Here is a 230,686-nt window from a genome sequence, read left to right as displayed (position 1 = left end):
TTGGGATAATTCCTTTTGGTGATCTACAAACTTATTCATAAGTGCTCCCGCATCTCGATCAGGATACTTGTTCGGAGCCCAAATTGGGATAGTTTTAAGTTTTTTAGGATTCTCTGGAGATACTGATTTCAAAATAGTATTGCCCAATAATTTTGTCAGAAAACTAAAATTACCAATAAAGGGTTTTTCATAAGTACCTTCTTCCAGCTTTTGAAAAATTGGGAAATAACTTTGGTTGATTACTATCAGGTGTTGGATATTCTCCTCAATGCTCCAGACGTCTGGGGCAGGTTTATAAGATGATTGCTCGGGGCTTAGGCCTCCGAAACTGGATAAAAATACCTGAGTGTTTTCTTCTATTCGCTCTTGCCAGTCTTTGATCTTGCTTTCCATTGGATTATGGGGTATGGTTATGGATGAATATCAGTTTTATAAATTACCAAGCCTCTTTATTGGGACAATTTGGGTCAAAAATCGTTATTATGAATGACAAATTTGCCAAATTGGACATCAAATAATAAAAAATATAGAGCAGCATTTTATTATGATTTATGCCATTGTAGATATTGAAACGACAGGGGGCTATGGGAAAAGGCACCGCATTACAGAAATTGCTGCATTTCTACATGATGGAGAGAAGGTTTTGGATACCTATCAGACCCTGATCAATCCTGAATGTGAGATTCCTAATTATATTACTGGACTTACAGGCATCGATCAGCAGATGGTAGCAGATGCACCAGTATTTGAGGAGATCGCGAATGAACTATATGACTTTTTGGATGGAAAGATCTTTGTTGCGCACAATGTTAATTTTGATTATCAATTTATTAAGGCGGAATTTGAACGTGTGGGCAGGGAGTTTGATTTGCCGAAACTTTGTACTGTCAGGCTCAGTCGAAAGATATTTCCGGGATTGAGGTCATATAGTCTTGGAAGTATATGCGAGTCCAAGTCGATTTCCATTAAAGCAAGACATAGAGCATATGGAGATGCTGAGGCTACAGCTGAGCTGTTTGGGATGCTAATCGAGGCAGATGATCAGGGCGTGGTAGACTCTCTTTTAAAAAGGAATTCCGGAGAAGCTTTTTTGCCACCCAATATTAGCAAGGAGCAATTTATGGCTTTGCCTGAAAAAGTAGGTGTTTATTACTTTCATGACATAAATGGGAAGGTGATCTATGTCGGTAAGGCCCTCAATATAAGGAGTCGGTTCAAAGGTCATTTTTCTGGTGCTGGAAAGGGAAAGCAGGCCATGAAATCAGAGGTGCACAGTGTGAGTTTTCAGCTGACGGGCAGTGAATTTTTGGCCCTTTTGGTGGAAGCATTGGAAATTAAAAAACATTGGCCGAAATTCAATAGGGCTCAAAAGGTAAAAGGGACTTCTTGGGGCTTATATCGGTACCAAGATGGAGCTGGATTTGAGCGATTTCAGGTGGCGAAGACCAACAGGTTTACCAAACCTCTTTTAAGTTTTAGAAGTCACCATGATGCTTGGTCCTATTTGCTGGAAAAAGTAGAGTTATATCAATTGTGTCCCAAATTGTGTGGCATCCAAAAGACTGCTGCAGAATGTTATGATTATAAAGTTGGGAAATGCGAAGGTGCGTGCTGCGGGAAAGAAGGTGCAGCTTCCTATAATCAAAGGGTTGGAGATTGGTTAAAGCAAATGGAGAAAGAGCGTTCTAGGCTTTTGATAAAGGAAAAGGGAAGAGTTCCTGGAGAAGATGCAGCAATATTGTTTGAGGAAGGAGTCTTAAAGGCTTATGGCTTTGTAAATCAGGAGAATGAGATCATTGAGGATGCTGGTTTCTTGGACTTTTTAGATCCCGTAAAACCAGTTTCAGAAACTACTTATATCTTGGAACAATATTTAGCTAAAAATTTATCGGGGAACGTTAAACAATTGGTTTAGTTATAAGTGTAAGTAATTCAAATGGTTATGGTTTGTTGTCTTTCTAGGAGGATAGCATAGGCTGCTTAGTTGAGTATTTGTCTAAATATTCATTGTGTAATCAATCGAAAGATATTTTTTAGTAAATGTAATAAAAGACTATTATTTTTGATAAAACAGAATAAATTTCCTTAAAGTGGTGGTGTTGGTGGAAAAATGTTTATTATGTTTTTTTATTTTTCACATATACCAAATAATTGTTTATATTGATTAGAGTAGTGTTTTAGAGTGTTTTACAAACCCATAATTTCTACGATATGAAAAAGTTGTTTTATTTCGCCACAGTTTTGTTTATCGTCTGTCAAGGGGCATTTGCTCAGGGAGACCATCAATATATGGTAATTGAATTTATAAAAGTTGCTTCCACACAAATGGTAGATTATTCTGAGAATAAAAGTTTTATGGAGAAGATTTATTCTGAAGCCATTAAGCAAGGAGATGTGGAAGGATGGGACTTATGGTCATTACAGTCAGGGCCTGATCAGGGAGATTTTCAGTATGTCACTATCACCTACTATGACGATCCTGTGAAAATGATGAATGGAATGACAGACAATAATTTTGTTAATTATGCTAAAAGGGCCTTTTCTTCAGAAATGTCAGACCAAGAAATTGAAATGAATGTGAAAAATGCGGTAGCTAACCGTGATTTGGCAATGAGGGCTTATATGGTATTGGTAGCACGTACCAAGGATAATTTTGAAATGAAGCCTGGTGTGCTGGCCTCTTTTGACCTTATGAAAGCAGCTGAAGGTAGATTCAATGAATATGAGCATGTGGAAACAGATCTTTATCTTCCATTTCATCAAAATAAGATTGCAGCAGGTATGATGGGGAGCTGGATGTTCTTGAGAACTGCAGTTCCTATGGGAAGTGCAGCTGAGTATACACATATGACCCTGAATTTCTATGATGATTATTTGCAGTTTTTTAATTCCATGGAATATGAGGACATCGAAGCTTCAGAAGAACAATTAACAGCCATGGAAGAAGGCTTGAGTTATAGGGACCAAAAATGGGTTTATATGGCTACATTATTGAAAGCCATCAGGTAAATAAGGATTTTGTTTTTGTGAATTTATTTGGGAATGTTTTTTTAACATCAAAGAAAGCAGTATTACACGAAAGGCCCTGGAATTTAGTTATTCTAGGGTCTTTTCTATTGGTACTAAGTTCTCAACAATTTCATTAAGAATGTTCTGATTTTTTGATATGTATTCGGTGGCTGCTTCCCTTAATGCACCCAAATTGGCCTTGTATGAATCATCAAAATTACTTGAAGCATTATTCAGTTCAGGGTTAATTCTATGAAAGCCATTTTTGTTGTTTTCCGAATCGAAAAGCCATTTTAGCTGATGGGAGACTGTTTCAGCATTTCCAGACATCATTATGGAAAGTAAGGGCTTTGTCCATTGGCTGGAACCAAAATTCTTAGCTTCATGAAAGGTAAAATGCCGTTCGGATTTACCCGCTCCTAAGGACAAAAGGTACATGTCTTTACTGCTGGGGTGTTTTACGCTTTCAAAGTACATCTTACGTGTTTCTGCATATGCACACATGGCAGGGTTATTGGCAAAAACAGCTCCATCAATCAAGGGATAGCTAATGCCCAACTCTGATTTGATGTTGGCTACCTGAAAATATGGTGGAGTTGCAGAAGCTGCTCTTGCTACATCTTTGATATAAAAGTCCTTGGCTTTAGTGATTTTGGCATTGTGTTGAGTAAAAAAAATGGCTCTTCTGTGATCAAGGTCGTAGGCAGTAAAAAGACAGGGTTTAATTAATTGACTTAATTTGTTGTTCTCAAACTCTTTATCAAAAAAAGTTTCTAGTTCTTTTACAGGGTATTTTTCGTCAATTACACCTCCTAATGTTTGAATCTTATGAAAGAGTGTCTTTGAATAAACTTTGTTACAAAATTCAAGATAAAACTCGACCACTTCCTTAGCGCTGAATTTAGGTTTTGATGAAAGTTCAATATTTGGGGTCAATAATGCACATGTGAGTAATCCTCCAGAACCTGTTCCTGCTATAAAATCAACAAAATCCACCAATCTGGATTGCTGGTTTTTAGTTCTAAGCTGGATCTTTTGCTCTAGAGCCTGAAGAATAATGGCAGGGATAATTCCTCTGACGCCTCCACCATCTATAGAAATAATTTTAACCTTTTTCATTTGTCACTCATTTCATTGAAATTGATCTTAAATCAATAAAACCAAGGTAGTGGGCGAAGGTTTCTCAACTGGACCACTGATGATAAAATGTATGGGGACAAGTTCAGGTGTGGATTACTTTTCAATGGTTTTCTTGTCCTTTATTAACCCCCTTGTGTTTTTAATGTGTTACTTGTTTAACTATTTAGTATTCAGCGGGTTGGTTGGGTGTGTTTTACTGGGTATTTGATTATAAGTTACGGATAAAAATAAATTAAAATCCTATTTTAGGTAGAATATTAGCTTGATATTTTCTTCTAAATCAGGACAAGCAGGATTTTTGGGGAGGAAATCAAACCATGTTTTTCAACATGTTTAGTAAAACTAGAATTTTACGTTCTTTTTAAAATGAGAAGAAGATTTCGGAAACCATAATGTTTTAATAAAATTAGGGCAATCTCAATATTAAATTTCTTCCCTATCTTTTGATGTGATATTTGAATTGTATTTAGATTTTTTTAAGCGGAAATAAAAGTTAAATTAAAACTGATAAAACCAAAATATCCATTTTATGGGGACAGGAGAAAATACGGATCGAAGAGATTTTATTAAACAATCGGGAATGGTGACCCTAGGTTTCATGGGGCTATTCAGTTGTGTCCAATCTTTTGGTAAAACGAATTCATCAAATAATCTGGTGGGGTATGGAGAACTGGAAAAGGACCCAAATAATCTCCTGAACTTACCAAAAGGTTTTAGGTATTCTATTATTTCACGAGCTGGAGAGCCTATGCAAGATGGGCTGATAACTCCCGGAAGGCCTGATGGAATGGGAACTTTTCAGGGAAATGATGGCAAAATAATTATCATTAGGAACCACGAAAATAGTCCTGATGAATTTGAAGAGGGCGCATTTGGTTTATCCAATGAAAATTATTCTTCGGAACATGCAGCGGTAATTTATGAAAATGGCTGTGGGTCTCTCCCTGGATTAGGGGGGACTACAACAATGGTTTATAATCCTGCATCCGGAAAGGTTGAAAAGCAGTTTTTAAGTTTGGGAGGTACAGTTCGAAACTGTGCAGGAGGAGTGACACCTTGGGGTTCTTGGTTGACCTGTGAGGAGTCAACAGTCAAAAAAGGAGATTATGATGGAATATTGGAAAAGGACCATGGTTATGTTTTTGAGGTGCCTGCTACTGAGAAACCAGTATTGCATGCTGCAGTCCCTATTAAGGAAATGGGCAGGTTTAATCATGAGGCAGTGGCTGTTGACCCTAAAACCAGTATTGTTTATTTAACTGAAGATAGAGGGGATGGATTGTTCTATAGATTTATTCCAAAGGTTCCTGGAAAATTGCATAGGGGTGGTAAACTGCAGGCCCTGGCAATTAAGGGGAAGCCTGCTTTTGATACGCGAAACTGGAAAGATTTGGAGACAGAAAAAATGCCTTTAAATAAACCGATGGATGTGGAGTGGATAGATATGGTGGATGTAGAATCTTCCGAGGATGATTTAAGATACCAAGGTGCAGGTAAGGGAGCGGCTTGCTTCGCTAGGGGTGAGGGGATTTGGTTTGGACAGGGCGAATTGTACTTTGCCTGTACTAATGGAGGGGAAATTTATGCTGGCCAAGTATTTAGGTATACACCTGGCGTAAATGAAGGGAAGCCCAATGAACAGTCAGCACCAGGAAAGCTAGAACTGTTTGCTGAGCCTAATAACACTGAGATTTTAAAAAGCTGTGATAATGTGGCAATTGCCCCTTGGGGAGATTTGTTGCTTTGTGAAGACAGGGCGCACCCTTTTGTGGTTGGAATAACTCCAGAGGGAGGCTTTTATAAGCTCGCAGCTAATGTTGGTTATGAAAGCGAGTTTGCAGGAGGTGTGTTTTCGCCAGATGGTAAAATATATTTTGTCAATATCCAGGGCGCTGGATTGACCATTGCAATAGAAGGCCCTTGGGATAAGAAAGTTTAAATGAAGTTATCATTGGATGAAAAGAGCTTTTTCAAAAGCCCTCTTTATAGCTAACCCGTTTGCCAAGGTTAGATTGGATAATTATCAGAAGAAGTGATAGTTTGCCAGTAGACACTTGGGGAAGGATTTACTTGTAATGAGCCTGCTTCTTTCTTAATGTCCCTTTATAATAGGAGTAGGCTTTTTATTCTCATCTATGGCCACCAATGTAAAGGTGCCACTAATAGCCTTTTCCCTGCTTTCCTCATACATTTGCTCTATAAAAATATCAACTTGGATTTTAAGGCTGGTATTTCCAATGTGTATTATTGACCCTACCAATTCGATAATGGTTCCAGCAGGAATAGGGACTGTGAAATCTATTTTGTCACTGCTGACTGTAACCATTTTCTGACGGCTGAACCTAGTGGCGGTGATAAAGGCTACTTCATCCATTAGATGCATAGCGGTGCCTCCAAAAAGGGTGTCATAGTGATTGATGGTGTTAGGGAAAACTGCTTTGAAGATCCTTGTTTCGGCTTTTTTGATCTTAAGTTCAAGTGCTGTCATATTTCTGTTTCTAGTGCGAGGAGATGAGAGGTATTGCCTGATTCATTTTTCATAGGAAAAATATGAATTTCACAAAGATAGGGTGATTGATCAAATTTGTAGTTGATAAGTTTTAATCGAAAGGGAGAATCGACGGCTAATTTTTTTTTGAAGTCCCGTAATGCCAAGGGAGAAGTATCTTCACCCTGTAAAAAAGAAGGCTTTTTGCCTATTGCAAATTGAGGGACATATCCAGTCATTTTTTGAAAACCTTGGTTTACCCAAAGAATACTTTCATTAAGGTCTGTTAGCACAAGGGCATCATAGCTCTCCTTTAGCATGTCCAAACCAGTAGACCAATTAAATCGACTTTCAAAATATTCTAGTGTGGCTTGGTCTTTTTCTAAGGAACTGGGGAGTTTCTTAGAAAAAACACTTTGGATATAGATGTCCCAGCATTTTAAAGGGGTCTTTTTATGGGAATATTTTAGTTGTTTATTTGAAATCATGCCTTGAAAAATAATACTATTCCGAATAAGTATTAAACTCGTCCGGAATAGTGATTGTTTAAATTAATCTATATTTGTGGTCTCCTTCAGCTTGACATCATGGCCAAGAATCAGCGCTTTAATTTAGATTACTGAATTGCATTGGCATTATAGCTTGAAATGCTTACTGTCGCCTTTTTTCTTAGGGATTTAGCAGCTTGGACCATTCTAATGAGTGCTTCTCTGGTTTCTTCCCAGCCCCTGGTTTTTAGTCCACAGTCAGGGTTTACCCATAATTGCCGGTCACTGATTACGGCTTTGGCTTTTTCCATAAGTTCCACCATTTCTCCCTCTGTAGGGATTCGGGGAGAGTGAATGTCATAAACACCTGGTCCGATTTCATTTGGATACTTGAATTCAGCAAAGGCATCTAACAATTCCATTTGAGAACGAGAGCACTCAATAGTGATGACATCGGCGTCCATGGCCGCAATATGTTGGATGATATCATTGAATTCAGAATAACACATATGGGTATGTATTTGTGTTTTGTCCTGCACGCCCGATGCTGCAATTCGGAAACATTCAACGGCCCATTTTAAGTAATTATCCCATTGAGAAAGTCTTAAAGGAAGCCCTTCTCTAAGCGCTGGCTCATCGATTTGAATGATTTTGATCCCAGCATCTTCAAGGTCATTGACTTCTTCACGAATTGCCAATGCAATTTGTTGGCAAGTAACTGACCGTGGCTGGTCATTTCTGACAAACGACCATTGCAGAATAGTCACTGGACCTGTCAGCATTCCTTTTACATTTTTCTCTGTTAAGGATTGGGCAAAGGCAGTCCAGTATTTGGTCATGGCCTCGGGCCTTGAGACGTCGCCATAGATAATAGGAGGTTTGACGCATCTAGAACCGTAGCTTTGTACCCATCCGTTTTGGGTAAAAACAAAGCCCTCTAGCCTTTCACCAAAGTATTCGACCATATCATTTCTCTCAAATTCCCCATGCACCAATACGTCCAAGCCAATAGCTTCCTGCCACTGGATGGCAGCTTTTGTTTCTTCGCTGATAAGTTCATCATATTGATTTTGAGTCAATACTCCTTTTTTTAGATTTGCACGCCATTGTCGAACGTCTTTGGTTTGTGGAAAAGAGCCAATGGTAGTGGTAGGGAATAAGGGTAGGTTCAGGTTCTGTTCCTGAAGTTTTTGGCGATCCCTAAATTGACTTTTTCTTTGACTATGCCCTGGACCAAGCAAGCCCAATGCAGCTGCTACCTTAGCATTGTGAATAATGCTCGCCTTAGCTTTGCTATGGATAGCGGCCTTATTGTCGGATAGAATGGCCAAATTGGTCTCATTTTCCTTATTCAATGCCAACTCCTTCAAATAAACTATTTCCTTTACTTTTTGCTTTGCAAAGGCCATCCAGTTTTTAATTTCTGCAGTCAGGTCCATTTCATTGGATTCTCCTTCCAGATCACATGGACTGTGCAGTAGGGAACAGCTTGGGCCTATTAATAGCCTTTCTGGTGCTTTGGCACTTAAAGCTTTTTCAATCAATTCGAGTGAACTTTCAAAATCGTTTTTCCAGATATTCCTGCCATCTACAAGTCCTAATGATAAACTCATGTTTTTAGGAATGACTTCAAGAATCTTATCCAATTGCTCGGGAGCCCTTACGAGATCTATATGTAAGGCACAAACAGGTAAGGAGGTCGCCAGATTGATATTGTCTCCCAAAGTACCAAAATAGCTTGCTATCAAAATTTTGAGCGATGGACTGGCTTTTTTGATTTCCTTATAAGCATATTGGATGGCTTCTTTTTCCTCGCTAGAGAGGTCCATGGCCAAGTAGGGCTCATCGATTTGTACCCATGTAGCGCCTGAGTTTTCCAGTTTTTTTAAGATTTCCAGATAAACAGGCAACAAGTTTTTGATCAGGGAGATTCTATTGAATCCCGTCTCCTTTTCCTTGCCCAAGAGCAAATAGGAAACAGGGCCTAAAATTACAGGCTTGGTAGGGATTCCAAGCCTTTTAGCTTCTTTGAATTCGTCAAGCACCTTGGTGGAAAAAAGCTTGAACTTTTGATCTTTTTTAAACTCAGGAACGATGTAATGGTAATTGGTGTCAAACCATTTGGTCATTTCCATGGCAATGATATCCAATTCATTATTTTGGTATCCTCTGGCCATGGCGAAGTAAAGGTCCAGTTCAGGTTGTTTTTGGTCAGTAACGATATTGTGGTATCTTTCAGGTATTGCCCCGACGGTCAATGACATATCCAATACTTGATCATAAAAGGAGAAGTCATTTGAAGGGATCAGGTCAATGCCCGCTTTCTGCTGCAACTTCCAGTTTTGCAATCGGATGTCTGCTCCGGTTTGAAGAAGTTCATGGAGAGAGATCTTCCCTTTCCAGTAGGCCTCACTGGCCTTTTTTAGTTGTCTTTTGCTACCAATTCGCGGATAGCCAAGATTGTGCGTTAGCATAATGATAAACTTTTAACATGATAAATAATTGTCAAAAGCCTTTAGCTAAACTTCGCAATGCGGCAATAGGAAGGCAAAACTGAAAAATAGGACGGACTTTTCCCTTGGGCATACTGATCCCAGGAGAAGAAAGGAAAAGGAGTCGTACTTGACAGGAGCTTCAAATCGCGAAAGCATTGTCATTTCTGTCCTCCATAATGGACAGTTCAAAATAGGCAGGTCTCCTGGCTTATAACATTTTTGCCATCCTTCCCACCCCGATAGCTATCGGGACAGTGGACATACAGTGGGCAAAAACTTTCACGTTACTTACAGTTGCGCGACAGCCCGTGATTTTCACACGGTTCCCTATTATCATCGACCTTCGCCGATGACCTATAATGGTAAATGAAGAAATTATGTAAAGAACTTTGAACAGCAAATATAGTGAATGCAATCCGAAAAGAGACGATAAATAAAATGCGCTCGTAAGAATTAGTGAAATCTAATAGCCTGAATCAAGTCGGTTTGTACAAAATAATTTGTCCATGGTGGGGGCTTAGTTGGTTGGCTGTTAGTTTTTTGAAGATGACAGGAAGACCTGGTAGGGGTATCGGTTTATTGGGAATTCAATGGTATCATCATTTAAACTTTTAATTTTGTAAGGGATGAAAATGTGAGAAAAATGGGTTTAAATATTATCCTCAAATGTCAAAAACAAAAATAGGCTTAGGGCTAGCATCCTTAGGGAGACCAGAATACATTAATATTCGCCCCGATCAAAATATTGATAAATCTGCAGAGGCTTTTCAAAGAAAGACCATGGAAGTCCTCGATGAGGCATATCAACAGGGAATTCGATACTTTGATACTGCGCCTTCATACGGAAGGGGAGAGGAGTTTTTATTGGATTGGTATCAAAGTAGAAAATATGAAGATTTGGTGTTGGGCACCAAATGGGGATACACTTACAAGGCCAATTGGGAATTGGGCTATAATGGCCCGCATGAGGTAAAAGAGCATTCTTTGAGAAAACTAAAAGAACAATGGGCCTATTCGAAGCAGCTATTGCCAGCATTAGGAATATATCAAATTCACTCTGCCACCTTTGAATCTGGAGTGCTGGAAAACAAAGAGGTGCATAGAGAGCTGATGGCCATTAAAAATAAGTATGGGTTGAAAATTGGCTTGACCACTAGCGGAAAGGAGCAAAGCAAAATTATGGAATTCGCAATGGGGATTGAGTTGGATGGAAAGGAACTTTTTGACAGTTTTCAGGTTACTTTCAATCTGTTTGAGCAAAGTACACTACCAATGCTATATAAAGCAAAAAGTAAAGGGAAGCTATTGATCATAAAGGAGGGAATGGCTAATGGCAGGATATTTCCAAATGAGCATTATCAACACTATAAGGGGTATTATCAAGTGCTGTCTGCTATTTCCAGAGAATATGGGGTAGGGATAGATGCTTTGGCATTGCGATTTTGTATGGATTTGGTCAAACCTGATTATGTTCTTAGTGGAGCAGGGAATATTGAGCAATTGAAGGAGAATTTAAAAGCCAACGGGTTTACGTTGTTGAGAAAAGACTTGGTAAAACTAGGGTCCATGGCGATTGATGTTTCTGATTATTGGGACGAGCGCAGTCAACTTGCATGGAATTAAATCAAATTTGGTTTTATAATTATTGAAAAACTATTTTATTTGCATCGGCTTCTAAATGTAAACAAAGAAAGCTGTCCGGAAAGTTGAAAGAGAAGAAAAAAGTCATCTTTTTTCATTAAAAAAGGTCAAAAATTCGGAGTGTATCCCGATGGTGATCGGGAGTGTTGCGGGTTCGAATAGGAAGATAAAAGGAGTGTCTTTCTCCAATAGTAAAGACAAGAGAATCGGAGTGTATCCCGATAGTTATCGGGACTGGTAGCGTATCCCGATGGTGATCGGGAGTGTTGTGGGTTGGAATAGGAAGATAAAAGGAGTGTCTTTCTCCAATATTAAAGACAAGAGAATCGGAGTGTAGCGCAGCCCGGTAGCGTACTTGCATGGGGTGCAAGGGGTCGTGGGTTCGAATCCCGCCACTCCGACAAAAAGGGGGGTAAATCGCTCCAAAAGCCTTCAAAACGTATGTTTTGGAGGCTTTTTTGTTTTTTATACCCTAAAAAACATCAAACAATTTCAAAGAAAATGAGACCTATTCGGTGACCTAATTAATTTTTTATATTAGGTCACTGGTTAGAGCTTAACTTGTTGGTAGTCATTGAGTTCCTGATCTCGAATTTTGGGTGTTTTTGGGCCATTTTGAGCTTGAAAATAAGTCGTTTTGGTGACCTTTTTTAGTCAAAAGGCACCATTTTAAACCAAATGAAATTGTTATGAAAAGATCTAAAACACTTGGTATTCAGTTTATTACAAGGAAAAATAAGGCTATGGAAGGAGGGAAGGTTCCGGTGCATTGCCGAATTACTGTAGATGGAAAGCGAGTGGAAATCTCTGTCAAGAAGGAAATTGAATGGGGTCTTTGGGACCATGGAAAAGGGAAGGTTAAAGGCAATAACCCAGAGTCAAGAACCTTTAATAGTTTTTTGGAACACTTTAGGGCTCAGATTCTGGAAAGCTACCAAGAATTGTTTGTTGAGAAGAAAAATATTACTGCCCAATCAGTCAAAAACAAGTTTTTGGGAATCGAGGAAGAAACACATACCTTGATGGAGTTAATTGATTATCACAATATTCAAAATCATGGGATTTTGGCAGAGGGGACATTAAAAAACTACCGTACCACTAAAAAACATCTTTTAGAATTTCTTGAAAATAAAAGGAAGAGGAAGGATATTGATGTCACTGAAATCAATTATAAGTTTATTACTGATTATGAGTACCATTTAAGGACTTTTAAGCCAAAGGATAATAGACGGACAATAGCCAATAATGGCGTGATGAAGCACCTCATTCGGTTAAAGAAATTAATGACTTTGGCATTCAAGATGGAATGGATTACAAAAGATCCATTTTTGAACTATAAATTCAAATTCAAGAAGGTACAAAGAAATTTTTTAGAGCAGGAAGAGCTTTCCCGAATTGAAAATAAAGAATTTTCCATAAAGAGATTGGATTGGGTACGTGACTTGTTTGTTTTCTGTTGCTATACTGGACTTTCCTATATTGATTCCATGAACTTAAAAAGATTAAACATGGCTAAGGGAATTGATGGAGAGCAATGGCTGATAACCAGCAGGAAGAAAACAGATGAGCCGGTAAAATTACCATTGCTTCCTAAACCATTATTTATAATTGAAAAGTATAAAAATGATCCTAGGTCTAAGGCTAATGGAACCTTGTTTCCTCCAATTTCCAATCAAAAGATGAACAGTTATTTAAAGGAAATTGCAGATTTATGTGGGATAGAAAAGAACCTTACCCACCACACAGCCAGACATACATTCGCTACAACAGTTACTTTGATGAATGGGGTCCCAATAGAAACTGTAAGTAAGATGTTGGGGCATAGTAAAATTGCTACTACCCAAATTTATGCTAGGGTGGTTGAGAAAAAAATAAGCCAGGATATGGGATTGCTAAGGGCAAAGCTCTTTTAATACTAAAGTCTAATAGGGGGAGGGGGACTTCACCCCCAAGTCCTACCTAACTTGTGAATGTTATGAAATGATACCATTTAACTTCAAATCATATTATTAAATAAAAAAATAGGTTATGGACATAGAAATTATCACCAAACAGGACTTAATGGAATTTAAGGAGCAATTTTTTCAAGAGTTAGACCAATTCCTCAAAAAGCAATCTGGAACGCCTACAAAGCGATGGCTTAAATCTTATGAAGTCCGTGATTTATTAGGGATATCTCCAGGAACCTTACAGAATCTAAGGATTAATGGAACATTGCCCTTTACTAAAGTAGGGGGATTGATGTTTTATGACTTTGAGGATGTAAGGAGACTGATGGAAAGTGGGAAATGATAACTTGGTATTTGTATTGATCCAGTTTGTGAAGGGGATGGAGGAGATATAGGAGTTGTTTGCAGAAATTAGTTGCCAAAATATTAATTAATGATTCCCTAGGCTGGAGCTGGCGGTATGTAGATCGAGATCCTTAATGGAGTAAATAGAAATGATAGAGAAGCTTATAACCTTAAAAGAATTTGGGGCGCATTTAAAATGCCAATAATGTCTACTAGAATTATTGCTTCAATATCAGTGAATGCATTGCTGGTTGTCAGATAGTCTTTAGGATTTCAACAAGAAATCCATCATCATTATATATGGTCTTTTTCATTCTGTATTAAATTGCGGTTGATTAAAACGAAATATTTGAACCGATATTAATCTTTTTCCATTTCTAGCAAGCTGTACGAGTGTGGGTGGCAAAGTTTTCAAGGGCTTGTGCAATCCAATAAAGTGAGTAGATTTTACCAGATATATAAAATTTAGCCTAAGTATTGGAATATAGTTTTTCCAACATCTTTTGATCAAAGGAGTAGTTCATTGAGAAATTCTAGAGTTTAAGAAAGAATGGTTCTGGAAGAATTGATGCCAATATGTGGCTAGGTATATCATTTCTTACACAATTTTGAGAAGGAGATCAATCCGGAATATTCTGCTATCGGAAGATTAAAAGGCTTGAAAATGGGGGTGACCAATTGGCTCTGATTTTTTTAAGCTGTCTTTTTTGTAATTTCAATAGATACGGTTTTCTTTTTTTAGCAGAGAAGTTTTTGAGGTGACAATTAGCTAATTTTCTTTGGAGAACTTAAAATCCTTACACTTTCTAGCACGTTATAATAAATGAAATGGGCAATAGATAATATGTATATTCCTTTCTTCTTATTGTAATAATAAGTAGAGTCAATATTAACTTAATTTTTAAAAACAATAGTTTAGTGTTAATTATTTTTGGATTTTATCAGTTTTGAGTCATTTTAGATTGAGGATATGTTATTTGGTAAAACAGTAGGGACATTGATGTTAGTGGCAGAATGGCTTATTTATTTTGAAAAGTTTATTTTTTCAAAGGGCAGTAAGATTGTGTCAAATCGTATAAGATAAGCGTCATTACCATTATGCACCATTCCTATTCCCCAGCTAAGTTTTTCACCCACTACAACGCTATTAGTTAAGTCAGGTCTAAAAGCCCCTGGTGCATTTGGCCGGCTTTTTACCTTATAACCTTCATTTTTTGAATCAAAGTTAATTCCATCTGGAGCATATTTAATTTGGCTACTGATAGAGGCAAGGGCATTTACGCCATTTTTAAAAGGCCATATCAGAACCTCATGACTCTTATCCAATAATGGTCGGTTGAATTTGGTATATGGACCTTCAGGTGATTGTGCATAAGCCACTCCCATTTGGGTATGGGCTGGGCCAGTTTCAGCATGGACTCGGCTTCTTCCTTTATAGTAGAGCCAATACAAGCCATTTCTGTACAGTAGGGACGCATCATCGATTCTATAACTATCGAACTTTTCAGGCTCCGTACTTACTTTTAGTATCGGCTCAGCACTTAGCCTTTCAAAGGGGCCCGAGGGTGATTTGGAAACGGCGAGACCAATTGCCGTAATGTCTGTACTACTATTATTTTCAAATTCCATGTCCAAATTTCCAGGTGTCGGTTTAACTGCCGTATAGAAAAGATAATATTTGTTATGGGCAAAAATAATGTTTGGAGTAAATACAGCTTGGGAATCAAAATCACCTAAATGTCCTTTTCCTAGTGCTTGGCCTTGCTCTTCCCAGCTAAATCCCTCGTCAACAGAAGTAGCATACCATATATCTCCCCAATAGCCTGAAGATCTACCGATAACCTTGGTATAATACACATAATAAACACCATCTACTTTGATGATATCACTAGGATCCCTACGTGTTACTCCTTTTTCATAACCTATTCCAGTAATACTATCATACCTGAAAATATCTTTCGGCTCTATTTTATCTTGGGCTTGGGTAGAGAAAATTGATGAAATCAAACTTAGCCCTAGTATTAAAAGCTTGATTTTAATGTCTTTATTGAAAAAAATCATTCCATTCAATTTGATGTAGACTTCATTCTATTTCTTAAAGCTTCTTCTTGATCAGCACCCCAATATTTACAATCCAATTCAAAAAACACTGAGGTATAAGGCATGGTGAAATCCGTTTTAACTACAAGGATCTTAAATGGTTTAGAAACTGAATCGATTTTAGAAATGAGTTGTTCGTGTAGGACCTTTTTAGTCTTCCAATCTCCCAACTTGGTATTTAGGTTCGATTTGTAGTCAGATATCCCAGGAATATCAGTCTCCTCAATATAATCCAACTCTTTATCCAAATAGACATTGGCGCTAACATGTACCGAACTTTTAATAGCTTTCACGACTTCCTCTATAGTTGCTTCATGACTGAGTTCGCTGTTGACCATAGTCAGACCATCAGAATTTTGGAAAGGGTAGGCCGAATCCACGACCAATACCCAATTCCTATGGCCCAATTGTGGCATTAGTGAATGAAGTTGAGTTTTCAAATCATGCTCGATTATTACTTCATTTGGCTGCTTGGTATTAGGTGTGCAGGCTGATGCATCCATTAAAATGGCACTAGCAAATGCGATGAATAATTTTCTGAATAAAATGTGTTTCATGGGTTATATGTTAATTCTATCGTTAAAAGGTCGTTTTCTTTTAGCTTGATTTCTTCTTTGAAGCCTAGGTCTATTGAGGATTCCCCCATCATCACTTGGGTCTTAATGATTTCTCCATTTAATTTAACCAATACTTTAGGCTTTCCTTCTTTTCGAGGGTGTAACTTAAATTTATTGAGGTTTAATTCACCATACTGAAGTTTTAGCTGGGCATCGAAGTTTTTATTGGATATTTGTTGCTCATAGGTTCCCCAGCCTTTGGCGCTGATAAAGGCTGATTTGAACTGTTCTTTCTGGATTTTTGGGTCAAAGCCAATGATTCCTTTTGGGCCATGATAATAAAAGCCAGAAGCTGCTATAAATGCGCCATAACTGGACATTGCACGGGTATAATGATTACCGTATTCTACTTCATTATAAGGATTTCTTTTTGTAGGATCATATCTGATATGGATAGCCTTAATCATTTGCAAACCTTCTTCAACCAATCCTTCCGCTATCATATGGGCAGCTGCCTGATAGGTGAAACCGGTCATGCTTTCACTGAAATAACCTACCACTAGTTTTTCCCATTCTGATCTTACCTCTCCGGGAGCCAATTCTTCTCCGCCATTAGGGAAGCTACACATGACGGTGCCAGGTTCCCCGGACAAAGCATAATACCTCACTGGTTGAATTTTAGCTGTAGCTAGATATTTGCCTATGTCTGGCTGAAAATTGTATTTATAAATAGATCTTAGGGCAGATTTTGTTTCTTCTTCAGGTAATATTCTGGGCAGGCCGACCTGACTAATCCAAGACTGTCCCAGCACTTGATCTATATGGCAACCCGTTGCTGAATTTGGTGCTACTCGGTTTTCGGGATCAAGGATATTGATAAAATACTCTCCATTAAATAATTGGTTCACCATATTTTCCTGTCCCTTTTCGGATATCTCATTACATTTTTTAGCAAAAACTTGGTCATTCATATCAAGGGCCATAGCTTCCCCAGCTCTAAGTGCCGCATTGTACATACTGCTGGTCCATGAAATCTTCCCGAACCATTCCCTGTCAAGGGTATTGTATTGAGCACCTTCCAATATTCCATCCAATGGTTTTTGACCAGTAGAATCATGCGCTATCATATATTCAATGCTCTTTTTGATCTTTGTCCAATTTGATTTAAGAAAAGTATTGTCACTTGACATACTGTGTTCCCTATACGTTCTCAAGATAGTGCCAGCCTGTCCATCAACAGCATAGCCTCGGCCGTCATGGTGGCCCATATTTGAAAATTCTCCTCTATATCCTATAATACCGCTTTTATTGAAGGATAGTCCGTAGTCAATTTGTTCTCTTAGCTGTTTGGCCAAATTAGGAAAGACCCTACCTAATGCCTGTTCGTAATGAAATACATGTGTACAGGTACCATTACCCAGATAAACGCCTTCCATAGTATAGAATCGCCCTTCATTTTGGGGAGCATCTGTAAGATCGTCCAATAGGTAACTAGCAGTCGTGGCCAGGGTGCTGGTGTTTACAAAAGTCCTGTCCAAAAACCATTTTGGAAGGCTGGAATCATACCATGTACGATTCCACTTTTTTGTATCATTTATGAGATGCTTATGATTGGTAGCTATATAATTTGTGACATCTGCAGAAGATGTGAACCTGGAACTATATGAGTAGCGCAAATTTTCTCTATTATTTAAATCGTGCAAACCGCTTTCTTTCCTGTTTAGGTTAGGGAAGTACCAGGAAAGAATAAAGGTGACGGTTTTTTCTTCTCCAGGCAGAAGTTTTAATTTTTCTCCTAGTGCCCCTGTAATGGTGTTGCCAAGTGGAGTTATTTGTTTGTTATTTGCGCTCGGGCCTATTGAGGTTAAATTATTGATAATATCTCTTGGTGCTTTTGTTGTGAACCAGGAATGTTCACTTGGCTCCAATAGGCTTAGGCTCATGTTTCCATGATCAGGAAGCTCATTGATTCCTTCACCTTCTGAAGAATTGAAGAGCAGCTTATATTCTGGCATATCAATAATTTCATTGATATGATTGCCTTGATATGTTTCAGCACTATAATAGTTGGCCATGTTTTGTAACCAGCCTATCAACTCCACTTCCTGTTCATTAATGCCGGAATTTTTGAGTGTAAATTCTATTAGAATTGCCGGAAAGGCGGAATTTTTATAGTCCGTAGGGATAAAGGGAGTAAAGGCATTTAAATTGACCTCAATAGGAATATCATTATCCTTGTAAGAGACTTTTCCTATTGGATATTCTCCGTTAAATTCAATCTGGTCAAAACCTCCTTCACGGAGTGGCTTTATAATTGGGGTAGATCCATTTTGAATGCGTAAAGCAAATCCCTGCTCAAACAGATGGTCTTGTACCATTGGGTTGAGGTAAAATTTATCTCCAGGTCCACCCGGATCAATCCTTTGCCTATTGAAAATATCCCAATACCATAATTGGCCATCTCCTCCTAAATAAACCTGACCAGCACTAATCCCACCTACGGGCATACCTATGTATTGAAGCTGGGCTTGATCTTGGGCCTTTACTTGAAATTGTATGAATATTATTATTAGAATTATTATCCACTTCATTTTAGATTAAATCACTGAGCTATTATTCAATATATGTTTGGTATCTCTGGTGTTTCTTAACTATGGTTCAAAACTGAATGGTCTCACGGTCACCTGCAGATAAATTCAATTTTACCTTTTTATTTAGCCCGTTATTTAGGCTTGCTTTCTTCAGTTCAAGATTGCCAAATAGGACTTCTAATTCAATCTGCTTATTTTCTACTTTAGCAGTTCCCCAAGCATAGCCATTAGACCAAAAATATTTACCAGGATTTGAAGTGAACTGCATACTTTTGTCCACTCCGGAATACTGGAAATCAGAAATGGCCAATATGGAGGCCCAACTGGCCATTGATCTGGCATAGTGGTGGCCGCATTCTGGTTCACTGAAAGGGTTTCTTTTACGTCCATCAAATCGGTTACGGATATCACTTATAACTTGTAGCCCCTTATCATCTTGGCCTTCATAAATCATCCCTACTGCTGCAGTGTATTCAAATCCTGTCATGGCTTCTGAGAAATAAGGAAAGGGAACTTTTAGTCTTCCTTTTGGCCAAGCTGCCATTAACAGTCCTGCTTCATCACCTAATACGTAGGAACGCATATTATTAAAGTGGTCTTCAAAGGAGGATCTATAATTGTATTTCATGATACTGTTTAAGGTGGTTTTTACATTTTCCTCTTTGACCAAATACCCGAGACCACAAATATGGGCCATATATTGTCCTACCAGTTGATCTACCAAACAGCCCTTTCCTAATTGGAAGTCGGGAATTTTTATATCTGGGTTATTCTCCCAATCCAAAAATTCTTCAAAGTTATCAGGATTGGTGACTTTTTGCTCATAGTACTCACCATTGAATAAGTGCTCATCTATCCAAAGGCTTCCGTTTTGGTATAATGTCAGGCACTTTTTCTCAAAAGCTTTGTCTTTCATATATGCGGCCATTTCTGAAGCTGCTTTCAATGCGCCTAAATACCAGATTCCCATTTGTGGGTTAGGACCAAAATAATTAACATCCATGGTATTGTGCTGTGAACCTTCCATTACTCCATCCTGATTGGCGTCCCAACTTCCTTCCTCCCAAGCGTAAGACAAAGTTTTCTTTACTTTGGCGTAATTGTTTTCTAAAAAAGTGTTGTCCCCTGACAATTGCCACTCTCTATAGAATTTCATTACAGCGCCCATTTGACCATCAGCAGCAGCACCGCTGCAAACATTGCCATTTGATAGGGGAAGCCCAGCTCTAAAACACATAAATCCATTCTCTTGGGATGCATAGTTTAACTCTACATCGCGCATAGTCCTTGCCAAATTACCAAAGAGGAAAGGAGTGGTCTGCTCATAATTCCAAACATGCGTACAAGAACCAGCACAAGAGCCAAACCTGTCCATGACACCTTCCCAGCCCATCATATGCCCACTTGGGATTCTAAAAACGGTTTGTGACCTTAAAACATTGATATTAAAAAGTGCAGCTTCCTTTACATCCTTTGGATAGTCACTATTTATTAGTGCATTTACAAAAGTCAGTGTATTGGTTTCCAGTTCAGAAAGCTGTGGAACGATCTTTAATGCAGCCTCCCAAGCATTTGCATTTTGGCTAGTATAATAATTTCCAATTACTTCATTGGACCAACCTTTTCGGTTAGGGAAATGCCAGGTGATGAAATAATTGAATACTTTGGTTTCACCAGGTGCTATGGTCCTTTTGACTGCTAGTGAGGCCATGGGATCGTCCCCAAAAAACTGGTCCTTTTCAGTTAATTCACCATCTTCACTGAAGTCATCCCAAAAGTCCAATAATGAATTTGACCAAGCATTGGATTTGGAACTAGTTCTATAAGTAACTCCATCTCTGGCATCCGTGGAGAATGCCATATTTCCCCAGGCTGGATCATCAGCCGATACATCATCTGAATACATATATATCCCTTTAATTCCCTCGGCTTCCTTGTAGACATTTTGGTTGTTTTTTGCACCAATTGGAATATTATCTCCTTTCCAATCTGTCCTAAATTTACTACCATCTTTGCCTACAAAATTTCTCATAGACCCTACTATGGACACAGATAATTCCTTATTTCCTGTATTGGTAACTTCATACGATAATACCCCGATAGGATGGCCACTGGCATCTTCATCTCCTGGTACTAATGGATTAAAGGCTTTAATTTTTACGGTTAAAGGATCATCATTTCCAGATAGATTGACCTGTCCAAATGGATAAGCCGCATCAAAACTGGCGTTTTCAAACCTTGGGATACCATGATGGTTTACCGGTCTTCCTTCATAGTGTAAATATTCAACAGGATCCAATGGCCCCATTAATCCTTTGGTGACTGGTTTTGAATTGGCGGGCTTATAATATATGGCAAAGAAGGGTGCATCATTTCCCTTTGTTACGGTGCTAAAGCCTTTACCTGGGATATTCATGATTTCCCAATCTCTTAATTCTCCTCTACCTCCTATGGAAAAAGTTCCGGTACCAATCCCGCCCAATGGCAGGGCTATATTATAAAGGTGTTCTTGGTCGTAATGTTTTAATACGGGCCATTCTTTGCTTTCCCATTGGCTTTGGGCCTGGGAGCTTACAATTATGAGATAACAATTAATGAGAATTAAAATAAGTCTTTTCATGAATTTGGATTTTATGATGTGTTCAATTTAGTCACATCGTAAAACTCAAATGGCTCTAAAGAAGAAAAAGATGTCCCAATATGGGTTTTGGGACGTCCCAAGGGCTTAAAAGACTATGTTTGATGAATTTTGGATTAGGAATATGATGCTGATTATGAATGCTGGTATTAAGCTTAAGGCATTAATTCTAATAGATTTTTTTCCCTTTAGGATATTTCATTCCTGTATTCAGAAGGAGTCATATTGGTATGGGCCTTAAATATTCTATAGAATGATGTTTTGGAACTAAAGCCACAATCTTGCGCAATGGACAGCATGGTATATGCATTGTTTGTAGGATCTTGGATCCTTTGTTTAAATTCTTCCACACGGAGGTGGTTTATATAATTAGAAAAACTGGAGCTTTCAATCTTCTCAAAAAGAGCATTGATTTCATTTTCATCTTTGCCAATTTCACTGGCTAATCTTTCAATATTATAATACTGCTTGATATAGTTTTTTTCTTCCTTGATTTTGTTTTTGATACTTTCCAATTCGTTGATTTCTTCTTCGCTGATCAAGTTAGAGGGAGTAGGGCTTTTACGTTTATGTTTTACAAAGAAGAATCCGGAAAGGATGAGCACGATAAAAATCAGTAGCCAACTTAAATACTTTTTATAAGGGGCTTGATTATAGAATACAATATGATCTACCATTATATGCCCCCAACTTCCTGAATGGTTATCTATAATCTCAAAAAATGCTTTTTGCCCTTTATACTTTTCTACATCCCAAATCTCTGTCCTCATATTTCCATCATTTTGTCCTTCCGAAGTATAGACAACTTGATTGTTTATGACTAGATTAATGCAGGTCTCAGCTTTATGGTTTCCTCCTCCAATAAGGAATTTTATAAAATCATGATTGATTATAAAGGTTTTGGAAGTAAGTTTCCCCGTTTTTTTGTCATGGTTTTCTCCAAAGCTAAAAGCAAAGTAATTACCTTTAAAACCATCTGCGGAAATTGGATAATATACGTTTGTCCTATTACGGGGAACGGAGAAGGCATCTCCTTCAACTGTCCAATTATTATAGGTTCCGCTTTCAAAATCTTCAAAAATAGCCTCTCGATCATATTTATTATCACTGAAAACTATATGATCGACTATTACCCTAGCTACTGAAGGATTATCAGAAGTATTGGCCATAGCATCCACAATTTCCAAATAGGCTTCCTTGCCTTCAAACTCTTTTACATCCCAAATTTCTGGTCTTAATTGAAGGTCATTTTTTCCTGTTGCGCTTCTCTCAATCTTATTATCAATGATCAGGTTAATACAGGATCTGTTTGAGTGTTCTTGGCCTGCAATCAAAAAACTGATGAAATTTCTATTGATTATAAACTTTTCAGATACCAATTTTCCTTGGTCATGACTTTCTCCGCTACCACTAAACCTTGAGTAGGCTACAAATTTTCCATTGGCATTAACAATGTTAAGCTGTAGGGAGTCAACATTCGTTGCTTCCAGAAAGGCTTCACCTTGCTTATCCCATTTTAGAAATTTCCCATCTTCAAAATCATCAAATATTATATCCTGCCTTTCATTTGAAATACAAGAATATAGTAGTGGAATCAAAAGTAGAAATTGGCGAAATGACATAAGAGTAATGGTAGTAATTAATTATTTCTAAGCTAGAAAGTAAGTCAAATTATACAAATAGTACCCAAATAGGTACAGTGAAATTTGGAAGTTGATCATTTGATTCAAATTTTAAGATTTCTCTAACTATAATTATTAAAAAGTAAATAAAGTGTAAATTTACGTAAATTTATTGTTACATAAATAGTAAAAACAAAATAAAATGAAGGTTTTTATTTCGTTTTTACGTGTTTAATTAGTTTATTTATTTTTCATTATTATTTGAATAGAGATTTTTTGTTATTCTGAAGTAATGTTAAAAAAATATGTGATGTTAAATAGAGAAGAGAAGGTAGAAAAATTAAGATCCGAAAAATTTGAATTTGATTTTTGTATAGGAGGGGGCAGTAGCTTGAGTAGAAATAATGAACAGAATGAAAGATTAATTTGGGAATCGTTTATCAATGGGGACGAAGACAGTTTAATATATATATATAGAAATTATGCTAATATTCTATTCAGGTATGCAAGACAGTTCACTTCTAGAAATGAATATATAAGAGATTGTATTCAAGAGCTTTTTTATGAGTTGATAGACAGAAGATCCAAATTATCAAAGGTTGATTCAATTAAAGGCTATTTGTTTGTCTCTTTAAAAAGAAAAATCCTGAAAGGAATAAAGAAGGAAGAGAAAATCCGATTTGAAAATGAAGGCTTTTCTCTTCATCTCGAACAAGATAATCGGTCCATATCCACTACTGTAGATGACCTGGATCTTGGATTGATAAAGCAGGCGCTTAAAAATCTCCCTGTTAATCAGAGAGAAATTATCTTACTCTATTTTTATGAAGGCCTGTCATATCAGGATATTGCTGGAGTGATGGGAATTAAAGTTCGTTCTGCTAGGGCTTTAGCCTATAGATCCTTGGATTCGCTTCAAAAAGAATTGGGTCCTCATAAAAAACAGCTGTTATCCATTTTATTGTCCTTATGTGGCGGTGTTTAATGTTGCGGAAAGGTGATTATGGAATTTATATTTTTTTAGCCATTTTTTTTAAGTATGTTGTGTTTTTTTTGTTTAATTTAAAAATAGCATAATTTTTTAATTTAGCTATGTACATTTTCCAATAATTCTTCTCTGTAGTATTAAAGTGGCTTCACTGAAATTTAGAGATGGAAGAAAGGAATCCTGAAATATTAGATTTAATTAGCAACGAGCAATTTATCCAGTGGGTGACCTCACCTACGAATGAATCCAATTATTATTGGGGAAAATGGCTAAGTGCGAATCCGAATAGAACAAGGGATGTAGAATATGCAAGAAAAATTATTTCTACTACCAAATATGAAGTGGATGAGGAAATGCCTCAAAGTGATTATGATCTATTGTTAAATAATATTATTAGATATAGTAATAAAAAAAATAATATTGATCATGATAAGAGACCCAGTTGGCAGAGTATATTGGTTGCAGCTTCAGTTATTTTTTTTGTGGCCTTGGGATTAATATTTTTCCTCAATATGGAAGAGGAAAATTTGATAAAGCCCTCCATAGAAACCGTACGAAAATCCACATTATATGGACAAAGGTTGACTTTTACATTACCTGATGGTTCAAAAGTTCTAATGAATTCGGGTAGTGAAATTATATATAATCTGCCGTTTGAGGAAAATAGGTTTATAGTACTTAAGGGTGAAGCATTTTTTGATGTTGCTTGTGATGAAAAACATCCTTTTGCGGTACAAACGGGTGAAGTAATTACAAAGGTTCTAGGTACTTCATTTAATATTAAAGCATTTCCTGAGGATGAGCAGAGGTCTATAGCAGTAGTAAGTGGAAAGGTATCGGTGTCTGATGATTATGGTAACCAGGCTCTATTAATGCCCACGCAAAAAGGGGTTTTCAGTACAAAAGACAAAGATTTAATGGTTATGCAATTTTCAAAAAGTAAGGAGCTAGGATGGAAAAACGGTGAATTACAGTTTGATCACTTACCAATAGACTTGGTTTTTAAAGAACTGGAAAGATGGTATGGAGTGAAAATTGAAATTTCGGATAAAGAAATCCTTAAAGGAACTTACACTGGTAGCTACAAAAATGCTTCATTTGAAAAGACCATAAAGGGAATCTGTTTTACTATGGGCCTGAACTATTCAATAAATGAAAATAAAGTTAGATTATATAAATAAAAATGATGGACAGTTTATTCGATTCAAGTTAAAAAAAGACAGGGAATAAGAAATTCCCTGTCAAATCCACCAGAATCATCAAAATTCAGTTTGGCGACAGAAGTGATAATTCTGGTTAAAATCAAGTATAAAACTTAATACCCAAAATTAATGAAAAATCATTTACCTAATCAACTCTTACGGGAGTTAAAGAGGATGTCTAGATTCTTTGTATTAATCTTTGCCATTCAAACTGCAAGCGCTTCTTTATTATTAGGAGCAGATTCTAAGGCACAGGAGAAGAGTATTTATGAAATTAACATAAAGGTTAATTTTGATGAATCCCAAATAGAGCGTGTATTTGACTATATAGAATCACACTCTGAGTTTAAGTTTTCATACCATTCTTCAGTTGTTAACAAAAAGAAATTGTTCTCAATTCAGGGGGCCTACTCCATTGGGGAACTATTGGAGTCTATATCTTCCCAGAGTAATTTGAAATTTCAAAGGACAGGAGATAATATCCATGTTTATAAGAAAAACAACCAAAACAGGCCTGTTGAGGAAGAGATCTCAACTGAAAATCTCTTTAAATCTATAAAGGGTAGCGTAACAGATGAATTTGGTGCACCAATGCCTGGCGTAACTATTCAGGAGCAGGGAACTACAAATGGAACGATTACCGATGTGGATGGTAACTTCACCTTAATGGTGGATGAAGCGGCTACCCTGATATTTAGTTTTCTGGGGTACCAGAAGCAGTCTATATCGGTAGAAAATAAGTCAATTATTGATGTTAAACTGGTTCCAGACACAAAAGGACTTGAGGAGGTTGTAGTGACTGCTCTCGGAATCGAAAAAGATCGATCTAAAGTTGGCTATGCTGTTCAGGAGGTAAAAGGGGAGTCCCTACAGAAGGCAGTTACTCCGAATGTTGTGGAGTCGCTATCAGGAAAGGTAGCAGGTTTAATTGTAACAAGTAATGGTTCCGATTTTTTTTCTGATCCACAACTATATTTAAGAGGTAGTAAACCTTTGGTAGTAGTTGATGGTGTGCCTCAACCAAGCAATGATTTTTGGAATATTAGTGCGGATGATATTGAAAATATTTCTGTCCTAAAAGCAGCGTCAGCATCAGCTCTTTATGGTTCTTTAGGAGCTAATGGAGCAATCCAGATTACGTTAAAGTCTGGGAAAAGCCTAGCAAAAGGAACTACGATTTCTTTCAATAGTTCTACTACATTCCAAACTGGATTTTTGAGAATTCCCCATGCCCAAACAGAGTATGGCCCAGGTAATACGGGGAGGTATGAATTCGGAACTGGTGCAGCAGGAAGTGGAGGCATCAACGATTATGATTACTCCATATGGGGACCAAGATTTGATGGTAGGCTAATTAAACAATTTGATTCACCAATAGACGCAGAAACGGGAGAAAGAATTCCTACCCCTTGGATTTCTAGGGGAGAAGATAACCTTAAGAATTTTATGGAAACGGGTATAGTCTCCTCAAACAACCTTTCCATTCAAACCAATACAGATCAAGGAAGTTTTGTGATTTCCAATACTTACAAATATTCCAAGGCTTCTACCCCTGGGCAAAAGCTGGATATCAATACCACTCGTCTGAGGGGTAATTTAGTTCTATCAGATAAATTTAATTTGGATGGTTCTCTTCAATATAATTATCAATATTCAAATAACCGTATTCGTGGTACCTATGGTCCTGGTTCTCCGATTTATTTGTTATCTGTGTGGGGAGGAGCCCATTTTGATATAAGAGATATAGAAGATTATTGGGTGCCTGGAAAAGAGGGAATTCAACAGTATTTTGTAGAGAACTGGAGGTATAATAACCCATATGCACTGGCTCATTCCTGGAAAAAACCATGGACGAAGCATGATGTATTGACCTATCTAAAGTTAAATTATAAAATCAGTAATAAGGTAAGTGCGTATATCAGGTCCACTTTGAATACTTTTTCGCTGACTGATAACGAAGAGATTTCGATGGATATTTATGATTATGATATACCTGATAGGGGTGGAAGGTTTAGATATAATGCAACAAGATATTTCGAGAATAATACTGATTTTTTGATTACCTATAAAGACTATTTTGCTAATAAAATTGGGCTGGATGCTTCACTGGGTGGAAATCAAAGGTATTATAGAAATGAAACCGAAAGTGCTTCTACCACTCAGTTAATTGTCCCTGAAGTGTTTAAATTAAGCAATTCAGTTGATAGGGTCACTCCAAGTAGTAGGAAAGAGTATAAAGGGGTCTACAGTGCCTATGCTTCGTTGGATTTGGCTTATGAAGATATGGTCTATCTAGGTTTTACCGGACGTTTGGATAAATCCTCAACTCTTCCTGAACTCAATGATACATTTTTCTATCCTTCAGTTACCTTCAGTACCGTATTGAATGAGGTGTTTAATATGCCTAAACCAATTGATTATTTCAAATTGAGATCTGCTTATGCTCGAGTTGGAGGGGATATGGCCATTTATACTGCTGCCAACTCCTATTCCACTGGAGGTAGATGGAGAAATGAACCAACCGCTAGTTACCCAGGGATCATTGAAAATCCCAACCTATCACCCTCGTTTACCAATTCATTGGAATATGGTTTTGAATCAAAATTGTTCAATAACAAAATCGGAATAGATTTCTCAATTTTTAAAAATGAGTATGGACCTCAGATCTTTACACAGCCATTCTCCACAGCCTCTGGTTGGGATGGCATTAGGGAAAATGGTAGGAAAACAGAAAGAAAGGGAATGGATTTCTCGGTTAATTTTATGCCGATTCAAACGAAAAACCTGCAGTGGAATGCCATTGTTAATTATGGAAAGTACACAGACTACTTAAGTTCTTTACCTCCTTTACCAGATGGAACCCCTCAAACAAATGAAGGGAGAACCAATATTGGAGACCGACTTTATGATTACTGGTACTCCTCTTGGGAAGAATCTCCAGATGGGCAGCTAATCATCTTACCAAGTGGGCTTCCAAAAAGGACTGATTTTGCAGTAAATCAAGGAAGCACACAGCCGAACTTTACCTTAAGTTTACAGAATTCATTTCAGTACAAGGATTTCAACCTTAGTTTTCTTATTGACGGACGTTTTGGTGGCGTCAGCTATGACCGTTACGAAAGGGATCTTTGGAGGTCTGGTTCTCACCCGGATGCTGTTCATCCAGAGAGGGAATTGTCCAATATTGCTTATGTAAATGGGACCGATGCCAAGACCATGCTTATCCCAGGAGTAAAAGTGGTAGGAGGTGAAGTGGCCTATGATCCTGAGGGAAACATCATTTCCGACACAAGGGAATATGCACCAAATGACTATATGGTTGATTATCAATCATGGGCCATCAACTATAAAGCTGCTTGGCAAAATGTAATCATTGATAAAACATTTGTGAAACTAAGAGAAGTTGTAATATCGTACAACCTACCCTCATCTATTATAGAAAGCACTTTCTTTAACCAAGCCTCTATTTCCTTTGTAGGCAGAAATCTACTTTATTGGACCAAGGACGATACCTATGGAGACCTGGATACTTACACCGTAAGTACGGGAGACACCAACCTCCAAATGCCTTCTCAAAGAACCTACGGTTTCAACTTCAATCTTCAGTTCTAACATTTTACAACCATGAAATTATTACAGAAAATATTCGTATTTGCTTTGGTTTTGATTAATTCTGGTTGCTTGGATTTCGAGGAACTTAGGGAAAATCCCAATGACCCGCTAACTGTACCTCCAAGTTTGCTATTTACCAGCTTAACACCAGAGCCACAATCTTCTTTTTCCGGAGATGCCTATTCATTTGCCCAATACCATATGTGGATAGCCACAGACAATGCCACCGCTCCAAGTTATCAATTTGGGAGGGCTTCATTTACCTATGAAACCATTCGTAATATTGACAAAATGGAGGAAGAAGCCCAAAGAGCCAATGCACCTGTTTATGGGATTTTGGGAAAATTTTTTAGAGCATATTACTACGTTGAAATGACGCGAAGGATGGGGGACATTCCATTAAGTGAATCAATGATGGGAGCTGAAAACCCAACTCCTGCTTATGACTCACAAAAACAAGTTTACATTCAGGCATTGGAATGGTTGGATGAGGCAAATTTGGAACTGGGGGCCTTTATCCAGGCCAACCCTGGACTTAGCATTGATGGGGATATTTATTTTAAAGGGAATCTTAAAAGTTGGCAGAAAATCATAAATGCCTATACGGTCAGGATTCTAATGACCTTAAGTAAAAAATCGGATGATCCCGAACTGGATGTCCCTGGAAGGATGAATCGTTTATATTCTCAACCAGATAAATATCCATTATTGACCGGCATTAATGATAATGCCCAACTGGAATACAGGAATGAAGATGGTTTCCGACAATCTTATAATCCTGACCAAGCCGTGTACCGGGCAGCAATTGTTTATGTGGATACCTATATTGAAATGTTAAAATCCTATGAAGATCCAAGATTGATGGTTGTGGCAGATCCAACTCAGGATGCCTTGGATGCCAATCAAGGCAATGAGCTGGCAGTTAGGGCTGATTTCAATAGCTATGCTGGAGCAGATTTCTCAGCTAATGGAACTGTAAATTCTTCCAAAAAACTGGATGGAGACTTTTCTTTTCCAAATGAAGCCAAATACTGGAATTACACAGGACAAGCGGCAATTTGGATCGGTTATTCAGAGCAGGAACTAAATTTGGCTGAGGCCGTCCATAGGGGCTGGATTTCAGGAAGTGTGGCAGATCATTACCAGGAGGGAGTCGTTGCCTCCATGCAATTCTATGGTATAGAGGAAACTGCAGCGTCCAGTTATGTGGCGGAAAAGGCTCCCTATATTGGTGGAGAGGAAGGGCTTGAAAGAATTCATGAGCAGATGTATATCGCTTATGCTGAAAACTCTGGTTGGGAGTCCTTCTTTATGACAAGAAGAACAGGGGTTCCAACCTATAAATTCAGTAGTGAGAATAATGTGGAACAAATACCTGTTCGATGGATTTACCCTTCTTCAGAAAATGACCGGAACCAAGAGAATTATCGAAATGCACTGAAAAACCAATTCGGCTCAGAAAATGACAGCAGGGATGAAGTCATGTGGCTAATTAAATAGTTCATTATAAAAAATAAAGGAAAACTTCTTGTACTCAGTTTACCAAGAAGTTTTCCTATGTACTTGTTTCTGGATCTTGATCATTTGTATTGTCATGCTGCATGCAAGCTTTCTGGTTTTTGTCCGCTATCAATTGATTTTTGGAGCTATGAAAGGGAAGATTTACGTGGTGGACTCAAATACCGGGAGGCTACTTTGGAAGAGAAATGTAATAGAACCTGTGATCACTTCAGCAGCAATTTCCCATAGTGGCTTCTATAAAGCAGATTTTACAGGAAATACCTATTGTTTTAAATCTATAAATAATCATTAAGTAATAAGAAGGTGAAAAGAGTAATTGTATTATTAATGCTACAGGTTATAGTCCTGTTTGCAGGGAGTCTGCATGCCCAAGTAAAGAAAGTAAAGCATGTGATATTGGTAGGATTTGATGGATTTGGCGCTTATTCCATTCCCCAATCCGATATGCCAAACCTAAAAAAGATCATGGAAAATGGAAGTTATAGTTTGAAGGCTAGAACAGTTTTGCCTTCATCAAGTGCTGTCAACTGGGCTTCCATGCTGATGGGCTCTGGACCAACAGCACATGGGTATACAGAATGGGGGAGTAAGACTCCTGAGATTCCATCAGCTAAGATCAGTGAATACGGAAATTATCCTTCTATTTTTGGATTGCTAAGGGATCAAAAACCAAAAGCTAAAACAGCTGCTATTTATAGCTGGGGTGGCATAGGCCCATTATTGGAAAAGGATGCCATTGACATCATCATAGATGTAAAGGGTAATGATGAAGATGGTGCTAAGAAAGCTGCAGAAACCATTATAGCTGAAAAGCCCAGCTTTTTGTTTGTTCATCTTAGTGAGCCAGATGGCGTTGGGCATAATATAGGCCATGATACACCCGAATATTATGAAGAACTCATAAAAGTGGATCAAAGAATTAGCATTATTTATAATGCCATTGAAGAGGCAGGAATAGAGGATGAAACTATATTTATGCTTTCATCTGATCACGGAGGAACAGGGAAAGGTCATGGAGGAAAGAGTCCTGAAGAGATTTATATTCCATGGATTATCCAAGGAAAAGGGATCAAAAAGAACCATGAAATTTCTGACTTAATCATGACTTATGATACAGCCGCCACAATAGCTTGGATATTTGGTTTGGACATGCCACAAGTATGGAGAGGGAAACCAGTATTTGAAAGCATTCAGTAGCATTACGCCTTTTTTTCATTGAATAAATATTACCCCATTTATAAGTATTAAGAGTAATGCCATAATATGAATTTAAAGCAAGGAGGGATTTACATTATGGTAATACTACAGGAGAATATAAATGGAAGTAGGTTTTGTCTCTGCGATATGGTTCAGTAGACAATTTCATAGCTTGGTTATACATTCGGAATTGTGCCTTATGTATAAGCAGGCGAGCTATGCAAATTTCAATTATTTGTAAACTGCTAAGGCAGATTATGCTTCTAATAATTTACCTCCTTGCATTGTTTATCAATGAGGTTACAGTGCAATAAAAAGGTGCTGAGATTAAAGTGCCTTAAAAAATCATCGCTTGTTTTTGTAGCATTATTTCTTTGGTTTAATCTAAAAGGGGGATGTCAAGGACTGGATGGTCCTATGACTAAGCATGAAATATGGACAGAATTATACTTATATGGCAATATCTCTAAGAAGGTAAGCACTTTTGCTCTGCTTAATTGTTTATTCCAAAAGGGAATGGGTAATTATGATAATTTCATAGAGCCCGGACTAAAATATTCTATTTCAAGGAGCTTTTATTTGGAAGGCTATTTTAGGCATGAAAGGTACCAAGATGAAGGAAGGTGGTATATAGAAAACAGACCGCAAATAAGGTTAGGATCACAGTTTAAATTGGGAAAATGGGCAATAAGGAATAGGCAGCGCTTTGAATATAGGTTGCTGCCAGAATTAGTCAAAAAGTTTCGCTTTAGGACCGATCTAAGGTTAATCCCTCCTGAATCAATCAAACTGGGGCCTTTTAGACCCTTTTATACTGGAGAAATTTTTGTTTCTAAGGGGCAATTAGGAAGGACAAGGAACTATTTGGGTATTTATATGGATGGTGAAAGGCGTATTGTTCCCTGGATTTATGTTTTACACCAAGGAGACCATAAGTCCTTAGGCTGGCAGTCTACCTATATCATAGGAGGATTGTTGGCATTGACTTTAAATTGATATAATCAACTATTGGTAATATGCCTAAAGCGACAATGATTCTCACTGCTATTTATAGTCTTTGATCTATTTGATGCTATTGTAAAAGTAATGAAATGAAGTTTTATATTTAAGATAAGTGTTTTTGAAACATTTTTTGTTTCGTTTTTTTACGAAAAAACCTTCAAATTTTTGGGTACATTTAATATGGTTTTCCCCTCTTATATATGAAGGTTTAACAGTAGACCAAAACTTTAATGAAGGACCCCAAAAATAGCCAATTACATTCCGAGTCTGCTGATGAGTCACTAATGATCCGACATCATAAGCAAGTGAATGTGGTTTATACAGAAATATCGGATGCTGAAATCTGGAAATCCTTTAGGAATGGAGACGAGTTGGCTTTTAATTATATCTATAGAAAGTATACTCCAGAGCTCTATAATTATGGTTTTCAAATTTCCGGAAATGAGCCCATGACCAAGGATTGTATCCAAATGATGTTCATTTCATTAAGGAGAAAGCGGGAGAGGCTAGGGGATGTTCAGAGCATTAAAAGTTATCTTTTTAAGATACTTTACAGGGATCTTCTGAAGATGATGAGGGAGAAGAGTAACCTACTTTTTAAGTCTGTAGACAATTTTGAAAAAGAATTTCCAGTTGAAGTTTCCCATGAGACTAAGTTGATCAATGAGGAAGTAAGCAGAGAACGGAAACAGCTTTTGGAAGAAGCGATTAATCAACTCCCCAGCAGGCAAAGGCAGGCTTTGTTACTTTTTTATAGGGAGGAGTTTTCATATAAACAGTTGTGTGAACTAATGGATTTTAAAGATGTAAGATCCGCTAGGAAAGTGGTCTACAGGGCCATAGCAAGTTTGAAAGAGAAAATTAATTTGTAAGCAACCGAAGAGAATAAGAGGCATTGACATTAAAGGGGCCGTAGGAAATATGAAATATGTGAATTACGATATTGAGGATTTTTTGACTGATGAATTCTTTGTCAAGTGGGTGAAGTCCCCAGATGAAGATACTGAACATTTTTGGAGAAAATGGCTGGAAAATCATCCTGAAAAAATAAATGTGGTTCTCAAAGCTTCTGATATCATCCAGTCTGTCAACTATAGGGCTGAAGTGAAAATATCCGACGCTGATTATACAGAAATGTATGAAGATATCATCAGGGCAGAACCAGAGAGAATTATAAAAAGCAGGAAAATTTACACAGGTTGGATCAAGAATATTGCAGCTGCGATATTAGTAGGGGCTTGCCTTATTCTTTCTTATAATATTATTAACATTCCTGAAAAGGTAGAGGAAGTAAAACCAGAACTGGTTACCAAATCAAACCCTTCTGGCAGGAAATCCATTATTTCACTTTCCGATGGGACTACTATTCACTTAAACTCTGAGAGTTCACTTACCTTCCCAAAAACTTTTGGTGATAGTATCAGAGAGGTAGAATTACAGGGTGAGGCATTTTTTGATGTAGCAGAGGATAAGGAAAAGCCTTTTATTATTCATTCAAAAGATGTTCAAATAAAGGTTTTGGGAACTTCATTCAATGTTAACCAATCCGAAAAACTGGAAGTTGCTTTGGTAACAGGGAAGGTTGCTATTGAAGATGATCTCGGCAATAAGATCATGCTCGCACCTAAGGAAATGCTTACCATGGAGGAAAAGGGCACCTTTAATAAATCCATTTTTGACCCTATGAAAGTCATCGGCTGGAAAGACAAATACCTTGTATTTAAGAAGGATAGCTGGGAGGATGTCAAGAAGAAAATAGAGAAATGGTATGGAATGAAAATTTACGGGGGAGATATTTTTCCTAAAGAATGGTCCTATACAGGAATATACCACCAGGAAACCATTGAGCGAGTGATGGAAGGAATTGGCATTACCTCCAATTTTAATTACGAGATAAAAGGAAACACCATAACAATTAAAAACCCAAAATAATATGAAACAGACATATATGAACAGTAGCTAAAAGTAGGACAGTACAGCGGTAACTGTACTGTCCCTGAGCCTTTGTCAGGATCGCCAAATCGAGCAAAGGCAAATTTCAAGTATTGTGTCACTTAAAATCATTTCAAAGTATGGAAAAAATAGTACTTAGGCAAATCATTATGCTATCCAAATATTTTGTATATGGCTTCGTAGTGCAGCTGTTTTTTACGGCTGTTTTATTAGCCAATACCAGCAATGCTCAGCGGGAAAGTATCCATAAAATCAAAACTTCTATTTCCGCAAATGATCAACCTCTAGAGATAGTACTGAGGGAGCTAGAGCAAAAAACGCATTTGAGGTTTACATTTAATGACAATTACCTGGAAGCTGAAAAGGTAAGGGTTGATATAGATGTGAAAAATGGGACTTTGGCAGATATATTATCCAATATTTCGGCTCAATCGAACCTTAGGTTTACCAGAATAAATGACAATATTCATATTAACGTTGCGCAATCGAATGCACGACCTGATGTAGAAGAATTTATAAGGGATGTTGAACTCAATAAAATAAGCGGAAAAGTTATCTCGGAGGAGGATGGGCAACCTTTGCCTGGTGTTACAGTAAAAGTCAAGGCTACCCAAATGGGGACCGTGACCAATATTGATGGAGAGTATAATATAGATGCTGCAATAGGAGATGTACTGGTCTTTAGTTTTGTTGGGTTTAAGGTTCAGGAAAGAGTTGTTCAGAACCAGTCGATCATTGATGTTACCATGGAGCAGGACCTTGCCCAGTTGGAGGAGTTTGTGGTAGTTGGGTACGGAGAACAAAATAAAGTGAACCTTACTGGCTCCATAGTAACCGTATCAGCTGAAGAGTTTGAGAACAGAAATGTTTCCAATCCTATTCAGGCCTTGCAGGGAAAAGTAGCAGGTTTGAGAGTAACACAAAGTACCGGTGCACCAGGAAATGAAGATATTTCTTTTCAAATAAGGGGAGTCAATTCTTTTTCCTCCGATTCGGATATTTCTACAGTCGATAAGAATAAGCCTCTTGTATTGATTAATGGATTGGTAGGGAATTTATCTGACTTAGATCCAGCTTTTATCGAGTCCATCACAGTTTTGAAGGATGCAGCATCCGCTTCAATTTATGGAGCCAGAGCTGCAAATGGGGTGATTTTGGTTACTACAAAAAAGGGAGCACCGGGGAAATCCACCATCAGTTATACTGGAAGAGTAATGAATCAACGAATGATCAATACCCTAGACAGGGATTGGAATTCGGTCAACTTCATGGAAAAAGTTAACACCATGATGGCTCCACATACAGGGCGGTATTATTCTGAAGAAGTGATCAACAACTTTCGAAACAATACTTCTGATGAATTCCCCAATTTTAACCATGAGGATTTTTACTTACATGATGTTACTGTTCAATCCCATAATATCCAAATGGGTGGATCATCTGAAAAAACTCGATATAATATTGGTTTAGGATACTGGGGACAAGACGGTATTGCAGATGGTTTTGATTTCAAAAAGACCAATGCCGTGGTCAATATAGAATCTCAATTGAATAATAGGATTAAAGTGGGAGCCTATGTCAGTGGAACCTCATCAAAAAGAAAAGAGCCCTATAATGGGGAAAGAGATTATTTGATGGGCATCCTTTCCCAATCGCCTACCTATAAGCCTTGGCTGCTTGATGGTTCTGGTAGATATACAGGAAGTAATAATGGTTCTATGCCCGAATCCTTGGGCTATGCGGATGTGTCCAGTAAGAATGCTTTTGCTATTTCCAACAGTCCTAGCGCACTTACCTATGATAATCGCTTTGCCATTAATGCCAATATTTTTACCGAGGTCAATCTTATGGAAGGATTGAACTGGTATACCAAAGCTGGTGCCGATATAGTTCAGGGAGATTATAAGAATAGAAGACCTGTACTAAGGATGTATAGCTATAGATCTGGAGAGTTTTTGGGGAATTTGGACAATATTGGTAGCGAGCAATTGATCCATCGGGTAAGCAATTCCCAACATTACACCTTGTTTTCTTATTTGGATTACAAAAAGAGCATCTCTGAAGATCATAATTTAGGATTGATGATAGGAGGCAGCCAGGAGACCGATTCTTATGAGACCATAGGTGGATCAAGAAGGGGCTTTGCTTCTCCAAGCTTGGATGTGTTGTCAGGAGCACCAAGTGCTGGACAGACCAATGATGGCAATATTAATGAGTTCGTTTTACAATCCATCTTTGGAAGGTTTACATATGACTTTAGAAGTAAATACCTTTTTGAAGCCAACTTCCGTCGTGATGGTAGCTCTAGATTCTCAGAAGACAATAGATGGGGCTTTTTTCCTTCCTTTTCAGCTGGATGGAGAATATCTGAAGAGAACTTTCTTCAAGATGCTTCCAGCTGGTTGAGTAATTTGAAATTTAGGGTGTCCTATGGTAAAATGGGGAATGATTTGGTGGGCTTATACCCTTACCAGTCTGTATTGACCTTGGGTATGGATTATCCGTTTAGCGGAAGTCTTGAAGGTGGTGCTATTAGACAATCACTTTCCAATGAGGATATTAAATGGGAAGAAACCGAAGTAACGGATTTTGGAATTGACCTTAATATCAGGAACAACTTGTTCAGCATGACCTTTGACTATTATGATAAGACCACATCTGGTATTCTCAGATTAGCTCAACTACCATTGATTTCCGGTTTGTTGCCTCCATTTGTAAATGAGGGAGTGGTGAACAATAAAGGTTTTGAGGTAATCTTGGGTCATCAAAACTCTGTGGGGGACTTTAATTATGGCGCGAACTTCAATTTTTCAAAATATAAGAACAAACTAGTGACCTTTGGTACCAGAACTTTTGGCACCAATGCTATGATAGAAGGTAAAGAAATGAACAGGTTCTTTATGTATCAGGCAGATGGAATCTATCAAAGCCAGGAGGAGATTGACAATGGACCTACTCCACGATGGCCAGCAAAGCCTGGAGATATCAGGTATAAGGACATCGATGGAGACGGAGCTATTACTCCTGATGATAGAATTGATGTGGATGGGGTAAATCCAGATTTTTTCTATGGCTTTGAGTTTTCCGCACAGTGGAAAGGATTCGATGCAGCGATTTTTTTCCAAGGTGAAAAAGGCCGTAAAGTGCTGATCAATAATGAATGGTCATTGGTAATGCCTTTCTCAGTTCATGGTGCCAATCCTATTACTTGGTGGGATGATGCTTGGACTCCTGAAAACCCTTCAACCTCTAAGCCAAGGGCCATTTGGTATGGAGCACCAGAAGGTCAATCTATCAAAGAAGCGAATACTTACTGGTTGAGAGAAGCTTCGTATTTGAGACTTAAGAATTTGAATGTTGGCTACAGTATTCCAAAGGAGATTTTGGATGATACCTTTATCAGTGGAGTGAGAGTGTTCTTCAATGCGGAAAACCTGCTTACTTTCTCGAAGTTTGAATTTGGTGATCCTGAAAGGCCATCGGATAATTTATATCCAATGTTCAGGACGCTTACTTTCGGAGCTACTGTCAAATTTTAATCAGGTCAATAACTAAAATGAAGAACGTGATGAAAAATAAAATAATAAATGGGCTAAGCCTAGCGGTGCTTTTATTTTCTGTTTGGGCTTGCAAAGAAATGGATTTAAATCCTCATGATCAATTGGCTGAGGGAACCTTTTGGAAAACTGAAAGCGATGCTCAGTTGGCTTTGACGGGTATTTATGATCAATTGAAAACCAATGAACCTTGGGGATCCGATAATTTTCTCAATTCATTTTCACTGCCTGCATTGGATGCACTGACAGATAATGCCTATACACAGCATAACCGTTTGGGTGCTAAAAATGCCATGGCCACTGCCCTTAATTCCCAAACCTCAGGTGTGGTGACAGGGTTTTATGGCATTGCTTATAAGCAAATAGGAGCGGTAAACTATTTTCTTGAAAATGTCGATAACGTAGAAGCAGCGGCTCAGAAAATCAACCAATGGAAGGGCGAGGCCCTTTTCTTCCGCGGTTTAATGTTCTATTATTTGAGCGAGTTTTATGGAGATGTGCCTTTGGTAACCTCTACCTATGCCCTTGGTGATGATTTGCTTCCTAGGTCTTCAAAATCTGAGGTGGTGGCACAGGCTATTGAGGACTTGGATTTTGCTATTGCCAATTTGGAAGAAAAAGCTTATGATGGTAGGGTAGGAAAGACTGCAGCGCAGGCTATCAAAGCAAGGGTATTGATGGCTAATCAGCAATGGTCAGCCGCGGCTGCTTTGACCAAGGAAATCATGGAGAGCGGCTTCTTTGATTTGACCCCTTCATTCAATAGTCTATTCACAGCGCCGGAACAGGAAGGAAACCCTGAAATAATTTATTCTGTGAGATACCTCAGACCCAATGAAGAAAATTTTGGATCCTTGAACTGGGGCTGGTGGATGAGTATTTCTCCTTTGGCAAATTTTGTGGATGATTTTGAGATGAAAAATGGATTGCCGATTACAGATCCTGCTTCTGGATATGATCCGGAAAATCCTTATGCCAATAGAGATCCAAGGTTGAGCCTGACGGTTGACCATCCTGGTTCTGTATTTGGCTTTGCTGGAGAAAATGGCGGTGAAGATATCATGTGGTCAGATAGGATTCAATATTTGCCACCGCCATTAATGTATAACCTTAGAAAATATGCCGATAGGACCTTCCAAGCCAGCGTTGATGCCTCCAATCATTGCGATACAGATTACGTGGTATTGAGATTTGCAGAGGTATTACTCAACTATGCAGAAGCGCAAAATGAGGTGGTTGGTCCTGATGCATCGGTTTATGAGGCAATTAATAAGGTACGTTCCAGAGTGGAGATGCCGGATATCCCATCAGGACTTTCGCAATCAGAAATGAGAGCGACCATCCGTCATGAAAGAAGAGTGGAATTGGCCTTTGAGGGAATTCGTTGGTTGGATCTGAAAAGATGGGGTAAACTTGTAGAAAGGGTAAGTACTATTGATGAAACACAAGTTCCAGTGCCTTATATGATCAGTATCAATAATGATCTATGGCCATTGCCACAGTCCGAGGTGGATTTTTATTCTGCCAATGGATTGGAATTGGGACAAAATCCAGGCTACTAAATAGAAATATTGTTTTAACTGGCTATATCAACCGGCTGGTTCATGTAAATGACTGGCCGGTTTTTTTACCCCAGTACACCAAGTAATTAACAACGAAAGACAAAAGAATAACCTATTAAACCTAATGTATAAATTAAAATCAATAAGCCTATTAGCCATTTTCCTTTGCCTTTTTTCTCATGGGATTTCAGCTCAACAATTGATTTGGAACCATGATTATTCCAAGTCAGTGGTCATGAAGCTTTTGATGGCCAAACCTGATGAAAATGGAGGGTCAAAAGTATATTGTGATTTTGGAAAGGCCCTTGAATTGATTAAACAAGCGGACAATTTGACCTTGCAGGTGCCTAAAATCATTTATTTGGTCGGCTGGCAGTACAATGGCCATGATGATAAATACCCTGCTTTTTTTGAAGTCAATGAGGCCCTTAAGAGATCGGAAGATGATACTGCCCAGGAAAGCCTACAATGGTTGATAAGGGAAGCTCGAAAGTATCACACCACAGTAAGTTTGCATATCAATATGACCGATGCATATGATGATAGCCCGCTTTGGGATACCTATGTAGAAAACGATATGATTTCAAAAGGCCTTTCTGGAAACTTGATGGTTATCGGAAATTATAATAACAGAAAGGCCTATCAGATCAATTATAAAAGAGAGTGGGAAGCTGGATGGACCCAAAGAAGAATTGATAGTTTGGTCAACTTACTTCCTGAGCTAAAAAATGCAGGGACCATTCATATTGATGCTTGGATAGCCCGGGAAAGTAAAGGGCATCAGGAATCCATGATTATGGAAGCTGACTATCAGAAGAAAGCCCTAAATTATTGGAAGGAAAAAGGCATCGATGTGACCAGTGAATGGGCCATGGACTATATGACAGGATTGGTGCCATTTGCCTGGCATTTCAACCATCGGACTCAGGATCAATACGTGAAAATCCCAGCTAATATTTATACCGGAAGTGGGATCAATCCTGATATAGAATGGAGTGATTTTGGACTTGGGTTTCTGTTTGGACAGAGTATGTATGGAGAACCTCTGTGGCCCTATTTCCAAAAGACTGAAGAGGAGAATAAAGATTGGGACAGGGATTTTGCCCGAAAATTTTACCTGAACTGCTTACAATATTTTTTTCTCAACGATCATAAACGCATTGCGGTGGAGGGAAGTAGAGAAGAACGGATAGCCTTATTTTCTAATGATGTTAAGGTCTCTTTGCAGGACAGTGTGGTGATGCAGGGTGAGACCCGTCTGAGGGAAAAGAATACTATCCTATTTCCAGTGACTTGGAAGGAAGGCAATTGTTTGGCACTCTATACTGATAAAGATCAAGAGTCCAAAGTGTTTGAGCTTCCGGAAATTTGGAAGAGCTTAAAGGAAGTGACGCTTTATGAAGTGACTATTGGGGGATTGCAATCCATTGGTAAAGAGAAAGTGAAAGGTGGAGCTCTGAAACTTAATTTGAAGGCAGGTCAACCTTATTTGATCAAGGCAGAATAATAAAATCAAGCATCATCTATGAGCTCGGAAACTTATATAAAGGGATACAAAATCAGTTTAATACTAGGGATTTTTGTCCTCTTGATTCCTCTTTTAGCACTTGGCCAAGGAGATACTTTATTCAATTCCTTTCAGAAAAATCCCCAGATCATTTCATGGAACCATGCATATCATCAGACCCTGACACTAAAGTTGATGCTTTCCCAATCCAAGTTTGACGGGAAATTGAAAAGAAGGGATAATGGAGATTCGGAAGTGTTTTTGGATTTTGAAGAAGCGCTGGAGGTCATCAAGAAGATTGACCATTTGACTTTGGGAATGCCCAAAATTATTTATTTGGTCGGTTGGCAATATCATGGCCATGATTCCAAATATCCAGCTTGGTTTGAGGTCAATGAAAGGCTAAAAAGAAAAGTAGATAAGACCGCATTGGAGAGCTTGAAGTGGTTGATGGAGGCAGCCAAAAAATACCATACCACAGTGAGCGTCCATATCAATATGTTTGATGCTTATGAGGACAGCCCTCTTTGGCAGACATATGTGGAAAATGATATTATCGCCAAAGAGAAAGATGGAAGTCTAAGAGAGGGAGAGTGGGGTTATCCTATCAGTTACGCCCAAGAATTGAAGACAGGTTTTGCACAAAAGCGAATAGATAGCCTTTGTACACTTTTGCCCTTAAAGGATGCCGGGACGGTACATATTGATGCATTCCACACATGGGCACCCATTGGTGAAGAAGGTCCAGGTAAACACCCCTTTTTAATGGAGCCAATAAGTCCATACCTGGATTTTTCGGTAGAAGACGAGTCCAATGCACAAGTTGAATTATTCAAATACTGGGCATCAAAAGGAGTAGATGTAACCAGCGAAGGAGCCACTTTTTTAAGAAAGAACAATTTTGCAGGTATACAGCCAATGGCTTGGTGGGTAGATTGGGGATTGGAAGATTATCTTAACTGGCCCGCCTCTTATTACAGCGGAGGAGTGGACCGTAGGGATTATGGAAAGTTGTTTGGTACCAGTATGCATGGTGAGCAACTAGTGAAAAATGACCCTGAAAACCTATTAGGCTTCAAAGAAAAATTCTGCACCCAAACCTTGATTTGGTACTTCCTGAACCAATTGGAAAGAAAGTATTATGTGAAAGAAGAAGGACTGCAAAGTGTTGTTTTTTCCAATGGGGTCAGCACTGAGTTGGAAAACGGAGAATTGAAGCTTCTTCAGAAAGAAAAGGTGCTTGTTGACGGTCAGGATGTTTTTGTGCCAGCATTGTGGATGTCAGAAAAAGGAATTGTTGCTTACAGCAAGGAAGGTTATAAGGAGCGAAAGTGGGCCATCCCAAAGGACTGGGAAGGAGTAGGTCAATTGGAAGTTTTTGAGATAGGCATTGAGGGGAAAACCAGACTTTCAGAGCTGCCAGTTCAAGATGGTTTGCTGACATTGAGCATGCCCAAAGATCAAATGCTATTAATAATACCAAAATAAAGACTATGAAAAAGGATCAAAACACCCGGAGAGAATTTTTAGGTAATCTTTCTAAAGTCGCCCTTACAGGGGCAGTGGTGCCATTGACTTCAGCGGTTGAGGCAAAACCTGCTTACCCCAATCCAACACCTGAGGAATTCCGGTTTCTCACTGCTCCTTACTTGCAGGCCCTTGGAGAAAATGAAGTAAGCATTATGTTTATCACCAGTCATAATGCTTACAGCTGGGTGGAATATGGAGAGGATGATTTTAACCAAAAAGCAACAGCTGAATCGGAAGGTTTTGTGGATGCCAATAATACCTTGAACAGTATTAGGTTGACGGGTTTGAAGGAAGGAACCAGTTACCAATATAGACTTAGAAGCAAGCCTATTGTCCAGTTTGATCCATATAAGCTTGTTTTTGGGGATGTTATAGATCTAAAAGGCGGTGTTTTCAGGACTCCCTCCAATGGGGATGATAAAGTGTCCTGCTTGATTTTCAATGATATTCATGACCGACCTTATTCATTTGGAGAACTTTTCGAGCATTGTGGCGACTTTGAATTTGACTTTGTAGCATTGAATGGAGATATGTTTGACTATCAAACGGATGAGCAACAAATAATTGATCATTTGGTAGACCCCTGCACACAACTTTTTGCATCTGATAAACCATTTATTATGATCCGTGGCAATCATGAGACAAGGGGGAAGTATGCGCGACAGTTTAAGGATTACTTCACCTTTCAGGACAGCGCCTATTATTTATCATTTAAGAGGGGACCTGTACATTGGATAGTGCTTGATTCGGGAGAGGATAAGGAGGATGATCATCCTGAATATAGCGGAATGGTGAGTTTTGACCCTTTTAGGGAGCAACAGGCCATTTGGTTGGAGCAGGAACTTCAAAATCCAGCTTTCAAGGATTGCAAGTACAAGTTGGTTTTGATGCATATTCCTCCCTTTCACTCTGGAGATTGGCATGGAACTACCCATTGCAGAAAGCTTTTTCATCCCTTGTTTGAGAAATATAAGGTGGACATGGTCATCTCGGGGCATACCCATCGGTATGGTGTACATAAGCCAAGTGAGGAGCATAGTTATCCAGTTATTATTGGAGGAGGGCCCAAAACTGGCAGTCGCACGGTTATCCAGTTTTATGCAGATGCTAATGCGCTAAAAGTAAAGATGGTTCGGGATGATGGTGAAGTTGTTGGAGTATACGCCATTAGTTGATCAGTCGAATGAAATGTTTTAAGATGAAATTTATGGATGGAGTGCAAATTCCATTGGGGAAAGTATTATTTCTTTTACTTTCTTTTTTGATGGTAAAATCTTACGTGAAAGCGGTAGAGTATTTTGAAAAAGGGGAGGGTGAAGTAATCAATGTACTTGATTTTGGGGCGATTGCAAATGATGGATTGGACGATACAAAATACTTGAGATTGGCTGCGGAAAAGGCCAGGACCACTCCAAACTCAAGGCTTTATTTTCCATCAGGAGAATATCATTTATCAGATCCTAAGGCCATTAAAATACAGAAAGCTGCCCTTTCGGGTAAATTAGGGGCAAATCCTCAGGATATACTTTACCGGCCAAACCAAGCCTATATAATTGGTCTGGACTTTGAAGGGGCAAAAGGATTGACTATTGATGCTGAAGGGGTAAAACTGGTTTGTGATGGCTGGATGGAACCGCTTTCTTTTAGAAATGCCCAGGATATTATCTTAAATGGCATTACGATTGATTATGAAAAAAGGCCGAACAGTTATGGTGAGATCATCAATTTGGGAGAAGATTTTGTAGATGTCAAATTCCCTGCTGAAGAGAAGATGACTGAAGAAATGCTCATTCTGCGGATTATGGTTTATGTTAATGCAAAGCAGTCATTGGTCGGTCAAGCTGTTTACCATAAAAATAAAAAAATGATCGCTCCAAATACTATACGTTTTTGGGGCGAAGGAATCAGAAAGCAGTCAGAATTGGGCAGGGTATTGGTGACTTTTTCTGGCTTTCATTATAGACCGGCCATATTGATCTATAAAACCAAGGGTATTACCCTCAATGACGTTACCATTCATGCCCAGGCAGGAATGGGGATAGTGGGGCATTTGAGCAAGAACATTTCCTTAAACAGGCTAAAGGTGATTCCTCCCGAAGGAAGGTATGTTTCATCCAATACCGATGCCACCCATTTTTCCACCAATAGGGGCTTTATCCGCTTTAAAGACTGTGAATTTGCTGGGCAGGGAGATGACGCTACCAATGTCCATAATTATTATGCGCATATCGTCAGTAGGCCTGAAGAAAATATTTGCGAGACTTTTTTGGGAGAGCGGGAGTTTACCCACTCATTATATCAGGATGAACCGCAGGTTGGAGATGTATTGGCAGTGGTGCAAAAAAGCACTTTAAAAGAGGTTGGGTATATCAGGGTCAGTGATTTTGAAGCAAATCCAGAAGAACGCAAGGTAAAAATCACTTTTGAGGGGCGGTTGCCAGATGATATTGATAGTTATTATTTGGCCAATATGACCGCTTGCCCAAGCCTGGAATTTATCAACTGTAAGGTAAAGTCCCATAGAGCGCGCTCTGTTTTGGTAAAGACAAGAAAGGTGCTGATTGAGAATTGCTCATTTGAAAACACCACGGGTACGGCCATCCATATTGGAGCAGAAGGGAATTGGGGAGAAGGGGTAGCTTCTGAGGATGTGGTGGTCAGGAACAATAGATTTAGCAATTGTGGTTTGGGCGGAGAAAATGATGGAACGATTGACGGGGCTTCTGCCGTTGCCGTTCATGTCAATGCCCAAGACCGAAGTGTTCCAGGATTGCACAAACGTATTTTGATAGAAAATAATAAGGTAATCGGAGGAGAGCATGCGATCAGCATAAAAGGTGCTCAGGATGTGATAATTCGGTACAACGAATTCAATGAAATCGAAAAAGAGCCGATTGTGGTGGGGGCATCAGAGAAAGTGAAAGCCTATGAGAATAAAGGGGCTGATGCTATAGGCCCTCCTCAGGATCCAATTTTACCCAATCTATGGTAAGTTTTAATGATAGTGAAAAAGTAAATCAAAAAACAAAGTAAAATGAGAACATTGCTGACTGGTCTATTAATATTGATGGGCATTGGAATGGTTCGGGGGCAGGAAATCTTTTCCCTGATGAGCTATAATGTTCGCTATGATGAGGCGCTTTTTAATGTTGGGGAGCCCAAAGAAAATGACTGGGCAAATCGAAAAGCTATACAGGCTGCATTGATTAGTTTTCACGAGCCCGATATAGTTGGTTTGCAAGAGCCCCATTTGCATCAAGTGAAATATTTTGAGCAGATGCTACCAGGTTATGGTTGGCTGGGAGTTGGGCGTGAAGACGGAAAAGAGGAGGGGGAATACAATCCCATATTTTACAACAAAAGGAAATTGGAACTAATTGATTCAGGAACCTTTTGGCTTTCTGATAGCCCCGAAAAACCTAGCAAGTCTTGGGATGCTGGCTATACACGAATTTGCACTTGGGGCCAATTTGAGCTGAAGGAAACAGGAAAGCCAATCTATATTTTTAATACGCATTTTGACAGTAAAGGGAAGATTGCTAGAGAAAAAAGTGCTGAATTGATCAACAATAAAATTGAAGAGATTGCAGGAAAGGAAGCGGTAATGGTAATGGGAGATTTCAATTTTTCTTCCGAAAGTTCTGCATATAAACAGATGACTTCATATGGTCTTATGGATAGTAAGCGTATAAGCAAAGCTCGAGCCTATGGGCCAGAAGGGACCTTTAATGGTTTCCGGTTTGGGCAAACACCACAAAACAGAATTGATTTTGTCTTTGTGAACCAGAAAGTGGAGGTGTGTAAATATGGCGTACTGACGGATAAATATGATCAAAAGTTTCCCTCCGATCATTTACCGGTAATGGTAAAAGTGAACTTGGATTGAACCCTCCAATGAATTAAAACTACTAAAAACGATACTGGATTATAACGTGAATAAAATAAGTTACAAATATTGGTTTTTTGGTTTAATGGCATTGATGTGTATTCGTACATCCTTTGCCAAGGATATGGAAGTTTACTCTCCAGATAGGGATATTAAAGCAGTGATGAATCTAGGTGTCAGGCCACAAATTACAATCTATAGGCGGGGACAGGAGCTCCTAAGACTTAATAATATCGCTTTAAACATAGAAGGAAAATCCTTTGACCTTTCTGATGAACCTGGTCTACAACTTCAATTTGACGAAGAAAGAGGAGAAATCATTCCGGTCATTAAGGAAAAGTATGCCTCTATAAGAGATCATTATAATGAACTTAAGGTCAATTTTGGAAATGGATTTGGTTTGTTGCTAAGGGTGTATGATACGGGAGTTGCTTATCGGATTTTTACCAATTTTGAAGGGGAAGTGATTATAGACTCGGAGGAGTTGGATATGCATTTGGCACCAACTGATTCATCCTATTTCCAGCCTTCCAATAATTTCAATTCTGCTTATGAAACGCCCTATGAACATCAGTTGATTTCTGATTTGGATTCGACTCAAATATTGGGACTACCCTTTTTAATCAAAAATAAGGACGGGATTAATGTTCTGATAATGGAATCAGATTTAAAGGATTATCCTGGCTTATGGTTGACAAAGACGGGAGATACTAATCTTGGTGTTACACAAGCACCCTTGCCTTTTTCATTCAAGGAAGATGGTGATCCTTACCAAAGAGGGCAGGTGACAGGCAACTATGATTATATCGCCAAAACACAAGGACAAAGGAAATACCCATGGAGAATTTTTGCCATTGCAGAAAATGATGGGGGATTGCTAAGTAATACCTTGGTGTACCAATTGGCAGAAGAAAACAAAGTGAAGGATACCACTTGGATCAAGCCGGGTGTGGTGACCTTTGACTGGTGGGGAAGAAGAAATATTTACGGAACAGATTTTAAGTCTGGTGTCAATACGGCCACTGCGAAGTATTTTATTGATTTCGCAGCAGATTTTGGTTTTGAATATTTTTTACTGGATGATGGATGGTCAAAACAAGATGATATCCTTGCTGTTAACCCTGCTTTGGATATGGAGGAGGTCATGGATTATGCTGATCAAAAAGGAGTAAAGGTCATGCTATGGGCCATATGGAATACTTTTTTAGCTCAGGAGGAAGCTGCTTGGAAGCAGTTTGAAAAATGGGGGGTGGCAGGGATTAAGTTTGACTTTATGAACAGGGATGACCAGAAGATGGTCGAGTTTTATCATCATATAGCGCAAAAAGCAGCAGAGAGAAAAATGATTTTGGATTTGCATGGAGCGTATAAACCTGCTGGTCTTCGAAGAGCTTACCCTAATCTATTGACACGTGAGGGCTTGATCGAATTTGAATTCAATGGATGGACAGAACATGTTACCCCGGTTCATGACAATATGCTACCCTATTTGAGAATGGTGACTGGGCCGATGGATTATATACCATTTACTACCCATAATGCTACCAAAGGGAATTTCCGGTCAGTAGGAGATAGGCCGATGAGCCAAGGAACTAGAGCGCATTCCATGGCGATGTTTGTGGTTTTTGAAAGTCCACTTCAAATGCTGCCAGATTCACCTTCCGATTATTATAGGGAAAGAGAGTGCACAGAATTTATTTCCAAAATACCAACAGAATGGGATGACCTGAAAGTACTTCATGCAAAAATAGGCTCTCATACAGTCCTGGCCAGAAAAAAAGGCAATGATTGGTATATCGGAGGAATTACAAATTGGGATGCCCGCTCTCTTGATGTCAATTTCGATTTCTTGGATGAAGGAACCTATATGATGGAATATATCCAAGATGGCGCCAATTCCGACACTAGAGCTTCTGATTACAAGAAAACTGTTAAGGAAATTTCCCGAAATGATACTGTCAAAATCAACTTGGCTTCAGGTGGAGGTTGGGTTGCTAGGATAACTAAGAAGGATTGATACCAATGAAAACATTAGAAATTAGTGAAAGGAAATATTTTCATAGCTGTTTTATTGTGAGGTTTTTCCAATGTTCAATTATTATTTTGACTGTACTTTTATGTAGTAGGGTCTATGGTCAGGAGAGTCTATATCAGTTAGACGCTAGTCAGGTAAAGAAAGAGGTTCAAATGGTTGATTTGGGCTTCAAAGGAAACGGCCCCGCAGGAGAAACCTTGGGAGTAAATAATCTATACTTTAAAAAAAATGGGGAGCCTTGGTTTCCCTTGATGGGGGAGTTTCATTATATCCGATACCCGGAAGCTTATTGGGAAGAGGAGATTTTGAAAATGAAAAGTGCAGGGCTTCAGATTGTGGCAACTTATGTTTTTTGGAATGCCCATGAAACAAGTCCCGATAGGTGGGATTGGTCAGGGATTAAGGATTTGCGCCATTTCGTGGATTTATGTGCCAAGCATGATATGTATGTTTGGCTGCGCATTGGTCCCTGGTGTCATGGTGAGCAGGTTCATGGCGGGCATCCGGATTGGATCAATAATATGAAAGGCAAGCGGTCAAATGCCCCTGCGTATCTAGCAGAAAGTAGAAAGTTATTTCATCAAATAGCTGATCAGGTGGAAGGTCAGTGGTTTGAAGAAGGAGGTCCGATTATTGGCCTACAGCTGGAAAACGAATATGCTTCCGGTGACTCGGAGCACATCAGAGAACTGAAAAAGATCAGTGTTGAAGTAGGAATGAAGCCGGTTTATTATACAGTGACAGCCAATACGGTCTTTGATGACAGCAAGACAGAAGTGATTCCTCTCCAGGGATCCTACCCTTATCGAGGTTGGGAAAAAGGAGGAGGAAAGGCCACTAAGGATTTTCTTTATGGAAATGACCAATGGATCATGACAGATGCACTTGGCAAGGTGTATTATGATGTCCATAAATACCCAAAGGGGCTTTGTGAGCAGGGCTGTGGTAGCCAGATGACTTTTAGAAACCGCTTTGCAGTGGAACCCCATGTAGTAGAAGCCCATCTTCAAAACCAAATAGGCAGGGGAATGAATTTGGTGGGATATTATATGTTTCAGGGCGGAACCCAATTGCCCGGACTGAAAGAACCAGGCTATCCAGAGTCCTATGATTTTCAGGCTCCCTTGGGTGAGTTTGGCCAAGTCAGGGAGTCCTATAAATACCTTAAAACACTGCATCATTTTGTAAATAGTTTTGGAAGTGATCTGGCCAAAATGCAAGTGGTAGAGCCTGAAGATCCTGTCAGAGATGAATTGGAAACAGATCGGTTAAGGTATGTGGCGAGAACCAATGGAAAAAGTGGCTTTGTTTTTTGGGGGAATACCCAAGTGCGGGTCCCAATGCCGGAAAAACAATTCCAACTGAAATTAAAGCTGGCTGATGAAGTGCTGGTCTTTCCGGAAAAAGAACTGACACTGAGAGGGGAAACCACCGCTATCCTGCCTTTTAACATGGACCTGAATGGCCCATTGCTGAAATATGCGACAGCACAACCATTGGCTAAGATCAACTATAAAGATGTGCCTTATTATTTTTTCTATCAGGTAAATGGCATGGATGTGGAATTGGCCTTTGATGCATTATCTATAGCATCTGTAGAGGGAGATAATTGGACAAAGGAGATGGTTGATGGACAAGTCTTAATGCAGCAAAGAACCAGTAAGGCAAGAAAAATTGATCTTCAGTCAAAAAATGGAGAAAAAGCAGTCTTGGTAATGCTAAGTAGGGAAGAGGCTGAAAACACCTGGGTTGCGGAAATTGATGGACAAGAAAGAGTAATTGTTTCCACTTCGGATTTACTTTTTGATCAAGATAAAATTATCTGCAACAGTTGGGGGACATCACAAATTGACTTAAAAGTATTTCCGTTCAATGGATCGGTAAAATCCAAGAATGGACAGCTAAATAGGATCGGAGGGGATGGCGTTTTCCAAGAGTTTAGTATCAGTTTACCTGAAGCCTATCCCAAACCAAAAATCAAGCGACTGTCAAATAGCAAATGGGAGGTTGAGCTAGATAAAGAACTTCCCAATCAGTTAAGCGACCTGTTTATGGAATTGGATTATCAAGGAGGAATGGCCAAAGTTAGCAGGGAAAATAAAGTGCTTACAGACAATTTGTATAACGGAGAACCTTGGGAGATAGGCTTGAAAAGATATATGAATAAGGAACCTGTAAAATTACAGATGGAAGCTTTTCCATGGTCAGATGAAATTTCGGGAGTAGAAAGGCCCAAGTCCAGTTTGCCTGAGATTAAAAGAATAAGGTTTATACCCGTTTACACGACTGAGATCAATCTGAATAAATAATAGTAACCGATTTGATTAAAATGAAAAATATTAGTTTTTTAATAATCATCTTATTGACCCAATATATAGATGTTGCTTGGGGGCAAAATTATGCTGATCTCAACTATTCAGTGGCCACTGAACCTTGGGAAGAGGCATATGGAAACCACAGGGCTGTGGTGGAAGTTGGACAAGCAACTGAGGCAGTTATTTTGGATTTGGAATGGAGAAGGTATGACAAGGATCCCGGAGATAAGCGCTTTATAATTGTCAATTCTGAGACTGGGGAGGAAGTCGAAAATATTCATCGTATCAAGGTTGACAACGAAACGTGTGAGCTGGCATTTGGGCCTGTAAAAAATGCAGGGATTTACTACTTTTATTATTTGCCTTACGAAATCCAGGAAGAGTACGGCTTTTATAATAAGGACTATTTGCCTGTTGAGTCAAAACCTGACTCCGATTGGTTGAAGGAGAGTGGGCTGGTAAATGGAGTTCAAGCCTCTTTGGCCAAGGCCAAGCCTTTGGAATTTCAGTCGCGAACAGCCTTTGACAGCTTTTTTCCTATGGAAGTAATTGCCCTTCAAAGCGAAAAGGAAAAACTCCAAAGTGAATATAAAGCGGATTTTTTGATCTTCCCTGAGGATCGAAAATTGCCGATTAGAATGCTGGATGAAATCCCATATCGGTGGATACAGCAAGGGCCTTCTGGGGCATTCGAGGGTGAAGCAAGTAAAAATGAATATTATACCTTCCAATTAGGCGTCTTTGCCTCCCAAAAGGATTTGAGAGACTTGAAACTTACTTTTTCAGCTCTTGAAGGCCCTGCTGGAAAGGTTTCGGCTGAAAGCATCACCTGTTTCAATACTGGAGGAATGGGGCCATATGGGGAGCCATTTGTGAAAGTGCTGGATGTGGAAAAAGGGGATGTGCAGCCCTTATGGATAGGTATAGACCTTCCCGAAAACATCGCTGCAGGGAACTATCGAGGCAAGGTTACCCTAAGTGCAACAAACTCGTCTTCTCAATCCGTAGATATCAGGTTGAGAATCAACAATAAGATTTTAGCTGATCGGGGGGATGGTGAACCATGGAGGCATTCTCGACTGCGTTGGCTTAATTCTACTTTGGGGATAGATAATGAACCTACTGAGCCTTTTCAAGCCATAAGCGAGGAAAATAGTGTCTACAGTCTTACTCAAAAGCATTTGCAGTTTTCTGATCAGGGGCTTCCATCATCTGTCTTGATCAAAAATAAGGAAATGCTTAACCGCCCAATCTCTTTTAAGGTCCAAAACCAAAATGGAACGGAAGAATTCGCTGCTAAGAACGCAGAAGAATTTATTGTAAAAGATGATGGATTGATTTCCTCTTCATGGAAAGGAATTTCGGATAATTTCAGTTACGAAGGGCTTAAAACTGTTGAATCTGATGGATATATCAAATATGTCATAAGCCTGAAAGCCCTAAAACCTGTTCAAGTTAAGGATATCAGCCTTGAAATTCCTTTCAAAAGGGAAGTAGCCAAATATATGATGGGAATGGGGCTTCCCGGAACGGATGTTCCTGAAGAGCATCATGCAAGCTGGAAAGGACCGCATGATAGTTTTTGGATGGGGAGTACGGAAGCTGGGCTTTGGTGTGAGTTAAGGGGAAGAGAATATCATGGTCCTTTATTGAACCTTTATCATCCGGAATATCCGGATTCATGGTACAATGATGGCAAGGGAGGTTTTACTATCAAATCCAATCAGGAAGAAGTAACTGCTATTGTGTCCAGTGGAGAAAGAAGCTTGGCAGTAGGAGAGGAACTGGATTTTGAATGGGCCTTTATATTAACCCCAATCAAGGAATTGGATTCCCAAAGTCAATTCAATGACAGGTATTACCATAACGGAGCCAAGCCTGAGCCAAGTAAAGAGGATTTTGAAGCTGGTGTAAAAGTGATCAACGTGCATCATGCGAATCAATACAATCCACATATCAACTACCCTTTTGTTGCGGTAGACGCAATGAAAGGATTTATTGAGGCCATGCATGAGGTTGGGGAGAAGGTAAAAATCTATTATACCATTCGGGAATTGACAAATTACACCACAGAGATCTGGGCGCTAAGAAGTCTTGGCAATGAGATTTTGGGTGATGGAAATGGAGGAGGATACCCTTGGCTCAGGGAACATTTGGTAGATGGGTATCGTCCACAATGGTACCAGTATTTTCCAGACAAAAGTGCGGATGCCTCTATTGTTAATGCGCCAGGAGATTCCCGTTGGTACAATTACTATATAGAAGGGTTGGCCTGGTTGGTCGAAAATGTGGATATCGATGGACTTTATTTGGATGATGTTTCCTATGACCGACGAACCCTGAAAAGAATAAGGAAAGTCCTGGACCGTACCAAGCCAGGCTGTCTGTTGGATTTGCATTCCAACACTGGGTTTTCCAAAGGTCCGGCCACCCAGTATATGGAGTTCTTTCCGTATCTGGACAAACTTTGGTTTGGGGAGAGTTTCCATTATGACGAAATGTCTCCTACCAACTGGCTTGTGGAGGTTTCAGGTATTCCATATGGTTTGATGGGTGATATGCTTCATGCCGGAGGTAACCCATGGAGGGGGATGGTTTATGGAATGACCGTTCGTTACCCTTGGTATACTGAAGGGGTTTCATGTGATCCCAGGGCCATTTGGAAGCTATGGGATGATTTTGGTATTTCAGAGGCTAAGATGATTGGTTATTGGGATGAAGGGGCAGTAGTAAAGACTTCCCATCAGGATGTATTGGCGACAGCCTACGTGAAAGAAGGGGAACTTTTGATCGCAGTAGCAAGCTGGGCTGAAGATCCAGTTAATGTTAAACTTGACATTGACTGGAAAACATTGGGCATTGGGTCAAGGGGAAAAAGATTGAAAATGCCGGGAATTGAAATGTTTCAAGAAGGTAAGGAGTTAAACTTGGAAGAAAGCTTTCTGATAACCCCCAAAAAGGGATTCTTAATAATTGTGGAATAACAAAGGTTTTCAAATCAGAATAACAGTAAAGTATTGCTATCAATGAGACAAAGTACCAGTGAACTATTATTTAATAATCTATTGCTGGCTATAGTATTCTTGGTCGTTTTATCCGGACAGAATCTATTGAATGCCCAAACGATTATCCGCTTGGAAGATTATGGAGTGGAGGCCAACTCCTACCAAAATGCGGTGCAGGGTATTCAGGCCGCCTTAAAAGAGGCTTCGAAACACGAAAGCTCCATTATCAAATTCCCTGGAGGTAGACTTGACCTGTGGCCTGAAGGGGCAATCAAAAAGGAATATTATATTTCCAATACTACCGAATCGGACACTTTAAGCAAGGAGAAGTCCATTGGTATTTTATTGGAAGGCCTGCAAAATGTGACCTTGGAAGGAAACGGGACATTGATTGTCAGCCATGGGAAAATGATCCATCTGGCAATTGATCACAGCAGGAATATAAAGGTAAAGGATATTGCTTTTGATTATGAAAGACCCACAATGTCTGAATTTGAGGTGGAGAAGCTTGGTGATGACTTTGCCATTGTGAAGGTGAACAAAGACAGTAAACATCATGTGGAAAATGGAAAGGTCACTTGGTATGGGGAAGGCTGGAAAGCCAAACATCTTCATGTGATCAAGTATAGACCAGATCAGGAAACCATGCACTATGAAAAATCCAAGTTTATGGAGAATAGTGAGGCAGTGGATCTTGGAGATAACAGGCTACTATTTCGTGGATTTGACTTTAAGGGCATCAAGCTGAAAGAAGGGGAAATTTTAAGTTTTAGGGATACCTATAGAGACTGTGTTGGCTTACTCAACAACTTTTCACAAGACTTGACCTTTGAAAATATAAGTCTCCATTATTTACATGGTTTAGGAATGGTCAGTCAATTTTCCAAAAATATTCATGTTAATGGGATTCATGCAGAGCCTAGAGCATCTACCCAAAGAGTAATTGCCGGCTTTGCTGACTTTCTGCATTTCTCAGGTTGTTCGGGAGAAATTACCATTGAAAACAGCCTCTTTTCTGGTTCCCATGATGACCCTGTAAATATACATGGAACCCATCTTAGAGTAATCAATAATGATCAAAACAAAATCATTGTAAGGTTTATGCATCATCAGACCTGGAACCTGATGGCTTTTGAGGCAGGAGATTCCATTGGCTTTGTAGATAATAATAACCTTTCCATATATGACTATGCAGTGGTGAAGGAGGTTTCTAAAATCAATCCTAAAGAGCTGGAGTTGACTTTGGATAGGGAAGCTCCAGAGCAACTGGGGGAGAAGCATTGTGTGGAAAATATTACCAAATCACCTTCGGTATTGATTCGAAATAACCGATTTGAGCATACCAATACCCGTGGGCTCCTTTTGACTACAAGAAGAAAGGCGGTAATAGAAAACAATGTCTTTTATCGCACAGGTATGCATGCCATTTTAATAGCAAATGACTGTAATTTTTGGTATGAATCTGGGCCAGTTAAAGATGTGACTATCCGCAATAATCAATTTATAGAATGTGGCTATAATTCTTATCCTGAAAGTTATGCCATTGCCATTAAACCTGAAGTTTTGGAGTTTTCTAAAGGAAAATATGTGCACAGAAACATCAAAATTTTAGACAATGAATTTGTTCTAGCAAATGGTGCGTTGTTTACCGCAAAGGCAACCGAGGGCCTGGTCTTTAAAGATAATACCATCAAGAATGGAACTGCAGACATCGTCCCACCAACAAGCCAACCCTTCATATCTATCGAACACTGTATTGATGTGCAGATCCAGTCCAATAATTTCAGTACCTATAAAGGGGGAAAGCGACTTCAGCTTAAGGAAATGAGCAAGAAGGCCATTCATTTGGGCAAGGACCAAGACTTGGTATTGGAAGAAGAGTGAAGGAGAAAATAAATCTTTGGAACCACAATAATCTATTATATGAACAAAATGATTGTTTTTAAAAGTAGTCTAAATGCACTGATTATTGGCTTGGCCCTACTGGTGAGTTTGGTGGGGTGCACGCAAGAAAAGCCGGTAGCCAAGTTTCGTGGCATGTTCAGTTCTGAACCTGCTGAAAAGTGGCAAGATGCCCTTATAAGTGGAAATGGTGAGATGGGGGTGCTGGTGTTTGGAAACCCTACCCATGAACAGATCATTTTCAACCATGAGCTTTGTTATGAATTTATAGGTTCAGAAGATGTAGAACCGCCCAGTATTGCTGCTTATTTGCCTCATGTTCGGGACTTAATGAAAGCGGGGAAATATGATGAGGCAACGAGGTATTCCTATGAAAAAGCGGTGGAAGAGGGCTTTGGAGGAATTATGTGGACAGATCCTTATCATCCAGCTTTGCTGATGAATGTGGATCAAAAGTTTGAAGGAGAAGTTGAGCAGTATAAAAGGCAAGTAAACTTTGAAACTGGGGAAATTACTGTTAGTTGGTATGCAGGAGGAAATGATTACAAACGTAAGACATTTGTTTCTAGACCAGACAGGATAGTGGTTCAGGAATATAGCAGTTCATCTGATATAGAAATTTCAATGGAAATTGGTCAGTTGATTCCAGAAGTAATTGCCCAGCAGGATAAATATGGAGAGAGTTTAAGAATAGGAAAATCCACCAAGAGTGTTTCTGGTGAATGGATGGAATTCAGACAGCCCTATGAGCTATTCGGAAGGGGATATGAAGTCATCCAAAAGGTTCATCCATCAGGAGGTTATTTACATGCATTAGACGGAAAGGTAGAAATCAGTGGGGCGGACAAGGTGTTGATCATTACGCGAATCGAGTTTTTAGAAGATTTTGACAAGTCCTTAATTCCCGAGACTAAGGGAGTCATTGATCAGTTGGGTACCGATTATGAAAGTTTGTTAGATAGGCACAGAAGGGTTCACGGGGAGATGTTCAATCGGGTGAGACTAGATTTGTTTGATGAGCCTGAACAGATGGCTTATTCATCTGAGCAATTGATTCAAATGCAAAATGAAAATCAAGATGAAATATTTTTACCGCTTTTGCAATCCATGTTTGATATGGGGAGGTATACGTTGATCAGCTCTTCAGGTAATAATCCACCTAATCTCATGGGCATTTGGAATGGGGAGTGGCGGCCTGCTTGGTCAGGAGATTTTACTACTGATGCCAATGTAAATTTGCAGATTGCCTCTGCAGCAATTGGGGACTTACCTGAAGCCATCGATAGTTATATGACCATGTTGGAAAGAGTAATGGATGACTGGGAGATAAATGCGCGGAAACTGTATGGAGCTGAGGGATATTTAGCGGGGACCAGGACTTCCGGAAGAAGAAACTTGCATACGCATTTTAGTATCAGTTTTCCGGGGCAGTTTTGGCTTGCTGGTGCTGAATGGCTATTGCTACCTTGTTATGAATATTATCAGGTAAGTGGGGATGAGGTTTTCCTTAAAGAGCGTCTTTTGCCTGCGTTGGAAAAAACGGTACAGTTTTTCGAAAGCTTTTTACAGGATTATGATGAAAACGGGCATTATTATTTTGCACCCAGCTACTCCCCAGAGAATTCACCGGCCAATATTGATTTGCAGGGAACTGCCAATGCCACCATGGATATTGCAGCCGCCAAAGAAGCGATCTCAAACCTTATCCGTATCAGTGAAGAATTGGGTGTTCATCAGGAAAAAATGATTCACTGGAAGTCCATGCTGGAGCAAATGCCTCCTTATTTGGTGAACAGTGATGGGGCCTTAAAGGAATGGGCTTTGGATGATTTGGAGGATAATTATGACCACCGGCATATTTCTCATTTGTACCCTGTTTGGCCTGGTTTTGAGATCAACCCAGAAGAAACGCCAGAGCTGTTTGTAGCAGCTTCTACTGCAATGTTGAAGAAAGGCCGAGGCAACAATTCTGCCCATGGACTGATGCATGGAGCCCTAATTTTTGCAAGGCTAAAGAATGGTGAAAAAGTTTATGACAACTTGAAGTTTATGCTACGAAATAACTATATCTTTTCAAGCTTGTTTACCTCTCATAATCCAGATTGGAAGATTTTTAATGCTGATGCACTGAACAGTCTGCCTGCTGTGGTACTGGAAATGCTCGTGTATTCGCGACCAGGTGTGATAGAACTTTTGCCAGCTGTGGATGAAAAATTGACTAAAGGCAGCATTTCAGGAGTCAAGTGCCGTACCCAGGCCACTGTGGAGGAATTGGAATGGGATTTTGAAAAAGAAACCGCTAAAGTAATTATATCTTCCTCAGTTGATCAGGGAATTGAATTGTTTTTCAGAAAGGGGGTTAAAAGTATCACAGATCAAAATGGAAAAAACTATGCAAAGTCCTCGGATATATCTGTAAAGGTGGATTTCCATCAAGGCGAGGAAAAAACGTTGAATATTTCATACTAGTAAAAGGCAATTTCAATAATACCAGATGGTATAGGAACCATTCAGGGGGCGTTATCTCTGTGAGGATTTAGTAAATCATTGTGTTTTTTTAGTGAAATATAAAAAAGCCTCTTTTATTAGGATTTTATTATAATCAAATGAATATAAGTGGATTGTTTACTTTCGCTAATAAGTGCACTGGCACTTTGTTTTTAGCTCATTACTGACGGTTTCTAAAGACACATTTAATTTAATTAACCTTTAACTTAATTATATCTCATAACTTTCTGCTTGTTGTTATGGAGCTGGCGATACGTGGATCGAACTCTTTTTTAGAAGAAATGGAAATGATAGAGAAGCTTATAGTTTTGGGGAAGTCTGGAGAGGAGCCACTATAGTTTGTAGTAAGTGGCTCTCCCTTTGCCCTGTTTTTTGATAAGATCTTGGTCCACCATTTCAGTGAGAATTTCGTAAGTTTTGGTGTTTTTCAATCCTAATAAGTTACTAGCCTCTTTCCTTGAGATTTTTCCTTTTTCAAGTAAGTATATCGGGTGACCACTCGGTACTTGTTTCGAACCGATTTGTGGAGGATTTGGGAATAATTTCGAAACTTTCTGATGAAATTAATTCTAAGAATAATTGTTTATGATACCGTCAGCTGGAGCTAGAGGTACATGGATCGAACTCTTTTTTGGAAGAGATGGAAATGATAGATTAACTTAGGCATTTGAAAGACTACTATCTGTGAATATGGTCAAATACTGTTCTACTGGCTTATAAAAAAATATGTTCTAAGGCTAAGATCAAAAAGTATGTGGGGTATTAGGAGAAACAATAATAGAATTTTAAAAAGTAAATAATGTTTACAATATCGAGGTGATTTCCATTGACAAGGATTATAAATATACCCACTGTTGATTGGGTGTTGTATCAAAAGAGAAAAGTAATAGTGTGAAGGGGTTTTTCCTTTTATATTTTAGGTGTTTACTTGAACTCTTACAATTTTTTTAGATAGAATAGCTGTGGAAATAATCTGAACTGGTAAATTGCTCTATGCTTGAAGTATAATTGTATCCTCATTCATGGAGGCAAAGTCTAAATAATATATTGCTCCTTAAACAAAGGATATTAAAGTAATTATTTGGCAATAATTACTTTAATATCCTTTTCTTCTAATGCTTTGATTGTGCTTTTCGGAGCATTTTCATCGGTAATGATATAATGAACATGATCAAAGGAACATACTTTTCCTAATCCTCTTTTACCGAATTTTGAACTGTCCGCAAGTATAACGAGGGTTTGAGCGGCATCAATCATTTTTTTATTAAGGCTTGCCTCTGAAATGTTTGTTATTGATAATCCAAAATCCAAATCTATGCCGTCAACTCCTAAAAACAATATACTTGTGGAAATGTCTTCTAATGTTTTTTCAGCATTAGTTCCTGTGACGGAGGATGAATTTGGTCGGATTATGCCTCCTAGCTGAATTATTTCAATATTTTTTTTGTCGCATAGTTCAATAGTTACTTTGACCGCAGGTGTTATAACTGTTAAGGGATGTATAGGTTGTAAAAACCTAGCAATTTGAAATACAGTTGTTCCTGAGCCAATTATTAATGAATCACTATCTCCTATAAGTTTTAAAGCCTCTTTGGCTATTTTCTCTTTTTGTTCGTAATTAATTAATGCTTTTTCATTTATGGGCCTTTCATTCATATAGGGGTTGTTTAAAGATCCCCCACCTTTAGTTCTATAGAGTAGTTTTTTTTCTTCCAATAGTTTAAGGTCTTTTCTTATAGTTACACCTGAAACATTCATTTTATCACTTAATTCCTGAATTTTTACTCTGCCATCTTCATTAAGCATTTTTAGAATCATTTCATGTCTCTCTGTAATATCCATTTAATGAAAGGGTTTTAAAGTGTTTTTAAACTAATGTATTCAATTCCAAATATAGATTATTATGGAATTTTTTTTGGCATTCATTAATTTATTTGAAGCTATTTAGGGCTATAATTTTATTTATGCCTTGATATTTGGTTTAATATTTGGTTATAAAACATTTAAAAAAGTTTATTTGATAATTTAAATCGCTTTAAATTTGTTTTAAAAAATTAAAAAATGCTTTTTTGTGTTATTGTTAATCATGGATTGTTTCAACCCAAAATAATGTCTTATGAAAATTAATGTTTACGGATTCCTAAGGTGGATTTTTGCTGGCTGGTTTTTAGTCCCCTTATTGGTTCTATTAAATGCCAAGATAGTAAGCGCGCAAAATTCCAATATTACTGGTAAAGTTTATGATGTAGATACAGGAGAATCTCTTCCTGGAGTAACTGTAAGGGTTAAAGATTCCAATATTGGTACTTCTACAGATATTGATGGTAACTTTTCAATTGAATTGAAGGAAGGAGATCAAGTACTTATTTTTTCTTTTATTGGGTATCTCTCTCAGGAGGTACAGGTCGGCAACAAAAGTTCTTTATCTATACCACTTTCTCAAGACATAAAGGGCTTGGAAGAAGTTGTCGTTGTTGGATTTAGCACTCAGAAGAAAGTGAACCTGACTGGGGCTGTGTCTTCAATTTCAGATAAAAATATCTCGGTAAGACCTGTAGGACAGGCGTCAGCAGCACTTCAAGGGCTTGCACCTGGTGTAACTGTTACTCAAAGGTCGGGTAAGCCGGGAGGAGATGGTGGGACCATCAGAATTAGGGGGGTAGGTACCTTGAGTAGCGCAAACCCTTTGGTGATTATTGATGGAATAGAAGGGGATATCAATAGTCTTGACCCCAATATGATCGAATCCATCTCAGTTTTGAAAGATGCTGCCTCTGCATCAATTTACGGTTCCAGAGCTGCAAACGGTGTTGTATTGGTCACAACTAAGCGGGCAAAGGGGGAAAGGTTAGTTGTAAATTATAGAGGATATGTAGGATGGCAACAGCCAACTAATTTACCAAAAATGGTAAATGCTATAGATCATATGAGATTGACAAATGTAGCATATGTTAATACAGGTAGAGATCCCTTATATTCTGAAGAATTAATTAATGATTATATAGAAGATGGCGGAAGGAATATAGATTTATATCCTAATACAGACTGGCAAAAAGAGGTTCTAACCGGTTCAGGAATTATGAACAGTCACTTTATTAGTGTAAACGGAGGGGCTGAAAAGATTAAGTTTCTTACATCATTTGGCTATTTGGATCAAAAAGGTATCATAAATAATTCTGGATTTAAACGTCTGTCCTTTAGAAATAACACTGACGTTACTTTTTCGAAAAGATTTGGTATGAAGGTAGATCTCCAGTTGCTTGCAAAAGTTACTGAAGAACCGGGCAGGAGTACATCTAGTGTTTTTCACTGGATGAATAGGATCCCTGCAAATCAACCGGGAATCAATTCCAATGGTACATGGGGTGAAGGTTGGAACGGTGCGAATCCAATAGCATTTAGTAATGATGGAGGATTACGAAAAAATAGTAGTCTTCCAAGAATACAGCTTAACACATCATTTGATTATAATCCAATTGATGATTTAAAATTATCTGTTGCAGTTGCCCCTCGATTTGCAGAATATAGTAATGATGAGTTTTATGGAGCAATAGACACTTTTCATCCTGATGGTAACTTGGCGAACAGATCTCCTGCTCTGAGCACACTTACCAGAGAGTATAGTCGATCTTTTTATAATAACCTAAGGGCAACAGCTGTCTTTGATAAGGTAATAAATGAAGATCATAATTTAAAGGTGCTAGTGGGAGCATCTAGAGAAGATTATTATAATGAATTTACCTCTGCATTTAGGGATAATTTTATTTTACCTGACTATCCTGTTTTAAACACTGGGTCGGCTGCGAATCAGCAAAACTCTGGATCAGCTTCAGAATGGTCCCTGCAATCTTTTTTTGGTAGGGTAAATTATGATATCAATCAAAAGTATTTGTTTGAAATAAATGGTAGATATGATGGTTCATCTAGGTTTTCAAGTGGCAATAAATATGGATTTTTCCCCTCGCTATCGGCTGGATGGAGAGTGTCCGAAGAGGGATTTATGGAAAGCTTAAGTGATTTTCTTACGGAGTTAAAAGTAAGGGGGTCATGGGGAAGATTGGGTAATCAAGATATTGGTAACTATCCATTTACCTCATCAATTGCCATTGGGTCTTATACTTTTAACAAAGAAATAGTCAATATAGGAGCATTAAATACCATGGCCAATTCCCAGATTTCATGGGAGACTACTGAGATGATAGATATTGGTTTGGATATATCGTTGTGGTCAAACCTATCAATTACAGCCGACTATTATTCTAGAGAAACCAGGGATATACTTTATGATTTGGATATTCCTCTTACCATTGGACTGGGAAGGCCATACCAAAATGCAGGCGTTGTTTCAAATAAGGGATGGGAAGCAGGACTGACATATAAAGGGGCAGTTAATGATTTTATGTTTGATGTTGGGTTCAATATTTCAGATGTTGTTAATAAAGTTATCGATCTGAAAGGGGTTAATAGATCTGGGTTGACAGTTAGTAGAGAAGGTTATCCCATAAATTCAATTTATGGATTTGAATCATTGGGGTATTTTCAATCTGAGGATGAAATAGCGGAACATGCTTCTCAATTTGGAAATGTTAAACCAGGTGATATTAAATATAAAGATCAAAACGGAGATGGTATAATAAATGATGATGATAATGTTGTTATTGGTAGTACTATTCCAAGGTTGACTTATGGTTTAACACTTAATGGGTCTTATAAAGGATTTGATCTAAATGTTTTTATCCAAGGTGTCGGCAGGGCAGATGGATATCTTTACCAACAAGGAATAATGCCATTTTTTAACGGTGGGACAGTTCAGGAGCAACATAAGGATTATTGGACTCCAGATAACAGAGATGCCGCTTTCCCTAGATTGCAGATTAGTGAAGCTAATAATGAAAAAAATTCAAGTTTTTGGTTGAAAAATGCAGCTTATGCTCGTCTAAAAAACCTTCAAATAGGTTATACAATGCCCTCTACTATTAGTTCCCGATTTGGGATCGACAATTTAAGGTTATACATAAATGGGCAAAATTTATTGACACTTGATAAGTTTTGGGACGGATATGATGTTGAAGCCCCTGTAGGAAGGGGGGATACCTACCCACAAGTGAAGGTGTATAGTATTGGATTGGATGTTAAGTTTTAAAAATTGGAGTCATGTATAAAGGAAAAATATACCATATAATTCTAGGTGCTTTTGTTTTATTTCTATCATCTTGTGATGATTACCTAGAAAAGTACCCTTTGGATGGGCCATCTTCAGCCTCTTTTTATTCCAATGAAGATGAATTAATGATGGGATTGCTAGGTTGCTATAAAGGGCTGAATTTTGAGGCTAAATCTGGTAGGCCTTGGCCAGTTATTTTAGATGTTACTACTGATATTAATTGGAACAGAAGTAACCATCAAATGCAACATATTGGTAACGGTAGCCATGATAGTGATAATGGCTCTATTTTGATTTTCTGGAGAGAATTTTATCAAACTATTGGGCGATGTAATTTCCTGTTAGATAATATCGGAAAATTGGAAGGGAACATTCCTAGTGAGGTCTATTTTCAATCAATTGCTGAAGCACGATTTATTCGAGCCATTAGTTATCACTATTTGGTTGAGTTATTCGGAGATGTTCCTTTAGTAACCAAAACCCAAACTTTAGATGAGTCAATAATACCCAGAAGCAGTAAGAGAGATGTAGTTGATTTTATTCTAAATGAATTATCTGAAGCTGCAGAGGTTCTCCCATCAGAATATCCGGCAGATCAGTACCATGGGAGAGCTACCAAAGGTGCTGCCTTAGCAATTAAGGCCAGAACAGCTCTATATGATGAAAGATGGGGTATTGCAGCCGAAGCCGCAGAAGAAGTGATTTCTTTGGGATATTCTTTGAACGATGATTTTGCTGAACTTTTTACCTATTCTGGCCAAACTTCTAATGAGATAATTTTTTCCTTGCAATATTTAAAAGGAATAATTACCCACGCTACCCCAAATTACTTGACCTCTAGGTTGGCTGGGGGAGTTTCAAACGAGGTGCCTCCACAAAGTATGGTGGATACCTATGAATGTCTTGATGGTTTAAGTATAGACAAATCTCCATTATATGATCCAGAGAACCCTTTTGATAATAGGGATCCCCGATTGGGCATGACCCTAGTAGTTCCAGGAAGTGTTTTGTTTGGATATCAGTTTGAAACGAATGATGATAGTGTTAAAGTTTGGAACTATAATACAAGCCCTCCTACAAGAGTGAAAAATCTGGATGCCACCCATGCCTACGCCACCTATACCGGTTATTTATATAGAAAATATACCGATATAAAGGATATGCTAGACGATACTAATTCTGAGTTAAATATCTCCCTTATTAGGTTTGCAGAGGTATTACTTATTTATGCAGAAGCTAAAATTGAAGAAGGAGAACTGGATGAATCGGTGTATAGTGCTATAAATCAGGTAAGAGGTAGGAGTTCTGTGAGTATGCCTCCAATTTTACCGGGCAAGACTCAGGCTGAACTTCGCTCAATCGTTCGTAAGGAAAGGAAATATGAATTAGCGAATGAAGGCTTAAGGTTAATGGATATAAGGAGATGGAAAATCGCTGAGGATGTTATGTCTGGAGAATTTTTGGGAAGAATACCTAATGGGTATTTATCAAATCCTCCTCATATAGATGAAAATGGTACTCCTGATTATAGTAATGTTTTAAATAAGGATGAAATGCGATTGGTAGAAATTAGGTCCTTTGACCCCGATAGGGATTATTTGTGGCCAATACCTAATATAGAAATATTGACAAATAAGTCCTTGGAACAAAATCCTAAATATTAAAATCAGACTGCTTGTTAATATCGGAACATTACAATTTTGTTTGATTAAGTTATTTGAGAAGGGGTTGATTTAAGAATTATGAGTAAACTGGATCTTATTGTTTTTGTTGTTTATTTGATTGGCCTGGTAGCTATGGGAAGTGTCTTTTCCAAAATGAAAGATGCTAAAACAATGTTCAACGCTGGTGGGCAGTCTCCGTGGTGGCTATCCGGATTGTCAGCTTTTATGACGACATTTTCAGCTGGTACTTTCGTTGTATGGGGTGGTTTGGCGTATCAGCATGGTTTGGTAGGTGTTTCAATTTTGATGGTGATCGGCGTAGCCTCATTGCTTGTCGGTTGGTTGGTGGCAGGGAAGTGGAAAAGTATGGGGTATGAATCTGCCGCATCTTTCCTTGATGCCAGGTTTGGAAGGTCAATTGTTCAGTTTTATACCTGGATCCAAGGTGTTGTAGGGCTATTTACAATGGGAGGGGCAGTCTATGCTTTAGCAGTGGTAGTTACTGCACTTATCCCCATGCCGGATGGGCATTGGTTGGCTGATGCTGAAACCGGGCATTTTTCAGTAACAGCAGCCTCGCTGATAATTTGTGCTGTTGTAATTCTGATAACGACAGGGGGAGGGCTCTGGGCTGTATTGATGACCGATGCTCTTCAGTTTATTTTGTTAACGGTTTCAGTAGTTATGGTGGTTCCGATGATCCTGATGAAAGTGGGAGGGGTCAAGGCTTTAATAGAGAAGAGCCCTGATGGATTTTGGCAGCCAGTAAGTGGAGAATTTTCGTGGTATTTTTTAGTGGGTTGGTGTTTGGTGTTCTTCTTCAAGATGGGAGGGGAATGGGCTTATATACAACGGTTTTCATGTGTTAAAACTTCAAAAGATGCCCGTAGATCTTCCTATCTATTTGGAATTCTCTATTTGATCAGTCCCATATTATGGATGATCCCTCCAATTGCATACCAAATTATTGATCCTTCGGTTGATCCCGAAAAGGCGTATATATATGCCTGTGAGCTAGTATTACCTTCGGGAATGCTAGGATTAATGATTGCGGCAATGTGTTCAGCAACTGCCAGTATGGTTACTACCCAACTTAATGTGTTTGCTGGTGCCTTTACTTCTGAGTTTTACAAGCGTATTTTCCGCCCATTTGCCGGGGATAGGGAACAGGTAGTTGCGGGAAGAATTATTACAGTTTTACTAGGGGGGATAGCAGTTGCAGGGGCATTACTGATACCTATAATGGGTACCTATACTGGTTATATATTGGCTTCTGTAGCTATGTTGACCGGCCCGTTAGTTTTGCCGACAATTTGGGGACTGTATTCGAAAAGAATTGGTATTAGGACTGCTTGGGCTGTGACATTAACCGGGATTTTTGCATGTCTTTTTGTGAAAATAGGTTTGATGGAATACAATTGGCTTGGTGGTTACGGGTGGACTAATGATCTTATTTTTTTAGTAAGAAGTAACCAGAGAATGACCGAGATTATTGTTGGCTTAGGAGTACCTGTTTTAATATTGGGACTTGCAGAAATTATACAAAAAGAGACAGATATAGGTTGGGTTAGGGTGAAGGGTGTTGAGTTTGAACAAGTTGAAGTAAATCGCTCTGTTGTACCTTCCCCTTCACCTGCAAAATTGTGTGGCTGGTCAACTATAATCATAGGCGTGCTTATGGTTGTTATCACTCGGTTTGTAGAAAAAGATAGGGTAATCGTACTTTGGTTTTCAGCGCTCTTATTTTTTATAGGATTACTTATTCTTTGGATAAATAAAAAATTAAGCGACAGAAGTAAAATTGAAGATGCCGAAAGCAAATTTAAAGAAGAAGAGGCTGCGGTATATGAAAATAATTAAAAGTATAAATATGAATAGAGATCAAAAAAGAATTAATGAGGAGAGCAAAAATCTTTCTGTAAGATTTGAAACAGATGTTTTGGTTGTTGGGGGAGGGCCTTCTGGTATTATAGCTGCACTTGCTGCAGCTGAAGAAGGGCAGAAGGTCATGTTAATTGAAAATAGGAGCTTTTTGGGAGGTAATATGACTATTGGTTTGCCAATTTTGGGCTTTTTGGGCCAAAAAGGAAACCAGGTAATTAAAGGTTTACCTCAAAAATTTATTGAAAGGTTACAGGCAATTAATGCAGCAAGTGAACATAGGCCTTGTCCATTGCATATGAGTATTACTCTCGTAGAGCCAGAAGCGGTCAAGAATGAAGCCCTGTCAATGTTGGTGGAGAAGGGGGTGGATGTAATGTTGCATACCTATTTCGTTGATTCAATCATTGAAGAGGGTGAAATTAAAGGGGTCGTTATTGAAAGTAAAGCGGGAAGAGAGGCAATACTTGCTAAAGTTGTGATTGATTGCAGTGGAGATGCCGATGTAGCATATCGTAGTGGTGTGCCTTGTGAAAAAGGCAATAGTCAGGGAGGTATGCAGCCCCCTACTTTAATGTTTTGTTTAGGGGGGGTGGATACAGAAAAATTAAGAAATAGTATTCATTCAGAGCCACGAACTTATTTAACTGATTTTATACCAGCAGAATATTATGGACAGAATAATCAGTTTATTGTAGTGGGACTTCGGGAGTTGATGGCCAAAGCCAGGAAAGATGGTTATCAACTGCCAACTGAAAGGACCATTATTATTACTGGGTTAAGAAAAGGAGAAGTTTGGATAAATATGTCTAGTGTACATGGTGTAGATGGTACTGACCCCGAGAGCTTAAGTAGAGGAGAAATAAAAGGTCGAGAGCAAGTTAAAGATATTGAGGAGTATTTGAGGAACTATGTCCCAGGCTTTGAAAAAGCTTATTTTTCAAAAATGGCTCCATTTTTAGGGATTAGGGAAACCCGTAGAATTGTAGGGAAGTATGTGATGACCAAAGAGGATGTGCTTGAGTGTCGAAGGTTTTCGGATTCGGTTGCTGTGGCCAGTTACCCGCTAGATCTTCATCACCCACATGATGGTGGATGTACCTTACAGTGGTGTGGAGATTGTTATGATATTCCATATAGGTCATTGGTGCCCCAAAAGGTGGAGCAATTATTGGTGGCCGGACGAGCTATTTCTACCACACATGAAGCAATGTCTGCTATAAGGGTTATGGCTCCTTGTATGGCTATGGGGGAAGCAGCAGGTAGGGCAGCCGCCATTTCAATAAAGGAGGGAATAAAACCTTCTCAAATAAATGTAGGGGTTTTACGGCAAAAATTGTCCAACTCTGGGGCGTTTTTAAACCCTAAGGAAGAAGAGAGTGGTATTGTAAATAGTTAATACTGTAATGATGAGTAAGATTTTAAAGCCAATCATTGGCCTTGTTGTTTTGTTGGTTTTCATACATTCTTTGGCAGCACAGGTTGTGGACAATCATAAATTTATATCTGCAAACATTAGGGTAGACCTACCGAGAGATACCGTTTCAGGAAATGGCTGGGAATCAAGGAAGGATATAGTTTTTGAAGTGTTGGGAAACGAATTACCTGATATTATCTGCTTTCAAGAAGTTTTGAAGAATCAGCAGGTGGATCTGGAAAATTATTTTTCACAATATGATGCTTTTGGATTTTATGGGCCTGAAATGGATAATCATAATAATGGTTATTACGGAATAGCTAAAAATCCCATTTTTTATTTGCGAGACAGGTATGAATTAGTGGGGGCAGGAACATATTGGTTGTCAGATAAGCCTCATTTAGGTGGGAGTAAATCTTGGGGGACAGCAAGGGCACGGCATGTCAATTGGGTAAGATTAAAGGATAAAAACTCTGGAAAGGAATTTAGGGTGGTCAATACGCATTTAGACCATATTTCTCAATTAGCTCGGGATCATCAAATAACAATGATTATGGAAGAATGCTCTCAATATAAAGATGATTTTACTCAAATCCTTACGGGTGATTTTAATCAGGATGCTAAAAGTATAGGAATCAAAACTATTAAAAGATACGGTTGGGAGGATAGCTATGAATCAGTAAATGGATTGATGGATGCTGGATATACTGTGCATGGATTTAAGGGAGCAGGGCTGGATAAAAAAAGCGGTAAAGTTGATTTTGTCTTTTTCAAAGGAGAAGGATCAGTTAAATCAGCATCAGTGATCAAAAAGGAAAAAAATGGAAAGTATCCAAGCGATCATTTTTTTGTATCGGCTGAATTAGAGTTCTGATCTAAACTGGATGATTTGAAATTAATGGATGAATAATATTGAAGATGTATTGTAGAAGAGCTCTTTTTCTATGCATGCTTGTTTTGTTTGCTTTTCAAAGAAAGGTTTTTCCTCAAACCACTAAGCATGTTGTGATAATTACAATAGATGGCTTTAGGCCCGATTTCTATATGGATAAAGAATGGGGAATGGTCAATCTTTTGGAAATGAAGGAAAACGGCATTTATGCTAAAGGTGTAAACAGCACATTCCCTACACTGACATTTCCTAATCATACGACAATTATCACTGGCCAAAGAAGCAAAAACCATGGCGTCTATTATAATGCTCCTTTTGATGGTAGCGAGTGGTACTGGTATGCCCAAGATATTAAGGTTCCAACACTTTGGGATTTAGCGAAAAAGGAAGGATTGATTACAGCTTCGGTAAATTGGCCTGTATCCGTTGGAGCACCTATTGACTATAATATTCCAATTATAAAGGAAAAAGGAAGGCCTCAGTTGGAAGTAATAAAGGAGTTTTCCAATCCAAAGGGCTTTCTGGACGAAATTGAAAGAAATGCTACAGGAATATTGAGTCATGAAGATATGGTTGTTAGTGGGAACCTGATTGCCATGGATGAAAACGTGGGTAGGGCAAGTGCTTATATTTTAAGAAGATATAAGCCTTCGCTGATGACAATCAGGTTTTCATCCATTGATCATTTTCAACATAAGGAAGGAAGAAATGGTCCTACAGTTAAGAAAGCCGTCGCAGGTGTGGACAGGGCTTTAAGAAATATCATTGAATCTTTAGAAAGAGGGGGTGTTTTGAAGGAATCTACAATAATTGTTACCGGAGACCATGGTTTTGTTGATGTCCATACCACAATATATCCCAATGTTTGGCTTAGAGAAGCGGGGTTAATTATGGATAAGAAGTTTTGGAAGGCAAAGTTCTATACAACAGGAGGAAGTGCATTTCTGATGTTAAGGGATAAGAATGATGAATCTACAAAATTTAAAATAAGAGAAATCCTTGAAGAACTTCCCCATTCACATAGAAAATTATTTAAGGTGGTTGAAAAAGAGGTCTTGACTGAAATGGGGACTGATCCAAGTCCGGTTTTAGCTTTGGCTGGACAAAAGGGGATTCGCTTTGGAGGGAGAATAACAGGTAATGATATTGGTCCAGCAAAAGGTGGTTCTCATGGGTATTTTCCTGATTTTAATGAAATCCAAACTGGTTTTGTAGCATGCGGGGCTGGGATTAATAAAGGAAATGTTATTTCAGAAATGGGGCTTGAGGATATAGCTCCAATTGTTAGTGCTCTTTTGGGTTTACCCCTAAAAACCAATGAAGGGGTTTTGATGGAAGGAGTATTGTCGGATTGATGATAATAGGATTGCCGTTGGTATGTATCCTTAACATGGGTGAAGATCATTGCTGGAATTGAAAATTTTTATTGGGCTTCCCGAAAGTCGGGAGCGATTAAAATATAAATAAATTAGAAGAAATATGAAAATATTAGTGACAGCTCCATATAATAAGGGAGCAATTAATTACCTAGAGGAGAATATTGGACAGGTAATTTACCGTCCCTGGAAACCTCATGGTCGTGCATATAATGAAAAGGAATTGTTGGAGCTCCTTGAGGAGACAGGTGCAAATGCTCTTATCACCGAGCATGATGATGTGAGCTCCACAGTAATCAGAAAAAACCCTGCACTGGAATTTATAGGTGTGTGTAGGGGGACTCCTTCAAATGTCTGTTTGAAAACAGCGGAATCCCTCGGGATTCCTGTGTACAATACACCGGCCCGAAATGCACAAGCAGTTGCGGAGATGTTCTTGGCCAATGTGATTACACTATTAAGAAATACCCTTTCAGGTATTGATTGGTTGGAAAAAGGTAATTGGAATAAGGGAGCACATACTTCTTATCTGCATTTCAAAGGAAATGAACTTGCGGGAAAGACAATAGGAATGGTTGGCTTTGGAGCGATTGGGCAAAGAATTGCCGAAATGGTGAAAGGATTTCCTTGTTCTATTAAATACTATGATCCATTTGTGGACGGAGAGTTTTCTGGTTGCGAAAAAGTGAGTTTAGAAGAAGTTTTTGCGATAAGCGATATAGTTTCGATTCATCTGCCGGTAAACGACCAAACTTTAAGGATGATTGATGGAAACTTATTGAATAAGATGAAAAAGAGTGCCCTTTTTGTAAATACCTCCCGTGCTTCCGTTGTTAATCGGGAAGATCTTCTTTCTGCAATAGAGAGTGGGGATATCCGAGGGGCCTATCTTGATGTCTTTGATCATGAGCCACCAGATGAGTTGGATTATAGATTGATTTTACATCCAAATGTTCTGGCTACCCCCCATATAGCTGGGGCAACCCATGAAGTTGAAGACCATCATGCGAGGATTATGAATCAAAAACTCAATGAGGTCTTTGCGCTGAATAGCAATCAATCTTCCATTGCAAAAAAGTCATGATTATGAGCAAAATCAGTTCATCCCTTAAAAATGAGGGGTTTATGGTAATCGATGTGGGGACAGGAAATGTTAGGGTGGCAATAGTTTCTAAAGCTGGTGATCTATTGGGGATCGAAAGGGATAATATGGTTTATCATAAGGATTCTGCCTATCCTGAGGCCCTTTATTTTTCGCCCAATGTCATTTGGGCGAAAATTATTGACCTAATTAGGAAAATCAAATTTACCCTTAGTGAAAAAGTTGAAATTATTGGAGTGACTGCTTCTAGCCAACGCGAAGGTATTGTTTTGTTGGATGATAATGGAGATGCTGTAATAGGTTTTCCCAATCATGATCATAGAGGAAGAGAGTGGGAAAATATAGTAAAACAACCACAAAGAGTATATGAACTTACTGGAAGACGGCCATCATCCCTTTTTTCAGCAATGAAGTTGGTCGGAACTAGAGAAAGAAGAAGCGATGTTTTTCAAAAGACTTCCAGCTTTACAAGTGTAAGTGACTGGGTACAATATCAATGCAGTGGTGTTTTAGGCTATGAGCATGCCCAAGCGTCGGAAACATTATTGTATGATGTGGTCAGTAAATCATGGTCAGGGGAATTGTGCAATATGTTTCGTCTTGATCCGGAATTGTTGCCTCCTCTTCATGATTCAGGAACAATTTTAGGACCTGTCTCTTCCAAATTTAGAGAAGAATCCGGCCTTCCTACTCATGCAAAGGTGGTTGTAGGAGGGGCGGATACACAGTTAGCTATCAAAAGTACAGGTCCATCCATAGGTGATATAATTTTAGTAGGAGGGACAACAACGCCTGTAGTGAAAATTACGAAAAACTATTTATTGGATAATAAGCAAAGAACTTGGACGGGAAGACATGTTGAACAAAATCAGTTTGTTTTAGAGACTAATGCTGGAGTAACAGGTCTTAATTTTCAAAGGTTAAAAGAGGCCTTTTATCCAAATGAAGGCTACCAAGTTGTTCAGGAAGAGGTTGAAGCCGCTTTGGAGGAAGGGACTGTGGTAAATGCAGTTTTGGGGTCCCTGGTTGCTGGAGAAGACAATCCAATTACCCGAGGAGGTTTTTTCTTTGATGTTCCTGTCGTTACTGAATTGACTAGGGGTGATTTTATGTGCGCATCTCTCTTGGATATTACATGTAGTATCAAGGAGAACTTTGATGTTTTAACAGAGTTGGAACAATATGATAAGGATTATGTTTGGGCCTGTGGGGGAGGTTTTCAGAGTGAGGTGATGAGAACTTTGCTTTCCGGTCTTTTAGGCAAAAAAATTAGATTAAGAGAAGGTTATTCCCAAGCTTCGGTAATGGGAGCTTGGCTCATTTGCTTAGAAGCCTTAAGTGATGATGACAATGGGCATAGGTTGCTGAATGACTTTTATATTGAAGATCAGGACAGGGATTTTTCCACACAGTTTGAAAATTGGAAGCAAACAAGGGGCCGGCTACAAATAAATAATAGAGAGGAGGAACAACTATGATTCGGTGTTTTTTAGGTGTGGATATAGGTACACAAGGTGCGAGAGTCATTATAGCTGACGAATCCGGTAATTTAATTTCCAGCGAGGAAGAAGTCTTTATTCTAAGTGAGGTGTCACGACAGGAACAGTCTCCAGAGATGTGGTGGACCGTAACTAAGACTTTGATAAAAAAGGTCGTCAACGATGCACATTTGAAATCTAGATTTGTTTTAGGGATACAGGCCCTTTCTGTTACGTCTACATCAGGTACAGTAATTCCTGTTGACAAAGATGGAAACCCACTTCATAATGCAATAATGTACAGCGATACACGATCCTCAAAGGAAGGGGAGTGGTGCCGTCATATTGCTGAAAAAAATATAGTGGCTGGATATACTGGTTTTAATAGTTCAAGTGGTCTTTCAAAAATGGTGTGGTTCATGAGAAATCATCCAGAAAAAACAGATCAAATGGACAAGTGGATCCATGCTGCAGATTTTTTAACCAGTAAACTCAGCGGTGTCTGGGGGGTGACTGATTATACCAATGCTTTAAAGTCAGGATATGATGTGGGGAAAGGAGAATGGCCCACTTATCTTTTTGATCAAATTGGATTGAAGAAAAGTTGGATGCCAGAAGTTTATCCCTCTGGTACCGTAATAGGTAACATTGAGATAGTATTGGCTCAAGAACTTGGCTTATCTCCTGATACTAAAGTGACAGTTGGGATGACTGATGGATGTGCTTCCCAGGTAGCTTCTGGTGCTATTGCAGCAGGTTGTTGGAATACTACTATTGGTACTACAATGGTTGTTAAAGGAGTAACCAAAACTCGTATTAGCGATCCGGTTGGTAGATTTTATTCACATAGGCACCCTCAAGGATATTGGATGCCAGGAGGAGCGAGTAATACAGGGGCAGATTGGCTATCGACTGATTTTGCGGGAAGGTTAAGTGAATTGGAGAAGAAGTCTTCTAACCTAGTGCCATCTGGTCATCTTCACTATCCACTCAGGCAAAAAGGAGAGCGATTTCCATTTATGAGTCCGCGAGCAGAAGGGTTCTGTCCCCAGGGACTTTCCGAGGAGGAAATTTACGTTTCAGGATTGGAAGGTGTAGCATTTTTGGAGCGAAATGCCTATGATGTGGCAAAAGAGTTATCGGGTGAAAATATCGAAGCTATTTATACAGCTGGAGGAGGAAGTCAAAGTAATTTGTGGCTAAGAATAAGAAGTAGTGTATTAGGGCTTCCAATATATCGTATGAAATACATAAGTGGAGCTTATGGGGCTGCCGTTTTAGCAGCTTCCCAAACCCAATTTGAAAACTTGGTTGAAGCAGGTGAAGCGATGGTGAAAAAGGATTTGGAGGTTTTTCCAGATGAAATTCTGATTGGGAAATATAAAGAGCAATACCAAGAATTTAAAGAATGTTTGTTGGATAAAGGATATTTAACGGCTGAAAATATATGTTGAAAGTTTATTTGTTAAGACATGGTGAGACTGCTTATAATGCGGCGGGAAATAAATATTGTGGTAGAACTGATGTAGGATTGACTGAGAAAGGGATTGAACAGGCCAAAAAAGTTCATCAGATGCTTGATGGAGTTGAGTTTTTAGCTGCCTATTCATCACCTCTTGAGCGTGCTTTTATGACAGCAAAAATTATTGTTCCTAAAATGGATGTAATTAGGGTGAATGAATTGATAGAAGTTGATTTCGGGAATTGGGAAGGTAAGACCCGGAAAGAGTTTGTTGAAGAAAATGAAGAGGTATGGAAGGATTGGGAGGCTTCTCCAGATACTGCAAAGGCTGGAGGAAATGGAGAGACAGGGATTGAAGTGCTTGAGAGGGTGAATTCTTTTTATGAAGATTTGAAAAACCGTCATAAAAATGGAAATGTTTTGGTTGTTGCTCACAATGGTGTCAACAGACTTTTCATGGCCAATCAATTAGGGATGCCACTTAAAAATTATAGAAGAATAGTCCAGGAAAATTCGGCGGTTACCATAGTTTATCTTTCTGGGGAAGAACCTTTTCAACTAACAAGCCTGAATTGCAGGATTTAGAAAACAAAAGAACATTCAAATCAAATACTTAATTAATTCCTTTAAAATGGAAAAGCAATCCACTGAACAACTAAAAAAGACTGCCTCACAAGTGAGACGGGACATTTTACGTATGGTTCACGAAGTACAATCCGGGCACCCAGGTGCCTCTTTGGGATGTACAGAATTTTTCGTGGCACTGTACTTCAACCAAATGAATCATAAATCCGACTTCAGCATGGAAGGAAAAGGAGAAGACCTTTTCTTCCTTTCAAACGGACACATCTCACCAGTATGGTACAGTGTTTTGGCCAGAAGCGGATATTTCAATACTGAAGAGCTAAAGACTTTTAGAAAGATCGATAGCAGATTACAAGGTCACCCAGCTACCGAGGAAGGACTTCCAGGTATCAGAATTGCTTCTGGATCTTTGGGTCAGGGACTTTCTGTAGCCATAGGTGCTGCCCAGGCTAAGAAAATAGACGGTGATGAAGGTGTTGTTTATGCCTTGATGGGAGATGGTGAACAGCAAGAAGGACAAATCTGGGAAGCAGCTATGTATGCTCCACACCATAAAGTGGACAATTTGATTGCAACCATTGACTTCAACGGCCAGCAAATAGATGGTCCTACAGAAGCTGTAATGAGCCTACAAGATTTGAAATCAAAATGGGAAGCTTTCGGATGGGAAGTTATCGATACCCTAAAAGGAAATGATATGGAATCAGTAGTGGCTGGCTTGGCATATGCCAAAACACTATTGGGTAAAGGTAAGCCGGTATTGAACCTGCTTCATACTGAAATGGGATACGGTGTTGATTTTATGGTCGGTACACACAAGTGGCACGGAATCGCTCCAAGTGATGAACAATTGGAGAATGCCTTGGGTCAGTTGGAAGAAACCCTTGGTGACTATTAATCAACAAAACAGTTAACCGCCCAATCCCTGATCAGTTCAGATTACTTGGGCTTAACCGATCAAAAAATGGAAAAGACTTTAGAAACTAAATTCACCTATACAGAAAAGCAAGATACCCGTTCTGGATTTGGAGATGGCTTGCTAGAAGCAGGACGTAAAAACCCAAATGTAGTGGGACTTTGCGCTGACCTTATCGGATCCCTTAAAATGGGTGCCTTCCAGAAGGAATTCCCTGAAAGATTCTTCCAGGTAGGTATTGCAGAAGCCAATATGATGGGCTTGGCAGCTGGTATGAGCATCAATGGTAAAATTCCTTTTACCGGAACCTTTGCCAACTTCTCTACTGGACGTGTGTATGACCAAATTCGCCAGTCCATTGCCTATTCTGAGAAAAACGTCAAAATCTGTGCTTCTCACGCTGGATTGACTTTAGGGGAAGATGGTGCTACTCACCAGATTCTTGAAGATTTGGGCATGATGAGAATGTTGCCAAACATGACTGTAATCAACCCTTGTGATTATAATCAGACAAAAGCAGCAACCATGGCCATCGCAGAATACGAAGGTCCTGTTTACTTGAGGTTTGGTCGTCCAAAATGGCCTATCTTCACTCCTGCTGACCAAAAATTTGAAATTGGTAAAGCTTGGAAAATGATCGAAGGAACAGACGTAACCATCTTTGCTACCGGTCACTTGGTATGGGAAGCTGTAGTAGCAGAAGCTAAGCTAAGAGAAGAAGGTATCAGCGCTGAGGTAATCAATATTCACACCATCAAGCCATTGGATACTGAGGCTATCTTGGAATCTGTAGCCAAAACAGGTGCTTGTGTTACTGCTGAAGAACACCAATATAATGGTGGTCTTGGTGACAGTGTTGCCCAAACTTTGGCCAGAAACAATCCTTCTCCACAAGAATTCATTGGTGTAGATGATTCATTTGGTGAATCAGGAACGCCAACTGACCTATTGGAAAAATATGGATTGAATGCAGACAATATTGTTAAAGCAGCTAAAAAAGCTATCGCTAGAAAATTAACTATAAAAGATTTGCTATTGTGATTTTTTAGGGGGAGCAATTAATGATTTTAAGTGATTAGTTTAAAAATTATGAATAATTGCCCCCTACACACACTTTGTTTTTTTAAAATCATTTTTTACGTTTTCCTTATTTTATTCTTTATAATCCTATAAAAATAGGTTTAGAATGTAAGTAGACAATCCTTTGGTTTACTCAACACAAATGTTTTTCTAGTTAAAGATTGATTTTTTAATATAGGGCTTTTATTTGGCTATAATTACTTTTATATCTCTTTCTAAAAGTGACTTAATCATGCCTGACGGAGCTTTTTCATCAGTAATAATGTATTGAACTTGATCCAATGAACATATCTTGCCTAGCCCCCTTCTTCCAAATTTGGAGCTGTCAGCCAAAACAATCAGTGATTGGGAAGCATCAATCATTTTTTTGTTCAATGTAGCTTCGGCTAGGTTGGTAATAGATATACCGAAATCTAAATCTATCCCATCAACACCAAGAAATAATAGTCCTGAGGAAATGTTTTCAAGTGTGTTTTCAGCATCTGGCCCTGTTATAGAAGAGGAACTTTTTCTTATTATTCCTCCCAATTGAATAGTTTCAATATTTGGTTTGTCGCACAGTTCTATTGTTACTTTTACTGCAGGAGTAATCACGTTTAGGCGATTTTGGGGATTAAGGTGTTTTGCCAATTGGTAAACTGTTGTTCCGGAACCTATGATGATTGAGTCATTGTTTCCAATTAATTTTACCGCTTCTTTTGCAATTTTTTCTTTTTCCTCAAAGTTAATTAGTTCTTTTTCATTAATAGGTCTTTCATTCATGTATGGGTTGTTGGTGGAAGCCCCTCCCTTTGTGCGAAAAAGTAACTGTTTGTCCTCTAAAAGTTTTAAGTCTTTTCTGATGGTTACCCCTGAGACATTTAGTAGGTCGCTTAATTCCTGAATTTTTACTTTCCCGTCTTCTTGGAGTTTTTTTAAGATTAACTCATGCCTTTCAGTTATGTCCATTTAGATATTTTTTTAACATAATTAAATATAATGTAATGTTATGCAAATATAAATTTATGTTTAATTAATTATTAGTAATTGTTGTTTTATTTAATGTTTGTAGCCCTAGTGATGTTCTAAAATGTTTATTTGAATTTTAAAAAGTTAAATAATCTTTATTATTATTGTTATTATTTGTTTAAAATAATTAAAATATGTTTATTTATGAGATTGTTATAGTCAAATTATTCAAACCCAAAATATTTATGTATGAAAAAGAAGAGCTGTCTGCTCCAGCAATTGGAGCGGGTGAAATTTCTAATAATTGTAGTCTTGTTTTTTGCTGCAAAAACCATCTCTTATGCACAAAATTCCATTCTGGTTTCAGGTGAAGTTTTCGATGAATCAACTAAGGAAACAATACCAGGGGTTACGGTTAGGCTAAAAGATTCTACAATAGGTGCATCTACAGATATTAACGGTAGATTTTCTATAAATATTCCAGAGGAAAAGGGGAGTGTTTTAGTTTTTTCTTATGTTGGTTATTATCCAAGAGAGGTGATGATTAATAATGAATCTCAAATCTCTGTAGGTTTAAAGATGAATTTGGAGGAGTTGGAAGAGGTTGTGGTAGTCGGCTACGGGACTCAAAAGAAAATTAACCTGACAGGTGCAGTTGATCAAATTGGAGAGGAAGCATTTGAGAATCGACCAATGCCAAATGCCACTAGAGGACTGCAAGGGGTTATTCCAAATCTTAACATTGAAATGGGAGATGGAAAACCTACGAGGACCTCTTCATTTAATGTAAGGGGAGGAACATCTATTGGTTCGGGAGGAAGTGCATTGGTTTTGATTGATGGGGTTCCAGGGGATCCATCTCTGCTTAACCCCAATGATATTGAAAGTGTCACGGTTTTGAAAGATGCCGCATCTGCCGCGATATATGGGGCTAGAGGAAGTTTTGGTGTTGTTTTGTTTACCACTAAAAAAGCAGGTAAAACTAAGTCTCAGGTTAATTTTTCTTCGAACATTTCTTTAAATGATAGAACTATTAAGCCAGATCTGGTGACGGATGGTTATACTTGGGCGAAGTTGTTTGACCATGCCTATTATTCATGGAATGATTACAAGACTCATCCTTCTAAAGTGAATAGTGTGTTCCCGTTTTCTCTAGATTATCTTGATGAACTGAAAAAGCGACACGAAGACCCAAAGTTGCCTATGGTGGAGGTGAATCCAGCCACAGGAAACTATGTTTATTATGGCAGCACAGATTGGATGAAGGAGCTTTATGCCGATCGCATGGCTTCAAAAGAGTACAATTTAAGTGTCTCAGGAAGCGGTGAAAGAAGTGACTTTTATGTTTCTGGAAGGTTTAATTCTCAAGATGGAATTTTTAGGTACAATCCAGACGACTATTCAATTTATAATTTGCGTGCTAAAGGAGGGGTGTATATAACCGATTGGTTAAAGGTTAATAACAATTTTGAGTATTCGGATATGGAATATTTCTATCCCATTTTGAATCACCCCTCAAATACACCTGTATTTAGAAGGGTTTCAGATGAGGCTTTTCCAATTGCGATGCTAACAAATCCTGACGGATCCATTACTCAAAATGGAGCATTGGTATTTGGAAGTTTTATCTCAGGTGGAAATTATAGAGATCAAAACCGCTCAAGATTACAAAATACAATCGATTTTTCAGCGAAACTATTGGATGATCGCTTAAGTGTGAATGGTAATTATACCTTCAATAAGATTTACGATAATACTGTTTGGCAGTATACCCCTGTGCCGTACAGCATTTCTCCGTCGGAATCTCGTGAACGAGGAGAGAATAAGTTGATTGAGGAAGATAATACCACGAGTTATAAGGGGTTCAATTTGTTTGCATCTTATGAGGAAAGACTCAAGGCTCATTTTTTTAAAGGAATGATTGGATATAACTACGAAATGTCCAGCCTAAAACGTCATTATCTAGAGCGAGATAACTTGATAAACCCTCTGTTGCCAGATTTTACTCTTGCCACTGGGCAAAACATATTGTTAAAAGGAGGGGGCAGTGAATGGGCAATACTGGGCACATTTTTTAGGTTCAATTATTCTTATGATGATAAATACCTTATCGAAGTTAATGGTAGATATGATGGTTCTTCCAAATTTCCAAAAAACCAGCAGTGGGGCTTTTTTCCATCTGCATCTCTTGGATGGAGAGTTTCTGGAGAGGATTTTTGGGAATCTCTAAGTGAAACTATACCACAGTTCAAGCTAAGGGGATCATACGGATCACTAGGAAATGGTAATATCTCTCCATACCAATACTTAGGAACGATGTCCGTCGGTTTGTTGGGAAGATATATTAATGGTTCAAATCCTTTATATACTAGTAATCCTAAGGTAGTACCTAACGGACTTACTTGGGAAACTGCCACTACTTTAAACTTGGGAACAGATGTAGGGATGTTCGGTGACCAATTGACAGCTACCTTTGATTGGTATATTCGTAATACTACGGACATGTTTACAAAAAGCACTCCTTTACCTTCTGTTTTTGGAGCTTCTGAACCAAAAGGAAATTTTGCTGATTTGCAGACTAAGGGGTGGGAATTATCATTGAGTTGGCGGGATCAAATATCATGGGATAAGCCGCTTACCTATAGTTTGAGGATGACTATATCTGATAATATTACAAAAGTAACCAAATACAATAACCCGGAAAAGGTTCTTAGTGATTATTATGAGGGGCAGATACTAGGGGAAATTTGGGGCTTTGTCAATGATGGATATTTTACCGATCAAAAGGATATCGAAGACCATGCTGATCAAAGCTATATCAGGGTTTCAGCTGCAAATAATCCCATGCCTGGGGATATCAAATTCAAAGATTTAAATGGTGATGGAGTAATTCTTCCTGGTAGCAATACAGTGGATGACCCTGGGGACAGGAGGGTGATCGGAAATTCAACCCCTCGTTACCAATTTGGTTTTTTGTCCAATATGGAATGGAACAACTTTTCCCTCTCTCTTTTCTTTCAAGGGGTAGGTAAAAGGGAATTCTGGCCTGGGACAGACAATTCCCTTTTTTGGGGGGCATATAACCGGCCTTACAGCTGGCATCCAGCAGAAATGGAGTCTATGATGTGGTCGGAAAACAATCCTGATAGCTATTTTCCTAGGTTGCGAGGTTATGTTGCTCTTAATAGTCGTGGTGAACTTAGGGTTGAGCAAAGCAAATACATTCAAAATGCAGCTTACGTTAGACTGAAAAACCTTACGATAGGATATGACTTGCCTTCAGCTATAATTAATAGCATTAAAGGGCTTTCTAAAGCTAGAGTTTATTTTAATGGGCAGAACCTATGGACCTATTCCCCTATGTTCAAAATTATGAAGACAATGGATCCAGAGGTGATTGAGGGTTCGGATCCAGAATTGGCATCTAATCGGGGAAATGGGATGAGGTATCCCATGCTCAAGACCTATACTCTAGGTATTAATGTCACCTTTTAAAACTCAAATTCAATGAAAATGAAAAAGCTATTTTATAATGTTTGGGTGATATGCGTATGGTTAATGGCAGGGTGTTCTGAAGAACTTAACCTTTCGCCAATAGATACAATTTCACCAGAAAACGCTTTTAACAGTGCAAATGACCTACAATTATATACCAATTCTTTTTATAGGATACTACCCGATGGAGATGCTATTGTTCGTGGGGATGCAGTAAGTGATTACATGGTAAGGAATACGGTAACTTCTTATCTTACGGGTACTTATACTTCTCATGATGTTGGAGGGTGGAGTTGGTCCCAGCTCAGGAATATCAATTATTTTTTGGAGAATTTTGATAAGGCCGATATTCCTGATGAAGCAAAAGGACACTTTGAAGGGGTGGCCCGCTTTTTCAGAGCCTGGTTTTACTATGAAAAGGTACAGAAATGGGGAGGAGTACCTTGGTATGACAAAACCCTGGATGTTTCTGACCCTGATATATACAAGGCAAGAGACAGTAGGGAATTTGTTATGGATAAAATTCTTGAAGATTTGAATTTTGCTTGCGAAAATATCCGTTCCCTAAAAGACGAAACTGGAACGATGGTTACGAAGTGGGTTGCATTGGGATTCAAATCAAGAGTTTGTCTTTATGAAGGAACCTATAGAAAATATCATGATGAAATAGGTTTGCAAACAAGTGCTGAAGCTTGGTTAATTGAAGCGGTTACAGCGGCCGAAGAGATTATGGAAAGTGGAAAATACCAGCTCCATGATACAGATGGGGACCTTAGTTACCGAAATCTTTTTATTCAGGAGTCGGTACAGTCTGACGAAGTACTACTGAGTTATGCTGGTAGCCAGTCTATGCGTATTTTTCATGATGCCAATTGGTACTTTACTAGTTCAACCTATGGGCAACGGTTAAACCTAATCAAAACTTTTATTAATACTTACCTCAATCGTGATGGTTCCCGTTTTACAGATCATGAGAATTATGATGAACTGCCTTTTTGGGAGGAGGTAGAAAACAGAGACCTTAGACTCCAACAAACCATACGAATGGGAGATTATAGCCGGGAGGGGACACCTGAAGCAACTGATTTCAAATATTCCTTTTCAGGTTATCAGCCTATTAAATTTACATTGGACTCCAAGGCAACTGATGGAGTAGCTGAGAACAATAATTCTCTGCCTTTGATACGCTATGGGGAGATCCTTCTAAATTATGCCGAAGCAAAAGCGGAGATTGGAGGATTCACATCAAATGACTGGGAAATTAGCATCCAATTGTTAAGGAAGAGAGCAGGGATTGTTGATTCTTCCATTCCCACCCAAGTGGACGCCTATCTTCAGGAACACTATTTTCCTGAAATTTCAGATCCCGTTCTATTGGAAATCAGAAGGGAAAGGGGAATAGAGTTAGTCATGGAAGGGTTACGTTTCCAGGATCTAATGAGATGGAAACAAGGGCACCTGTTGACGATGGAATATGATGGAATGTATATAGAGAGAATGGATGAGCTAATGGATGTTAATCAAGATGGTTTTCCAGATGTTTCATTTGTTTCCAGTACACCTTCAAATCCAGAATCAGGTGTAACGTATTACCTGATTGATGGGAACCAGTTCAAGTTGTCCCAAGGGAATAAAGGAAAGCTGCTGCTTTTCCAAAACCTAACACGTCTATGGGAGGACTACCAATATCTTTATCCTGTTCCATATGATGAAATCGTGCTAAATAGAACACTTGAACAGAATCCGCAATGGGACAATTGAGAGCCCTAATTATCAATATTTCGAAAAATTTAAAAACAATCAAACCCATGAAAAAAATAGTCTTTTTTATATTAACTCTTATTCCCTTGTTATATGGTTGTGATAGCAGTGACAAATCAGACCACGAACCAACCTTCAGCTACTCCCTTCTGGTTTTGGATGAAGAAGGATTTATACTTGAAAATATTCCTGTAGAACTTTATGACGATACTGGTAAGCTACTGGAAACCCTAAATACAGATATTGAAGGAAAGGTTGTATTTACGGGTCTTACAGAGGGAGAATATTCTTATACGGTTATTGGAAACGAGGACAGCCCTATGTCCGGGAACTTTAGGTTAGATTATATCAGCTTGGAAGAATCCATTTCAGTTATAACAAAAGTAATTAAACAAAACGCGTCAATTATTGTGACGGGTATTTGCTCTGATCCGCGTGGTTCTGATGGTGCTGCTGCAGGGACCTCTTCATCCTATGATGGAGGGAATATCATTGTAGAACATAAAGGAGGATATGAATATATCCAGTTAATGGCACTCGAGGATATCGATTTTTCCCAAACCCCATATTCGGTTGTCATTTGTGACAACAGTGCAGCAGGCCCAAATGGTTGGGCAGAAGGAGGTATGTCTACCATAAAATTTGATCTTAAGGAAGGCTCGGCTGCAAAGGGTTCTTTTTTCTATGTAGGGGGTATGTCCAAAGTACTTTCTGGATATGGAAGCTGTGGAAGTGGAAATGATGGTTATAGCACAGATATCAGTAATGCCAATTGGATTAGAACAATAGATTACAAAACGGATGGCGGTGACGGATTTGGGGATCCCACCGGTGGACTTTTGGGAAATATGTCTGGAGATGGTAGCAATACCGCTGATGGTATTGCAGTATTTGAAGGACTTAATGTTACTGAGGCTTCAATTCCCATAGATGCTGTTTTTTATGGAACCTTAATCGGTGGGGCATTTGATGAGGAAAATGGTTATGGATATCGAATACCCGAAAACAGCGATCTATATAGCAATATTGATAGTGAAGGTAACGAGCAACCGTTCTTTGGTCAAGGATCCAATACTTATCTCTTTGACCAGCCCAATCAAGATGTCGGCGGATTTAATAAACTTGGTGGTGTTACAACCGAAAAAATCTGGCTTGAATCAAGAAAAAGTACTATCAAGTATTTTAGTTATTGTAAGGAAGATGGAAATACGCTGTCAGAAATCGAAGAGGATGAGGGAGTCACTGTTTTCCAAGTAATAGACTAATACAAATGTCTTACTCAATAATACCCAATAGAAGAATTGTTGAAACCAACTCAAAGAATATGATGAAGCGTGTAGTGTCACTTTTTTTTATAGGGCTTGCAATAATCCTTTCTTTTGGAAACTGCAACTCAGAGGAACATCGTCCTTCTGATTCAAAAGAGGATGATGATAAAGAGGTAGAATATGCTCCATTTAAGGTCATGTCTTTTAATATTAGGCATGACGATGATAAGGATCCTCTTTCTCTTCACGAAAGGAAAGACCTTATTCTGAAAGAAATTACACAACAAAATCCCGAAATAGTAGGACTACAGGAATATTCGAATAACTGGTTTGAGGATTGGATGAAAATCAAAATGCTTGATTTAGGTTATCAGTATTATATGGATGAATCTGCCTCAAAAGGCTCACCCAAAGTTATTTTCTACAAAGAAGATAGGTTTGAAAAACGGTCTTTTGCAACCTTTCAAATGAATTTTACGGAAAACAGGTCGGGTTCATGGGTGATACTTTATGATCAAGAAAATGACCTTAAATACTTTGTTTGCAACAGTCATTGGACTACGGTTTCTTCAACTGAAAGAGCAAATACTGCAGGTATAGTGTTGGAGGAAATAGAGCAAAAACACCAAGGTTTACCGGTAATTGCTTTTGGTGATTTCAATGCAAAACCCCATACACGAGAAATGCTTAAAATGGAAAGCCACAAGGTTCCTGCTATTACTTATGCGGATTCCACCTTTGCCCCAACATTTCATGGTTGGGAGGATGAAGGTAAAAGTAAAATAGATTGGATTTTTTATTCTTATGATAATCTTGAAAGAATAGGGTTTAGGGTGAGTAATGAAAAAATAAATGGACAGTGGCCATCAGACCATTGGGCTATTTCAGCAGAGTTTTTACCCAGGAAAAATGTAAATGAATAATTTCTGTAAAATCCAATATGACCTATGAAAAATATTCTGAATGGAAGTATTAGCATTGCTTTATCTATGTTGATATTCTTAGCTTGTCTGATAATGTCAGCTTGCCAAGGGCCTGGGGATCTCGAACCTTTACAGTTTTCTGAGTCAGAGGAATCGTTTAGCTTAAATTCGTTTAGCATTTCGTCAGAGTTGAAAGTCATGTCATTTAACATCCGTCATGATAATGCAAATGATCCCTTGTCTTTGAATGATAGGAAGGGCTTGATTCTTCAAACAGTTATTGATAATGATCCTGATGTTGTAGGATTACAGGAATTTTCCAATAATTGGTTTGAAGCTTGGATGGAAGACAAAATGGATAGTTTAGGATATGATATCTATACTGTTACTTCAACAGGGACTCCAAAAGCAATTTTTTATAGATCCAGTAGATTTAGTAGACTGGATCAAGGAAGCTTTGAAATTGTTCAAACTGAGACAAGAAATGGGACCTGGGTTGTTTTGAATGACTCGATTACGGGTCAATCATATTTCATCTGTAATAGTCACTGGACAACCGTTTCTTCTACGGAAAGACAAGCGATGGCCAGTTTAATTAAAGATGTGGTTGAAGATAATTCAAATGGTCTACCTGTTATTGTAATGGGAGACTTTAATGCTCAGCCCGGGACTCCTGAAATCTCGATCTTAAAAAATACCACTGGTAGCAACAGTATGGTATGTGTGCATCATGAAAGCGGTAATACTTTTCATGGATGGGATGCTATTGGAGATAGTAAGTTAGATTGGATCTTAAGTTCAAGAGATTTGGCTTTTATTAGCTCCAAGGTGATAGATACCAGTTATAGCGGGGACTGGCCTTCTGATCATTGGGCTATAATGGGGGAATTTATCCCTGCTATTTATGGTGAACTTAATATTGATGATCAGGGGATTAGTGGGAGTGCTAATACAAGATATTACTTTGCAGATGTAACTGGAGATGGAAAAGTAGATAAGATATATTGGAATCCGACCTTCGATTCAGGTCACACTAGGGTATATGCATCTGATGGGGACGGATCTTTTACCTTTTTGGATTCTAATACCAATGGTTCAAGTCAAAGTTCAAATACCTTTTTCTATTTTGCTGATATCACAGGGGATGGTAAGGAGGATAAGGTTTATTGGAACCCTACTTATGATTCCGGCCATACAAGGATTTATGAGTCAAATGGAGATGGAACCTTCAGTTTTCTCAATTCAAATGCAATTGGTGCCAGTAATTTAACAAGTACTAGTTATTATTTTGCTGATGTGACTGGAGATGGTAAGGCTGACCAGGTACGGTGGGATCCCACCATTGATTCCGGCAAAACACAGATATACCGATCCAATGGGGACGGTACATTTACCTTTCTAGATTCTAATACCAATGGTGCTAGTCAAAGTACAAATACAACTTTCTATTTTGCTGATGTTACCGGCGATGGTAAAGCAGATAAAATCTACTGGAACCCGACATATGACTCTGGACATACACGGGTCTATGGGTCAAATGGTGATGGAACTTTTACTTTTTTGAATAGTAACACTTCTGGGAGCAGCCAAGTGTCTACCACAAGATTTTATTTTGCCGATGTTACTGGGGATGGTAAATCAGATAAAATATTTTGGAGACCAAATATCTATAAAGGTAAAGTGAAAGTATACCCAGCTAATGGTGATGGAACTTTTGATGGACCAGTGTATTCACTTCGTGGAACCTCTCAAAGTGAAAGTACTTTTTTTTATTTCAGTGATATTAATGGAGATGGGAAAGCTGACAAAATTAGATGGAATAAGGACGAAGCACCTTCTGGTTATAGTGTTGGTACTTTAAAGAACTATTTGGCAGAATAAAAAGCTTCAATTAATCGATCTGACAAATTGTGATTTTTTGTAAAAGGATAATGTAAAATAAAGACTATTTAAGAGAGTAAAATTTATGATAGATATTAAAAAACAAAATCAATGGATAGATAATATTGGTCTTCCCAAACAGCTTATTTGGGGGTATTTGGGAGTCCTTATATTTATGATGGGAGATGGGATTGAGCAAGGATGGTTGAGTCCATACCTCATGGAAAGAGGCTTGAGTATTCAGCAATCTGCTTCTCTATTTACCGTTTATGGAATAACGATTGCCCTAGCATCGTGGTTTTCAGGTGTCCTTACAGAAATGTATGGAATGAAAAGGACAATGACTATAGGTCTGATGTTTTATGTTTTGGGAACCATAGGTTTCATAGGTTTGGGACTTCATGCATTTGATTTTAATATGATGTTGATTACTTATGCATTAAGGGGATTTGGGTATCCATTATTCGCGTATTCTTTTTTGGTTTGGCTAAGTTATAAAAGCTCTAAAAATCAACTGGGAAAAGCTGTAGGTTGGTTTTGGTTTGTTTTTACGGGGGGATTAAATGTTTTGGGAGCATATTATTCAAGTTGGGCCATTGAAAAGTGGGGATACCTTGAAACCTTATGGAGTTCTATTTTTTGGGTAATACTAGGAGCAGTTTTTGCCATAATTATTCAAAAAGGTAGATTGGAACGAAAAAATAATACCAGCAAACTAAAAGAGCTCAATAGGGGAATATCCATTATGAAAGATCATCCCAAGGTATTGTTGGGAGGGGTAGTTAGGGTAATAAACACAACAGCGCAGTTTGCTTTTCCAGTTTTTATCCCCAGTTTTTTTGGGATACATGGAATAAGTACCACAGAATGGTTGCAAATATGGGGGACAGTATTTACTGCTAATATTGCGTTTAACCTGTTTTTTGGTTTCGTTGGAGATAAATTTGGGTGGAGAAATACTGTAATGTGGTTTGGAGGAGTTGGATGCGGAATATCTACGTTACTTTTTTACTACAGTGCAGAGTGGTCTGGTGGTAGCTTTTGGGCAGTATTAGGATGTGGAGTTCTTTGGGGGGCATTATTGGCCGGTTATGTTCCCCTGTCGGCATTGGTTCCATCCCTAGTAAAAGATGATAAAGGTGCCGCAATGTCTGTCCTTAATTTGGGAGCAGGTTTGCCGGTTTTTGTGGGACCAGCATTGGTAGGACTATTTATTGGAGTTGTGGGCTCCGAAGGAATTGTATGGATCTTATCTGGGCTCTATTTTATAAGTAGTTTAATAACTTATTTTATACAGCTTCCTGAGGAGGAAGAAGTCGTAATGACTTCGGAGGAATCATTTAGTAATTAAAGCAATAGCATTGTTTCCTGTTTGATTTAAAATTATTGTGGTTTAAGAAATTGGATGCTATTGAGCTTATGAAAATTGGAGGATAAATCTATTCTTTGATAGAATCCATGTTTTTATGATCCGATATTTATGGGAAACAACAAGCTTCAGCATTTTATAGTACAACTTAAATACCAAGTAGAAATGAATAGCTTAATTAGATTATTATTTGTGGTTTTTATTGTTTCAGTTTTTGTAAAAGAGAGTGCGTATGCTCAAAAAATTCATAAAATTAAATTAAAGGGGGCCAAGGAACTTCACGAATTTTTCAGCTATAAAGAAGACGGGAAAGTTTTGATAAGTGGCCATAGGGGTGGAAAAGAGGAGGGATATCCAGAGAACAGTATTGTAGCATTTAAAAATACACTTCGTTATACTCCTGCATTTTTTGAAATTGACCCAAGACTTACCAAAGATAGTGTCATTGTATTAATGCATGATGCCACCATTGATAGAACTACAAATGGGAAGGGAAAACTGAGTGACTATACTTGGAAGGAAGTCAAAAAACTAAAGTTGGTAGATGTAACTGGAAAAGTAACAAAATATAAGGTGCCTACTTTAGAGGAAGTTATTAAGTGGAGCAAAGGCAAGACTATAGTTGATCTTGATCATAAAGATGTTCCTATGGAAATGACAGCGGATTTGATAATAAAATTAAATGCATTTGATCATGTGATGGTTACAGTACATAAACCTAGTCAGGCTGAATATTATCTTGAAAGGCATAAAGATTTTATGTTTGCAGCATTTATTAGGAATCTCGAAGAATTGGAAGCATATGTGGAGGCAGATATCCCCTGGTCGCAGGTTATGGCATATGTTGGTCCACTGAGCAAGCCGGAAAATAAATTGTTGTACAAAAAACTACATGATAGAGGAGTCATGGTGATGGTATCAGCAGCTTCAAGTTATGATAAATTGGATCTAGAAAATGAGCGGAACATAGCCTATAGAAAAGTTATTGAGGATGGAGCAGATATTCTTGAATCTGATTTTCCTATTAGGGCAGCAAAGGCCGTAACTCCTTTGATTTCAGATGGAAATATAAGAAAATAAAAGAGCTGTTATAATCTGTTGGTTGGTGATGTTCAAAGGACTTTTAAAACAAAACCTTTACTAAATGACTGCGCCAGCAAATATTAATAATCAAATGAAAAAACTACTTTGTGTAATATTTATTCTTTTTAGTCATATCTATTTTGGGTTTGCCCAAAATATGAAAAAACCAAAGTTGGTAGTAGGGATTGTGGTTGACCAAATGAAATATGAGTACCTTCACAAATTTAACGAAAGATATACAGAAGGAGGGTTTAAGCGATTGATGGATAAGGGGTTTGTAATGAAAAATGCTCATTATAATTATATTCCCACGTATACAGGGCCTGGGCATTCGTCAGTATATACAGGTACTACTCCCGTCACTCATGGGATTATAGCGAATAATTGGTATGTGAGAGAACTGGATAAAAGCATATATTGTGCAAGCGACAGTACTGTTACTGGAATAGGCGGAACGCCACAAAAGGGAGAGATCTCTCCAAGGAATCTTCTTACTACCACTATTACAGATGAACTTCGCTTATCCACTAATCGCCGTTCTAAAGTAGTAGGCATTGCCCTCAAAGACCGTGGAGCTGCCTTGCCTGCAGGCCATTTAGGAGATGCTTATTGGTATGATGGTAAAAGTGGTGAATTTATGACCTCTACCTATTATGGCGAAGAGCTTCCTGACTGGGTTCAAAAATTCAATAAGAAAAATTATCCTCAAAAATACCTTTCAAAGGACTGGGAACCACTTTATAATGTCAAAACATATACCCAGAGCATTGAGGATGACAATGACTTTGAAGCACCTTTTATTGGAAGGGAAACCACAGACTTTCCGTATGACCTAAAAGACCTTCAAGAGAACAACGGCGGTCTTGGCTTAATATCTTCTACTCCTTTTGGAAATGACCTTACCTTGGATCTGGCATATGCTGCCCTTGAAGGCGAGGACCTTGGAAAAGGTGATGAAACGGACTTTTTAGCCGTTAGTTTCTCTTCTACAGATTATGTGGGGCATAGGTTTGGACCAACTTCAATAGAGCTTGAAGACACCTATCTTCGATTAGATAAGGGCCTAGGAAAGTTCTTTGATTACCTTGACAAGGAATTTGGTAAAGATGGGTATTTAGTTTTTCTGACTGCCGACCATGCAGTAGCAGATGTTGTGAATTATATGAAAAGCGTAGAAATCCCAGCGGGAAGCTTAAATTCAAAATTTGTTATTACCCAATTGAAGGGTTTTATGAATCAGAATTATGGAGAGGGGAAATGGGTATTAAATTTCTCGAATGGGCAGGTCTTTCTCAATAGAAAATTAATAAAGGAAAATGGACTTGAATTGACAAAGGTACAAAGGGAAGTAGCTGATTTTATGCTCCGATTTGACGGCATAAAGGAGGCATACACAGCGTCTGACATGATGAGCCACGAATACACCCATGGCAGAGCGCACTTACTTCAAATGGGCTTCAACCACAAATCCTCAGGTGATGTGCTATTGATTTTAGAACCTGCTTGGCTGGTCAACTCTTCTAGAGGAACCACCCACGGTACTGGATATAAATATGATACCCATGTTCCTATTTTATTCTATGGATGGAATGTGAGGGCAGGAAGTAGCACTAGGTATTGTACGATTACTGATATAGCACCTACATTGTCCATGCTGTTAAATATAAGAATTCCTAATGGAGCAAGTGGCGAACCAATTTTGGAAATATTAGACTAAGGATTAAATTAATGATGTCTTATGTAATCCATTTAGTTAAAAGTATTTGCCATATAACGAGGTTTTAATAAAAGTTGCTATTCTGTTGATTAGGAAAATACATGGATTAATGTTTTTCCTCGAAATATTGAAGAGTAAATAGCTCTATTATAAATCTATATTTGGATGTTACTTAAGTTTCTGATGTAGTTTTTATAGTTAAGTTATCGATAGATTCCATAGTTTTTTGATTTAGATTAAAAGGTAATATCCTCTGGATACAGCAAGATGTAGTTTTGTATACAAAACCATCTTTTCAGCCTCCAAAGTCGGGGGAAAGGTGCTCGGGACTCGCAGCTTTTTGATGTTTTTTAGTAGGTTTTTTAATCTCAGAATTTGAGATATTTATTAGCGATAATTAGAAAGGGGAAGCATGGGGCGTAAAATTAGCCACTGGACTGCCCTGATACATTATCATTCCCGAAATGACCCAGCTATTAAATGATCTTGCTTTTAGAGAAGTAGGATTAAGGGAAAATAAAAAGTTCCTTTAGATGACTCAATTCCACTAAAATAAAGGAAGTTAAGTGGGACTTTATTTGCTTGTCAATTTTGCCATTTATAATGTAATTTATTCATCTACTAAAGGAAGATTTTTTTGCCCAAAGTGATTCGTCCATGTTTTTGAACAAAAAATCCATTTAAAAAAGAGCTTATTGTCCTTATTTCGGGGATGTCCAATTGAATAAATTGAGATAAATAATAAACCTAAAATAAATTTCTATAAAAAAACTCAAACTCTTATTGATTGCCTTGTTGTTAGGCTATGTTTGAACTTCCTGGGCACTGACAAAAATTACATAGGTAGTAACATAAAGTGAAAAGAAGACGATACCTTAAGATATTATAGTATTCGAGGAGAGGGATATGCATAATATTGCCACATTGCTTAAGCCGTTCTGATTACTGTATCAGGATCACTGTACATGGCGGACAGTATGCCCAAGTCATAAAAAGATGGACAAGGGAATTGAACAGTGATGATTAGTGGGGCAGATTCCTAGCAGCACAAGCGTTGGATTAAACTCGAGAATATGTGAGATCAGTGGAGAAAACTCGCCATCAATGAAATTGGGAAGTCCTGAATAAATACGTAATCAGGATAGCTCTTATAGCATTGAACAAAATGAATGGAATGGAACTGAAAAAAGAAAATAATAACATGAAAAAAATAATAATTACAAGCCTTTTCATAACTCTGATATTTTTTTCCTTAACCTCTGAAGGGAAAGATTATGTGATTACAGACTTCGGAGCAGTCAAAGGTGGAATAGCAATGAATACGAAAGCCATACAATCAGCCGTAGATCAGGCGCATCAAGCAGGAGGAGGCAGAGTTGTTGTTCCGGAAGGAAAATACTTATGTGGAACTGTTATCTTAAAAGATAATATTGAGCTGCATTTGGAACACGGGGCATATATCCTGGGAAGCACAGACCACGATCAGTTAACTCGCCAGGAAGTTAGGCCATACCGTTCATTAAAAGATGAAATTGGCTGGTATTCCATCTTCTATGCTGCTGGAGCAAAAAACATTGCTATAACAGGTACTGGAACAATCGACGGACAGGGAGCTGGCCAGTTACCTCGTCAGGAAGGAAGTGGTGATCGAGATGGAAGACCCCGAAATATTTTATTCATAAGTTGTTCAGATGTTACAGTGACAGGAATTACACTCAGGAATTCAGGTATGTGGAATTTCCACTTATTGGATTGCGAAGATGTTTTGGTGAATAATATTAAAGTTTATAACCATAGCAATCGAAATAATGATGGAATTGATATTGACGGGAGCAGAAGGGTATTGCTTACCAACAGTATCTTCGATTCTGGAGATGATGCAATATGTCTAAAGAGTACTGGAACTGCTCCATGTGAAGATGTTGTAATTAGTAATTGCGTTGTTAGCAGCTTTTGCAACGGCATTAAAATGGGGACCGAATCTACGGGAGGATTTCGAAATATCAATATCAGCAATTGCATTATAAAACCTTCCATACATCCTGAGAAGCCTGATCCAAGCCGAAATCCTTCAGCCATTGGAATAACCGGCCTCTCATTGGAAATAGTTGACGGTGGAATTATGGAAGGTATTTCAGTGGATAACCTTACCATAGAAGGTACTAAATGTCCGATTTATGTAAGACTGGGAGGGAGAAACAGAAAACATAATCCTGAGGCACCAGAGCCAAAAACAGGCAGGATGAGCAATATTACCATTAGCAATGTGACGGCTTATAACAGTGGGAATTTTGCCTGTTCGGTTACAGGGATTCCAGGACATAAAATTGAAAATGTTAGGCTGAATAATATCAACATTATACAGCAGGGAGGATTGGAAAATGGAGATTATTTAATAGGCTTAAATAATGTAAGTGAAAGTATTAAGGGGTATCCACAACCCACAGTATGGCAAAATCTACCGGTATGTGGCTTGTTTATGCGTCATGTGAATGGAATATCTATAAACAATTTTTCAATTAATACTTTGAAGCCCGATCCACGTCCATTATTTATGGCGCACGATGTAAATGACCTTATAATCAAGGGGGTTAACGCAGGTAACAATGTTGATATTGAATTACCTTTTTTCAAAAAAGAAGTAACTAATTATAAGATTGAGTTTTAGAAGTGTTGTCTTTAAACCTTCCTGGGTTTAAGTTCAAAATAGGTTTTCAATTTGTATTACTAAGAAAAAATGAAATGAAAAAAATATTAGAAATTGCCCTTTTCACATCTCTCATGTTCTTTTATTCTATTTCTAATGGAAAAGACTATATGATTACCGATTTCGGTGCAGTGAATGATGGTGTGACTTTAAATTCTAAAGCCATTCAAGCAGCTATAGATCAGGCAAATCTGGAAGGAGGAGGGAAAGTAATAATTCCTAATGGGATATTCCTTTCAGGAACACTTACTTTGAAGAGCAATGTTGAATTATCATTGGAAAAGGGTGCGGTACTTTTGGGCAGTACTGATATTAAGGACTATTATACAATTGAAGGTAACAATGCTTTAATAATTGCACATAATCAGCACGATATTACTATTTCTGGTGAGGGAAGGATTGACGGACAAGGCCAAGAGCTGGCACTAGGAATTGACAGTTTACATCATAGTGGAATCAAGATAGATAAGGGATATAATTATCGCCGCATGCGCCCTGGAGGACGACCACACCTAATAAAATTTAATGGATGCAAAAATGCTAAGATTCTTGGAATAAAGGCTATGAATGCGGCTAGTTGGGTGCTGCGCTTTGATAAGTGCGAACCTCTTGAAATTGATCGAGTACATGTAGATAGCGATGTATTCTGGAATAATGATGGTATTGATATTGAAGATTGTAAAAACGTGCGTATTACAAATTCTTATATTAACTCCGCTGATGATGGAATTTGCCTGAAGTCAAATGATCCCAATTCTTACTGTGACCAGGTTTATATCAGCAATAACACTATTCGATCAAGTGCCAGTGCCATTAAATTTGGCACACGTTCTAATGGTGGGTTCAAAAATGTGACTATTGAAGACATCACGATTTATGATACCTTCAGGTCTGCATTGGCATTTGAAGCTGTAGACGGTGGTACAATCGAAAACATAACAGCCAATAATATATTCGCCAGCAATACTGGAAATGCCATATTTATTAAGCTTGGACAAAGGAACGTAGATGGTGAAATTAGCGAAATCAGAAACATCTCTATCAAAAACCTCTATGTGCATATTCCATTTGAAACCCCCGATCTTAACTACTCATTTCGGGGACCAGAATTACCATTTTTTCATAATCCGTTTCCAGCATCTATTACGGGCCTTCCTGAACAAGATGTGGAGAATGTAAGCTTAGAAAACATCAACATTTCTTATCCAGGGAGAGCTAACAAAGGCTACTCTCATATGGACTTATGGAGGCTGGATGATATCCCTGAAAATGCTGCAGAATACCCTGAGTTTCACATGTTCGGGGAACTCCCCGCCTGGGGCTTTTATGTCCGACATGTAAATGGATTATCTATGAAAGATGTGAGGTTGAGCGTGCGTAATGATGATTTTAGACCTTCATATGTTTTTGACGATGTTAAGAACTTAAAACTTGAAGGAGGGAGCATAACCTCACTTTCTGATCATCATCAGGTGATTATTAAGGATACTGATAAAACGAAAATTCATAACGTTAAAGTTGACGGAAAGGAACTTAAAGTGATCCCTTCTTATGGGGACAACACTGAGGTTCTAGGAGTTGAGTTATTGAAAAAAGAAGGCATTGATTAAATGAAATAACCTTGCGAGTTATTTTTATCAGCTATAGTAATTTCTGAGGGTAGGTAATTTAATTCACAATATCTGACTAATTCAGATAAAACAAGAAAGAGAGAAACAAGTTTTGTGATGGTCTGAGATTTCAACTCTGGAAGGTTTCCAATTTGACTTTGATTGGGCTGTTATTTCCGGAGTTGAAATTTAGATACAGTAATTGTTTCTGTTGAATTCATTCTTGCACTGATTTAAAATTGCTTCAGCATTATTAGGGACATTAAATGGGACAGTAAATGCTGGAAAATCACTACCGGATGTATAAAGGGAAATGTGGTGTTGAAAAAAAGGCTTACAATATCTCCAGAATTATCAAAAACCTATCAGATTTGGAGCTGCAAGAGCCCTGATCAGACAAACTACTAAGTTTATTTTTGAAGAAATCAAAGAAACAATGCTGACCTTCAAAAGGGTCATAACATATCTTTTGGCAGATGAAAGATGATGACCGATATACTGGTAATTACAAATTATGAATTCGATAGGCACACACTCCTGATGACAAATGATTCCATTGTGAGCCTCAGCCAGCATATCAGAGAACTCCAATTGCGCTCCGCAGCGCTTTATCCCAGTATTCAGTTTGGTGTTGAAGTAATAAAATGAGTTTAGGACCAATCACCATGGAACAGATGGCAGGGGCAATCCCCTCACCACTTCCACTCAGGGAGAGTTTGATGATTGTGTGGCCACAGTTGAGCGGACTGATTGCAGCGACTGTACTGTGTTTTGCCCTTTCTTACTATTGCTTTATGAGAAGGGAAATTAGGACTTAATAGGAAAATTTGACCTTTTTACCACAATCTATTTGTTTAATAAATTTATGAAAACATTAAACATAAATTATTAATAGTCCTTTGTAAGGGGATAAAAAATATGGGGAACACGATGCTATATTTTTAGCAATCACTCCATCTTTCTGCAAAGGTATTCCGGAAAGAAAAAGCGTCAAGGGCAGGCTGAATGCTTCCTGTCGTCAGCACCCTTGACTCCTTTCCCATTCCGTTATAAAGTGGCATTCAATAGGAGTGAATGGGGAGGTGTGGTCATCAATAAATTCAGAAAGGATTTTAATTGCCAGGAGGAATCATTAAGAGGGGGCTAAAGGGTTTGCTTTTGAGTAATTTAAATGGAGTTTTTAAAGAACATTAAAACCTGATTTGGGTGGTTGTGAGCTAAGTGGTTTGGGATGGTTGATCGTCAGCCGGAGCTTTAAGAATCGTAATAATAATTATTGGACCGGTTAATTATTTAGAAAGGCTGTTTTTTACAGCTTTTAGGATCCTTTTTGATATTTTTTTAACTGGCTATAGGTGTTTCGAGTGGGATTTCACCCCACTCAGGTTTAACTGGTGAATTTTTGTTTCAATGGTTTTTCAATTTGGTCATGAACCAAAAAGGAAAATATCATGACTACTTTTCAATCCCAGTTCAGCTTTGGGCATATCGTACCGCCCCAACTTGATGAAATCAAGACCTTCTTTTCAGCAATGGCCGTTCCCGTCGCCGAGGCAGAGGTTTTTTATTATTATTACCAAGCTATTGGATGGCATACTGAAGGAGGAATCCCCATCCATAATTGGAAGGAGGCTGCCCAGGAATGGTTGTATAATCTTGAAGATTGAGCAATGATGGGCGCAAGGAAAAAATTAAGACTCAAGCAGGTGGAGTCAAGGATACCTGAACAACGGTATCAGGAATTGGTCAACCTGCTTTCTAAATCTCAAAATAACACCATGAGCGCCCTGATCAGGGATATACTTTCCAATAAAACCATCATCTGCAAAACCCATGATGAAACGGCAGATCTCCTTCTAGATCAAATGCAATCCATTCAAATGGAGATCCATGCCATAGGGGTAAACATCAATCAGATTACCCGTTATTTCAATAGCCTGAAAGACCCCTTGCGGAAAAAGGCTTTGGTAAAACAAGTGGAAAAGCAATTGGCCTTGGTAGGAAATAAAATAGAAGAACTGGAAAGTACAATGCAAAAGTCCTTTCGGTAATGGTAGCCCGGATCAGCTTGGGAAGAAATATCCTTGGCCTACTGTATTATAATGAGGATAAGGTAAAGGAAAAAAAGGCGTCCGTTCTCATGGCCAATGGTTTTGGGACAAATGGTGAAAATGCCTCCCTAAAATTTAAACACCAAAGGTTTCTCTTTTATACGGAAAAGAATACCAGGGCCAAGTTGAATGCCTTTCATGTCTCCCTCAACTTTTCTCCTAAGGACCAATTGAATGATTCCGAGAAGCGATTTATCGCACAAGAATATATGAACCGTATCGGCTTTGGAAGTCAACCTTATTTGGCCTATGAACATATGGACGCCGCACATCCGCATCTGCATATTGTCAGTACCAATATTACTCGAGAAGGGAAGCGAATAGAAACGCATAACCTGGGCAAGGAGCAATCGGAAAAAGCCAGAAAGGAATTAGAAAAAGAGCTAGGTCTGGTGGTTGCAGAACAGCAAAAAGAACAGGTGCTAATAATGCAGCCTTTGGAAAGGCTGCATTATGGAAAAAAGGAAAGTAAAGCTGCAATGGGCAATATTATCACTGAGGTGATGAGGACTTATTCCTATGGCTCAATTGGTGAATTTGCCTCTATACTGCGGCAATTCAATATTGCATTGATTCAGGGAGAAAAGGGAACAAAGATGTATGAAAATAAGGGCCTGGCCTATAGCCCAATGGATAGTAAGGGAAAACGGATTGGTGTTCCCATTAAGGCAAGTGCCTTTTATTCGAAACCAACCTTTTCCAAGCTTCAAAAGAGGATGGAGCACAGTAAAAGGAAAAAGGAAGGATTGGTTTCAATCACTCGAAATAAGGTGTTGGAAGCCCTGAAGATTTCCAAAGGGAAGGGGAAAGGAGCATTCGAGGAAAATCTTAAAAAGGCTGGTCTTGCAGCTGATTTTCATTATTCCAAAGAAGGGGTGGTTTTTGGCCTGACCATCATTGATCATGTCAACCGATCTGCCTTCAAGGCATCGAAACTATCCAGATCGCTGAGTGGTCAAAAGGTTTTTGTCCAGCTAAATCCAAATTTGGAGGAGAAAGGCCATTCCAAATTGGAGATTGATGCTTTCCAACATAATGTGGGGCCATCATTCTTTAACCAATTCAGGGAAAGACAAAAAACTGAAACCCCAGTATGGGAGGTAGAGAATAGTAGCTTATTAGGTGCCTTTATAGGCCTTGTTGAAGGAATTGCTAGGCCAGAATGGGAAGAGTTAACCGATCCTTTTGATAAAAAGAATAATAGGAAAAAACGAAGAAAACAACTTTAAGATGGCTACAGGAGAAAATACCCAGGCGCTTAGGGAAATTCTGGATCTTACCCGAAAGGCCAGCCTCACAGTATTACTGGTCCATTTATATTTGGTGCTTCCTGTACTATTTAACCATTGGGGATTGGTACAGCCGCTTTGGGATAATTTTATTCAGGAATTGGGCAAGCTGCCATTTCTTGGAAATGACTTTTATGCCAAAGCCCTGTCCCTAGGATTGCTTTTTATCAGTCTTTTGGGAGCAAAGGGTAAAAAGGATGTAAAGGTCAAATGGCCTTCTGCATTGATTTGCCTTTTCCTAGGCAGTAATCTCTTTATGTTTTCAAATTATTGGAGAAGACTGACAATAGATCCTTTGACCTTGGGGTATTTTCACAGTATTTCCATGATTATCGGCTATCTGATGGTGCTATGGGGAGGAGGGAGGTTGTCCAGATTCCTGAAAGACCAAGGCAGCAAAGGGGTATTCAACAGGGAAAATGAAACCTTTCCCCAAGAGGAAAGAAAGCTGGTCAATGAGTATTCCATAAATCTTCCAGCCAAATACCAACTGAAAAACAAAATCCGAAAGAGCTGGATCAATATCATCAACCCTTTTAGGGCATTATTGGTACTGGGTACCCCTGGATCTGGAAAGAGTTATTTTGTGATCCGTCATGTGATTACCCAGCATATTGCAAAGGGATTTTCAATGTTCGTCTATGATTTTAAGTACGATGACCTTTCCAGGATAGCCTATAATGCCCTGCTAAAATCAAAAGGTGTCTATCAGGTTTTACCCCAATTTTATACCATTAATTTTGATGACCTTTCCAGGAGCCATCGCTGCAATCCCCTGGAACCTTCTACCATGTTGGATATTACCGATGCCAGTGAATCTTCCCGAACCATTATGATGGGCCTCAACAGGGAATGGATCAAAAAACAAGGGGACTTCTTTGTGGAGTCGCCCATCAATTTTTTGACTGCCGTGATCTGGTTTTTGAAAAAATACCAAAAGGGCAAATTCTGCACCCTGCCCCATGTCATAGAAATGATGCAGGTGGATTATGATAAGCTCTTTTCTGTATTAAGGACCGAACCGGAAATCGAGGTGCTCATCAACCCATTTGTTTCTGCTTACCTCCAAGGAGCTGCGGAACAACTGGAAGGGCAGATAGCCAGTGCCAAGATCACCATGGCAAGGCTTTCCTCACCACAGCTTTATTATGTGCTTTCTGAAAGTGAATTTACGTTGGATATCAATAATCCCAAGGAACCCAAAGTAGTCTGCATGGGTAATAATCCCCAAAAGCAACAGGTATATGGAGCAGTGTTGAGTTTGTATATTTCCAGGATTACCAAGCTGGTCAACCAAAAGGGAAAACTAAAATCCAGCCTGATTTTCGATGAATTTCCCACCATTTATTTTAATGGGATCGATAACCTGATCGCCACGGCAAGGTCAAATAAGGTAGCCACCTGTCTGGGGGTCCAGGACTACAGCCAGTTAAAAAAGGATTATGGCAGGGAGCAGGCCGAGGTGATCATGAACACTGTCGGAAATATTGTCTCGGGGCAGGTGCTGGGAGATACGGCAAAACAGCTTTCCGACCGTTTCGGGAAGATCAGGCAAAAAAGGCAAAGCCATTCCATTAATTCCAATGATACTTCTATCAGCCATTCCACCCAACTGGACCTGGCGGTACCACAATCTACCATTGCTTCACTTTCCTCAGGGGAGTTTGTGGGATTAGTGGCCGATACTCCTGAACAGCCTATGGAACTGAAGGGGTTCCATGCGAAAATCATCAATGACCATGAGGCCATAAAAAGGGAAGAAAGCGCCTATAAGGAAATCCCTGCATGTAGAAGGCTGGGGGAGAAGGAGGTCAATGAAAACTATAAAAGGATCAAGGCTGAAATCCATGAACTGGTTGAATCGGAACTGGAAAGGATGATGGACAGTCCTGGATTAATGGGACTGATTATTCAGAAAAGGTGATTCTAAGTATTACTAATACGGATAATAAATTACCAAGGGCATTCCATGAGGTTTTCCAAAACCGGCTCTTCATCAGAAGAAAATGTAATGTTTTCCTCTAGTTTTTCCTGCTTTATATAGAATTCCCACAAACCTGAATCTATGCCTTTTTGGGCTTCTTCAATGGAGATATTCCACCTTTCACCATTTTCATTTAAGCCACCAATTCTATTTATTGATCCTTTAAAAGGTCCTTTTTCTACTTTGTTCACGCATTGGATTCTTAGTCTTCGCATACAGGAGCTAAAATTAATATGGAATTGATTAGGAAAATGATCCGTTTTCTTTATCAATTTTATCTTGTAAATATTTAGTCATTCCCTCTGCGAGAAACTGGACAAGTGGTAGGTCGGAATTTGACCTTTCACAGGAGATGATAGTTTCAATATAGGCTTTTCTGTCGTTTTCGGATTTAATCTGGGTAAATACGGGAGGACATTGATGTTGCATCAATACTGCACCCATTATTATCCTACATACACGTCCATTCCCGTCAGCAAAAGGGTGGATGTCATTCAGGAATTTATTATGAAAATAAGCAAGGACTGTCAAAATATGCTTTTCGTCTTTTGAATTGTCAATCTGGTCAAACTTTCTTTAAAAACATCCACATATGATCCCATAATCATTTCAAGGTTGTAATGAGGAGCATATTCTTTGTTGGGGTACAAAGGTTGACGATATCCAATTGTTGGGATATTTCTATAACAACCGATAAGTTCGGGTTTGAAATCAGTTTCCCAAACCAGTTCGCTGCTCATCAATTTCCTATGTATGTCTTTAATAACTTCTTCGCTGCACTCAAATGTTTCAATATGATCTATGATTCCTTGAAGCGTATCCTTGTGGTTGGCTACATCCAATAGACTTTTCATCTTTCCCTTCCTAACCATTTCATTATTCAAAAACTGTATGGTTTCCCCGTACTTAATCTGATCATCCTCCAAACGGGAGGAGAAAAATGTGAAATCGTTGATAAGCATATTGCTAAATTCTTCCGTCCACTTCGGGGCAGGGTACTTTTCTCTGAAAATTCGAAGTGATTGATTGAAATCCACTAAAAAAGACGATAACATAGGGCGTCAGGCAGCGTATTTTTTAAAGAGATGACGAACCCAATTTTTAATGTCATGGGGATAAGCGGCAAGCCTGTTGGATTCATCTGTAGTCATGGTTTTACCAAAGAAAAATAAATCAAAATCTTCCCTTACCGATTCAGGTATCTCATCAATGGGTACCAAATTATTGCTTTGGGAAAGTCTTTGTAAAGTCGATATGTCGGTTTTGGTAATGAACATCATCTCGAAAAAACCTCAAGCTGTATATACTGGTCTAATATTACAATTTATTTACAAATGTAATAAATATATTACTTAAAAGATTTTTTAAGGTGCTTAGTTCCTGTTTCTTATTCAATTATCCAGCTAAGTTAGGCAGACATTGCCCATACAGGACAAGGAACTTCGGCATAAAACCACCGCTAATCCCTTGGCTGGTTTATTCCGATCCTCCTTGCCTTTAATGTGCCCTGCAGCCTGGGGATGCTTCATAATTAAAATCATTCACCAAAACGATGTTATTATGAAGCGTTCAACAAAGCATTCCAGAAAAGATGTTTATCAGATTGTCAATGAAAGGATCATGTCCAGTCTTGAAAAGGGGATTATCCCTTGGAAGCGGCCTTGGTCTATAATGGGACTGCCCAAAAACTACCAGTCAGGGAAGGTGTACAAAGGGATCAACCTTTGGCTACTGCTAAGCTGTGGCCATGGAAAACCCTATTACCTGACCTTCAAACAAGCTGAAAGCCTGGGAGGAAAGGTACGAAAGGGATCTAAATCCATCCCGATCGTTTACTGGAATTTTGTTTACCAGCATAAGGAAACCGGAAAAAAGCTGACTGAGCAGGAAGCTAGAAAATTGCCCAAAGGTTTGGTGGACAGGCGTGCATTCCTCAAATATTATAATGTATTTAATATTGCTGATGTGGAAGGAGTGGATTGGGAACTGCCTGATACCAATACTGAACAGCCCTTCAAACCAATCAAGGCTTGTGAGGATTTATTGAAAAAAGTACCTGATATGCCTGAAGTAAGATATGAAGAGGCACAGGCTTACTATTACCCTAAAAAGGATTATATCAATATGCCCACCAAGGAACTGTTCAGAACTGAAGCGTATTTTTACCAGACGCTGTTCCATGAGCTGGTCCATTCGACCGGCCACCAGAAAAGGCTTAACCGTAAGGAACTATGGGATGCATCGGATAAGGATAAGAGCGCTTATAGCAAGGAAGAATTGACTGCTGAAATGGGCGCCAGCTACCTGAGCAATCTATGTGGGATATGGAAAGAAGCCCAGCAGGAAAATTCTTCGGCATATATACAGCATTGGTTGGGACAGCTGAAAGAGGATAAGCGCCTATTGGTAGAATCTGCTGCCAAAGCACAGAAAGCAGTGGATTACTTGACCGGTGGAAAGAATTAAAGCAAAAAAGGGGATATTCCCCTTTTTTGCTCATGCGTTTATTTGTCCTTGTTCTTGATTTCCTGCACCTCGGTACGGATCTCCTGGGCCAAGGTCTTGATGGCCTGCATGCCGTTTCTTACCCTTGTTCCGGCAGCCTTATTGCCCTGTTCGTAAAACTTGTCGAAATCTGCTTCCAAGGAATCCACTAATTCCTTTACTTCTGAAAATCTGCTCATTTTTTTAAGTGTTTAATTATTGAAAAGACAATTTTAAGGAAAAATTCGTGCCAATTGTTTCCTAGATGGGAAGACTTGCTAAATTTATCGTGTTTTTCAGGTAAGAGGGGGCAAATGCTTAAATTCTATCAAATAAACATGCAGTCATGAATACCAAGCTAATTGTCGACCATATTGATATTAGGGATAAAAAAAACTTTATTAGCTAAGATGAAAAAATCTGCTCGAATATAATTTCAAATTTATGCCTGAATGGTTTATTGGGGATGTGGTAAAGGAACAAGGGGGCTGAGTAGGGACAGGTTCCCAAATGGTTGATCTCGACTGTATTGCTGTCTGTACCACATACCGCATTCACAAAAAAATAGTCATCTTCCCATTCGTAAATCCCACTATAATAGCTGGCTTTTGAGCTTATATCCGTCCATGCCAATTCAACATCAGTGCCTATCAAACACTTATTGATCAGGTAAAAATCCATAAGCTTCGGAGGAATAACGTGGGTACTATAACTATCAAGATGCAAAGCCAATTTATATATTTCTTCCAATTGATCTTGGTCAGGTTCTGCCTCTGCGAATGTCCTGAAATTATGGCACAGGTTGATAAAGTGGGTATGATCGAAGTCAATGGGAATCATATTAGTTGAATTGGATGACAGGCCTTTACTAAATATACAAAAGGATTTTCCTTTGCTGATAGCACTAGGTGATTTTTATATAAATCCTTATCTTTAATAGGACCATCATTTTTATGCTATGTGCTATCATGTTTCCCTCAATAAGGACATCAAGACGGTAGAAAAGGATTTTGATAAGAAGGTTGCGGAACCGGATCTTTTTCAAAGTGGCTATCACCTCAATGGATTTGCCCAGCCCTATCTTCCTGTGCTCAGTACACACGATAAAAATGCCATCCATATGTACCGGTGGAAACTATATCCCCATTGGGTGAAGGATGAATCTTCCTGGAGGGCCAATACCCTTAATGCGAAAGGGGAGGAACTGTTTGAAAAGGGTTCTTATAAGGCCTATTGGAAGAACAGGTGCTTGGTGATCTGCAATGGCTTCTTTGAACCTCATCATCCAGACGGACAGAAGAAGGCACAGTCATATTACATCCGGCCCAAAGAAGGGGAGTACTTTACCTTAGGTGCGATCTATTCGGTATGGCATGATATTCCGACCTTTAGCATAATCACCGTACCGGCCAACCCCTTATTGGAGGAAATCCATAATGAGAAAAAAAGAATGCCTCTGGTGCTGGATGGTGATCAGGCGGAAGCTTGGTTGATAGAGGATCTCAATAAGGATGAAATGACTGACCTTATGGTCCCTTATCCAAATGACAGTAAAATGGAGGGATATCGGGTCATGGACGGTGTGACCAATTCTAGGTTGGATACCAATGTACCTGAAGTCCTTCAACCAATATAATCAACATGGCGCCCTTTTATTTTTTATCGTTTGCCAACTGACTTAGGGTTGCTTTAATTTCCCTGACATCCCTGCCCACCTGGTCCAAAGCGCTCAGTGGGTCAGGGATGTTTTCGGTAAAATAGCTATGGAATTTCCATACTTCCAACACATCCATTACGGCTACCTCATAGGGATCATAAATTGTATTCAGCGATTCCAAAAGCAGGCTTCGGTTTTCCTTGATGTGGTTAGTGACCAGCTTGAAGCTGATCCCTTCCTCTTTGGTCACCACGATACAGGGCATTTTTTCTTTTATACTGCTCCAGTCCTGTACAAACTCCCCAATTACATATGCCCCTTCTGGTACGGGCAGCATGGAATCCCCTTCGGTAGGGAACATGCGGTATTTCCTGTTGGGATCCAGCTGGGGTAGGTTGAATACGGGAAGCTGACTGATAAAGCCCGGATCACTATATCCTGCCAGATATCCAGCCTTTGCCTTTATGGGCACCAGTTCCACATTTTCCATATTGTCGGGATTTACCGTGGTGGCCAAAATCCTGATGCTTCCACCTTTCAAATAGACATCGTTGCCTGCTTCCAGGTCCCTGATCCCCAGTTCGGAAAGCTGGGACAGGTCCACCTTGATCAGGGTGTCTATGCTCATCTTAAAAAAGTCTGCGAACATCACCATATCTGCCATGGCCGGGGTCTTCACGGAGCCGTTTTCATGGGCATTTAATTTGGGACGGGAAATGTCCAACTTTTCGGCCAGCTCTATCTGGGTCATTCTCTTGCGTTTACGCAGGAATTTGATGTTGGAAGACCAAAAAAAGCTTTGATTTGCCATGTTGTTTTGCTATTATTTATAACACAATAATGATATAATTATTATCAAAACTACTAAATCGTTCGGACAAATGAAAAGGAATGTGGTGCATTTTGATCTGGACACCTTCTTTGTCAGCGTCGCCCGGCTGACAAACAGTGCCCTCAATAATAAGCCAGTGATCATCGGTGGCAGCTCCGAACGTGGAGTGGTGGCCTCCTGCAGCTATGAAGCCCGCAAGTTTGGGGTGCACAGTGCCATGCCCATGAAGCTGGCCCGTAGGTTATGCCCCTCTGCCGTCTATCTGCAAGGGGATATGGACAGCTATAGTTACCATAGCCGTGTGGTAACCGATATCATCCGAGGGGAAGTGCCTGTGGTGGAAAAGGCCTCCATTGATGAGTTTTATCTGGACCTGACGGGGATGGACCGCTTCTTTGGTTGCAGCAAGTTTACTGCAGAACTGAAGCAGAAGATCCTCCATGAGTCAGGCCTGCCCATCAGCTATGCCCTGGCCTCCAATAAACTGGTAAGCAAGGTGGCCACCGAGGATGCCAAGCCCAATGGACAGATGGAAATCCCCTTTGGATATGAAAAGGGCTATCTGGCGCCCCTGGCCATTGAGCGGATGCCGGGAATAGGGCTGAAGACTTCTTCCTTATTGCGCAGGATGGGGGTGGAGACCATCAAGCTGCTTTCTGAAATCCCCGAGCCCATGATGCAGAACCTGCTGGGGAAAAACGGGATCAGCCTTTCTCGAAAGGCCAATGGCAAGGACGATACCCCGGTCATTCCCTATACCGAGCAAAAAAGTATCGGCAAGGAAGAGACCTTTGAAAATGATACGATCAATATGGCCTTTCTGAACGGTGAACTGGTACGGCTGACAGAAAGGGTGGCCTTCAGTCTGCGGAACCAGCGAAGGCTATGTGGCTGTATTACGGTGAAGCTGCGCTATGCCAATTTCGATACGGTAAGCAGGCAGGCCATATTGCCTTATACTTCCAATGATGATGTCTTGCTGAACAAGGCCAAGGAGCTGTTTGCCAAGCTCTATGATAGAAGGATGCTGGTCAGGCTGATTGGGGTGAAGGTGAGCCATCTGGTAGGCGGTTTCCAACAGATCAACCTATTCGAGGATACCGAGGAGTATGTGCGCCTTTATCAGGCCATGGATGCGATCAGGGGGAAGTATGGCTCACAGGCGGTAAGCAGGGCAGTGGGCATGAACACAGGAAGGAGGTAGGCATGTATCTGAACTGTAAGACGTATTTCAGCTACCGATATGGGACCATCGGTACCCAGGAACTGGTGGACATGGCCAAGGCCAAAAAGGTGAAAGCACTGGCGCTGACCAATATCAATAGCACGGCAGATGCCTGGGACTTTGTGGAGTTTTGCCGGAAAGCCCAGATCAAGCCCATAGTGGGGGCAGAGATCAGGAATGGCCAGGAGATGCTGTATATTCTGCTTGCCAAGAATGATGCAGGGCTGATGCATATCAACCGTTTTATAAGCCTGCACCTGATGGAAAAGCAGGACTTTCCAAGGATGCCAGCTTTAAAAGAAGTATGGGTGATCTATCCCTTTGGTTCTAGACAGGTGGACGAATTGGGAGAGAATGAACTGATGGGGATCCGGATGTCCCAATTGATCAAACTGTATAAGCAGGCACCTGAAAAGCATCCTGAAAAGTGGGTAGTATGGCAGCCGGTTACCTTCCAGAACAGGACCTATTTTAATCTACACAAAATCCTGCGTGCCATTGACCTGAATACATTACTCACCAAGCTTGGTCCTGATGATTTGGCAGGAGAGGAGGAATACTTTGGCAATAAGCTGGAGCTCTGGAATGCCTATGCCGAATATCCCTTTATCCTTAAGCAGACCCTAAAGGTCATGGACAGTTGCGCTATAAGCATGGAATTGTATTCGGATAAGAACAAAAAGTACTTTAGCTCCTCCAAGGAGGATGACCGTATCCTCTTGGAAAAACTGGCCCTTGAAGGGATGAAGGTGCGATATGGAGAAGGAAACGCTCTGGCACTGGAAAGGGTGAAAAAAGAATTGCGGATCATCCATGAGCTGAACTTCAATGCTTACTTCCTGATCGTCCTCGATGTGGTACGATACGCCCAAAGCAGGGGCTTCTTCTATGTGGGCAGGGGCTCGGGTGCCAATTCCATCGTGGCCTATTGCCTGAAGATCACCGATGTGGACCCTATCAAGCTGGACCTGTATTTTGAGCGGTTTTTAAATCCCCACCGTACCTCACCGCCTGACTTTGATATGGACTTCAGCTGGCAGGACCGGGATGAGGTGATCGATTATATCTTTAAGCGCTATGGCTGGGAACATGTAGCCTTATTGGGGATGTACTCTACCTTTCAGGGCAGGGCCATTATCAGGGAACTGGGCAAGGTCTTTGGCCTGCCCAAACCGGAAATAGACCAACTGGTACGCCACAGGAAAGATGCCTGTCCGCCAGAGGATAAGATCCAGCGGGCCATTCTAAAATATGGAGCACTTATGCAGGACTTTCCCAATTACCAGAGTATCCATCCGGGAGGGATGCTGATCAGTGAAGCGCCCATCTACCAGTACACGGCCATGGAACGTCCTCCCAAGGGCTTTAATACCGCACAGGTCGATATGTTCCTGGCCGAAAAGATCGGTCTGTTCAAGCTGGATATCCTGAGCCAAAGGGGGCTGGCCCATATCAAGGATACGGTAGAGCTGATCAAGGAAAACAGGGGAGTGGAAGTGGATATCCGTAAGGTGGAGGAGTTCTTCAATGACCCCAAAGTGGCCGATCAGATCAGGAGGGCAGACACCATTGGCTGCTTTTATATCGAAAGCCCTGCCATGCGGCAATTGCTCACCAAGCTACGCTGTGATGATTACCTGACCTTGGTGGCGGCCAGCTCCATTATCCGGCCGGGGGTGTCCCAGTCAGGCATGATGAAACAGTATATCGAGCGGTTCCATCATCCGGATAATATACCCTACCTGCATCCCAAAATGAAGGAGCTACTGGAGGAAACCTACGGGGTGATGGTCTACCAGGAGGATGTGATCAAGGTGGCCCACCATTTTGCGGGACTGGATATGGGGGAGGCGGATATCCTCCGCAGGGCCATGTCGGGCAAGTACCGTTCCCATAACCGCTTTAAGCTGATAGAGGAAAAGTTCTTTGCCAACTGCAAGGAAAAGGGCTATCCTGATGAGATCAGTAGGGAAGTATGGAGACAAATGGAATCTTTTGGGGGCTATTCCTTTTCCAAGGCCCATTCGGCTTCCTTTGCTGTCGAAAGTTATCAGAGCCTTTTTTTAAAGACCTATTATCCCATGGAGTTTATGGTGGCGGTGATCAATAACTTTGGGGGCTTTTATAGTACACGATTTTACTTCCATGAACTGAAGAAAGCAGGGGCCAAGGTCTTTCCCCCATGTGTGAACGAGGGACAGTACCTGACCTCCATCAGGGGAGAGGAGGTCATCGTGGGCTTTGTGCATATCCAGAACCTGGAGAAGAAAACTGTAGCACGCATACTGGAAGAAAGGAAAAAGCATGGGGCTTATACCGGGCTGATAGATTTTATCGAGCGTACAAAGGTAGATGTCGAGCAACTCAATATCCTGATCAGGGTAGGGGCGCTGCGGTTTACGGGCATGGAGAAAAAGGAGCTGCTCTGGCATGCCAATTTCAAGCATAAGCGGATGGAGAAAGCGCCAAGCTGTGAGGCGATCTTTGCTGAGGAGCCAATCGACTTTACCCTGCCTCAATTCCCCAAGAAGCCCCTGGAAGATGCCTATGATGAGATCGAACTGATCGGTTTTTCCTTAGAGGATCCCTTTATGCTGGTGGACGATGATCGTAAAGGTCTTTCCTATGTCATGGAAATGCCCCAACTCGTAGGCAAGCAGGTATGCATGCTGGGCAGGATCGTGACCACCAAACCGGTGAGGACGGTACGGGGAGACTATATGGCCTTTGGGACCTTTCTGGATGAAAGGGGAGACTGGCTGGATACGGTGCATTTCCCGCCGGTATTAAAGAAATACCCGCTGAACTCTGGAGGATTTTATAGGCTTTATGGCAAGGTGGTGGAGGAGTTTGGTGTTTATGCCCTTGAGGTAAGTGCCTTGAGGAATGTGGGATTGCGGAAGTAATACTTCCGTTAGGGGTTTAAAAACCACCTTCCTCACCAAACAAAAACCGAAAATTGCCACCTTCATCAATCAGTCCATCGCGGATAATGGTCCTGCCATTTTCAAAAGTACTTTTTCTGGCCAGCATGAGGCCGTTTCGATAATCTTTTAAGAGGTCGTAGTTGAAGTTAAGGATAACTTGACCATTTATATCAATAAGACCATAACGTCCTTCTTTTCTGATAATGGCCTTTCCACTATCCATCAATTGCCTGAGCGTTGGAGAAAACTTTTCCGTTTCATAGTGAAGGGGGATCTCGAAATTATATTCGTCCAAATAATAATAGTTGGAATCATACCTTTCAACAATCTTACCCTCTTTATTGATCAAAAGAATGGGACTATTGATCTCTTCCCTTACCAGTGCATGTCCTTTGTAGAAGGGAGTTGCGTAGGTATATATCGCTGGGATCACCAGTTCATTTGAAGGGTTAATGTAGCCCTGTTTTCCTTTGTTGTTCGTAACCCGGGCCATGCCGCATGAAAAACGTGTGGGTTGGGCATGGTAGTTAAATGGTATGGCAATATTGCCCTCTTTATCAATAAATCCCCATTTATGCTCTTTGTTTTGAACAGAGGCCAGCCCTTCATAAAAACTCCCTGCACTCAGGTATTGGGGAGCGATCTTCATCGCCATGGATTTGTCCATATAGCCGAACAAATGGTCTGGACTTTTGATGGTAGCTAGCCCTTCTGAAAATGGGTACATTCCCGAATCCTTTCCGAGAATACTGGACCACCTGAACAGGCCTTTTTCTGCATTGGGGAACATGGCCAGGTAATCCCTTTTGGTCAAGGTGTCGATCGGTAGACCTGGAAAATCAAAATATAGGTAGGATAAGTTGGTACGGCCTTCTCTATTCAATTGGGCTATTCCACCATTTTTATTCCATTCCCATAATTTTCTTACTTCCAGTATGGTGTTGTTGGTTTTGGTATCCTTGATCAAATAGTTGTCATCTGAGGTTTCCAAAAAATAACCCTCTATAATCTGAAAGGGGATTGTATTGAATAATTGTGGCTTCCAGTTTATCACATGGAAACTGGAAGGGCTTTCTATATTATACAAATGAATGGAACTGTTGTTCTTGAGTGCTAAATAGTCGCCATCGAAAGGCAGGTATTTCTTGTAGGAAATTTCCATCTGGCCTTCAAGTCGCGTTTGGGCCATTAATAAGATAGGACATAAGCTTAATAGTAATGATAATAGTCTTTTCATCTTTGCGGTAGTTTAATAAGTGGACTCACTCTGAATTATTTTTATACCTCCTCGTATCTTTGCTTACCCATATTTCCATGCCTTGTAGCATGGCATAGATGGCTTTTATGAGCCTTATCTTTTCTTGCAGGTGGGTGTTTCCCATTAAGGGAAAGATCCGATGTTGGTTGACATATATTTGCTGTAGAAAATCCAATCGTTCTTTAATCCGTTTGATGGATTCCTCTAAAGGGATATGGTACTGCATTTCCTTTAGTAAGACCAGGTTATGGAGGTCACCATCTCTTTTTTCCTTTTCATAGGAGGATAGGTCATTGGTGAAACAGATGATCTCCGTGATGGTCTGGTAGAGTGGTTCCAGTTTGGGATGATGGAAGACCTGGGGAGATAGTTTATTGGATTGAAGATAGCCCAGCAGTTCTATGGCTATGCCAGCCCCTGAGCAATGCTTCAACTGGTGGACATATTTGATAATGGTCGGTGGTTTGTTTTTTTGGAGGTTCTTAGCCTCCCATAGGCCTGCTTTAAGGAATTTCCTAATGAACTGGCTGAGCTGAATGCCCAAGCCAATTTTTCGAGCCCTGTCCCTGAACCACCCCCAGTGGATTTCCCAAAACAACTTGCCTATGGCATCATTATAATAAGCATGGATTCCCCTGTGGATATGGTCGTATTTTTTGATGAGCTCCTTCCAGAACTTTATTCTTGTTTGTCCTTTTAATTGATCGGCACGGTCATCAAGGCAAAACAGGACCAGGAACAATTTGGAAATCTGAAGCATTTCCTGTTTGTCTGCATTGGGAAATAGCCTCGCGGCAAATTTGTTCAACTGCTGGTCATGGGTTTTCTTTCTTTCCTCATCATTTAGAAAAAAAATATGGGTTGCTGCCCATTCCCTGCAAAGTTGGTCTGCCACTTTAAAATGTGGATTGAGTTTTGAGCACTGCTCCTCCTCGTACAGCTTTTCCTGCTTCATGACAAAAAAGAATTATAATTACCTTTAATAAACGGTTGCCCCTGCTAGCACTTTGAAAAATGGAGCCGTCATCAGGGAAGTAAACTAAATGTTCATGTGCTATGGAAGCAAATTATCAGTGGATAAGAATGGTTATTTTGCTAAAATGCTGTCCTGTGATGGACTTCTGAAAAATGGATGTGTACTTAGGATTTTATATTTAACCTTTTTAATGTTCGGTCAATAGTAGAAACGGAACATTTGAACTTAAAGGCCAAATCTTTCATGGTCAAATCATTTTTTTCCTCCCGGAAACATTTGTGCATTATTTCAAGCCCTTTTTCTACAGGAAGGTTGGTGAGGTGTGACCAGGAGGTGTAATCATCCAAAATATACCGGTTGATCGAGGTGGACAATGGGCTGATTTCTGGAAATTTATCCAATAGTTCTTTTTCTGCCAAGCTACTGAGCTCTAGGACCGTGCAGTAAGTGATTGCCTTAATGGCATAAGGGGAATGGCTCTGATTGAAATAACTCATCAGATCGCTGGCTATTTTTCCTTTCCTGAACACCGTAACCCGGTAATCCATGCCCTTGGGTGAAGGATATAACATGGCCAGTTTGCCCCTATAAACATAGCGCGCATGTTTTTCCACCTCATCAAAGGGTTTTAGGATAGTCCCCTTTTTATAGCTTTTTTTGATCAGGTAGGGGGCAATATACTTATACACGGATAAATCCAATTGATGGAAAATATCAAACTCCTTTTTCAATTCCTCAGCACTTAAAAATTTTTTCATTCTTACTTAAAACATATGTACCTCCCAGGGGGAGGATAAAAAGATCATACCTTAATAGTACGTAAACATAAGTATATGAGCTTTTTGTGTCAATGTTCTTTGTGATGAATGGTAGGTGTCACAAGCTTTTTTTCGTTTTTCTATCCTGTGAAAGGTTTTTAATAAAAAGTACAAATAAATATTTGATTTATTTTATTTGTTGGTTTGGTGTTTATAGTTTCATCATAGAAATCAAGGTAAATAATCTTATGACAATGGTGCCGAACGAAAAGATTAAATATGGATTATACACAGGTATAGCCTACAGTTTGGCATTCCTTTATACCTATACGGCCATCAGCAAATGGTACGATTGGCAGGCGACAGAAATGGCCTTATATAACCAAGTATTCCCTGAGTGGCTGGGCTCTATCCTGCTCTTTTCCCTGCCACCAGCAGAATTGGCATTGGCCATCCTGCTGGTAGGAAGGAGGACGGTAGGCCCGGCCCTTTGGATAAGCTTTGGACTGTTGACGGTATTTACCGGGTATATCTTCCTTGTATTGATTGGTGTTTTTAATAGGGTGCCCTGCAGTTGTGGCGGAGTGCTCAGTGCCCTTGGATGGGAGGAACACTTGGTGTTTAATTTGATATTTATTGTTATCAACCTTATCGGGTTATATAATATTCGTCCGTTCAAGAAGCGCCAAGCCATTGTAGGAAATTAGTTGGCAATGGGATTAAGCTGTTGTATTCAAGTCAAGAAGGCGGCATTGCAAATGCCTATTATTTATGGGTACAGATTGCAAATCTGTACCAGCAAGGATAAAGAATTTATGGGAGATAAGTGTTCCATGGAAATAGTTACTGAGAACACCTCCTTGAGGTTGGAATTGAGATTTTCATAAACAAAAAACCAAAGAAAGAATTTGTACGGCCAGTGAAGGTACAAGGTACTTGCCTGGCAACGGTAGGGGGAAGAAAACCGGACGCTCCTCTCAAAAGATTGTCAAGCGTAACACAACGATCGAAACGCCCGGATCCATTTGTAATATTTAAACCATAAAACTATGAAAAATAGTGTGTTAAATTTAGTAAAGGGCGGGGTTTTTCTCCTCGCCATGATAGCGGCTTTTGCTTTTACGACTCCAATGGAGGAAGTAGAGACAGCTTGGGGAATAGTGAATCCCATCACAGGTGAGACCGAGGAAGTAACCGTAGGCTCAAACGAATATGAATGTGATGTGGAGATTTCAGAAACCTGTCTTTATCAGGATGAAGCAGCGACTATGCCCTTGCCTGATTATCCAGAAGGAAGATTCTCATTAAATCCATAACGGAGATGTCTAAGATTGGTAAGAGGTGCAATTTGGTTTGCACCTCTTTTTGTTTTAAAACAAAGACTCCTCCTTGGGGATGGGAAATACCAAGTTTTCCATACTGGGTTCCAAACTATATTCCTGACCATCAATGACCCTTTTCAATGCTACTTCAGTGACACCAGAAGCAATGTACCGTTTTAGGTCGGACCACCTCAGTCCCCTGAATACCAATTCTTTTTTGCGCTCTAATAATACCTTTTCTATCAGGCTGTCCTCTGTAAAGTCAGGCCATGGAGGAATATTCCCGTTCAGGTACCTTGATTTTAACAATGTTTCCATAGCATCGATACTCCCATCCATATCGCCCAGCATGGCTTTACACTCTGCAATGACCAGATAGAGCTCCCCGGTGGTCAGACCAGTGAAATGATCATATCCGGATGCAAAACTCCCCCTGAAGTTGATCGCTCCATTATCACGTTTTACATAAAACAAGGTCTTTCTTAGGTCTTCATTGTCATAACTTCGGTATAATAAGGTATCTATCCTGGTTTCCTGACTTCTTGCAAAACCGGAATAGGAGTAGGCCTCAGAATGATAGATGACCTCTTTGTTCGCCAAATGAAATGGATAGGTCATCGTTCCATCAAGTATTTGGAAATCCAATAAATCATCATGGATCTGCAAGGCTTTTTGCGCATGGAATAGGGCATTTTCAAAACTGTTCATAGAGAGGTATACCCTAGCCAAGAGGGCATGGGCGGCAGGAAGTGAAGGCCTGGTGGCATAGGCAGTATTTTCATCCAACAGGGAAATGGCTGTCTCCAGATCATCAATGATCCTTTGGTAAGTGTCTCCCAGATCACTAATAGGATGATCCTGATTGATATCAGGGTCAAGAGGAAGTGGTATGCCGTTACCATCGGAAACTGTTCCGTTTACATTGGAAGGGGCATAGTTGATTGCCAGGTGGAAAAGGGCATAGGCCCTGTTGAAAAGTCCACTGCCGGTAATGACCTGTTTGAGGTGTTCTTCCTCTGGATTTTTTGGAATGACCTTTTCCACCTGTTCAAGTGCGATATTGGCATAGAAAATCTGCTCATAGGGATTGGACCATTCGGTAACATTGTCGACCCCCTCGAACATGGTGTCGAACTGCCGTAAATGTGCACGCTGTACCATGGTGCTGGGATAACTTTCCCAACCTTCCGTGGTATTATAGTACTCATCTGACGCGATGATTTGCAAGGTGGGGGTACTGTTGAAGATAAAGGCATTGTCCAGCAGGGCCATGATTTCCGATAAGGTAACAGGTACTGTGATTCCCTTGTCCGGTTTTTCATCCAGAAAGGATTCACAGGAGCATAACAGGTGCACGATGCTGATGATCATGATGGTGTATATGGGGTTGAATTTGTTTTTCATATTTTAATTAGACTTTAGATTTGAGACATGAGATTTGAGATTGGTTTACGGAGTCGAGGTCGTATCATATCCGTCATTGCAAAGTAGGACGGAGGGACGACTGTGGCAATCTCGTTTCAAAATAGGAGACTGCTTCAACCTCTTGCATTTCGGCAGGCTCAATGTCCGATGACTCGCATTGACGTAATCTCTTTTCTCTTTCATCATTATTCTTTCTTCTAAAAAAAGTCCCGGTTTCCCGTCTGGAAACATTTCCCGCTATAATTAAGATGATGTATGATCACATATGAAGAAATTGCGCGGTAAGGGACTCGTTGATAGTAGCTAGATTTTAGTACATAGTAAAAAGACTTGTTCACGTGAGCGATATTATTTGGTCTCCATCATAGCGAAGGAGGACGGAAGTACGACTATGGCAATCTCGTTTTTTGGATCTGAGACTGCCGCGTCGCAAGCTCCTACCATTGACAGTGACGTGAATCAAAGTCATCCTGACAAAGGAAGGATCTCTTTTCCTAACCGTTACTGGAAGAGATGCTTCCTATCGTCAGCATGACATCGATTTGAAGCTCACGTCATTCAACTCTTTTATATTTGAGTAAATGTTGACCTATCGCACTGACGTAAGCCTCTCTTTTATCTTTCTTCTTTTCTCTATAATTCTTTATTCTCCAAAAACTCCGCCCACCTGTTGATGTGTAACCCGGTTTATTGTTTGATTTAAGTTTAACATTGATTGATTTGGTGGACGAAGCTGATTTTTCATAGCATTTAGTTTGTTAATATGTGTTTAGTGTGGAAGTCTGGAGACCTGTCTTCCTCCAGGCAGGCTCCCTGTATTAAGGTTCCAAGTCACCGCTTTGCTAAAGACTTGGAACGGCACAGACTTTTATATTAGAACTGAAAGCGCTGTTTTATTTGGTCTCTCAGCAGACTGGTACACGTGAGTAAGGACGTATCGACACCACCATTGTGATCCTGGTTGGCCGGGAGTGGCAATCCCGTATTTCGAAGCTGAGATTGCTTCTCCCGACTACCGTACGGGATCGCAATGACGGAGAAAGTGGTGTTCTCGCCTCCGAATTCAAGTCTTTCCTCTTTCATCTTTCTTCTTTTCTCTATAATTCTTATTTCTATCATCTTGCTACTTTTTACTTAAAGTAAGCCCCGCCCACCAAGATTCGCCTTTAATAATCAATCCGGTTTAAATTAAACATGAAATAAGGCGGACGGAGCTATGTCTTTGGTAGGTTAGAAATCCATTTTAACTCCTACTGCAATACTTTTCAGGGGATTTGTAATCCTATAATCGGGGTCCAAGGGATCATTCTTGGCAGCCTTCCAGAGTATGCCCAAGTTATTGGCATAGAGGTATACCTGTGCACTTCGGAAAGGGAGTTTTGCCCAGCCCTTTTCATCGAAGCGATAGGCAAGCCTTACGTCTCGGAGCCTGATATGGTCACCCCGTTCGACCAGAAAGTCAGAAAAGGTATACAGGTTGTCCCTTAGGGTATTCCTGTTTTCCGGCATGGCGGGAATTTGGGTACTTAGTTCATCGCCTGGTTCCTGCCAACGGTCGGCATAATCCGCATGTCCAATCCTACCGCTCAAAAGATCATTATAGGCAACAGACTGCCTTCGGTAGTAATAGCCCAGTTTAAAGGACAGGTTGGCAGAAAGACTAAATCCCTTCCATGATATAGTATTGCGCAGTGAGCCAAAGACCGTAGGCCTTCTTGAGCCATGGTACTGGATATTGTCAGGAGTGGCCTCGCCAAATATTGCCGAATAGTCATCGGAAACTTCCCCATCCAGGTATCCCAAAGGAGCTCCGGTAGCAGGATCCAGTCCGGCATAGGGGAGACTGTACATGGCATAAAGCGGTCTGCCTTCCAAAGGTATGGCCGAACCCTGCAGGTACTGTGTGGCAGCACCCTTAAAGAAATAATCCGTCACCTTTTCCTTTACCAGGCTGAACAATAGGTTACTGTGCCAGGAAACCGGACCATTCAGGTTAACTGTTTGAAGGTCTAAATCGATGCCCTTGGATTCCATATTGGCCGAATTACCGCGGAATTCGGTCATGCCACTGGAAGGCCGCATGGGCGTGTCACCAATTAGGTCCAGGCCCTTTTTATAGTATCCTTCAAGACTGGCCCTAATCCTGCCGTCATGGCTTTCCAGGTCCAGGCCGAGGTTCAATATCCCGATCCTTTCCCAACGCAAGTCGGGATTGGGCGGGTTGATGATGGTCGCTGCCAATTCACCGGCAGGGATCACAAAGGAATAATTGGAGAAGTACCGTGCAGCAGTGAGGGCAGAGACGGATTTGTCCACATTTCCATTATAGCCAAAGGATCCCCGGAGCTTTAGGAAGGAAAGGTAGCCCCCATTATAAAAAGGTTCTTCACTAATGGTCCAGCCTGCACCCACTGACCAAAGTGGGATCCATCTTTGGTTGGCTTCCACACCGAACAGGTTGGAGGCGTCCTTTCTGGCACTGACCGTAAGCATCAATTTTCGCTTAAAGCTGTATCCTGCATTAAAATAATAGGAAACAAAGCGGTCAATTGTGCCAGTGTGGCTGCCCACATAGGGAACCGTGGAAAATGACCCGCTGTGGTACATGGGATAGCGTGTGGTATAGTCCACCGGGCTGCTGACCATCAGTTCAGGATTGTACCCATAATAGCGGTTGCTGTGTGCAGTAAGTTCCTGATCCCTCAGCTCAAAACCGGCTAGGGCATCGATACGGTGATGGTTTCCAAACTTTCTGTCAAAATCAAGCTGTGACCGGAAACTATGGCTGTAGGATTCGGAACTGCCAAGGTCCAATATTCCCCCGTTGGGGACAATGCGGAGCAGTTCACCGTCCCCAGTATCCTGGGTAAAGCGGTTGACCAGGTCACGGACAAAGTACAGGTCAGGTGAACGGTAATTGTCCGTATTGGCCCTGTTCTGCCAATATTGATACTTTACAGAGGCCTTGAGACCATCCAATAAGGTGTAGGCCAGTCCAAGGTTTGCCCGGAAATCATCCTGGACAGTAGACCCGTCGATTTCACCTTTCTCTTCGAGTGGAATATAACGCCAGTCCAGCAGCCCTGAAACCGCATCGCTTTCCAGGTACCTGCTGCTGTAATCCGCTGTGATGGGGGACGATTTTCCCGCTTCATCCGTAAGCCGTTCATAGGGGGAGTATCCATCAGGAAGTTCGGTGGTGGTCCTGGCATCCATACGGGTATGGTTCAGGCCAATGTCCAGGTGGAGGCGGTCTTGGAGCAACGTCCACTGGCTGCTAAGGCCCAGCGTGATCCTGTTGCGGTCATTGCCATGGACATTCCCAAGGTTGTGGTCATAGCCTGCGGAAACGGCATAGCGATGCTTGTCGCTGCCCCCGGAGAAGTTTAGTGCATATTGCTGGTCCATCTGAGGACGGTAATAATGCTGTAGGAGATCCCTTCGCATGTCCCCGGAGCGAAAAAGATCCAGTTGTCTGTCGGCCTCTGTAGGGTCAATCAGTCCGTCCCGAAGTTTGATCAGTGTTTCCACTGCCGGGGGTAGTGAACGTTGGTCACTGGCGTTTTCGTTCCTGCTGTAGAATCCCTGTCCGAACAGCATGGATTCGATATCGATAAAATCGGCCATGGACATGGTGGGACGGTAAAAGGGATCCTGTTCTTCGGTAAAGTTCACATTGGCATTGAAGCTCAGCCTAGGTTTGCCCTTGGTACCGCGTTTGGTGGTGATGACGATCACCCCATTGCCGGCACGTGCCCCCCAGATGGAGGCTGCTGCGGCATCCCGCAGTACAGTGATGCTTTCCACATTGTTGGGGTTGATGTTTTCGATCGGCCCGTTATAGGGGAAATTGTCCACGACGATAAGCGGTTGGGTATTGGCAAATAGCGTGTTCCTCCCACGGATACTGATGGGGTCAGCCGCATTGCCCACCTTATTGAAGGCAAGGCCGCTGGTGACATCTTCCAGTCGGTCGATGACCGAAACGCCCACGCTTCGGTTGATCAGTTCCTGATCGACCTGCACGAAGGAACCTGTGGCCCGTTCCTTGGGGATTTCCTGGTACCCGGTGGAAAGCACTTCCACGCCTTCCATCAGCAGTCCATCCTGTTCCAGTTGGAGGCTGAGGTTTTGGTGGTCGTTTAGTTCCACAGTTTCCTCTAAGGGGACATACCCCAGGTAATGTACCGATAGGGTATAAGTGCCCGTTTTTAAACGGAAGTTAAAATTCCCGTTTTCGTCGGTTACCTGTCTGGGACCGTTTTCTCCAAGGCTTACCAAGGCTCCGGGAAGGGGACTGCCTTCCCGGCTGTCAGTAACCCTGCCTTCAAGGCTATGGATTTCCTGGCCATGGAGCAGGGAAGGGATGGTAAGCATATACCATAGGAGTGATATGATGAGTAGATGTTGATGCATAATGTTAAAGTTTAGGTTGTTTGTCCAGTGCCCGCTCGACCAGTTCGGCAACCGATTCATAGGTAGGCTTGTACATGCCTGACTGAATCAGCTTTCCCTTTTTGCCGACCAGCATCAGGTGGGGGTAAAGGTGGATATTATAATGTTTCAGAAAGGGGTGTTGCCCTCCATCTGCCCCCGTGTTCAGGTGGACGGAGGATTCCGGGGCGTATTTGCCGGAATGATGGCTCCTTTTCCACAGTTCTTCTTTTCGGTCACTTGATATGGAAAGCATGATAAAATCCTCCCGCCCAGCATACCTTTCAGCAAGCTTTTGCAGGATGTCCGTATTCATATTGATACAGGCCTTGCATCCTGAAAACCAAAAATCCATCAGGATCACCTTGTCACTGAACTCTTCCAACTTGCGTGGCTTTCCCTGTAGGTCATGGAAGGTAAAGGGCTCCAGCTTTTCCCCTGAAGAATTCCTGTAATACAACTCGCTAAGGATGGAGCGATAGGGTTCCTGACCAATACTTGTAAGGAGATCCCCCAGTGCCTCTGGGCCGGCAATTACCAGGTTGCGCTTTTCCAGGAAGTAGCGGGTGAGGAGTGCCTCGCGGAGTTGGGTATGGGGTATGGCCGATATAAGTTCAGGGGCCGTTTTTCCCTTGATCTTTGCTTTGATCTTCATGAGCTGGGCCATCAGGTCCAGATAGCTATAGGATTGCTCCATTCCGGCGACATAAGCGGAGAGGTCTTCCATGGACCGGAGGTGATCGCCGTAGAACTTTTCATATTCCTTGGCGAGGGGAGAATTCCCTGATTGTTTCATTACCCTGAAATAGTGCCTGTAAAAGGTACTGATGAGTGGAAGCCGCATTCTGGACAGGTACTCGGTCTCCACGAGTTCTAGGAACTTTTCTGGAACAACAGGGGAGTAGCTTTTCGTGATAGTACGGATCATGGTAGCGTCAAGCCTTTTGATATCCACCTTCATAGCCTCAAGGGCCTGCTCAAAGGAAAGGATGGCCTTTACCTCTCTACCAAAAGCAGCCTGGGTGGCCTTGAGTGTTTCTTCCTGCTCCAGTGTCAGCTTTTGGGAGACCAAGAGGTTGGCCTTGCGGCTGCCGTTTCCGAAGAAGGTGGCCACCTGCTGGTCCAATGCCCGCTGGAGGTTGAACTTTTCTGCTGCAGGCCCGGAAAAGGATAGGGTAAAATTGAGCTTGTTGATGGAGATCTTGATGCTGTCCCCTGGTTCGATGAGGTAATGGTCCAGATAACCCGTCCTTCCATTTCTTATGGAAAGGTAGCCGGGGGACTGGAATGGGGGAGTGGAGAGCCTGAAGATCTTACCGATCCCCGGGTGGACACCTTTAAATACACCACCATCTTCCCATTCGGGCTTGATAATCGTGGGGGCGGGGACCTTGGAGGTCTCATCAAAAAGGTATTCTTGAAACTTGACAGTAATGCTGTCTCCCTCTTCATAGCCCAGCAGTTCCCCATACACCACCACGGGAGCCGGAGCATTTTCCGGCCCCCCAGTGGCAGGAGGTGAAGCAACTTGGGCATATGTTTCGCTTCCGAAAAGGCATAGCAATGCCAGGAAGCAGTTTTTCGTTAACGCTTTCATAGTTATTAAGGTCTTTGTAGAAATATTGGAATGCTTTGTCTAGAATCTTAATAGATATTAGACTCAAGACGCTAGATAAAAGACTCGTTTTCGGAGGCGAGAACGTCCAATTCTCCGTCATTGCGATCCCGGTGGGCCGGGAGAAGCAATCCCGCCTTCTGAATTGTCATCCCGAGGTAACGAGGGATCTCTTCCAGTAACATCCTCCCAGTCTAGCCCGCTTTGACGAAGGACAGTTCGACCTCACAAACGAAACCAAGTCTCAATACTCACGACTCGATACTAGCTACTCCTTTTCCTTCTACATTTATAAGAAATTGATTAAACCCCAGTGCTAATAAAGCCCCAGGCCAGGCTGCCCTACCAGACGTCCCTTCCGGAGCGGAACGAATGCAGCCAACGAATTTTGTAGTCTTGAGTAGCTAGTCATGAGTCATGAGCTCAATTGTTCTAACTACTACATTTCGTAAAAATTGATACCGATTTTAGGTTCGATAGTATTTTAGGAAATTCGGTATCGGTATGTGATTCATATTCAGTAGCAAGTAATCAGTATCGCTTACGTAAACAAAAAGCTCAATCCTCACGACTCAATACTCCCTACTAATTTTATATTGGATTTTTCGGTTTACGTTCGAAAAGTATATCATACTTGGAGATTCCCGGTAGGATATCAAAGGAACGGTTATCATAATAGGATACCATAGCTCTCTTCTCAGGTTTTAATGACCCGAGTAGTGAAGTAATGGCTTTATGTGATCCGAAATGAACCATACACAATTTTACAGGAATAGCTTTGAAAAGCCTTAAAAACATAGTAGTTTCGTTATATACCTTAGTAGTTTAAAACAACTGGGAGTTGGAATAATCCATATTTCATACTAAAACACTTTTAAAAACTACAGGAAGTATGGTTATTTTTGTATATTGAATATAAAATCAAGCATCATATGAAGGAGGAAAATGGAAGCGAGTTTACTGTACTCGAGAACAAGAATATAGGTAGGAATTTTTCTGCTTTTCGTAAACTAAGGGACAAGAAAGCCTTGGAGGTTGCGGAGTATTTGGGTATGTCAGAAGCCAACTATACCAAATATGAGCGTGGTGAGAATAAAATTACCATTGATCTTATTCAACAAGTAGCTGAATTTTTAAAGGTGGATCCGCTCCAGATTGTTTCCAGTCAGCCAGGACATGTAATAGAAAATCTTACTAATTCTCCTTTTTCAATTGGAGGTAATGTGAAAGCAAACTATGCTGATAAAAACCAAACGGAGGTGATGATGAAAATGATGGAGACCATGATGCAGATGAATGATGCCATCAAAAAGATATTAGAGGATAAGAAGTAATTTAAAATAGATTTTAAGAGTGAAACTGTTGAAAAATACCCCATATGGGGTATTTTTTTTGTTATATGGCTTTTTTAGTTTTGAAGGATATGTCCAGTTGTGATTTTTTTTTGACAAAGCTATTTAAGAAGTGTTATAATGAAACCAAGAATCTTTACTTCTATACTATTATTTATTAGTGCATATTCCCCATTGATATTGATATTAGCTGTCAAGGACTGGGATTTTAATTGCAGAAACTATTTTAAACATCCAGTTGCAATTTACATAATGATTGGCATCGCAATCTTGAGTGTTGTTTTATTATTTTTCACTGTTGATTCCTTAAAAAGAGGTAATATGCCAGTCAAAGTAAAGTCAGTCAAAAACCGTTCGGCAGACCTCATTAATTATACCATTCCTTATATTGTTTCCTTTTTTGGATTTGATCTTTCGAAAATAGAGGATGTTATTTCTTTAAGTATTTTTCTCTTATTGATGTTGTTCTTAACAATTAAAAGTAAATCTGTTTTTCTTAATCCCATATTATTGTTAGCTGGGTATAATTTGTACGATTTGGATTATGAATTTGATGGGAAAGATGATTATAGAATAATATTAAGTAAACATGAACCAAAAATAGGTGAACGATTCTACATCAGAAGTTTAACCCGTTTTTTATATATAACAATCGAAAAAATTTCAAACAATGACAATCAAGAGTAAATTCACAAGCCTAAAAGAAATTGACATTCAAAGTTGTTATATTTCACTTGCAATCGTTCAAGAATACAAAAAAAAGCGAATATCTCACTACAATGTAAAGTATGTTCAAATAGATAAAAAGCTTGAAAATCGTTTAAAGAATATAGTTGCGAGGAGGATTGAAGGTGCAAATAGTATTGAAAAATATTCATATGATTGTCCTGAACCCGAAGAGGATCAAATAAGAGCAATTGATTCGGGACTTACAGATTTTGAAAAAATAATGGAAGCTCTTGATTCAATCAGTCCAGAGGAAGATACTATCAATAGCGTTGATGATCTAGTTAAAGCAAAATCTTATATTATCATTTTGAGAGATTCTGAAGGAATAAAAGTAATTGCATTTAAGCGTATTCCTGAAAACTGGAAAATGAAAAAGGAGAAAGGCTACATTCCTTTACTTTACAAAGAAAACATGTTTGTTGATTTGGAAGAAGATAATGTATTCAGTATTTCTAACTCTATTGATTTCATGTTTTACGATGATTTGTTATTTATTTTGTCGAAAAAGGCATTTGAAACAGGAATGAATTTTAGAGAAGGGATGATGGCAAAAGCGGATGAGTTTTATCAAGAAGAAGAGGTTAAAGAATTATTTGTCAACATGGATATTTTAACAAATAAAGTTGGGAATAATCAAAGATATTTAAGAAAAATTGCAACAATAAAAAATCTGGGGTATTACAAAGACCAGAATTTCCTTAACCGCTTCAAAGAAGTTAACAAGATCAAAAATTGGGGAGTTAACTTTCAGGACGGCCAGATTGTAATAACTGAGGAAAGTTTAGAAGATATTCTAACTATACTACAAAATAAACGCTTGCATTCGGACTTGACAGAAGAAGATTTTGATGTTGAGAGTGTAAAACCTCTAGATGCATATAAAGGAGACCAAGCTCAATTTACAAGCAAATTAGTAAGTCGTACGAACTGACTCAAAAATAAAAGATACTACCCAAGTTATTCTAGGGATTATTGGGGTATGAACCTAGTGGATTACCAGGTGAGAAAAATTTTAGATTATTAAATATATTAATTGGAATCATCTGTTTTCGAATATATAATTAAGTCTCAATTATCAATTGAAGGAAACCATGTTAGAAAGAATTTTTACGATTGATGCTAGGGGTAATATATTTTTAAAATTAATGAGCGAAAGGTTTAATCTTTCCTCATTGGATATACAAAAAGAAATATACAGTTTATTTAAAGAATTAAAGTTTCAGCTGATATACCATAACATTAATTATTCAGAACTAAAAAACGTTTTAATACCTAATAGAGATCGCAAGGAGCTGCTATTAATCTTTGATCCCTCTAAATTTAACTCCTCTATTTACGGTTCAATTGCAATGGATGTAGTTCTGCAATCACTTGGAACAGTTGGAAAGCATAGCATTTTGGGAGGAGATTTCATTTTTTGGGGAAACTCTCCAAGTTCTGCACTCGATTTAGTTATAAGAAGCTGTGAATGGAAGGATGCTCCCCCAGATACATTCTTTGAACCATTTTTTATTTATGTCAATAATTTAAGTAATCATAAATTTCAAAAGGTCAAGTCAGACCTTCTCAGTAAGGAATATTGTATTGGTTATTCAGATTTGACATTTCATTCAATCTTCAAAGAAAGTATATCATTATCATTAAGTAATGCATTTATATTATTAAACGACAGGGTAATTGTTCCGAATGAAGATTATAAAATGATGGATAATCCAACGATGTATGATTTTCAGAAACATGGAATTAAAATCAACTCGATTCAGGATATTTTATATGGAGTATTTCTATCTTACAAAATAGAAAGGCGTGTTTATCAAGGATTTCAAGATGATTTCAAATTCTCCCTTAATGCGGTAACTGAATCAACTTCTAATCCTGATAAAATAAAAGTAAGAATTAAAGAGGAAAAATTTAATGATTACTTGCATACAACGCGAAAAAAGAATCTTGAACTTCTTGGTATAGATCACCTGACTAAGGGTCAGTTAGAGAGATTTCTCGAACATAAAATTTCCTCAAATTATATATACAATCTAGAGATCAATGAACATGGAATCAAGAAATTTGTAATTAATATTGAAAATAATACACAATCTAAGCTCGTATTAGTATTTGAATATTTACAGGATGTTAAAATGGCAAATCTTTTGACTGCTTACTAATGTGTATTCAATTTCAATATAATATACAGAAGAAACGTATAGTTAGATTAGGGGGCTTATTTTATTAATACAATAAATCGAGACAACCTATGTCACTACTATTTTTTAAGCCATTTTTTTAGCTACCTTATTGAAAATTAAGGTTTTTAACTATAAATATTAAGTGACATGGAAAAGTACGTAGTAAACAACCGCCAACAAACTAATGGTGACCATGAGGTGCACAAGGAAGGATGTCGGTATTTTCCTTCCGACTACCAGTATCTTGGAGAACATTATAGTTGTGGCACAGCAGTAGCTAGAGCAAGGCAAATCTATCCTACCGCTAATGGATGCAAGACTTGCAGTAATGCCTGCCATACTAGCTAATTTATGGACGTTTTATCTGAATACTAATAGCTGATTTCGGGATGAGATCAGCTTTTTACTTTCCGCAGAAAAGCCCAAAATTCCACCAAGCAAATACATTTTCATTGCCTGTTTGTATAATTTTGGGCATCTTGTGGCAGCTTTTACCAAGGGAGTCTTTTTGAACTGAAAGCGTTTGTTGTTTGATGTCTTGCCCATTTTTCCGTTATGCATAGGAGTATTCTCATAAACAAGACCTTATAAAATTGTTTGATAATTTTGGGGCTATATTGATAACTCATGTATGGAAAATAATGGGTAATGTCATCATGACTTCTGGTGAAGGGCATTCATTAATATATAGTTGATACCATTCATATGAATACTGCCGTACATAATAAATTAGTTTCCTTTATCTGGTCCATTGCCGATGATTGTTTGAGAGATGTCTATGTCCGAGGGAAATACCGGGATGTGATCCTGCCTATGGTGGTGCTGAGAAGACTGGACGCCCTCTTGGAACCTACCAAGGAGGCGGTAATGGAGGAACTGGCCTTCCAGCGGGATGAAGCGGGCTTTACCGAATGGGATGAAGGCGGGCTGATCGATGCCAGTGGTTATGTGTTTTATAATACCAGCGAATGGACATTGATTCGGCTGTACCAGACAGCTACCAATAGCCAGCAGATCCTTCAGGCCAATTTTGAGGAATATTTAAATGGCTTTAGTCCCAATGTCAAGGAGATCATTGAGAAGTTTAAGCTGAAAAGCCAGATCAGGCATATGGCCAGCAAAGACGTGCTGCTGGATGTCTTGGAAAAGTTCACCTCTCCCTATATCAACCTGACTCCTTTTGATAAAGAAGATCCGGATGGACGCAAATTACCTCCCTTAAGCAATTTGGGTATGGGCTATGTCTTTGAGGAGCTGATCAGGAAATTCAATGAGGAAAACAATGAAGAGGCCGGAGAGCACTTTACGCCCCGTGAGGTAATCGACCTGATGACGCATATTGTTTTTGAGCCTATTAAAGATAATTTACCCCAGGTCATGACCATTTATGACCCGGCCTGTGGATCGGGAGGTATGTTGACCGAATCCCAGAATTTCATTAAGGATGAAGAAGGGGAAATTCGGGCCATCGGGGATGTTTATCTCTATGGCAAGGAAATCAATGACGAGACCTATGCCATCTGTAAATCGGATATGATGATCAAGGGCAATGATCCCAAGAACATTCGGGTAGGCTCGACCCTGTCCACCGATGAGTTTGCTGGAACCACCTTTGACTTTATGCTTTCCAATCCTCCTTATGGCAAGTCCTGGAATTCCGACTTGAAAAATATCAAGGACGGGAAAGACATTATCGATCCCCGGTTTATCCTACCCTTAACCGATTATTGGGGCATTACCGCTGAAGTGGATGCCACGCCAAGGTCTTCTGATGGGCAGTTGCTGTTCTTGATGGAAATGGTCAGTAAGATGAAACCACTCCATCAAAGTCCTTTAGGTTCCAGGATCGCTTCAGTTCATAATGGTTCCAGTCTCTTTACCGGGGATGCGGGAAGTGGTGAAAGCAATATCCGTCGCTATATCATTGAAAATGATTTATTGGAAGGCATTATCCAGTTGCCTAATAACCTATTCTATAATACGGGCATCACCACTTATATCTGGTTGCTTACCAACTATAAGCCCAAGGAGCGAAAAGGGAAATTCATCCTGATCGATGCCTCCCAGCGCTTTGCAAAACTGCGCAAAAACCTGGGCGCAAAGAACTGTGAACTGACCGCCGAACATATCAAAGAAATACAGGATGCTTACCTGAACTTTCAGGAAGTAGAAAGAAGCAGCGAGGATGGACTGGCTGCCAAGGTCTTTGATAATGCAGACTTTGGTTATTATAAGGTCAGCATAGAACGGCCGAGCAGGCTTAAGGCCCAGTTCACCGAAGAAAGAATAGCCGATTTACGCTATGACAAAAGCCTTAAAGAGCCCATGGAATGGGCTTATAAGACCTATGGAGAAAAAGTCTATACCGATCTTTCCTCCTTGGAAAAAGAAATTCTGGACTGGTGCGAAAAGCAGGATATCGACCTGAATGCTAAAAAGCGGAAAGCCTTGATTTCTCCAAGTACCTGGAAGAAGCAGAAAGCTTTATTGGAAGCAGCTGATGGGCTTATGGAAAAGGTAGGGACTGATGAGTTCAGGGATTTTAATGTCTTTATGAAAAAAGTGGATAAGGCCCTTAAAGAGATCAAATCACTCAAGCTTTCTGCTTCGGAGAAAAATAACATTCTTAATGTGGTCAGCTGGTACGATGAATCGGCCGAGAAGGTGATCAAAAAAGTGCAAAAACTCAGCGGTGACAAGCTGGAGCAGCTTTTGGCACACTTGGGCTGTACCAAAGAGCAATTAGCTGATTATGGTTATTATCCTTCAGGAAAGGCTAATGAATATATTCTCTATCAATCCGAAACTGAGCTAAGAGACAGTGAATCGGTTCCGCTAAAAGAAAATATTTACGAGTATTTCCTAAGGGAGGTCAAGCCTCATGTGGAAGAAGCCTGGATAGACCTGGACAAGACCAAGATCGGCTATGAAATTAGCTTTAACAAGTACTTCTATCAGCATAAGCCACTAAGAAGTCTAGAAGAAGTTAGTACAGAGATCTTTGCATTGGAAAAGGAAAATGAGGGGTTGATTATGGATATTTTAAACTTGGATTAAGATGGAGGTTGTCGAAGATTTAAAATATAAAAAATACGCTGCTTATAAGGATTCTGGAGTTGAATGGTTAGGGGAGATTCCTAAAGGATGGGATGCTATCCGAATGAAATTTTTATTTCGAGATATCTCTATTAAGAATAAGCCTGACGAGGAACTTCTTTCGGTGACCCAAGATAAAGGTGTTGTACCAAGAACGTTGGTTGAAAATAGAATGGTTATGCCTTCCGGTAACCTTGAAAGTTTTAAATATATCCAAAAAGGAGATTTTGCAATAAGTTTGAGGTCTTTTGAGGGAGGCTTGGAATATTGTCACCATGATGGAATAATTAGTCCTGCATATACTGTCCTAAAGAAAAAAGATGGATTGGTTGATAGATATTATAAGTATTTATTCAAATCGTCTTCATTCATTTCAGAAATTCAAACAAGTGTAGTTGGAATAAGGGAAGGTAAAAACATTAGTTACCCTGAACTTTCTTATTCACTTCTACCAATTCCTAAAAAAGAAGAACAAACAGTCATCGCTAATTTCTTGGATGAGAAAACCGCCAAGATCGACAAGGCCATTGCCCAAAAGGAAAGGCTGATCCAGTTGCTGAAGGAGCGTAAGCAAATTATAATTCAGGAGCTGGTCACTGGAAAAAAGGTATGGAATGCCGAAAAAAACGCCTGGACCAAGCCGGATAAGGTAAAAGATTCAGGGATAGATTGGATCGGTGAGATTCCTGAGGGGTGGGAGGTGAAGAAAATAAGACATGTAGGAGAAACCCAAAATGGGATTAGTGCGGGAGCTGAATATTTTGGAAAAGGTTTTCCTTTTGTAACCTACGGTGATGTTTATTCAAATATTCAGTTACCAAAATCTGTTTCGGGTTTGGCAATGGCAACTACAAAAGATCAAGAGAACTATTCTGTTGTGGAAGGAGATGTCTTTTTTACTAGGACTTCTGAAACTATTGATGAAGTTGGATTTAGTTCGGTTTGTTTTGATACCATTAAAGAAGCAACTTTTGCTGGTTTCCTAATTCGCTTTAGACCAAAAACTAAAAAATTGTATAAAGGGTTTTCTAAATACTATTTCAGTTCAAGAATTCAAAGAAACTATTTTGAGAAAGAGATGAATTTGGTAACTCGAGCTTCATTAAGCCAAGAATTATTAAAAAACTTACCAGTTCTTCTTCCCCCATTAAATGAACAAAATCAAATTTTTATATACATTGAAGAAATATCTTTGAAAATAGACAAATCCATTTCCCTGCAGGATAGGCAGATCGAAAAATTAAAGGAGTATAAATCGGTGTTGATAGATAGTGCGGTGACGGGGAAGATAAAGGTGGTGTGAATATTTTGAAAGAAATTATGGTTATATATTTGTGTAAAGAACCAATAGTGAATAATGCATCCATCTGAAATAAAAATAGGTCAAAAAGAAATCTCTGCCCACGAAATCTTTCATATGATTGAGATGGGGCTAATTGATCTCGATATAGATATAGATGATGTATGGGAAGACAAATGGAAAAGTGTATCCATAGAGTCTATTTGGTTAAATTTGACTATGACTCCAATATATGTGGATGCTACTAACCCAAAAAGATGGATTGTAATCGATGGAAAAAAAAGATTACAGGCTCTGCATAGTTTCTTAAAAAATGGATACCCATTAATTGACCTTGAATTCTTTGCGAATTATGATAATTATTATTTCGAAAATCTTCCTAGATCATTAGCTCGTAAAATCGAACAAAATATTTTCACAATTTATAGTATAAATCAAGGAGTTTCAAAAGAAGTTTTATTAAGTATTATTTATCGAATTGTACCAGATATGGCAAATGGTTTGGGAGTGAACTTATCCAAAAAATTTCTTTCTGAAAATTCAGAATTACTTATTGAGTATTTAGAATCCAACCCACATTTTCAAAATCTCTTAAATGGATTGTGGAGACAACAAATTAATTTCAAGAAAAACTATTCCACTTATTCTTTCAAATTAATTTTGAATTTTATTCGATCCTTTATGTTTTTGTACCCAGGAGATTTAGGTCAAAGCAAATATTTTAATTTTGATCGCCTAGACACGAGAAAACTTCGTTTTTTAAAAGAAGCTGCTCACAATGCGGTTTTTTATTTAAATGAGAAATATGCAAACGACTCTGATTTTAATAAAAATCTTTTCAATTCATGGGACAATGGTTTGAAAAAATTCAATGAAATGTTTGAAGATCATTTAGATAAAAGAATTTTATTCGAAATGTTTGATGGAATTATTATTTATTTTGGAAGTATAATTTCTCAAGAAGATTATGAATTCATTATTAACAATAGAGCTGTTTTTTTGAATGAGTATTTTTCAAGATTTAGAATTACTATTTATAAAAAAACCTTAAGTCCAAAACCAAAAATCAATAGCCTTAAAAGATTAATCGAAAAAATTAAAAGCAAATAAATGATCAATCATATTAGGATTAAAAATTTCAAAGCTTTGAAAAAAATAAGCATTGATATAGGAAAAATCAATGTTTTTACCGGGCTTAATGGAATGGGCAAATCAACGATTCTTCAAGCATTCCAAATTATTAGATTTTCTAAATCCACATTACCAATGGAATTAAAAATTGAATCCTTTGGAACCTACGAGGAACTTTTTTGCGAGGCTTCTAATGAGGATATCTTCCAGATACAGATAAAATGGGATGATGATAAAATCTTTGATGCAAAAAGCAACTATGATTCAAGTAAATATGACCAAAAAGTCATTGACCTTAATGAAAATGATTTTGAATCCGTAAAAGATAAATGTCTGTTTCAAGAAGATAAGGTAAAATACTTATCTGCAGAGCGAATTGGACCACGTGACTATTATAACACCAATAAAACGATCATTGCCAATAATCAATTTGGGGATCAAGGTGAGTTCGCGGTACACTATTTTCATGAAAATAAAAATAAAGATATTCCACTTCAAAGCTTAGCCTTTGGATTAGAGGACAAAGTGTTTTCATTGGAGGAACAGCTAAACAAATGGTTAAGTGTAATTAGCCCAAAAATTCAAGTAAAAACCAAAATAAATAATAATCTTGTTGAGCTATTCTATGAATATGCAACAAAGGGACCTAACACTTCCCCCTACCGAGCCAAAAATGCAGGATTTGGACTTACTTATGTTTTTAGTGTATTGGTGGCTATTTTATCCGCTAAAAAAGGAGATATCCTTATTATAGAAAATCCTGAGTCACATATCCATCCGAAAGGGCAATCTGAATTGGCAAGATTACTTGCATTGGCTGCTGAAAGTGGTGTTCAAATATTTTTGGAAACCCACAGTGATCATATCATTTATGGACTTAGAGTCGCAGTAAAAGAGAAACTGCTTAACAAAAATCATATTAAGCTTTTCTACTTTGATAGGGATGAAATGGACCATTTCTCAAAAGTAGAAGAAATAAAAATCAGCAATCAAGGTCATTTGGATAATAAATCTGAAGGTTATTTTAATGAATTTGAAAACCATTTGGACCGGTTACTAAGTTAATGTTTTTTTATGCCTGGAATTTATTTTAATGAGCTTTCACTAGATCCTGAAGTATCTGAGCTTCCATCTTCAATAGAGGAAGCAAAAGAATTGCTCGAACATTTCGTAAATGTATGTTTTGCTAGTATAGCTAGTTATGGAATAAAATCTGAACTTCAACTTTACAATAAAGAAGATCATATCCAAGTTGGACAAAGTTATATATTTGAAACACAAACTGTGTTAGGTTTATTAAAGTTATTGGCTGATGAGGAAAAATTTAACAGTATTGAAATAAGAAGGTTTAAAGCATTTATTTCTAAAGCCTATAAACCAGAATGGGAACCAGAATACATATTGGATAATAAGATATCCAATGGGTTAGGAGAAGCTTCCAAAACCAATTCTTATGCTCTAAGCTTTTTGACAAACTATACACAAAGACAAAATCTATGGCAGCAAAGGGATATCCCATTAGAAAAAATTCCAGGTGAAGGTAATTCAGAGGAGGTCCTAGCAAACCATATTTCAAATTTTCATCACATATTCATAGATCACAATCTTTGGAAAAATTGCTCTTTTAAACATCCTGGAAATGTTGCTAGCCTAATTTTACCAAACGCCGGTTTATCAAAATATGTTTTTGAAGCATATGGGCACAAAAATATTGAAGACACATATCCTAATAATAGAACGGTAGGAATTACCAATATTAACGAAATAGGGAGAATCATTGCTAAAATAAATGGTTGGACAGAATGTCGTCCTTGTCAAAGCTCCAACAAAATTGTCTTTAGTTGTAAAAACTATTATATTTCAATTGACACTCAACATATTGCTTTTGAAGTATTTTTAGGGAATGATGATCATAAAGGGGAAATTGAATTTCATAAAAATGAAATAAACACCCAGAAACAAAGAGGAGATAGAAATCTTTGTTGATTTGTTATTAAAGTCAATATAATAAACCAAACATACGAATTGGAGCGGCTGGATAAAGTTTAACCACAAAAGCGGATTCAAAAAGGAGTTAAATAAAACTGACTTGCTGAAAAAAAAAATGTTTAATCTGAAGCCATTGATAGTTAGGTTATTGCTACGGCAAAGTAAAACGATGAATGAAAAACTTGCTGAATAAATTAGATAATCCTAAATTTAAATCAACAGTACCCGTGTTGCATCTCGTAAGATCTGCTCGCGGGTCTTCTTTTTTACAGTTTAAGCAATCCAATATTGCTTTTTAGAGAATTCCTGCCATGGCTAAAGGTCCCAAAACCATTCTAGATCAAATCCAGTTGTTGAAAAGCCGCAATATGGCTTTTAGAAAGGAAGTGGAAGCCCCACATTTCCTATTACACATTACTATTCTTGATTATACCCCTTCAAATTACCAATGGAGAAAGGTGTTTCCCATTTTATCCGCCATTATCTACATGAACAACTGCATCAGTCCCGGACACCATATAAAATCCGAGCTATTTGAGTTGTTTGAAAGATTTCCACAAGTGCCTTTATACAAGATGGGCTTTCCAAAAAATTGGAAACAGCAGCCCATTTGGCAAAATGAAGATGACTCCAAAATAACAAGTATATGACAAGTCAAACCAATGAACAAGCCTTAGAAGCCGCCATAGAAAAAGCCCTGACCGGAATGTGTTTGGAGGAAATGGAAAACGGCCTTATAGTTCAGGAAGACCTTGGTCCCTACCAGGCCGGGAATGGTTATTATATGGGATCGGCCAGGGACTTTAATCCCAAATACGCCATTGATGAAGAGCGGTTCTGGCATTTTTTGGAGAGCAGCCAAAAGGAAGAATTGGAAAAGCTGAAACGTTCTTCAGATTGGCAATTAAGGATTTTGGAGCGATTTGATCGAATGGTCAAGAAGTACGGTGTCTTACGCTTGCTTCGCAAAGGACTGGAAGTGGAAGATGCCCATTTCATTTTGCTGTATCAGTTGCCCATGGCCAGCAGCAGCCAAATGGTCAAAGATAATTTTGAAAAGAATCAGTTTAGCATTACCCGTCAGGTCCGATATAACTTGGACAATCCCCGGGAGGAGATAGATATGGTGGTTTTTGTAAACGGCATTGCCATCTCCACCCTGGAACTAAAAAATCCCTGGACGGGGCAGAATGCGCGTGTAAACGGCATCCACCAATACAAAAACAATCGCGATGTCCGCCAGCCTTTATTGAACTTTGGGCGCTGTTTGGTCCACTTTACTGTGGATACCGATGAGGTATACATGACCACCAAGCTCGATGGAAAAAACACCTTCTTCCTGCCGTTTAACCGGGGTAATAATAACGGAAAAGGGAACCCTACCAATCCCTTTGGACACAAAACAGAATACCTGTGGAAAGAAGTGTTTTCAAGGGAAAGCCTGGCCAATATCATACAGCATTTTGTGCGCTTTGATGGGAAATCCACCGATCCATTAAGCAAGAGAACATTATTCTTTCCCCGCTATCACCAGATGGAGGTGGTCAGAAGAATATTAACCCATACCTCTGAATTTGGCGTTGGCCAAACCTATTTGATCCAACATTCCGCAGGTTCAGGAAAATCTAATTCCATTACTTGGGCGGCCTATCAGTTGATAGAGATCTATCCCCAGCATGCAGATATTCCTGGGGCCAAGGATGTCAAAACACCCTTGTTTGATTCGGTCATCGTAGTTACCGACCGCAGGCTATTAGACAAGCAATTGCGGGATAATATCAAGGAGTTTTCTGAGGTGAAAAATATCGTTGCCCCAGCCTATTCCTCCAAGGATTTAAAAGAAAGCTTGGAGCTGGGCAAAAAAGTAATCATTACTACCATACAGAAATTCCCCTTTATCGTAGAGGGGATTGCAGACCTCAGCGACAAACGCTTCGCTGTCATTATCGATGAGGCACATAGTTCCCAATCGGGCACAGCAGCCGGAAAGATGAACCAGGCAATGGGTATTGCTGCCACGGAAGAAGAGGGAGAAGATGTACAGGACAAAATCCTTCAGGCCATGCATGCCCGAAAGATGAGGGGCAATGCCTCTTATTTTGCTTTTACGGCTACCCCAAAGAACAGTACACTAGAGCGATTTGGAACTCAGCAAGAGGACGGGACTTTTCGGCCCTTCCATCTTTATTCCATGAAGCAGGCCATCGAGGAAGGCTTTATCCTGGACGTATTGGCCAATTACACCACCTACAAGAGTTATTATGAAATAGAAAAATCCATTCAGGAGAATCCCTTATTTGATACTAAGAAAGCCCAAAAGAAATTGCGTGCCTATGTGGAGCGGGACAAACGGACCATTGCCACCAAGGCAGAAATTATGATGGAGCATTTTATCGGGAAAGTCTACAATACCAAAAAGCTGAAGGGCAAGGCCAAGGGAATGGTCATTACCCAAAATATAGAATCAGCCATCAGGTATTATAAAGCACTCAATAAGATTTTGAAGGATAAAGGTAATCCATTTAAGATAGTGATTGCCTTTTCCGGAAAAAAGGAAGTGGATGGCATTGAATATACCGAAGCAGCGCTCAATGGCTTTCCTGAAAAGGACACCCGCGACAAATTTGATCTCGATGATTATCGGATTTTGGTAGTAGCCAATAAATACCTGACGGGCTTTGACCAGCCAAAGCTCTGCACCATGTACGTGGATAAGAAACTACAGGGAGTCTTGGCTGTACAGGCACTTAGCCGCCTTAACCGCTCTGCCAATAAGCAGGGTAAAAAGACCGAGGACTTGTTTATCCTGGACTTTTTTAACCTAGTTGAAGAAATAAAAAAGGCATTTGACCCTTTTTATACTTCTACATCATTAAGCGGTGCTACCGATATCAATGTGCTGCATGAGATCAAAGGAACCTTGGATGATACAGCCGTTTATGAATGGATTGAGGTTGAAAGCTTCGTGGAAAAGTATTTTGAAGGAGTAAATGCGCAGGAGTTAAGCCCCATCATCGATGTGGCAGCTAACCGTTTTAATCAAGAGTTGGACCTGGAAGACGAGGAAAAGGCTGACTTCAAGATCAAGGCAAAGCAATTTGTCAAGATTTATGGGCAGATGGCTTCCATCATGGATTATGAGGTAGTGGACTGGGAAAAGCTTTTTTGGTTCTTGAAATTTTTAATCCCTAAACTGATCGTCAAAACAAAAGACGATGTCCTGATCGATGAATTGTTGGAGTCAGTGGACCTTTCTACCTATGGACTGGAACGGACGAAACTTAACCAAAGCATTGATCTTGATGATGAGAATTCAGAGGTAGATCCCCAAAACCCCAATCCTAGAGGAGCCCATGGTGGAGATGATGATAAGGACCACTTGGATGAAATCATCCGGAACTTTAATGACCGTTGGTTTCAGGGCTGGGATGCCACACCGGAGGAACAGCGAGTGCGTTTTATTGCCTTGACCAAGGATGTTCAAAAACACGAGGATTTTCAGACCAAAGTAGTGGATAACCCTGATATGCAGACCCGTGACCTGGCATTTAAGAAGATTTTGGATGATGTCATGCGTCAGCAGCGGAAAAAAGAGCTGGAACTATATAAACTCTATGCCAAGGATGAATCCTTTTATCAGGCCTTTTATGATAGTATGAAAAGAATTTTGGAAGTGAGATAAATTGTATATTTCCAAGAATTAATTTACCTGAAGGTAACGTATCCCCAAGATATCCCCTAGGTATCTATAAGGGAAGTACTAAGTAGTAGTAAAGAGGAGACATAGAGGGAACACCGAGGAGACGTCTAGGGAAGGTCTAGGGAACGTCCAAATTTTATTTGGTGTTTTTGGAGGGGGAAAAGGGCTGCCCTGCAAGCTGGCTACTCGCTAAAAAAAGTCACTGACTGTTTTCTTTACGCTCGTCCCCCTATGGATGCTCCCATGCCTAGTATACCCCATGTGGGGTATTTTATTTGTTTTGGGGATTGTTTAGTTTTAAGGAGGACTTTTAACCATAGGATCCTCAAGTATTAATTAAGCGATTTTTTCAAATCGTTGATTTTCAGTTATATCAGGCTAAAAGTCAAAATTATTTCATATGATCGAAAAGTCTAAATCCCCTCAAAAATAAACCTGGATTGAAAAGAGAATTGATATATATTGATGGTAAGGAAAGATCTGATCAAATAACTTCTTTTCGTGATCATGGAGACAAATGCTCTATACTGTTCAAAAAAGGAAATAAGGAGTACACTTATAATAGTAGCAGGATTAAAATAGTTAAGACTGCCCTAAGCGAGGACAAAGCAAAGAACATCTTTGATTACTTAAAAAGGATCGCAACGACTGTTGGATTAAAGACAAAAGAAGGAAATAATATACTTGCCAAAAGCTATAATGACATTTCGTTTTTGCCTAAGGATTGTATTTTGTCAAATTATTTAAACAGAAAGATCCCTGAAGAAAATGGTAGTTTTCGGTCAATAGATTTTTTTCCATTTGGATTTAATATCAGTCAAAGTGATGCTGTTAATAATGCCTTTTCACATTCATTATCGGTCATAGAAGGGCCTCCTGGCACAGGTAAGACCCAGACCATTTTGAATATTATTGCCAATGCCGTTATGAATGGGCAGAGTGTTGCAATTGTCTCAAGCAATAATTCTGCGACAAAAAATGTTTATGAAAAGCTTGAAAAGAATGGTCTTGGATTTATTGCTGCCCTCCTTGGCAACTCTCAAAACAAAAAGGATTTCATTGAAAGCCAATCTGATTTCCCAGATTTATCCGTTTTTAAATTATCTGAGAAACAAACAGAAAAAATTAAAAAGCGCTCGCTTTCACTTTTTGGTAGCTTGAAGGAATATCTTTCTAAAAAGAATGAATTGGCCTTATTAAAACAAGAGCTTGATAACATTAACAATGAATACCTTCACTTTAAAAATACTTACAAGGATGAAATAGACCTGTCTTCCTATTTTAGGAATAACATTAGTTCTAATCAACTACTTGATTTGTGGCTATCCATTGAAAATCAAAGGAAGAAAAACATCGGATGGATTAAACGATTGATTTATCGTTTAAAATTTGGTATTAGGGATAAGACTTTCTACAGATATTCTTTTAGCCAAATAATTCTAACATGTCAGCTAAAATATTACCCTACTCGGATTGGAGAATTAGAAGAAAGAGAAAAATCATTGGAAGTTGCTTTAAGGAGATTTTCGTTTGATGAAAAAATGAAAGAATATACAATGCTTTCAATGCAACTTTTTAAAGCTGATTTATATAACAGGTATGGTAATCGTAAAAGAGATGGGTATGTAATTAATGAATTGCGATCAAAGTCATCCACCTTTATAAAAGATTATCCTGTTATCATGAGTACGACCTACTCTTTGAGGCAAAGCTTATCAGATGATATTTCCTATGATTATTTGATCATGGATGAATCCTCCCAAGTTGATTTGGCGACAGGAGCTCTTGCCTTATCCTGTGCCAAGAAAGCTGTCATCGTTGGTGACCTAAAACAATTGCCAAATGTGGTGGATGGTGAAATGCAAATAAAGACAGACCGAGTATTTGAGGAAAGTGATTTATCAGAGCATTATCGTTATTCAACGCACAGCTTATTGTCTTCTATCGTAGCGGTGTTCCCCAATGTGCCAAAAACTCTCTTGAGAGAACATTACCGATGCCACTCCAAAATCATAGAGTTTTGTAATAGGAAATTTTACGATAATCAGTTGATTGTTCACACGGAATCAAAAACTGATCGTCAACCACTTGTGGTGTATAAAACAGCTCCAGGAAATCATGCCAGGGAAAGAATGAATCAAAGACAGATTGATATAATAAAGCATGAAATCATACCAAAGGAGCGTCTTGAATCCATTGATTTGGGGATTGTTACTCCATATCGGAATCAAACCAATGAATTGCAAAAGGCCTTCCACGAAACGCAAGTAAAGGCAGATACGGTAGATAAATTTCAAGGTAGAGAAAATGAGGTAATCATATTATCCACGGTTGATAATGAAATATCTGACTTTACCGATAATCCCAATCGTCTAAATGTGGCTGTCTCTCGTGCAATTAAACAGCTTATCGTAGTCATAAATGGCAATGAAAGTCTTAAGGATAATAATATCACAGACTTAATTAGGTATATAGAATACAACAATTTTACGGTTACCGAAAGCGAGCTCAGCTCCATATTTGATTATTTGTACAAAGGATTTGAAGTTAAACGAGCAGGGATAATAAAAAAAAGTGGCAGGGTTTCACTATTTGATAGTGAAAATCTAATGTATGCTTTGATAAAGGAGGTATTGTCGATTGATAGTTTTTCCAAATATGGGGTTGTTTTACATCTTTCTGTAAGGCATTTAATCAGAGATTATTCCTTACTAAATGCCCAGGAATTAGATTATGCCACACATCCAATGACGCATCTGGATTTTTTAATTTATAATAAACTTAGCAAGTATCCTGTTCTGGCAGTAGAAGTGGATGGTTATGGCTATCATAAAGAAGGTACACGTCAGGCGAAACGAGATAAAATGAAAAACACGATTTTGGAAAAGTACGGTTTACCTTTACTTCGTTTTACAACTAATGGCAGTAATGAGAAAGAGATATTGATGAATAAGTTGGCTGATATACAAAGAAACTAAAGCTATGACAAACTAGTAGCCAGCCTAAGAATAGGCCGCAGCACTCGGCAAAAAAAAACAATTCAAAAAGCGAACCTCTATGAGCGGATTAGGAAATGTGTGGTTCAGGAGTTAAATCAAGATCAATTTACCTATCAAACCTTCGTACAGGTTGCCACTTATATGGCACAAATCGCCTATTTAATTAACTCGCAAACAGATGAGATCATTATGGGCTAACATAGCTATACTGAACAGGAATCAAACTAAAAAATGAAAGTGAAAAAAGATGACTAAAAGTAAATTGCTTGAAATGAACAACGTCGGTATCGTTGTAGAAAACCTTGATGATGCAATATCTTTCTTCTCGGAGATAGGATTGGCACTTGAAGGCCGAGGAATGGTTGAGGGTGCGTGGGCTGGACAAGTAACTGGCCTTGGAAATCAATCCGTAGAAGTTGCTATGATGGTTACGCCCGATGGACACAGTAGGCTTGAGCTTTCACGCTTTCTAAGACCATCTCCTATTTCAGACCATCGGACAGCACCTGTAAATTCTCTTGGTTATCTAAGAGTTATGTTCAAAGTTGAGAATATTGATGAGTTGGTAGCTAGACTTACAAAGCAAGGTGCAGAACTCATTGGCGAAGTGGTTCAATATGAAGATATGTATCGGCTGTGCTACATTCGAGGGGTTGAAGGACTTTTAGTTGGATTGGCAGAACAACTACATGAGAAATAGGTGGATCTTGAAAAAATTGCTGGATATGTCGGTCTTACATAAATCGAAAATTATCTATTTATCTTGAACTGATTGTAGATGTGTTTTTTGATAATACGGGTTACGTAACGTATTACGATAATTTACCAAATTATCGCTTGTAAAGGATATAGTCAGTAACTAAAGGTTCAAGTCCATGCAGCCTAAATTCCGTTGCGATTTGCCCTCTGTGATATGTCGAGTGGTTAATGATATGAAAACAAATATTCTGAATACTGTTATCGAATATTTGACCTTTCGTGTTTTTGTAGATGAAATTTTCGTTTAAGTCAAATTTGTCAAGGATCTGTAATGAATGTTCGAGATTTATTTTGTCAATGCTCTTCAAGTCTTTCGTGTCGTGCAATTCCCAAACATCAAAGGTCGGTTGTTCAGGCTTAATTCTGTTGTTCCATATTTGGTGCGCATTTAAAAGATGATTAAACAACTTAACTGCTTTTTCAGATGTTTTGTCAGGTTTATCAATGAAAATATCTGATAACTTTTGGTTGGAATAATGACTGTATTCAAATAATTCTTTAAAAAACTGTTTCATTGTATGTGTATTATTCATTTTATTGGGTGTTTGGTTAGTGGATAGCTTAAAACGTTAAGCAGGTAATATTATTATCTTTATTTTGCTTAATCAAAAGCATCTATCAGAAATTGACAGGTAGTATCATTAGCTTATTTTTATTTTGTTTTTGAAGAGCTGCTATTGTAAATCAGTGGAGTCCTCTGTATTGGGTAAGGTATGTTTAAAGTTAATTCTCGAGGCTTGATGAATTAGCTAATTGATCAATACTTTTATTTTTTCCATATAAATTGCCAGAGTTTCCTATCAATATTATCAGGCTTATTGCTATTAGTCCGACCGAAATCAGATAAGGTGCTCCGGCTAGGCAAAGTATACCACTTCGCCTAAATATCTTGGGCATTTTTAATTCCCATTCCAGATATTATAGGTGTCTTTAGATTGTTGAAAAGTATAATATTTTCAAGAATTAATTTACCTGTAGGTAACGTATCCCCAAGACATCCCCTAGGTATATGGTAGAAAGATGTAAGGGAGAAGGGGGGGAGGGAAGTTTAATCGGTTAATTGTTGAAGTGTCGAATCGGGGGATTGGGGAATTGTGAATTGGGAGGGGAGTTCGGTAAGGGAGTAAAGTGTGTTGACTGTTGGAGATGAGATTGCATTGGAATGAAGGATAAAAGTAGCTGAGTCAGAGACTCAGTTTTAGGTGGTCCTGCAGCTCAGCTGGCAGGACAACAGATTCGTATTACTTTTGGGAAGGGTATTTTAGAGGGAGTGAAGAGGAGATATAGAGGGAACATTGAGGTTTTATGCAATATAAATTTTAATGAACTATATGTAAGAGGATATAGGGAGGTTTTATTCTATCGTATTATATCTAATTGCATATAATTCAATAAAGTAGTACGATTTTATATTTAATTGCATATAACTTGTAGATTTTACCACTTATTTCTTCTCGAAGAATAGCTGTTTTTCATTGATTGATCCATTTTCTAAATGCTTTTACCCTTTTCTGACTGATAGTTATTGGCTGGGGAGATTTTGGAATTAGTTCCAGTTTTAATTTTCCATACTCAGCAGGTTCAAAATGTCTGCAGGCATTATAATTGACAATAGTTTGACGGTTGGCCCTAAAGAAATCATGCTCATCCAGGATTACTTCAAGGTCATCTAAACTATAATTGCAAGTATATTTTTCTTGATCGTAAGTAATAACCTGCACCAGTTCCCCTACGCGGAGAATATGACTGATTTTGGATTGTTGTAAGGGGATGTTTTTATGCCCAGAATGAACCACCAAAATATTCCTGGCCTTCCTTTCGCTTAAGTGATTACTTGTCTTCAGGTCTATGAGGTAGAGGCAGGTATAATAGAGGTTGACCAAAAGTACAAATATGCTTATTTGTGGATAAGAAAATCCTCCTTTGTCCAGGAGAATATTGGGGAAATAGGCCCGGACCAGCTTGGCCAGGTAGAGTTCTAGCAAAAGAGGACAGGCCAGCCCAAGGAACAATTGACTGAATGTTCTGGTAAAGGGCCTTGACCGCCAATCACTGACCTTGTCGAGATGTAAGGTTACCCTTAATATGAGCTCCATAAGGAGAAAGCAAAGCAGGGTATAAAGGCAGAAATTTATTAATGCTTCTGAGTAATGAAGGCCGATATACCCACTTAAGAAAGCCTTTTGAATGCATAGAAATAAGGCATAGGCTGCAGACAGTGATATTCTGAAATAAACATCATTGAATGGGTATTGAATTCTAGCCACAAAATTCCCTATTAAGTTTTAAAAATTTCCCTGAATGATGAAGATGACAACAATAGGTACCTAAGCCATTTATATTCCATTCCAAGCAGCAAGTACTTCAGAGGGAATTAATCATACTTCATCGATTTTGTCTATATATACTCGAAAAACTAACGATCAGTTCCGATAATTTTATGTTCATACACTAAATGTTTTTCCATTATTAAATAAACTTTTAAGATGATGAATGAATATTATCAGCAGAAATACCAAGAAATGTGCACCTATATTGAGGGGATTAAAAGGAATCATTTTTCCACTATAAGAGAGGCTGAAGCTATTTATACCTATATCAATCAAATCATGGTGGATTTAAAGGATTATGTGATAGCGAATAATTTTAATGATACTGAAAGTGAAATAAAGTTCTTCAAGGATATCAAACCAGCCTTTGAATCCCTACAAATCTATTACCGGGAAATTTTTCATATCCATAACCATCTCTTGGAAAATGATGAAAAAAAGGCTTTGGAAATGGAACAACAGCGTACCCTAATAAAAAAGCATTTCAAAAAGCACCATTATGTATATACCTATTATCAGCTGGGGAAATCATCCCTTGACCAATGGTTGTTTTTGCGGGATGTCGAGGACATTCCCTTTATCACACATAGGCCTATTGTTCATCGGGACAGTCGGTTTGAGACCATCGGGAGTTATAGATTTGCAAAATTCAAGGCTTATGAGAGCTTGGTGAAATACCTGGAGGATGAGCTTAAAAAATTGGGCTCACCACAAATGGAAAATGAACAGCCTAAACTCAAATGGACAGGGCAAAAGGTGCAGCTGGTGGAACTGATCTATGCCCTTAAAGTAGCTGGGGTATTCAACCATGGTCAGGCTGAATTGAAGGAAGTGGCCCAAACCTTGGAGCAATTGATTGGAGCCAAGGTAGGAGATATCTATCGGGTATTTCAGGAAATCCGGTTACGTAAAAAGGGAAGGACTTTGTTTTTGGATGCATTAAAAGAAAAGCTAGAGGGCTATATGGAGGAGGCTGATGGGCTGTGAAATCGCGTTGGTATTCAATTAAATACCATAATAGGGGTATTTTATTTATGTGGCGTATTGGTTAAATTTAATAGTAGATGTTTTTTATGGAATTCGGCCCCTTTACCAATGGAATATTTGGATCATATCGAATTGATTTTTGTCATCATTGGTGGTGCATGGGTAGTATATAACTTTTACTTGAAGAGGGACCGGTATCCCAAAACAGTATTCAATCTGGAGGCCAAGCTGTTTGACCAGAACCATGAATCCTGGCTGTTTGAATTCACAGCCAATATTGAAAACAAGGGGCAGGTCAGGCATTATATCCGGACAGATTCATTTATTCTAAAAATCCGGTACCTTACAGACAAAGATTTAAAAAATGGCTTGAGCAACCATACGCGCGTGCCCTGCAAGGGAGAACATGGACAGCCCTGTTCTGAAGATCTCTATCTTTTAAATTTCCCGAATACTTTAAAAATCAAGGAATTCGACCAAAAGAATATCTATTGGTTGCCAAGATATTGGAAATACTTTTACGTGGACGCCCAAACTGAGCAGCAAATAAGCCTACCCCTCGCCATACCCAAGGAAGCCAGACATTTGTTAATCAGCAGTAAATTTAGGTACAAGGATAAAAAAAGTGGTGTTCATTCCATCCAGAAAGTCATCAGTATTGAGGACTATTTGCAGAAGGGCTAGGAGCCTTTTTTTTAAAAGATTACTGTTTGACAATATTAATTTTTACCCCAGTAGGGTATAACTGGTGAATTTTTTAATCCTGCCTTTTTGAGATTTGATGCATCATCAAACCAAATAGGATATGATCGATGGGATAATAACTGGACCTGATTTTTGGAGGGCTTTACCTGTATTTCTTTTCCTGTACTATGCGATTGTCCTGACTGTATTGTATGGCCCTAAACTATTGGCCAGAAGGAAGAATGGAATAGGAAAGATAAATAGTCCGGTAGAGGATAGTGCCTATACAGAGCAGGAACTCTGTCAGGCCTTTCAGGAATATGCCCGTGTTTACCAAAAGATCGAAACGCCCCGTTTCGAGGACGGGAAGTTATTGGTCCCATCCAATATCCAATTGGACCTGCTATCAAAGCAACCTTTCTGTCAGGTGGTGGAAAGGGAAAAGTCAACACCTAAACCTTCTTAAACATGACCAACAAACAGTCCAAAATGCTGCTTTGCTGTGCCCTGTTGATGGGGATATCCCTGTCGGTAGTGGGCCAGGACGGCAATGCAGGAATCATGGAGGCGACCACCAAGGTGCGCAGCTATTTCCAATCAGGGGTCAACCTGATGTATGCCATCGGGGCCATCGTAGGGCTGATCGGCGCGGTAAAAGTGTTCAACAAGTGGAATTCCGGGGAGCCGGACACGGGAAAAGTGGCTGCAGCCTGGTTCGGCAGTTGTGTGTTCCTTGTCATTGTGGCCACGGTACTGACCAGCTTTTTCGGTTGATATGAAGGCTGGGCAATTACGGATCAACAAGGGGGTGAACAGGCCTATATCCTTTAAGGGGCTGCAGGCCCAGTATATCCTGTACCTGGGAATCGGGCTGCTGGTTTTGTTACTGGTCTTTGCCATCGCCTATGTATTGGGGATCTCCTTTTGGATTGCAGGTATTGGCTGTGGCTTTCTGGCCTACCTGCTTGCAGAGGGCGTGGCTGGTATGAACAAGAAGTACGGTGAGCATGGCATGAAAAAACGCATGGCCCACCGTAGGGTGCCCATGGGGCTAAAGGTACGCGACAGGGGATTTGTCAGGAAATTAAAACAAAAGGAAAATGGATAGACTCAAGCCAAAGGAGTTGGAAAACCACTTTCCCATCGGGAGGGTGGAAAGGGATTTTCTGTTGTCCCGGTCCGGGGACATTACTGCTGGATTTGAGGTAATGCTGCCCGAGATATTTACCCAGGACAGCAAAGACTATGACTCCCAGCACGCCACCTGGACCAAGGCCATCCGGTTATTGCCAGAGGGCCATATCCTGCACAAGCAGGACTGGTTTGTAAGGAAGGGCCATGATGGCCTGTTGCAAGATGAAAAGTCGGGGTTTCTGGACAGGAGCAGTGAACTGTTCTTCCATGAAAGGCCTTATCTGGACCACCGCTGCCATGTGTACCTCACCATGCCCAAAAAGGGTAAAAGACCGGGGGATGTGGCCAGCTCCAACCTGCTTGCCCCACAGTTCCTTCCAAAGGAACTGCTGGACCCCAAACTGCTGCAAAACTTTGAAAATACCCTGGGGCAATTCTGCCAGCTATTGGCCGATGGAGGCATGGAAACCCAGAGGTTGTTGGAGGCAGATTTTCTGGGCCATAAACACCAGACAGGGATTTTGGAAAAAGATCTCTTTTTGAACCCTTCAGGGAAGAAACCCTTGGTCAGGGACATCGCTTTTAAGCCCCGTTTTACCATAGGTTCCAAGGAGGTATTGCTCTTTTCCCTATGTGAACTGGACAGCCTGCCCAACAGGCTGTCAGCAGAAATGGATTTTGAGGCCTATAGCAATGACAGGTTTCCCTTTGTCATTGGGCAAGCTGCACCATTGGGACATTTATTGCCATTGGACCATGTCTATAACCAGTACGTGCTGATTGAAAACAAACAGGAAGTGTTCAAAAAGCTGGAAAGCAGGGCCCTAAGGATGCAGAGTCTTGCTGCTTATAGCAGGGAAAACCTGCATTCCCACCAGGCCATACAGGACTACCTTAACGAGAGCATCAGTGATGGAAGCCTACCGGTCAGGGCCCATTTTAACCTCATGTGCTGGGCATCGCGACCGGAGGAAAGCAAGGAAATCCGCAATAAGGTAGGGGCTGCTTTTTCAAAGATAGATGCCGTGGCCAAGGAGGAAAGCCTCAGTGCGCCCCAGTTATTCTGGGCAGGCATACCGGGGAATGCGGCAGCTTTGCCCTCCAATGAAACCTTCCTGAGCTTTGGAAAGCAGGTGTCCTGTCTTTTCAATATGGAAACAAGTTATCTCTCCAGTCCATCTGCTTTTGGAATACGACTTGGTGACCGGCAAACCGGAAGGCCTTTGAACGTGGACATCTCCGATGAGCCCATGAAAAGGGGCTGGATCACCAATAGGAACAAGTTTATCCTCGGGCCATCGGGAAGTGGCAAGAGCTTCTTTACCAACCATATGGTCAGAAGCTACCATGCACAAGGATCACATGTGGTATTGATCGATGTGGGCCATTCCTATAAGGGACTGTGCGAGCTGATCGGGGGCTATTATTTTACCTACGAGGAAAATAAGCCCATCTGCTTCAACCCTTTCTATCTGGGAGGGAAAACCTTGGACACCGAAAAAAAGGAAAGCATCAAGACCCTGCTGTTGGCCCTTTGGAAAAAGGATGACGAGACCTTTACCCGCAGTGAGTATGTGGCCATTTCCAATGCCCTTGGTTCTTATTACGACAGTCTCAAGGCGGAGGATTTTCCCTGCTTTGACAGTTTTTATGCCTTCTGTTCCACAGCATTCAAGGAGCAGCTGTTGGAACAGGGTGTCAAGGAAAAGGATTTTGATATCGACAATTTCCTGTATGTACTGCGGCCCTATTTCAAGAGAGGGGAATTTGATTACCTGCTCAATGCCCGTAAGAATCTTGACCTGTTGGAACAGCGCTTCATTGTTTTTGAACTGGACAATATCAAGGACCACCCCATTCTCTTTCCAGTGGTGACCCTGATCATCATGGAGATCTTTATCGCCAAGATGCGCAAGCTAAAGGGAGTGCGCAAAATGATCCTGATAGAGGAAGCCTGGAAGGCAATAGCCAAGGAGGGCATGGCCGAGTATATCAAATACCTTTTCAAGACGGTCAGGAAGTTCTTCGGGGAGGCAGTGGTGGTTACCCAGGAAGTAGAGGACATTATTTCCAGCCCTGTGATCAAACAGGCCATCATCAACAATTCGGACTGCAAGATCCTTTTGGACCAGTCCAAGTACCGCAACAAGTTTGACGGGATCAGGGAACTGCTGGGCCTGACCGATAAGGAAACCATGCAGATCATGTCCATCAACAAGGCCAATGAACCAGGCAGGAAGTACAAAGAGGTCTTTATTGGCCTTGGGCCGGTAAGCAAGGTATACAGGACCGAGGTGTCCCCAGAGGAATACCTCACCTATACCACCGAGCAGCAGGAAAGGATCAGTGTGGCAGAAAGGGCAAAGGCTTTTGGCGGTAACCTGGAAAAAGGGATCGGTGTCCTTGCTGCCGAGATGAAGGGAGGTCTAGGATGAGCCTATCCAAAAACATAAAAATAGGATTGTTGGCCGGACTGCTGTGTTTTGGGGCTCCCCAAATGCCCCGCACGGATGCGGCAGTGCCGGCCTATATATTGGAGATCATCAGGCAAGGGGTGAAAAAGGCCATTGTGGCCATCGACCTTAAGATCCAAAGGCTACAGAACAATACCATCTGGCTGCAGAATGCCCAACAGGTACTGGAAAACACCCTGAACAAGCTCAAGCTGGAGGAGATCTCAGATTGGGCTGAAAGACAAAAGGAGCTTTACGGGGACTATTACGAGGGACTCTGGAAGGTGAAAAGTGTCCTGACCCAATACCAAAAAGTCAGGGACATCGCAAAAATGCAGGGGCGTCTGGTAACCGAATACCAAAAGGCCTGGGGGATCATTGTGCGCAGTGGGAACTTCAGCCAAAAGGAGCTGCAGTGGATGGAAAAAGTCTACCTGGGCATCCTTGACCATTCGGTGCAGAACCTGGAGGAAGTGACCGGGGCCATCAATGCTTTCCAACTCAAGATGAGTGATGGCGAACGGCTGATGATCATCGACAGGGTGGAAAAGAAAGTGCGCTTTAACCTGACCGACCTGATGCGCTTCAATGAACGGAACCTTTTGATCAGCAGGCAGCGGTCCTATGCCAAAGGGGAAATCAAAACCTTAAATGATATCCACCATGAAAAGGATTAGCCTGTTGCTCCTATTGCTGATGGCCATGCTGGATGTTCATGGCCAAACCTTCAGGGAGTGGTTCAGCCAAAAAAAGACCGCCAAAGAGTACCTGGCCAAACAGGTGGTCGGCCTTCAGCTGTATATCGGCTATGCCAAAGAAGGCTATGAAACCCTACGTTGGGGATGGAATACGGTCCATCAGCTCAAGGACGGGGAGTTTCGTTTGCACGGTGATTTCTTCAGGGGGCTGGCAAGGGTCAGTCCTCAGGTGGCCAAGTATGAAAGGATTCCCCAATTCATTGACCTGCAGATAAGGTTGGTGAAAAATATCAAGACTTCCCGGAAACTGTTCGCTGCCCATGAAGGCATCAAAAATGGGGAAAGACTTTACCTGGACAAGGTATTTGAGCACGCATTGTCCATTGCCTCCGATCTTGTGGAGGAACTGATGTCCGTGGCACTACAACCGGGACTGAAACTGGATGAGGCGGAGCGGCTGGCCATCATCGATGATGTCTATTTAAGGTTGCAGGAGCTAAACAGTTTTATAAGGGCCTTTAACCGGGAGAATTATCAACTGCTCCGTCATAGGGCCTGGGAGGCAAGGGATACCAAAACGATCCAATCACTTTATAAACTGCATACACCATGAAAAAACAAGGTTTAAAATTTCTGCTGATGGGGCTTTTGTTTATGGGGCCCAATTTAAGCAAAGCTCAAGTTGGGGAATCAGCCCAGCTGCTGCTCAATGTGGAAAAGCTCAGCCAGTTCAAACAGATACTCGATGATATGTACAAGGGATACCAGACCCTGAGCAAGGGCTATAATATGGTCAGGGATGTAGCATCCGGTAACTTCTCATTGCACAAGGCTTTTATTGATGGACTTTCGGCTGTCAGTCCAGTAGTCAAAAGGTATCATAAGGTAGGGCAGATCATCCACTACCAAAAGATCATTATAGAGGAATACCAAAGGGCCAACCGGCAATTTATGGCTCGGGGCAACTTTAACAGGGAGGAAATGGAGTACTTGGTCCTTGTCTATAGGAACCTGCTTGATATGAGCGCCAGGAACATGGAGGAAATGCTACTGGTCATCACGGGCGGAAAGCTGCAGATGAGCGATGAGGAAAGGATGACGGCCATTGACCGGATCTTTGATGAGATCAAGGACCGATATGTATTTGTGCGGGTTTTCAACAATGAGGCCGCTTTGCTCAATCTCCAACGTAAAAGGGAGCATGGAGCAATCAACATGCTAGAAGATCTTCAGCCATGAGGTATTGGCTATTGATTCTTGCCATGTTGGTTTCCCTTTCAGCATCCGCCCAAGGGGTCAGTGGTGGAGCAGGAGGACTGCATGAGGTGTTGGATGAACTCTATTTGGAAATGGTACCCTTGGCGGCTGACCTGATAGGTGTGGCGAAGGGCATCGCAGGATTTGCGGCCATTTTCTATATTGCCAGCAGGGTATGGGGCCATATCGCAAGGGCTGAATCCATCGACTTTTATCCATTGTTGAGACCTTTTGCCTTGGGCATGGCCATCCTGCTATTCGCCAATGTATTGGATGTGTTCAATGGGGTCCTTAGCCCACTGGCCAGCCATACTGGAAATATGGTGAAGGGCTCCAATGCTGCCATAGAACGCCTTTTGGCAGAAAAACAAAGGGCCATTGAAGCTACGGAATACTGGGAAATGTATGTAGGAGAAAGCGGTAGCGGCGACCGGGAAGGCTGGTATGAATATACCCATCCTGAAGGAACGGAGGAGGGGTTCTGGGAGGGGCTCGGCAATGATATACAGTTTGCCATGGAAAAGGCCTCATTTAATTTCTCCAATTCCATCAAAAAATGGATGAGCGAGGTACTGGAAGTACTTTATCATGCAGCGGCCTTATGCATCAATACCATCAGGGTGTTCTACCTGATCATCTTGTCCATACTGGGGCCTATCGTATTTGGCCTGTCGGTATTCGATGGTTTCCAACATACGCTCACTTCCTGGATAGCCCGCTATATCAATGTGTACATGTGGCTGCCCGTGGCCAATATTTTTGGGGCCATTTTAGGTAGGATCCAGGAAAAAATGATCGAATTGGATATAGGACAGATAGAAAATGCGGGCAAGACCTTTTTCTCATCCACCGATACGGCCTATCTGATCTTTCTGGTCATTGCCATTATCGGTTATTTCACCGTCCCATCGGTGGCCAATTATATTGTCTATGCCGCGGGGAGGGATACGCTATTGCACAAAACCAGCAGCATGGTGACCAAAGCTCCCGCCACTGCCGCCAAATCCTTAATCTGATATGTTCGACTACTTTACCAATATCGAAACGGCCTTCCAACATGTGAAGCGCTTTAGCCTGATCCTATCGCTTGGGGCCATCGTATTGGCACTGGGAAGTATCTGGCTCTCCTATAGGTTCCAACAGCAGGCTACCGAAAGGGTGTATATCCTTATGGATGGAAAGGTGCTGGAAGCAGTGGCCTCTGATAGAAAGTCCAATATCAAAATAGAGGCCAGGGAGCATGTGCTGCGCTTCCACCACCATTTCTTTTCCCTCTCTCCCGATGAGGAACAAATAAATGAACAATTGGGAAAGGCCTTTTATCTGAGTGATGGCTCGGTGCAGTCGGCCTATCAGGTACTCAAGGAACAGGGCTATTATAACCGCTTGGTCACCGGAAATATCCGACAGGAGCTGAGCGTGGACAGTATCGCCCTGGATATGGCCCAAAGGCCTTATCGCTTTTGGTTTTATGGAAGGCAAACCATTACCCGGCCCACCTCCAAGTTGACCCGGAGCCTGGTTACCAAAGGGCAACTGCGGGAAGTGGCCAGGTCCATCAACAATCCCCACGGATTCCTGGTCGAGCAGTGGGAAACACTTGAAAACAGGGATATCAAAATAGAAAAAAGATGAAAGCAATATTAAATGTACCAAGGGTACACCGCCAATACAGGGTGTATGCCCAATTCCTTTTCGGACTGCCCAAAACTATTACAGGGGTTCTGAATACTTGGGAGGGGAGACTTCCTCCTAAAATCAGGATCATCACCTGGTTCGTGCTACTGCTCAGTTGGTCGGCAACCATACTTGTCCAGGCCTATCAGGGCAGTAAGACCGAAACCATGGCCATTACCATGGACAGGGGACCGGATGAATTATGGCCCCTGACAGATTCAATATCAAATAACTCCAAAACAAAAAAATATGAAAACGATCAACACTAAACATCGCATTATTTTACTCGTACTGCCCCTCTTTGTACTGCCCTTCATTCTGGCATTCTCATGGGCCAAACAGGAGTGGTCCACAGCGGGACCAAGGCAAAAACTTCGATTGAATACCGAGCTGCCGCAGGCCCAATTGGAAGAAGGGACCCTGAACAAAATGGAGCTTTACCAACTTCGGGAGAAGGAAGCCAAAAGGCAAAGGGAACTGATCCGAATGGATCCCTACAGGCAGGATAAACAGGAGGAGGAAACCCAATCTCTTCAAACTCCCTTGGGATTAGATGGCAAGGGTGCAGGATTGCAGGAGAAAGAAACCCTTCTTTTGGACAAATTGGAGCAATTGCAGGGAGAACTTAGTCGTCCCGAACCTGAACCAAGTAAGGTAGGGGCCAGCACCCAAGTACTTTCCAAAAGGCAGCCAAGTGTGGATATCTCCCAGGATGTGGAACAACTGGAGGAGCTGATGGACAGGATGCAGCCCAGCGGGCCTGATCCCGAACTGGAGCAGCTCGAGGGCATGCTGGATAAAATTTTGGATGTCCAGCACCCTGAAAGGGTAAGGGACAGGTTTAAGGAAAAAGCATTGGCAAAGCCCCGGTTTCAGGTAAGCGCTTCCAATGAGGCCGAACCTGCCGTTAAGGAAATCCATAGCGGTCAAAATGGCTTTTATGGACTGGAAGAAGCTGCTGTAATGGAGCATCCTGTAAAAGCGGCCATAGCTGCTGAAATAGCGGAGACGCTCAGCCTAAAAGGATCAGGAAGGGCCAAGATCAGATTACTGGAAACGGTCACGGTCAATGGAATGGAATTAAAAAAGGGTGCTGTCCTATACGGAAAGGCCAGCCAGAATGCCAACAGGGTAAGTCTGTCCATTTCGGCCATACGTTCGGGAAAACATATCCTACCTGTGGAACTGGAAGCCTTTGACCTGGACGGCATGCCCGGCATCCCGATCAGTGGGAGCCTCCAACAGGAAATCAAGGAAGGGGCAGGGGATGCCCTGATTACAGGTATGCCCAGTTTGAACGGAGGAATAAGCATGGAGGAACAGATGGCCTCTGCCGGAGTATCTGCAGCAAAAGGACTGTTCCGTAAAAAAAGCAAATCCGTCAAGATCAACCTAAAGGCAGGCCACCCCATTTTACTTGTCAACCAATCTACCATATAAAACCCGATAAAGATGAAAAAAGGAATCGTATTGATATGCTTGCTGAACTGCTTTTTGGCATTGGACATGTTGGCACAGGAACCGGTGTTCAAGGTGAAGCCCCTAACGAAAGCAGCTTTTATTCCTGCCTATCCGGTCAAAGTAGGCTGGGACCATACCACTGCCCTGGTATTTCCCGCCAAAGTACTGAGTGTCGATAGGGGGCATGGAAAGATCCTTGCCAAGGTGGAAGAACAAGCACCCAATTTATTATTGCTGAAGGCAGGAAAGCGGGAGTTTGTGACTACCAACCTCCATGTGGTGACTGCTGATGCTCGGCTGTACCATTTAAGGGTAAGTTATTCAGAAGCATTGGCCGAAAGTTCCATTAATATGGTCGGTCAGGCTGAACTGTCCCATAAGGCATTGGTATTGAAGAACGATATAGTGGATGCCGAGAAGTTGATGGACTTAGGTCAACAGGTATTGGAGGCGAAGGGGTTTTTGAGAAGATCTTCCAAGCAACACAGCATCAAAGTCAAGTTGGAAGGGGTTTTTCATGCCGAAGGCTTACTTTTTTTAAAGCTGGTAATAAAGAATAAGTCCCCATTGGCCTTTGAGCCGGATGAACTTGAATTTGTGGTCAAGGATAAAAAACAGTCCAAACATACCTCCATCGGGGAGCAGTTCCTGGAACCGGTATGGCTTGACTGGGAAGCTGATAAGGAAATAGATGGCCATGAGGCAAACAAGCTCGTGATGGCCTTTCCAAGCTTTACCATATCGGACAAAAAGTACTTTCAGGTACTTGTCAGGGAGAAAAACGGGGACAGGGACCTTAGCCTGAATATCAGGGCGAAGGATATGCAAAAAGTCAGGAATTTAACCAATGTTCAAACTAAATAACCATAATACATGGATCAGGAAAATTTGGATTACCTCAAGGAAAAACTAAAGTTTACAGGCTTTGACACGGCCTTGAATGATGCGCTGGAAAAACAGGTAAAGGCCAATAAGGAGGCCTTTGAGCTGCCACATTCAATGGAAATTGATGGCAAGAAGATGGACTTTAACCTGCATTTTAGTAAGTCGAATACCTCAGAAAGGTATTTTCTCAACAAATATGATGCATCCCTGCACAATGCCAATCCGGATATTGCCCCGAAAGAGCATACCTTCTACAATAACCAGTCGGTTACGGCAAAGGAAGCCTTTAACCTTATGGAGGGCAGGGCCGTGAAAAAGGGGATGCTGAATGCCAATAATGAACCTTACCAGGCATGGATGCAATTGGATTTTAAGGAGAAGGACAAGAACAATAATTTCAAGATTGACTCCTATCACGAGAATTATGGCTTCGATAGCAAGGAGGCTTTGTCCAAACTGCCCATCAAGGAACTGCAGGACCCGACCAAGTCAGAGTGGATGGTCAAGGCCTTCGAGAAAGGGAATGTCTATCCAGTGACCATGGAAAAGGGAGGGAAGGAAGAGATTATGTATGTATCGGCCAATCCCAAGTTCAAATCGGTCAATGTGTATGATACGGAAATGAAAATGGTCAAGACCAAGGATCTGATGGTGGACAAGGAGCAGGGAAAGGAGGTGAAGGAAGGGCAGCAGGCAAAAAAGAACCAGGGTCCAGAAATGAAGAACGTTCCTAAGGAACCTAAAAAGGGAAAAGGAGCGAGGGTTTAAAAATAGCGTGATTTATTATTGTTAGAAGGGCATTTTCAATTTATGGAGATGCCTTTTTTTCATGGTTAAAAACAGAGGGGGAGATTTTATTCATTAATCATGTTACAAGTTAGCTTTCGGGCTGCTGTAGCGGCCATGAGCTTACGGCATAAACATTAGTTACTTTTATATTCTTTTTAAAAAATTCTGTATATCCGCAAAGACACCAGTAGCTTTTTGTAAATAAGATATTCTTTCAGTAAGAACACAAAAGTCAAAAGAAACGATATTTTATTCCGTGCAAACCTGTCTTCCGCCAGGTAGATCTGTGGAATCTCCCGATAAATCTGGACAGGCTGTGAGAAACAAGTTTACTGGTGTAATAACGGATAACCATAAAAAAAATTAAGGATATTGCCTTATAAATAACTTTTATCGTATTGAAATTTATTATTCAGAATATTGAAAGATATTTTTTTATATAGGTATAGATTGAAAGCTTTACAATTACATGCTAGATATATTGTTCTTTTTGAAATGGGCCTTATTGTTGTTAAGTTTTATGTTATGGAAAAAATATAAAATAAAGTGAGGGTATTTTGTAGGTTTATTACCTCTTTATATTGAAGGACTAGTTTAATTGTTTCATTTATGGAAAAACCCCAAAATAACTACAGTTCCCAAAAAATTCATGTAGTCCCAAAAACTGCTAATCAAAAAACTGATATGGCGAATTTCTCCAAAGTGCCCGATATGGAAATTTGGGAGGCTTTCAAGCAGGGGGATGAGGAAGCATTTAACTATATCTACAGGATGTTTGTTCCCGGTATGTATAATTATGGAATCCATTTGGTTAATGATGAGGGAATAGTAAAGGATTGTATTCAAATTCTATTTATCAATATCAGAAGAAAAAGAGCCAAATTATCTAAAGTAAATAATATTCGAGGATACCTGTATACCATACTGTATCGTGAGCTCATTAAGATGTATGAGAAGAAGAATAATGTGAGCATAGATTCTCTAGAATATTCATCCTGCAACTTTCCAATAGAAGTATCCCATGAGACTAAATTGATTAGGGAAGAATTAACAAATGAACGATTAGAACAACTGGAATTGGCCATGGGAAAACTTCCTGCTCGACAAAGGGAAGCATTATTGCTTCTTTATAAGGAAGGCCTAAGCTATAAGGATATTACTGAAATAATGGGGTTTAAGGATATTAAGTATGCTAGGAATTTGATTTATAGAGGATTGGAGAACCTGAGGTCGAAGATTTTGTGATTTTAGCCCATTTTATATTCAAGGCATAGAAAGGGAAATATGAAGTACAGTGAATTCAATATAATTGATTTTCTCCAGGATGAATTTTTCATCAATTGGGTAAATAACCCAACTCATGAAACCAATCACTTTTGGGTAAAATGGTTGGTAGAACACCCAGAGAAAAGAGAAGAGGTATTTAAGGCAAGCCAAATAATCAAATCGGTAGACTATAAGAAGCAATATGAAATACCTGATGATATTTATTTGGATATGTATGAAAATATTAAACTGGATAAGCATACTGAACCTTACAATGACCCGTCTAAATTAGTAAAGTGGAGATTCTGGAATAAGCTGGTAGCTGCTGTTTTGGTATTAGGCTTTATTTTTTGGGGATATAATAATCTTACTGGGAATAGGAGTGGGGAAATTGAAACTCCAGATTTGATAACTAAAAGCAACCCATGTGGCCAAAAGTCAAAAGTTCTCCTGCCAGATGGAACCAAGGTTTATTTGAACGCTGAAAGCTCTTTAGTATTCCCAGTGGAGTTTGCTGATTCCTTAAGGCTGGTTAAGTTAAAGGGAGAAGCATTTTTCGATGTGAAAGAAAGTAAGGTAAGACCATTTGTTGTTCAGGCAGATAATACTCGTGTGAGAGTTATGGGAACCACCTTTAATGTCAAAAATAAAGGGGGCTTATCGGTGGCGCTCGTCTCAGGAAAAGTAGCAGTAGAAAATGACCTAGGGACTAAGATCATTTTATCTCCGAATGAAAAGTTGGAGATAGATGAGTCAGGGAATTTTTATAAATCCAACTTTGACTTATTGGAAACTACGGGATGGAAGAACAAATACTTGGTATTCAAAGAGGACAACTATGAGGAGGTGAAGGAAAAATTGGAGACTTGGTTTGGCGTAAAAATCATCAGCAGGAAGAAAATGGAACATGATTGGTCCTATTCAGGGGTTTATCACAATGAAAGCCTTGAAAATGTATTGGAGGGGATCAGCATTACCTCAAATTTCACTTTTAAAATAGAAGATAAAATCATATTAATTGAAAACCCAAAATAAATCTATCTTATGAAAAGTATCCTTGATAATTCTAGTTAAAAAAGAGGCAGAAAATCCCTTTTCTGCCTCATCGATGCCTTTGAGGATCGCCAAATCAGTCAAAGGCTAATTTTAAGCATTACTAACTCAAAATCATTACAAAGTATGGAAAAAACGATACTTAGGCAAATCATTATGCTATCCAAATATTTCGTATTGGGCTTTGTTTTTCAGCTGTTTTTTACAGCCGTAATACTTGCCCATCCTGGAAATGCCCAAAGAAAAAGTATTCATGTAATACGGACCTCTGCGGTTTATCAAAATATGCCCTTAAATGAGGTTTTTACAAAGCTGGAGGCCCAGACTAATCTTCGGTTTACCTTTAACGAGCGTTTTTTAAATGTGAAGAAATTAAAGGTGAACTTAAAGGTTGAAAAAGAGCCTCTGTTTAATGTCCTACAGGAAATATCCAATCAAACCAATTTGAAATTTGTTAGAATAAATGACAATATCCATGTAAGTAAAGCATCAAACCAATCCAAAAATGTAAATGAAATCCTTTCTGAAGTTAGAAAGGTGGTTAAGGGACAGGTATTATCCGGAGACGATAATCAACCTATCCCCGGAGTTACTATTTTGGAGAAAGGAACCTCCAATGGGACTGTTACCGATATCGATGGGAAATTTACTCTTGACGTAAAAGAAGGTGCAGTCATTACAGTGAGTTTTGTAGGATATGAGAAACAGGAAATTGTAGTAGGCAATGAAACCAATTTGCAGATTCTTTTGGCTCCTGACCTGCAATCACTGGAAGAAGTAGTAGTGGTTGGATATGGAAGTGTAAAGAAAAGTGATTTGACGGGTGCTGTATCATCTGTCAAAGCTGCAGAATTGCAGGAAACACCCATTACCTCCATTGACCAAGGTTTGGTAGGAAGGGCATCAGGGGTTATGGTTACCCAAACATCAGGGATGCCTGGTGCTGTAGCATCTATTAGGATTAGGGGCTCTAGTTCATTGCAAGGTGGAAATGAACCCCTTTATGTAATTGATGGATTTCCAATATATAATGGCGGTGGCTTTGGTCAAACAGGTGGGAATGCAAAAGTAAGTGGGCTTTCATCCATAAACCCCGCTGATATTGAATCAATTGAAATCCTGAAGGATGCTTCAGCTACAGCAATATATGGTGCCAGAGCAGCTAATGGAGTGGTTTTGATTACCACAAAAAGTGGAAAGGAAGGAAGAGACCAAATTATTTTTGACGCCTATTATGGTGTACAGAATGTGGTCAGGCAAATTGATGTAATGAATGGACTCCAATATGCTGAGTTGGTCAATGAAGCCTACCAAAATGATGGCTTGAGCCCAGTATATGATGCGGCGAAAATGGAAGAGTTACGACAAAATCCAAAGGGCACGGATTGGCAGGATGAACTATTCAGGTCAGCGCCTATTCAAAACTACCAACTGACATTTACCGGAGGGGACAAAAAGACCAATTATTCGGTATCTGGAAATTATTTTGATCAGCAGGGTGTAATTAGGAATTCTGGCTTTCAGCGTTATTCTGCAAGGGTTAACTTAAACAGAAATATTAAGGATAATTTCAAAGTGGGAACAAGTCTGAATATAAGCAAAACCAACTCAAATGCTGTTCAAACTGATGCGGGAGGGGCTGCAGGCGTCGTTTCTTCAGCCATGAAGTTTAATCCAGTTTTACCCATATATGAAAATGAATCTTTAGGTGAATACACCCAAGTGAACAGTCCGGGTATAATTTATGCCAATCCAATTGCCACTGCAGATGAACAGGTAAGGGAGAACCAAATGCTCAGGGTGTTAGGCAATATGTTTGCCCAATGGGAATTTGTACCTGATCTTACTGCCAAAGTTTCTGTGGGTACCGATTTGGTCAATACCAAGTTTGATACCTTTATCCCTTCCAATATTTTTCAATCTGGAGGCGTAGCCAGTGCTTCAGTTAACGGTGGTTATACGACCAATTGGCTGAACGAGAATACCCTTACATGGAATACAAGCCTTAAAGAAGGTCATCAGTTGTCTGTTTTGGGAGGAATTACTTTTCAAAAAAACAAGTTTGAAGGTCTCGGGGCTTCGTCCCAGGATTTTGTAAACAATGTCCTGGAGGAGAATGCTCTTGGTGCAGGGGCAATATATAATCAGCCTAGTTCTTCCAGTACTGAATGGAGTTTAATGTCCTATTTGGGTAGAATCAATTATAACATACATGAAAAGTACCTGATATCATTGAATGCCAGAATAGATGGATCTTCTAGATTTGGTAATAACAACAAATATGCTTTTTTCCCTTCAGGGGCCTTTGCGTGGAGATTAATAGAGGAAGACTTTGTCAAGGACTGGAATGTATTTTCTAACCTAAAGGCAAGGGTGAGTTATGGTTTTACCGGTAATCAGGAAATTGGACTATATAATTCACTTCCAACATTGACCAATACGACTTATACTTTTGGAAGGACACTCGCCACTGGTTTTTACCCCAATAAAATTCCAAATCCTGACCTAAAATGGGAGAAAACCTCTCAATTTGATTTTGGTTTGGACTTCGGTTTTTTTGATGAGAGGTTGAGGTTTACTACTGATTATTATTACAAAAAAACTACCAATTTAATATATAATGTAGCTGTTCCGTTTGTATCAGGTTTTGCTTCCTCACTACAGAATATTGGTAGTGTTGAAAATAAAGGTGTCGAGCTGGCAATAGATGGAGAAATCATTTCCCGCCCGGATTTTAGATGGTCTTCTGGGTTTAATATTTCTTTTAACAGAAACAAAGTGATCGAACTCGGGGGAGAAGACTATAAAGATGTTGGCGGGGGAGATGGCCATTTGAAAACAGGTTCAGTACATAGATTGATAGTAGGACAACCTATTGGACTTTTTTATGGATATGTGTTTGATGGTATTTTTCAAAACCAGGAAGAGCTGAATGCCGGACCGGTTAGTCCAACCCATTGGATAGGTGGACGAAGATATATGGATTTGGGAGGTTCGGAAGGCAGCCCTGATGGATTGGTCAATGCTACTTACGATAGAAGGATTATAGGTGATCCCAATCCGGATTTTTTTGGTGGATTGACCAATACATTATTCTATAAAGGTTTTGAATTGAATATGTTCCTCCAGTATTCATACGGTAATGATATTTTCAATTACAATGCGATGGAACTGGAACTTCCATCAGGAGGACAAAATGTATATGCAGATTTGGTCAATAGATGGACACCTGAAAACCCAAGTAATATTTATCCTAAAGCGACGACTAACCGTTCTGCAGTATTCAGTGATGCCTATATAGAGGACGGGTCTTACCTGAAGTTAAAAACATTGACCTTTGCCTATACTTTTCCGGGGTTAACATCCAAAGTATTGCAAGGAATGAAGGTTTATGTGACTGGGCAAAACCTACTCACCTTTACAGGATATTCTGGTTATGATCCTGAGGTAAGTTATAGGGGGGCTTCCAATCTGGAAATGGGAGAAGATTTTGGAGGATATCCACAGTCTAGAACGATCATGTTAGGTGTTAAACTGAATATTAAATAAGAATGGCCATGAAAATTAAATATATATTATCCATCTGTTTAACTACATTTTTCCTTGGTGCTTGTACTGACTTCCTTAAGGAAGAACCCAGTGATAGGTATGTTATTGACAATTTCTATAGTGGGCAATCAGATGCAGAGGCCGCTGTTACTGCTGTATATCAGCAACTATACAGTATTTATGAAAGGCATATTTTCCTTCTAAATGCTTTGCCCACAGATGATGAGAAAAACGGTTTAGGGATGCCAAACCAATTTTTACAAAACCTGGAGTATTTAAGACACACTTCGGAAAACCAGTTCGTTAGGGAAATGTGGCAAAGGAATTATTCAGGAATTGCTCGTGCGAATACAGCCATCATCAATATTCCAGCAATTGATATGGATGAAGGTATACGAGATCGATTGGTTGGTGAAGCTAAGTTTTTACGGGCCCTGTATTATTTTAACCTCGTGCGATTCCATGGTGGTGTTCCTTTGATACTAAAACTGGAATCTGTAGAAGATGCATTGGGAGCCCGAGCCTCAGTCGGTGAAGTTTATGAGCAGATTATTCAGGATTTGTCAGATGCTGAAACGGTATTGCCTATTGGTTATGCGGACAAGGATATTGGAAGAGCTACAAAGGGTGCAGCTAAGATTCTACTAGGAAAGGTATACCTGACTATGAAGGAGTTTGGAAAGGCTGAGGAAAAATTAGCAGAAGTACTTCTTAATGAGCAGGAATATGGGTATGGATTGCATGAAAATTATGACGATAACTGGAATTCTACAACTGAAAACGGCTGGGAAATGGTGTTCTCTATAGAGTTTATGGATCCGCCAGGTAATGGTAATTCAGCCATGATCCTTCAAGGTCCTAAATATTCCTTGCCTGGAGGCTTTGCTGTTCTGGGATTGACCAATTCCAATGAAGCAGATATCCCAACACGCGACCTCTACGATAGGTTTCAGGATGAGGACGAAAGAAAAGCAGCTACCTTTACCACGGATTTTGTGAGTTTAAAGGATGGATCAGTACATACTTCATCCATACCTCTTTTTACCAAATATTGGGAAGAAGGAGAGAACAATCCTGCTAACAGTGATGCAAATATGCATGTTATTCGTTATTCGGATGCCATTTTGATGTATGCAGAAGCACTTAATGAGCTAGGAAAGACGGCTTTGGCATTGGCGCAACTTAATAGGATTAGAGAAAGGGCATTTAATTCTATGGATTTTAACTTTATGGGGTTAAGCCAAGAGGAAGCACGTCAGGCCATTTGGGAAGAAAGGAGATTGGAATTGGCCATGGAAGGACATAGATGGTTTGATTTGGTTCGGACAGGAAGGTTTGTGGAGACCATGAAAGCGCACGCTGCATATGAGGCCTCAGTAGCTGAGACCAATAAGGTGGAAATAGCTCAGAATTTAAAGGATTATATGATTTTGATGCCTATTCCTCAAAGGGAGGTAGACCTGAATCCAGTCATTGAACAAAATGATGGTTATTAACTCATAAAGAAAGACAATCCTGTTTTAGCTAAAAACGGATCAAATTCTGTTTTTTAATGGAAATGGATTGTCTTTTTTAATTCTTAGAAATGGACAGAATCAAAAAGAAAGGGATATCATTCCTTGTGATTTTGAACTTGGTGGGCATTTTTCCAAAATTATTTGCCCATGACGCTCATAGGACTCCTAATATAGTTATCATATTTATGGATGATATGGGGTATGGGGATTTGTCAAGTTATGGCGCAAAAGGGTATATGACCCCAAACTTGGATCAATTGGCAAATGAAGGTATGCGGTTTACAGATTTTGAGGTAGCGCAACCCATTTGTAGTGCTTCAAGGGCAGGCTTAATGACTGGTTGTTACCCCAATCGATTAGGAATAAGTGGAGCATTAAATCCACATTCCAAAATTGGCTTGAACCCGAATGAAGAAACCATAGCGGAGCTGGTAAAAAGAAAGGGTGACTATAAAACCGCCCTCTTCGGAAAATGGCATTTAGGAAATAGACCGCCTTTTTTGCCTACAAAGCAAGGTTTTGACGAATTTGTGGGATTACCTTATTCCAACGACATGTGGAAATGGACCTATGATATGAAATTGGCCACTGAAGAGACCCATGCGCGGAAAGCCAGCTACCCAGAATTACCTCTAATGGCTATGGATACAGTATGGAGTACTGTTGAGAATCTAGAGGATCAGGAAAAACTGACTTCTATATATACGGAACAATCAGTGAGGTTTATCCATGAAAATGCGACTTCACCTTTCCTATTGGTGTTGTCCCACTCCATGCCACATGTACCTTTGGCAGTTTCGGATAGGTTCAAAGGAAAAAGCGATCAGGGTATTTACGGGGACGTCATGATGGAAATTGATTGGTCGGTAGGAGAAATAGTTAAAGCGCTTGATGAAAACGGTTTATCAGAGAATACCCTTCTTATTTTTACTTCGGATAATGGTCCATGGGTAAATTTTGGGCAACATGCAGGCAGTGCCTTTGGACTACGAGAAGGAAAGGCCACATCCTTTGAGGGCGGTCACCGTGTACCTTGCATCATGAAATGGCCAAAAGTGATCAAAGAGGGAGGTGTTTGCAACAAATTGGTTTCCACTATTGATATTTTACCTACCATAGCTGAAATAATTGGAGCAGAACTGCCCATTAAGAAGATTGATGGTGTAAGCATAATGGAACTGTTGAAGGGAAATGAAAAAGTAGTTCCAAGAAGTGAATTCTATTACTACTACAATAAAAATTCTTTGCAAGCAGTAAGGAAAGGTAACTGGAAGTTGATTTTACCTCACAGCAGCAGAACTTATCAAGAGTTTTTGCCTGGAAAGAATGGAGTACCTGGAAAGACAGGGATGAATGATATACCACTTAGTTTGTATAACCTTCAAGATGATCCTGGAGAAAGGTATAATGTTGAAGTGCTTTATCCAGAGAAAGTCGACGAATTGATGGAGATAGCTAAGAAGGCCAGACAAGACTTGGGAGATGATTTATTAGGAATGGAAGGTAATAACAGAAGAGTTCCTGGAAGGATTGAATAATATATTTAAGGATTTAATACCCTATAATTATGAGAATACAAAATGGATTTTTGGGCATAATGTTGTTGATCAGCTTTATGTTCGCTTGTGAAAAAACAGAAGAGTCTGCAGATAAAAGACCACCCAATATAATTTTTATTATGAGTGACGATCATGCTTATCAGGCAATCAGTGCCTATGGACATAATTTGAATGAGACCCCAAATATAGATAGGATAGCTAATGAAGGGGCAATCTTTAACCGAGCGTATGTGACAAATTCCATTTGTGCACCCAGCAGGGCGGTTATCCTGACAGGTAAGCATAGTTTTGTTAATGGAAAAGTAGATAATGTTCAACCATTTGATTGGGACCAAGATAATTTTGCCAAACTGCTGCAGTCAAGTGGTTACCAGACAGCTTTGATAGGGAAAATCCATTTGGATGGCTTACCGCAAGGATTTGACTATTCAATGGTATTACCCGGGCAAGGGCACTATTATAATCCTGATTTTATTGTAAACGGAGAAAGGAAGCGCTTTGATGGATATGTAACTGATATCACAACAGATAGTGCATTGGACTGGTTGAAGAATGGTAGGGATCAGGAAAAACCTTTTCTATTGATGTACCATCAAAAAGCCCCTCATCGTAATTGGAAACCCGCACCAGAGTATTTGACCTTATTTGATGATAAAACATTTACTCCACCTTCCACTTATAATGATGATAAATCAGGCTACGCAGGTCGTGGAAGAGCCGCCAAAGAGCAGGAAATGGAAATTGATGGACATGCTAGATGGGGACATGATTTTAAAATGGTCGTCTCCCCTGATGGAGACAGTACGGGGTTTGATAGGGAACTGGCAAGATTTTCCCCCGAACAATTAGAGGCGTGGGAAAACGCCTATGGCCCTAAAAATGACGCTTTCAAAAAAGCATATCGACAAGGAGAAAAGCAAGGGCTTAATGAGAAGGAAGCTGAAGAGGTTGGGATTTGGAAATTTAACCGATACATCAAAGATTATTTGAGGACTATCCAGTCAGTTGATGATGGGGTAGGTGAGTTACTGGATTACTTGGAAGCGGAAGGACTTGATGAAAATACCATTGTCGTTTATACCTCAGATCAAGGGTTTTATTTGGGTGAGCATGGCTGGTTCGATAAGCGTTTTATGTATGAGCAATCATTTAGGACTCCCCTTTTGGTGAAATATCCCAAAGAAATCAAAGCTGGAACGAAGGTGGACAGACTTGTTCAGAATTTGGATTTTGCCCCTACCTTTTTAGACTATGCAGGATTAGAAATTCCAAAGGAAATGCAAGGAGAATCCTTTAGGGGGCTTGTACAGGGAAATGAGGGGAATTGGCGTGATGCTATTTATTATACCTATTATGAATATCCTTCTGTTCATATGGTAAAAAGGCATTATGGAGTGGCCACAGAAAGATATAAGCTAATGCATTTTTACTATGATATAGACGAGTGGGAACTCTATGATTTGGAGAAAGACCCTCAAGAACTTAATAATCTTTATAACGACCCTTCATATTCCGACGTCCAGGAAATGATGCACGAAAAATTGGCTGACTTGAGAGTGCAATATGGAGACAGTGATGCCAATGACGAGCGGTTTTTAAAAGAATACCTAGAGGTGGTCAACAATAGAAGGTAAAATTTAATTGATGACTGGGATAAAAGAATGATGCTTTAAAAAAAGACAGGGCTATGTTTTTAATGTGGTTCTGTTTTTTTTTGTCCAATTCTTATGGAAGGTTTTTATGCAAAGTTTGAAGAAAAGCTGCCCAAGCCAACCTAGGCATTCCTCGTATAATTAAAAAAGTCCTTATTTTTGATTTATGCGGGTGAAAGTACAAATTGTTGGAAATATTGAGGAATTCAAAAAGATATGTAAAGAACATAAGGTTGAACAACTTTATTCTTTTGGCTCAGCTATATCTGACAGGTTCAATAAAAAAACAAGTGATATTAATTTACTGGTGGAATTAAGCCCTTCTGATCCTTTGGAAAAAGGGGAGCTTCTTCTTTCCCTATGGGATACATTGGAAGGATTTTATGATCGAAAAGTTGACCTGCTTACCGACCAATCTATAAAAAACCAGGCTTGAGAAAATCAATAGAACAATCCAAGCAATTAATTTATGACCGAACAGGCGAAAAAGTATTTGTCTGATATTTCCTTGGCAATTGATAAAATCGATCAATTCATGGAGGGGATAGGTAACTTTTATGATTATGAAGCTGATCTGAAAACTCAAGGTGCCATTGAAAGGCAACTATCTATTATTGGTGAAGCAATTAACCAACTTTGAAAATTAGGAGTTCGTTTGGAACATGACTATCAAATGGTTGGATTTAGAAACAGGTTGGTACATGCATATGATAGTATTGACAATACAATTGTATGGGCAATCATAAAACGTCATATCCCCAAATTGAAGGATGATCATATTAAACTAATTTGGGTTTTAATCTAAACAGCATGTGTTTTTTGATTTAGAGAAGTAATGCATTAATTCCGATTCTTTTTTGATTTAAAAAAAGGTTCTACTTTTGAATAGATGGATCAATAGATAATTATTTGAATATGTCAAAAGATGTAAGATGGGAGCAAAGGTTTGCCAATTTTAATAAGGCCCTTCTCAAGCTGGAGCAAGCAGTGGATTATATTAAGGAAAATTATTATCAAGATGGTGAATATGATGAGCTACTTTTCGAAAAGGGAGAGGATATTGTTAAGGAAGGTTTGATTCAAAGGTTTGAATATACCCACGAGTTGGCCTGGAATGTAATGAAGGACTTTTTGAGAGAAAGAGGGAATATTGAAATATATGGGTCACGAGATGCCACCAGGGAAGCCTTTAGTACAGGTTTGATTACTGAAGGAAAAGTTTGGATGGAAATGATCCAAAGTAGGAATAAAACCTCCCATACATATAATGAAGATACTGCTCAGGAAATTTTTTCAAAAATTTTAGAGGAGTATTATCCTGAGTTTTTAGCCTTTAAGGCAATTATGGAAAATAAACGTAGTGGGGAGCAAAAAAACATTTTTGAAGGATGAAATTTGGTCTTTTAACTGAGGAAATAGAATCTATTAACAAGATATTTTCGGAATTCCCTGCAATATCTAAAGTTATTCTATACGGTTCTCGTGCCAAGGGAAATTATCGTCCAGCATCGGATATTGATTTAACAATTGAAGGTGAAGGTTTTGATCTTAGTGACTTATTTGACCTTGAAAACAGATTGGATGATATTCTTTTACCTTATAAGATCGATTTGTCCATAAAGAAACATATTGATAATCAGGAACTTTTAGATCATATCAATAGGGTAGGGGAAATTTTTTATATAAGAGTTAATGCTTAGAAGTAATGGGGTAAAGCGTTAATCATTATTATTACATTAATCATGTCACAATTTAGCTTTCGGGCTGCTGAAGCGGCCAAGAGTGTCCGGCATAAACACTGTTCTGCCCGCATGGCCCTCATTTATTCCGTTGCCACTTGGCCTTGATTGCCCTCAAGCTGAGATGGTACCATATTTAATTTCTAACCATTTAAATCGAAATATTATGGATACCAAAAACAAAAATATCGCATCGCACCAAGTAGCAGAAATAACCCTGAGCTATCAGCCGATAATCAAGTTTTCAGACTTACCAAAAATCACTTCTTCCAAGGACGCTTATGAACTGTTAATTGGGAATTGGGATCAATCCAAACTGCAATTTATAGAGCAGTTTAAGGTGATGTTGTTAAATAGGGCCAATAAGGTCCTTGGAATCGTTAATATATCCACTGGTGGAATATCAGGAACCGTTGCCGATCCCAAGTTGATTTTTGCAAGCGCCTTAAAGGCCAATAGTTCAGGATTGATCTTAAGTCATAACCATCCTTCTGGAAATAGGATTCCTAGCCATGCTGACAGTAAGCTTTCCGAAAAGATAGTTGAACTGGGAAAGCTGATGGAGTTGCCAGTATTAGATCACATCATTGTAACATCTGGAGGATATTATTCATTCGCAGATGAAGGAGGGCTGTAAAGCCCTTTTTATTATTGTTGGCAAAAGGGTGTGTTAAATAAGAAAAGGATGCCATCTCCGCAAGTGTAAGCCGGTACGATTTTGTTCCTCAGGGAAAAGGCGACCCCATACATGGTGATGTGGTCTATGAAAGAGAAAAATATCCTGAAGATTTAACGGAAAAGGACATTGAGCTGTATGCGGCACCGGCCACTAGAAACCATATGAGGGGTTTCCTAAGTGCCATTGAAAACAACCACCTTCCTATTGCAGATATTGAGCAAGGGCATATTTCCTCGGCTTCCTGCATATTGGCCAACCTGTCCATGGAATTGGGCAGGCCACTTTGCTATGACCCGGTTAGTAAAACGATCCCTAATGATCCAGAGGCCAAAAATTATTAAAAAGGAAATATAGGGAAGGCTTTAACCATCCTTATTCTTAATTTCAAATTAATAGGTAGCTAAAAAGAAAAACGGATCCAATAATTCCGGATCCGTTTTTTTATAAAGGTAGATTAGTGGTTTCAATTTTATTTTTTGGAAAATGAGGCAAACTCCTTGTTCAACTCCTTATCCGAGAGGTTTTCTGAATCAACAATTACCCTATATTTGAAAGTCACCGACTTACCTTGAGCCAGTTTAAAGTTCAGCTCCTCTTTTCCTCCACTTAGGGCTTTCTGCCCCAGGGTATTTGCTGCAAAGAGCCCATATCCCCTGGCATGCCAATAAGTGGGATAACCTACATTGTCTGGATGGTCAATGATGGCCAAAGAAACCTTTTCCCCTTTGATCACCCCGGAAAGATCCACCCATTCTCCACGTGTCCCCCATACATCATCCCCTTCCAGTCCTTTGCTGCTTCTGTAATTTCCACTCACTCCTTCATTGTTTAGGGAAGCCACTGAGGTGGCAATACCGTTAGCATCAGTAAAAATTTCGGGTTTATCAGATGGGTGTTCCAGCTCACGAGCCACTCGGATACCAAGCATACCCTCCTTATTATCCTTCATATCCACTTCCTGACTTACAGCGGTAAGCTTGGTGATTCGGTCAATCATTCTTTTCGGTCCATCAGCACTGAAAACAAACGAAGTTTCCTCCTTAAGCAGGACCTTTCCATCAGGGGCCATCCAATCCGTCATAACCTTTAATTCTGCCTGGTCCTTTCCTTCTTGGGTGCTGACAATTTTCTTTTGGACAATATTGCCGTAGTGATCCTTTTTCTCAGCTGGAATAGCATCAGAATTATTCCAGAAATCCAGTCCATTTACATCCCCATAATTGAACCACATTCCCACATGGTGCGGGTGGTCCACTCGCTCACCAGGACGCGGGGCCAAAGGAAAACCCCGGGTCACTTCATGTCCTCCGGCGGTAATGATCGGGTAAAGCACTGGCTTGGCAATTGTATTGGGGTAATAGTAAGAGGTAAATAATTTGCCATCTACCAATACATCCACCTTCTTTTCATTATCCTGTCTTACCAGTTGAACCTTGTTCTTTTTATCCTGAGCTACAGCCTCTCCGCTTTCGAAAAAAGAATTCATGATCAACCCTGAAATTAAAATTGCTGCACCTAACGCTTTTGATGGTTTTCTCATATTTATCATAACCAAAACCTTAATATTGGAACACTTTTCCTCCAGCCAATACTTCTTGCTTTTCTTCATCAAAGGTCACATACTGTCCCGTTCTCAATGCTGCCGTGGTCATGATATTGGCAATGGAATGGTTATAACCTGCCATTACATCGGCATTAGGCTTTTTGCGGCTTCTGACACATTCCATCCAGTTTCTCATATGGGCAGAGGTCAAATCGTCCACTCCGGTATTGGCTGACGTTTCCACCTTGGCCAGCTCACCAAGGGACTTTTCATGCAATAGGTTTTCCTTCATGCCCATGTCTTTGGCATATTTCTCTCTCAAGCCTCCATTTGGAGAAATCATATTGGTATCCAAATTGAGTTCACCCGCATTGGAATAGTAAATCTCTTTGGTGCCACCTGCGGAATTGGTGAATCGGGAAGAATAGATTACCTGGAAGCCTTTGCTCTTATCATCCAATGGACCATAGTCCATCACTGCTGTCATGGTATCAAAATTCTCCCTTCCATCTTTCCACATATAAATCCCACCATTTGCCGCTACACTTCTTGGGTGTGGCAAATCGGTAAACCAGTGAACGGTGTCAATCTGGTGAGCCATCCATTGCCCGGGGATACCAGAAGAGAATGGCCAGAATAGGCGGAATTCCAAATATTTTCGCGGATCCCATTCTTGATAGGGACGGTTCATCAAATACCGTTTCCAATCGGTATCTTCTTTTCTTATCTGCTTGGCCATTTCTGTCCTTCTCCAACGACCAGGTTGGTTGACATTCCAGGTCATTTCAACGGCTACGATATCACCAAAATTTCCTCCCTTGATAAACTTATTGGCTGCATGGTAATTGGCGCCACTGCGGCGCTGGGAGCCTATCTGGATGACCTTTCCGGTTCGCAATGCTGCTTCCTTGGCTGCACGGGCATCTGCCATGGTCTCTGCAAATGGTTTTTCTACATACACATCCCTTCCGGCTTCCACGGCCTCTTTACAGTGTAGGGCATGCTGGAAATCTGCCGTACTGATTATCACAGCATCAACATCTTTCCTATCATACAATTCATCATTATTCCGGGCTGCAGCGATGGTAGTTCCCGTCAAACCCTTGATATAACCTACTGCCTCATCACGACGGCGGTTCCAGATATCAGATACTGCCGTAAATTCAAAATTCAATTCCTTAGCTTGTCCCAAAAAAGCAGGGATCAGGGCACTTTTAGCCCTACTGGAAAAGCCCACGATACCAACCTGTATACGGTCGTTAGCACCTAATATTTTGCTATAACTGCTTGCTGGGAATGACATGGCACTCAATCCAATGCCGGCTGTGGTCAATGCTGACTTTTTCAAAAAGTCACGACGCGAATTCTTTTCATTCATAAATTTTGGGTTTTAATTATTGATTTAAAATTTTTAATTCTAATACTAGTTTTTAGTGAAAAGAGAAATGTTTGGCCTATTTGTTAATTACGCTATCGATTGCATAATTCTTAATTTGAAAGTTTTCTTCAAAATCAATTGAATTTCACCTGCATAGTTGTTAATTATTAAATTGTGTGGTTTAATAATCATTCTGTAAACTTGGTACTTTACTCTATTTGTGCTATCGATTGCGCAATCTTCATTACGAAAGTTTGATTCAATGCAAAAAGTCTTCTGACCCGCTGGGTATTCACCATCGAAAAATGGGAGCAATGATTCTATTTGGATTATTGATTTGGTGAATTTCCAGAATGAAAACAAAATTAATCCATCAATATATTGCACTATATAAAAAGAAACTTTCAAAGTAGGTGTTTTATGTTAGATTAAATTTTTTGAATTCTAAAAATGACAATTAAATTAAAACATGTCAAATAAAGGATTCATTTTAATTGCGAAATCGATTCCGAGAAATATGAATGTTAATAAGTTTTTAAAAGAAGGAAAATATTTTTTTCCAACAATATCCCATTCATTTTCGCATGGTCAAACTGGCCTCAAAATGCTGTTGGGGAAGGTCTCGGCTGAGAAGGAAAATTCCCTTCAAAAAAAATAATTTATCAATGAATAATAGATATCAAAAGCATTAATAATTAAAACAAAATCAATGTTTGCTGGAATATCAGCTACCCAACATTCCCGCTAATTAAAATCAATAATTCAATTCAAGTAGAATAATGATTTTATCCGCTATCATAAAAATGATCAGCGAAAAACTTATCCTATAAACCAATAGAAAATAGGTGGTATTTTGACTCACCTATTTTCTATTGATATCCACTTTAACTTGGAAATTACCCAATTCCACTTAAATAAATTAAGTAAAGTGTGACTTAATATGCTTGTCAATCCTGCCATTTATAGTTTAATATATTCATCTACGGAAATGAAGATTTTTTGCCCCTAAAGCGATTCGTCCATGTTTTTGAATAAAAAATCCATTTAATAAAGAGCTTATTGTCCTTATTTCGGGGATATCCAATTGAAGAAATTGAGATTAATAATAAACCTAAAATAAAATTCTATGAAAAAACTTAAACTCTTATTGATTGTCCTGTTGTTGGGCTTTGCTGGAACATCCTGGGCACAGACCAAAATTACTGGGGTAGTAACAGACAGTGAAAAGACGACGATACCTGGTGTAAATATCCTCATTAAAGGGACAACGAGTGGTGCCGTAACGGATATTGATGGGAGCTATTCACTAGAGGTATCGGGGCCTGATGCGGTTTTGGTATTTAGTTCTATTGGGTTCAGATCTCAGGAAATCCAAGTAGGGAATCAGTCTGTCATTAATTTGTCCATGATCCCAGATATTACTTCGATGGAGGAAGTGGTTGTCATCGGATACGGTGAGGTAGAACGGAAAGACGCGACAGGGGCCATAGGTTCAGTCAAATCCGAAGATATTGTCCGTGCAAATCCAGTACAGGCTGCTAAAGCCATTCAAGGCCAAGCTGCGGGTGTAATCGTTACTAAACAGAACAGCAGACCGGGAGCCGGATATAATATTAATATTCGGGGCCTGAGTTCAATTAATTATAGCAACGAACCACTCGTTGTAATTGATGGTGTGATGGGGGGGGATTTAAACGCCCTGAACCCAGCGGATATCGAATCCATGGATATACTTAAGGATGCTTCATCTACTGCTATTTATGGTTCAAGGGGAGCAAATGGAGTGATCATTATTTCTACCAAAAGAGGTGCAAAAGGTAAGCCGGTAGTAAGCTATGATGGTTATGTGGGGGTTAATACACCTGCCCATCTTCCAGAAATGATGAATGCGCAACAATTTTATAAAGCCAGTGTGACTGATCGCGAATTAAATGGATATCCTCAGGGCCGTTCATTTACTTCAACAGAAATGGATTTGGTCAATTCTGGTAATAGTACAGATTGGCTTGATAAAATTTCTAGATCGGCATTACAAACAAATCATTCATTATCAGTTGGAGGAGGAAGCGACAACACCAATTATCATTTTTCAGGTGGATATTTGAATGAAGGCGGTGCATTAAAGCATACCAAATTCCAGAGATACAACCTCAAAGGTAGTTTGGACAGCAAGTTAACCAAGTTTCTTAATGTAGGTTTTACTGCTAATTATAGCGTTGCAAAACAAGAATTGGGTTCCAATGAAGCATTGAGGAGTGCTTATCGTGCACGCCCGACCGGTGTTGCTATGTTTGATGATATTATTAACCCGGATGAAAACCAGGATTTATCTTGGAATGGATATGCTGCTTGGATGGGTATTAATGATAAGCAAGTATTAAATCCGCTCATCGAAATGGACCCGAATAATTTTCAGGATGAAACAAGGTCTGATAATTTCTTTGGTAATGCATATTTAGAATTAAATCCCGTGCAGGGATTGTCTATCCGATCCTCCATTTCAGCTGGCATAAGCAATTCAAGGTGGGGGCAATATAGAGGGACAATGACAAAGGATCGAAAAACCACTCTTTTGCCAAGAGCCTACAGGGAAACTGATGATATTTCTAATTATACGCTGGATAATATTATTACCTACAAAAAGAACATAGGTAAGCATGATTTCACGGTTACAGGTGTACAAAGTACCTTCCAGGAAAGAAATGAAGAAATGGACAGTTATGTTGATGAGCTTCCATATAACTCCTTGTGGTACGCATTTGGTACCGGGAGACCCGTTCAGTTAGATACAAGGTTGACAGAGCGATCATTGCTTTCATATATGGGAAGGGTAATGTATGGTTTCAGCGATAAATACCTGTTGACACTTACTGGCAGATGGGATGGGGCTTCCCAGCTTAGCGAAGGTAATAAATGGGATTTTTTCCCTTCAGTAGCCGTTGCGTGGAGATTGGGTGACGAAGATTTTATTAAGAATTTGGATGCAGTTTCTGATTTGAAACTTAGAGTGAGCTATGGTTACGTGGGAAATAGTGCTGTAAGTCCTTATAGTACCAAAGCAAGATTGATCAAAACGGCCTATGATTTTGATGGATCGGATGCATTTGGTTTTGCACCTGGAAATTTGGCCGATAATTCTTTGAGTTGGGAAAAAAGTAAAGAATTGAATATTGGTATCAATATGGGGTTTCTTAACAATAGGATAGGGGGTACTATTGAATATTACCACAGGAATACGGTTGATTTGATTTATAATGAGCAAATTCCTACTTCTTCCGGGTTTAGCAGTGTGACGACTAACGTTGGTGAAGTGGCCAATAGGGGGGTAGAGCTAACATTGAATACGGTAAATATTGCCAGTGATAAATTTAAATGGTACACCAATATCAACTTTGCCAAAAATGTCAATGAAGTAATCTCCATCGGCAGTAAGGGAATACAAGCTGATATTTCTACAGGTCTATTTGTAGGTCACCCCTTAAATGCTCTATATGACTATGAATTTGGTGGGATCTGGCAATTGGATGAGGAAGCCCAAGCTGCTGAATATGGTCAGGTACCCGGTTCTGTAAAAGTGGTCGATCAAAATGGAGATGGTACTATTTCCTCAAATGATGGAATGGATGATAGGACCATAATTGGTTCGGAACAACCTGATTGGACCATGGGTATGACCAATAAGTTTTTCTATGGCAATTTTGACTTGTCTTTTCTGATATATACTAGCCAGGGCGCTATGTTCAGAAATAATATGTTAAGGGGGACGATGGGCGAGATAGGTGCAGGAAGATATAATGTATTAAACCTGAATTACTGGACAGTTAACAATCCTACCAATGATTATTATGGACCTGGGGTACCAAATCCTTACAGGATTGCAATCCAATACCAAGACGCAAGTTTTGTAAGAGTCTCTGATATTACTTTTGGTTATACCTTACCAAGGTCCGTGTTGGATAAAATTGGTTTTAGCAAGTTTAGAATGTATGGCCAGATAACCAATCCATTTGTTTTCTATGATTTTGATGGAATGGATCCGGAATTTAATTCCAGTACCTACAATGACGGCATTCCTACTGCAACCTATTTGTTGGGCTTTAATGTCTCATTCTAATCGATTAATAACGGATTGTAAAAAATAATAATATGAAACTATTTAAGAAACAATATAGCATAGCTCTGGTCTTTTTGTTTGTATTATGTGTCGGTTGTGAGGGGTTTTTGGATGAAAATTCGGTTTCTTACCAGACTACAGATAATTATTATGTGACTGAGCAGGGATTCGAAGATCTTGTCCGATCTAACTATACAAAGCTAAGGGAAATACATAAAGAGCGAGATTTAGTTTTAATGGGCACTGATATATTTACCAGTGCTTCATGGGACGAAGCGGGAAGTGGAAATCAGGGCAACGCTTTGAACGTGTATGATATTCGATTTACCCCTAATATTGAACCGGCTACTGCTCTATGGGATTTGTTATACAAACAAATTGCCAGGACAAATACCGCAATATCAAGACAGGAAGGTGTTCAAGGAATGGACCCTGATCGCTTGGCCATCAGAGTAGCAGAAGCTAAATTCCTTAGAGCATATGCTTATTTCTATGCAGTGCAACAGTGGGGCGATATTCCAATGCCTTTGGAGGAAATAACCACGAGCAGTAGGGAAGTCATCAAAGTGCCCGCAGCACAGGTATATGACCAAATTATTAAAGATCTTGAAGAAGTAGAATCGATACTGCCTACCAAAGGTAATACTGAGTACGGTAGGGCAACAAAAGGTGCCGCACAGTTTCTATTGGCAAGGGTTCATTTAACAAGGGGGTGGAATTTTAACAATTCACTTGGTGGAACAGCAGAAGATTTCAATAAGGCGCTTGATTATGCAGATAAGATCATAGCAAATTATCCCTTGGAACCTGAGTATCACAAATTATTTCCACTTCACGCTGAAAACCCGCTGGAAGAAACTTTTCCAACTCAAAATGATAAGAGCGATGAAATAGTATTTGCGGTACAATACAGTGATAATATTTTAACGAATGGCAGTGATGAAGGTGAGACGGAGTATGGGATTGGAAATGATTACCATTCGATTTTTGGAGGAGGTGCTGAAGATATTCCTGGCTCTTTGGGAAGAACAAGTCACTACAACCGTAATGGCGCGTTAGGGAATTATATTGTGAGCCCTGCAGCGTATAGATTGTTCGATCCGGATATCGATACAAGGTACCATCACAATTTCGTAGAAGCGATGTACGCATTGACCGATGTTACCGGTTTTGTGCCTGATTTAGATAATCCGTCTTCGACCATCGATATTGCAAAAGGAGATACTGTACTGTATTTTCCTCCATGGAATAAGCCTGCCAACGACCAAGACAAAGGTATGGATGTAGGAGGAAGCAAGCCCTATGCAGTACTGAACCTGGATGAAATTGGAATTAACCCAATTTCTCCCTATCACTCTCAAGATAAAACCCCTCTTATGTGGAAATTCTGGGAACCAGGAATCCCCTATGATGACGCTCAAGGAACCTTTAACCTTGCCTTATTCCGCTCTGCTGAAGCATATCTCATAGCAGCCGAAGCAATAATTAAGGGAGCTACCGGGGGCGATCTGGGAGGTGCAGAAGTTTATTATAATGCCATAGTTGACAGGGCACTCGGTGCCAATGCTGGCGCTGATCCGATGCGTGCTCAGGATCTGACGAACCTGGCTTCCATGAGTACAATATCCTACCGCGCAAACGGAAACCTGGACATAGATATGATTTTGGATGAGCGGGCAAGGGAATTGATGGGAGAATATAGCCGTTGGTTTGATTTGAAAAGAACAGGAAAACTGATTGAGCGTACCACATTGATGAACCCATGGACGGCATCAGTTGGGGAGCTGCAAGACAGACATTATTTACGTCCGATTCCTCAGAAAGAGATCGATAGATCTATTCCTTCAATATCTCAAAATCCTGAATATTAAAAATAGCCTTTTGAAGGTAATCTTCACAGTTATTTAAAGGTGATTTATAGTTTAAAAGGCAGGGGTAAATTATCATCTGCCTTTTAAACTTAAATCTTGATGGCACATAGATTAAAATATCTAGAGGGTGGATTTAGTGAGTGGAATAAATTGGAAATGTTTTAACTGTGATTTTATAAATAAAAACGATTGGAGCGCTGTTTAATCTGAAAATACATGATCAAGAACAATTTATTAATTCAATTTTTATTTTTTCTGGTAGTAGGAACACTTGTGGCTTGTACACAAAATGTGAAGTCGGATGGCAAAGCTTCTGAAAGCCATTTATACGCAGATTTGGTATACCCTGAACTTGACACAGAGAATTCAAGGTGGTTTTTCTTTTCCTCGGCAAGTAGGCCTTTTGGAATGGTAAATCTCAGCCCTGATACTGAAATTGATGGGGCATGGGGAAGTGGATATAGGTATAATACGGATACCATCAAGGGGTTTAGTCATATTCACGCATGGCAGATGGCTGGCGTATCAGTTATGCCTGTTACTATTTCATCGGAAAATATAAATTCTGTGTATGAAGATTTTTATTCTAAGTTCAGCCATGAAACTGAAAAAATAACACCGGGGTATCATTATATAGAGCTTGACAGGTACAAAATTAAATCAGAAATAACGAGTACAACACGTGTCGGTTTACATCAATATACATTTCCATCCAATAAGCAAGCATCGATATTGTTTAATCTCAACACCTTATTAGGTCCTTGTGAAAACAAGGATGGTGAGCTAAAGAGGGTTGGTGATCATGAGCTTTCAGGAAAAGTGGTGATCAGCCCGACTCATAGAAGGCCAAAACCAGTTACTGTTTTCTTCCACATAATACTTGACAATGAGATCAAAGATCTCAACCAAGATGAAAAAACAGGCAACTATCTGGTAAAAATCAATAATGATGGAATGAAAGTCCTCATGAAAGTGGGAATCTCTTACACATCATTGGAAAATGCCCGAAATAATATCGATAAAGAATTACCGCATTGGGATTTTGATAAGGTAGTGGCCCAATCAAAAAATGAGTGGAACAATTTATTGGGTAGAATTATAGTTGAGGGAGGAACGGTAAATGATCAAAGAAGATTTTATACTGATTTATGGCACGCTTTGCAGGGGCGAAGAATTATTAGTGATGTAAATGGTGCATACCCAGATAATACTGGTCAAGAATTTAGGGTAGGGCAGTTACCATTGGATGAAAACGGGAAACCCAAATTTAACCACTTCAATTCTGATTCCTTTTGGGGCGCTCAATGGACAATCAATACACTTTGGGGCTTGGTTTATCCTGAAATTAAAAGGCAATTTGTTTATTCACTTTTGCAGTATCAAAAAGATGGGGGATTAATCCCCAGAGGGCCATCCGGGGGGAATTATACCAATGTAATGACAGGTGCTTCCAGCACACCCTTTATTGTAAGTGCAATTCAAGAAGGATTAATTGTCGAGGATTTGGAAAATATTTACCAAGCTTTGAAGAAGAACCATATGCCAGGGGGGATGATGGAAAAGGCCGGTTATGAACATTACTCAAATCTCGGAGGTGGCTTAAAATACTATATGGAAAATGGGGTGGTTCCCTATCCTATCCCAGAAGGAGGATTTGGGGGGCATCAGGAAGGGGGAAGCCTGACATTGGAGTATGCCTATCAGGATTGGACGCTTGCACAACTGGCCAAAAAACTGGGACTTAAGGACGACTACAATTATTTCCTAAAACGTTCAGAAAATTTCAGGAATGTTTATGATGAAACTTCAGGTTGGATGAGGCCTAAAAATGTAAACAGTGAGTGGTATGGGAATTTTGATCCATATGAATATAAAGTAGGGTTTGTTGAAGCGAACAGTGCTCAAGCTACCTGGTTTGTACCGCACAACCTGGAAGGTTTGGCAAATCTAATGGGGGGAGCAGAAAAAGCCGTGGAAAAGCTCAACAGACAGTTTATTGAGGCAGAAAAAATGGGGTTTACGGCAGGTACATCACATGATGTGGAAGAACACCCGGAATATAGAAGAATACCCATCAACTATGGGAATCAGCCATCGATTCAAACGGCTTTTGTTTTTCACAAAATTGGAAGCCCAAGCCTAACCCAATACTGGTCACGAAAGGTGGTTGAAAAAACTTTCAGTGGTCTATCCCCTTCGACGGGCTATAATGGAGATGAAGATCAGGGGCTAATGGGAAGTTTATCTGTTTTAATGAAAATAGGTTTGTTTCAAATGAATGGTGGGGTCGATGAAAACCCTGAATATCAAATAGGAAGTCCTATGTTTGACAAAGTCATTATTAAATTGAATCCAGATTATTATTCAAATTCCAACTTTATTATTGAAGCTAATAATAACAGCAAGGAAAATGTATATGTCCAATCGGTTCGATTAAATAATAAGTCCACAAAAGAATTTGTGATTCATCATGATCAAATTACTCATGGAGGAAAGCTAGAGCTTCAAATGACCAACAGTTCAAATGTTCCTATGGACAATAACTTGGCTAATGAAGACCTTAAATAAATTCTAATTCTAGAATATTTTCCTTAAGCGGATTTTGAGGTTTTTATTTGAATATTACTTAAATGGGTATGTATGTTGGTAAATAGGGGCAAATGTTCGGTACAGCTGAAGGAAAGCCAGAATGTAAATATCTAGGGATTTAAGTTTCTTGTAATTGAACACGAACAATAGGACTTGTGGGCGAGGGCGATAGAAGATGATCAGGTAAAAGGAATGCTATTATATAGCAAATCAATAATGATGTGTAAATATTTGTTTTTAGCATGTGTCCTTTGTTTGATGCCGTTTTCAGAAGTAAATGTTTATACTTAACCTTGAAATTAAATTGGCTGGTTAAAAATATCAAATAGGTAAGTTTATACATGTGGACTTGTATTTTCAAACCCAATTTGATGGATAAAGGTTGTTGCTTCATTTCAATAAGGCAACAGGTAGATTACTGTAAATTAAGCAATACATTAATGAAGCAATATTTAGTAATAGGTTTATTAATAATAATTTTACCTTTTTGTGCTATATCACAAAGTATAGAATTTGAGCATTACAATGATAACTACGGGCTGTCACATAACTCCATCAGGCATATCGTTCAGGACAACCAGGGCTTTGTTTGGCTAGGTACCTTTAATGGTTTAAACCGTTTTGATGGATTCCAATTTCAACATTATTTAAGTTATGCTGAAGGCAGCAATACTTTGCAAAATGATGATATTACCGCTTTAAAATTGGATAGTGCAACAAATTCCTTGTGGATAGGAACGAGAAAGGGTTTGACTCACCTACAAATCGATACCCATGTATTTACAACCTATTTATCCGATGAAAATGACCCTAATAGCCTGCCGGACAACGAAGTCCGCTCTGTTTACTTGGATAAGTTTAATCGGGTTTGGGTCGGCACAAGAAATAGCGGTTTGTTTTTATTTGAACCTGAAAAAAATACTTTTACCAAAATCCCTCTTAAAGGATTTAATTATGTAAAGGAGATTTTCGAAGATAAAAGTGGAAATATTTGGGTGGGATCCTATGAATCTGGTGGTATTGCCAAGGTAAAACTCGGTAGTACGGGGATAATTTCGGAAATAGAATATTTCACATTATCGGTACCTGGCTCAAAAGTCACCAATCCCTACCTGTATTTTATATTTGAAGATAAAAAGGGCGATATCTTCGCAGGAACCCGAAAAGGAATTTACAGGCTGGATAAACACCACAATACTTTTGTGAATTTGTATATCCATGAGGATGAAATAAGGGACAAACTTGGACCATATTTTTTGTGCGTGGCCCAAGCCCCGGACGGTAAATATTGGGTTGGGACTCTCGGTGGGTTGTTGGTCTGTGATAAATTGGAGGATATCCAAAAAGGGGATTTTCAATGGTATTATTCCGTGTTGTCGGAAAATACATCCTTGGTATATAATTTGGTTTCGGCCCTGTATTTTGATCCAGCTGGAGTGCTGTGGATTGGAACTGAGGAGGGCCTGGATAAGTATGATCCCTACGAGAATCAATTTAAGATCAACAAGGATATTTCGAAATATATCGAAAATCAGGTTCCCAAGATCAGAGGGTTCGCAAAAACTAATTTAAATGAAATCGTTGTCGCAACAAGGCATAACGGCCTTTTTATCTCTGAAAGAGGGGGGGTTGTCCCATTGTTCAAAGAAAAACATGACATTGCAAGCATATATTCCTATGACGGAATAAACTTCTATTGCGGTTTATGGAATGGGAAAGTTCTGATTTACAACTATCTTCAAAAGACGTCTAAAATAATAGAGGTCGGGTTTAAAAATTCAGTAATTGTTAATTTTTTAGAATATGATGACAATTTAGTTGTTTCCTCATATGGTGAAGGTGCTGTGCTATTGGATAAACATACTCTAAAACCTTCTATCCACATATTGCCCGGATTTAAAATCAATAAGGTAGCAACAGATTTTGAGAATAACTTATGGTTTGCCACTGAAGCTGGAGCAGTTAAGTATGATTTAACGACAGGAGATTACATTGTCTATGGAGAGAGAAATCAACCGCATGTCGGTCTGCCCCATGAAAATGTAAGTGATATAATTGTTGATTCCCGTGGATTAATTTGGGCTGGTACAAGAAAAGGTTTGGCCCTTTTTGACGCAAAGGTCGATGCGTTTAAACCAAATACCGGACCTAAAGAAATGAATGGTAAATGGGTAACCGATATAGTTGAAGACGCAAATGGTTATTTGTGGCTAAATATGAATAATAATAATATTTCAAGATTTGATGTTGAAAATAACCAAGCCAATATTTATAACGTCAACAGTGGGAACAGACTTGATGTATTTAGCTCCAGTGGGTTTTATAACTTCGATAATACAAAAGTTTATTTAGGTGGAAAAAACGGGATTATCTATTTTTCTCCTTTGACTATTAAAGAAAACGAATGGTCTCCCAAGCCAATTGTCACAGCGTTCAAAGTGAACAATGAGTTGGTTTTGCCAGGATTAAAAATAAACGGTCAGGTACCGCTATTGAAAGATATAAATTATTCCAGAAGTGCAACACTAAGCTATGAGAATCGAAATTTCTCCATTCAATTTGCAAACGCATACTTCACAAATCAGCATTTAAACAAATTTGAGTATATGCTTGAAGGGTTTGATCAAAATTGGATCCAGACCAATAGTAATTCAAGAATAGTTCAATACACCAATTTACCTTCAGGTACTTATAATTTTAAAATCAGGGCATGTAATAGTGATGGGATATGGAGTGAGGTCTCCAATTATAGTATTAAGATACTGCCTCCTTTTTGGGCAAGCTACCAAGGAATTGCCTTATTACTATTGGTAATGAGTTTGATTGTGTACTTCACAAGAAAGCAAATTAAATCCCGTATTAATTTACGACGAGAGCTGTTGACTGAAAAAGTTATGCGGGAACGTGACGAGAAACTCAACAATGAAAAACTAAGGTTCTTTACCAATATTTCACATGAAATAAGAACACCATTGTCGTTAATCCTTGGTCCTGTAAAACAAATTTTAGAGTACGAAAACAGTAACGATTTTATCAATAGTAAAGCCAACTTAATCAACCATAGTACCAACAGGCTATTAAGTTTGGTTAATCAAATCCTCGATTTCAGACGTGCCGAAACAGGAGAGATCAAATTAAAGGTTACGAATGTAGATATACTGCCTTTTACAAAAAATGTGTTTTATTCTTTTATGGAATTGGCGCAATCAAAAAATATAGATTTTAATTTTAACGTAGAAGGCAAGGCGATTGAGTGCTGGATAGATGTGGATAAATACAGTAAAATACTGTATAATCTATTGTCAAATGCATTGAAATTTACAAATAACAATGGTCATGTAGATTTGTTTATCGGGGTTAAGGAACAGGACTCGAAAACATTAATGATAGAAGTTAGTGATGATGGTATTGGCATTCCCCCAGAAAGCCAGGAAAAGATCTTTTCAAGATTTTACCAAGCCTCAAATAGTAAGGATAGTACAACTGGGACAGGAATTGGGCTGTCACTAGTGAAATCTTTGGTGGAGATTCATCGGGGCAAAGTTTTGGTTCAAAGTTCTGCAAACTCCGGTAGTATTTTTACTGTGGAATTACCTGTATCAAAAGATGCATACAATATAAATCAGATTTCTTACTCAAGTGATGAGAAAGAAGATGTCATTAATTCTTGTTTTATAAATTCGATCCTTCCCCAAGGTGAATACATAAGCCCGAAATCCAATACCGATGTAAAGTCATCGGTGGTAGTAATTGATGATAATACTGAACTTCGAAATTATGTAATAGAGTTTTTATCCGATCAATATAAAGTTTATGGGGCAGAAAATGGAAAAGAAGGGTTAGAGCTTTGCCGGAAAATTAAACCAGTACTCTGTGTGGTAGATGTCATGATGCCCTTAATGGATGGTTTTGAATTTGTAAATGCGCTTAAAAGCGATGAAAAAATTAGCCATACTGCAGTTGTATTACTAACTGCTCTAGGGGAAAATGAGAATAGGATTAAAGGATATAAAGTTGGAGTAGATGGATACATTGTAAAGCCTTTTGATCCCTCACTATTAAAATCGAGAATTGATAATATTATCAAAATTCGTTTTGACCTTAAACAGAAATTTTCCGAAGAAACGGAAAGTGATGTGATCAGTTTGGTACATTCGCAAATAGATATTGACTTGATTTCGAAAATAAAGGAAATTATAGAAGAGAATATCGCTAAATCAGATCTAACGCCTACATTTCTTTGCTCAGAATTGGCCTTGAGTTCGTCAAAACTCTATCGGAAAATCACCGAGCTCACCGATATGTCGCCCAATGAGTTTATAAGGACAATTCGATTAAAAAAATCAGCTTCGCTTTTAAAAACTAAAAACTACAATGTCTCTGAAGTTGCCATTGCTGTTGGGTTTAATGATCCTCTTTATTTCAGTAGGCGGTTCAAAGAGCAATTTGGATATGCTCCAAGCAAATTGATTAAATGATTTTTTTCAATGTCAATTTAGTCTATGATCCAATTTGTTGAAAAATAAAGATAAAAAGGCTGGAATGACTGCAATGCATCACCAGGTGAATAAATAATGTCATGTAATAATTCAATACTGTTAAATGACAAAATATAGAATTTAATTTCTCAATGTATAACCTCAAGAAAGGCAGTACAATTAAATATTGACCTTATGAAAACAATAAGTAACCTTCTAGTATTATTTTTCTCCAGCTTTTTAGCAATAGGTGGTTTAAAGGCCCAAGGGTATAATAAAGACACTAAAAAAGTAGATTTTTACAGTGTAAAAGCAAATTTTCAAGCTCCTGATAAAGAAAGTGGTGTAAACTGCTGGTGGTGGTGGTTAAATGGAAATGTAAGCAAAGAAGCAATTACAAAAGATCTTGAAGCGATGAAATCGCGGAATTTCCACGGGGCGATGATATTTGATGCTGGTGGCCAAAATCAACGAGGAAATAGGGATATTCCCAAAGGACCGTTATATGGTTCAGATGATTGGAATGATTTGTTCGTTTATGCCCTAAATGAAGCAAAAAGATTAGACCTGGAAATAGGGTTTAATATACAGAGTGGCTGGAACCTAGGAGGTCCCCGAGTATCGGCTAAATATACCGCTAAGCAGCTGACTTATTCGGAAGCAAAGGTAACTGGAGGGAAGAAATTGTCAGTGAAAATGGAGCAACCCAAGACTCATTTGGATTATTATAATGACATTGCCGTGCTTGCCTTTCCAATAAATACATCCAATAAGATAGACGAGGGCATTTCCGATTTGGATCTAAAACTTGGATTTCATGAAATGGGAGGTTCGGCAACAGATTGTCGTTTTCTGCTTCATAATAAACCTCGGAACAAGAATGAAAAATTAGCGGAAGCCTATATTGTAAAAAAGGATGACATACTTGATTTATCAGGGGCATTAGATGAAAAGGGGAATCTGGATTGGGATGCACCTAGTGGGGAATGGGCAGTATTAAGAATTGGTTATACCTGTACTGAAGAAGATGTTTCTACTTCCAGTGGGGATTGGCAAGGAAATGTTCTTGATCATATGAGTGAAGAAGCTTTTGATTTCTATTGGAATGATGTAGTGGAGCCCATTTTTAAAGCAGCAGGTGACCATGTAGGAAACACCTTGAAATATATGGAAACGGATAGCTGGGAATGTGGAGGAATGAATTGGACGGATAAATTTGGATCAGAATTCAAAAAATACAGAGGTTATGATATTAAGAATTATTTGCCAATAGTAGCCGGATATGTTGTTGAAGATATAGAAACTTCGAATGCCTTTTTAGCTGATTTCAGGAAAACACTTGGGGACTTAGTGGCATATAATCATTATGCCCGCTTTCAGGAGTACGCTCACAAATACAATATGGGTATTCAACCCGAATCTGCAGGTCCGCATGCTGGACCATTTGATGGAATAAAAAACTATGGTTTTAGTGATATAGTGATGAGTGAATTTTGGTCTCCTTCACAACATCGTCCCATGCCGAAGGATAGGTTCTTTTTAAAACAGGCTTCCTCAGCAGCCCATATTTATGGGAAGAAGATTGTTGGAGCTGAATCATTTACATCCATAAAGAAACATTGGACGGATGAGTTATGGCATGACCAGAAATCGTCATTTGATCACGAAATTTGTGGAGGTTTAAACCGTATGTACTTCCATACATTTACATGTTCGCCAAAGGAAATGGGATTTCCAGGTCAGGAATATTTTGCAGGTACGCATGTTAATCCGCAATTAACTTGGTGGGATTATTCAGGTCCATTTATTGACTATATGCACCGTACCCAATCCGTGGTGCAGGAAGGTAAGTTTGTTGCTGACGCCTTATATTATTATGGAGATCATGTACCTAATGTTTTTCCGTTTAAACACGCTGATCCAGCAGGGGTATTGCCAGGGTTTGATTATGATGTGACCGATGAACCTATTTTTCTCCAATTGAAAGTAGATGCCGGAAAGATAGTTGTACCTGGTGGTGTTGAATATAGGGTTTTGGTACTGCCAGATCATAAAGTTTTGTCTCTGGCAGTATTGAAAAAGTTGGAGGAATTGTTGGTAGATGGGGCTGTCATTTTGGGGGCAAAGCCTGAAATGTCAAGTAGTTTAGTTGGAGGAGCAAAAGGAGAGAAGGAGTTTAATTTTATAGCTAATAGAGTTTGGGATGGGTATGCACCAGGAAAAGGTGGACATATGTACGGCAGCGGTAAGATCCTTTGGGGGATAACTGCACGAGAGTATTTGCTTTCAAAAAAGGTTAAGGAAGATTTTGATATTATTGAAAATGACAGTAAAACCGATTTTGATTATATCCATTACACCATTGGAAGCAGTGATATTTATTTTGTAACCAATCAAACGGTAGAAAAACAAAAAATAAATGCCCGATTTCGGGTTTCGGAAAAACAACCTGAATTATGGGATCCACTGACAGGAGAGATTCGAAAGGCCAAAGCTTTTACACAAAACGACGGAATGACGACAGTTCCTTTGACCTTAGAACCTTATGGGGCCATTATTGTGGCATTCAATGATGTGATTCCAGAGGATAAACAAGGGACCGATAAGCGAAATTATCCTGATTATAAAAAATTGATGTATATCGATGGAGAATGGGTAGTGAATTTCGATACAGAAAAGGGAGGTCCTGGCTCAGTAGTATTTCCTGAATTAGCAGACTGGTCGGAGCATGCTAAGGATGGGATCAAATACTATTCAGGTGAAGCCATATATAATAAAGTATTTAAGGTTGATTTTGAGCCCAATAAGAGTAAGCAGTATTTTCTGCAACTGGGAAGTGTGAAGGATGTGGGTATTGCAGAAATCAGGATCAATGGGAAAGACAAAGGGATATTGTGGACTGCCCCATTTAGGGTGGAAATTAGCGATGAATTAAAGAAGGGAGAGAACAATTTGGAAATTAAAGTAGTGAATTCATGGTATAACCGCGTGGCAGGTGATCAAAGGTTTCCAAATAACAATCAGTTCACCAAAACTAATATTGATTTATTTTATGATTACAGGGGCAGACCAATTGAATCGATAACATTGGAACCTTCGGGGTTAATGGGGCCTGTCACAATTGAGGAGGTTGGTTTGAATAAATAAACTAGTAGTCTTTTAGTTCCTAAACCATTGATTTTATATTTCTCAAAGATCCTATAGAATGAAATTATGATTGCTACTAGGATATGTTTCTTGGAGAAAAGATATCTAAATATTGGTTATGATTTATATACCTAATGGATCAACAGAGTAAATAATCATTTAACTTATTAATAATGAATAATAGCCGTTTTATCAAAAAGGTAACCAGTGTACTGATTTTGATATTTATTTTAATGATTTCCACTAATGAATATGCAATTTCCCAGAAGGTTAATGAATTCATTATCACAGATTATGGAGCAATTGGAGATGGGACAAGCCTAAATACTTCTGCTATTCAAAAGACAATTGATATGGCTCATAATAGTGGGGGAGGTAAAGTGATTGTACCCAAGGGAAAGTTTTTGACCGGAACTCTGGAACTTAAAAGTAATATAGAACTAGAGGTACAGAAGGAAGGTGTTTTATTGGGGAGTCCCAATCCATCGCATTATAGAGCTTTAGAAATGTTGGATAGGCCAGAAAGTCCTAAGAAGGATGATAATTCCCAGTTGGCCTTGATCGTGGCCTATAAAGCAACAAATATTTCCTTATCCGGTGGAGGTACCATTGATGGGCAAGGGAGATCACTTGCTCTAAATATTGATAGTTTACATCATGCAGGTATAGTGGTGGATCCCAATTATTCTTATAGTGTTAATAGGCCCAATGAGCGAATGAGACCGAAATTGATTCGCTTTTCAACTAGTGAAAACATCAAATTGTCAAATTTAAATTTCAAAAATTCAGCCTGCTGGGGATTGTCTTTTGAGTTGTGCACAAATTTGGCAATGGATAAACTAAATATCAATAATAGGGCCTATTGGAACAATGATGGGATGGATATTACAGATTCTAGGAATGTCAGGGTGACCAATTGCAAAATCAATTCCGCAGATGATGGCATTTGTCTTAAGTCCTATTATTTGGGACATTTTAATGATTCCATTTATATAGCCAATTGCGTTATCAATACTGGAGCAAGTGCCATCAAATTCGGTACTGCATCATATGGGGGATTCAAAAATGTTACAATAAATAATATTGAAGTATTTGATACTTTTCGCTCAGCAATAGCCTTGGAATGTGTGGATGGTGGAGTAATAGAAAATATTGATATATCTGATATAAACGCCAAAAACACAGGAAATGCCATTTTTATACGACTTGGCCACAGAGATGGAAAGGAGCCAGGTAGTATAAAAAATGTTCATATTAAAGATGTTAAGGTTCAGGTTCCATTTGCTCGTCCAGATATCAATTATGATTTGAGGGCTAGGCAGCCAGGAACTCATCATAATCCAATTCCATCTTCAATAACGGGGATACCGGGCAAAAAGGTGGAAAATGTAATTTTGGAGAATATAGCAATAACTGTTCCAGGCAGGTCTTCTAAAGGGCAGGCTTATATTCCTTTGAGTGATTTGGATAGGGTTCCTGAGCAAATCAAAAACTATCCGGAGTTTACCATGTTTGGTGAATTACCTTCATGGGGTATTTATGTTCGACATGCGAATAATATAGTACTTAAAAATGTAACTCTTAAACATGCAGAGGATGATTTTAGACCAGCTCTTATTTTTGATGATGTAGAAGGAATAAGCCTGAAAAGGATTAATCTTCCATCAGAAAAAAATAAAGATCAGATAATTTTAAAAGCCTCATCCAATTTCCGAGAAGATGAAGAAATAAAGCATAAAGTAAGGATTACTGATTAAGGATTATCTATATTTTATGTCTTCAGTTTAGGTTTGAATTAATATTTTTAAGAAACTCCAAATCTCATCTTTTGATAATCTATACAAAAATCTGAATTTCAGTGTATATTTGGTAAATGTTCAAATATGCACTGAAATTCACTCAGAATAATTGAGACCTATTCGGTGACCTATAAATTTGAAATTGTTTTAACTTTCTGAAAAACAGCGTGTTGAAAGCTTAGGTTCGAATCCCGCCACTCCGACAAAATGGGGTCTGATTGGATCCAAAAGCCTTCAAAACGTATGTTTTGGAGGCTTTTTTGTTTTTTATACCTTAAAGAACATCAAACAATTTATTCGCAGGTTAATAGGGAAATGCGCTCATGAATCTTCGATTTCAAAGAAAATGGGACCCATTCGGTGACCCAATTTAATTTTCTATTTTGGGTCCCGTTTTAGGTCTTAAGTCATTGATCTATAGGTTCTTTCTGATCTTGATTTTGGGGTGTTTTTAGGCCTTTTTGAGCTTGAAAATAAGTCGTTTTGGTGACCTTTTTTGATAAAAAGGCATCATTTTAAATCAAATGAAATTGTTATGAAAAGATCTAAAACGCTTGGTATTCAGTTTTTTTATAAGGAAAAAATAAGGTGAGCGAGGGAGGGGAAGCTCCTGTTCATTGCCGAATAACAGTTGACGGAAAGCGAGTGGAAATCTCTGTAAAGAAGGAAATTGAAGTGTCCCTGGGACCATGGCAGGGGAAAGGCCAAAGGTAATAATCCAGCGTCCAGAACCTTCAATAGGTTTCTGGAACATATTAGAACCCAGCTTCTGGAAAGCTACCAAGAACTGTTTGTAGAAAAGAGAAGCATCACAGCTCAAGCAGTTAAAAACAAGTTTTTAGGTATAGAGGAAGAAACACATACCTTGATGGAATTGATTGAATACCACAATATTCAAAATCAAGGCATACTTGAAGAAGGGACATTGAAAAATATCATAATGACCTCAGATCAAAGGCTAAGGGTACTTTTTTTCCGCCCATTTCGAATCAAAAGATGAACAATTATTTAAAGGAAATAGCAGATTTATGCGGAATAGAGAAGAATCTCATTCATCAGACAGCTAGACATACCTTCGCCACTACGGTAACCTTGATGAATGGGGTACCTATTGAAACTGTGAGTAAAATGTTGGGGCACAATAAAATTGCTACAACTCAAATATATGCTAGGGTTGTTGAGAAAAAATAAGTCAAGATATGGAAATGCTTAGGTAAAAGCTCTTTGGAAACTAGCGTCAAACTTGGGTGGTTTTATTAAAACCATCATTTACATTCAAATCGTATTATTTCAAATAAAGTTTAGGCTATGGATATAGATATTATTACGAAACAGGATTTAATGGAATTTAATGAGCAATTTTTTCAAGAGTTGTACAAATTCCTTAAAAATCTGTCATCAAGCAGGTTTTCTAAGGTAGCCCTATCACTTTTCTCGTAACATGAAAAATATGCTTGGATGATGTCAAGGGGTTTCATTTTGATTAAATCTCTTTAAGGTCGTTTGATTGCACCATATTCTCCAATTGGAAAATATGTCTTTGGGTATGGTAGATATTGAACCAGACCCATTCGAATCTTGTGAACTCCCCATATTCTGGGATGGAATAATCAACACAGGTTAATGATAAATCCTTGTTTAGTATGACCTCTTTTATTTGCCCAATTCTTTCTTCTAAGCTATCAATTAATTCCCTTTTGGTTATTTTCTCTTGGGAGGGTAAAATGGCTTCTGGTGATTCCATTTTGATGGTATTGTCAGTGAATAAGGTTTTAACAGACGCCAGTTTTTGGTCAATTGGTCGGGTGGTCGCCTTTGTTTTTCCATTTAATGTCTCGGCAGACGCATACGATTTTAATAGGTGGTCCCCAAGCTGTCCTGCTGACCAGCCACTTTGCGGAAGAAAGTTTAATTGTTTTTCAGTTAAAGAGGAGAGCTTTTTCAATAAAGTCAATGTGGTCTTATGAAATTCGGTAAATGTATTCTCTCTCATTGCTAGCATGCTTCAATATGTTTTTATATCAAAATAAACCTTAAGGCCGTTTCACTATATACAAATCTCGTCAATAAATTCCGATTAATAGAAGTGTGAATGCGACAATCCTGGTGGGAGAATGCGAAAGGGAGGGTGTTCTTAATGTGTTGAATTATAATGGGATAGTAGATGTTTGTTTAATGCTAATGCGGTTTTTAGCAATTCCATAATGATTTGGATCAGTTTGCCCAACCGCATTAGCATAAGGTGTATCTATAGTGAATATTCCTCCACCAGTTATTTTACCTTTCTCCAACCCAATGGGGATAGATCGGTGTTTGTGTTGAGATTTCGTTGAGCTGATTGAAGTGTTTTTCAGATAAATTCCACCCAACAGCCCCTATATTGGAAAGCAGCTGTTTTTCATTTCTTGCGCCTATGACCACATTTGATACGCTTTTGTTTTGAAGTAGCCAGTTTATGGCAATCTGGGGGATCGATTTACCTGTTTCTGCACTGATTTTTTCCAAAACATCTATGATGTTCAAGAGAAAAGCTTCCTCAACCGGTGGACCACCCAGGTCTCCACCCGACTTAATTCTACCTGCTTTTATTTCCAAACCACGCTTGATTTTTCCTGTCAGCCTTCCCCAGCCCAAGGGACTCCATGCCATCAAACCTATATTTTGGTCTTCCAAAAGTGGCATCAGTTCTTGTTCATAATCCCTTCCGATGAGAGAATAATAGCCTTGGTAAACCACATATTTTTCCAAACTGTTCCTTTCGGAAATAGAAAGGGATTTCATTAATTGCCAAGCAGCAAAATTAGAACAGCCGATATACCTTACCTTTCCACTTTTTACCATATTGTCAAGGGTGCTAAGTGTTTCTTCGATCGGTGTATTACGGTCAAAGCCGTGCATTAGATACAAGTCGATATAATCTGTGTCCAACCTTTTTAAGCTGTCTTCGAGGGCATTGATTAAATGGAAACGGGAAGCACCTTTTTCGTTTGGTCCATCTCCCATTTGGAAAGTAGCTTTGGTCGAAACGATGCTTTGGTTTCTTTTACCTTTTAGAGCTTTTCCCAGTACGATTTCTGCATCTCCGATTGAATAGACATTAGCGGTATCAAAGAAGTTGATTCCCCTCTCAAGGCAAATATCAATAAGCCGTGTGGCTTCTTTTTCATCGGTCTGTCCCCATCGCTGGAAGAATTCGTTGGTACCGCCAAAAGTGCCTGTTCCAAGGCTCAATACGGGTACCTTCAAACCTGAATTTCCTAATTTTCTGTATTCCATCTTAATTGTTTTTTAGTGATACGTTTTTCTTTTTTTATGCTGATGATGGCCATAAGTATGGCTATTGCCGAGAATACTGCTCCCATGGAGGGGACTGATTGTAAGCCGAACGGACTGGAAATAATAATTCCCCCTATAGTGGACCCCAAGGCTATCCCTATATTAAAAGCTGAAATATTCAAAACAGAAGAAACATCCTCTGCACCGGCCCTATATTTTTCGGAAAGTTGGATGATATACAATTGCATTCCTGGAACCGTCGCAAATCCAATGGTTCCCATAGTGGCTACCAGGATCAAAGTAGGTATTTTGGATGGTAGAAAATCTGCCATCAGGCCAAGGTTAACCGTAAGTAAAGTGAATAGAACGGCGAGTAATTGTGCGGGGCTTCTATTGGAAAGTTTTCCTCCAAGCAGGTTTCCGAAGGCCACAGAGATTCCGTAAAGGAATAAAATCAAGGTGATTTGGTTTTTACTGAATCCTGAAATTTCTTCCAATAAAGGGGCTAAATACGTGAAGGTCCCAAATAAAGCGGCAAATGAAAATAGGGTCAATGAGAAGCCTATTAGCATTGAACTGCTCCTCAAGACCTTGAATTGTTCTTTAAGGTTTATCTCGCTTCCTTGCTTTATTTTGTTGGGAAGCCATAATTGGTTGGCCAATAGACAAAAAAGGCCTATGACGGAAATGGCAGCAAAGGTAAGGCGCCATCCGAAGTGTTGCCCAATATAAGTCCCCAAGGGCACCCCTGTAACCATGGCTACGGTTAGTCCGGTAAACATGATAGCAATGGCAGTGGCCCTTTTTTCTTCATGGACCATATTGCTGGCGATATTGGCTCCGGTACCGACAAACACCCCGTGTGCTACTCCTGATAAAACCCTTCCTGAAATGAGAATCAAATAGTTATACGATGAAGCAGCCAAAGCATTACTGAGCACAAAGAGAAGAATGAGATAACACAGTAATTTTTTTCTACTGATAGTATTGGTAAATGCCGTGACCACCGGACCACCCATGGCCACGCCCATGGCATAGGAGGTGATTAACCAGCCTGAAGAGGCCGTACTGATTGAAAATTCTCTTGCAATAGTCGGCAGCAAGCCGATCATGACCACTTCCGCAGTGCCAATGGCAAATACGCTAGCGGTCAATGCCCATATGGCTACAGGTATTCGCTGTTGTCGGGTAACTGGTACTTTACTGTTTTTCATATGACAAAGTTCTGAAAGGCATACCTTGCCTGACAGGACATATGTCAAAGATTTGCTGTGAGGAATGTCACATTTTAAGCTTCCATTTTTGACAAGCGGCTTAAAGTTTCCCGGGTCACACCTAGGTATGATGCTATCATGGCCTTGGGTACGCGCTGGATCAAACCTGGATATAGGGTGAGTAAATTATGGTAACGGTCGCTGGCATTGCTGCTCAAAAAACATAAGATGCGCTTTTGTAAGGAAATAAATCCGTTGGTTGTTTTGTTGAAGAAAAAAGTTTGCATTTTAGGGAATTCCCTGATTAAGCTTTCCTTGTTATCTAAGCTTAGCGCAAGTGTTTCTGTATCTTCCAGGCAATCTACGATGAGCGTTGATTTAGTTCTGTGATGAAAGGCCTCTGCGTCTGTAATCCACCAATTTTCCATGCCAAATTGTAAAATATGTTCCTTGCCGTCTGAATCCATCCTGGAAACTTTCATCAATCCATTTACAACGAAGTAGTCGAATTGGGCATAATCACCTTCATAGAGGACGATCTGGTGTTTTTTAAAGGTTCTTTTTTGAAAATATCCCAATACTTGGGAAAACTCATCATCGGTTAATTTGACGATTTCTTCTATTTGTTTTCTTAAGGAGGTCGCATGCATCAATTGAGATGTTTTATGGTTTTTTAACCTAATGGAATACTATAGGAATCAGGTCAGAATGAGTCTTGTTTTTCTTTTCTGGTAATATAGTTTTTTACGCAGTAGATTCCGTAATGGTTAGCATGTGACCGTATTTCCTAAGTTCCGGTACTTCCCCGTATCTTCCCTGACCCATATTTCCATACCTTGCAGCATAGCATAAATGGCTTTGATGAGCCTTGTTTTTTCCTGCAGGTGGGTGTTTCCCATTAAGGGGAAGATCCGGTGTTGGTTGACTGTGGGATTGTAGGATTGTCGAACTGGAGACGGTAGATTGAGGAGTGTTATCGTTTAATGGTTAAATTGTTTATGGTTAAGGGCATTACAAATGCCCATGATTTATTTGTCCAGATTGTAAATCTGGACCGGCGTGACATTAAGTAGTGGCGGTTATTGCATTTTTTATAATCCAAATTGTCTCAAATGATGGTCCGTATGTTTGTAAACCAAAATTCCGATTTGCTCAGTTGTCATTTTTCCGAAAAAATCGTGAACGAAATTGGGGTTATTATAACTTTCATATTCATTTAACAATGAAATCCATTTTGATTTTTCGGCTACAAAATTGCCATTTGACTCTTTAACTTTGAACTGGTCAGAAGTTGGGATATTTTTATCAAAAGGTTTTTCGTCCTTTATCATTCTTTTCAATGCTATTTTCCCAAATATTTTCCCAATAAAAGCTTGCTTGTAAATATGGTTGTCACTGCCTATTATCCACTCATTCCAATAGGTGTTGTGTTTTAGCATCTGAAAAACATTCATTTTCCCCCAAATAGGTTTTTTTTCTTCACTAATTTGCTCAATTCTAGTGATCAATTGTTCTCTTGTCTTTTTATCAAAAATAGTTTCCATATTTTAATTGGTTTCTTTTTGCAGTAGTGCTATTTTCCTGGTTAATGTTCGCTTCTGGGTTTCAGACTTTGTTAGCTCAATGGCCCGCTTATAATGTGAAATTGCCTTTACATAGTCTATATCTGCATATAAATACCCCATCAGTTCGCTATAATAATTACTTTCTGTTAAGTGTAATTTCTCCGCTTCAATAATAGCCTTTTGGTTTCCATAAACTTTTGAAAAGGCGAATGTTCTGTTCAATGCTGTTATGGGTGAATACTCGATTAAAATAAGTTGGTTGTACAATAGGAGAATGTTTTTCCATTTGTTTGCGTTGTCAGTTGAGGTGGTGTGCCAATAAGCAATACCCGCTTCCAGATGATATTTTGAAGTTTCTTTTCCATTAGTGGCTTTGACCAAATAATAATTACCCCTTTCTATAAGTGGTTTGTCCCACAAACTTTTGTCCTGCTCCTCAAACAGAACGGCTTCACCTTTTTTATTGGTTCGAGCTTCAAGTCTGGAACTCTGAAAACACATTAATGCCAACAAGGCATTTGTTTGAGGTGTATTGGTCAGGGGATTTTCTGTCAAGATCAAATTCAATCTGACTGCTTGTGTACAAAGTTCCCGGCGAATGAGTTGATTGTTTGATTTTGAAAAATATCCTTCATTGAACAGCAGGTACAATGTTTGTAAAACGGTTTCCTGCCTTGATTGGATTTCAGGTTTGGTCAATGTTTTTAATTGGAAATTGTCTTTTCGAAGATTGTTTCTCGCCCGTTGAAGTCGTTTTTTGATGGTTTCGGATTTAGTGATGAATGCATTGGCAATTTCTTCCACACCAAAACCACAAAGGATTTGTAGTGCCAATGCAATTTGATTTTCTGCGCTGTTGGCTGGATTGCAAACGGCAAAAACCATGGCCAATTGACTGTCTGAAATTATTTGCTCATTAAATTCAATATTTACAGAGTATTGAGGCTGATCATACTTAAGGTTGTGTTTGATTTGTGTTTCAAAAATGGAAATGTGTTTGAAATAATCCCTGGTCTTGTTTTTTGCAACTGTGTAGAGCCACGCGATTGGGTTTTCTGGTACTCCGTGGATTGCCCAATGTTCGGATGCCTTTAAGAAAGTATCGCTTGCGATGTCCTCGGCAATTTCTATGTGCTTTAAACCAAAATGACGGCACAAAACAGCCGTCATTTTTGCATATTCCTCTCGGAATAAGTGTGGAACAAGGTCAATATGTGATTTTTGATTTTTCAAATATTAATCACGTTTTAGAACTTCTCGAACTTCAATGTTACCTCCAATTTCAAAAATTGGGTTTCCTTTTGCAATTTCTACTGCCTCATCAATAGTTTCCGTTTTTACAATAATGTAACCGCTGATAAACTCCTTGATTTCAGTATAGGGACCATCCGTTACTATATTGTCGGGTTTTACAGTTTTGGCACTTCCCGGAATTGGTAAAAGTGTATTGCCTTGATCCACCAATTTGTTTTGAGCGGCAATACTGCCAAGCCAATTCATCCGCTCCTCCATTTGTTTTGGTGAAGGTTTGAAGTCGGAAATGTCGTTTAGTCTGAAAATTAATGCGAATTCTTTCATAATAATAAATTTTTAATATTCATCCCGATGACGATTGGCTTTTCCATATGGGGACATTTTTCAAGCTCTTTTTTTAAACCTCGATAAGATATGAGGTGATGTTTTTTATTTTCACACCTTTAGCGCCCTGAAAGATATAAAAGTCAGAAAAGGCATATGTTTTTCCATTTTTCATTTTCATAATTCCGTTGGCAGCTCCTTCTTTTCCGTGAGATAAAATTTGTTTGAGGGTTAGCTCGGTTGCTTTTTCGGATTTCATTTTTTCCAATTCCACGGTAAATTTTTCTTTTCCCTCAATTTTCTTGTCACCAATTATCTCCCAAACAATTTCATCTGTAACGCTTTCGGTAATAAACTCTACGTTTCCTTTAGCAAACGCAATATTAAGTTTTTTGATAAGCTCCATTTTCGGAGAGTTTCCACAATTAGGACTTGAAATAATCTTTGTCATTTTAGAATGGTTTTTAATTTCAATACGATTTTTTCAGCTTGTTTATTAGGCTGGTGTAGTCCTTGTCCGAAACTGGGGATCAGTTCTAAATATTGATACAGGACGTCAGGGAGTAGCTGCTGGTATGGTCAGATAAACGCTGGGTTATCTGAGAACAGAAAGCCAAAAAGATAAAGGAGAGCATGGAGGTGAGCAGTATATGGTTGTATTACTTATGATCCATACCTCTCTATATCTTCCCTGACCCATTTTCCCATTCCTTCTGGTAATGATTAACGATGATACCGCACTCAAATGGTGCAGAATTTACCATTTTTAGATTTGTCAATTTCTTGAAAATAGGCAAGCCTTGTCCTAATGCTACCGGGTTTATTATAAAGTGATATTCGTCTATCAAGTTTGATTTTATTAGCGAAGACACAAGTTTTGCACCTCCGTAAACGATAATATTTCCGTTGCTTTTACTTTTCAAGGATTCAATGTCATTTTCTAAATTATCTTTCAGAATGGATATGTTTTGCCAACCACCCGGAATTTCTGTTTCAGTAGTTAAAGTTTTGCTCACCACAAATTTTTCTGCATTTACAATATGGTTGGCAAATTCAAATCTCTTATCTGTTGGGTCTTGTGTTACTTGTTTCCAATGAGCGTTAAACCCCTCTTGAGCCATTTGACTACTTACCAAAATACTGTTAACCGATTTATTTAAGTTTGTGTGATAAGCTTGTAAGTCTTTATCCCAATTCCACTCTTGTCCCCAATTCCAAACCATCCAACTTGTATCGCCCTTCTCGTCTGCGATATATCCATCAATGCTTATTTGTGTTTCAAGAATTAGTTTATTCATCATTTATTTTTTGGAAGTAAAAATCCGTTAGAACAAAAATACCATGTCGTTTTTAAAATTTAGAGGGCTAAATACGACAAAATTAAAGGGGGATAACGTCATTTCAATTTTACCTATTGCCAAAGGTTTCCTGAATGACCGCCAACCAAACTCCTTTTTTATTTCTCAGCGCTTAAAAATTTTTTCATTCTTACTTAAACCCGCATTATGCATTAGCCTATCTATTACGACCTGAAACTACTTTAAAATCAGTCGCTTCGCTGCTGTTTTCGATTCTACCTGGCGGTAGACAGGTTCACCATAGCGATGCTATGATTCAATCTCCAAACAGCCTGATTTTCTTGTAGTTTCAGTTCTCATAATGATTCCTAATGCATAAAGCGGGTTAAAACATATGTACCTCCCAGGGGGGGGCGGTTAAATTGTTTATGGTTAGGGGCGTTACAAATGCCCGTGCTGGTCCAGATTGCAAATCTGGACCAGCACGGTTCAATTGATGAAACATTTTGATAATGGTCGGTGCCTTGTTTTTTGGGGAGGTTCTTGGCCTCCCAAAGGCCTGCTTTAAGGAATTTTCTGATGAAATTGCTGAGCTGAATGCCCAAGCCTATTTTTTGAGCCCTGTCCCTGAACCAACCCCGGTGGATTTTCCAAAACAACTTGCCTATGGCATCATTATAAAAAGCATGGATGCCCCTGTGAATATGGTCTTTTTTTCTGATCAACTCCTTTCAGGAATAGATCCTTAACAGCCCTTTCCAAATAGGTGAAATATATAAAATTGTCTAGGGGTTATGATGGTTGTGTAATTAAAATTATTTTATAAATAATTATTGTTTTATTTTAATTATTATATTTGAAACATTAAATTATTCAGCTATTGAAAGATGCTTTTTTCATTTTTATTTATGGTTCCTATGAAATTTAATATGTTCAAACACTCTCTGTCTGTTTTGTTGTCAAGTTTACTGATCGTTTCGCTCTTCACTGCTTGTTCCAAGGATGATGACCTTCCTGGACTTCCAAAAGGTAAGCGTATGAAATTCACAATTTCAACGTCGAGTTTTCAAAGCGGTGATTATATTAGCTTAACAATTAATGGAAATCCAGCTGATGGACAGGGCTCTACCATTTTTAAATTGAATGGGGATTTACTAAACAATCAAAAAAGTATCACCATCGATGAGGATGAGATTTTGGCCGGAACAGTTACCTTAGAAAGTGTTGTCCCATTATCAGCTGTTTATATTATTGCCGGAGGCTTTAGTAGTGATGATAAGCATTCCTATATATTAAAAATAGAACCGGAAATAGATGACAAAGCAGAAGCGGCGCTTACGCATACTTTCGATGAGGATGTGTCAACAGTCCAATATGAGTTTTAGTAAAGGGATAACCTGTTGAATGGATTTTAAATTTTTGGAAATATGCGACAATCTAAATTAATCGCCAGGGTGCTAAACAGTTTTTTAAAGGTTATAGCCATTTCTTATTTCTTGGTATTGATGTACTCCTTGTTTTGCATAGGGACAGGGTATGGAATTAATATTTCAGAGGATGGGGAAATGAAATATATCCAATATCCATTTTCGGATAAGATTTTCCTGATAATGCAGAATAATATACCGTATATCCTATTTTCATTTTTACTTCCCCTGATTCTCTATTCTTTGTTTTTTTATCTTACGTCAAATGTGTTCAGGGTCTTTGCCATGACTAAATTATTTACCAGGGAAAATGCCAATTGCCTTAGGCTATTCTATCGGTATAATCTATTTGTTCCTTTTCCAGTTACCTTGTTAGCTTCTTTTTTTGTAGAAATTCTAAATAGCATATGGTTACTTGTATTATTGCATTTTATCTTAGGTATCTTCATCTATTTTCTTGCTGAGATTTTTTCACAGGGGATAGGCCTGCAAGATGAACAAGAATTATATATATAGTCATGGCAATCGTTATAAACTTGGATGTGATGCTGGCAAAGCGAAAAATGCAGAGTAAGGAATTAGCGGATAAAATTGGAATTACCACAGTCAATTTATCCATTTTGAAAACCGGTAAAGCAAAGGGCATCCGTTTTGAAACCCTTGAAGCAATCTGTAATGCCCTGGATTGCCAGCCGGGAGATATTTTGGAATATAAAGAAGGATAAACAAAAACCTGAATAATAGAAAATGAATCCAACACCAACTAAAATACCGTTGCTTGCTGTTTCATTATTAGCCAGCTCGGTGACTTTTGCAGTTAATGGAAATCAGCATCATGCCCCTACAGAAATCAGGATTATTCAAGAACAAAGCCTGGGATCCACAAAAAGTGTCATTGATTTCGAAATGGATACTATCCCGATTTCCAAGGCGGATTTAGGTACTATTCCTTTTTTTAGTTTGCCCAATAATATTCATTACGAAAGTAAACCGCTGCAAAGGGAGTATGATGAGATCTATTTCCCCATCGGAGACAAAGGCAAGCTGGAGAAAATCGCTGGCCGCTCTTTTAAATCCTATTTGATGGGGACAGATAACAGTGAATGGTCGCGTCCCTATTTTATAAAGAGTTATGATGAGGCTATCAAAGCTGCCGGCGGGGTCAAGGTTTTTGAGGGGAAGTTTAAGCCAGAGCAAATACAGTTTATGAAGGAAAATGCTGGATATTTAGGGGAGGAGGGCTCTTTGGATTTTTACAATAACACCATCCATTCCTATATCATCCGCCGGCCAGATGGAGATGATATCCACATCCAGTTCGATGCGAATACGGCTGGTGGGTCCATACAGATCGTACAGAAAGAGCCATTTGTCCAAACCATTACCCTTTTAAGGGCTGACCAAATTCAAAAAGAATTGCTTGAAGATGGGAAATCAATCCTGTATATCAATTTTGATACAGACAAGGCTTCCTTAAAACCTCAGGGAGAAGAGGCAGTACTGGAAATAGCCAAAGTGCTAAAGGAAGATAAAAATCTTAAAATTGCTGTCCATGGTTATACAGATAATACCGGAGGGGATGGGCACAATCAAAACCTGTCCGAGTTAAGGGCCGAAACGATTGTGCAGGAATTGGTCAAAAATGGAATTGATCCATCAAGGCTTTATGCAAAAGGTTTTGGTGCCAAGGATCCCATTGCTGATAATGCTACTGCAGAAGGCCGGGCCAAAAACAGAAGAGTGGAGCTGATCAAAATGTAAATCCTACAGGTTGCTAAATGGCATACCTTTGAAATCATATATTAAACCAACTTAAATTTTTAACCATGAAAGTAGTTTTTAATTATTCGCGTGTAATAGGACAGCTGTGCCTTGTCCTTTTTTTATTGTCCTGTACCGATGAAAAGGATGAGACTCCAGATAGAGCTACGGAAGAAACTGTCCGCTTAAAACATTTTGCCGACGCCAATCAGGTCAATGAAGCGGTATTGCCATTAATAAATGGATATGAATTAGGTTCAGATGATTCCTTTACCGATACGGGCAACTATCCCAAGCTCCCCTATATTTACTATTATACGGTCAGGTGGGAAAAAGAAGTCAGCAGCTTGGCAAGTATAAACCTTTCAGTCAGCGGTGATACGGGTATAGGAGATGAGACCAAGGAGGAGATTTTAGAATATTCAGAAGGTATGGTAGAAGTGAATGATCCTAGGATAGGGAAGGCGCCTTATGCGAATGTGTTTGTCATTCGTAATGAGGACAATAGCAAATTGGACTGGAGATATGAATTATATATGGATTTGGGGACTTTAAATGAAGACAACCACCGTATTACGCTTACTGGGGTGTTTATAGGACCTGATTCCCAAATTGATCAGGCCCCCAACCCGCCAAGTGATGCCGAGGCGATTTCGATTATGCTGGAACTTGTGGAAGGTATCAAAACTGATGATTAATAAAATACCAAGGACCAATCAATATTGTTCCCATAATTTTCTCTGAGGTATCATTACTTTGAAAAATGTATTGGAGGCCGGTGCTATTGGATATACCTCCCCGTATCCTCCCTTACCCAGGCCTCCATGCCTTCCAGCATATTGTATATGGCATTGATGAGCATTATCTTTTCCTGGAGATTGGTCTTTTCCATCAGGGGAAAGGCCAAAGGTAATAATCCAGCGTCCAGAACCTTCAATAGGTTTCTGGAACATTTTAGAATCCAGCTTCTGGAAAGCTACCAAGAACTGTTTGTAGAAAGGAAAAGCATCACAGCTCAAGCAGTTAAAAACAAGTTTTAGGTATAGAGGGAGAAACACATACCTTGATGGAATTGATTGAATACCACAATATTCAAAATCAAGGCATACTTGAAGAAGGGACATTGAAAAATATCATAATGACCCCAGATCAAAGGTTAAGTGTACTTTTTTTCGCCCATTTCGAATCAAAAGATGAACAGTTATTTAAAGGAAATAGCAGATTTATGCGGAATAGAGAAGAATCTCATTCATTACACAGCTAGACATACCTTCGCCACTACGGTAACCTTGATGAATGGGGTACCTATTGAAACTGTGAGTAAAATGTTGGAGCATAGTAAAATTGCTACAACTCAAATATATGCTAGGGTTGTTGAGAAAAAAAATAAGTCAAGATATGGAAATGCTTAGGTCAAAGCTCTTTGGAAACTAGCGTCAAACTTGGGTGGTTTTACCCCAGTTTGGCCCAACTGGTTTTGGTGATACGTGTTGTTCTAGGTGACGTTTGCGTATTAGATATGCGTGTTCATGTAATTTGATGGGATTACAGTTTGAATTGAAAGATTCTTAGGCCTAGAATTGAAGGAAAAAGAGATGAAGGATTTTTTCTACCGCGTGCCCTTATTGGATTTTGATATTTATAGCAATGAGCTTGTCCAAGAAAATTATGAGGAGCTGATAGCTGCCCTATCCCTCTCTTCTGAATCTTTTGTTGATGCGATTAAGGATAAAGCGTTAGATGAATTATCAGAAAAGGAGTTGAAGACGCTAAGAAAGTATTTGCTGAGGGGACGGTATCGCCCCATACCTTTTGGTAAATGGGCAGGTGTGGGCATTGGAACATGGCAAGAAAGTCGCGCCCCTTATATGATCAAAGGATTGGGCTATTCGTGCTTTAGCCCGGTATCTGAAGCTGCCCAAAATAAATCCCTAGACAAAGGAAGTAGCATTATCAATCCATTTTTGTATGCAGTAAACAATGGCTTCGTCTTATGGGAATGGGATAGTGAAGTGGAAAGGTGGGAAGAGGTGTTCTTGGAGAATGATAATGTCCTTGAAATTATCCATGAGCATCTACAGCGTCAGGGGGAGTTGAACTTTAGTGAATTTAAACGCTTGTTTGAACCAAAAATAGCTGAAGATGCGATCGAGCTTATTTGGAAAAAGCTACATGGATCAAGATTTTTGATTGGAGATAAGGGAGAGGCCCATGACAATAGACAGGAAATAGACAAAGGATCCAATATAGTGCCCATTAGTGTAATGGATGATGAGATAGGGCAGCCATGCTCTGTAAGGAAGTTGCTGCAAATGGCATTTGAGGAAATGGGGGGATTACTGCAAGCTTCATCATCCGGATATCTGGATGGGTTTAAGCAGGCTTTTTTTTCAGTGTATGATGATCGTTTCGTGTCATTGTCGAGGCTCTTGGAGCCATATTCCAAGGTGTATGATTTTCTGCGCCAGTCAAAAGACAAGGGGAAGGATTCCGAGGAAGATAATGTGGGGCTGATAAATCCTTATTTTGGTTTTATTTCAAGCAGTAATCAAAAAAAATACTCGATAGATCTCAGTAAAATAATTAAGCCTAAAAGGTGTACTGTAAATCATCATTTGTCCATCTTATATAGAATGGGAGAGGGGAACAGCATAGTGGTGGATGATATGGTAGGGGACAGGTCTTTAGGGATTTTGGGTAGGTTTACTTTAGATCGAAAAATTTATGAACATGCCAAGAAAATAGGTGCTGACATTGAAGAGGGAGGGAGTAAAATATATGCCGATGTATTAACGAAAGAAAATGCGGTCAACCATCAATTGGCAATCCACCAAAATGTATTCCAATACAGGATCAATTTGAGCGGATACCCGGGTGGAGAGGGGGACCTTCAGTTACATGATATATATATCGGTCTTGGGGAATCGGGTATGGTCTTGTACCATGGTAAATTAGAAAAGGAGGTGGTTCCTGTATTTCAACATGTGCTCAATAAAAAGCTAATGAGCCATCCCATGGCTAGGCTGTTATGGGAGATAGCCCATCAACATGTTAAGTCGCTAAGGTTCAATGAAGATGTCCCACCCCATATCAGGTATTTACCCCGGCTAAGATGGAAAAGTGTCGTGTTGAGGCCCGCAAAATGGTTGCTGAGCTATGAGCCTAACAAAACGCTTGCAGCATTCAGGTTAGAAATGGAAGAAAGAGCCATGCCGAGGTATTTGCTGGTGGGAGAAATAGACCAAGAATTATTGATAGATATTGAGGATGTGCTGTCGCTGAAGATATTAAGTGATGAACTTAAAAGGGAAAAAATAGTATGGGTGAAGGAATGTGTATGGATTAAGAGTAGGAGCTATGAATATAAAGGCCATCCCATATATCCACAATTCCTAGCAACTTATAATAGAGAGGGGGAAGCAGGGGCAAAGCGGATTGATTTTAATCCTATCTTAGAGAAGAAAGAGCACTGGACCGTGGTGTATGTGTACCTGTCCCAAGCATTTGTGCTAGATTTCTTGTTGAATGAACTGGCCCTGTTTTTACGGCGTGTGGGCTTATACCATGAAGTAGGGCTTTGGCATTATTTGCACTATCGGGATTCTGATTATCATTTAAGATTGCGCTTTGAACTTTCGACAGGCCATAAGGCTGGATTTGAAAAAGATCTTTACCTGTTTCTCAAGGAGTGTAAATTCATAGCTGCATTCCGTCCTGCACATTATTACCCTGAGTACCAAAAGTACGGGGTACAGGATATCGTTCTATCGGAAAAATTGTTCTATTATGAATCAAGTTTTTTTGTGATGGCGGAAGGATCACCGTTGAAGCTAGCGGAAGAAAAAAGGGTAGTGTTTGCGGTGAGTGTCATTGTGGCTGTGCTGGGAGAGAATATGGGTTTTTGGTATAGCTATCTAGGCAGGATGATTAAATCAATGTCCCTTGAGCGAACCAAAAAACATAAAAAGTGGATGATGGATATTGATTTTTTTATGGGGAAAGAGGAGATGGAGCATGTGGGGGATTTTGTGGATAGGTACTGGAGTGTATTAAGGCAGCACCATAAATTGTATGATGTTGGTAACGGGCGGGTTATGTTGGTGAGGCACCATTTTCATATGTTTGTGAACAGGCTATTTCCCGAAACGGATTCCAAGCGTACCGAGGATTTTGTGTGGTATTGTGTTTATAGGGAGTTTGGGAAAAGATTGCATTAGCTAGGTTTTATTAAGATTAGTTCATCTTTTGGGGTGGGAGTCTCTACTTATACCTGTTTTGCCCCATTCAAGCTTGATGGCAAATGGGAAAATCCAGGAATATTGAGGCGGGAGGATTCATTAAAGATAAGGATAAATTTATTGGTGAGGATCAGCGGAGGTGTTTTATAAGGTTTTACTTTTGGTGTATAGGTGGACTTTTTCCCAAAAGGTTTCTCCTATGGGGATCTTGATATTTTTTTCGGCCAGTATTATTTCTCTGGATGAAAGGCTTTCTATATTATCAAAATTCACCAGGTAGGATTTGTGTACCCTTTTAATAGAGGAATTGGCCAATATCTTTGAAAGTTCATCCATGCCCAGGTTTGAGGTGTATTTAAAGGTTTTGGTATAGATATCTGCGTAATGACCGGCGGCTTTTATATAAAGGATGTCATGGGTGTTGATTTTAATATATCCATAACCTTTGTTGGCTTTTACGAATACATGATCCGGTAGGGTATCGGGTTCTACATCACTTGGAGAGGTAGGGGCGGGAGTATTTTTGAGTTTGAATATGGCCTTAGCCAATTTGTTGAGTAAAAAAGGCTTGGATAAAAAATCCAAGGCGTTCACTTCAAAAGCATCTCGTGCATCCAAGGGATGTCCACTTGTCAGTATTACTGGGATATTTTTTGCGTGTACCATGCTGGATAAGATGATACCGTTAAACCCTGGCATATGGATATCAATGATCAATATATCAGGGGAGGATATCTCACATAGTTCGAGTACCTGGTCGGGCTTGGTGGTGTAAAATACTACTTCTGTAAAGGGGATTTCCTTGATAAGGTTTTTCAGTATGTCCAAGGCTGGTTTTTCATCATCTACCAAGCCTATTTTAATGTTCTGTGTGGTCATAATTCAATGCTAAATAGAGTTCGAAATCTGATGAGGTTTTATGGCTTATTAATTCGAATTTGGAAGGGAAGTGAAATTCCAGGATTTCCTTTATCCGGTCTATACCAGAACCAAGACTGTGGTGATGGTATGGACCGACTTTGTTTTCGATCAGCATGGTAAATGTCAGGGAGTGTGGGGATGTCCTGTTTTTCCTCAGGCTGAAAGCCAATCGGGCGGGCTGGAAATGGTCGGTCAATTCACCATGCTTGAAGATGTTTTCCACCAAGGTAAGCAGGACCATTCTGGGAATAACTAGTTTTTTTGCCAGACTCAGGTCTATATTTTTTGATAATTTAATTGCACATTCGTTTTGGTGCCTTCTTTGTTCCAGGTTGATATAGTTTTCAATCATGCTCAATTCCTCAGCGAGGTTGCTCTCGGTGGACAAAACACCATATTTGACCAAATCGGAAAGTTCTACCATCCAATCAGACAGGTCTCTGGATTGGTAGAATAGTTCAGCCCTAAACGCATTGAGGGAATTGAATAAGAAGTGTGGGCTCAGTTGACCTTTTGCCAAGTCCAATTTGGCTTTTAAAGTTTCGTTTTGGGCTTCCAGTTTTTGGTTTTTCATAAGGACGGAGAAAATGATAAACCAAAATCCGCTGGAGAGTAGACCGAAATAGAGCAGTCTCCAAAATTCTGCAATCAGCAATTGTCCCCAATTGTATTCCACCGCTGTAAGGGAGTTTGTCATCAGTATTTTAATGCTGCTCAATAGCAGCAGAGCGGAGATGATGGTACAGGCTGTCCATGTTTTCTTTTTTTCAGTGTAGAATGATAGCCAGAGAATAAGCGGTATGGAATAAAAAATGAAAAGGATGTATGCCAGGTTTAGGAAAATATAGGTCCATTGAAAGGTGGCCATGCCAAAAATCACGGAGGATATAAAGTCCAATAGTATATATAGGGTCCAGGCCAGAAAATGCCATTTGATATTTTTCAGGAATATGTGGTTAAATAGGCTGTTTGTGTATGTCATGGAGCTGTTTGAGATTTAGTGGTTTATAAAATAGCTACGATCATTTAGCTTTCAGGAAAAATGAACGCCTATGATAAAAACAGCAGATGTCAGGGGATTCGACATTAAAAAGCGAAAAAGGAATCCTCAAGCTTCAAGATTTAAGGAAGCCACAAATGCCAAAAATGGAGTTTTGCAAAGCATTTTTAGGGAATGCAAAACAACGATTACAGGTATTGGCGCTTAAAATTTTGAAGTTTTTTCTGGTCGAGATGGGGAGTCAGCATTTCTAGCCGTCTTCCTATCTCAAAATAATAAGCAATAATAGTTCAAAGCTATTTTATGATACCGGATCGAAATTCCGGTTGGGTAATGAAAGGCCCAGTAAATAGGAGCAGGAAGAAAAGGCAATGACTTCCTGCTATTTTTATGTGCAGCTTTACCGAATATATTCCATTACTTTTTCTACTGGGATACCATGAAATATTGCGTATTCCTCAAAGGTCACCACTTGGTGGTCATTTTTATTAAAATAATTTTTGATCTTTGAAAGCAGGCCGTAAGCATAACTTTTGCTTCTTCCTGTAATAAACATGATATCCTGTGCATAGATCACACTACGCTCAGTTTTTTGCATAGGTATTTATATCTGGTATTCTTAAAAGTGACCAAGATAATTTAGGTTAATCATACGGATACTCTGTTTGAATCAAATGATAAAAAAGAATTCATTATAGGGGGACCCGTATTCATTAAAAAAAGAATATTCGTCAACATCATAGTTGAAAATTTGGTTATAATTTCTTCATATGGTTCAGGGATTATATTCCTGATTTTAGCAAAATATAAACACAAAATCTCTAAAATGTAAATAAATTATGATTTTTTGTGATATATATGTGGTGATAATACCTGTAATGTTCGATTAATGATGGGTGTCAAGGTTTGGGTTTTAGGTACTTTATGTCCTTTGTGCCAATGATTTTGTGTCTCTGTGCCTATACGTGTTTTCAGGGAAATTACAATCGTTTAGTAGAATGATGGCAAGAAGTCAGGCTGGGGCCCTGTCTACTGATAAAGGCAGGTAATTAGTGGCTTGTTGATAGCTTCTGCTCCATCTGGGTAGACAAGTCCGCGCAGCCTGACAGCCTTTCATTCCTATTAAGACTCCATCATCATTTATCAGTTTTTATTGCTTTGATTTGGGAGTCCAGCCACTCTCGTATGTTTTGCTGCTCAGATTTGAGCCATATGAACATATCGCGGAGTTCCAATTGGTCACGCTTCATCTGTCGGATTTCTTGGACCAATAGCTTTAGCAGGTAAGTGATCACCGCAAGTAGAAAGGAGACCACTGTTTCGGAAATTTCAGGTATGTTCAGCTGATCCATGCCACTTTCCGTTGGTACTGCGCTAAATTCAAGGCCTTGTCAGGGGAGCTGCGAAGCTCTAGAAAAACCTCTTCTTGGCTCATGGCCTGATAAAGTATTTCTTTGAGCTTTTCGAACAGGTGCTTTGACTTTATTCCCTTACATTCGCCCATTGCACGATTTACCGGAGCAATGTTCCCTGGTGAGAGCTTTTTGATGTCCGTAGCAGGAAGGATGGAAACTTCATCCCTGCCAGGGATATTTTTCACCTTAATGTACCAACCTTTGGAAGCATCAAAAGCTTTTTCCAGCGGATAGAGTCCTTCAGGTATACAGGAAGTCTGAGAATCATTTCTGTACCAAGGCCATTCTAATGTACGGCCTATCCTAAAACCTTCGATGGTGAGGGTACCAATGGTACCCCCAGGCCAATATTCACGTTCGAGATGAAGTATCATGCTCCTTCTTCGGTAAGAATGATACCCGCCCCATTGTGTGCCCCATTGTTCAGGGTGTAGGTTTTTCCATTGGTTTCCTGTAGAAACTCAATACCCAGCGCATAGAAATGATCTGCCCCAGTCAACTGGTTTTTGTCCACAGTAAGTACCAAATCCGAGACCTCCGTTTCACCGATAGGATATTCGGCACTGCTTACAATGGCAGACTGTTTGGTCTGTTCGGCAAAGTTGGCACTTGCTGCCACCATGAACATTTTAAAGTGACTGGCCCCATCCGGTTTGGCCAAGTACCTGACCGGCACAAAAGGGTTAAAGGTAACCGTCAACTGGGTGCCATTGTCCTCAGCGGTATGCTCTGCAAAGACCAGAGATTCGAATACTGAGGCAGAGCTGAACTGAAAATCGGTGAACAAGGAGATGTCCCCGTTTTCTACCTTTCGCTCTCCACGATCTGATATCAAGTCAGATTTTAGCACTTTTAGTGTCTGGCGATAAACCCTTGTGTGCGTTCTCGGATCTCTGGCCCTTGCGACGATTTCCTGAAAGGCCCTTTTGAGCAATTTGGAAGCCGTAGCGGCACGGGCAAATTCAGCCAGGTTTTCCCTGGTACGCCTGAAACTTTCATCTTTGAGGATGCGCTCTTTAGAGATGCCTCCTTTTTGACGGGCCTTGTAGCCGTTTCTTCCCTTGTAGAAGGTCACATCTCCGATGGTTCCTTCCAGTTTAATAAAACTTGATTGTCTAGCCATAATAATATGGGTTTTGGTTGAACATGGAGGTAATTTGGGACGGTAAGCTTTGAGAAAAAACTGAAAGTGGACTATGTGGAAAATATGGAAACTAAGGAATGAATGATATTAAAATGTAGAAGAGTGATAGAGCTTTGTAAATGAATGGGGTTTGGATTGAGGGATTAATTGGCATTACAAATGCCCATTATATATGGGTCGGGATTTCAAATCCCGACCAGCGTAGTTGCACATCCCGCCCAGCGTGGGGATCGGGGGATCAGGTCTGTGTCCGAATATGGATGAAAGTGGCTGAGTCGGAGACATTTCCCTTACTTTTTGTCTTAGACACAAAAAGTAACAAAAAAGTCAAGCCAGAAATAAAGCTTCTGCCCTCATGGCCACCGCTGGCCCGCATTTCTGGCGGCCTGCCGCACCTGTTTAGACTATTCTGGAGAGGAGATGAGCTTGAATCATCACCTTTTTATAATTGCAATCAAGGTTTATTGGGGATCGGGTCTGGACCTGAATATGGATGAAAGTGGCTGAGTCGGAGACATTTCCCTTACTTTTTGTCTTAGACACAAAAAGTAACAAAAAAGTCAAGCCAGAAATAAAGCTTCTGCCCTCATGGCCACCGCTGGCCCGCATTTCTGGCGGCCTGCCGCACCTGTTTAGACTATTCTGGAGAGGAGATGAGCTTGAATCATCACCTTTTTATAATTGCAATCAAGGTTTATTGGGGATCGGGTCTGGACCTGAATATGGATGAAAGTGGCTGAGTCGGAGACATTTCCCTTACTTTTTGTCTTAGACACAAAAAGTAACAAAAAAGTCAAGCCAGAAATAAAGCTTCTGCCCTCATGGCCACCGCTGGCCCGCATTTCTGGCGGCCTGCCGCACCTGTTTATACTATTCTGGAGAGGAGATGAGCTTGAATCATCACCTTTTTATAATTGCAATCAAGGTTTATTGGGGATCGGGTCTGGGCCTGAATATGGATGAAAGTGGCTGAGTGGGAGACATTTCCCTTACTTTTTGTCTTAGACACAAAAAGTAACAAAAAAGTCAAGCCAGAAATAAAGCTTCTGCCCTCATGGCCACCGCTGGCCCGCATTTCTGGCGGCCTGCCGCACCTGTTTATACTATTCTGGAGAGGAGATGAGCTTGAATCATCACCTTTTTATAATTGCAATCAAGGTTTATTGGGGATCGGGTCTGGGCCTGAATATGGATGAAAGTGGCTGAGTGGGAGACATTTCCCTTACTTTTTGTCTTAGACACAAAAAGTAACAAAAAAGTCAAGCCAGAAATAAAGCTTCTGCCCTCATGGCCACCGCTGGCCCGCATTTCTGGCGGCCTGCCGCACCTGTTTATACTATTCTGGAGAGGAGACGAGCTTGAATCATCACCTTTTTATAATTGCTATCAAGGTTTATTGTGGTTTGGTGTTGGGTATGACAAATGGCCTTTTGGCGTGAGTGATGTTATTCGGTAACAGGGGATTTGATAATTGATTAAGAGGTTAACTGTTTAATTGTGGATTACTGTCGAACCTGCCTTGCGGCAGTCAGGCTGTTGGATTGTTGGATTGTAGAACTGTTGGATTGTGGGACTGTTGAATTGTTTAGGGGTTAGGGGCATTGCAAATGCCCTTTATTTATGGGACCAGATTACAAATCTGGACCAGCGTTGATAATGGGGGCTCTAGCTTGACAACTGTCTAAAAGGATTACTAAACCCAGCTTTGCCCCAGCTTTACCTTAGCTTTGATATAGCTTTGCCCCAGCTTTGGTATGGCTTTGACGTGGGGTTGGGAGAAGGTTTGACTGTGGGAGTGTTGAACTGAATGATTGTTGAATTGTTGAACCTGGCTTGCGGCAGCCAAGCAGGGGAAATGTGGTGTGTTTATAGGTTAACTGTTTAAGGTTAAAGGTGTTATAAATTCCCATGATTTATGGGGCGGGATTGCAATGTTTAGGGGGGAGGGGAAAATGAGGAACTGTTGGATTGTCGAACTGTGGGGTTGTAGAATTGTCGAACTGAGGAATTGTAGAACTGTCGAAATTCTACTCAGTGTGGATTTCAATTTTTAGGTTGGTGTAGTTTTTTGGGCTGTTTGTGTGTTCGAAAAGGGTGTTCAGGAATTTGCTGTTTTATTTTTTCGGCACTGTAGCTAGCTTATGATGGTATTAGGAATAGTTGGGCATTTTAAATGCCCATGATTTATGGGGACAGATTGCAAATCTGGACCAGCTGATTATTACGGTATTTGGAATTGTTGGGCATTTCAAATGCCACCCAGCGTGGAGGGCAGGATTCTAAATCCAGCCCAGCGTAAGAAATAGGGAGTCAGAGACTCAAATTTATAAAGTCCTGCAGCTCAGCTGGCAGGACAACAGTGATTGTTTAAGGGGTTAACTGTTTAAATTTTTGGGTTAAGGGGCATTTCAAATGCGCGATATATGTGGAGCGGGATTTCAAATCCCGCCCAGCGTCGATGATTTATGGGGGGAGATTGCAAATCTGGACCAGCAAGGGCAAGTTTGATGATATAATTATTAAGAAGATAATAACTAAGATGGAAAGGATAATAAAAATATACCGAGAACTGATTCCATTGTTGGTTGCCATGCTCTTTGTTTATACTGCGGTAAGTAAAGTTTACGATTCGGTAGGGACAATGAGGGCACTTTATAACCAGGTATTTCCCCACTGGATGGCGGAGCTGATATTTTATGGGCTTCCCGTTATCGAATTGGTAATAGCGGTCATGGTGCTGCTGCCGAAGTTTAGGCGAAAAGGTATGTGGGCGGGTTTTTTACTGATGATTGCTTTTACTGCCTATATCAGTCTGGTTATGGGGGATGTTTTTGACCGCGTGCCCTGCAGTTGCGGTGGTGTACTGAGTAGTTTGGGATGGGAGGAGCATTTGGTGTTTAATCTTTCGGTGCTGGTGATGATGGTGATTTGGCTGATTAAGTATGATCGGGGGAGTGAGGAATGAGAAATTGTCGAACTGTCGAACAGGGGAACAGAGGAACTGTGGAACTGTCGAACCTGCCTTGCGGCAGCCAGGCTGGTGAATTGTTGGATTGGGAAATTGGAATATTGAAAATGAGTGGGACTTGAGGCAATTTGGTAATCCATGAATAATTGAGTCGGAGACTCAAATTTATAGAGTCCCTCAGCACAGCTAAGGTGACAACAGGGGTTTGGTTGATTAAGTATGATCGGGGGAGTGAGGAATGAGAAATTGTCGAACTGGGGAGCTGAGGAATTGTCGAACCTGCCATGCGGCAGCCGGGCTGGTGAATTGTTGGATTGGGAAATTGGAATATTAAAAATCAGTGGGACTTGAGGCAATTTGGTAATCCGTGAATAATTGAGTCGGAGACTCAAATTTAAAGAGTCCCTCAGCACAGCTGAGGTGACAACAGGGGACAACGGCGTAATGAAATTTGATTTGGGCATTGCAAATGCCCATCATCTGTAAGTATGGATTGCAAATCCATACTAGCATTAATAAGAAATAAAAACGGCCAGTGAAGGTAGGGAGTGCTTGCCTGGCATCGGTAGGGGGAAGAAATCCGGCCGTCCCTCTCGGAAGGTCCACGAAACCAAAACGACCGGCATTTATTATTCATTTTAATCATATAAAATTATGAAAAATTCAATGATTAATCTCCTACGTGGAGGTGTATTTCTATTGGCAATGGTTATGGCTTTCGCTTTTACGCAGCCATCTGCCATTATAGGTCAATATGGACAGTCAGGGGGCACATGGTATGATGTGACCAATGAGGATCCGGGTATGGATACCTATACCTGTGACCAGCAGACGGATGCAGAATGCCTGTTCGATGCGGCCCATGGGGCAGGTTCACCAATCAACCCTGGAGAGGACAAGGTATTTGTGAAAAGGGGGGACCTAGAGGAAGCTGATTAAGTTGTCCTAAGATGATCCAGTTAATTGGGCCGTAAGCATTGCTTGCGGCCCGATTTTTTTAAGGCCTCTCTTCCAGTTTAAGCTCGATTTCCGGAATGGCAATGATCGTTCTGTCCTCATTGGAGGAGAGGGCATAGCTTTCTCCTCCGATGGTTCTTATGGTTTCTGCTTCTTGGCCAAAGTCCCTGTGTGACCTTTTGAAATCCTCCCAGCTCCTGCCCCTGAACACCAGCTCCCGCTTCCTTTCGGCCAAGACCAGGCCAAGGGCCTCTCCTTCATTAAGGCCATCAACGGTAGGGGCCATGTTTTCCCTGTATCGCGTTTCCATGAACTGGCCAAGGACGGAAAGTCCCCGTTCCATATTCCCCGTGCGGATATGGGATTCGGCAGCGATCAGGTAGGCTTCGGGGAGGGAAATGCCCGTAAAGAGCGTATAGCCACCGGTATAGGATCCCCTGAAGTTTTGCCTTCCTCCATCGGTAGCGCTGAAAAATAGGTCTTTTCTCGTGTCACCTTCCGTGTAAGAACCGTAAAGTTCCATGGGGATAAGGGTGGAAGGGGAAGAAGTAATGTCAAGTTTTCCATCTGTCTTGGAATAGTACAGCGTCTCCCTGTTGAACAATTCGAAAGGATAATCCATTTCGGGATCGAGCTCTTGGTAATCCAAAAGCTCCGGCCCGTTGGCAATGGCAAGGTCCGCCTGGGCTGCAGCTCCTTCGAAATTGCCCATAAGAAGATATACCCGCGCCAAGAGCGCCCTGGCAGCAACGGTGTTGACGTGTATCGGATCCGAGACCGAAGTGGGCAGTTGTGCTATGGCCGCTTCAAGATCGGTGATGATCTGTCCATAGACTTCATCCGTGCCGGCCCAATGTGCCTTTTCGGAAATATCCGAGACCAGCTTGAAGGGGATTTCATGGCTGCCGTCGTCCAATTGGCTGCCGAGAAGTGGCAAGTGGAGCAGGGCAAGGTTGGTATGGGCATAGGCGCGGAGGAAATGGGCAAGTCCCTGTAATTCCCGGATATCCTCGGCCTTTCCATCGATTCCCTCTTCCATGAGGTCTAGGCTGAGGTTGGCATGAAAGACCTGGGTATAGAGGTATCCGTAGTCCACTGAACTTTCCAATGGTCCGAAAATATCCGCTTTCCACAGGTAGGCATTTTGCTGCCATGGATCAAGACCCTCCCAAAGCTCGGTAGTGGTCTCGTAATCGGGCCCGAGCACAAAGGTGATCAGGGGATCGACGCAAAACCTCCTGTAATTGGTCAGCAGTGCTTCGATGTCCTGTGTAGTCTTGGGGACTACTATATCCTTGCTAGGCTTGTCGTCCAAAAATTCCTGACATGACTGAAACAGCAGTCCGGTGCATATGATGATCATGCTTATATAAGTGAAGTTATTTTTCATTTTTTTATGGTTTTTGTCAAAGAGAAACTTGGAAAAGGCCCCCGTTTCCCGTCTGGAAACATTTCCCGTTACTGCAAAAATGTATGTTTTACATATGAAGAAAGTGTGCGGTAAGGGGCCTTTAGGAATTAGGCCTGTGGAAACGCAGGTCAATTTTTAATTGCCTTCCATTTCCCTTACAAAAGGTTAAAGATCAATCCTGAGCCCTACGGCTATGCTTTTAAGGGGCCGGGAAGTCCTGAAATCAGGATCCAGTGCATCTTCACTTGTCTTCCAGATAATTCCCAAATTATTGGCATAGCCGTAGAGTTCTGCCCGTTGAAAAGGTAGCCATGGCATGGTGGACCGGTCGAAGGTATAGGACAGCCTGATGTCTTGTAAACGGATATGGTCGCCCTTCTCCACCAGGACACCCGAGTTGGAGTAGAAATCATGGCGGTAGAAATCTGTAGAGGAGGGCAGGGAAGGAACCTGGGTAAAGGCCTCGTCTCCCGGTTGCTGCCAGCGCCTGTCAAAATCTCCATGGCCGATTTCCCCTCGAAGGAGGGTGAAATAATCGATACTTCTGCGTTTGTAATAATAGCCCAAACGATAGGACATATTGACCGATAGCTGGAATCCTTTCCAACTGAAATCGTTTCTCAATGAACCAAAATGGGTAGGCCTTGCAGGGCCATGGTATTGGAGGTTGTCGATGGAAGCGGCACGTTGGATGTCGCGGTATTCCGTGCTGGCCTCCCCGTCCAGGATCCCCATGGGGTCGCCCGTATCCGTGTCAAGCCCTGCCCAGTGGTATGTATAGATGCCGAATAGTGGCCGCCCGCTCATAGGGTATGTTCCCCCGGCAAGGGCCGCAGCCAATAGGTTGTTGACCGTGGGGGCATTTTCATAGTCTACGACCTTTTCGTTTATCCAACTGTCGATCCAGGTGACCTGCCATTTTACCGATCGATCAAGCGGTCGGGCCCTAAGCTCAATGTCCAGGCCCTTGGTCAGTGTATTGGCGAAATTCCCCGTATACTCGTCCATGCCATTGGAAGAGGCAATGGTAGTCTCGCCAAGCAGGTCGGAGCCTTTCTTGTTGTAAAATTCCAAAGTAGCGGCAAACCTGCCGTTTTTGGTTTCCATATCTAGTGCAATATTGGCAATGACGATTTTCTCCCACCTCAGATCGGGATTGGGCGGGTTGATGACCTGTGCTCCCCGGGCACCTGGGATTTCCTCGTAAGAGGCAAAGTTGAAATAGCGTGCGGTGACCAGTGAGGAAAGGCTCTTGTCCACATTGCCGTTATGGCCGTAGGTGGCACGCAGTTTCAGGTAAGGGATCCCCCATCCTTTGGCAAAATCCTCCTCACTGATGGTCCAGGCGGTACCTACCGACCATAAAGGCAAGCCTTTTTGGTTGGCATCCACCCCGAAAATGTTGGACTGGTCCTTTCGGGCACTGGCCGTCAAGTGATACCGGTGCCGAAAGTGGTAGCCGATGTTGGTATAATAAGAAACAAAACGGTCGGTACGTCCGCTATGCCCAATACCTGCATTGATGGCCGAAGACCGTCCGGGGTTGTAATAGTATGGCCAGCGGGTAAGATGGTCCACGGGTTGTCCAGTGCCCAAATCATCATCATAACCATAGAAATAATTGGCCGAGCTCAGCCCTTCAAGGGACTTGATCTCAAATCCGGCAATGGCATTGATGAAATGCTCACCTTTCCAATTGTTTTCATAGCCCATTTGTCCACGGACCGTGTGGGAATGAACACTTTCCCGGCTTTCATAAAGAATATCTCCCATGGGAAGGGGATAGGAGAGTACGCCATTGGCATCCATTTGCGTAAAACTGTTGATTTGGTCGCGGGTGTGAAAGGATTCCAGTGGATCGATGTTCCGGTCGATGCCCGAATTGTTCCAGTATTGGTAGTTGAGCTTGGCTGAGAAACCCGCTCCAAGGCTATAGTCCAGTCCAAGGTTGGCACGCCAATCAAGGGCATCATTACGATAGTCCAGCAAGCCTTTTTCTGCTAAAGGCACATATTCCCAGTCCAATAGCCCGTCACCGGCCACTGAGGCAATGTAGCGAGTGCTTAGACTTCCAGTGACTGGTACAGGGATACCGTTTTCATCGGTAAGGGACTCGTAGGCGTAGCCCTGTGGCAGGGTTGTGCCTTGGAAGGACGATGATTTGCTCAGGTAAATACCGGCAAGGACATCCAGTCTGTCGTCTAGCAATCGCCAGTGCTGTTTGCCGTTTAAGGTCCAGCGGTCATGGTAATTAGGGGCAATAGACATATTGTTCCGGTCGTAGCCGACCGATAAGGCATAGGTGTTTTTCTGGCCCCCGCCACGAATGCCAATACTGTATTGTTGGCCAAGAGATGGGCTGTAATAATGGTTTTCCAGTTCACGCCTGAAGTCGGTGGTGCGAAAGCGTGAAATATGTGCATTGGCCTCAGATGAAGTGATCCTGCCGTCACGCAGGGCAATCAGGGTCTCTACCATTGGGGAGAGTTTGGTTTTGTTGGAACTGTTTTCCCGGCTGTTATAAAAGCCCTCCTCGAAGAGTTGACGTTCGATATCGAGGAATGCACCAATTTCCATCTGGGGCTGGTAAAAGGGATCGGGAGCCTCGGTGATGGTCATGTTGGTGTTGATACTTAGCTTAGGTACCGTGTTGTGGGTTCCGTTTTTGGTGGTCACGACGATAACACCATTACCCGCCCGGGCACCCCAGATGGAAGCAGCAGCTGCATCCTTTAGTACCGAGATGGATTCCACATCGTTTGGGTTGATGCTTTCCAATGGGCCGTCATAGGGAAAGCCGTCCAGTACAATCAGTGGAGCGGTGTTGGCAAATATGGTCCCCCGCCCACGTATACTGATGGGATCCTGGGCAGCGTTTACTCCCCTGTTGAATATAAGTCCGGGTGTGATGTCCTCTAGCCTGTCCACCAAATTGGTGCCCACACGTCTGTTGAGCAATTTTTCGTCCAATAGGACAAAAGAGCCCGTTGCCCTTTCTTTGGGGATTTCCTGGTATCCGGTGGATACGACTTCTACTACCTCGAGATGCATGTCCGCAGCTGTAAGCCGGATGTTCAATGACTTATTAGTAGGCACTTGGAAAGTCATTTGGTGGGTGTCCATTCCAAGGTAGCTTACTTTCAGTACAGTCTGCCCTGAAGGTAAGCTGAGCGTAAACCTACCCTCGGCATCACTTACCGTGCGGAGATGCCCATTTTCGTTACTGATGACCGCGCCAGGCAGGGGATTACCATCCGCATCGGAATACACCGTACCGGTAACCACATGAATGGATTTTTCTTGGCTTAAAGTAAATTGACAGTAAGAGCAGAGGAGTAGCATAAGTAAAAGATTTTTCATAGTTGTCAGGTTTTGGTTGTAAAATGGGGCAGGTGTATGGCTGCCGTAAAATTTATTTGGGGTTATTCTGAAAGGGTACTTGAGGGGAAAACGGCTTTGGCCGCATCGATCTGTTGGATGATGCTTTCCGCATCGTTGTCCGAAAGTGCGGGTTTATAGATCCGATATCCCGGGCTAAGGACCATTTTATAGGGATAGCTGCTGATGTGGTAATCATCAAACAGGGGACTGGGCCGCAGTGCATAATAGTTGTGGCCCTGAGGATCACAGAAGTTTCCCGATTCCACGGCTTTCAGCCAGCGGTTGGGTGAAAGGTCACCATTGACCGTCACAAAGACCACGTCCGGGTCATCTTTGAAATGGGCCATGGCCTCGCTTAGTCCTTGCTGGTAAAAATCCATGCAGAACTTGCAGCCCGAGAGCCAGAAATAGAGAAAGACCGTCTTGTTACGGTATTTTTCCAACTTTACCGTATTGCCGGAAGCGGACAGCAAGGGTACCGGGAGCATGGGGGATCCCTGTGCCTTTACAGCCAGTATTTCCTTGAATATATCCCTGATCCAAGGGGTTTCCACCACCTGTAGTCCCCTTCGTAGGATCGGGGCAGGGTCTTCCATCAGGGAGGTGTTTTCAAAAAAATAGTAGGCATAAAGCTGGTCACGTAAGGGGGCAGGGCATTGGTCCAATAAGGTAAGGAAGCTCGTGCCCTCAGCCTTGCTTTTTATCCGTAGCCAGCCCAGTTGTGCCTTAACCATACTAGGAGCCTTGGCCTGAATGGAATAAGGAAAGGGGATGCTGTCCATTATAGGAATCAATAAGTCCTCGTAAAGCCCGAAACTTTGGGGGGCTTCGCGGTAGACCTCCGAAAGAAAGCGGATGGGCTTTTCCAAGAGTTTTCCCATTGTTTCGGCACGGATGATCTCCAAAAATTCCCTGTCTATCTTTTCCTCAAATAGCTTGATTATATCCCATACCGGATGCTGGTAAATAGGAGCTTCCAGCAGTGTTCTGGCATGGTCAAGGTCGTTATTACCTCGCTCCACAAAATCCATGACCAAATGGAGGGGTGATATACGGGAAAGGGCTTTGCTGTATAGGGAGTCCATAGGAGAGGTCTCCATGGTCCGCTCCAAATTACCGGTGACCATCAAGGGGGGCGTGTTGAAGGCTGCTTGGTCCAGGGTATTTCTGACCATTTGCTGTAACTCAAAGTAAGGGGCAGAAGGGCCTCCAAAAAAAGCCTGTCCGGTAAGCCTGTCAATCCTGAAACGCACGCTGTCCCCATTGCGGACCAGAAAGCGGTCGATCAGCTTGATACTTCTATCCTGTACTGAAATCCATTGGTAGGGCCGAGGTTCCTTGATTGAATATTCGAAAGTGACGGTGCCATGGCTGCCCTCGACAAAGTTGCCTGGGATTGTTCGCATCACCTCGCTCTTTTCCTTGGGGATGTGGATGTGTTGGTTAAAGAAATGGTCCCATACGGTGATGCGCAGGCTATCTACCGGCGGATGACCCTTTATCTCCCCATACACCACCACGGAAGCCGGAGTTTTTTCCGGCTTTTCCGCGGCAGGAGGTGAAGCAACTTGGCCATATGTCTCACTTCCGAAAAGGCATAGCAATGCCAGGAAGCATGTGAACGTTGTTTTTTTCATGCTTAATATGCGGTTGTGTAGAAAGTGTTGGGACACCTAAGGAGTCTCCTTAGGAGTATCTAGTCTTGAGTCGTGAGTATGGAGACTCGTTTACGGAGTCGAGAACGCCCAAATTTCCGTCATTGCGATCCGCCTTGTCTGACGCCAGGCAGGCGCGGCGGAGAGGCAATCTCGTATTTTACCCCCTCCTAGCCTCCCCCTATAGGGTGAGGAACCGATTTCATTACCGAAATCACTTGCCCTGCAAGCTGGCTACTCGCTAAAAACAGTCACCGACTGTTTTCTTTACGCTTGTCCCTCCCTCAAGGGGGATTTAGGGGGTAAACTTATACCTTAGGAACTAGACTTCGTGCCTTCCAATACGTACTCCAAAGCTTTCGGCTTTTGTCTTTCGACCTTTAGCTTCCTTCTTTCTACATTTATAATAAATTGATTAAACCCCAGTGCTTATAAAGCCCCAGGCCAGGCTGCCCTACCAGACGTTCCTTCCGGAGCGGAACGAATGCAGCCAACGAAGTGAAGTATCAAGATTTTAGTATCAAGTAGCTAGACTAGATACCGGATTGATCTTGATGGCTTAAAAATGGATACCGATCTTTTGTAAGTATCGAGTAGCTAGATTTCAGTATCAAGTACTTTCATCGATCCTGTTCCTTCAATCAGCAATCGGAACAGGTTTACTACTCTTTTAACAATAGGTTTGATAGTGGTTTTTATTCACGGTATCGGTATATATAGGATAAGTACCAGTATCAAAACAAAAATCGAGTCTTGCTACTAAGTACTATCATCTTGCGACTTAGATGGGGTTTTTTGGTTTGCGAATAAATAGCATCTCAAACTTCGTACAACTGTTTTGGCTATTTAGACAACTTGGATTAAAAATACAGGCAGCTGAACCTTCTCTTCTAATGGAAGGGCATAAAGGATAATGATATGTAAATGATGTGCTACCCATAATGTCTTTTTATCATTATGAGCCTCTATACTAAAAACAAAGGGCAGACAACCCCTATCATAGTCTAAAGTCGCAAGGCCCTGACAAAGCCTGCATTTCATTAAGAAATGCTCCCGAACATTAGACATAAGGAGTGCCCACCCTTATATTTGCAAATATAAGAAAGTGGGGCAACTCACTTACGCTCACTCGGGAATAAACTGTCAGGTTTAGCAGTGAGGCTCGTTAAATCACCCTATTTCAACTTAATTGATATTTTAAATGTCTTGTGTGCAATATATAAAAAAAAGTTGTGTTACGCTATACCGTAACACATTTTGTTGCAGATTTTTTTGATTCCCTTATGGAAAATAAAGATTTTGATCTTATTAAGGTGAAATTATGCCTTATTGTTTATGATTGTTTGTACCAAAACAAATTGCACTATAAAAAGAATAATAATCTTAATGTGTACAACGAGAGTTCTTTAGCAAGTGAATTGGGAGTTAGAAAGGCAACAGTTACTGATATTTTATATTGTAAATCTTTACCAAGTACTAAAACAATTTTTTTGATAATGAAGGCTTTTAGCTTAAGTTTTTCAGATTTTGCATCCAAGTTTGAGGCCATTACAGATAAAGAAGCATTGAGTCATTCAAAAAATATCATAAAAAAGATGGAGGAACTTAAAAGTTTATGAAATACCCAGGATGAGGAGTTTAATAATAATTAGGAGTTTCTGGATTTAAAGGATTAATTGCAGAAAATGGGATTGGTTATCAGTCTCTAAAAGGTCTTCAATGGAATAGAAATTTACTAGGATTATGGGAAGGAAAAAATGCAATTGATTTTCACAAAGTTATTTAATGGTAAAAATATCCTGTATGGGGTAAAAAGACTAAGCACAAAACTGTATTCTATAAATAACCGAAAGTTCCGATATGCCTATTTTTATTTTCATTCATAGTTTCTTGGTTATTTGCTACAGATTCGGGACGATCAGGCTCCATCGGGAATGGGCAAAGGGGAGGGTATATGAGGGAATTATCCCTCATTAATAGAAGTAAAATCTTTAATTGTTTACATGATCGGTCCTTCCAAAATATTTCAAATTCATTTTCACAGATTCAAATCTTTTCCCATATATATCTTCAAAATCAACGATAATGTATAAATCTTTAAGTATTGCCCTTATTATCTCCCTTTGTTCAATTCCAGTTTGAACTTCATCATCGATTTTTATTTCAATCAGTTTATAGGAATTATTACTGCTCAGATAATAGTCCTTATAACGAGAGGCATAATACTTATATTCACAACTTTTATCTAGTTTCTTGGGTAACCAATCAATTAGGGTATTCTTAATTTCATCATCGTCATCTTTAAATACTCTTGTATTGATTATTTTAGCTGGGCCTACTCCACAATTCCTTAATTCAACTAGCAAATAATTCTCAAAATCACCGTATCCAACAATTATTAAAGGTTTTACAATTTTAAAATAATGTCTTCGATTATAATAAAGTGCAATCATCGCGCAAATCGCAATAACATATGAAGGTATTGAGGTTATCCAAGAAAAATCTTTTAGTAGTACCATTATTTTTTTAAAAATAAATTCAAATTGGTTTTTTATGACATAAATTTATGGTTAGTCTATAAAATAATCTACTGGTTTTAATTTTATTCCTTCACTATCCCATCTTTTTATTTAATTTGAAATAATTTTGCACTTGATATTAAAATCATTTCATTAAATGTCTGATAATCTTATTTACCTCGACCATAATTCTACTACCCCTCTTGACCCAAGAGTTTTGGACGCAATGATGCCATATATGACTAATTTATATGCAAACGCTTCCAGTAATCATAAATTTGGTCATGAGGTAAATCAAGCAGTAAAAAAAGCATGTAATCAAATTGTGGATTTGATTACATGCCAGCCCAATGAAATCGTTTTTACCAGCGGGGCTACTGAATCCATTAATTTGGCAATAAAAGGAGTAGCAGAAGAATATAAAGATAAAGGCAACCATATCATCACTGTTCAAACAGAACACAAAGCCGTTCTTGATGTGTGTGAATATTTGGAAACTAAGGGCTTTGAAGTTACTTATTTACCTGTTAAACCGGATGGTTTGATTCGGTTAGAGGATTTAAAAACAGCTATTAAGGATAGTACCATTCTGGTAACAATGATGACGGCCAACAATGAAACTGGGGTTATCCAACCGATCAGGGAAATTGCTGAAATGACTCATGGAGCAGGAGCATTATTTTTTACTGATGCAACACAAGCTTTTGGTAAAATTCCTTTGGATGTAGATGAGCTAGGTATTGATCTAATGGCATTTTCAGGGCATAAGATTTATGGTCCCAAAGGAGTAGGGGGCCTTTTTGTAAGAAGCAGAAGGCCCCATAGAGTAAGGTTGGAAAGTCAAATTCATGGTGGGGGACATCAAAAAGGGAAAAGAAGTGGCACACTCAATGTTCCCGGAATAGTAGGGTTAGGGGCTGCGGCCGAAATGGCTGAAAAAGAAATGCAAAAGGTGGCTTTACACACCTCTGAACTGCGTGATTATCTAGAATCTGAAATACTAAAAATTCCTGGCACAAAGGTTAATGGTTGTATTGAGCGCCGGCTCCCCAATACTACCAATATTTATTTTGAGGGGATTGATTCTGATGCTCTGATGATGGGAATGGAAAATATTATAGTTTCTAATGGATCTGCATGTACTTCAGCATCAATTGAACCATCTCATGTGCTTCTAGCTATAGGATTGAGTGAAGAGGAAGCATTTTGTTGTTTGAGGTTTGGTATTAGCCACAATAATAATTTAAATCAGATGAATATTACCATAGAAAGCATAAAAGAAATGGTTAACTCTATAAGGCAATTCACTATAATTTAATTTTGGTCAAGAAGTTGATTGAGCTCTATTAATCTCTTGTCTTCATAATTATTCGATGGCCAAATACTTAAATTTAAGTCTAAAAATAGAATTTTTTTTCCTCGGTTATTGAATGAATACCTATTAACATCCCCAATGTTTAAATGTGTAGCTCGAATCATATAAGAATCAAATAAATCTTTGTTTGCTGTTTCTATCATGTTTTGGTTTTCCTCTAGAATTTGAACAAATATTTTTAATAAAGAATCAAATCCTACAGATGTGTGAAAAATGTTCTTATGCCTTGAATTACTAGGGTCTAAAAACCAAAACGAATTTCCACTTGAATCCCTAAAAATATCTTCAACAGAACTGAAATAATAATAAAGTAGATCTGAAATTTTAGAATCTTGATCTGTGGCATAAAGATTTCTAAATGGGAGAAACTTTTCTGAACCAGGGGTTCTTTTAAGTAAATCTTTTCTTTTCTTAAACCTATCTCTTTCTGATTCCCTTAAATTTTCTGAAATCAAATTTACAATTGATCTCACCATAGTAGCTTGAGAAAGAGGAGGGCTTGTTCTTCTATCATATGAAGCACCATAAAATTTAACCCTTTTATAAAATGGAGATGCTTCGTGTCCATTTAATGCAAGAACACACTGAAGAGATGTTTTTTGTGGTGAATCTTGCGTAGTTAATCCAAATAAACTGTACACCAAATTTTGTGAAACTCTTTTTTGTGTTCTATTAATTGTTGAAAAAATCATAGCCTGATATTCGAGGCTCTTATCAATAAAAAAAGAAACAACTAGTTGAATATTCTTTAAATCTTCAAGTCTATTTACATAGTAATCATATTTTTCAGATAGATTGTTATGTGATAAAGAATTCCTGTTTGTTTGACTTATAGAAATTATATGCTGTTCTAATCTTTCAATTGCTACTTCAATCCCACGAATTCTATGTTGTCCATCGATAATTGAAATAAAAACATCCCCTTTCTCCTTTATAATTTCTTCGAAAACTTTATTATTTAACTGGATTTCAATAATATCACCTTTAAGCTCTTGACTTTCTATAACTTCAATTGGGATATGTAATACGATGTTAGTTGGAAATGTAGCTTCTGGATCATCGATCAAAAAATCTGCAATTTTTTTAACCCTAGATTGCTCAACTTCTCGTTGAATTTCTTCATTATAAATTGGCTGATTTTCTTCATTAAAACTAACAATTAACCTATTAGTGTATTTAGTGAATTTAAGTATCTGATCAATTGTGAATACACCTATTAGGAAATCTTGTTTGTTTTGAACAACTGGTATCGCTTTAATTATATTATTTTCTAAGCTATTCATTGTTTTTCCCATTTCTTTCCGTGCCCCTTTTGAGCAACTTCATTCCGCAGTTTAGCATTATATGATTGTTCATTGAATTTATCACTATCAGCATAAGCTAAATACCAAACAAAAAGTGATAATATAATTCCAGGTATAGAAAAAAAGAAAGACTTACCACTACTTATTTGAAAAGACAAAAATAATAGAAAGAAAATAATACCAAATAGTATTGTTGTGTAGATAAATATTGATAACTTATTTTGAATGTGGTGTAAAGAATTAATTTCTATAAAGGATGCTGCCCAAATGGAGATGAAAAAAGTTGCTAAATTTCTACTAACTAAGTAACTGTCGTTTTCATTAGATAGAGTACTTTCGTAAATACTAAACCAAACCCCTAACCCCCCAAATAAAACAACAATTCCAATGAAATAACCCCAGAAAGCCCAATTGAAATTGGGTTGTAAAGGAGCTTTTATTCGATTATGTAACTCTTCTAAAAACGTTTCTTCATTATCGTTTTCAATCATTTCTGTATTGATTTATTCTAAAAATATTCAAATAAGGAGATTCTTTAAGATTTGAAATAGACTCTCCTCTTTGGATTTTTCCCATGTTTTTTATTAAAGCATTATGCTCTTTTTCTCCTATGCCTAAGAATTTACTCATCAGCCGAACATTACTTTTATCTTTAATATCTAGCAAGAATGCTGTTTCGCAGTTACTAGAAAAGTCAATATCCGGTTGATTAAATTCTTCTATCCCTTGAGAAAGCAGGAATACAGAAACCCCTTTAGACCGGATTTCCCGCAGGATTTTATCCAATAGGCCTTGAGCTTTTTTGTTATTGAAAACGTTGTGCGCCTCATCTATCAAAAATACATAACGCATACCTACTTTACCATCTTCCACGGGTGTATTGGCCATGTTCATAAAGGTATTATAGATATAATTAATGATTAGGAAAGTAGCAGTAAAACGGATCTCTGAAGGTAAATCCCCCGATAAGGAGAAGTAATAATTTCGATCCAAGAAAGTGTTTAAAGGATCAACTTCTGATTCGAAAATGGTGTAGTCACTTAAACTGAACAGAATATTCTTAAGAGTACTCTGTTTATCCCCTTCAATATCCATGACCAAATCATAGATTTCCTTCATGGATGGATACTTTTCATCCTTCTTATGAGAATCAAACGCTGCTAATGTACCTTCTCTAAGAGATTGTTCTTTGTTTTTACCTATGTTAGCAAAGCTTGAAATTATGTCCACAAATTTACCAACTCCCATCTTTTTATTGGTTTCATTATCCTTATCGATAAAAGAAAGTGGGTTCAGTGGAAATGGAATTTGAGGACAATCTATATAAGTAGTGTTGGTCGTATCAAAGAACGGCTTCAGGTATTCTAAATCATCCCCTTTTAATCCTTTAAAGTCGAGATAAACGAAATTTACCACTCCGTTTGTTTTTGTCACTATTTGACGTAAGAATTCTAGTGCAAACTGTGTTTTACCTGTGCCTGAAGCCCCAGCAACAGCAATATGCTGATTGTTGTGGATATTAATATCGTTTATACGGAATTTGATTGGTTCTGCATCTTCCAGAGTTTTACCCACTTCTATCTCGATCAAATCTTGATAGGCTCCCTTATCCTTAACTTTAAGCTTTCTCGTTTTTTCATCATAAATAATGGCTTCATGAGAAATATCTGAAGACTCAAGCGCCTCAATACCACTTTCAATTTCTGTTGATAAAAAATCAAAAGCATTATAATGAGGGTTCTCTTCAAATATCTTGTTAATTCTCACTAATCCATCATCTATATGAAGCTTAATATACTTACCGATATCAGGGTCATTTTTATGCAGCTTATAATGTTGCGCAATCATCGAGATATATAGGCTCTGGCGATCGCCAAAAAGAATATAGTCTTTAAATTCTTTTCCTTTAGCATCAGTATAATCATTCTTTAAGTGAAGATTAATGTTTTTAGAAAGACTATAGGCCAAGGCAATCCGACAGATCACATATTCTGCTGCAAAATTGAGTTTAGAAGTTAATTGTTGGACTATTTCTTTGTTAGCCTCTGATGTTTTAATATTCAATTGTTGCATTTAGCTCTTCAAATTTTTCAAATAATTCTCCTGGTTGGATTTCCTGAAATTTAGATTCTTCATTGCTTTGGTTAGCAATCAAATATGCATTGGATACTTTAGGTAAAATATCAGCATACTCTTCTTCTGTCATTTCTTTTTTAACCAGTGGAAAAATCACTACTTGATCACTTATATTTGGGTAAAAATATCTAACAATATTTCTTGCATGGTTTACATCAAACTTTTGCATTGGACTATCTATGAATACTGGAAATTCAATATCGGATTCCTCAACAAGGCCCTTTAATAAGGCAGATGCGTACATTTGTTTTTCACCATTGGAGAGTCCTTCCTTCTTAATTTCCTCTCCATTTTTATTTCTTAACTTAATATCGACTTCATCTCCAATAATGTCTACATCCACTTTATGAACAAAACTCTTTTTGTGGAGGAGCTGGTTAAGTCCATTTAAGATTTGGGCTTCCAACGACTCCTTTTTCTCTTTTTTAAATTCTCGAATAAAAACTTCTAATTCATCAATCAACCTAGCAGTTACTTTGTCCTGTTCTGCATTTTGCTTATGAACATTGATCTTTTTGGTAATATCTCCAATACGCCTATTTGAAATACCTATATCACTCTCATATCCTCCAATTTTCTTATTAAGGGAATCTATTTCAGCTTGTATCTCAGAAATGCGGTCTTCTGCTTTTTTTAGGTTTTTACGTAAACCATTTGTTACTTCATCTTCAATCTTTGTCTCCGCGCTCTTGATCTGCTTGTTAATGGTTGAGAGCTCGTTTCTGAAGTAATTATATTCATTATTAATTCTTTTAAATGCCTCTTTAAACGATAATTTAAGATTGTTTGCCAATGCATTTATTTCATTTTTCTCTGTTTCAGAATAGTCATGTAAATACTCTACATCATCGTCCCCTAAAGTTGTGTGAGGATAGAAATGTTTCTTAATTATGTCTCGAATAGCTCCTTTATAGTAATCTTCAACACGGTAATCTATCACTACATCCTTTGGTTTGGGCATAGCAATTAAATCGTTAATGATTTTATCCGTTTTAGTCTGAACCTCTTCTAGATTTAATTTAGATTTTCGTGCTTCAGATTCAATCTCTAATTGTTTGAGTACTTCAAGAAATTTTTCGCCTGCAATGGCAAAAGGAATAATATCATAAGAATTCTTTAATTCTCCCTGTAATTCCTTGATTTTTGATTCTGCATCTTTTGCTTTAGACCTAAGTTCTTCTAATTGCTCTATTGTAATTTGATTTCCCTCCCGGATCAACTTTTCTTGAATCTGTTTCGCTTCAAATTCTTTAGCGTCCTTTTCTTTTTCCAGTTCGGATATTGTATCATGAAAATCTTCAATTTCAATTTCATGATTCTTAACCCTATGTTGTATTTCTTCTAGCTCAATTCGTTCACTTTTGCTAGCTGCGTCTTTTCTTAATTTTATCCGAACTTGTTCAAGTTCTGCCTTTAAATCTTCATATTTCTTTATACCAAGGACCTCAGAATATGCATAATTAAGAGCCTGCCTCTGGGTTTTACTCGAAACCTCAGCTAATGAAATAATCTTTTCTGCATCAAAGAAAAAGAATTTAGCAATTTCAATAGGTAAAATAAAATCACGAATGAAGATCTCTTCAGCAGTTAATTTATCAGTGCCAAGATTTGTGATTAGCTCATTTTTACTACCATCAGCTAATACCTCTACTTCATCTTGATTCCCCGTTACTGTATCAAAATTCCTGGTTATCTTTATTTCTTGACAAGGAATTTCAGGAATGTTTACATCACTTATAATTATAGAGACACTGAATTTAGTACTTCCTTCTCTTGCAGCTTTATTATTAAGACTATTGATTATGTACCTGTCGTATCCACCAAATTCCTTTATTTCCTTTTTGTAAAATTCATCGACTTCATCCATGTGTCTACCATAAAGACACCACACCAATCCCATAAGGAAAGTAGTTTTCCCAAATCCATTAAGACCACTTACAACGTTGATGTTTTTTTCTTCTTCAGGAGCAAGATAAATTACGTTTGTGCCATGGTAAATTCTGAAGTTTTTAAACTGAACCTCTTTAAATATCATTTCTTCGCCTCTTTTAAATAGCCATTTATTCTTGACTGAATATCATCATGCAATCCCCTTTTTCTTTTCATTAAAGATTTAGTCTTTTGCAACTTGAGCAAGTCTGCGATTAACTCAAAATCCCTATCATTTCCATTGCATGATTTTCTCAGTAACTCTTC

The 230,686-nt window shown here is 39.6% G+C and carries 176 protein-coding genes, 1 tRNA gene, 1 pseudogene and 1 riboswitch (2 of these 179 only partly in view); of the genes and pseudogenes, 124 read left to right on the top strand and 54 right to left on the bottom strand.

Annotation, left to right across the window (positions count from 1 at the left end; translation table 11 throughout):
- Nucleotides 1–393 carry the 5' portion of a DinB family protein gene (locus KMW37_RS01130; RefSeq protein WP_215222766.1) on the bottom strand. Its footprint begins 162 nt before the window's first position, so only the first 393 of its 555 coding nucleotides appear in the window; it begins with the start codon at nucleotides 391–393; its stop codon lies beyond the left edge, outside the window.
- A 151-nt stretch (nucleotides 394–544) separates the two neighbouring features.
- Between KMW37_RS01130 and KMW37_RS01125 the strand changes: the two genes are divergently transcribed.
- Together KMW37_RS01125 and KMW37_RS01120 are read left to right on the top strand one after the other, a co-directional pair.
- Nucleotides 545–1,915: an exonuclease domain-containing protein gene (locus KMW37_RS01125; protein WP_215222765.1), complete on the top strand. Its 1,371-nt coding sequence runs from the start codon at nucleotides 545–547 to the stop codon at nucleotides 1,913–1,915.
- 296 nt (nucleotides 1,916–2,211) lie between these two features.
- Nucleotides 2,212–3,009 (top strand): hypothetical protein, encoded by a 798-nt coding sequence (locus KMW37_RS01120; protein ID WP_246581277.1) that lies wholly within the window; start codon nucleotides 2,212–2,214, stop codon nucleotides 3,007–3,009.
- A gap of 87 nt (nucleotides 3,010–3,096) precedes the next feature.
- On the opposite strand, the gene KMW37_RS01115 is transcribed toward KMW37_RS01120, so the two are convergent.
- Nucleotides 3,097–4,128 (bottom strand): patatin-like phospholipase family protein, encoded by a 1,032-nt coding sequence (locus KMW37_RS01115; RefSeq protein WP_215222764.1) that lies wholly within the window; start codon nucleotides 4,126–4,128, stop codon nucleotides 3,097–3,099.
- A 550-nt stretch (nucleotides 4,129–4,678) separates the two neighbouring features.
- Between KMW37_RS01115 and KMW37_RS01110 the strand changes: the two genes are divergently transcribed.
- On the top strand, nucleotides 4,679–6,088 hold the full coding sequence (locus KMW37_RS01110) for an alkaline phosphatase PhoX (protein WP_215222763.1): 1,410 nt from the start codon (nucleotides 4,679–4,681) through the stop codon (nucleotides 6,086–6,088).
- 153 nt (nucleotides 6,089–6,241) lie between these two features.
- On the opposite strand, the gene KMW37_RS01105 is transcribed toward KMW37_RS01110, so the two are convergent.
- The 3 genes from KMW37_RS01105 to metE form a co-directional block, all read right to left on the bottom strand.
- Nucleotides 6,242–6,637 (bottom strand): acyl-CoA thioesterase, encoded by a 396-nt coding sequence (locus KMW37_RS01105; RefSeq protein WP_215222762.1) that lies wholly within the window; start codon nucleotides 6,635–6,637, stop codon nucleotides 6,242–6,244.
- Nucleotides 6,634–7,125: a PAS domain-containing protein gene (locus KMW37_RS01100; RefSeq protein WP_215222761.1), complete on the bottom strand. Its 492-nt coding sequence runs from the start codon at nucleotides 7,123–7,125 to the stop codon at nucleotides 6,634–6,636. Before KMW37_RS01100 ends, KMW37_RS01105 begins: the two co-directional genes overlap by 4 nt.
- A gap of 128 nt (nucleotides 7,126–7,253) precedes the next feature.
- The gene (metE, locus tag KMW37_RS01095) at nucleotides 7,254–9,599 is read right to left on the bottom strand and encodes a 5-methyltetrahydropteroyltriglutamate--homocysteine S-methyltransferase (RefSeq protein ID WP_215222760.1); all 2,346 of its coding nucleotides are present in this window, start codon (nucleotides 9,597–9,599) and stop codon (nucleotides 7,254–7,256) included.
- Nucleotides 9,600–9,796: 197 nt separating this feature from the next.
- Nucleotides 9,797–9,993, bottom strand: a riboswitch (cobalamin riboswitch).
- 293 nt (nucleotides 9,994–10,286) lie between these two features.
- Here metE and KMW37_RS01090 point away from each other — a divergent pair.
- The 4 genes from KMW37_RS01090 to KMW37_RS01075 all read left to right on the top strand — a co-directional run bounded on the left by KMW37_RS01090 (nucleotide 10,287) and on the right by KMW37_RS01075 (nucleotide 13,553).
- A complete protein-coding gene (locus KMW37_RS01090) occupies nucleotides 10,287–11,243 on the top strand; it encodes an aldo/keto reductase (protein WP_215222759.1) in 957 nt (318 codons plus the stop codon).
- A gap of 345 nt (nucleotides 11,244–11,588) precedes the next feature.
- Nucleotides 11,589–11,662 (top strand) — tRNA-Pro (locus KMW37_RS01085).
- Between the two features lie 288 nt (nucleotides 11,663–11,950).
- Nucleotides 11,951–13,174, top strand: a complete 1,224-nt coding sequence (locus tag KMW37_RS01080) for a site-specific integrase (RefSeq protein ID WP_215222758.1) — start codon at nucleotides 11,951–11,953, stop codon at nucleotides 13,172–13,174.
- Nucleotides 13,175–13,289: 115 nt separating this feature from the next.
- Nucleotides 13,290–13,553: a helix-turn-helix domain-containing protein gene (locus KMW37_RS01075; protein WP_215222757.1), complete on the top strand. Its 264-nt coding sequence runs from the start codon at nucleotides 13,290–13,292 to the stop codon at nucleotides 13,551–13,553.
- Nucleotides 13,554–14,578: 1,025 nt separating this feature from the next.
- On the opposite strand, the gene KMW37_RS01070 is transcribed toward KMW37_RS01075, so the two are convergent.
- The 5 genes from KMW37_RS01070 to KMW37_RS01050 form a co-directional block, all read right to left on the bottom strand.
- Complete coding sequence (locus KMW37_RS01070; protein WP_215222756.1) at nucleotides 14,579–15,616, bottom strand: glycoside hydrolase family protein; 1,038 nt, start codon at nucleotides 15,614–15,616, stop codon at nucleotides 14,579–14,581.
- A gap of 5 nt (nucleotides 15,617–15,621) precedes the next feature.
- Nucleotides 15,622–16,212, bottom strand: coding sequence for an RbsD/FucU domain-containing protein (locus KMW37_RS01065; protein ID WP_215222755.1), 591 nt, complete (start codon nucleotides 16,210–16,212; stop codon nucleotides 15,622–15,624).
- On the bottom strand, nucleotides 16,209–18,803 hold the full coding sequence (locus KMW37_RS01060) for a GH116 family glycosyl-hydrolase (protein ID WP_215222754.1): 2,595 nt from the start codon (nucleotides 18,801–18,803) through the stop codon (nucleotides 16,209–16,211). Before KMW37_RS01060 ends, KMW37_RS01065 begins: the two co-directional genes overlap by 4 nt.
- Before the next feature lie 67 nt (nucleotides 18,804–18,870).
- Nucleotides 18,871–21,423 carry a GH116 family glycosyl-hydrolase gene (locus tag KMW37_RS01055; protein WP_215222753.1) on the bottom strand — a complete coding sequence of 851 codons (2,553 nt, stop codon included), beginning with the start codon at nucleotides 21,421–21,423 and terminating at the stop codon, nucleotides 18,871–18,873.
- Between the two features lie 206 nt (nucleotides 21,424–21,629).
- Nucleotides 21,630–23,063, bottom strand: coding sequence for a helix-turn-helix domain-containing protein (locus KMW37_RS01050; RefSeq protein WP_215222752.1), 1,434 nt, complete (start codon nucleotides 23,061–23,063; stop codon nucleotides 21,630–21,632).
- A 310-nt stretch (nucleotides 23,064–23,373) separates the two neighbouring features.
- On the opposite strand from KMW37_RS01050, the gene KMW37_RS01045 reads away from it, so the two are divergent.
- From KMW37_RS01045 to KMW37_RS00950, 20 genes are all read left to right on the top strand, one after another.
- Nucleotides 23,374–24,048 carry an RNA polymerase sigma factor gene (locus tag KMW37_RS01045; protein ID WP_215222751.1) on the top strand — a complete coding sequence of 225 codons (675 nt, stop codon included), beginning with the start codon at nucleotides 23,374–23,376 and terminating at the stop codon, nucleotides 24,046–24,048.
- Between the two features lie 344 nt (nucleotides 24,049–24,392).
- The gene (locus KMW37_RS01040; protein WP_215222750.1) at nucleotides 24,393–25,232 is read left to right on the top strand and encodes a FecR family protein; all 840 of its coding nucleotides are present in this window, start codon (nucleotides 24,393–24,395) and stop codon (nucleotides 25,230–25,232) included.
- 150 nt (nucleotides 25,233–25,382) lie between these two features.
- On the top strand, nucleotides 25,383–28,865 hold the full coding sequence (locus KMW37_RS01035) for a SusC/RagA family TonB-linked outer membrane protein (protein ID WP_215222749.1): 3,483 nt from the start codon (nucleotides 25,383–25,385) through the stop codon (nucleotides 28,863–28,865).
- A 12-nt stretch (nucleotides 28,866–28,877) separates the two neighbouring features.
- Complete coding sequence (locus KMW37_RS01030; protein ID WP_215222748.1) at nucleotides 28,878–30,365, top strand: SusD/RagB family nutrient-binding outer membrane lipoprotein; 1,488 nt, start codon at nucleotides 28,878–28,880, stop codon at nucleotides 30,363–30,365.
- A gap of 324 nt (nucleotides 30,366–30,689) precedes the next feature.
- Entirely contained in the window at nucleotides 30,690–31,583 is an 894-nt protein-coding gene (locus tag KMW37_RS01025; protein ID WP_317195539.1) for an alkaline phosphatase, read from the top strand.
- Between the two features lie 417 nt (nucleotides 31,584–32,000).
- On the top strand, nucleotides 32,001–32,579 hold the full coding sequence (locus KMW37_RS01020; protein ID WP_215222747.1) for a DUF2490 domain-containing protein: 579 nt from the start codon (nucleotides 32,001–32,003) through the stop codon (nucleotides 32,577–32,579).
- 236 nt (nucleotides 32,580–32,815) lie between these two features.
- Nucleotides 32,816–33,457: an RNA polymerase sigma factor gene (locus KMW37_RS01015; RefSeq protein ID WP_215222746.1), complete on the top strand. Its 642-nt coding sequence runs from the start codon at nucleotides 32,816–32,818 to the stop codon at nucleotides 33,455–33,457.
- Between the two features lie 49 nt (nucleotides 33,458–33,506).
- Nucleotides 33,507–34,517 carry a FecR family protein gene (locus KMW37_RS01010; protein ID WP_215222745.1) on the top strand — a complete coding sequence of 337 codons (1,011 nt, stop codon included), beginning with the start codon at nucleotides 33,507–33,509 and terminating at the stop codon, nucleotides 34,515–34,517.
- 140 nt (nucleotides 34,518–34,657) lie between these two features.
- Nucleotides 34,658–38,077: a SusC/RagA family TonB-linked outer membrane protein gene (locus KMW37_RS01005; RefSeq protein ID WP_215222744.1), complete on the top strand. Its 3,420-nt coding sequence runs from the start codon at nucleotides 34,658–34,660 to the stop codon at nucleotides 38,075–38,077.
- A gap of 29 nt (nucleotides 38,078–38,106) precedes the next feature.
- Entirely contained in the window at nucleotides 38,107–39,657 is a 1,551-nt protein-coding gene (locus KMW37_RS01000; protein WP_215222743.1) for a RagB/SusD family nutrient uptake outer membrane protein, read from the top strand.
- Between the two features lie 124 nt (nucleotides 39,658–39,781).
- A complete protein-coding gene (locus KMW37_RS00995; RefSeq protein ID WP_215222742.1) occupies nucleotides 39,782–41,164 on the top strand; it encodes an endo-alpha-N-acetylgalactosaminidase family protein in 1,383 nt (460 codons plus the stop codon).
- 18 nt (nucleotides 41,165–41,182) lie between these two features.
- The gene (locus tag KMW37_RS00990) at nucleotides 41,183–42,652 is read left to right on the top strand and encodes an endo-alpha-N-acetylgalactosaminidase family protein (protein ID WP_215222741.1); all 1,470 of its coding nucleotides are present in this window, start codon (nucleotides 41,183–41,185) and stop codon (nucleotides 42,650–42,652) included.
- 5 nt (nucleotides 42,653–42,657) lie between these two features.
- Nucleotides 42,658–43,869: a purple acid phosphatase family protein gene (locus KMW37_RS00985; protein ID WP_215222740.1), complete on the top strand. Its 1,212-nt coding sequence runs from the start codon at nucleotides 42,658–42,660 to the stop codon at nucleotides 43,867–43,869.
- A 23-nt stretch (nucleotides 43,870–43,892) separates the two neighbouring features.
- Nucleotides 43,893–45,686 carry a right-handed parallel beta-helix repeat-containing protein gene (locus KMW37_RS00980; protein WP_215222739.1) on the top strand — a complete coding sequence of 598 codons (1,794 nt, stop codon included), beginning with the start codon at nucleotides 43,893–43,895 and terminating at the stop codon, nucleotides 45,684–45,686.
- A 42-nt stretch (nucleotides 45,687–45,728) separates the two neighbouring features.
- Nucleotides 45,729–46,580: an endonuclease/exonuclease/phosphatase family protein gene (locus KMW37_RS00975; protein WP_215222738.1), complete on the top strand. Its 852-nt coding sequence runs from the start codon at nucleotides 45,729–45,731 to the stop codon at nucleotides 46,578–46,580.
- A gap of 46 nt (nucleotides 46,581–46,626) precedes the next feature.
- Nucleotides 46,627–48,597, top strand: coding sequence for a glycoside hydrolase family 97 protein (locus tag KMW37_RS00970; RefSeq protein ID WP_215222737.1), 1,971 nt, complete (start codon nucleotides 46,627–46,629; stop codon nucleotides 48,595–48,597).
- A gap of 86 nt (nucleotides 48,598–48,683) precedes the next feature.
- Nucleotides 48,684–50,924 (top strand): beta-galactosidase, encoded by a 2,241-nt coding sequence (locus KMW37_RS00965; RefSeq protein ID WP_215222736.1) that lies wholly within the window; start codon nucleotides 48,684–48,686, stop codon nucleotides 50,922–50,924.
- A 20-nt stretch (nucleotides 50,925–50,944) separates the two neighbouring features.
- Nucleotides 50,945–53,914, top strand: a complete 2,970-nt coding sequence (locus tag KMW37_RS00960; protein ID WP_215222735.1) for a glycoside hydrolase domain-containing protein — start codon at nucleotides 50,945–50,947, stop codon at nucleotides 53,912–53,914.
- 42 nt (nucleotides 53,915–53,956) lie between these two features.
- Nucleotides 53,957–55,819 (top strand): right-handed parallel beta-helix repeat-containing protein, encoded by a 1,863-nt coding sequence (locus tag KMW37_RS00955; RefSeq protein WP_215222734.1) that lies wholly within the window; start codon nucleotides 53,957–53,959, stop codon nucleotides 55,817–55,819.
- A 39-nt stretch (nucleotides 55,820–55,858) separates the two neighbouring features.
- Nucleotides 55,859–58,306 carry a glycosyl hydrolase family 95 catalytic domain-containing protein gene (locus KMW37_RS00950; protein ID WP_215222733.1) on the top strand — a complete coding sequence of 816 codons (2,448 nt, stop codon included), beginning with the start codon at nucleotides 55,859–55,861 and terminating at the stop codon, nucleotides 58,304–58,306.
- 1,116 nt (nucleotides 58,307–59,422) lie between these two features.
- Here KMW37_RS00950 and KMW37_RS00945 read toward each other — a convergent pair.
- Nucleotides 59,423–60,187 carry a DeoR/GlpR family DNA-binding transcription regulator gene (locus KMW37_RS00945; protein ID WP_215222732.1) on the bottom strand — a complete coding sequence of 255 codons (765 nt, stop codon included), beginning with the start codon at nucleotides 60,185–60,187 and terminating at the stop codon, nucleotides 59,423–59,425.
- Nucleotides 60,188–60,461: 274 nt separating this feature from the next.
- On the opposite strand from KMW37_RS00945, the gene KMW37_RS00940 reads away from it, so the two are divergent.
- The 12 genes from KMW37_RS00940 to KMW37_RS00885 all read left to right on the top strand — a co-directional run bounded on the left by KMW37_RS00940 (nucleotide 60,462) and on the right by KMW37_RS00885 (nucleotide 77,323).
- Nucleotides 60,462–63,488 carry a SusC/RagA family TonB-linked outer membrane protein gene (locus tag KMW37_RS00940; protein WP_215222731.1) on the top strand — a complete coding sequence of 1,009 codons (3,027 nt, stop codon included), beginning with the start codon at nucleotides 60,462–60,464 and terminating at the stop codon, nucleotides 63,486–63,488.
- A gap of 11 nt (nucleotides 63,489–63,499) precedes the next feature.
- The gene (locus tag KMW37_RS00935) at nucleotides 63,500–65,173 is read left to right on the top strand and encodes a RagB/SusD family nutrient uptake outer membrane protein (protein WP_215222730.1); all 1,674 of its coding nucleotides are present in this window, start codon (nucleotides 63,500–63,502) and stop codon (nucleotides 65,171–65,173) included.
- A gap of 78 nt (nucleotides 65,174–65,251) precedes the next feature.
- Complete coding sequence (locus KMW37_RS00930; RefSeq protein WP_215222729.1) at nucleotides 65,252–67,033, top strand: sodium:solute symporter family transporter; 1,782 nt, start codon at nucleotides 65,252–65,254, stop codon at nucleotides 67,031–67,033.
- 10 nt (nucleotides 67,034–67,043) lie between these two features.
- Nucleotides 67,044–68,453: an FAD-dependent oxidoreductase gene (locus tag KMW37_RS00925; protein WP_215222728.1), complete on the top strand. Its 1,410-nt coding sequence runs from the start codon at nucleotides 67,044–67,046 to the stop codon at nucleotides 68,451–68,453.
- Between the two features lie 7 nt (nucleotides 68,454–68,460).
- On the top strand, nucleotides 68,461–69,345 hold the full coding sequence (locus KMW37_RS00920) for an endonuclease/exonuclease/phosphatase family protein (RefSeq protein ID WP_215222727.1): 885 nt from the start codon (nucleotides 68,461–68,463) through the stop codon (nucleotides 69,343–69,345).
- A 131-nt stretch (nucleotides 69,346–69,476) separates the two neighbouring features.
- The gene (locus tag KMW37_RS00915; RefSeq protein ID WP_215222726.1) at nucleotides 69,477–70,718 is read left to right on the top strand and encodes an alkaline phosphatase family protein; all 1,242 of its coding nucleotides are present in this window, start codon (nucleotides 69,477–69,479) and stop codon (nucleotides 70,716–70,718) included.
- A gap of 124 nt (nucleotides 70,719–70,842) precedes the next feature.
- Nucleotides 70,843–71,823: an NAD(P)-dependent oxidoreductase gene (locus KMW37_RS00910; protein WP_215222725.1), complete on the top strand. Its 981-nt coding sequence runs from the start codon at nucleotides 70,843–70,845 to the stop codon at nucleotides 71,821–71,823.
- Nucleotides 71,824–71,825: 2 nt separating this feature from the next.
- Nucleotides 71,826–73,319, top strand: coding sequence for an FGGY-family carbohydrate kinase (locus KMW37_RS00905; RefSeq protein ID WP_215222724.1), 1,494 nt, complete (start codon nucleotides 71,826–71,828; stop codon nucleotides 73,317–73,319).
- Nucleotides 73,316–74,773, top strand: a complete 1,458-nt coding sequence (locus KMW37_RS00900) for an FGGY-family carbohydrate kinase (protein WP_215222723.1) — start codon at nucleotides 73,316–73,318, stop codon at nucleotides 74,771–74,773. Before KMW37_RS00905 ends, KMW37_RS00900 begins: the two co-directional genes overlap by 4 nt.
- Nucleotides 74,767–75,366, top strand: a complete 600-nt coding sequence (locus KMW37_RS00895; protein WP_215222722.1) for a histidine phosphatase family protein — start codon at nucleotides 74,767–74,769, stop codon at nucleotides 75,364–75,366. Before KMW37_RS00900 ends, KMW37_RS00895 begins: the two co-directional genes overlap by 7 nt.
- A 46-nt stretch (nucleotides 75,367–75,412) precedes the next feature.
- Nucleotides 75,413–76,264 (top strand): transketolase, encoded by an 852-nt coding sequence (locus KMW37_RS00890; RefSeq protein WP_215222721.1) that lies wholly within the window; start codon nucleotides 75,413–75,415, stop codon nucleotides 76,262–76,264.
- Nucleotides 76,265–76,330: 66 nt separating this feature from the next.
- Nucleotides 76,331–77,323 carry a transketolase family protein gene (locus tag KMW37_RS00885; protein ID WP_215222720.1) on the top strand — a complete coding sequence of 331 codons (993 nt, stop codon included), beginning with the start codon at nucleotides 76,331–76,333 and terminating at the stop codon, nucleotides 77,321–77,323.
- A gap of 222 nt (nucleotides 77,324–77,545) precedes the next feature.
- Here the strand turns inward: KMW37_RS00885 and KMW37_RS00880 are convergent, their stop codons facing one another.
- Nucleotides 77,546–78,310, bottom strand: coding sequence for a DeoR/GlpR family DNA-binding transcription regulator (locus KMW37_RS00880; RefSeq protein WP_215222719.1), 765 nt, complete (start codon nucleotides 78,308–78,310; stop codon nucleotides 77,546–77,548).
- A gap of 249 nt (nucleotides 78,311–78,559) precedes the next feature.
- On the opposite strand from KMW37_RS00880, the gene KMW37_RS00875 reads away from it, so the two are divergent.
- The 15 genes from KMW37_RS00875 to mobC all read left to right on the top strand — a co-directional run bounded on the left by KMW37_RS00875 (nucleotide 78,560) and on the right by mobC (nucleotide 101,448).
- A complete protein-coding gene (locus KMW37_RS00875) occupies nucleotides 78,560–81,805 on the top strand; it encodes a SusC/RagA family TonB-linked outer membrane protein (protein WP_215222718.1) in 3,246 nt (1,081 codons plus the stop codon).
- An 18-nt stretch (nucleotides 81,806–81,823) separates the two neighbouring features.
- Nucleotides 81,824–83,566, top strand: coding sequence for a RagB/SusD family nutrient uptake outer membrane protein (locus KMW37_RS00870; RefSeq protein WP_215222717.1), 1,743 nt, complete (start codon nucleotides 81,824–81,826; stop codon nucleotides 83,564–83,566).
- A 47-nt stretch (nucleotides 83,567–83,613) separates the two neighbouring features.
- The gene (locus KMW37_RS00865) at nucleotides 83,614–84,831 is read left to right on the top strand and encodes a hypothetical protein (protein ID WP_215222716.1); all 1,218 of its coding nucleotides are present in this window, start codon (nucleotides 83,614–83,616) and stop codon (nucleotides 84,829–84,831) included.
- A gap of 5 nt (nucleotides 84,832–84,836) precedes the next feature.
- Nucleotides 84,837–85,757 (top strand): endonuclease/exonuclease/phosphatase family protein, encoded by a 921-nt coding sequence (locus KMW37_RS00860; protein WP_215222715.1) that lies wholly within the window; start codon nucleotides 84,837–84,839, stop codon nucleotides 85,755–85,757.
- Nucleotides 85,758–85,781: 24 nt separating this feature from the next.
- Nucleotides 85,782–87,638: an FG-GAP-like repeat-containing protein gene (locus KMW37_RS00855; RefSeq protein ID WP_215222714.1), complete on the top strand. Its 1,857-nt coding sequence runs from the start codon at nucleotides 85,782–85,784 to the stop codon at nucleotides 87,636–87,638.
- An 85-nt stretch (nucleotides 87,639–87,723) separates the two neighbouring features.
- Nucleotides 87,724–88,989: an MFS transporter gene (locus tag KMW37_RS00850; RefSeq protein WP_215222713.1), complete on the top strand. Its 1,266-nt coding sequence runs from the start codon at nucleotides 87,724–87,726 to the stop codon at nucleotides 88,987–88,989.
- Nucleotides 88,990–89,172: 183 nt separating this feature from the next.
- Nucleotides 89,173–90,087 carry a glycerophosphodiester phosphodiesterase family protein gene (locus KMW37_RS00845; protein ID WP_215222712.1) on the top strand — a complete coding sequence of 305 codons (915 nt, stop codon included), beginning with the start codon at nucleotides 89,173–89,175 and terminating at the stop codon, nucleotides 90,085–90,087.
- A 94-nt stretch (nucleotides 90,088–90,181) separates the two neighbouring features.
- A complete protein-coding gene (gene pafA / locus KMW37_RS00840) occupies nucleotides 90,182–91,807 on the top strand; it encodes an alkaline phosphatase PafA (protein WP_215223393.1) in 1,626 nt (541 codons plus the stop codon).
- A 1,201-nt stretch (nucleotides 91,808–93,008) separates the two neighbouring features.
- A complete protein-coding gene (locus tag KMW37_RS00835; protein WP_215222711.1) occupies nucleotides 93,009–94,475 on the top strand; it encodes a glycoside hydrolase family 28 protein in 1,467 nt (488 codons plus the stop codon).
- A 74-nt stretch (nucleotides 94,476–94,549) separates the two neighbouring features.
- Nucleotides 94,550–96,124: a glycoside hydrolase family 28 protein gene (locus KMW37_RS00830; protein ID WP_215222710.1), complete on the top strand. Its 1,575-nt coding sequence runs from the start codon at nucleotides 94,550–94,552 to the stop codon at nucleotides 96,122–96,124.
- Between the two features lie 644 nt (nucleotides 96,125–96,768).
- Nucleotides 96,769–96,942 (top strand): hypothetical protein, encoded by a 174-nt coding sequence (locus KMW37_RS00825; RefSeq protein WP_246581275.1) that lies wholly within the window; start codon nucleotides 96,769–96,771, stop codon nucleotides 96,940–96,942.
- Between the two features lie 633 nt (nucleotides 96,943–97,575).
- Complete coding sequence (locus tag KMW37_RS00820; RefSeq protein WP_215222709.1) at nucleotides 97,576–97,791, top strand: hypothetical protein; 216 nt, start codon at nucleotides 97,576–97,578, stop codon at nucleotides 97,789–97,791.
- A 3-nt stretch (nucleotides 97,792–97,794) separates the two neighbouring features.
- Nucleotides 97,795–98,175, top strand: a complete 381-nt coding sequence (locus tag KMW37_RS00815; protein WP_317195538.1) for a plasmid mobilization protein — start codon at nucleotides 97,795–97,797, stop codon at nucleotides 98,173–98,175.
- Complete coding sequence (locus KMW37_RS00810) at nucleotides 98,175–99,464, top strand: relaxase/mobilization nuclease domain-containing protein (protein WP_215222707.1); 1,290 nt, start codon at nucleotides 98,175–98,177, stop codon at nucleotides 99,462–99,464. The genes KMW37_RS00815 and KMW37_RS00810 overlap by 1 nt, the downstream gene beginning before the upstream one ends.
- A complete protein-coding gene (gene mobC / locus KMW37_RS00805) occupies nucleotides 99,421–101,448 on the top strand; it encodes a conjugal transfer protein MobC (protein WP_246581274.1) in 2,028 nt (675 codons plus the stop codon). The genes KMW37_RS00810 and mobC overlap by 44 nt, the downstream gene beginning before the upstream one ends.
- Before the next feature lie 29 nt (nucleotides 101,449–101,477).
- Here the strand turns inward: mobC and KMW37_RS00800 are convergent, their stop codons facing one another.
- The 4 genes from KMW37_RS00800 to KMW37_RS00785 all read right to left on the bottom strand — a co-directional run bounded on the left by KMW37_RS00800 (nucleotide 101,478) and on the right by KMW37_RS00785 (nucleotide 102,788).
- Nucleotides 101,478–101,723 (bottom strand): hypothetical protein, encoded by a 246-nt coding sequence (locus KMW37_RS00800; protein WP_215222706.1) that lies wholly within the window; start codon nucleotides 101,721–101,723, stop codon nucleotides 101,478–101,480.
- Nucleotides 101,724–101,751: 28 nt separating this feature from the next.
- Entirely contained in the window at nucleotides 101,752–102,039 is a 288-nt protein-coding gene (locus KMW37_RS22635) for a Fic family protein (RefSeq protein WP_215222705.1), read from the bottom strand.
- Nucleotides 102,036–102,470 carry a Fic family protein gene (locus tag KMW37_RS00790; RefSeq protein WP_215222704.1) on the bottom strand — a complete coding sequence of 145 codons (435 nt, stop codon included), beginning with the start codon at nucleotides 102,468–102,470 and terminating at the stop codon, nucleotides 102,036–102,038. The genes KMW37_RS22635 and KMW37_RS00790 overlap by 4 nt, the downstream gene beginning before the upstream one ends.
- A 99-nt stretch (nucleotides 102,471–102,569) precedes the next feature.
- Complete coding sequence (locus tag KMW37_RS00785; RefSeq protein ID WP_246581273.1) at nucleotides 102,570–102,788, bottom strand: hypothetical protein; 219 nt, start codon at nucleotides 102,786–102,788, stop codon at nucleotides 102,570–102,572.
- A gap of 280 nt (nucleotides 102,789–103,068) precedes the next feature.
- Here KMW37_RS00785 and KMW37_RS00780 point away from each other — a divergent pair, with 280 nt between their 5' ends.
- Nucleotides 103,069–103,974 (top strand): ArdC family protein, encoded by a 906-nt coding sequence (locus tag KMW37_RS00780; RefSeq protein WP_215222703.1) that lies wholly within the window; start codon nucleotides 103,069–103,071, stop codon nucleotides 103,972–103,974.
- A gap of 38 nt (nucleotides 103,975–104,012) precedes the next feature.
- Here KMW37_RS00780 and KMW37_RS00775 read toward each other — a convergent pair whose 3' ends face one another.
- Both KMW37_RS00775 and KMW37_RS00770 read right to left on the bottom strand, forming a co-directional pair.
- On the bottom strand, nucleotides 104,013–104,192 hold the full coding sequence (locus KMW37_RS00775; protein ID WP_215222702.1) for a histone H1: 180 nt from the start codon (nucleotides 104,190–104,192) through the stop codon (nucleotides 104,013–104,015).
- Nucleotides 104,193–104,397: 205 nt separating this feature from the next.
- On the bottom strand, nucleotides 104,398–104,832 hold the full coding sequence (locus KMW37_RS00770) for a hypothetical protein (RefSeq protein WP_215222701.1): 435 nt from the start codon (nucleotides 104,830–104,832) through the stop codon (nucleotides 104,398–104,400).
- A gap of 118 nt (nucleotides 104,833–104,950) precedes the next feature.
- Between KMW37_RS00770 and KMW37_RS00765 the strand changes: the two genes are divergently transcribed.
- Nucleotides 104,951–105,628 carry an SOS response-associated peptidase gene (locus tag KMW37_RS00765; RefSeq protein ID WP_215222700.1) on the top strand — a complete coding sequence of 226 codons (678 nt, stop codon included), beginning with the start codon at nucleotides 104,951–104,953 and terminating at the stop codon, nucleotides 105,626–105,628.
- Nucleotides 105,629–105,644: 16 nt separating this feature from the next.
- Here the strand turns inward: KMW37_RS00765 and KMW37_RS00760 are convergent, their stop codons facing one another.
- Nucleotides 105,645–106,460 (bottom strand): XRE family transcriptional regulator, encoded by an 816-nt coding sequence (locus KMW37_RS00760; RefSeq protein ID WP_215222699.1) that lies wholly within the window; start codon nucleotides 106,458–106,460, stop codon nucleotides 105,645–105,647.
- Between the two features lie 70 nt (nucleotides 106,461–106,530).
- On the opposite strand from KMW37_RS00760, the gene dinB reads away from it, so the two are divergent.
- Nucleotides 106,531–107,685: a DNA polymerase IV gene (gene dinB / locus KMW37_RS00755; RefSeq protein ID WP_215222698.1), complete on the top strand. Its 1,155-nt coding sequence runs from the start codon at nucleotides 106,531–106,533 to the stop codon at nucleotides 107,683–107,685.
- A 2-nt stretch (nucleotides 107,686–107,687) separates the two neighbouring features.
- Entirely contained in the window at nucleotides 107,688–110,612 is a 2,925-nt protein-coding gene (locus KMW37_RS00750; RefSeq protein WP_215222697.1) for a DNA polymerase III subunit alpha, read from the top strand.
- A 16-nt stretch (nucleotides 110,613–110,628) separates the two neighbouring features.
- On the opposite strand, the gene KMW37_RS00745 is transcribed toward KMW37_RS00750, so the two are convergent.
- The 3 genes from KMW37_RS00745 to KMW37_RS00735 form a co-directional block, all read right to left on the bottom strand.
- Complete coding sequence (locus tag KMW37_RS00745; protein ID WP_215222696.1) at nucleotides 110,629–111,870, bottom strand: WG repeat-containing protein; 1,242 nt, start codon at nucleotides 111,868–111,870, stop codon at nucleotides 110,629–110,631.
- A 25-nt stretch (nucleotides 111,871–111,895) separates the two neighbouring features.
- Nucleotides 111,896–112,846 (bottom strand): terpene synthase family protein, encoded by a 951-nt coding sequence (locus KMW37_RS00740; RefSeq protein ID WP_215222695.1) that lies wholly within the window; start codon nucleotides 112,844–112,846, stop codon nucleotides 111,896–111,898.
- Nucleotides 112,847–113,031: 185 nt separating this feature from the next.
- Nucleotides 113,032–113,625, bottom strand: a complete 594-nt coding sequence (locus tag KMW37_RS00735) for a Crp/Fnr family transcriptional regulator (protein WP_215222694.1) — start codon at nucleotides 113,623–113,625, stop codon at nucleotides 113,032–113,034.
- Nucleotides 113,626–113,879: 254 nt separating this feature from the next.
- Here KMW37_RS00735 and KMW37_RS00730 point away from each other — a divergent pair, with 254 nt between their 5' ends.
- Together KMW37_RS00730 and KMW37_RS00725 are read left to right on the top strand one after the other, a co-directional pair.
- Nucleotides 113,880–114,332, top strand: a complete 453-nt coding sequence (locus KMW37_RS00730; RefSeq protein WP_215222693.1) for a MauE/DoxX family redox-associated membrane protein — start codon at nucleotides 113,880–113,882, stop codon at nucleotides 114,330–114,332.
- A gap of 342 nt (nucleotides 114,333–114,674) precedes the next feature.
- Nucleotides 114,675–114,941, top strand: a complete 267-nt coding sequence (locus KMW37_RS00725) for a hypothetical protein (protein ID WP_215222692.1) — start codon at nucleotides 114,675–114,677, stop codon at nucleotides 114,939–114,941.
- Nucleotides 114,942–114,995: 54 nt separating this feature from the next.
- Here KMW37_RS00725 and KMW37_RS00720 read toward each other — a convergent pair whose 3' ends face one another.
- The 3 genes from KMW37_RS00720 to KMW37_RS00710 form a co-directional block, all read right to left on the bottom strand.
- Nucleotides 114,996–116,351: a RagB/SusD family nutrient uptake outer membrane protein gene (locus KMW37_RS00720; RefSeq protein WP_215222691.1), complete on the bottom strand. Its 1,356-nt coding sequence runs from the start codon at nucleotides 116,349–116,351 to the stop codon at nucleotides 114,996–114,998.
- 1,251 nt (nucleotides 116,352–117,602) lie between these two features.
- Nucleotides 117,603–120,788, bottom strand: coding sequence for a SusC/RagA family TonB-linked outer membrane protein (locus KMW37_RS00715; protein ID WP_246581271.1), 3,186 nt, complete (start codon nucleotides 120,786–120,788; stop codon nucleotides 117,603–117,605).
- 4 nt (nucleotides 120,789–120,792) lie between these two features.
- Nucleotides 120,793–122,403: a TlpA family protein disulfide reductase gene (locus KMW37_RS00710; RefSeq protein WP_215222690.1), complete on the bottom strand. Its 1,611-nt coding sequence runs from the start codon at nucleotides 122,401–122,403 to the stop codon at nucleotides 120,793–120,795.
- 950 nt (nucleotides 122,404–123,353) lie between these two features.
- Between KMW37_RS00710 and KMW37_RS00705 the strand changes: the two genes are divergently transcribed.
- From KMW37_RS00705 to KMW37_RS00640, 14 genes are all read left to right on the top strand, one after another.
- Nucleotides 123,354–123,755 (top strand): helix-turn-helix domain-containing protein, encoded by a 402-nt coding sequence (locus tag KMW37_RS00705; RefSeq protein ID WP_215222689.1) that lies wholly within the window; start codon nucleotides 123,354–123,356, stop codon nucleotides 123,753–123,755.
- A 138-nt stretch (nucleotides 123,756–123,893) separates the two neighbouring features.
- The gene (locus tag KMW37_RS00700; RefSeq protein WP_215222688.1) at nucleotides 123,894–124,460 is read left to right on the top strand and encodes a hypothetical protein; all 567 of its coding nucleotides are present in this window, start codon (nucleotides 123,894–123,896) and stop codon (nucleotides 124,458–124,460) included.
- A complete protein-coding gene (locus KMW37_RS00695) occupies nucleotides 124,444–125,433 on the top strand; it encodes a Kiwa anti-phage protein KwaB-like domain-containing protein (RefSeq protein WP_215222687.1) in 990 nt (329 codons plus the stop codon). Before KMW37_RS00700 ends, KMW37_RS00695 begins: the two co-directional genes overlap by 17 nt.
- Before the next feature lie 160 nt (nucleotides 125,434–125,593).
- A complete protein-coding gene (locus tag KMW37_RS00690; protein WP_215222686.1) occupies nucleotides 125,594–126,664 on the top strand; it encodes a hypothetical protein in 1,071 nt (356 codons plus the stop codon).
- A gap of 168 nt (nucleotides 126,665–126,832) precedes the next feature.
- Complete coding sequence (locus KMW37_RS00685) at nucleotides 126,833–127,033, top strand: hypothetical protein (protein ID WP_215222685.1); 201 nt, start codon at nucleotides 126,833–126,835, stop codon at nucleotides 127,031–127,033.
- 357 nt (nucleotides 127,034–127,390) lie between these two features.
- A complete protein-coding gene (locus KMW37_RS00680) occupies nucleotides 127,391–129,742 on the top strand; it encodes a type I restriction-modification system subunit M (RefSeq protein WP_215222684.1) in 2,352 nt (783 codons plus the stop codon).
- A gap of 1 nt (nucleotide 129,743) precedes the next feature.
- Entirely contained in the window at nucleotides 129,744–131,084 is a 1,341-nt protein-coding gene (locus tag KMW37_RS00675; protein WP_215222683.1) for a restriction endonuclease subunit S, read from the top strand.
- Between the two features lie 54 nt (nucleotides 131,085–131,138).
- Nucleotides 131,139–132,191 (top strand): DUF262 domain-containing protein, encoded by a 1,053-nt coding sequence (locus tag KMW37_RS00670; protein WP_215222682.1) that lies wholly within the window; start codon nucleotides 131,139–131,141, stop codon nucleotides 132,189–132,191.
- Complete coding sequence (locus KMW37_RS00665; RefSeq protein ID WP_262898185.1) at nucleotides 132,192–133,277, top strand: AAA family ATPase; 1,086 nt, start codon at nucleotides 132,192–132,194, stop codon at nucleotides 133,275–133,277.
- A 9-nt stretch (nucleotides 133,278–133,286) separates the two neighbouring features.
- Nucleotides 133,287–134,198, top strand: a complete 912-nt coding sequence (locus KMW37_RS00660) for a hypothetical protein (protein ID WP_215222680.1) — start codon at nucleotides 133,287–133,289, stop codon at nucleotides 134,196–134,198.
- A gap of 314 nt (nucleotides 134,199–134,512) precedes the next feature.
- Nucleotides 134,513–134,851 carry a hypothetical protein gene (locus tag KMW37_RS00655; RefSeq protein WP_215222679.1) on the top strand — a complete coding sequence of 113 codons (339 nt, stop codon included), beginning with the start codon at nucleotides 134,513–134,515 and terminating at the stop codon, nucleotides 134,849–134,851.
- On the top strand, nucleotides 134,848–137,883 hold the full coding sequence (locus KMW37_RS00650; protein ID WP_215222678.1) for a type I restriction endonuclease subunit R: 3,036 nt from the start codon (nucleotides 134,848–134,850) through the stop codon (nucleotides 137,881–137,883). The genes KMW37_RS00655 and KMW37_RS00650 overlap by 4 nt, the downstream gene beginning before the upstream one ends.
- Before the next feature lie 458 nt (nucleotides 137,884–138,341).
- Nucleotides 138,342–140,879 (top strand): AAA domain-containing protein, encoded by a 2,538-nt coding sequence (locus KMW37_RS00645; protein WP_215222677.1) that lies wholly within the window; start codon nucleotides 138,342–138,344, stop codon nucleotides 140,877–140,879.
- Between the two features lie 268 nt (nucleotides 140,880–141,147).
- Nucleotides 141,148–141,600 carry a VOC family protein gene (locus tag KMW37_RS00640; protein WP_215222676.1) on the top strand — a complete coding sequence of 151 codons (453 nt, stop codon included), beginning with the start codon at nucleotides 141,148–141,150 and terminating at the stop codon, nucleotides 141,598–141,600.
- A 130-nt stretch (nucleotides 141,601–141,730) separates the two neighbouring features.
- Here KMW37_RS00640 and KMW37_RS00635 read toward each other — a convergent pair whose 3' ends face one another.
- Entirely contained in the window at nucleotides 141,731–142,174 is a 444-nt protein-coding gene (locus KMW37_RS00635) for a DinB family protein (protein WP_215222675.1), read from the bottom strand.
- A 957-nt stretch (nucleotides 142,175–143,131) separates the two neighbouring features.
- Nucleotides 143,132–143,755 (bottom strand): LytR/AlgR family response regulator transcription factor, encoded by a 624-nt coding sequence (locus tag KMW37_RS00630; RefSeq protein ID WP_215222674.1) that lies wholly within the window; start codon nucleotides 143,753–143,755, stop codon nucleotides 143,132–143,134.
- A 390-nt stretch (nucleotides 143,756–144,145) separates the two neighbouring features.
- Between KMW37_RS00630 and KMW37_RS00625 the strand changes: the two genes are divergently transcribed.
- The 27 genes and pseudogenes from KMW37_RS00625 to KMW37_RS00490 all read left to right on the top strand — a co-directional run bounded on the left by KMW37_RS00625 (nucleotide 144,146) and on the right by KMW37_RS00490 (nucleotide 169,369).
- Entirely contained in the window at nucleotides 144,146–144,976 is an 831-nt protein-coding gene (locus KMW37_RS00625) for an RteC domain-containing protein (RefSeq protein WP_215222673.1), read from the top strand.
- Nucleotides 144,977–145,084: 108 nt separating this feature from the next.
- Entirely contained in the window at nucleotides 145,085–145,660 is a 576-nt protein-coding gene (locus tag KMW37_RS00620) for a hypothetical protein (RefSeq protein ID WP_215222672.1), read from the top strand.
- A gap of 121 nt (nucleotides 145,661–145,781) precedes the next feature.
- Nucleotides 145,782–146,126, top strand: coding sequence for a hypothetical protein (locus tag KMW37_RS00615; RefSeq protein ID WP_215222671.1), 345 nt, complete (start codon nucleotides 145,782–145,784; stop codon nucleotides 146,124–146,126).
- A 2-nt stretch (nucleotides 146,127–146,128) separates the two neighbouring features.
- Complete coding sequence (locus KMW37_RS00610) at nucleotides 146,129–146,434, top strand: DUF4134 domain-containing protein (RefSeq protein ID WP_215222670.1); 306 nt, start codon at nucleotides 146,129–146,131, stop codon at nucleotides 146,432–146,434.
- A 1-nt stretch (nucleotide 146,435) separates the two neighbouring features.
- Nucleotides 146,436–146,768 (top strand): DUF4133 domain-containing protein, encoded by a 333-nt coding sequence (locus KMW37_RS00605; RefSeq protein WP_215222669.1) that lies wholly within the window; start codon nucleotides 146,436–146,438, stop codon nucleotides 146,766–146,768.
- Nucleotides 146,761–149,229, top strand: coding sequence for a TraG family conjugative transposon ATPase (locus tag KMW37_RS00600; protein WP_215222668.1), 2,469 nt, complete (start codon nucleotides 146,761–146,763; stop codon nucleotides 149,227–149,229). Before KMW37_RS00605 ends, KMW37_RS00600 begins: the two co-directional genes overlap by 8 nt.
- Nucleotides 149,226–149,924 carry a conjugal transfer protein TraI gene (locus KMW37_RS00595; protein ID WP_215222667.1) on the top strand — a complete coding sequence of 233 codons (699 nt, stop codon included), beginning with the start codon at nucleotides 149,226–149,228 and terminating at the stop codon, nucleotides 149,922–149,924. Before KMW37_RS00600 ends, KMW37_RS00595 begins: the two co-directional genes overlap by 4 nt.
- A complete protein-coding gene (locus KMW37_RS00590) occupies nucleotides 149,911–150,558 on the top strand; it encodes a hypothetical protein (RefSeq protein WP_215222666.1) in 648 nt (215 codons plus the stop codon). The genes KMW37_RS00595 and KMW37_RS00590 overlap by 14 nt, the downstream gene beginning before the upstream one ends.
- Nucleotides 150,555–151,184: a TerB family tellurite resistance protein gene (locus KMW37_RS00585; protein WP_215222665.1), complete on the top strand. Its 630-nt coding sequence runs from the start codon at nucleotides 150,555–150,557 to the stop codon at nucleotides 151,182–151,184. The genes KMW37_RS00590 and KMW37_RS00585 overlap by 4 nt, the downstream gene beginning before the upstream one ends.
- Nucleotides 151,181–152,218 carry a conjugative transposon protein TraJ gene (gene traJ / locus KMW37_RS00580; RefSeq protein WP_246581270.1) on the top strand — a complete coding sequence of 346 codons (1,038 nt, stop codon included), beginning with the start codon at nucleotides 151,181–151,183 and terminating at the stop codon, nucleotides 152,216–152,218. Before KMW37_RS00585 ends, traJ begins: the two co-directional genes overlap by 4 nt.
- Before the next feature lies 1 nt (nucleotide 152,219).
- A complete protein-coding gene (gene traK, locus KMW37_RS00575) occupies nucleotides 152,220–152,837 on the top strand; it encodes a conjugative transposon protein TraK (RefSeq protein WP_215222664.1) in 618 nt (205 codons plus the stop codon).
- Nucleotides 152,834–153,148: a hypothetical protein gene (locus KMW37_RS00570; RefSeq protein WP_215222663.1), complete on the top strand. Its 315-nt coding sequence runs from the start codon at nucleotides 152,834–152,836 to the stop codon at nucleotides 153,146–153,148. Before traK ends, KMW37_RS00570 begins: the two co-directional genes overlap by 4 nt.
- Nucleotides 153,129–154,319, top strand: coding sequence for a conjugative transposon protein TraM (gene traM / locus KMW37_RS00565; protein WP_215222662.1), 1,191 nt, complete (start codon nucleotides 153,129–153,131; stop codon nucleotides 154,317–154,319). Before KMW37_RS00570 ends, traM begins: the two co-directional genes overlap by 20 nt.
- Before the next feature lie 12 nt (nucleotides 154,320–154,331).
- On the top strand, nucleotides 154,332–155,204 hold the full coding sequence (gene traN, locus KMW37_RS00560) for a conjugative transposon protein TraN (RefSeq protein ID WP_215222661.1): 873 nt from the start codon (nucleotides 154,332–154,334) through the stop codon (nucleotides 155,202–155,204).
- A gap of 9 nt (nucleotides 155,205–155,213) precedes the next feature.
- On the top strand, nucleotides 155,214–155,993 hold the full coding sequence (locus KMW37_RS00555; protein ID WP_215222660.1) for a hypothetical protein: 780 nt from the start codon (nucleotides 155,214–155,216) through the stop codon (nucleotides 155,991–155,993).
- A gap of 630 nt (nucleotides 155,994–156,623) precedes the next feature.
- Entirely contained in the window at nucleotides 156,624–157,259 is a 636-nt protein-coding gene (locus tag KMW37_RS00550; RefSeq protein ID WP_215222659.1) for an RNA polymerase sigma factor, read from the top strand.
- A gap of 39 nt (nucleotides 157,260–157,298) precedes the next feature.
- Nucleotides 157,299–158,315 carry a FecR family protein gene (locus KMW37_RS00545; RefSeq protein WP_215222658.1) on the top strand — a complete coding sequence of 339 codons (1,017 nt, stop codon included), beginning with the start codon at nucleotides 157,299–157,301 and terminating at the stop codon, nucleotides 158,313–158,315.
- A 144-nt stretch (nucleotides 158,316–158,459) separates the two neighbouring features.
- A complete protein-coding gene (locus tag KMW37_RS00540; RefSeq protein WP_246581269.1) occupies nucleotides 158,460–161,882 on the top strand; it encodes a SusC/RagA family TonB-linked outer membrane protein in 3,423 nt (1,140 codons plus the stop codon).
- An 8-nt stretch (nucleotides 161,883–161,890) separates the two neighbouring features.
- Nucleotides 161,891–163,378 (top strand): RagB/SusD family nutrient uptake outer membrane protein, encoded by a 1,488-nt coding sequence (locus KMW37_RS00535; RefSeq protein WP_215222657.1) that lies wholly within the window; start codon nucleotides 161,891–161,893, stop codon nucleotides 163,376–163,378.
- Between the two features lie 89 nt (nucleotides 163,379–163,467).
- Nucleotides 163,468–164,937: a sulfatase family protein gene (locus KMW37_RS00530; protein ID WP_215222656.1), complete on the top strand. Its 1,470-nt coding sequence runs from the start codon at nucleotides 163,468–163,470 to the stop codon at nucleotides 164,935–164,937.
- Nucleotides 164,938–164,966: 29 nt separating this feature from the next.
- Nucleotides 164,967–166,592: a sulfatase family protein gene (locus KMW37_RS00525; protein ID WP_215222655.1), complete on the top strand. Its 1,626-nt coding sequence runs from the start codon at nucleotides 164,967–164,969 to the stop codon at nucleotides 166,590–166,592.
- 184 nt (nucleotides 166,593–166,776) lie between these two features.
- On the top strand, nucleotides 166,777–167,046 hold the full coding sequence (locus KMW37_RS00520) for a nucleotidyltransferase family protein (RefSeq protein WP_215222654.1): 270 nt from the start codon (nucleotides 166,777–166,779) through the stop codon (nucleotides 167,044–167,046).
- A 33-nt stretch (nucleotides 167,047–167,079) separates the two neighbouring features.
- Nucleotides 167,080–167,415 (top strand): annotated as a pseudogene (locus tag KMW37_RS22630) (HepT-like ribonuclease domain-containing protein).
- A 110-nt stretch (nucleotides 167,416–167,525) separates the two neighbouring features.
- The gene (locus KMW37_RS00505; protein WP_215222651.1) at nucleotides 167,526–168,002 is read left to right on the top strand and encodes a nucleotidyltransferase substrate binding protein; all 477 of its coding nucleotides are present in this window, start codon (nucleotides 167,526–167,528) and stop codon (nucleotides 168,000–168,002) included.
- Nucleotides 167,999–168,310 (top strand): nucleotidyltransferase family protein, encoded by a 312-nt coding sequence (locus KMW37_RS00500; RefSeq protein ID WP_215222650.1) that lies wholly within the window; start codon nucleotides 167,999–168,001, stop codon nucleotides 168,308–168,310. Before KMW37_RS00505 ends, KMW37_RS00500 begins: the two co-directional genes overlap by 4 nt.
- Before the next feature lie 205 nt (nucleotides 168,311–168,515).
- Nucleotides 168,516–168,986: a JAB domain-containing protein gene (locus KMW37_RS00495; protein WP_215222649.1), complete on the top strand. Its 471-nt coding sequence runs from the start codon at nucleotides 168,516–168,518 to the stop codon at nucleotides 168,984–168,986.
- A 119-nt stretch (nucleotides 168,987–169,105) separates the two neighbouring features.
- Nucleotides 169,106–169,369 (top strand): hypothetical protein, encoded by a 264-nt coding sequence (locus tag KMW37_RS00490; RefSeq protein ID WP_215222648.1) that lies wholly within the window; start codon nucleotides 169,106–169,108, stop codon nucleotides 169,367–169,369.
- A 128-nt stretch (nucleotides 169,370–169,497) separates the two neighbouring features.
- Here the strand turns inward: KMW37_RS00490 and KMW37_RS00485 are convergent, their stop codons facing one another.
- Both KMW37_RS00485 and KMW37_RS00480 read right to left on the bottom strand, forming a co-directional pair.
- Nucleotides 169,498–170,568: a DUF6807 domain-containing protein gene (locus KMW37_RS00485; RefSeq protein ID WP_246581268.1), complete on the bottom strand. Its 1,071-nt coding sequence runs from the start codon at nucleotides 170,566–170,568 to the stop codon at nucleotides 169,498–169,500.
- Nucleotides 170,569–170,587: 19 nt separating this feature from the next.
- Nucleotides 170,588–171,949 carry a Gfo/Idh/MocA family protein gene (locus KMW37_RS00480; protein ID WP_215222647.1) on the bottom strand — a complete coding sequence of 454 codons (1,362 nt, stop codon included), beginning with the start codon at nucleotides 171,947–171,949 and terminating at the stop codon, nucleotides 170,588–170,590.
- 1,126 nt (nucleotides 171,950–173,075) lie between these two features.
- On the opposite strand from KMW37_RS00480, the gene KMW37_RS00475 reads away from it, so the two are divergent.
- The 9 genes from KMW37_RS00475 to KMW37_RS00435 all read left to right on the top strand — a co-directional run bounded on the left by KMW37_RS00475 (nucleotide 173,076) and on the right by KMW37_RS00435 (nucleotide 191,138).
- Nucleotides 173,076–176,063: a SusC/RagA family TonB-linked outer membrane protein gene (locus tag KMW37_RS00475; RefSeq protein WP_215222646.1), complete on the top strand. Its 2,988-nt coding sequence runs from the start codon at nucleotides 173,076–173,078 to the stop codon at nucleotides 176,061–176,063.
- Nucleotides 176,064–176,095: 32 nt separating this feature from the next.
- The gene (locus KMW37_RS00470) at nucleotides 176,096–177,934 is read left to right on the top strand and encodes a RagB/SusD family nutrient uptake outer membrane protein (protein WP_215222645.1); all 1,839 of its coding nucleotides are present in this window, start codon (nucleotides 176,096–176,098) and stop codon (nucleotides 177,932–177,934) included.
- A gap of 216 nt (nucleotides 177,935–178,150) precedes the next feature.
- Nucleotides 178,151–180,502 carry a GH92 family glycosyl hydrolase gene (locus KMW37_RS00465; protein ID WP_215222644.1) on the top strand — a complete coding sequence of 784 codons (2,352 nt, stop codon included), beginning with the start codon at nucleotides 178,151–178,153 and terminating at the stop codon, nucleotides 180,500–180,502.
- Nucleotides 180,503–180,963: 461 nt separating this feature from the next.
- Entirely contained in the window at nucleotides 180,964–185,001 is a 4,038-nt protein-coding gene (locus KMW37_RS00460) for a hybrid sensor histidine kinase/response regulator (protein ID WP_215222643.1), read from the top strand.
- Nucleotides 185,002–185,196: 195 nt separating this feature from the next.
- Entirely contained in the window at nucleotides 185,197–188,148 is a 2,952-nt protein-coding gene (locus KMW37_RS00455) for a glycosyl hydrolase (RefSeq protein ID WP_215222642.1), read from the top strand.
- 173 nt (nucleotides 188,149–188,321) lie between these two features.
- Entirely contained in the window at nucleotides 188,322–189,905 is a 1,584-nt protein-coding gene (locus KMW37_RS00450; RefSeq protein ID WP_215222641.1) for a glycoside hydrolase family 28 protein, read from the top strand.
- A gap of 630 nt (nucleotides 189,906–190,535) precedes the next feature.
- Entirely contained in the window at nucleotides 190,536–190,661 is a 126-nt protein-coding gene (locus tag KMW37_RS22625) for an Arm DNA-binding domain-containing protein (RefSeq protein WP_215222640.1), read from the top strand.
- The gene (locus KMW37_RS00440; protein WP_215222639.1) at nucleotides 190,618–190,947 is read left to right on the top strand and encodes a hypothetical protein; all 330 of its coding nucleotides are present in this window, start codon (nucleotides 190,618–190,620) and stop codon (nucleotides 190,945–190,947) included. The genes KMW37_RS22625 and KMW37_RS00440 overlap by 44 nt, the downstream gene beginning before the upstream one ends.
- Nucleotides 190,944–191,138, top strand: coding sequence for a tyrosine-type recombinase/integrase (locus KMW37_RS00435; RefSeq protein WP_215222638.1), 195 nt, complete (start codon nucleotides 190,944–190,946; stop codon nucleotides 191,136–191,138). Before KMW37_RS00440 ends, KMW37_RS00435 begins: the two co-directional genes overlap by 4 nt.
- Before the next feature lie 292 nt (nucleotides 191,139–191,430).
- On the opposite strand, the gene KMW37_RS00430 is transcribed toward KMW37_RS00435, so the two are convergent.
- The 9 genes from KMW37_RS00430 to KMW37_RS00390 form a co-directional block, all read right to left on the bottom strand.
- Nucleotides 191,431–191,949: a DinB family protein gene (locus tag KMW37_RS00430; RefSeq protein ID WP_246581267.1), complete on the bottom strand. Its 519-nt coding sequence runs from the start codon at nucleotides 191,947–191,949 to the stop codon at nucleotides 191,431–191,433.
- Nucleotides 191,950–192,224: 275 nt separating this feature from the next.
- Nucleotides 192,225–193,223, bottom strand: coding sequence for an aldo/keto reductase (locus KMW37_RS00425; RefSeq protein WP_215222637.1), 999 nt, complete (start codon nucleotides 193,221–193,223; stop codon nucleotides 192,225–192,227).
- Nucleotides 193,205–194,437: an MFS transporter gene (locus tag KMW37_RS00420; RefSeq protein ID WP_215222636.1), complete on the bottom strand. Its 1,233-nt coding sequence runs from the start codon at nucleotides 194,435–194,437 to the stop codon at nucleotides 193,205–193,207. The genes KMW37_RS00425 and KMW37_RS00420 overlap by 19 nt, the downstream gene beginning before the upstream one ends.
- Before the next feature lie 74 nt (nucleotides 194,438–194,511).
- Nucleotides 194,512–195,087 (bottom strand): Crp/Fnr family transcriptional regulator, encoded by a 576-nt coding sequence (locus tag KMW37_RS00415; RefSeq protein ID WP_215222635.1) that lies wholly within the window; start codon nucleotides 195,085–195,087, stop codon nucleotides 194,512–194,514.
- Between the two features lie 441 nt (nucleotides 195,088–195,528).
- Nucleotides 195,529–195,981, bottom strand: coding sequence for a DUF1569 domain-containing protein (locus KMW37_RS00410; RefSeq protein ID WP_215222634.1), 453 nt, complete (start codon nucleotides 195,979–195,981; stop codon nucleotides 195,529–195,531).
- Nucleotides 195,982–195,984: 3 nt separating this feature from the next.
- Entirely contained in the window at nucleotides 195,985–197,235 is a 1,251-nt protein-coding gene (locus KMW37_RS00405) for an RNA polymerase sigma factor (RefSeq protein ID WP_215222633.1), read from the bottom strand.
- 3 nt (nucleotides 197,236–197,238) lie between these two features.
- On the bottom strand, nucleotides 197,239–197,580 hold the full coding sequence (locus tag KMW37_RS00400; RefSeq protein ID WP_215222632.1) for a YciI family protein: 342 nt from the start codon (nucleotides 197,578–197,580) through the stop codon (nucleotides 197,239–197,241).
- A gap of 73 nt (nucleotides 197,581–197,653) precedes the next feature.
- Entirely contained in the window at nucleotides 197,654–198,031 is a 378-nt protein-coding gene (locus tag KMW37_RS00395; RefSeq protein WP_215222631.1) for a nuclear transport factor 2 family protein, read from the bottom strand.
- 229 nt (nucleotides 198,032–198,260) lie between these two features.
- A complete protein-coding gene (locus KMW37_RS00390) occupies nucleotides 198,261–198,881 on the bottom strand; it encodes a dihydrofolate reductase family protein (protein WP_215222630.1) in 621 nt (206 codons plus the stop codon).
- Nucleotides 198,882–199,390: 509 nt separating this feature from the next.
- Here KMW37_RS00390 and KMW37_RS00385 point away from each other — a divergent pair.
- The 6 genes from KMW37_RS00385 to KMW37_RS00360 all read left to right on the top strand — a co-directional run bounded on the left by KMW37_RS00385 (nucleotide 199,391) and on the right by KMW37_RS00360 (nucleotide 202,764).
- On the top strand, nucleotides 199,391–199,627 hold the full coding sequence (locus KMW37_RS00385; RefSeq protein WP_215222629.1) for a hypothetical protein: 237 nt from the start codon (nucleotides 199,391–199,393) through the stop codon (nucleotides 199,625–199,627).
- 168 nt (nucleotides 199,628–199,795) lie between these two features.
- On the top strand, nucleotides 199,796–200,263 hold the full coding sequence (locus KMW37_RS00380; protein WP_215222628.1) for a hypothetical protein: 468 nt from the start codon (nucleotides 199,796–199,798) through the stop codon (nucleotides 200,261–200,263).
- Between the two features lie 42 nt (nucleotides 200,264–200,305).
- On the top strand, nucleotides 200,306–200,821 hold the full coding sequence (locus KMW37_RS00375; protein WP_215222627.1) for a DUF2975 domain-containing protein: 516 nt from the start codon (nucleotides 200,306–200,308) through the stop codon (nucleotides 200,819–200,821).
- A 2-nt stretch (nucleotides 200,822–200,823) separates the two neighbouring features.
- Nucleotides 200,824–201,030 carry a helix-turn-helix domain-containing protein gene (locus KMW37_RS00370; RefSeq protein ID WP_215222626.1) on the top strand — a complete coding sequence of 69 codons (207 nt, stop codon included), beginning with the start codon at nucleotides 200,824–200,826 and terminating at the stop codon, nucleotides 201,028–201,030.
- Nucleotides 201,031–201,052: 22 nt separating this feature from the next.
- Nucleotides 201,053–202,066, top strand: coding sequence for an OmpA family protein (locus tag KMW37_RS00365; protein WP_215222625.1), 1,014 nt, complete (start codon nucleotides 201,053–201,055; stop codon nucleotides 202,064–202,066).
- Between the two features lie 65 nt (nucleotides 202,067–202,131).
- The gene (locus KMW37_RS00360; protein ID WP_215222624.1) at nucleotides 202,132–202,764 is read left to right on the top strand and encodes a hypothetical protein; all 633 of its coding nucleotides are present in this window, start codon (nucleotides 202,132–202,134) and stop codon (nucleotides 202,762–202,764) included.
- An 18-nt stretch (nucleotides 202,765–202,782) separates the two neighbouring features.
- Here the strand turns inward: KMW37_RS00360 and KMW37_RS00355 are convergent, their stop codons facing one another.
- Nucleotides 202,783–203,019, bottom strand: coding sequence for a hypothetical protein (locus tag KMW37_RS00355; RefSeq protein ID WP_215222623.1), 237 nt, complete (start codon nucleotides 203,017–203,019; stop codon nucleotides 202,783–202,785).
- Nucleotides 203,020–203,259: 240 nt separating this feature from the next.
- On the opposite strand from KMW37_RS00355, the gene KMW37_RS00350 reads away from it, so the two are divergent.
- On the top strand, nucleotides 203,260–203,478 hold the full coding sequence (locus tag KMW37_RS00350; RefSeq protein ID WP_246581266.1) for a tyrosine-type recombinase/integrase: 219 nt from the start codon (nucleotides 203,260–203,262) through the stop codon (nucleotides 203,476–203,478).
- Between the two features lie 183 nt (nucleotides 203,479–203,661).
- Complete coding sequence (locus tag KMW37_RS00345; protein ID WP_215222622.1) at nucleotides 203,662–206,283, top strand: thiopeptide-type bacteriocin biosynthesis protein; 2,622 nt, start codon at nucleotides 203,662–203,664, stop codon at nucleotides 206,281–206,283.
- Between the two features lie 165 nt (nucleotides 206,284–206,448).
- Here the strand turns inward: KMW37_RS00345 and KMW37_RS00340 are convergent, their stop codons facing one another.
- Together KMW37_RS00340 and KMW37_RS00335 are read right to left on the bottom strand one after the other, a co-directional pair.
- Nucleotides 206,449–207,183, bottom strand: a complete 735-nt coding sequence (locus tag KMW37_RS00340; RefSeq protein WP_215222621.1) for a LytR/AlgR family response regulator transcription factor — start codon at nucleotides 207,181–207,183, stop codon at nucleotides 206,449–206,451.
- Complete coding sequence (locus KMW37_RS00335) at nucleotides 207,164–208,207, bottom strand: histidine kinase (protein WP_215222620.1); 1,044 nt, start codon at nucleotides 208,205–208,207, stop codon at nucleotides 207,164–207,166. Before KMW37_RS00335 ends, KMW37_RS00340 begins: the two co-directional genes overlap by 20 nt.
- Nucleotides 208,208–208,277: 70 nt before the next feature.
- Between KMW37_RS00335 and KMW37_RS00330 the strand changes: the two genes are divergently transcribed.
- The gene (locus KMW37_RS00330; protein WP_215222619.1) at nucleotides 208,278–208,433 is read left to right on the top strand and encodes a hypothetical protein; all 156 of its coding nucleotides are present in this window, start codon (nucleotides 208,278–208,280) and stop codon (nucleotides 208,431–208,433) included.
- 192 nt (nucleotides 208,434–208,625) lie between these two features.
- Here KMW37_RS00330 and KMW37_RS00325 read toward each other — a convergent pair whose 3' ends face one another.
- The 4 genes from KMW37_RS00325 to KMW37_RS00310 all read right to left on the bottom strand — a co-directional run bounded on the left by KMW37_RS00325 (nucleotide 208,626) and on the right by KMW37_RS00310 (nucleotide 210,763).
- The gene (locus KMW37_RS00325; RefSeq protein ID WP_215223440.1) at nucleotides 208,626–208,823 is read right to left on the bottom strand and encodes a hypothetical protein; all 198 of its coding nucleotides are present in this window, start codon (nucleotides 208,821–208,823) and stop codon (nucleotides 208,626–208,628) included.
- A 538-nt stretch (nucleotides 208,824–209,361) separates the two neighbouring features.
- Entirely contained in the window at nucleotides 209,362–209,577 is a 216-nt protein-coding gene (locus KMW37_RS00320; RefSeq protein ID WP_215222618.1) for a hypothetical protein, read from the bottom strand.
- Nucleotides 209,565–210,014: a DUF5675 family protein gene (locus tag KMW37_RS00315; RefSeq protein ID WP_215222617.1), complete on the bottom strand. Its 450-nt coding sequence runs from the start codon at nucleotides 210,012–210,014 to the stop codon at nucleotides 209,565–209,567. Before KMW37_RS00315 ends, KMW37_RS00320 begins: the two co-directional genes overlap by 13 nt.
- Entirely contained in the window at nucleotides 210,011–210,763 is a 753-nt protein-coding gene (locus KMW37_RS00310; RefSeq protein WP_215222616.1) for a hypothetical protein, read from the bottom strand. The genes KMW37_RS00315 and KMW37_RS00310 overlap by 4 nt, the downstream gene beginning before the upstream one ends.
- 1,213 nt (nucleotides 210,764–211,976) lie before the next feature.
- Here KMW37_RS00310 and KMW37_RS00305 point away from each other — a divergent pair.
- The 3 genes from KMW37_RS00305 (at nucleotide 211,977) to KMW37_RS00295 (ending at nucleotide 214,691) form a co-directional block, all read left to right on the top strand.
- On the top strand, nucleotides 211,977–212,240 hold the full coding sequence (locus KMW37_RS00305; RefSeq protein ID WP_215222615.1) for a hypothetical protein: 264 nt from the start codon (nucleotides 211,977–211,979) through the stop codon (nucleotides 212,238–212,240).
- A gap of 1,083 nt (nucleotides 212,241–213,323) precedes the next feature.
- Entirely contained in the window at nucleotides 213,324–213,749 is a 426-nt protein-coding gene (locus tag KMW37_RS00300; protein WP_215222614.1) for a MauE/DoxX family redox-associated membrane protein, read from the top strand.
- Between the two features lie 657 nt (nucleotides 213,750–214,406).
- Nucleotides 214,407–214,691: a hypothetical protein gene (locus KMW37_RS00295; RefSeq protein WP_215222613.1), complete on the top strand. Its 285-nt coding sequence runs from the start codon at nucleotides 214,407–214,409 to the stop codon at nucleotides 214,689–214,691.
- A 58-nt stretch (nucleotides 214,692–214,749) separates the two neighbouring features.
- Here KMW37_RS00295 and KMW37_RS00290 read toward each other — a convergent pair whose 3' ends face one another.
- From KMW37_RS00290 to KMW37_RS00280, 3 genes are all read right to left on the bottom strand, one after another.
- On the bottom strand, nucleotides 214,750–216,099 hold the full coding sequence (locus KMW37_RS00290) for a RagB/SusD family nutrient uptake outer membrane protein (RefSeq protein ID WP_215222612.1): 1,350 nt from the start codon (nucleotides 216,097–216,099) through the stop codon (nucleotides 214,750–214,752).
- A gap of 186 nt (nucleotides 216,100–216,285) precedes the next feature.
- Nucleotides 216,286–219,480: a SusC/RagA family TonB-linked outer membrane protein gene (locus tag KMW37_RS00285; protein WP_215222611.1), complete on the bottom strand. Its 3,195-nt coding sequence runs from the start codon at nucleotides 219,478–219,480 to the stop codon at nucleotides 216,286–216,288.
- Between the two features lie 62 nt (nucleotides 219,481–219,542).
- Nucleotides 219,543–220,754, bottom strand: coding sequence for a TlpA family protein disulfide reductase (locus KMW37_RS00280; RefSeq protein WP_215222610.1), 1,212 nt, complete (start codon nucleotides 220,752–220,754; stop codon nucleotides 219,543–219,545).
- 1,685 nt (nucleotides 220,755–222,439) lie between these two features.
- On the opposite strand from KMW37_RS00280, the gene KMW37_RS00275 reads away from it, so the two are divergent.
- Nucleotides 222,440–222,775, top strand: a complete 336-nt coding sequence (locus tag KMW37_RS00275) for a hypothetical protein (protein ID WP_215222609.1) — start codon at nucleotides 222,440–222,442, stop codon at nucleotides 222,773–222,775.
- 372 nt (nucleotides 222,776–223,147) lie between these two features.
- On the opposite strand, the gene KMW37_RS00270 is transcribed toward KMW37_RS00275, so the two are convergent.
- On the bottom strand, nucleotides 223,148–223,675 hold the full coding sequence (locus KMW37_RS00270) for a hypothetical protein (RefSeq protein WP_215222608.1): 528 nt from the start codon (nucleotides 223,673–223,675) through the stop codon (nucleotides 223,148–223,150).
- 157 nt (nucleotides 223,676–223,832) lie between these two features.
- On the opposite strand from KMW37_RS00270, the gene KMW37_RS00265 reads away from it, so the two are divergent.
- Nucleotides 223,833–224,993, top strand: coding sequence for a cysteine desulfurase family protein (locus tag KMW37_RS00265; RefSeq protein WP_215222607.1), 1,161 nt, complete (start codon nucleotides 223,833–223,835; stop codon nucleotides 224,991–224,993).
- On the opposite strand, the gene KMW37_RS00260 is transcribed toward KMW37_RS00265, so the two are convergent.
- The 5 genes in view from KMW37_RS00260 to dndC are tightly spaced (each overlapping or abutting the next) and all read right to left on the bottom strand, a layout consistent with a single transcriptional unit that may run on beyond the window.
- Nucleotides 224,990–226,333, bottom strand: coding sequence for a DGQHR domain-containing protein (locus KMW37_RS00260; RefSeq protein ID WP_215222606.1), 1,344 nt, complete (start codon nucleotides 226,331–226,333; stop codon nucleotides 224,990–224,992). The two genes, KMW37_RS00265 and KMW37_RS00260, sit on opposite strands and share 4 nt — an antisense overlap.
- On the bottom strand, nucleotides 226,330–226,845 hold the full coding sequence (locus KMW37_RS00255) for a hypothetical protein (protein ID WP_215222605.1): 516 nt from the start codon (nucleotides 226,843–226,845) through the stop codon (nucleotides 226,330–226,332). Before KMW37_RS00255 ends, KMW37_RS00260 begins: the two co-directional genes overlap by 4 nt.
- Nucleotides 226,838–228,427 (bottom strand): DndE family protein, encoded by a 1,590-nt coding sequence (locus KMW37_RS00250; RefSeq protein ID WP_215222604.1) that lies wholly within the window; start codon nucleotides 228,425–228,427, stop codon nucleotides 226,838–226,840. The genes KMW37_RS00255 and KMW37_RS00250 overlap by 8 nt, the downstream gene beginning before the upstream one ends.
- Nucleotides 228,408–230,525: a DNA sulfur modification protein DndD gene (dndD, locus tag KMW37_RS00245; protein ID WP_215222603.1), complete on the bottom strand. Its 2,118-nt coding sequence runs from the start codon at nucleotides 230,523–230,525 to the stop codon at nucleotides 228,408–228,410. Before dndD ends, KMW37_RS00250 begins: the two co-directional genes overlap by 20 nt.
- A protein-coding gene (gene dndC, locus KMW37_RS00240) for a DNA phosphorothioation system sulfurtransferase DndC (RefSeq protein ID WP_215222602.1) crosses the window boundary here: on the bottom strand, nucleotides 230,522–230,686 show its end. 1,143 nt of this gene lie beyond the right edge of the window; only the last 165 of its 1,308 coding nucleotides appear in the window; its start codon lies beyond the right edge, outside the window; the stop codon is at nucleotides 230,522–230,524. Before dndC ends, dndD begins: the two co-directional genes overlap by 4 nt.

Origin of the sequence: Echinicola shivajiensis, from assembly GCF_018642165.1 — a bacterium.
Taxonomy (GTDB): domain Bacteria; phylum Bacteroidota; class Bacteroidia; order Cytophagales; family Cyclobacteriaceae; genus Echinicola; species Echinicola shivajiensis.
Note: the sequence above shows the minus strand (reverse complement) of the source record. Positions and strands in the feature narration are given on the sequence as shown.

Excerpts from the sequence above, each read along its gene's own strand:
- KMW37_RS00555 (WP_215222660.1), top strand. The coding sequence starts at position 155,214 with ATGGATCAGGAAAATTTGGATTACCTCAAGGAAAAACTAAAGTTTACA.
- KMW37_RS00660 (WP_215222680.1), top strand. The coding sequence starts at position 133,287 with ATGCCTGGAATTTATTTTAATGAGCTTTCACTAGATCCTGAAGTATCT.
- KMW37_RS01115 (WP_215222764.1), bottom strand. The coding sequence starts at position 4,128 with ATGAAAAAGGTTAAAATTATTTCTATAGATGGTGGAGGCGTCAGAGGA.
- KMW37_RS00990 (WP_215222741.1), top strand. The coding sequence starts at position 41,183 with ATGAGCTCGGAAACTTATATAAAGGGATACAAAATCAGTTTAATACTA.
- KMW37_RS01105 (WP_215222762.1), bottom strand. The coding sequence starts at position 6,637 with ATGACAGCACTTGAACTTAAGATCAAAAAAGCCGAAACAAGGATCTTC.
- KMW37_RS00720 (WP_215222691.1), bottom strand. The coding sequence starts at position 116,351 with ATGAAAAACAAATTCAACCCCATATACACCATCATGATCATCAGCATC.
- KMW37_RS00320 (WP_215222618.1), bottom strand. The coding sequence starts at position 209,577 with ATGGATCAGCTGAACATACCTGAAATTTCCGAAACAGTGGTCTCCTTT.
- KMW37_RS00460 (WP_215222643.1), top strand. The coding sequence starts at position 180,964 with ATGAAGCAATATTTAGTAATAGGTTTATTAATAATAATTTTACCTTTT.
- KMW37_RS00475 (WP_215222646.1), top strand. The coding sequence starts at position 173,076 with ATGAAAAAACTTAAACTCTTATTGATTGTCCTGTTGTTGGGCTTTGCT.
- KMW37_RS00505 (WP_215222651.1), top strand. The coding sequence starts at position 167,526 with ATGTCAAAAGATGTAAGATGGGAGCAAAGGTTTGCCAATTTTAATAAG.
- KMW37_RS00700 (WP_215222688.1), top strand. The coding sequence starts at position 123,894 with ATGAAACCAAGAATCTTTACTTCTATACTATTATTTATTAGTGCATAT.
- KMW37_RS00740 (WP_215222695.1), bottom strand. The coding sequence starts at position 112,846 with ATGAAGCAGGAAAAGCTGTACGAGGAGGAGCAGTGCTCAAAACTCAAT.
- KMW37_RS00885 (WP_215222720.1), top strand. The coding sequence starts at position 76,331 with ATGGAAAAGACTTTAGAAACTAAATTCACCTATACAGAAAAGCAAGAT.
- KMW37_RS00860 (WP_215222715.1), top strand. The coding sequence starts at position 84,837 with ATGTCTTACTCAATAATACCCAATAGAAGAATTGTTGAAACCAACTCA.
- KMW37_RS00760 (WP_215222699.1), bottom strand. The coding sequence starts at position 106,460 with ATGGCAAATCAAAGCTTTTTTTGGTCTTCCAACATCAAATTCCTGCGT.
- KMW37_RS00830 (WP_215222710.1), top strand. The coding sequence starts at position 94,550 with ATGAAAAAAATATTAGAAATTGCCCTTTTCACATCTCTCATGTTCTTT.
- KMW37_RS00705 (WP_215222689.1), top strand. The coding sequence starts at position 123,354 with ATGAAGGAGGAAAATGGAAGCGAGTTTACTGTACTCGAGAACAAGAAT.
- KMW37_RS00905 (WP_215222724.1), top strand. The coding sequence starts at position 71,826 with ATGAGCAAAATCAGTTCATCCCTTAAAAATGAGGGGTTTATGGTAATC.
- KMW37_RS01065 (WP_215222755.1), bottom strand. The coding sequence starts at position 16,212 with ATGAAACACATTTTATTCAGAAAATTATTCATCGCATTTGCTAGTGCC.
- KMW37_RS00380 (WP_215222628.1), top strand. The coding sequence starts at position 199,796 with ATGAAATTTAATATGTTCAAACACTCTCTGTCTGTTTTGTTGTCAAGT.
- KMW37_RS00770 (WP_215222701.1), bottom strand. The coding sequence starts at position 104,832 with ATGATTCCCATTGACTTCGATCATACCCACTTTATCAACCTGTGCCAT.
- traM (WP_215222662.1), top strand. The coding sequence starts at position 153,129 with ATGAAAACGATCAACACTAAACATCGCATTATTTTACTCGTACTGCCC.
- KMW37_RS00310 (WP_215222616.1), bottom strand. The coding sequence starts at position 210,763 with ATGGCTAGACAATCAAGTTTTATTAAACTGGAAGGAACCATCGGAGAT.
- KMW37_RS00745 (WP_215222696.1), bottom strand. The coding sequence starts at position 111,870 with ATGAAAAGACTATTATCATTACTATTAAGCTTATGTCCTATCTTATTA.
- KMW37_RS01110 (WP_215222763.1), top strand. The coding sequence starts at position 4,679 with ATGGGGACAGGAGAAAATACGGATCGAAGAGATTTTATTAAACAATCG.
- KMW37_RS00765 (WP_215222700.1), top strand. The coding sequence starts at position 104,951 with ATGTGCTATCATGTTTCCCTCAATAAGGACATCAAGACGGTAGAAAAG.
- KMW37_RS00605 (WP_215222669.1), top strand. The coding sequence starts at position 146,436 with ATGAAGGCTGGGCAATTACGGATCAACAAGGGGGTGAACAGGCCTATA.
- KMW37_RS00330 (WP_215222619.1), top strand. The coding sequence starts at position 208,278 with ATGATAAAAACAGCAGATGTCAGGGGATTCGACATTAAAAAGCGAAAA.
- KMW37_RS00820 (WP_215222709.1), top strand. The coding sequence starts at position 97,576 with ATGACTACTTTTCAATCCCAGTTCAGCTTTGGGCATATCGTACCGCCC.
- KMW37_RS00665 (WP_262898185.1), top strand. The coding sequence starts at position 132,192 with ATGATCAATCATATTAGGATTAAAAATTTCAAAGCTTTGAAAAAAATA.
- KMW37_RS00455 (WP_215222642.1), top strand. The coding sequence starts at position 185,197 with ATGAAAACAATAAGTAACCTTCTAGTATTATTTTTCTCCAGCTTTTTA.
- KMW37_RS00960 (WP_215222735.1), top strand. The coding sequence starts at position 50,945 with ATGAAAAATATTAGTTTTTTAATAATCATCTTATTGACCCAATATATA.
- KMW37_RS00710 (WP_215222690.1), bottom strand. The coding sequence starts at position 122,403 with ATGAAAGCGTTAACGAAAAACTGCTTCCTGGCATTGCTATGCCTTTTC.
- KMW37_RS01045 (WP_215222751.1), top strand. The coding sequence starts at position 23,374 with ATGTTAAATAGAGAAGAGAAGGTAGAAAAATTAAGATCCGAAAAATTT.
- KMW37_RS00910 (WP_215222725.1), top strand. The coding sequence starts at position 70,843 with ATGAAAATATTAGTGACAGCTCCATATAATAAGGGAGCAATTAATTAC.
- KMW37_RS00715 (WP_246581271.1), bottom strand. The coding sequence starts at position 120,788 with ATGCATCAACATCTACTCATCATATCACTCCTATGGTATATGCTTACC.
- KMW37_RS00325 (WP_215223440.1), bottom strand. The coding sequence starts at position 208,823 with ATGCAAAAAACTGAGCGTAGTGTGATCTATGCACAGGATATCATGTTT.
- KMW37_RS00270 (WP_215222608.1), bottom strand. The coding sequence starts at position 223,675 with ATGGTACTACTAAAAGATTTTTCTTGGATAACCTCAATACCTTCATAT.
- KMW37_RS00895 (WP_215222722.1), top strand. The coding sequence starts at position 74,767 with ATGTTGAAAGTTTATTTGTTAAGACATGGTGAGACTGCTTATAATGCG.
- KMW37_RS00875 (WP_215222718.1), top strand. The coding sequence starts at position 78,560 with ATGAAAAAGAAGAGCTGTCTGCTCCAGCAATTGGAGCGGGTGAAATTT.
- KMW37_RS00500 (WP_215222650.1), top strand. The coding sequence starts at position 167,999 with ATGAAATTTGGTCTTTTAACTGAGGAAATAGAATCTATTAACAAGATA.
- KMW37_RS00300 (WP_215222614.1), top strand. The coding sequence starts at position 213,324 with ATGGAAAGGATAATAAAAATATACCGAGAACTGATTCCATTGTTGGTT.
- KMW37_RS00920 (WP_215222727.1), top strand. The coding sequence starts at position 68,461 with ATGATGAGTAAGATTTTAAAGCCAATCATTGGCCTTGTTGTTTTGTTG.
- KMW37_RS00835 (WP_215222711.1), top strand. The coding sequence starts at position 93,009 with ATGAAAAAAATAATAATTACAAGCCTTTTCATAACTCTGATATTTTTT.
- KMW37_RS01055 (WP_215222753.1), bottom strand. The coding sequence starts at position 21,423 with ATGAAAAGACTTATTTTAATTCTCATTAATTGTTATCTCATAATTGTA.
- KMW37_RS01080 (WP_215222758.1), top strand. The coding sequence starts at position 11,951 with ATGAAAAGATCTAAAACACTTGGTATTCAGTTTATTACAAGGAAAAAT.
- KMW37_RS01050 (WP_215222752.1), bottom strand. The coding sequence starts at position 23,063 with ATGTCATTTCGCCAATTTCTACTTTTGATTCCACTACTATATTCTTGT.
- KMW37_RS00395 (WP_215222631.1), bottom strand. The coding sequence starts at position 198,031 with ATGACAAAGATTATTTCAAGTCCTAATTGTGGAAACTCTCCGAAAATG.
- KMW37_RS00290 (WP_215222612.1), bottom strand. The coding sequence starts at position 216,099 with ATGAAAAATAACTTCACTTATATAAGCATGATCATCATATGCACCGGA.
- KMW37_RS00680 (WP_215222684.1), top strand. The coding sequence starts at position 127,391 with ATGAATACTGCCGTACATAATAAATTAGTTTCCTTTATCTGGTCCATT.
- KMW37_RS00470 (WP_215222645.1), top strand. The coding sequence starts at position 176,096 with ATGAAACTATTTAAGAAACAATATAGCATAGCTCTGGTCTTTTTGTTT.
- KMW37_RS00640 (WP_215222676.1), top strand. The coding sequence starts at position 141,148 with ATGACTAAAAGTAAATTGCTTGAAATGAACAACGTCGGTATCGTTGTA.
- KMW37_RS00695 (WP_215222687.1), top strand. The coding sequence starts at position 124,444 with ATGACAATCAAGAGTAAATTCACAAGCCTAAAAGAAATTGACATTCAA.
- KMW37_RS00945 (WP_215222732.1), bottom strand. The coding sequence starts at position 60,187 with ATGGATATTACAGAGAGACATGAAATGATTCTAAAAATGCTTAATGAA.
- KMW37_RS00430 (WP_246581267.1), bottom strand. The coding sequence starts at position 191,949 with ATGCTAGCAATGAGAGAGAATACATTTACCGAATTTCATAAGACCACA.
- KMW37_RS01010 (WP_215222745.1), top strand. The coding sequence starts at position 33,507 with ATGAAATATGTGAATTACGATATTGAGGATTTTTTGACTGATGAATTC.
- KMW37_RS00545 (WP_215222658.1), top strand. The coding sequence starts at position 157,299 with ATGAAGTACAGTGAATTCAATATAATTGATTTTCTCCAGGATGAATTT.
- KMW37_RS00725 (WP_215222692.1), top strand. The coding sequence starts at position 114,675 with ATGAAAAATAGTGTGTTAAATTTAGTAAAGGGCGGGGTTTTTCTCCTC.
- KMW37_RS00785 (WP_246581273.1), bottom strand. The coding sequence starts at position 102,788 with ATGATGTTCATTACCAAAACCGACATATCGACTTTACAAAGACTTTCC.
- KMW37_RS00985 (WP_215222740.1), top strand. The coding sequence starts at position 42,658 with ATGAAAAAGGATCAAAACACCCGGAGAGAATTTTTAGGTAATCTTTCT.
- KMW37_RS00690 (WP_215222686.1), top strand. The coding sequence starts at position 125,594 with ATGTTAGAAAGAATTTTTACGATTGATGCTAGGGGTAATATATTTTTA.
- KMW37_RS00375 (WP_215222627.1), top strand. The coding sequence starts at position 200,306 with ATGCGACAATCTAAATTAATCGCCAGGGTGCTAAACAGTTTTTTAAAG.
- KMW37_RS00415 (WP_215222635.1), bottom strand. The coding sequence starts at position 195,087 with ATGCATGCGACCTCCTTAAGAAAACAAATAGAAGAAATCGTCAAATTA.
- KMW37_RS00285 (WP_215222611.1), bottom strand. The coding sequence starts at position 219,480 with ATGAAAAATCTTTTACTTATGCTACTCCTCTGCTCTTACTGTCAATTT.
- KMW37_RS00610 (WP_215222670.1), top strand. The coding sequence starts at position 146,129 with ATGACCAACAAACAGTCCAAAATGCTGCTTTGCTGTGCCCTGTTGATG.
- KMW37_RS00955 (WP_215222734.1), top strand. The coding sequence starts at position 53,957 with ATGAGACAAAGTACCAGTGAACTATTATTTAATAATCTATTGCTGGCT.
- KMW37_RS00340 (WP_215222621.1), bottom strand. The coding sequence starts at position 207,183 with ATGACCACACAGAACATTAAAATAGGCTTGGTAGATGATGAAAAACCA.
- KMW37_RS00845 (WP_215222712.1), top strand. The coding sequence starts at position 89,173 with ATGAATAGCTTAATTAGATTATTATTTGTGGTTTTTATTGTTTCAGTT.
- pafA (WP_215223393.1), top strand. The coding sequence starts at position 90,182 with ATGAAAAAACTACTTTGTGTAATATTTATTCTTTTTAGTCATATCTAT.
- KMW37_RS01060 (WP_215222754.1), bottom strand. The coding sequence starts at position 18,803 with ATGAAGTGGATAATAATTCTAATAATAATATTCATACAATTTCAAGTA.
- KMW37_RS00950 (WP_215222733.1), top strand. The coding sequence starts at position 55,859 with ATGAACAAAATGATTGTTTTTAAAAGTAGTCTAAATGCACTGATTATT.
- KMW37_RS00635 (WP_215222675.1), bottom strand. The coding sequence starts at position 142,174 with ATGAAACAGTTTTTTAAAGAATTATTTGAATACAGTCATTATTCCAAC.
- KMW37_RS00655 (WP_215222679.1), top strand. The coding sequence starts at position 134,513 with ATGGCTAAAGGTCCCAAAACCATTCTAGATCAAATCCAGTTGTTGAAA.
- KMW37_RS00995 (WP_215222742.1), top strand. The coding sequence starts at position 39,782 with ATGTATAAATTAAAATCAATAAGCCTATTAGCCATTTTCCTTTGCCTT.
- KMW37_RS00625 (WP_215222673.1), top strand. The coding sequence starts at position 144,146 with ATGATGAATGAATATTATCAGCAGAAATACCAAGAAATGTGCACCTAT.
- traK (WP_215222664.1), top strand. The coding sequence starts at position 152,220 with ATGTTCGACTACTTTACCAATATCGAAACGGCCTTCCAACATGTGAAG.
- KMW37_RS01100 (WP_215222761.1), bottom strand. The coding sequence starts at position 7,125 with ATGATTTCAAATAAACAACTAAAATATTCCCATAAAAAGACCCCTTTA.
- KMW37_RS00600 (WP_215222668.1), top strand. The coding sequence starts at position 146,761 with ATGGATAGACTCAAGCCAAAGGAGTTGGAAAACCACTTTCCCATCGGG.
- KMW37_RS00930 (WP_215222729.1), top strand. The coding sequence starts at position 65,252 with ATGAGTAAACTGGATCTTATTGTTTTTGTTGTTTATTTGATTGGCCTG.
- KMW37_RS00630 (WP_215222674.1), bottom strand. The coding sequence starts at position 143,755 with ATGGAGCTCATATTAAGGGTAACCTTACATCTCGACAAGGTCAGTGAT.
- KMW37_RS01070 (WP_215222756.1), bottom strand. The coding sequence starts at position 15,616 with ATGATTTTTTTCAATAAAGACATTAAAATCAAGCTTTTAATACTAGGG.
- KMW37_RS00620 (WP_215222672.1), top strand. The coding sequence starts at position 145,085 with ATGGAATATTTGGATCATATCGAATTGATTTTTGTCATCATTGGTGGT.
- KMW37_RS00525 (WP_215222655.1), top strand. The coding sequence starts at position 164,967 with ATGAGAATACAAAATGGATTTTTGGGCATAATGTTGTTGATCAGCTTT.
- KMW37_RS01020 (WP_215222747.1), top strand. The coding sequence starts at position 32,001 with ATGACTAAGCATGAAATATGGACAGAATTATACTTATATGGCAATATC.
- KMW37_RS00685 (WP_215222685.1), top strand. The coding sequence starts at position 126,833 with ATGGAAAAGTACGTAGTAAACAACCGCCAACAAACTAATGGTGACCAT.
- KMW37_RS01075 (WP_215222757.1), top strand. The coding sequence starts at position 13,290 with ATGGACATAGAAATTATCACCAAACAGGACTTAATGGAATTTAAGGAG.
- KMW37_RS00260 (WP_215222606.1), bottom strand. The coding sequence starts at position 226,333 with ATGAATAGCTTAGAAAATAATATAATTAAAGCGATACCAGTTGTTCAA.
- KMW37_RS00410 (WP_215222634.1), bottom strand. The coding sequence starts at position 195,981 with ATGGAAACTATTTTTGATAAAAAGACAAGAGAACAATTGATCACTAGA.
- KMW37_RS00825 (WP_246581275.1), top strand. The coding sequence starts at position 96,769 with ATGAGTTTAGGACCAATCACCATGGAACAGATGGCAGGGGCAATCCCC.
- KMW37_RS01015 (WP_215222746.1), top strand. The coding sequence starts at position 32,816 with ATGAAGGACCCCAAAAATAGCCAATTACATTCCGAGTCTGCTGATGAG.
- KMW37_RS00400 (WP_215222632.1), bottom strand. The coding sequence starts at position 197,580 with ATGAAAGAATTCGCATTAATTTTCAGACTAAACGACATTTCCGACTTC.
- KMW37_RS01120 (WP_246581277.1), top strand. The coding sequence starts at position 2,212 with ATGAAAAAGTTGTTTTATTTCGCCACAGTTTTGTTTATCGTCTGTCAA.
- KMW37_RS00870 (WP_215222717.1), top strand. The coding sequence starts at position 81,824 with ATGAAAAAGCTATTTTATAATGTTTGGGTGATATGCGTATGGTTAATG.
- KMW37_RS00925 (WP_215222728.1), top strand. The coding sequence starts at position 67,044 with ATGAATAGAGATCAAAAAAGAATTAATGAGGAGAGCAAAAATCTTTCT.
- KMW37_RS00735 (WP_215222694.1), bottom strand. The coding sequence starts at position 113,625 with ATGAAAAAATTTTTAAGTGCTGAGGAATTGAAAAAGGAGTTTGATATT.
- KMW37_RS00540 (WP_246581269.1), top strand. The coding sequence starts at position 158,460 with ATGGAAAAAACGATACTTAGGCAAATCATTATGCTATCCAAATATTTC.
- KMW37_RS00305 (WP_215222615.1), top strand. The coding sequence starts at position 211,977 with ATGAAAGTGGCTGAGTGGGAGACATTTCCCTTACTTTTTGTCTTAGAC.
- KMW37_RS00595 (WP_215222667.1), top strand. The coding sequence starts at position 149,226 with ATGAGCCTATCCAAAAACATAAAAATAGGATTGTTGGCCGGACTGCTG.
- KMW37_RS00890 (WP_215222721.1), top strand. The coding sequence starts at position 75,413 with ATGGAAAAGCAATCCACTGAACAACTAAAAAAGACTGCCTCACAAGTG.
- KMW37_RS00935 (WP_215222730.1), top strand. The coding sequence starts at position 63,500 with ATGTATAAAGGAAAAATATACCATATAATTCTAGGTGCTTTTGTTTTA.
- dinB (WP_215222698.1), top strand. The coding sequence starts at position 106,531 with ATGAAAAGGAATGTGGTGCATTTTGATCTGGACACCTTCTTTGTCAGC.
- KMW37_RS01125 (WP_215222765.1), top strand. The coding sequence starts at position 545 with ATGATTTATGCCATTGTAGATATTGAAACGACAGGGGGCTATGGGAAA.
- KMW37_RS00535 (WP_215222657.1), top strand. The coding sequence starts at position 161,891 with ATGAAAATTAAATATATATTATCCATCTGTTTAACTACATTTTTCCTT.
- KMW37_RS00670 (WP_215222682.1), top strand. The coding sequence starts at position 131,139 with ATGCATCCATCTGAAATAAAAATAGGTCAAAAAGAAATCTCTGCCCAC.
- KMW37_RS00420 (WP_215222636.1), bottom strand. The coding sequence starts at position 194,437 with ATGAAAAACAGTAAAGTACCAGTTACCCGACAACAGCGAATACCTGTA.
- KMW37_RS00365 (WP_215222625.1), top strand. The coding sequence starts at position 201,053 with ATGAATCCAACACCAACTAAAATACCGTTGCTTGCTGTTTCATTATTA.
- KMW37_RS00800 (WP_215222706.1), bottom strand. The coding sequence starts at position 101,723 with ATGCGAAGACTAAGAATCCAATGCGTGAACAAAGTAGAAAAAGGACCT.
- KMW37_RS00435 (WP_215222638.1), top strand. The coding sequence starts at position 190,944 with ATGAACAATTATTTAAAGGAAATAGCAGATTTATGCGGAATAGAGAAG.
- KMW37_RS00775 (WP_215222702.1), bottom strand. The coding sequence starts at position 104,192 with ATGAGCAGATTTTCAGAAGTAAAGGAATTAGTGGATTCCTTGGAAGCA.
- KMW37_RS00255 (WP_215222605.1), bottom strand. The coding sequence starts at position 226,845 with ATGATTGAAAACGATAATGAAGAAACGTTTTTAGAAGAGTTACATAAT.
- KMW37_RS00865 (WP_215222716.1), top strand. The coding sequence starts at position 83,614 with ATGAAAAAAATAGTCTTTTTTATATTAACTCTTATTCCCTTGTTATAT.
- KMW37_RS00465 (WP_215222644.1), top strand. The coding sequence starts at position 178,151 with ATGATCAAGAACAATTTATTAATTCAATTTTTATTTTTTCTGGTAGTA.
- KMW37_RS00940 (WP_215222731.1), top strand. The coding sequence starts at position 60,462 with ATGAAAATTAATGTTTACGGATTCCTAAGGTGGATTTTTGCTGGCTGG.
- KMW37_RS00780 (WP_215222703.1), top strand. The coding sequence starts at position 103,069 with ATGAAGCGTTCAACAAAGCATTCCAGAAAAGATGTTTATCAGATTGTC.
- KMW37_RS01090 (WP_215222759.1), top strand. The coding sequence starts at position 10,287 with ATGTCAAAAACAAAAATAGGCTTAGGGCTAGCATCCTTAGGGAGACCA.
- metE (WP_215222760.1), bottom strand. The coding sequence starts at position 9,599 with ATGCTAACGCACAATCTTGGCTATCCGCGAATTGGTAGCAAAAGACAA.
- KMW37_RS00295 (WP_215222613.1), top strand. The coding sequence starts at position 214,407 with ATGAAAAATTCAATGATTAATCTCCTACGTGGAGGTGTATTTCTATTG.
- KMW37_RS00815 (WP_317195538.1), top strand. The coding sequence starts at position 97,795 with ATGATGGGCGCAAGGAAAAAATTAAGACTCAAGCAGGTGGAGTCAAGG.
- KMW37_RS00730 (WP_215222693.1), top strand. The coding sequence starts at position 113,880 with ATGGTGCCGAACGAAAAGATTAAATATGGATTATACACAGGTATAGCC.
- KMW37_RS00570 (WP_215222663.1), top strand. The coding sequence starts at position 152,834 with ATGAAAGCAATATTAAATGTACCAAGGGTACACCGCCAATACAGGGTG.
- KMW37_RS01000 (WP_215222743.1), top strand. The coding sequence starts at position 38,107 with ATGAAAAATAAAATAATAAATGGGCTAAGCCTAGCGGTGCTTTTATTT.
- KMW37_RS00355 (WP_215222623.1), bottom strand. The coding sequence starts at position 203,019 with ATGTTCCAGAAACCTATTGAAGGTTCTGGACGCTGGATTATTACCTTT.
- KMW37_RS00315 (WP_215222617.1), bottom strand. The coding sequence starts at position 210,014 with ATGATACTTCATCTCGAACGTGAATATTGGCCTGGGGGTACCATTGGT.
- KMW37_RS00585 (WP_215222665.1), top strand. The coding sequence starts at position 150,555 with ATGAAAAAACAAGGTTTAAAATTTCTGCTGATGGGGCTTTTGTTTATG.
- KMW37_RS00265 (WP_215222607.1), top strand. The coding sequence starts at position 223,833 with ATGTCTGATAATCTTATTTACCTCGACCATAATTCTACTACCCCTCTT.
- KMW37_RS00345 (WP_215222622.1), top strand. The coding sequence starts at position 203,662 with ATGAAGGATTTTTTCTACCGCGTGCCCTTATTGGATTTTGATATTTAT.
- KMW37_RS00495 (WP_215222649.1), top strand. The coding sequence starts at position 168,516 with ATGGATACCAAAAACAAAAATATCGCATCGCACCAAGTAGCAGAAATA.
- KMW37_RS00750 (WP_215222697.1), top strand. The coding sequence starts at position 107,688 with ATGTATCTGAACTGTAAGACGTATTTCAGCTACCGATATGGGACCATC.
- traN (WP_215222661.1), top strand. The coding sequence starts at position 154,332 with ATGAAAAAAGGAATCGTATTGATATGCTTGCTGAACTGCTTTTTGGCA.
- KMW37_RS00425 (WP_215222637.1), bottom strand. The coding sequence starts at position 193,223 with ATGGAATACAGAAAATTAGGAAATTCAGGTTTGAAGGTACCCGTATTG.
- KMW37_RS00900 (WP_215222723.1), top strand. The coding sequence starts at position 73,316 with ATGATTCGGTGTTTTTTAGGTGTGGATATAGGTACACAAGGTGCGAGA.
- KMW37_RS00350 (WP_246581266.1), top strand. The coding sequence starts at position 203,260 with ATGAACAGTTATTTAAAGGAAATAGCAGATTTATGCGGAATAGAGAAG.
- KMW37_RS00370 (WP_215222626.1), top strand. The coding sequence starts at position 200,824 with ATGGCAATCGTTATAAACTTGGATGTGATGCTGGCAAAGCGAAAAATG.
- KMW37_RS00450 (WP_215222641.1), top strand. The coding sequence starts at position 188,322 with ATGAATAATAGCCGTTTTATCAAAAAGGTAACCAGTGTACTGATTTTG.
- KMW37_RS00335 (WP_215222620.1), bottom strand. The coding sequence starts at position 208,207 with ATGACATACACAAACAGCCTATTTAACCACATATTCCTGAAAAATATC.
- KMW37_RS01005 (WP_215222744.1), top strand. The coding sequence starts at position 34,658 with ATGGAAAAAATAGTACTTAGGCAAATCATTATGCTATCCAAATATTTT.
- KMW37_RS00250 (WP_215222604.1), bottom strand. The coding sequence starts at position 228,427 with ATGCAACAATTGAATATTAAAACATCAGAGGCTAACAAAGAAATAGTC.
- KMW37_RS00980 (WP_215222739.1), top strand. The coding sequence starts at position 43,893 with ATGAAATTTATGGATGGAGTGCAAATTCCATTGGGGAAAGTATTATTT.
- KMW37_RS00855 (WP_215222714.1), top strand. The coding sequence starts at position 85,782 with ATGAAAAATATTCTGAATGGAAGTATTAGCATTGCTTTATCTATGTTG.
- KMW37_RS00520 (WP_215222654.1), top strand. The coding sequence starts at position 166,777 with ATGCGGGTGAAAGTACAAATTGTTGGAAATATTGAGGAATTCAAAAAG.
- dndD (WP_215222603.1), bottom strand. The coding sequence starts at position 230,525 with ATGATATTTAAAGAGGTTCAGTTTAAAAACTTCAGAATTTACCATGGC.
- KMW37_RS00530 (WP_215222656.1), top strand. The coding sequence starts at position 163,468 with ATGGACAGAATCAAAAAGAAAGGGATATCATTCCTTGTGATTTTGAAC.
- KMW37_RS01035 (WP_215222749.1), top strand. The coding sequence starts at position 25,383 with ATGAAAAATCATTTACCTAATCAACTCTTACGGGAGTTAAAGAGGATG.
- KMW37_RS00275 (WP_215222609.1), top strand. The coding sequence starts at position 222,440 with ATGGAAAATAAAGATTTTGATCTTATTAAGGTGAAATTATGCCTTATT.
- KMW37_RS00385 (WP_215222629.1), top strand. The coding sequence starts at position 199,391 with ATGGTCGGTGCCTTGTTTTTTGGGGAGGTTCTTGGCCTCCCAAAGGCC.
- KMW37_RS00810 (WP_215222707.1), top strand. The coding sequence starts at position 98,175 with ATGGTAGCCCGGATCAGCTTGGGAAGAAATATCCTTGGCCTACTGTAT.
- KMW37_RS00480 (WP_215222647.1), bottom strand. The coding sequence starts at position 171,949 with ATGAATGAAAAGAATTCGCGTCGTGACTTTTTGAAAAAGTCAGCATTG.
- KMW37_RS00590 (WP_215222666.1), top strand. The coding sequence starts at position 149,911 with ATGAAAAGGATTAGCCTGTTGCTCCTATTGCTGATGGCCATGCTGGAT.
- KMW37_RS00360 (WP_215222624.1), top strand. The coding sequence starts at position 202,132 with ATGAAAGTAGTTTTTAATTATTCGCGTGTAATAGGACAGCTGTGCCTT.
- KMW37_RS00550 (WP_215222659.1), top strand. The coding sequence starts at position 156,624 with ATGGAAAAACCCCAAAATAACTACAGTTCCCAAAAAATTCATGTAGTC.
- traJ (WP_246581270.1), top strand. The coding sequence starts at position 151,181 with ATGAGGTATTGGCTATTGATTCTTGCCATGTTGGTTTCCCTTTCAGCA.
- KMW37_RS01030 (WP_215222748.1), top strand. The coding sequence starts at position 28,878 with ATGAAATTATTACAGAAAATATTCGTATTTGCTTTGGTTTTGATTAAT.
- KMW37_RS00650 (WP_215222678.1), top strand. The coding sequence starts at position 134,848 with ATGACAAGTCAAACCAATGAACAAGCCTTAGAAGCCGCCATAGAAAAA.
- KMW37_RS00485 (WP_246581268.1), bottom strand. The coding sequence starts at position 170,568 with ATGAGAAAACCATCAAAAGCGTTAGGTGCAGCAATTTTAATTTCAGGG.
- KMW37_RS00790 (WP_215222704.1), bottom strand. The coding sequence starts at position 102,470 with ATGCTTATCAACGATTTCACATTTTTCTCCTCCCGTTTGGAGGATGAT.
- KMW37_RS00675 (WP_215222683.1), top strand. The coding sequence starts at position 129,744 with ATGGAGGTTGTCGAAGATTTAAAATATAAAAAATACGCTGCTTATAAG.
- KMW37_RS00390 (WP_215222630.1), bottom strand. The coding sequence starts at position 198,881 with ATGATGAATAAACTAATTCTTGAAACACAAATAAGCATTGATGGATAT.
- KMW37_RS00975 (WP_215222738.1), top strand. The coding sequence starts at position 45,729 with ATGAGAACATTGCTGACTGGTCTATTAATATTGATGGGCATTGGAATG.
- KMW37_RS00880 (WP_215222719.1), bottom strand. The coding sequence starts at position 78,310 with ATGGACATAACTGAAAGGCATGAGTTAATCTTAAAAAAACTCCAAGAA.
- KMW37_RS00615 (WP_215222671.1), top strand. The coding sequence starts at position 145,782 with ATGATCGATGGGATAATAACTGGACCTGATTTTTGGAGGGCTTTACCT.
- KMW37_RS00850 (WP_215222713.1), top strand. The coding sequence starts at position 87,724 with ATGATAGATATTAAAAAACAAAATCAATGGATAGATAATATTGGTCTT.